This is a genomic window from Actinomycetospora sp. NBC_00405 (genome assembly GCF_036044095.1).
In the GTDB taxonomy this organism is placed as follows: Bacteria; Actinomycetota; Actinomycetes; order Mycobacteriales; family Pseudonocardiaceae; genus Actinomycetospora; species Actinomycetospora callitridis.
Genome location: NZ_CP107938.1, coordinates 3,798,065 through 4,026,373, shown reverse-complemented (window position 1 = coordinate 4,026,373; position 228,309 = coordinate 3,798,065). Strand labels below are relative to the sequence as shown.

Genomic DNA, 228,309 nt, shown 5'->3' with positions numbered 1-228,309 from the left:
CGGGCCGCGAGCTCTTCGCCCGCGGCCCGGGCCCGCGTGCCGGCGCGATCCTGGGCGCCGCGGCCGTGGTCCTGCTCGTCCTCGTCGTGCTGGTGGCGTCGATCGCGCTGGCCTGAGGGCCGATCACTAGGCTCGGCCGCGTGGCGACCATGGTGAGCTTCCACGCGCACCCCGACGACGAGTGCATCTCCTGCGGCGGCGTCATGCGGGCGGCCGCGGACGCGGGGCACCGGGTGGTGCTGGTGGTCGCCACCCGGGGCGAGCACGGCGAGATCGTGCCCGGCGTGCTGGCCGACGGCGAGACCCTCGCCGAGCGTCGGGTCAAGGAGACCCACGACGCCGCGGCGGTGCTGGGCATCGCCCGGGTGGAGTTCCTGGGCTACGTCGATTCCGGGATGGTCGACACGGACACCAACGGCGCCTCCGGGTCGTTCTGGTCGGCCGACGTCGAGGAGGCCGCCGAGCGGCTCGCGGCGATCCTGCGCGAGGAGGACGCCGAGGTCCTCACCTGCTACGACCGCATCGGCGGCTACGGCCACCCCGACCACATCCAGGTGCACCGGGTCGGGCGGCGCGCCGGGGAGCTCGCGGGCACGCCGCGCGTCTACGAGGCGACGTCCAACCGCGACGAGTTCCGCAAGATGGTGGCCCTGATGGCGCAGGAGACCGGCGAGGAGGGGCCCGATCTGGATCCCGACTCCTTCGGCTCGCCCGAGTCGGAGCTGACCACCCGCGTCGACGTCACCCCCTGGCTCGACGCCAAGCGCGCGGCGATGCGCGCGCACCGCAGCCAGATCGCCGACGACTCCTTCTTCCTCACGCTCGACGACGACCGGTTCGCCCTCGCGTTCGGCACCGAGTGGTTCATCCGTGCGGGCGGCGACCCCGCACACCGCGAGGACACGCTCTTCCCCGCATAGCGTCGCACCGGCCAGGGTGGGCGCCGTGGACCGAGGACGGCGACTGCTGGCGGACCCCCACCAGACCAAGGGCACCGCGTTCAGCCCGGAGGAACGGCGGGAGCGTGGCCTGCTCGGGCTGCTCCCGGCCGGCGTGCAGACCCTCGAGGAACAGATCGGTCGGTGCTGGTCGGAGGTCCAGCGGCTGGCGAGCGACCTCGACCGCTACGTGTACCTGCGCTCGCTGCAGGACCGCAACGAGCGCCTCTTCTACGCGCTGCTGGCCGCGCACGTCCCGGAGACGCTCCCGCTCGTCTACACGCCGACGGTGGCCGAGGGCTGCCGGCGCTTCTCCGAGATCTGGCGGCGTCCCCGCGGCCTCTACCTGTCGTGGCCGGACCGCGAGCACCTGCGGGAGGCGCTGCGCAACCGGCCGCAGGAGGAGGTCGACGTCATCGTCGTCACCGACGGCCAGCGCATCCTCGGCATCGGCGACCAGGGCGTCGGCGGCATGGGCATCCCGATCGGCAAGCTCTCGCTCTACACGCTGATCGGCGGCATCGACCCCGCCCGCACCCTGCCGATCCTGCTCGACGTGGGCACCGACAACGCCGCGCTCCTCGAGGACCCCTTCTACCTCGGCTGGCGCCACCACCGCATCGACGAGGACGCCTACACCGAGTTCGTCGACCGCTTCGTCGAGGCCGTCCGTGCGGAGCTGCCCGACGTGCTGCTGCAGTGGGAGGACTTCGCGACGCCCCACGCCCTGCCGATCCTGCAGCGCTACCGGGACCAGCTCCTGACCTTCAACGACGACATCCAGGGCACCGCGGCCGTCGCGCTCGGCGCGCTGCGCGGCGCCACGGACGTCGCCGGGACGCGGCTGCGCGACCAGCAGGTGGTCATGCTCGGCGCCGGCTCGGCCGGTGTCGGGGTCATGGAGATGGTGGCCCAGGAGATGGTCGACGAGGGGCTCCCGGAGCAGGAGGCCTACGCCCGCTGCTGGGTGGTCGACGTCCGCGGCCTGCTCACCGCCGACCGCGAGGACCTCTCCGAGGCCCAGCGCCGCTTCGCCGTCGCCCCCGACGTCGTCGCCGGGTGGGGGGTCGACGGCCTGCCGCAGCTCGCCGACGTCGTCGAGCACGTCACGGTGGGGGTGCTGCTCGGCCTGTCGACCGCGGCCGGCGCGTTCACCGAGCAGATCGTGCGGACGATGGCGGGCAAGGTCGAGCGGCCGATCGTCTTCCCGCTGTCCAACCCGACGGCCAACGCCGAGGCCCGGCCCGCCGACCTCGACGCGTGGACCGACGGCCGTGCCCTCGTCGCCGCCGGCTCGCCGTTCGCGCCCCTGCGCCGCGGCGACCGCGAGATCCCCGTCGCGCAGTGCAACAACGTCTACATCTTCCCGGCGATGGGTCTCGCGGTGACCGCAGCGCAGGCGACGCGGGTCACCGACGCGATGATGCGCGCCGCGGCCCGCGCGCTGGGCGCCGCCTCGCCCGCCCTGAGGGACGCGGACGCCCCGCTGCTCCCGCCGTGGGCCGACGTCCGCGCGGTCGCCGAGGACATCGCCGTGGCCGTCGCGGTGCAGGCGGTCGCCGACGGTGTCGCCCCGGCGCGCAGCGAGGACGAGCTGCGCGCGCTCGTCCGCTCGACCCGCTGGACGCCCACGTACCAGCACCTGTAGCCCCCCGTGGTGATATGGACGTCGACAGCTGGCGTACCGGACCCCGAGGAGTTCTGACGTGGCGACCGGCCTCGACGAGACGGGCACCCGTCCGGTCCGTGACGTCCCGACCCTCGTCGACGGCGACCGGTCGCGGGTGGACCGCCGCCGGGAGTGGTGGGGGACGGCGCTCATCGCCGCGGTCGGCGGGCTGCTCGGCGGGCTGCTGTTCCTCGTGGCCTACAAGGGCATGCCCGACGACTCCTACATCACCCTCGACTACGCCCGGAACGTCGTCGAGCACGGGCACTGGGGCCTCACGCCGTTCCGGGACGCGAACTCCGCCACCTCGCCCCTGAACGTCTGGCTGCTCGCCGGCGGCATCCTCGTCACGGGTCGCCCGGTCGTGGCCGCCGGCCTGGTGCTCGTGCTCACCACGGCGGCGATGGCGGTGTGGGCCGGTCAGCTCGCCGGGGATCTCGGCCTGCGGCGCGCCGTCGTCGGGGTCCTGACCGTCGGGCTCGTCGTCTCGTCGCCGATCTTCGCGTCGGTCGTCGGGATGGAGTCGTTCCTGGTCGCGGCGCTCCTCGTGGCGGTGGTGCGCTACGCGACCGCGCGGCGGGTGGTCGCCACGGGGGTCGTCACGGGCCTCGCGGTGCTCACGCGCCCGGACCTCGCCCTGCCTGCGGTCGTCCTGGTCGCGGTGCTCTTCGTGGCCGCCGCGCCCCGCCGACCGCGCGAGGCGGTGCTCGCGGTCGGCGTCGGAGCCCTGGTGACGCTGCCGTGGCACATCTGGTCGTGGTTCGTGCTCGGCAGCTTCGTGCCGGACAGCCTCATCATCAAGACCAGCGGTGCCTTCCCCGGCGGTGAGGTCTTCGGCAACGGGCCGCTCTTCATGGTCGAGCGCTGGCCGATCCCGATGCTCGTGGTCGGCCTCGTGGTCGGCGTGGGCATCGTCGCGGTCGTGGCGTCGGCGGTCCGTTGGATCGCGGGCCGCGGTCGGCTCACCGACCGCGTCATCGTGGCGGCGGGGCTCGCCGGCGCGGTGCACTACGCCGCCTACGCGGCCATGGGCGTCTCGTCCTACATCTGGTACTACTGCCCGTCCTTGGCGCTGCTGACCCTCGCGGCGTCCCTCGGCGCGGCCGATCTCAGCCTGCGGCGCACCGGGGCCGTCGTCGCCGGGCTCGCCGTCGTCGCGGGCGTCAGCGTCGGCCACCAGACCGGCCTGGGTACGCCGTGGCCGAACCCGGCGGTGTTCGGGAACTGGGCCACCGCGTCCGACTACATCGAGGCCGGCACACAGCTCGGCCGGGTGCTGCCCCCGGATCAGAGCGTCCTCGCGCCGGGCGAGATCGGGACCCTCGCGTTCGCCTGCCGCTGCGACATCGTCGACCAGTTCAGCGACCGCGCGCGGCTGATGTCGGTCGTCGACTCCCGGCTGGCCGCGAGCGGTCCCGTCGGGGGGTTCCTGCTGCGGCTGAACTTCCTGCACGCCGAGCGCACGCCGGTGGAGCCGCCGGACCGGATCCTGACCTACGAGCCCGGCCCGGGTCCGGGCTGGCCCACCTACGTCCTCGGACGCGGTGCGGGGCACCTCGTCCTGGAGCCCTGAGGGCCCGGGGGCTCAGCCCTCGAGGATGTAGCCGCGCCCGCGGACCGTGCGGATGCGCTCCGCGCCGAGCTTGCGGCGCAGGTAGCCGATGTAGACCTCGACGATGTTCGAGGTCGGCGGGCCGCCCCACACGCGGGTCACGAGCTGCTCCTGCGACATCGCCTGGCCGCGCGGGTGCCGGATGAGGGCGTCGACGACGGCGTACTCGGTGCGCGAGAGGCTCACCGGCTTGCTCTCGACGAACACCTGCTCGAGCGCGGTGTCCACCATGACCTCGCCGCGGCGCAGGAACAGCTGGGCGGTCGGGCGGTCGTCGCCGAGCCGCAGGCGCAGCCGCGCGAGCAGCTCCTCCATGGGGAAGGGCGTCACCAGGTAGTCGTCCTGCGTCGCGCGCAGGGTCGACACGGTGCGGTCCCGGGCCTCGGGGCTGGTCAGCGCGATGACGGGCGTGCGCGGGGCGTCGCGGTGGAGGTCGGCGAGCACCTCCACCGGCCGCAGCCCGGGCATCTCGATGTCGAGCACCACGGCGCGTGCCCCGCTGGCCCGCGCGGTCGCCCCGACGCTCCAGCTCTCACGAAGGAGTTGGGGTTCGAAGCCGTGCGACCGCAACGTCCCCACCAGGACGCTCGTTGTGCGATGGGAAGGGGCCACACACAGCACGCGGCCCCGCTCCGCGCCCGCATAACGATCAGGTCTCATCGCGGCCCAGCTTGACGCGGCGCGCGTCCGAGTTCAATCGGCGAGCGGCGAGCGGGAACGTGATGCTCACCAACGGCACTCTCCTGAGAGTCAGGTGCGGCGAGCGGCGCACGAACTCGTCCGTTCGGCGGCATAGACCGTCCCTTCGTCGCGCTGAGCGGGCCTGCGGGCGGCGCTGAGTCACAGGTTTTCTCAGGTCCGCCCCGGCCCAGCGGTCGTGTCCCTACCGTGACCTCCCGTCGGAGCCGGACGGCGACGCTCCCCCTCGCTGCCGCCGTCCGCGCTCCGCCGACACCAGGACACCCGTGTCCCCCGGCGTCGACCCCTGGACGAGCTCCCCCGTCCCGGCGCCCCGGGCACCGTCAGGAGGTTCCCCGTGCCCCGACGCGGACGACATCGCACAACACTCCCCATGCGCATCCTCGCGATCGTGGCTGCGCTGCTGGTCACCGGCGGTGTGGTCACCGTCGCCGGCTCGGCCTTCGCCGATTCCGAATCAGGTGACTCCGGCCTCCTGAGCGCCTTCTCGAGCGACGAGGACTCAGGCTCAGGCGACTCCGAGCAGAGCTCGGACGACGAGGGCCGGTCCTCTGCCGAGGCCACTGACGAGGACCAGGGGTCCGACGATCAGGGCGAGCAGAACGGCGACGAGAACGCCGGTGAGGACGGCCAGGGCGACGGCGGCAACGAACGCCGCGGCGACGAGAACAACGGGATGACCGAGGACGTCGGCGAGGTCAACGCCGACAACGAGGGCGCGGCCGTCGAGGCCGCCGAGGCCGAGGACCCGTTCCCGGGCCGTGCCGACGCCGCGAACGCCGACGAGGGCGACTACGTCGACATCAGCGACGTCGAGGCCAACGGCAACATCGGCGAGGGCGGCGTGTTCAACGACGCGCAGGGCACCTACACCGTCGACTGCGGTGTGAGCGACCACAACAACTCCGACAACTACATGGCCGCGCCGGGCAAGGAGAACGGCGCCCAGCACGTCCACGACTACGTCGGCAACCAGACGACCGACGCGAACTCCGACGACGACCCCCTCCAGGAAGCGGCCGACGCGGGCCAGACCTCCTGCGTCAACGGCGACGGTTCGGCCTTCTTCTGGCCGGTCCTGCGCGACATCAACGGCGCGAGCCCCGACGAGGATGAGAACGGCGGCAGCCTCGACGGCAACGTCGGCTCGATCATCAAGCCGGCCTCGGCCGACCTGACGTTCCACGGGCACGGCGACCGGGAGATCACCGCCATGCCCAGCCACCTCATGATGATCATGGGGAACGCCAAGCAGGGTGCTCAGGACGGCAAGAACGTCAACGCCAAGTACACGTGCTCCGGGCAGGGCAACGAGAACCGGATCACCGAGCAGTACCCGATCTGCGGTCCGGGCGAGCAGCTCACGCGCATCCTCGACTACCCGAGCTGCTGGGACGGCGAGAACCTGGAGTCCAAGGACTTCCGCTCGCACATCTTCTTCCCGGACGACCAGGGCAACTGCGAGGAGGACCAGGAGCCGATCCCGGCCCTGCGCATCACCCTGAAGTACGACCAGCCCGAGGGTCGCACGTTCCAGATCGACAGCTTCCCGAACGAGCAGCACGACCCGAGGACCGACCACTCCGACTTCCACAACATCGCCAGCCAGGCGTCGAACGACGCGGGTGCGGAGTGCATCAACGAGAACCAGGACTGCGCCAACCTGCAGCAGTAGGCCGGGCCTGAGCACGACCTCGAGGGGCCGTCCCCGTGATCTCCACGATCACGGCGGGCGGCCCCTCGCGTTCGTGCGCCCGGCGACCTACGGTCGGGGCAGGCGCCGACCGGCGCTCACGGGAGTCCGGGCCACCGGGCTGAGAGGGGACCAGGCCGCACTTCGCCCATTCCTGGGACGAGAGGCAGCGGTCCCGACCGTTCGAACCTGATCCGGATCATGCCGGCGCAGGGAGGCTGCAGATGAGCACGTCGTCGTCCGTCTCGAGGCCCGCACCCGATGGCACCGCCGCGGGCCGGGCCCCCGCCGAGGTCGCCCCCACCCTCGACGGCCCGGTGCCGAAGACCCTGGGGTTCCTCGACCAGGGCGCCTTCTGGGCCAACCTCGGGGTGAGCCTGCTCGGCTTCGCCGGGGTGCTCGCCGTCCTGGCGCCGGCGGGAGCGCCCCCGCTGACGGTCACCGCCGCGATCGTGGCCACGGTCGTCGGCACGGCGATCGGCAGCGCGATGGTCGGGCTCTCCGCGATGCCCGGCGCGGCCACCGGTGCGCCGGCGATGGTGCTGCTGCGCGGCCTGTTCGGCGGGGTGCTGTCCTGGATCCCGTCGGTGCTCAACGTCGTGCAGCTCATCGGCTGGGGCACGTTCGAGCTCGTCGTCATCGCCCAGGCCGGCACGCTCGCGCTCGGCGGGCCGACGTGGGCGTGGGTGCTGGGCGCGGGGGTCGTCACGACCGTGCTCACGCTGCGCCCGCTCGGGATGCTGCGCCTGCTCCGGCGTGTGGTGACCGTGCTCGTCGCGATCTCCGTCGCCTACCTCGCCTGGTGGCTGTTCACGCGGCCCGAGCTCGACCTCGCCACCACCGGCGGCTCCTGGGCCGGGTTCTGGGCGGGCACCGACGCGGCGATCGCCGTCGCGGTGTCGTGGATCCCGGTGGCCTCGGACTTCTCGCGCCACTCGCGGCGCGTCTCGACGGCATTCACGTCCGCGACGGTCGGCTACGGGGTCACCCAGATCGTGTGCTTCGTCGTGGGCCTGGCCGCGCTCGCGCTGGTCGGCGGCAACGGCGACGAGGTGTTCGCCCCGATGCTCGCCGCACCGCTCGGGCTGGTCGCGCTGCTCGTGCTCACCGCCCGCGAGACCGACCAGTCGTTCGCGAACGTCTACTCGACCGCGGTCTCGGTGCAGAACCTCGCCCCGCGCGCCGACCGCCGGCTCCTGTGCCTGGTGATCGGCACCATGATCACCGTGCTCGCCCTGGGCGTCACGATCGACGACTACGCGGTCTTCCTGGCCGTGATCGGCTCGGTGTTCGTGCCCCTGCTCGGGGTGGGTGTCGGCGATGCGCTCGTGCGCCGCGGCACCCCGCCCGACCTGTCGCGATGGGCGCCGTCCCGCCCGCTGATGGTCGTGGCCTGGGTGATCGGGCTGGTGGTCTACCAGCTGATCAACCCGGGGGGCGCGCCCGTCTGGTCGGACGCCTGGACCCTCCTGCGCGAGGCGATCGGGTTCGTGCCGCCGACGTGGCTGTCCGCGTCCCTGTCGTCGTTCCTCGTCGCCGTCCTCGCGGCCGCGGTCCTGGCGCGTCTGGAGCAACGGCGCCGGACGTGACCTCCTGACGTGACCTCCTGACGTGACATCCGCCCCGGTGACGGCGGCCGGGTCGGTCCTGTACGGCTGGAGTGCCGGACGACGACACCGACGCGTGGAGGGGGCCGAATGGCGGGTCACCTGCGCGGATGGGCGCGTGAGCTGCGCTCACCGCTGACGCTGCTGCTGGTCGTCGCGTGCGTCGTCGGCGGGATCTGGGCGGCCGTGACCCTGACGCCCGACCAGGACGTGGAGGTGCTCGGGCAGCAGCTCAGCGTCGGGGCCCAGGCGCCGACGGCCACGGTGTCGGGCCCGCCGCGCATCGTCCAGATCGGCAACACCAGCCTCGACGTCCCCGACGTCGCGATCTACGGGCCGCTGCGCCCGCAGCTGACGATCGGTCCGGTGCAGCGCAACGAGACCGCGGGCGACGCCGTCGCCGCCCTCGCGCAGGGCCGGAGCCCGGCGGATGCGCTCTCGGCGATCGTCACCGGCTTCGAGCACTGGTACGGCTGGGCCACGCTGATCCTGGTCGCGGTCGTGCTCGGCATCTGCGGGCTCGTCGGCTCGCTGCGGGTGCTCGCGATGCTGCGGTTCACCGTGCGCCGCTCGGGCGCCGGTGCGCGACCCGCGGTCGTCGCCCGGCGCCTCTCGCGGACGCTCACGCGCTCGACGGTGGTGGCGCTCGCCGCGGCCCTGCTCGTGTGGGGCGTCAGCGGCGTGCTGGCGGTGGTCGGGGCCCAGGGCCTGCGGGACGCCCGCTCGCTCACCGACCTCACCGGCGCCCACCACGTCACCCCGTCCCCGGTGGGGCCCACCGTGTCCGGGGTCCGGGGCGTCGTGATCGGGGACTCGCGGGTCGCCCGGCTCGGCGGGCCGGTCGCCCCGGGCGCCTCCGCCGAGGACGTCGCGTGCGCCCGCAGCACCGACTCGCTCGCCCACCAGATCTCGACGGCGATCGGCGACGAGGTGCTCAACCTCGCCTGCTCGGGGGCGCGCATCTCCGCGGGTCTGCGTGCTCCGCAGCAGGCGGGCGGCGTGCAGGTCCCGCCACAGATCGGACGGCTCAAGCAGGTCGAGGACCCGGCGTTCGTGGCCGTCGCCGTCGGCCCCAACGACCTGAACTGGACCGACCTCATCGGCTACTGCTACGCGGCGGCGGACTGTGCCGACAACTTCACCGCCGGCGAGTTCGGCTACCGGCTGGCGGCCTTCGACCGCGACTACGCCGACCTGCTCGCCGACCTCGCGACCCTGCCGTCGCACCCCCGCGTCGTCGTCATCACCTCCTACGACGTCCTGCGCCCCGACGCGCAGTGCGCCACCACGCGCGGGCCGCTGCAGTACCCCGGGCTCACCCCCGAGGAGATCCAGCTGCTGGCGGACCGGAACGCCGCGCTCAACCAGGTGCTCACCACCGGCGCCCGCCGTTACGGGTTCGACGTCGTGACCCCGCCGCTGTCCCCGCTATGCGTCCCGGACGGCGACGGCCTGGGCCCCGACCTGCAGTCGATCCAGGACCGGTACCCGTTCCACCCCACCGCCGTGGGCGAGCTGCGCCTGACGATCCCGGTGGTCGACCGCGTCGGCGTGCCCGCCCCGGTGCCGCCTCCCTGATCCCGCCGGATCTCCCTGCGACCACCCGGCGCTCGGCTGCTTGGACCGGGCCCCAGGGGGCACTCCCCTCGCTACGTGAGCGAAGTTCCCGGTTATAGCCGGGAACTTCGCTCACGTAGGACCGAAGGGAGCAACGCGCTCGTGAAGATGCGCACGCTGGGCCGGACCGGCATCAAGGTGAGCCCGTACTGCCTCGGCGCCATGATGTTCGGCGCCTGGGGCAACACCGACCACGACGACTCGATCAAGATCATCCACAGGGCGCTGGACGCCGGGATCAACTTCGTCGACACCGCCGACGTGTACGCGCAGGGCGAGTCCGAGGAGATCGTCGGCAAGGCGCTGCACGGTCGCCGCGACGACGTGGTCCTCGCGACCAAGGCGCACGCCCCGATGGGCGACGACCCGAACCACCGCGGCAACTCGCGCCGGTGGCTCGTGCACGAGGTCGAGAACTCGCTGCGCCGCCTGCAGACCGACCACATCGACCTGTACCAGATCCACCGCCCCGACCCCGAGACCGACGTCGAGGAGACGCTCTCGGCGCTCACCGACCTCGTGCGCAGCGGCAAGGCCCGGGCGATCGGGTCGTCGACCTTCCCCGCGTCGGACATCGTCGAGGCCCAGTGGGTCGCCGAGCGACGCGGCCTCCAGCGGTTCCGCACCGAGCAGCCCCCGTACTCGATCCTCAACCGCGGCATCGAGCGCGAGGTCCTCCCGGTCTGCCGTCGCTACGGCATGGGCACGCTCGTCTGGAGCCCGCTGGCCATGGGCATGCTCACCGGGAAGATCCGCAAGGGCCAGGAGGGCGGCACGCAGCGGTCGCAGCGCACCCCGGGCCGCTTCACCGACGAGCGCAAGCTCGACGCGGTCGAGCAGCTGATCCCGCTCGCGGAGAAGGCGGGCCTGTCGATGGTGCACATGGCGATGGCCTTCGCCGTGTCCCACCCGGCCGTCACCTCGGCGATCATCGGGCCGCGCACGATGGAGCAGCTCGACGACGTCCTCGCCGGCGCCGAGGTCACCCTCGACGACGAGGTGCTCGACCGCATCGACGAGATCGTCCCGCCCGGCGTGGACGCCAACCCCGGCGACGTCTCCTACGAGCCGCCGGCGATCGGCGACGTGGCCCAGCGTCGCCGGCCGCGCGAGGAGCGGGCGGCGGCGGCGGGGAACTAATTCCCTGCAACGGGCGACAGCGCTCGCCCGGCACCGGGAACACTCACAAGGATTCGGAACACTCGGAAGGGGTCTCCCGATGGGCACCGTCGCCGTCGTGATCATCATTGTGGTGGTGCTGCTGGCCGTCGCCGGTGCCGCCGCCCTCGTCCTGGCGCGTAGGCGCAAGCAGCAGCAGCTCGTCGAGCAGTTCGGCCCCGAGTACGAGCGCCGGGTCGCCGAGACCGGCGACCGCAAGCAGGCCGAGCAGGAGCTCCAGCAGCGCAAGGAACGCCACGACCAGCACCAGCTCCGGCCGCTTCAGCCCGACGAGCGCGAGCGCCTGCGGGGGGACTGGCAGCAGGTCCAGCGCGGGTTCGTCGACGACCCCGGCGGGGCCGTCGAGCACGCCGACGCCCTGCTGGTGACGATCATGCGCCAGCGTGGCTACCCGGTCGAGGACAGCCGGCGCCGCTCGGACGACCTCTCGGTCGCCCAGCCCCACCTCGTCGGCGACTACCGGCGGGCCCAGGACGTCGTCACCTCGCACCGGCAGGGGACGGCGAGCACCGAGGATCTCCGCTACGCCTTCACGTCGTTCCGCACCCTCGTGGAGGCGATGCTGGACGACGACGGCGGCGAGGGGCACGGCCCGCACGACCAGCGCGACCAGCGCGACCAGCGCGACCAGCAGGGCCGACACCAGCAGAACGGCACGACCGAACGAATCTCGGGCTCGCCCCGGGGTGCCGGGGACCAGCAGATCGGGCATCCCGACGCCGGCACGGAACGCATCCAGCAGCCGCCGCCCGCAGGAGCGCCCGGGCAGGGTGCGCCTCCCGGGGGAGCGCCCGCCCAGGGCGCGCCGCAGGGCGGCCCGGTCGGCCCGGGCCGGCCACCGTCGGCGCCTCCCGCGACCGGCGGACCCGACGGACACCAGGAGCGCAGGGCATGAGCCACCCCGAGCAGGGTCGAACCACCGAGCGTCCGGCAGGTCAGGAGCGCCCGGGCGGTTACGACGAGGACCCGCGGCAGAGCCGGCAGGCCGGTGACCCCTACGGCGACCCGGCGGGCGGCCAGCACGGCGCGGAGCACGGCGGTTTCGCCGAGCGTCACGGCGGCGCCCCCCAGGGGCAGCCCGGCGGACAGCAGGTCGGCGGCCAGTACGGCGGTGACCAGTACGGCGGTGACCAGTACGGCGGTGACCAGTACGGCGGCCAGCAGCCCGGCGGGCAGCAGGTCGGCGGCCACTACGGCGGTGACCAGTACGGCGGCCAGCAGCCCGGCGGCCAGTACGGCGGCCAGCCCGGCCAGGACCAGTACGGCGGTCAGCAGTACGGCGGTGACCAGTACGGCGGTGGCCAGTACGGCGGGCAGCAGGCAGGCGCGTACGGCGGCCAGCCCGGCGACCCGTACGGGCAGCAGACGGGCCAGCCGGGCCAGGTTCCCGGCCAGCAGTACGGCCCGGGGCAGGCCGCGCCGGGCGACCAGATCGGTCAGGTCGGGCACGCACCGGGTGGCGCCGGTCCGGGTGGTGTCGGCCCCGGCGGCGCCGGTCCCGGTCAGCCGACGCCGGGCCAGCCCGGCCAGGGCGACCCGTACGGGGCCGGCGGTCAGCAGCACGGTGACCAGCACGGTCAGTACCCCGGGCCGCCCGACCACACCCCCGGCGCCCCCGGCGAGCCGGCGGGCACGCAGGGCGGGCACGGCGCCGGGAACGGCGCCGCCCACGGTGCGGGAGACGGCACCGAGGGTGGCAACACGATCATCGACCCGCAGCGCGCGGGGCAGTGGCGCTCCCAGTGGGAGGAGGTCCGGATGATGTTCGTCGACCGGCCGCAGGACGCGGTGGCCCGGGCCGACGGGCTGGTCGGGGAGGTGCTCGAGGAGCTCTCGCGCACGTTCACCGAGCAGCGCAGCGCCCTGGACCCGAACTCCCTCGGCGGCGAGCCGTCGACCGAGGAGATGCGCCGCGCCGTGCAGCGCTACCGGGAGTTCTTCGACCGGCTGCTGACCCTGTAGATCGCCACTACGGTGCGCCGATGGTCTCCACCCCGGACTTCGGACGCACCCTCGACCGCCTCAAGCCCGTCGTCGGTGCGGTGACGAAGGCGCACATCGCGCTCTATCGCCGCACCGGCGGCCGGCTCGGGCACTCGATCCCGGGCATGCCGACGATGCTGCTGCTCGACCACGTCGGGGCGCGCAGCGCCCGTCTGCGGACGACGCCGCTGCTCTACTTCGTCGACCCCGAGGACCCCGACGACCTGGTGATCGTCGCGTCGTACGGCGGGCACCCGCGCCACCCCGCCTGGTTCCACAACCTCCGGGCGCACCCGGACACGACCGTCCAGGTGCGCGACGAGGTCCGGCCGGTGCACGCGCGGGTGGCCACCGACGCCGAGCGGGCGCGCCTCTGGCCCGCGGCGACCGCGACGTACTCGCCGTACACGGGCTACCAGCAGCGGGCCGACGAGGTCGGGCGGACCATCCCGTTCGTGATCCTCACCCGACGGGACTAGCGCAAGCGCACGTGGTCCGGGGTCAGGTCCTTCACCGACGACACCCCGAGCAGCGCCATCGTCCGGCGGATCTCGGCGGTGAGGATCGTCGCGAGGTGCTCGACGCCGAGCTCGCCGCCGGCCATGAGCGCGTAGAGGTACGCGCGGCCGACCAGGCAGCCCGAGGCGCCGAGCGCGACGGCGGCGACGATGTCGGCGCCCGACATGATCCCGGTGTCGAGCATGACCTCGGCCTCCCCGCCGACCTCGGCCACCACCGACGGCAGCGTCTCGAGGGGGACGGGCGCGCGGTCGAGCTGCCGCCCGCCGTGGTTCGACACGATCACCGCGTCGGCGCCGGCGTCGACCACCCGCCGCGCGTCCTCGGCGGTCTGCACGCCCTTCACCACGAGCGGTCCGTTCCACGTGGATCGGAGCCAGGTGAGGTCGTCGAGGGTCAGCGCCGGGTCGAACATCGAGTCGATGAGCTCGGCGACCGTGCCCTCCCACGAGGTCAGGGCCGCGAACTCCAGCGGGTCGGTGGTGAGGACGTTCGCCCACCAGTGCGGGTGGCGCGCCATGTCGAACAGGGTGCGTGCCGTGAGGGCCGGCGGGATGGTCAGCCCGTTGTAGGCGTCGCGCAGACGGGCCCCGCCGACCGGGGTGTCCACGGTCAGCATGATCGCCTCGTTGCCGGCCTCCGCCGCCCGGCGCACGACCTCCTCGCTCGCGGCCCGGTCGCGCCAGAGGTAGAGCTGGAACCAGCGGCGGGTGTGCGGAGCGGCCGCGGCGAGGTCCGCGGGCGACGTCGTGCCCATGGTCGAGAGGGTGTGCGGCACCCCGATGCGCCCCGCCACGCGCGCCACGGCCGGCTCGCCGGCGTGGTGCATCATCCGGGTGAACCCGGTGGGGGCGAAGGCGAAGGGCAGCGCCGACGGGCCGCCGAGCAGGGTCGTCGAGGTGTCGATGTGCGAGACGTCGCGCAGCACCGAGGGCCGGAACTCGAGCGCGGCGAACGCCTCCCGCGCCCGGTTCAGCGAGCGCTCGCCCTCGGCGGCGCCGTCGGTGTAGTCGAACACCGCCCGCGGCGTGCGGCGCCGGGCGATCTCCCGCAGGTCGCCGACGGTGTGCGCCCGCGCGAGACGGCGTCGCGTCGGGTCGGGATCGGGCCGGGCCAGGCGCAGGAGGGGGCGCAGCTCCGACGGGCGGGGCAGCCGTCGCGGGGTGCGGACGCGGGGCGGTCGCTCCTCGGAGGTCGTCATCCGTCCTCGTTCCTCGTCGCGGCGATCGGGTCGCCCCCCACCGAACGACGCCGGGGGCGGCACGTCAAGCGCGCGGGGATGGTCCCCCCGTGGCGAGGGCCGGTGCGGTACAACCGACCCGGACTCCGCCGGGACCGGTGGAGGGTGTCGGGAGAGGACGAAGGTCGTGAGCTACCCGCAGCGCTCGTGGGACGACGGTGACGTCGAGGTCATCGGCAGCCGGCTGTGGGCCGGCGGGGTCGCCACGGCCGTGGTCGCCGCGGGGATCGCCATCGTGGGCGTGCTCATCCTCACGAACGTCTTCGACCTCGGCATCCAGACCGCGCAGCGCAGCGGCGCGCTGGTCGACAACGCGATCACGATCATCCCGGTCTGCGCCGCGATCGCGGCGCTCGCCGGCACGGCCCTGCTGCACCTGCTGCTGCTGACCACGCCCCGCCCGGCCACCTTCTTCTCGGCGATCGTGCTGCTGGTGCTCGTGGTCCTGCTGCTGCAGGTCTTCCTCGCGCGCGGCGGCGTCGTCGACCACATCGCCACCGCGATCCTCTACGCGGCGATCGGGCTGGCGATCATCTCGATGCTCTCGGGCGTCTCGCGCACGGCGGTGCGGCCCGTGACCTCCGGCGGCTGGGGCGGACGGCAGTACGACGGCCGGTACGACCAGCGCTACGGCTCCTACGACCAGCAGCAGCAGCGTCCGGGCCCGTACGCCGGCGGGGACCAGCGCACGACCCGCTACGACCCGCGGGGCGGACAGGGTGGCGGCGCCGGCTGGTAGGCCGATCGGCCCCTCTCGTACCCCCGGTTGCGCCCGGTAGCGGCGCCCGGACCTTCCGTGACGTTGATTCTATTGACGCCACTTCGCTTGACCCTCTGTGCCGGCCCTGACGACCCTGGAGGGGCGTGATGCTCTACGCGGGTGATCCCTCCTGCCCGCGTCCAGCTCCGTCGCCCCAGGTGGGGCGACAACGGGACGAGAGGTCGGCGATGTCACCCACGGCGGTCAACGGTTCGAGCACGAGCCGCGAGCACGAGGTCACCGGACGCACCCCGGTCACGCCACACGGCACGGCGCCCGGCCCGGGCCACCCCGTCGACCTCCAGGCCGCGCGGGCCGCCCTGCGGCTGGCCCTCCCCGAGCCCGGCAGCAAGTTCAGCCAGGACGACGAGTGGTGCGTCGTGGCCGAGCCGGACGGGTCGTGGGCCGAGTACCGGTTCCACGACTACGACCGCATCTTCGGCGTCCGCGGGCTGTACGAGAAGATCTTCTATGACGTCCTGGGCTGCGACTCGCCGCGCTTCATGGTGGGCCTGCTCAACGACGCCCTGGCGTCCGCCGGCGTCCCGGCCGACTCGCTGCGGGTGCTGGACCTCGGCGCGGGCAACGGCATCATGGCCGAGGAGCTCGCCGCCGTCGGCGTCGAACACTCCGTCGGGGTCGACATCCTCCCCGAGGCCCGCGACGCGGCCGAGCGCGACCGTCCCGGCCTGTACGCCGGGTACCACGTCGCCGACCTCACGGCGCTGCCCGAGTCGGAGCGCCGGGCACTGGCCTCCCACGGGCTGAACACCCTCACGGTGGTGGCGGCCCTCGGCTTCGGCGACATCCCGCCGGCCGCGTTCCGCACCGCCTACGATCTCATCGCGCCGGACGGATGGGTCGTCATGACGATCAAGGACGCGTTCCTCGAGGAGACCGACACCTCCGGCTTCGGGGGCATGATCGGCGAGTCGATCCGGTCGGGCGCCCTGGAGGTCGTGCGCCGCGAGCGCTTCCAGCACCGCCTGGCCACCGACAGCAGCCCGCTGCTCTACGAGGGGATCGTCGCGCGCAAGCGGGGGCCGCTCGCGGGGTGAGCCTGGCCTCCGACCCGTCGGTAACCGTGTGATCCAGGTCCCAGACGGGCACACTTCTCCCTGGAGCGCGCCAGGCGCGGCGCGCTCCGGGAGTCGACGTGGAGGTCCCCCTCGCATGACCGTGGAGTCGCACCGCAACCGCCCGGCGACGGTGCCGGGTGCCACCATCGACGTGGCCACCACGCTGGAGTCGCTGCTGCCGGCCGATCTGCTGGCCGAGGCCGATCCGGCCCTGTGGGGCCGCACCGTCGTGCAGATGGCCCAGGGCCTCGCGACCCACCCGGCCGACGTCGGCCGGGTGGTGGCCGCGCACGCCGCCCTGACCGCCCGCATCGGCACGGCGGCCGTCGCCCGGGCGCTCGGCTCGACGGCCGACGGGCCCGTGCCGATCGAGAAGGACGGCCGCTTCCGCGACACGACCTGGGAGGAGAACCCCGTCTACTGGGGGCTCCGCCAGGAGTACCTCGCGCTGGTGGCGACGCTGCACGACCTCGTCGACGCCGCCGGCCTCGACGAGTCCTCCCGCGAGCGGGCCGGCCTGCTCGCCGACGTGCTGGGCAGCGTCCTCTCGCCCACCAACCTGCTCCCCGGCAACCCGGCCGCCCTCAAGCGGGCGTTCGAGACCGGTGGCTCGAGCGTGCTGTCGGGCTTCCGCCAGATGCTCGACGACCTGGCGACCAACCAGGGCCGCCCCCAGCAGGTCGACCGGACGAGCCTGCGGGTCGGGCAGGAGCTGGCGGCGACGCCGGGCAAGGTCGTCTACCGCAACCGGCTCATGGAGCTCATCCAGTTCGAGCCGCAGACCGACGAGGTCCACGAGATCCCGATCCTCGTGAGCCCGCCGTGGATCAACAAGTACTACGTCATGGACCTCGCGCCGGGTCGCAGCTTCCTCGAGTGGGCCATCCAGCACGGCCACACCGTCTTCGTCATCAGCTACCGCGACCCCGACGAGTCCATGGCCGACACGGGCCTCGACGACTACCTCGAGCTCGGCGACCTGGCCGCGCTGGACGTCGTCCAGGAGATCACCGGCGCCGACAAGGTCAACCTCGTCGGGCTCTGCCTCGGCGGGCTCATGGCGACCATCGCCACCGCGATGCTCCACTCCCGGGGCCAGGGCGACCGCGTCAACTCGCTGACGCTGCAGAACACCCTGCTCGACTACTCCGACCCCGGGCCCGTCGCGAGCTTCGTCGATCCGGAGATCGTCGAGCGGCTCGAGCGCAAGATGGCGAAGACCGGCTACCTGCCGGCCGACGCGATGGCCGGCACCTTCGACCTGCTCCGCGCCAACGACCTGATCTTCAACTACGTCGGGCCGAACTGGCTGGAGGGCAAGACGCCGCCGGCGTTCGACATCCTCGCCTGGAACAACGACTCCACGCGCATGCCGGCCAAGATGCACGCCTTCTACCTGCGGCACTTCTACCTGGAGAACGAGCTGGCGCGCGGCGAGCTCGAGCTGCTCGGCGAGCACCTGTCGCTGAAGTCGGTCACGAACGACACGTTCATCGTGGGGGCCGTGAACGACCACATCGCGCCCTGGCGCACGTCGTTCACGTCGACCGGCCTGCTGGGTGGCGACGTCACGTTCACCCTGTCCAACGGCGGCCACATCGCCGGCGTCGTCAACCCGCCCGGGAAGAAGGCCAAGCACTGGATCGGCACGGTCGGCGGCGAGTCCGCACCGGATGCCGACACCTGGCTGCAGCGGGCGAGCGAGGTCGCGGGCTCCTGGTGGGAGCCGTGGCGCGACTGGATCGGTGAGCGCGCCGGCGGCATGCGCACCCCGCCGCCCACCGGCTCGGACGCCCACCCGCCGCTGGGCGACGCGCCGGGCTCGTACGTCCTCGGCACCGCCTGATCCCGGTCGGCCGCGCGTTTCGCCCGGTCAAGGCTGGGTAACACGAGGCCCCCCGCACCCGATCGTCGGTTGACGGACCTCGCCGAGGCCGCCACGGTGTTGCGTAGAGCGCACATCTCTTCGCGCTCTGCGCAACTCGTCGCTCCGTCGCCGCCCTGAGGGTGTGGGGGACCATGAACCGTCACGCGTCCGTCGTCCTGCGTCGCAAGGTGGACGAGGCGGTGGGGCCGGGATACGACCCCGTGTTCCTGCGTCTCGACCTCCTGCTCGCCGGTCGGGAGGCGCGGTGCCCGTGCGCGTCCTGCTCCTCCCGGACGGCCGAGGCCCGCGAGCGGCTCCTCGCGGCGCTGCCGCCGCTCTGAATCGCGGGAATCGCCGTCCCACGTGTGGCCGGTGCCACCGCGCCGGGACCCGCGGCGGTGCGTGCTTGGTAAACTGAGCGCTGTCACCGACGACGCGGAGGAATCCACCATGGCCACCCCGACCGCCGACGAGGCCCGCGACCAGGCCCTCGACGTGATCGCCCAGGCCCAGGAGGCGGGGATCCGGTTCGCCGGCTCCGTCGCCGAGAGCTGGGCCTCGGTGCTGCGCGGCATCCCCGGCATCGGCAGCGTCCTCGGCGCCGACACGTCCGGTAGCTCGCTCGGCAACTCGTTCGGTCACTCGTTCGGGGGAGGCCCCGGCACCGCCGGCGTGCCGCACACCGCCGTCGAGGCCGTCGACCGCTTCTACGACACCGGCGTGCAGCTCCTCGAGGCGCAGCGCTCCGCCGCGCACCACATGCTCGGCGCCATGGGGCCCGCGCTGCGGCCGCTGATCTCGGTCACGCCGCCCGCCGCGCGCCGCTGACCGAGGTGTCGCACCCGGGCGGGCCCTGGGAGGACCACCGCCGCGCCCTCGGCGGGTTCATCCGTAGCCAGCGCAAGCTCGCCCGTCTCTCGCTGCGGCAGCTCTCGGCCCTCAGCAACATCTCGAACCCCTACCTCAGTCAGGTCGAGCGGGGGCTCCACGAACCGTCCGTGCGCGTGCTGCACTCGATCGCGGAGGCCCTGGACATCTCGGCCGAGACCCTGCTGCTGCAGGCGGGCCTGGTGCGTGAGCAGGCCGGTGGGCACCCCACGTCCGGCGACGACGGTGCGCCGTCGTCGACCGAGCGGGCGATCCGCGCCGATTCCCGGCTCTCGGACGCCCAGAAGGAGGCCCTGATCTCCGTGTACCGCAGCTACGTCACCGGCTCACCCGACGGGAGGTCGACATCGTGAGCGCCCTCCTGGCCTCGGACCCCGAGCCGTCCCCCCGTCCGGCGCCCGACGACCACCACGACCGCACCGTCCTCGGACACCGCGTGCACGTCGCGCACCGCCCCGGGGCGCCCGGACGCCTGCCGCTGGTGCTGGTCAACGGGATCGGCGCGAGCCTCGAGCTGTTCGACCCGCTCGTCGAGGCGCTGGACCCCGAGCGGCCCGTCGTGCGCTTCGACGTCCCGGGCATCGGCGGCTCGCCGCTGCCGTGGGTGCCCCTGCCGATGGCGGGGCTCGCGATGCTCGTCCGCGGTCTGCTCGACGACCTCGGCTACGGCAAGGCCGACATCCTCGGCCTCTCGTGGGGAGGTGGGATCGCCCAGCAGTTCGCGCTCCAGCACCCCGATCGCACCGCCCGGCTCGCCCTGGTGAGCACGGGGACGGGCGCGATGATGGTGCCCGCACGCTTCACCGTGCTGGCGAAGATGCTCACGCCCCGGCGCTACAACGACCGCTCCTACCGGCGCGAGGCCGGCGCGGAGATCTACCAGGGCGAGTCCCAGTCGGCCGTCGACGCGGTGTTCTCCCGCGTGCACCCGGTCATGTTCCGCGCCTACCTCTTCCAGCTCATGGCGCTCATGAGCTGGACGAGCCTGCCGGTGCTCCCGTTCATCGGGGCGCCGACGCTGGTGCTCGCGGGCCGTCGCGACCCGGTCATCCCGGTGGTCAACGCCCACCTCATGGGCGCGCTGATGCCGCGCGGCACCGTGCACCTGCACGAGGGCGGGCACCTCGGTCTGCTGACCCGGCCCGACGAGCTCGGGCGCGTGGTGGAGGAGTTCCTGGACGCCTAACCTCCGGGCCATGACGACGGTCGACTGGCGGACCTGGGTTCCCGAGCGGCTGGCGTACCCGGAGGTGCCGGTCGGCGCGCTGCTCGACGGCGCGGCCCGGCGCTACGGCGACCGCGTGGCGTTCCGCCACCACGACCGCACGCTGAGCTTCACCGAGCTGTGGCGCGCGGCGAGCGGGTTCGCCCACCACCTGCACGCCCGCGGGGTGGTGCCCGGCGACGTCGTCGGCGTGCACCTGCCCAACGTGCTGGCCTTCCCCGTCGCCTACTACGGGATCCTGCTGGCCGGGGCCACGTTCACCCCGGTCAGCCCGCAGCTGCCGGCCGACGGCGTGGCCGCCCAGCTCGCGGACGCGGGGGCGGTGGCGGTGGTCGGCCTGGCCGACGTGGGGGCCGGGGTGCCGCTGATCGCGACCGACGGCGTGGGGTTCGCGGGGGTCGACAGCGTGGACGGGGCCGAGGCGCCGCCGGTGGTCGACGTCGACCCCACCGTCGCCCGCGCCCACCTCGCCTACACCGGCGGCACGACCGGCAGCCCCAAGGGCGTCGTGCTCACGCACGCGAACGTCGTCACCAACGTCCTGCAGTACGCGTGCCACGGCAGCGGGTCGCGTCCCGTCCCCGGGGTCGGTGGCGAGGTGGGCCTCGAGCAGATCGGGCCGTCGGAGGAGTGGCCGATCCGCCTCGGCGAGGGCACCGGGATCGCCGTCGCCCCGTGGTTCCACGCGATGGGCACGATCGGCGGCATCGGCGTCGCCGTGGTGTCCGGGGCCACGAGCATCGTCCACGAGCGCTTCGACCCCGTCCGCTTCCTGGCCGACGTCGAGACCCACCGGGCGACGACGATCTCGGGTGCCCCGCCGCTCTTCCACGCCCTGCTCGCGCACCCGGAGGCGGCGCAGCGCGACCTCACCTCGGTGCGGACGGTGACGTCCGGGGCCGCGCCGATGCCGCTCGCGCTGGCCCGGCGGATCGCCGAGCGCATGCCGGAGGCGGTGATCGTCGAGGGCTACGGGATGACCGAGGCGACGATGGGTCTCACGATCGGTGCGACCGCACGGTCCGCGCACCGCCGGGTCGGCACGGTCGGCGTCCCGGTGCCGGACACCGAGATCCGCATCGGCTCGCCGGACGCGCCCGCCGGGGTGGGCGAGGCCGGCGAGGTGTGGGCGCGCGGTCCGCAGGTGATGACCGGCTACCTCGACCGGCCGGAGGCCACCGCGGAGACGCTGGTCGACGGGTGGCTGCGGACCGGCGACATCGGCGTGCTCGGCGAGGACGGGCAGCTCGAGATCGTCGACCGGGCCAAGGACATGCTGCTCTACAAGGGCTACAACGTGTACCCGCGCGAGCTCGAGGAGCTGCTGGCAGCGCGCCCCGAGGTCGCGGCGGCCGCCGTCGTGGGACGTGCGGATGCGGCGGTCGGCGAGGAGCCCGTCGCCGTGATCGTCGCGGCACCGGGCCACGAGCCCACCCCGGAGCTGGGCGCGGCCCTCGCCGCGGCCCTGGACGAGCAGGTCGCGCCCTACAAGCGCCTGCGCGCGGTGCACGCCGTCGACGCGCTGCCCGTCTCGGCCGCCGGGAAGGTGCTCAAGCGGGACCTGCGGGACGCCCTGACCGGGGGATCCACCCCGCTCGGCGGACCGATCTGGACGCGCACCACGGGCTAGAGTGGCGTCATGGCCCGCATCCGCATCGTGCGCGCCGCCGACGGGCGGCAGTGGATGGTGCGCCAGAAGCTGGAGTGGACCGACCCCGCGACGGGGGAGGACTTCGAGCACGACATGCAGGGCGGCCAGCTCGCGGCCATCGGCATCGTCTCGATCATGGGTCTGCTCTGGGTCGCGCTCCTGGCCTGGTGGTTCACCGGCAGCCAGGGTGTCGTCGTCCCGATCTGGGTGTGGCTGATCCTGCTGATCGTGGCCGGGTTCTTCCCGGGCCGCTGGGTGCTGCGCCGTCCCCGCACGCTCGTCGCCGAGACGCCGGGCGGTGCCGACGGCTCCGCACCCGAACGCTGGGTGGGGTGGGTGCGCGGCACGGCCGCCGCGCGCGAGGAGATGACCGCGACCATCCGGAGCCTCGAGACCCGGGCGACGCCCGCCTACGCGGACAGTCCCCTGCAACCCGTCAGTTGATGGGTCGCTGAGCTGACATGCCGGAGCTTCCCGAGGTCGAGGCCCTCGCCGAGCACCTGCGCACGCACGCGCTCGCTCGCCCCGTGGCGCGCACGGACCTCGCGAGCATGACCGTCCTCAAGACCTTCGACCCGCCGCTCTCGGCGCTGACCGGCCGGCTGGTCACCGGGGCGGCGCGGCACGGGAAGTTCCTGGACCTCGAGCTCGACGGGATCCACCTCGTCGTGCACCTCTCGCGCGCCGGGTGGCTGCGCTGGCACGACCAGGCGTCGGCCACCCCGCCGAAGCCGGGCAAGGGGCCGCTGGAGTTCCGGGTGCACCTGGAGAAGGTCGGCGGGCCCGGCTTCGACCTCACCGAGGCGGGCACCCAGAAGCGCCTCGCCGTGTACCTCGTCGAGGACCCGTCGCAGGTCCCGGGCGTGGCCAAGCTCGGCCCGGACGCGCTCTCGCTCGACCGCGCGTCGTTCGGGGAGCTGCTCGCCGGTCGCTCCGAGCGGCTCAAGACCCTGATCGTCGACCAGCAGGTGCTCGCCGGGATCGGCAACGCCTACTCCGACGAGATCCTGCACGTCGCGAAGCTGTCGCCGTTCGCGTCGGCGGGCAAGCTCGACGCCGACGCGGTCGACCGGCTGCACGCCGCGATGGTCGGCGTGCTGTCCGAGGCGGTGGAGCGCGCCGTCGGCCAGGACGCCGCGCGTCTCAAGGGCGAGAAGCGCTCGGGGATGCGGGTGCACGCGCGCACCGGGCTGCCGTGTCCCGTGTGCGGTGACACCGTCCGCGAGGTCTCGTACGCCGAACGGTCCTTCCAGTACTGCCCCACATGCCAGACGCAGGGTCGCGCGTTGGCGGACCGCCGGCTGTCCCGTCTGGTCAAATAGCCCCGTGCCCGCCTGGCTGACCGATCCGCGCGTGGTCGCCGCCGTCGTGGTGGCGATCGCGCTGGTGGTCGCGGTGCTGGTCTACCGCCGCGTGAAGCGGCGCAACCAGTTCGCGTCGCCGCTGGAGCGCGCGACGTTCTCCACGCTGCACACCGTCTCGCTGGCCGCACCAGCGCTGCGCGAGGGCCTGTCGGAGGGCTCGGCGCAGTTCGCCGTGCCCTACCTGCGCACGCTGCTCGACACCGAGGCGCTGTCGATGACGGGCTCGGACTGCGTGCCGCTGGCCTGGGACGGCGAGGCCGAGCACCACAGCCTGGACGTGCGCCAGTACGCCGAGAAGGTCATGCGCACGGGGCGCCAGCAGGTGGCCAGCCGCAAGGACATCGAGTGCGGCTCGCAGGACTGCCCGGTGCGCGGGATCGTCGTCGTGCCCCTCGAGGTCGACGGCAACGTCGCCGGCACGCTGGCCGCGGTCAGCGCGGACACCCCGGGGCCTGTCCTGCTGCGCGCCTCGGCGGAGGTCGCGCGCTACGTCTCCAGCCAGCTCGAGCTCGCCGACCTCGACGAGTCCCGCGCGCGCCTCAACCGTGCCGAGGTCCGGGCGCTGCGCGCCCAGATCTCGCCGCACTTCATCTACAACGCGCTCAACACGGTGGCCTCGTTCATCCGCACCGACCCCGAGCGCGCCCGCGAGCTGCTCATGGAGTTCGCCGACTTCACCCGCTACTCGTTCCGGCAGGCCGGCGAGTACACGACGCTGGCCGACGAGCTCAAGAACATCGACCGCTACCTGGCCCTCGAGCACGCACGGTTCGGCAACCGGCTCACGGTCAAGGTGCAGGTCGCGCCCGAGGTGCTCTCGGTGGTCCTGCCGTTCCTGGCGCTGCAGCCGCTGGTCGAGAACGCGGTGCGCCACGGGCTGTCGGGCAAGCCGGGCGGCGGCACCGTCACGCTCACCGCCGAGGACTCCGGCGCCGAGTGCACGATCATCGTCGAGGACGACGGCGTCGGGATGGACCCGCAGGCGCTCAAGGAGGAGAACCGCGACGCGCACCTCTCCGGCGCCCACGTCGGCCTCGGCAACGTGGACGACCGCATGCGCTCCGCCTTCGGCCCCGACTACGGCCTGATCGTCGAGACCGAGCGCGGCGCGGGAACGAAGATCATCCTGCGCGTCCCGAAGTTCCGGGCCGGCGTCCGCGTGTAGCCCGGCGCCGGTGATCACGGGCCACCCGTTCGGCGCAGATAGTCTCGGGTCATGGAATTGCGGTTCGGCTCGGCCCTGTCCTCGGTCCTGCCCGGTCCCCTCGCGGCCGCCACCGGCACGCGCACGGTCAGCGTCGTGCGCCTGCAGGGCGTGATCGCCGCGGCCGGCGGGCCGGTGCCGAGGTCGCTCATCAACATCAACGCGGTCGAGGACGCCCTCAAGCGGGCCTTCACCGCGGAGCGCGCCGAGGCCGTCGCCCTGGTGATCAACTCGCCGGGCGGGGCGCCCACGCAGTCCGCCCTGGTGGCCGACCGCATCCGCGGCCTCGCCGAGGAGCACCAGATGCCGGTGCTGGCGTTCTGCGAGGACGTCGCGGCGTCCGGCGGGTACTGGCTGGCCTGCGCGGCCGACGAGATCTACGCGCACCCGACCTCGCTCGTCGGCTCGATCGGCGTCGTGTCCGGCGGCTTCGGGCTGCAGGGGCTCATCGAGCGCTTCGGCATCGAGCGCCGCCTGCACACCGCGGGCCAGAACAAGGCGCGCCTCGACCCGTTCCAGCCCGAGAAGGCCGAGGACGTCGAGTGGCTGCTCGGCATGCAGGGCGAGCTGCACGAGATGTTCATCGACTGGGTGCGCGCGCGGCGCGGTGCGGCGCTGCAGGAGAACGGCGACCTGTTCACCGGCGAGGTGTGGACGGGGAAGCGGGCCCTGGAGCTGGGGCTGATCGACGACCTCGGCACCGCCCGCGACGTCCTCGCGCGCCGCTTCCCCGACGCCGAGCCCGTCACGGTCGAGCCCCGCAAGCCGCTCCTGGCGCGCCTCGGGCTCGGCGGCGTCCTCGGGCCCGCCGCGGCCCCGGCGGCCGCGCTGGACCCGGTCGGCACGGCCCTCGAGTGGTTCGAGCAGCGGGCCCTCTGGAGCCGGTTCGGGCTCTGATCCGGGCACCGTTCCGGTCATCGGGGCGATCGATTCACTCCCCTCCGTCGCCCGGTCCGACCTAGGCTCCCGGGTCCGGACGTCGTGAGCTCACCGCTGCGGGAGGTGGACCGTGCCGGTCCCCGGCGTCCCGTGGGGTGGGCGCGACACCTCGGCGCTGAGCCACGAGCTCATCCACCGCTGGATCCACGACGGCGCCGACCCCGCGGCCCTCGACTCCGCACGCCGGCGCCACGCCGCCCGCGGTGAGGAGCTGCGGGCCGCGGCGCAGCGGCTGCAGCGGGCGCACGGCGAGCTGGGGGCCTCCTGGCGTGGCCGGGACGCCGACGCCGCCACGCAGCACGTGCGCACGCTCGTGGCCCGTATGAGCCGGCTCGGGGACGCCGTCACCGGGCAGGCCGGCAGCCTCCGGGGCGTGCGCGACGCCCTCGCGCGCGTCCAGTCGCTCGTCGGGCCGCCCCGTCCGCCCGCGCTGCCGGTCCTCGGGGCCTCGCCGGCCACGCCGGGCCTGGCGGGCGCGCTGACGACCGGAGGGCCGCCGGACGGGTTCGGGGCCTTCCAGGCCGCGCAGGCCGAGGAGCGGGCCGCTCAGGGGGCGTACCGCGCCTACCTGGAGCAGACCGGACTCGCCGCCCGCGGCGCCCCGTCGGCCGTGGACGGGCTCGCGGGACGGGCGTCGACGGCGGCGCCCGGCGTCCCGGCGCCCGCGCGCGGGCTCCCGGCCGGTCCCGAGGGGGCGGGGTCGGGCCGGCCCGGCGTCCTCGCGCGGGCTGCGGGGCCCGCCGGCCCGGGTGGCGGGGCTGCGGGGGTCAGGGTCCCGACGGGCACGGTGCCGGGTGGCGGTCCCGCCGGTGGGGCGGGAGCACCCGTGGTTCGCGGCGGGGCGGTCGCGCCGGGGGTGGGGCCGGAGCCCCGGGTGGCGGGGCCCGGCCGGGGCCGGTCGGCCGGCTCGTGTCGCGGCTGCTCGGGGGCCCGGAGCACGGCGCACCGGGTGGTGCGGGTGGAGGCGGCGCGCCCCGTCCTGGCGGACCGCCCGCCGGGCCGGCAGGCGGCCCCGGAGTGCCACCCGGGACGACGCGGGACCCGACCCCGGGCAGGGTCCCGGGCACGACGCCGGGCACGACGCCGGGCACCGTCCCCGCGGCCGGCACACGCGGCCCGGCGAGGGCCGCCGGCCCGACCCCGGCCGACCGCCTCACCGGCGGTGCCGGTGGCGCCGTCGCGGGACGCGGCGGGGACACTTGGGAGCGGCGCGGCGGGCGCCGCAGCGCGGACCCCGCGGTGGCCGCGGACCCGCCGGAGCAGGCCCCGGCCGACCCCGGGCCCGCGCCCGCCACCGGCCCAGGCTACACCTCCACACCGGGCCCCGACGCCCCGCTGGTGCCCCCGGTCACCGGCGCGGGACCCGACGTCGGTCGGGCGCACGGGCCCGGCGTCCGCCACCCCGAGTACCTCGTCGACGCCGACCCCTGGCGCGACCCCGCCGAGGATCCCGACGACCGCCGCCTGGTCACGCCACCGGTGCTCGGGGAGCAGGACGACCGGTGAGCGGACTCGTCCTCGACCGCCACGAGCTGCTGTGGGTCCTCGAGCAGTGCGGGGCCGGGTGGCCCTACCCGCTGCGCCCGGCGCACTGGTCGGCGGAGACCGACGCCGAGGTCCGGCGCCACCGCGAGGCCACCGAGAACGCCCTGCGCGCCCGTGGCCTGCTCGAGCCGGGGCCCGCGCGCGTCCTGCTCGACGCGGGGACCGCCGTCGCCGGGTGGGTGCTCGCCGTCGACCTCGTCCGCCGCGACGCGACCGCACCCCGGGCGGCGGTGGCGCTCACCGACGGGCGCACGGCGACCCTGCTGGACTCGCCCGAGCACGCGCAGGCGCCCGTGCGCGTGACGCCGTGCCCGCCGGACGGGCTCGCCGAGGCCCTGTTCGGGCTGGTCCCGCCCCTGCCGCCCGGCAGCGGACCGCCCGTGCCCGTGCCCGTGGGCACCGTGCCTGCCGACCTGCCGTCGACCGCCCGGGCGATGCGCGCCCGGGACAGAGCCGAGGACCTGCTCGCGACCGTCACGGCCGTCACGCAGGTCGGGGTGGCCGACCGGCGCGACGGCACGCCCCGGCGCGTCACCGAGCCCCTGTGCTGGCTCGACGGCCCCCGCGGACGGCACGTCCTGCGCTCGCCCCCGCCCGGGGCCACCGCGCGTCCGCCGGTGCTCGTTCCGGCGACCGGCGGACAACTGCTCTCCGACGTCCGTACCGTGCTGGCCGACGCGGCCGTGCCGCGCCCGCCGGGAAGGAGCACCGCATGAGCGCACCCCAGCCGCCTCCCGGCGGCGACAGTGGCACCGGTGGCACCGGCGGCGGTGAAGCCGCGATGCGGCCCGACGAGGCGCGGGCGTTCGCGGGCAAGGTCGATGCGCTCGAGCAGGGCGTCACCGAGGCGCAGGCGGCGCTCGACGGCCTCGGGGCCGAGTCGCTGGCCGTCGGTACCGGGGAGGACAACGCGGCGATCGCCGCCTGGTACCGCGAGCTCGTGACTTCGGACACGGTGCCGGCCGCGCGCACCCTCGCCGCCGAGCTCGACGCGCTGCGACGCGCCGTGCGCGAGAGCGCCGCCGCGTGGGAGCACACGGACGCCGGGGCCGCGGCCACCTACCGCCCCGAATCCGGGTCGACCTGAGCCCGTGGGCGCCCACCGATGCCCGTGTGCGCCCTTCGGGTCGTTCGGGTGGCGCAGCGACGCACCCCCGAACGGGTGGTCCCGCTCGGCGACACACCGCATGACCCCCGGCTCGCCCTGCACGAGGGGTGGGGCACGGAAGGGTGGCGAGCCGATCGGGTCCTATCGTGGACGTGCGAACCTCGGCTGGGCAGGATGGCGACGCAGTGAACACGAGTGAGAACGACGGCCTCGTAGTACTCGCCGTCGACGACGAAGAGCCGGCTCTCATGGAGCTGGCGTACCTGCTCGAGCAGGACCAGCGTGTCGGCACCGTCCTACGGGCGTCCGACGCGATCGCGGCCCTGCGCATCCTCACGGGCGGCGACCGTGTCGACCTGGGCGGGTTCGGGGGTGGCACGCCCCCGACCGGACTCCCGGCGCCGGCCAAGCAGTCGGACGTCGACGTCCTGTTCCTCGACATCCGCATGCCGGGCCTCGACGGTCTCGAGCTCGCGAACGTCCTGTCGCGCTACGTCATCCCGCCGTCGGTGGTCTTCGTGACGGCGCACGACGACCGTGCGGTCGAGGCCTTCGACGTCGGCGCGGTCGACTACCTGCTCAAGCCGCTGCGTCCCGAGCGTCTCTACGCCTCGCTGTCGCGGATCCTGTCCTCGCGCGGCACCACCGTGCCGGTCGAGCCCGCCGCCGACGAGGAGGGCGACGACGAGGTGATCCCCGTCGAGCTCGCCGGCACCACGAAGCTGGTGCAGCGCTCGACGGTGCGCTGGGTGGAGGCGCAGGGCGACTACGCGCGTCTGCACACCACCGAGGGCAGCCACCTCGTCCGCATCCCGCTGTCGGTGCTCGAGGAGCGCTGGTCGGACGCCGGCTTCGTGCGCATCCACCGCTCGTACCTGGTCGCGCTGCCGCTGATCACCGAGCTGCGGCTGGCCGGCTCCGGGTACGTCGTGCGCCTGGGCAGCGGCGGGGACGTCGCCGAGCTGCCCGTGAGCCGGCGCCACACGCGCGAGCTCAAGGACCGTCTCGTCCGCTCGACGAAACAGGCCTGGGGCCGACGGTGAGCTCCCCCGGCGGCTCGGCGCGGGCCACGGGGCCCGCTCCGGGCACCGCCGGGGCAGACAGCTCTGCCGACGGCTCGGCCGACGGCTCCCCCGACGCGCCCGCGGACGTCGCGCCGGGCACGTCGGGGGAGGCGCTGCGCCCGGTCCCCGACCCGCCGGCACCGGGGACGTCGGCGGCGCCGGAGGAACCGGAGGCGTCCGACCCGCCGCCGGAGGCGTCCGACCCGCCGCCGGAGGCGTCCGACCCGCCGCCGGACGCCGACGGCGACTCCTGGACCGGCAGCGGGCCCGACACCGGCACCGTCCACCGGTCGCGGCCCTCCCGGTCGGGGCGGTCGTCCACGGGCGCCCCGACGCCTCCGAGCCCGATGACGGCCAGCCCAATGACGGCCACGCCAACGAGCGCCGGCCCGATGACCGCCGGCCCGATGACCGCCGGCCCGATGACCGCCGGCCCGACGACCGCCGGCCCGGCCCCGGTGACCGCAAGCCCGACGACCGCCGGCCCGGCCCCGGTGACCGCCGCCGTCGGCGCGACCCCGGGCCCGCCCACCGGCGCGACCCCGGCGCCGGGCGCGAGCTCGACCCCGGTCGCGATGACCGACCCGCCGCGGCGCCCGGTCCCGCCGACGTTCTCGTCCCCGGGCCAGCCGCCGCCGGGCGTCGCGCGTCGCCACGGCCGGCACGCGCGTCCCGAGGTCGGCGCGGTGCACACGCCGCCGTCGGGATACCGCCCGCGGCACGCGGCGCCGGACGCGGAGACCGAGCAGTTCGCGGCGGTGCCCTACACCGGCCCGGGCGGTGTCGGACCCGCGCCGCTGGCCCGTCCCTCGTCCGACGACGAGGCCGGCGACCCGCACGAGCCCGTCCCGATGGCCGCCCGCACGACCGCGGTGAACGCCTCGGCCACCACCGACAACACCCCGATCTCCGACGCCGACATGGCGCTGTGGACCGGCCCCGGCGTCGTCGTGCCCCCGCTGTCGTCCGAGACGGACGGCGCGGGCGACCGCGTCCGCGTCGTGCTGGCCGAGCGGCGCGTGCCCACCCGCGCCGTCCGCACGGTGGCCGAGATCGAGCAGCAGACCGAGACCGGTGAGCTCCTGCTGCGCAACCTCCTGCGCGCACAGCTCGCGCTCGGCCTGCGGCTGGGCCTCGTCGCGGTGTTCGTCCTCGGCGCCCTGCCGGTGCTCTTCCTCGTGGTCCCGCGCGTCGGGTCGGTCGAGATCGCGGGCGTGACGCTGCCCTGGCTCGTCCTGGGCTTCCTGCCCTACCCGTTCGTGCTCGCCCTGGCCTGGCTCTACATCCGCACCGCCGAGCGCAACGAGCTCGACTTCGCCGACAACGTGGAGGACTGACCGGCGTGGACACCGCCGGGTACGTCGCCGTGGCCGCCGTCGTCGTCGTCGGCATCGTCACGATCGTCATCGGTTCCCTGGGCGTGCGGGTCGCGCGCACGACGGACGACTTCCTGGCCGCCTCGCGCACCGTCGGCACCCGCGCCAACGCTGCGGCGATCTCCGGGCAGTACCTCTCGGCGGCCTCGTTCCTCGGCGTGGCCGGCATCGTGCTCAAGGACGGTGTCGACGGGCTCTGGTACCCGATCGGCTTCACGGCGGGCTACCTCGCGCTGCTGTTCTTCGTCGCCGCCCCGCTGCGCCGCTCCGGGGCCTACACGGTCCCCGACTTCGCCGAGGTCCGGCTCGACTCCACGTTCCTGCGCACGGTCACCACCTGGTTCGTCGTGATCATCGGCTGGCTCTACCTGCTGCCGCAGCTGCAGGCGGCCGGGCTGGCCCTGACGGTGCTGACGACCGCCCCGGAGTGGGTGGGCGTGGTGGCCGTCGGCCTGGTGGTCACCGCGAGCGTGACCTTCGGCGGCATGCGGTCGATGACCTTCGTGCAGGCGTTCCAGTACTGGCTCAAGCTCACGGCCCTCGCCGTGCCCGCGCTGGTGCTGCTCGCGGTCTTCGTGTTCGGGCCGGACCGCGACGGCACGCCCCCGCCGCCGGTGTTCACCGACGCCACGAGCGTCGACGTGAGCACCCCGGTCACCCTGCAGGTGGCGGCACCGATCGACATCGGTGTGCGCGGCGAGGTGGACGGCGCGACCGTCAACGGGCCGGTGTCGTGGGCGCCGGGGCTGCACACGGTGGACGCCGGCACCACGCTGAACTTCCCGGCCGGGGCGGCGGTGCCCGTGGTCACCGACGCCGACCCCGACGCGGGCGCGTGGTCCGCGCCGCTCACCGGGGACAGCGAGGACGGGCACCCGCTGCTCGCGACGTACTCGCTGGTCCTGGCCCTCCTGCTGGGCACCATGGGCCTGCCGCACGTGCTCGTGCGCTTCTACACCAACCCGGACGGCCGGGCGGCCCGCCGGACGACGCTCATGGTGCTGGCGATGCTGGGCGGCTTCTACCTGCTGCCCGTGGTGCTCGGGGCGCTGTCGCGGCTCTACGTCCCGCAGCTGCTGGTCACGGGCCAGACGGACGCGGCCGTGCTGCTCCTGCCGACGGCGGCGCTGCCGGGCTGGATCGGTATCGGGCTGGCCGCGCTCGTCGCCGCCGGCGCGTTCGCGGCGTTCCTGTCGACGTCGTCGGGGCTCCTGCTCTCGGTGGCCGGCGTCCTGTCGACCGACCTGCTGCCCCGCAAGCTCGGCGACTTCCGCATCGCCGCGCACATCGGGGGCGTGGTGCCGATCGTCGCCGCCCTCGGCGCCACCCGTCTCGACTTCTCGCTGACGGTCTCCCTGGCCTTCGCGCTCGCCGCCTCGACGTTCTGCCCGCTGCTCGTGCTGGGCATCTGGTGGAAGGGCCTCACCGACCGCGGCGCGACCATGGGCATGCTCATCGGCGGCGGCCTCGCCGTGCTCGCCGTCGGCTCGACGCTCGCGGGCCTCGCCCCGGGCGGCTGGGTCGGGGTGCTGCTCGCGCGTCCCGCGTTGGTCACGGTGCCGCTCACGTTCCTCGTCATGGTCCTCGTGAGCCGTTCGTCCCCCCAGCGCGTGCCCGCGAACGTGGGCCGCACCCTCCTGCGCCTGCACGCGCCCGAGCGCCTCGGGCTCGGCGACGTCCGGCGTGGCGCGCGTCCTTCGGCCTGATCACGCCGGCCCGTCCCGTAACCTCCCGGCGACGCTGCGTGAGCAGATGCGACGCGCCGTGACGTGCCGGGACGATTCGGACGAACGGGAGGGATCGGAATGGACCAGTGGGTCGGCTCGACGGGTGATATTGCCGTGAGTAGTCACACGAAAGGACTAATCGGGTTGATCGGTGGCGGATTAGGGTTCTGCCCGATCGTGACGACGGACGACCCCGGGGAGATCTCGTGAGTGCCACCGACGACACCCCAGGGGGCTCGAGCGCGCTCGACGCGACCCCGTCCGCGTACCAGGAGGTCCAGGCCTCGCCGGAGTTCGCGTCCCTGCGCCGCCGCTGGCGCGGATTCATCTTCACGATGAGCGCGATCTTCCTCGGCTGGTTCCTCGTGTACGTGCTGCTGTCCGACTTCGCCCACGGCATGGTCGACACCCGCATCGGCAGCACCAACTTCACGGTGGGCCTGGTGCTGGGCCTGCTGCAGTTCGTGTCCACCTTCCTGATCGCCACGCTCTACGTGCGCTACGCCAACAAGAACCTGGACGACGACGCCGAGGCGTTGCGCCTGCGCGTGGAGGAGAAGCTGTGAGCACCTCGATCGGCAGCCCGGCGCTCAACATCGGGATCTTCGCGCTGTTCGTGGTGGTGACGCTGCTGATCGTCTACCGGGTCAGCCGCGCCTCCAGCACCGCCTCGGACTACTACGCGGCCGGCAGCTCGTTCACCGGGCCGCAGAACGGCATCGCGATCTCGGGGGACTACCTCTCGGCCGCGTCGTTCCTCGGCATCGCCGGTGCGATCGCCCTCAACGGGTACGACGGCTTCCTGTACTCGATCGGCTTCCTCGTCGCCTGGCTGACCGCGCTGCTGCTCGTCGCGGAACTCCTGCGCAACGTCGGCCGCTTCACCATGGGCGACGTCCTGAGCTTCCGGATGCGCCAGACGCCGGTCCGCGCCGCCGCCGCGGTGTCGACGCTGCTGGTGTCGTTCTTCTACCTGCTGGCCCAGATGGCCGGCGCGGGCGGTCTCATCTCGCTGCTGCTGGGTGTCCCGAACGTGCCGGGGACGCCCTTCGACGGGCAGTCCCTGGTCATCGCCGTGGTCGGCATCCTCATGGTCGTCTACGTGCTCTACGGCGGCATGCGCGGCACGACGTGGGTGCAGATCATCAAGGCCACGCTGCTGGTGATCGGCGCCGCGGTCATCACCGTGTGGGTCCTGGGCCTCTACGGGTTCAACCTCTCGGGCCTGCTCGGCGCCGCGGTCGAGAACACCGGCAAGCCGCTGCTCGACGCCGGCAACCAGTACGGCACGACCGTCGTCAAGCAGATCGACTTCCTGTCGCTGGCCCTCGCCCTCGTGCTCGGTACCGCCGGCCTCCCACACATCCTCATGCGCTTCTACACGGTGCCCACGGCCAAGGAGGCCCGGCGCTCGGTGCAGTGGGCGATCTGGATCATCGGCATCTTCTACCTGTTCACCCTGGTGATCGGGTACGGGGCCGCGGCCCTGCTCCCGCGCGGCACGCTGACCTCGGCGAACGTCAACGACGCCGCGCCGCTGCTGGCCTTCCAGATCGGCGGCACGCTGCTGCTCGGGATCATCGCCGCGATCGCCTTCGCGACGATCCTCGCCGTGGTCGCCGGCCTGACGATCACCGCCGCCGCCTCGTTCGCGCACGACATCTACGCCAGCGTGATCAAGGACGGGAACCCCGAACCGGGGATGGAGGTCAAGGTCGCCCGCCGGACGGCCCTGGTCGTGGGGGCCGTCGCCATCATCGGCGGCATCCTCGCCAACGGCCAGAACGTCGCGTTCCTCGTGGCCCTGGCCTTCGCGGTGGCGGCCTCGGCGAACCTGCCGACGCTGCTCTACTCGCTGTTCTGGAAGAAGTTCAACACGACCGGTGCGCTGTGGAGCATCTACGGCGGACTGGCGAGCTGCATCCTGCTGATCGTCTTCTCCCCGGTCCTCTCGGGCAGCTCGACCTCGATCTTCGGCGAGGGCGTCGACTTCGCGTTCTTCCCGCTGCAGAACCCGGGCATCGTGTCGATCCCGCTGTCCTTCATCCTCGGCATCGTCGGCACCTACGCGGGCTCGCGCGAGCCGGTCAACGAGGCCAAGTTCTCCGAGATGGAGGTCCGGTCGATGACCGGCGCGGGCGCGTCCCGCACCGCCGCCGACCACTGAGTCGACCACTGAGTCGACCGCTGGGTCGCATGCTCCGGAGCCCGTCACCCCACGCGGGGTGGCGGGCTTCGCTGCGACCACAGGGGGGTCGTGATGGGATGGAGCGGTGAGCCACCCCGGACTCCCTTCGGTCGGCCCCGGTGAGATCCCGACCGGGGCGACGCTGCTCGACGTCCGCGAGGACGACGAGTGGGCCGCCGGGCACGCGCCGGGCGCGGTGCACCTGCCGATGTCGCAGATCACCGGGCGTCTCGACGAGATCCCCGAGGGCCCGCTCGCCGTCGTGTGCAAGGTCGGCGGACGCTCGGCCCAGGTCACGGCGTTCCTCGCCCAGCGCGGTCACGAGGCCGTCAACGTCACCGGCGGGATGCTGGCCTGGGAGGCCGAGGGCCGTCCGATGACCACCGAGGGGCCCGGACCGGCCCGGGTGGTCTGAGGCGTGGGGAGGCGTCGGTGACCTGCCCGCGGTGTGGGCGGCCCCAGCCGCCGCCGGACTCCCCGGGCGCGCCCCGCGCGGGCGCGACCCGCTACTGCGTGCACTGCGGCCGCGTCCTCGCCGGCGTCCGGTGGGTGGCGCTGCCCCCGGACGCGCTGCGGCCCCGCGAGCCCCGGGTGCCGCGCCGTCCGTACGCGGGCCCTCCGCGCTACCCCGCCGTCCCGCGCTGGAGCCTCCGGGCCTGGATGCCCGCGCCGGAGGCGGGCGGCGACGAGGGCCCGCTCGCGGCCACACCGCCCCGCGCGCCGGAAGCCGGCCTGCGGGGCACCGCCGGGCTCCTCGCCAACCTCGCCATGACGACCGCGGTGCTCGCCGGGATCGCCGCGCTCGCCGAGCTGTGGCGCTACGGCCTGCTGGTCGCCAGCCGTTCCGAGGCCCTCTCGTCGGCGCCGCTCGCGTTCTCCGACGCCCTGGTCACGCTCGTCGGGCTCCTGACGCCCGTGGCGGCCGTCGCGACCGGCGCGCTGTTCCTGCGCTGGCTGCTGCTCGGGCGCGGCATCGCCGCGACGATCTCCGGGACCCGCCCCGCCCGGCGGGACTGGGCGGTGGTGCTCGGGAGCCTGCTGCCCGGCCCGAACCTCACGATCCCCGGGGCCGCGCTCACCGAGGTCGAGCACGCCGCCTCGGGCCGTCCGACCGACGAGCGTCCACGGCCGTCGCGCCCCGTGCGGCAGTGGTGGTTCGCGTGGGCCGCGAGCGTCGTGCTCGGTGTCCTGGCCGTGCTGCGCGGGCTGGGGGACAGCACCCAGGCGCTGGCGGACTCGGTGCTGCTGCACGCCGTCGCCGACGTCGCGGCCGCGGTGGTCGCGCTCGTGACGATCCGGGTGGTCACCGACCTGACCGAGCTCCTGGCCCCCGACCTGCGCCCGGCGGGACGGGAGGCGGTGCTGGCGGTGGGGACGGCGGTGTCAGCCGGCGCTGACGATCGCGTTGCCGCCGGCGGCGGGCGGAGCGGTGGGGTCGGTACCGAGGTCGGGTGACATCTCGCGGGCGACGAAGTCCTCGACGTGGAAGAGGTTGTCGCCGGCGCGGCGCACGATGCGCAGGAGCGTGGTCATCGAGGCGACCTCCTCGACCTGCTCCTTGAGGTACCACTGCATGAACTGCTCGCCCAGGTAGTCGCCCTCGTCGCGGGCCGTGCGCGCGAGGGTGGCGATCTGGTCGGTGACCGTCTGCTCCTGGCGCAGCACGAGCTCCACGATCTCCTCGAGCGACGAGAAGTCGTTCCGCACGGCGTCGATGCCCGGGATGGTGATCGGCAGGTCGTTGTCCAGCAGGTACTGCACCATGCCCATCGCGTGGTTGCGCTCCTCGAGCGCCTGGGCGTAGAAGTGCGCGGCGAGCTGCGGGAGATCCTGGTCGTCACAGTGCACGGCCACCGCCGTGTACTGCTGCGATGCCGTGAACTCGTTGCGGATCTGCGTCCGCAGCAGCTCGTGGAACTTCGACTGCGCGGCGGTCATGTGTCCGAGTCTAGGTCAGGGCGCTCCGGGCCCGACCCCTCGTTCATGTCCGTACGCTGCGGCGACCGTGCTTGGAGCCGTGACGTCGCCCACCCGGGGCCTCGTTCCCGGCGATCCCGGCGGGCTCGCCGTTGGCCTGCAGCGGGATCGCGCCGGACCACCCGAACTGCTCGGTGTGGATGCGCGGTGCCGGGATCCCGATCTGGTCGAGCGCCGCCAGCGAGCCCGCGAGCACCGAGGGCGAGCCGCAGACGAAGTAGTCGAGCACCTGGCGCGCGGCGGGGTCGGCGGGCAGGACCTCGGCGAGCAGGTCGGCGTCGATGCGGCGTCCGTCGGTGCGCGTGACCCGCAGGTCGAGGCGACGGGCGAGGGCCGTGAGCTCGTCGGCGAACAGCGGCTCGGTGCCCCGCTCGGCGAGCACGAGGCGGTGCGTGCGGGTGTCGCCGCGGTCGGCGAGCGTGCGCAGCATGCTCATCATCGGGGTGATGCCGACCCCGCCGGCGAGCAGCACGAGCCCCGCCGAGCCGGGGGCCGCCTCGGTCGAGAACGAGCCGTGCGGCCCGTCGAGCCACACCTTGCTGCCGGTGCGCAGCGTCGACAGGAGACCGGAGAAGTCGCCCTGGTCGCGGACGGTGAGCTCGATACGTCCGGTCACCCGCGCGCTGGACGCGATCGTGAACGGGTGCTCCTCGGCACCGACCACCCCGCGCTTGAGGCGCAGCCAGACGAACTGCCCGGGCGCGAAGCGCAGGCCGCCGCGGCGCAGGTGCACCGGGGCGAGCACCAGCGTGCTCACCGTCTCGCTCTCGCGGCGCACGCCGTAGACGACGTAGGCGCCCTGGCGCGAGAACAGCGGGCGCCAGACCCAGCGGTGGGCGAGCACCCCGAGCAGCACCAGCACGAGCGCGGAGAGCACAACGCGCATCACGGGGTCGGCGACGAGGTTGCCCAGCCAGAAGACGTGCAGGCCGGCGAGGACGAGTGCGGCGCCGGCGAGCAGGACGTGCAGGCGCGCCCAGATCTCGTAGCGCGCGCCGGGGCGACGGCCGCGGACCGCGACGAACCCGACCAGGAGCAGCCCGCCGACCGAGCTCCAGCCGGCCCGGGCGGCCGCGGTGCCCTGGAAGGGGTTGAGCAGGCTCGGGTGGTTGAGGACGGCGACGGTCATGTGGATGCCGACGAGGACGATCGCCAGGGTGCCCAGCCAGCGGTGCAGCCCCAGGACCTTCTCGACCCCGAACGCCCGGGTCAGCGAGCGCACCCGCGAGGGGACCACCACGACGACCACGAGCAGGGTCAGGGCGAGCAGGCCCAGGCCGACTGAGAGCACACCGAGCACCGAGCTGCCCCCGCCGCGGACCGCGACGAGACCGACCGGGATCACCACGAGGGCGGCGAGGACCGCCGCCCACAGGGCGCGTGTTGACCGTTGCTGCACGGGGCGGACGGTAGGCACGGTGGATCAGTGGCCCCGGCGCGTCTGAGAGCCGGTCCGCCCGCGACGCGGCGACGGGCGCCCGTCACGCGCCCAGGCACCGTCTGTTCGTCCGATCGGGTGAAGACCTGCTCCGTCTGCTGAGACCCGCTCTCAGCTTCGCCGGACAGCGCACCTGCGGTGCAAGCCCTGCGTCCACGCTGGCACTCAACGCCAGGATCGCCACATCCTCGATCCCGCGACACGCCGCTGCGGAGAGCCGAGCGGATGCACCTCTTGCCACCACGAAGCGCCCGATCGGACGCCACCGGGCAGGATGCGCGCGTGATCTCGCGTTCGCGTCTCCGCTTCCCGGCCGTGCTCGCCCTCGCCGCGGCCGGTGTCGCGCTCGTCCCGCCGGCCTGGCGGTCGCTGCGCCCCCGCCCGCGCCCGGGCTTCGACCGCACGACCGCGGCCGCGGGGGTCTCCGCCCAGTTCGACCAGGACGCCACGTCCTACGACCGTCTCGTCGGCGCGAACCCCGGCTACCACGACCACCTGCGCCTGTCGGCCCGTCGCCTCGGCCTGCCCGACGGCGGGGCCGGCGCGGTCCTGCTCGACGTCGGGTGCGGCACGGGGCTCTCGACGGCGGCGCTCGTCGAGACCTACCCGCAGGCCCGCGTCGTCGCCGTCGACGCGTCGGCCGAGATGCTCGCCCGCGCCCGGGAGAAGTCGTGGCCGGACACCGTGCGGTTCGTGCACGCGCGGGCCGAGGACATGCACGCCGCGCTGGCGGCCGAGGGCCTCGAGGGCCCGTTCGACGGGCTGCTCGCCGCCTACCTCGTGCGCAACCTGCCCGACCGCGACGCGGGCGTCGCCGTGCTCGTCGACCACCTCGCGCCCGGCGCCCCGATCGCGGTGCACGAGTACTCGGTGGCCGACTCGGCCTACGCGCGCGGTGTCTGGAGCGCCGTGTGCTGGGCGGTGATCATCCCGCTGGGGTGGCGCGTCACCGGCGACGCCGCGCTCTACCGCTACCTCTGGCGCAGCGTCCTGGCCTTCGACGGCCTCGGGCGACTCGAGCAGCGGCTGCGCGACGCCGGGCTGCGCGAGGTCCACACCCGCCCCGTCGACGGCTGGCAGCGCGGCATCGTGCACACGGTGCTGGGACGCCGCTGAGGCGAGGTCCCGCTCGCGCCTCGGTGGCCCCGGGGAGCGGGCCGCGAGATGGTGGATTTCCTGACGTCGAACGTCAGCATGGCCCCCACGCTGGCACGGGCTCGGCGTGTCGGGGCGCGCGACGATGTGGCGATCCTGGCGTTCAGTGCCAGCGTGGACGCAGGGCTTGCACGCGGAGCGTGCACTCCGGAGCGTGCCACCCCCCGAGCGGGGAGCGTCAGCCGCGACGGCGGGCGGCGCGGACGGCGTAGGTGCGCTCGGCGTACTCGATGTCGTCGTTCCACAGGCGCTTCGCGGTCCACTCCATCAGCGGGCGCACGAGGGTCTGGACACGGCGGGCGTGGACGAAGCCCGGGCGGTCGGAGTGGGCGATCGTCGCCTCGACCACCGCCGTGCGGGGCCGGCCGTCGGGGTGCGGGGCCAGCGGGGTCGCGTGGGTCTCGACGACGCTGCCGGCGCCCTCGCCCTCGGTGATGTGCATGACGATCGTCCGCGGCTCCGGGCACGTGAACCGGGCGCGCACGGGCACGCCCCAGTTCTTCGAGATCCGGAACGCCACCTTGAGGTCGAAGTGGTCGTCCTCCTCGCCCGCGTCGCGCCCCGGCGCGCGCTCCACGCGCAGGTCGGCGAACGAGTGCGGGTGGAACCACGCGCCGTGCCAGGGGTCGAGCCGGTTCGCGAGGACGTCGGCGGGCTCGCAGGTGCCGACCATCGACGCCACGGCCACGAGGCTCTCGTCGACGTCCGGGCGCTCCGGCAGGATCGGGGCGTCGGTGGGCTCCTCGCCGCCGACCGCGTCGAGGCGCACCCAGGCCAGCGCGCCGTCGTCGAACGCGGGCAGCGTGCGCCAGCCCGCGCGTCCCGACGGCCCGAGGGCGAGGCCGTGCCAGCGGCAGATCAGCTCGCAGCCCGACTGCACGGCGGTGCTCATGTCCGCGCCGAGGTGGGGGCACGCGCCGGGGCCGGCGTGCAGCGAGCCCCGCCCACCGTTCTCCTGGCTGGGAGAACGCCAGAGCACCAGCTCCACCCCGGCCACCGTGGTCCCGAACGGGGTGCCGGTGCGGACGTCGCGGCTCGCGCCGACGACATACCAGTTGCCCGACGGACGGGCCGTGGCGCGCGCGAGCGCCGCGTCGATCACGCCGACCTTGGCGTCGCGCCAGGTGGGCTCCATCGCGGCCCACTCGCGTCCGGACAGCCGTCGCAGCGGGTGGGCCGGCGTCCGCCGTTCCGCCTTCTTCAGCACGAACCGGACGCTAGGCCGGGTGCCGCGACGGTGCAGTGAGGGGACGCGGCCTGTGGCCGGATGCACGTCGTGCTGCGCCGAACGTGCACCTCGTCACTCCACGGGGGCACGTTCCCAGGGGCACGACAGACACCGCGGGCCACCGCGCCCCGAGCCGAGCTCGAACCCGGCGATCGTCAGCACCTCGATCCCGGCGGCCTCGAGCCGGGCGTTCGTCGTGGTGTTGCGCTCGTAGGCGACGACGCGCCCGGGTGCCAGGGCGAGGGTGTTGTTGCCGTCGTCCCACTGCTCGCGCTCGGCGGCGACGGACTCGAGTCCGGTGTCGACGGCCCGCAGCTCGTCGATCCCCATGGCACGCGCGGCGGCGGGCCGGAACGGTTCGGGGCCCCGGATGTCGAGGTGGTCCGGGCCCTCGGGACGCACCGTCCACGCCTCGAGCCCGTCGAGCACACCCGGGTAGATGACCATCGTGTCGGTGTCCACCATCGTCGCGACCGTGTCGAGGTGCATCGTCGCCCGGCGCTGGGTGATCGGGACCGCGAGGACGGTGTGGGCGAGGCCGTCGGCGAACATGGCCCGCGCGAACGACTCGGCGCCCGCGGGGCTCGTGCGCTCGCCGACCCCGACCGCCATGACCCCGGGCGCGAGCAGCAGCACGTCGCCGCCCTCGACCGCGGACGGGTCGCGGGGCGCGGTCGGCGCGACGACGCCGAGCTCGGGGTGGTGGCGCTGGGCGAGCGCGACCAGCGAGGCCTCCCGACGGCGCGCCGGCATCCCCATCGACGAGGCCACGACGCGCGGTCCCACCCGGATCGACGAGTCGCGGGTGAACATGAGGTTGGGCAGCGGGTCGACGGCGAAGTCGTGCGGCGCGGCCATGGCGCGCACCAGTGAGCGTCCCGTCACACCCAGCTCGGCGAACGAGCGCCCGCCGATGAGGGCCGCGGCCAGCGCGGTGTCGTCGAGCCCGTGCAGCTCGGCGCGCACCGCCTCGCCGAGCTCGCGTCCCAGCGCCCGCTCGTCGACGGCGTCGGCGATCCCGGCCTCACGCGCGGCCGGGCTCGCGAGCGCCTCGACGAGCACGTCCCCGAGCAGGAGGACCCGCACGCCGTGGGCGCGCAGCAGGTCGGCGAAGGCGTCGTGCTCGACCTGGGCGCGCTCCACCCAGGGGATCCCGTCGAAGAGCAGACGGTCGGCGTTGCGCGGGGTCAGGCGCTCGAGCTCGGGGCCCGGGCGGTGCAGGACGACCGTGCGCAGCGCGCCGACCTCGGAGTCCACGTGCGGCGCATCCACGGTCGGCGACCCTAGGACGCCCGATCTACCCTGCGCGCCATGGGACTCCTCGAGGACAAGGTGGTCGTCGTCACCGGAGCCGGTCGCGGCATCGGGCGGGGCGAGGCGCTGGAGTGCGCGCGGCAGGGGGCGGCCGTCATCGTCGCCGAGTTCGACGCCGACGCCGGTGAGGAGGTCGTCGGCGAGATCACCGCCGCCGGGGGCCGTGCGGCCGCCGTGCCGGGCGACGTCTCCGACGCCGACGTCGCCGACGCGCTCGTCGCCACGGCCGTCGAGCGGTTCGGCGGGCTGGACGCGGTGGTCAACAACGCCGGCATCCTGCGCGACCGGACGCTGGTCAAGATGTCGGACGCCGAGTGGGACGACGTCGTCCGCGTCCACCTGCGCGGGCACTTCGCCCCGACGCGCGCGGCCTGCCGCTACTGGCGGGAGAACGAGCGGCCCGGGCACCTCGTGCACACCGCGTCGACCTCAGGGATCCTCGGCAACTTCGGGCAGGCGAACTACGGCGCGGCCAAGGCGGGCATCGCGGCGTTCTCGACGATCGTCGCGATGGAGATGGCCCGCTACAACGTCACCTCGAACGCGATCGCGCCCTCGGCGCTGACCCGGATGACCGAGGCGCTGCTGCCCCCGGACGTGCGCGAGGACCGCCGGGCGAGCCTCGAGCGCGGCGAGTTCGACTTCTTCGACCCCGACAACGTCGGGCCGTTCGTGGCCTACCTCGCCTCCGACGCGTCGTCGCACATCAGCGGCAAGGTGTTCGGCGTCCAGGGCGACTCGATCGAGCTCTACCAGCCGTTCACGTCGGTGGCCGAGGTCCGCGGCGACGGGCACCGCTGGGACGCCGAGAACATCCCGGGTCGCATGGACGAGCTGTTCGCCGAGGCCGGCATGGACCCGGCGCCGGAGAACATGATGGCGCGCTCCCGTCACAAGATCATTTCCTGAGCGAGTGCGTGGCCCTATCGGCGTGCTCCCCTGATTCGGACACTCAACGTCTGCGGCGCCACGCCGCTGACACTCACGCCGGCAGGAACGGCAGCACGCCGGCGAGCAGCGCCGAGCCGACGAAGGCGACGACGTCGAGCAGGGCGTGGGCGCCGACGAGGGGCCACAGCCGGCCGGTGCGCTGCCAGTACCGCACGAACACCAGGCCCATGAGCAGGTTGCCCAGCCCGCCGCCGAAGCCCTGGTAGAGGTGGTACGACCCGCGCAGGGCGGCCGAGATCGCCAGCGCGCGGTTCTCGCCGACGCCGAGGCGCCGCAGGCCGTGGAGCAGGTAGCCGACCACCAGGACCTCCTCGGCCCAGGCGTTGGCCACCGCCGAGATGATCAGCACCGGCACCCGCCACCAGTGGTCCTCCAGCAGCGAGGGGACGACCGTGGTGTTCAGGCCCAGCGAGCGCGCGGCGAGGTAGAGCGCGAGGCCGGGGATGCCGATCAGTGCGGCCAGGCCCACCGAGGACAGCGTGTCGCGCCCGGGACGCCGCCCGTCGAGCCCGATGTCGCGCGGCCCCGAGCCGCCGCGGACGAGCAGGTAGAGCCCGAGCGCCCCCCACGCGACGAGGGCCAGCGAGCCCGCGAGCTGGGCCGCGAGGTCGGCCCACGGGTTGCGGGCGAGGCTCTCGTCGATGGCGACCTGGCGCTGGTCCAGCGGCACCGGCGAGGACAGCGCGTCGAGCAGCGAGATCAGGCTCCGCACGCCGGACAGCCCGAGTGTCACCGCGAAGACCACGACGAGCTCGGTGCGCAGCAGGCGCCGCCCGGGCGGGTCGAGGACGACGACGCCGGCCGGGGGAGCGGGACGCAGCCACGCCCGCCACGTCTCCCGGCTGATCACGGGCCAAGGCTAGGCGCAGGCTCAGGGCTCAGGCGGGGCGACCGGACCGCTCGACGGCCGCGGTGAGCCGGCTGAGGAGATCGTGGGCGAAGGCCTTCTCCGCGTCGCCGAGCGTGCGGCACACCTCGTCGATCTCGCGGACCGCGGGCAGCCAGGCGGCGAAGGAGGCGGCCCGGGCGGCGTCGGTCACGGTGAGCACCACGCGACGGCGGTCGGCGGTGTCCCGGACGCGTTCGACGTGACCGGCCCGTTCGAGGCGGTCGACGAGCACCGTGGCCGAGGCGGAGCTGATGCCGAGGCGACGACCGAGGTCGGCCGTGCCCATCGACCCGTGCTGGGTCAGCTCGCCGATCGCCGACATGTCCGTGGCGTTCATGTCCATCACCCGCGCCATCCGCCCGACGAGCTCGCGGGACGCGGCGATGAGGTCGCGGACTGCGAGCGTCGTGGCGTCCAGCTCCTCGAGGTCGGCCACGTCACTCCCCAGAAGTAGTTAGACAATCTAGCGACCAGGATAACCGGGGCTCGTGACCCGCCACGCACTGATCTCCGGCGCCAGCATCGCCGGGCCCGCCCTCGCCCACGAGCTCAACGCGCAGGGGTGGCGCACCACCGTCGTCGAACGCGCTCCCCGGCTGCGCGACGAGGGGCAGAACATCGACGTCCGGGGGGCCGGGCGGGAGGTCCTGCGCCGGATGGACCTCGAGGACGCGGCCCGCGAGGCCGGGACCGGCGAGCGGGGACTGCGGTTCGTCGACGACGACGGGGCGGAGGTCGCCTCCTTCCCGGCGGGCGAGAACGACACCGCCGGCGGCACGGCCGAGATGGAGATCCTGCGCGGCGAGCTCTCGCGCCTCCTCTACGAACGCACCCGCGAGCGGACCGACTACCGCTTCGGCGAGCAGATCCGGGCGCTGACCGATCACGGCGACCGCGTCACGGCCCGTCTCGCGAGCGGCGAGGAGCTCGACGCCGACGTGGTCGTGGTGGCCGAGGGCACGCGGTCGCGCACCCGCGCCCTCGTGATGCCCGACGTCGAGCTCACCGAGCTCGGCCTCCAGATCGCCCACCTGACCATCCCGCGCACGGCGGACGACGACCGCTGGTGGCGCTGGCACAGCGCCTCGGGCTCGCGCAGCACGAGCCTGCGTCCCGACAACCTCGGCACCACCCGCGCGATGCTCGCGTTCCTCACCGACGTCCGCGGCCTCGAGGCGCTCGACCGGGACGACCAGGTGGCGATCCTGCGCCGCACCTACGCCGACGTCGGCTGGCAGGCCCCGCGGGTGCTGGACGCCCTCGACGGGGCACCGCTGTACTTCGACGCCGTCGCCCAGGTGCGGCTGCCGCGCTGGAGCGCCGGCCGCACGGTGCTGCTCGGTGACGCCGCCTGGGCCACCGGCCCCTTCGGCCTGGGGACGAGCCTCGCGCTGGTCGGCGCGTACCTCCTGGCCGGCGAGCTGTCCGGTGGGCAGGACACGGACGTGGCCCTGGCCCGGTACGAGGAGCTGATGCGCCCGTTCGTCGACAAGGCCCAGGACGTCAAGCCGATCGCCCTGCGCGCGATGAACCCGCGCTCCTCGGCGGGGCTCTCGGTGCAGCGGACCGTGCTGAGCGCCGCCGGGGCGCTCTCCTCGGTGTTCGGCGGGCTGGTGGAGAAGCTCTCGGGCCCGCCGGCGGAGGTGATCGAGCTCCCCGACTACCGCTCCGCGGCCTGACCGCGCCCCCGCCCCGTCGTCGGTAACCTCGGGACCGTGCTGCGCCTGCTCGTCACGCCCCGGTGGATCGGGTGGACGCTGTTCGCGCTCGCGGCGGTCGTGGTCTGCGGCCTCATGGCGTGGTGGCAGGTGGTGCGCGCGGAGTCGCCCGGCGGGTCGCTGCTCAACGCCGGCTACGCGTTCCAGTGGCCGCTGTTCGGCCTGTTCTTCGCCGCCCTGTGGTGGCGGATGCTGCGCGCCGAGGCGAAGGCGCTGGCTGAGGTGCGCGCCGCCGAGGCGCCCGCCGATCGCGCGCTCCGGCCCGTGCGGGCCGCCGCCGCGGACTCCCCGTTCGGGCCGCGCCCGGCCGGCGTGCGCGAGGGCGGCCTCGACGCCGGCACCGACCCGGGCCCGGGACGCGCGCAGTACAACGCGATGCTGGCCGAGCTCGCGGCCCGCGGGAGGACCCCCGAGAAGGAGACCGATCCGTCGTGACCACCAGTGCGCCGCCCGCCCGGCCCACCCCCGACGTCGTCGCCGCGCTCAAGCGCTACCGGGTCGGGGCCTGGGTGGTGGGTGTGGGCCTGCTCGTGCTCGTCCTGATCGGGATGCCGCTGAAGTACCTGGCCGGCGACGGCACCGTCGTCGCGATCGTCGGTCCGATCCACGGCTTCCTGTACATGGGCTACCTGCTGCTGACCGCGGACCTCGCCTACCGCGACCGCTGGCCGGTCGGCCGCGCGGTGCTCGTGGCGCTGGCGGGCACGATCCCGTTCGTCTCGTTCGTCGCCGAGCGGAAGATCACGCGCCCGCTGCGCGACGCGACGTAGGCCGCACACCCGGCACCTCGTCGGAGCACCCGATCAGGGCGCGGACGGCCTCCCCGAGCTGACCGGGGCACGACAGCGGCGCGGCGAACGGCAGGCGCACGTCGTGGTCGTCGTTCTCGGACTCGATGCGCAGCCGCAGGCCGTGGCGGTCGACGCCGAGCGGGGCGATGCGGTTCCCGGGGCGCCGCAGGTGGATCGGCAGCCGCGGCACGAGCGCCGACAGCGTGTTCGTGTGCGCGGCGGCGAGGTGGGCGAGCCACGCGTCGCCGGTGGCGGCGACGGGGTCCGGGGCGGCGGCGGCCACCGCGGTCGGGGCGAGCGCCTCGGTGCCCTCCGCGTCGGAGAGCACGACCATCGTCGGCTCGAGGCGCAGCAGCGTCTCGCCGTGCCCGACGTCGAGGAGCCGCTCGTCGGGCTGCTCGGCCGCGAGGCGCAGCGCGGCCCGGCGGGCCACGCGCAGCGGCAGCACCCGCAGACGGCCCGACACCCAGAGCAGGCCGCGGACGGGGCGGCGCACGGACACCGGGGCGACGTCGCTGAGCTCGAGCATCACCGGCAGCAGGGCGTCGCCCCGCTCGCGGGCGGCCAGCACGAGGGCGTGGTCGTCGGGGAACTGCAGGGTCGCGGCCCCGGTCGCGGGCACGTGGTGCAGCGTCGGGGCGGCCCGCAGGTCGCCGTCGGACTGCTCGGGCTCCCCGATGACGGCCGCGTGCCGGGCACGCCCCGCGAGGGTGCGCGCCCGCTCGGCGGGCGTCGGGACGGGCGGCGCGGGCGGTCGACTCCTGGCCATCGGGCTCCCTCGGTGTAGCGAACTGAGGGGAGCCTAACCAAACTTCGGCGTTCCTCGCGAGACCGATGTACCCGAGTGGATCCCCGGGCCGGTGCCGGGGCCGTCGCGGGCCGCCCGCTACCGTGCGGACGTGTCCACCGTCCCCCAGGCCGGCGGGGCACCGGTCGACGGTGTTCCTCCGCTGCTCCGCGCGATCGTCGACAATGCGGCGCTCGTGGTCGAGGGCACTCGCCCGTCCATGGCGACGATCGTCGACGAGCACCTCGCGGCGCGCGCCGCCGACGCCGGCGGGCTGCTCGGCTCGCTGGTGGTCCCGGTGTCCCGGCTCTCCGAGCTCGTCGCGGAGCTGGTGAAGCGCCGGCCCGCCGGGCCCGTCCCCGTCGCGCTCGCGGTCGACACCGGCCTCGGCGGTGTCCCCAAGGCGCTCTCGCTGACCTCGTCGCGGGCGGCCCTGCTCGACCCGCGCACGGTCGAGATGCCGGCGCCGCACGACGTCGACACCGTCTGGCTCGAGCGCGTCACCGAGTTCGTGCCCGAGGACGTCGTGGCCGTGGTCGAGCCGCGTCGCCCCGACGTCGACGGCTCCGCGGACTGGCTCGACGGCGTGCGCCGGGTCGTGGACCACGGCTGCCGCCCCAAGCTGCGCTGCGGCGGCGGGCGCGCGGGTGCCTTCCCGGGCATCCCCGACGTGTCCGGCTTCGTGGCCCTGGCCGTCGGCGCGGGGCGGTCGTTCACGGCGAGCATCGGCCTGCAGTCCGCGGTGCGGCACACCGACCTGGTCACCGGATTCACCCACCACGGCTGGCTGAACCTGCTCGTGGCCACGCTGCGCGCCCTCACCCCGGGTCTCGACACCCCCGTCGAGCAACGCATCGGCGACGCGCTCGCGATCACCGACGGCGACGCGCTGGCCGCCGAGCTCGCCGGCGTCGGCCCGGACACCGCGCTGCGCGTGCGCGCGCTGTTCTCGTCGTTCGGTTCGACGTCCGTCGCCGACCAGGGCCCCGAGCTCACCCGCCTCGGCCTGCTCTGACGCCTGCCGGGCGCCTGCGTACGCTCGGTGGGCGTGACCGGTCTGCGCGTGGCGTTCCTGGGCCCGCACGGCACGTTCTGCGAACAGGCGCTGCGCACCCTGACGCCCGCCGACCTCGACGCCGCCCTGGGCGACGCCGAGCCCTCGGAGCACCCCCTGTCGAGCACCACCGCGGTGCTCGACGCGGTGCGGCGCGGTGACGCGGACGCGGCGTGCGTGCCCGTCGAGAACTCCGTCGAGGGCGGGGTGCCCGCGACGATGGACGGGCTCGTCGAGCAGCCGCCGCTGGTGATCGTGCGGGAGATCCTGCTGCGGGTGGAGTTCGCGGTGCTGGTGCGCCCGGGCACCACGGCGGCCGACGTCACCAGCGTGGCGTCGCACCCGCACGGCGAGGCCCAGACCCGCCGCTGGATCGCCGAGCACCTGCCCGGTGCCGAGGTGCGCCTCACCGGCTCCACCGCGGCCGCCGCGGCGCAGGTGGCCGCCGGCGAGGTCGACGCCGCGGTGTGCGCGCCCGTCGCCGCGGCCCACCACGGACTCGAGGCCCTCGCGACCGGGGTGCACGACAGCGGCGACGCCGTGACGCGGTTCGTGCTGGTCCGTCCGCCCGGGCCGCCCGGCCTGCCCACGCCCACCGGCGATGACCGCACCTCGATCGCGGCGACCACCGTGAACCGTCCCGGCGCGCTGCTCGCCGTGCTCACCGAGATCGCCATGCGCGGGGTCGACCTCACCCGTATCGAGTCGCGCCCGCTGCAGGACCGCCGCGGCGACTACTGGTTCTTCCTCGACGGCAGCGGGCACGTCGCCGACCCCGCGATGGGCGAGGCGCTGGCCGCGCTGCGGCGCCGGTGCACCGACGTGCGGTTCCTCGGCTCCTACCCGCGCGCCCGGCTCGACGGGCCCCGCGGGGACGCGGTGTCCGGGCGCGGCGAACAGGAGCCCGGGCAGACCCTCAAGGACCACGCCGAGGCGGCGTCCTGGGTGGCGGCGCTGCGGGACGGGACGGGCGCGTGAGCGATCTGCGACTCGTGCTGGCCCGCCACGGCCAGACCCAGGCCAACATCGACCGGATCCTCGACACCGTCCTGCCCGGGCCGCCGCTGACCGAGCTCGGGCGTGCGCAGGCCCACGCCCTGGGCGGGGAGCTCGGGGACGGCGCCGAGGGCACCGTGACCGCGCTGTACCACTCGCCGGCGCAGCGGGCCCGCGAGACGGCCGAGATCGTCTCCGGCTACGTCGGCGTCACGCCGACGGAGGTCACCGGGGTGCACGAGGTGTTCGTCGGGGAGCTCGAGGGCCGCAACGACGAGCCCGCCATCGCCGAGTTCCGGCGGGTCTACGACTGCTGGCAGGCCGGCGACCTCGACGTCGCCCACCCCGGCGGGGAGAGCGGGCGCGACCTGCTCGACCGCTACCTCCCCGCCGTCGCGGGCCTGCGCGACCGCCACCCCGACGGCGGCACGCTCGTGCTGGTCAGCCACGGAGCCGCGCTGCGCCTGGTGGCCCAGGAGCTGGTCGAGCACGTCGGCACGCCGCGCGCGGAGGAGGAGCACGTCGCCAACTGCGGCCGCGTCGTCCTGCGGCCCCGCGGCAGCGGCTGGGAGCTCGTCGCCTGGCGCGCCGCCGTCCCCGGCGGCCTGCCCTCGAGCGACGACGTCACCGGCTGACGTGAGCGATGTTCACGGCTATGGCCGCGAACATCGCTCACGGCCCTAACCCCAGCCCAGGCGGTGCAGGGTCGCCTCGTCGATGCCGAAGTGGTGCGCGATCTCGTGCACGACGGTCACGGCGACCTCCTCGCGCAGCTCGTCCTCGTCGTCGCACACGTCCCCGAGGGCGAGGCGGTAGAGCGTGATCCGGTCGGGCAGGACGCCGCCGTAGTCGCTGTAGCGCTCGGTGAGCGCGACGCCCTCGTAGACCCCGAGCAGGTCGGGCTCCTCGGGATGACGGTCGTCGACGAGCACCACCACGTTGTCCATCGCCCGCGTCAACGGTGCCGGGAGCTCGTCGAGGGCGTCGGCGACGAGCTCCTCGAACCGGTCGGGCGGGACCTCCACGGGCGCAGGCGTCAGCCGCCGCCGAGGCCCGGGACGGGCAGGGCGGGCACCGACAGGCCGGGCTGCTGCTGCTGCTGCCCGCCGGTCTCCTGTCCCGCCCCGCCGGCCGCGCCGCCGGTCGCGGTGCCGCCGCCCTCGGGGGCCGGCGTCGCGGAGCCCGGCACCGACGCCGGCGCGCCGGGACGCAGGCTCGGCGTCGTCGCGGGGGCCTGATCCCCGGGGCCGCCGATCGTGACGCCGTCCGCGGCCTTGCCCGTCAGCGGGGCGAACCCCGAGTTGTCGGTCAGCAACGAGCCGAGGTTGCAGGTGACGCGCCGGGTGCCCGCGGTCCAGGACTCCTGCGCGAGGTTGGTCCAGTACACCGTGAGCTTCGAGTCGGTGAGCTTCTGCGCGGAGCCGACGTACTGCTCGGCGATCCGCTGGCAGGTCGGCTGCAGGTAGTTGTCCTGGTCGTCCACCGACGGGAACGCGTCGCGGAACTGGGTGCCGAGGTCGACGATCCCGGCCACCTCGGCGGCGTGGGTCTCGCCGCAGGCGACGGGGTCCGAGACCTCCTTGCCGGCGAGCCCGAGGCACGTGCCCGCGTCGAACACCACGGCCTGGTCGGCGTCGGCCACCCGCCCGCTCGACGGGAACAGCGCGCCGGTGCGGCCGGGGGCCTGCAGCCCGCAGCGCACCGTGCGGTCGCCGCCGTCCCACGCGGCCTGGGTCGGCTTGAGGGCGCCCGTCTTGTAGCGGCCCGCGGGGTCGAGGCGACCCTGCAGGTACCGGGTGGCCTGCGGGGTGCACTGGTCGGTGACGAGCTGCTGCCAGGCCGGGTCGGCGGGGAACGGCGCCCCCGGCGGCTGGGTGGCGGTGACGGCGCCGACGCTCTCGAACAGGTGCGGCTGCGCGCACTCGACCTCGCGGACGTCGCCGGCGTCGTCGCGGCCCCACGTCAGGCAGCGGCCGGGCTCGGTGGTCAGCGCGGGGCGCTCGTCGGCGTCCTCGCCGCTCGAGCCACCGGACGCGCTCGGCTGCTGGTCGGCGACCCCGAGCACCCCGGGCGCCTGCCCGGTGGCGGCGAGCGCGGCAGCGGCGATCAGCATGATCAGGGCCCCGACCAGGACACCGATGACACCGCGGCGCGCGGCGCGACGACGGGGATCGGTGCCGTCGTCGGGCCCGAGGACGCGATCGATCAGGCGGCGGTGGGCGGCGTCGTCGCCGGAATCGGGGCGGTCCTCACCGGACGGCCCGGACTGGCGTTCCCGGAGCTGCATCGCCCTGACATCATGCCGCTCACGGGCCGAGGAGGGCGGGCGACCCCCGGATCCGGCAGGATCGACGGTGACCGGCGCGCGCCGGGCGGCCCCGGACGGAGGCGCCTCGCGCGACGGGAGCCGGCCGGGGAGTCCGACCGGGAGTGCGGAAGGGCGGGACATGACGGAGCGAGAGGGCGACGACACTCGCCCGTCGGACGGACGGACCGAGAAGTTCGACACCTCGGCGGCGCGGCCGACGGACAAGGTCGACACGTCGGCGGTCGCGGCGGGGCGCCACCGCGGGGCCGACGGCACGGACGAGACGAACGACGCGAACGACACGACCGACGTGGACTCGGCCGACGACACCGCGACCCCGCCCTCGGGCGTGCCCACGGCCACGACGACGTCGGCCACAACGGGATCTGGCAGCGGGGCGATGGCGGCGGTGGGCGCGGACTCCGGCCAGGAGGTCCAGGGCCGGTCCCGCGGCCGGGTGCGCTACCAGGACCCCGAGACCACCAAGCCCCGCGAGCCCACGGTCGCCGAGCAGCGCGCGCGCCGCGAGGCGCAGCGGCGCGAGCGGGCCCAGCGCGACGCCGCGGAGGCCGCGGAGCAGCGCAAGAAGAAGGTCCGCAAGCGGGTGCTGGTCGGCGGCGGTGTCGCGGTGGGCGTGGTCGCGCTCGTCGCGATCGTCTACGCGGCCAGCCAGCCCGACGAGGTCGAGGCCCAGTGCGTCGACCCGCAGGGCGTCGTCGTGCCCGACGAGAACTGCGGCGGGAGCCAGCAGGGCGGCTACTACAACAGCAGCGGCGTCTTCGTCCCGATCTTCATCGGCGGCTTCGGCAACCAGTACCACTACAACTACGGCAGCCGGTCCCCGGTGGGGACGGTCGCCCAGGGCGGCACGACGGCGCCGCCGGCGGCCGGCACCAGCGTGCGCAGCGGCACCTCGGGCAGCTCGCTGGGGTCGACCTCGAGCAGCGGCACGGTCAGCCGTGGCGGTCTGGGCGTCGGCGGCAGCTCCAGCGGCACCAGCGGCTCGTCGGGCAGCTCGAGCAGCAGCGGCGGGAGCAGCTCCAGCGGCAGCTAGTGGCGGCGATACGGCAGGATCGGCGTCGTGCAGCGCGCCACCGGTAGGCCCCGTCCCGATTGGCAGTCGAAGATCGAGGAGCAGGGGCTGGTGTTCGGGACCCCTGCCGCGGGGCTGAACGGCGCCCGGCCCTACTGGGACGAGTCGGTGCACTACGTCTTCGACATGGCCGAGATCCTCTCGCTCGAGGCCGACGTCGAGCTCCTGCACTCGATGTGTCTCGAGGCCGTCGACCACGTCGTCACCACCGAGCGGTTCCGCGACTTCGCGCTGCCCGAGTGGTGCTGGGAGCAGGTCGCGGCGTCCTGGCGACGCGGCGACCCGCACCTCTACGGGCGCTTCGACCTGCGCTACGACGGGTCGGGGCCGGCGAAGCTGATGGAGTACAACGCCGACACCCCGACCACGCTGCTCGAGGCGTCGATCTGCCAGTGGTACTGGCTCAAGGACGTCCACCCCGACGACGACCAGTGGAACTCGCTGCACGAGAGGCTGGTCGAGCGCTGGGGCGAGATCGCCGCGAAGCTGCCCCGCAACGAGGCGCACTTCTGCTGGTCGCAGGCCGACCCCACGGGCGAGGACCACGTGACGGTCGCCTACCTGCAGGAGTGCGCGGCCGAGGCCGGCCTGGACACCATCGGCCTCGCGATCGAGCAGCTCGGGTGGGACTCCGCGCTCGACCGCTTCGTCGACCTCGAGGAGGCGCCGATCGCGACGGTCGACAAGCTCTACCCGTGGGAGTGGATCCTCGGCGACGACTTCGGCAAGCACGTCGTCCGCAGCCTGCCCGAGACGACGTGGATCGAGCCGCTGTGGAAGACGCTGCTGTCGAACAAGGCGCTGCTCGCGGTGCTGTGGGAGATGTACCCCGGGCACCCGAACCTGCTCCCGGCCTCGCTGGGTGACCCGGGCCTGCTCACCGAGTACGTCCGCAAGCCGCTGCTCGGGCGCGAGGGCGCGAACATCGCGATCGTCGCCCCGGGATACGAGACCGAGACCGGCGGCGTCTACGGCGAGGAGGGCTACGTCTACCAGCTCTTCGACCCGCTGCCCGAGTTCGACGGCTACCGCCCTGCCCTCGGCGCCTGGATCGTCGGCGACACCTCCGCGGGGCTCGGCATCCGGGAGACGACGGGGCTCGTGACGGACAACGGCGCGGCGTTCGTGCCGCACCGCATCCCCGACTGACGCCGTGCCCTAATCTGGCGCCCCGTTCGTCCGGATGGAGGCCACGACAGGTGCTCGCTCCCGAATTCTGGCCCACCGTGGGCGTCAACATCGGCCTGATCGCGGTCTACGCCGTGATCGGCGCCGTGCTGATGTACGTGGGCTACTTCGCCATCGACCTCACGACGCCCGGCGACCTGCGCGGATTGGTCCGCGAGGGCCGGCCCAACGCCGTCGTCGTCTCGGCGGCGGGGATGGTCTCGATGGCGCTGATCGTCGTCGTGGCCATCTACATCTCCGGCGGCGGGTTCGTCGAGGGGATGCTCAACACCGCGATCTACGGCCTGGTCGGGATCGTCGCCCAGGTGCTCGCGGTGCGCGGGCTCGAGGCCGTGGCGCGTCTCGACGTCGACGGCTGCCTGCACGACGACCGCTTCACCCCGGACTCCGCCGTGATCGCGGCGATGCACCTGGCGCTGGGGCTCGTCGTCGCGGTCGCCATCATCTAGCTGTACTGACCGGACACGTTGGTTGAGTGCGTGTGACGACACGGTCTGAATGATCTTGAGGGGAGGACCTCTCGGGAGTGCTGTGGAGCTGTCTGACGGCATCCGCTCACCACCGGGAGGTCCTCCGTGACCCACGCTAACGCTGCGCTGACTCCGCGAGCTCGATTGAAGCTGGCGCGTCTGATCGTCGAGGACGGCTGGCCGATCGCGAGGGCCGCCGAGCGGTTCCAGGTGTCCTGGCCGACCGCGAAGCGCTGGCGGGATCGCTACCTCGAGCTCGGTGCGCCCGGCATGGCCGACCGGTCTTCGCGCCCGCATCGGATGCCGCGGCTGACCCCGCAGCCGGTGGTGCGCAAGATCGTGCACCTGCGCTGGAAGCAGCGCCTCGGGCAGCTCGAGATCGCCGCCCGGCTCGGGCTGGCGGCCTCCACGGTGCACCTGGTGCTGCGCCGCTGCGGGATCAGCCGGCTCAACCAGGTCGACCGGGCCACCGGAGAACCGGTACGCCGCTACGAGCACCCCCACCCCGGCTCACTGATCCACGTCGATGTGAAGAAGCTCGGCAACATCCCCGACCAGGGTGGATGGCGCTTCCACGGTCGCCAGGCCGGCAACAAGAACCGGGCGGCGACCCCGGGCAAGCCCCGCAACCGTCACCACAACCCGATGATGGGCACCGGGTTCGTGCACACCGTGCTCGATGACCACTCCCGGGTGGCCTACGCCGAGATCCACGACGACGAGAAGGCCCTGACCGCCATCGGGGTGCTGGATCGGGCGGTGGCCTGGTTCGCCGCCCGCGGCGTGGTCGTCGAGCGGGTCCTGTCCGACAACGGCTCGGCCTACAAGTCGTACGCCTGGCGCGACGCCTGCCGCGAACTCGGGATCACTCCGAAGCGGACCCGGCCCTACCGGCCACAGACCAACGGGAAGATCGAACGCTTCCACCGCACCATGACCGCCGGCTGGGCCTTCCGACGCCTCTATCTCAGCGAAACCCAGCGACGGAAGGCCCTACCCGGCTGGCTACACGAGTACAACCACCACCGGCCCCACAGCGCCATCGACAGGCAAGCCCCGATCACCCGCTTGACCAACCTGTCCGGTCAGTACATCTAGCGCAGCCGCAGGACACGCGCCCCACCCCGGACCCTTCACCGGGGCCGAACGACCTACCCTTTCCCCTGGTGCCTACTCCCCGGTTCGTCCCGCTGTCGACCGTGCGCCCCGAGGGCGGACGGTGACGACGCTCGTGCGCGCCGGGAGCGCGACCTCGCCGCAGGGCGACGGACCCGACCCGGTGCGGCGTCCGAGCGGGACCACCGTGCTCGTGTGGGCGCTGCTGACCCTGGTCCTGGGCATCGCGGTGCCGCTGGCCCCGGTGACCGTGCAGGACACGACGGTGACGTGGCCGGACCCGGCGGCCGCGGCGGGCGGCCCGGTCTCGACGCAGCTGGCACTCAACCCGCCCCGGCCGCTGGGCTTCTCCGCGACCGTGCCGTGCGCCGCGCTGCGGGCGGGCGGCACCGTGCTGAGCACGCTGCCCGGCGACGCGGGCGGCGGCGGTCTCGTGCTCGCCTCGACCGGGACGCAGGCCGCCCTCACGGTCTCCGGCACGATGGTCGCGGCCGGGCCGGTGCCCGCGGGCGACTGCCGGCTCGTCGTCACCGCGGACGAGGCGGGCCTGCGGGTGACGCAGGACGGCGTGCCGCTGCCGCTGGCGTGCGGGGACTGCGCGGGCGTCCTGCCGCCCCTGATGTCCCAGCTCACGACGAGCACCGACGGGACGCCGGCCGCCGCGGGCCTGGCCGCGACGGTGCGCACCGACGACCGCTACGCCTCGACGCCCGGGCCGCTGAAGATCGTGCTGCTGATCGCGCACCTCGCGGCCCTCGCGGTGCTGCTGGTCCTCGTGCACCGCCAGGGGCACTGGCGGCGGGCGCGCGGCTGGCTCGGTCCGCGGTCCTGGCCGGGACGCCTGCGACGGCACTTCTCGTGGGCCGACGGCTTCCTCCTCGCCATCTCGGCGGGCTGGGTGTTCGTGGCGCCGATGAACTTCGACGACAGCTGGTACCCGCTGATGGCGCGGGACGCCGGCGAGGCGGGCTACATCGGCAACGCCGTCTACATGTTCAACGTCACCGAGAACCCCTTCGTGGCCTCGCAGTACGCGATGCAGGTCTGGGGCGCGATCGGTGGCTGGGGCCTGGTCTGGCAGCGCTGCCTGCCGCTGCTGTTCGGCCTGGCGACCTGGGCGCTGCTGCGGACGTTCTTCGTCCTGCTCGGGCGGCGCACCGAGGTCCGCTACGCCTACGTGCCCTGGGCGCTGCTCCTCGCGCACCTGCTGTGGTGGCTGCCGTTCGGGCTGACTCTTCGGCCCGAGGCGCTGATCGTGCTGCTCTCGGTCATCGTGCTGCTGCTCGTGGAGCTCGCGCGCGACCGCGGGGCCCCGATCCTCTACGCCGGCGCGATGATGGCCGCGGCGATGGCCATCGCGTGCTCCCCGACCGGCGTGGTCGCGGTCGCGCCGCTGCTGGTGGAGCTCCCGCGGGCCTGGCCGAAGATCGTCGCGACGCCCCGCCGCGAGCAGCTCACGATGCTCGCCGTGCTGGCCGCGGCGTCGTCGGTCGCCATCCCCGTGGCCTTCGCCGACGCCTCGCTCGGCGACGTGATCGAGGCGTCGGCGGTGCACGCGTACTACTACGACACCGTCCCCTGGTACGACGAGCTCGTCCATTACCAGACCCTGCTGGGCCCCGGGCGCACGCCGTGGGCGGCCCGCATGCCGATCCTGATCACGCTCGGTCTGACGCTCCTGGTCGCGGCGGGCAGCGGACGGCGCGGGCCCGACGACGACGCCCTGCGCCGCGTGCTGCTGCACGCCGCGGCGACCACCGCCGTCGCCTTCGCCCTCGTCGCGGCCAGCCCGACCAAGTGGGTCCTGCACTTCCCGGCCATCGCCGCCTCGGGCACCGTGCTGATCGCGCTGGCGCTGCTGCGCGGTCCGATGCCGCGCCACGACCGCGCGCTGGCCACCACCGGGGGCGTCGCCGTCCTGGTCATCGCGACGTCGGTGAGCTACGCGGGGTGGAACCTGTGGCGGCCCTACACCGACCGCGGGCAGTTCTTCGGCGCGCACGCCGACCCGTATCCGACGCCGCTGAGCCAGAACCTGCTCGCCCCGCACTTCGGGCCGGTGTTCCTGCGCAACCCGCTCGTCTGGGTCGCGGTCGCCTTGCTGGCCGCCGCGTGGGCGCACTGGTCGCTGCGGCGCTGGCCCGAGCGCCGGCTGCCGCGCCCGGAGCCGGACCGGGCCCTGCTCGCCGTCGCGTGCGCCAGCGTGGTCGTCGGGCTGATCGGGATCATGGTGCTCGCGCCGCTGCGCCAGTACCCGGGCTGGACGGTGGCCCTGGGCAACGTCAAGGACGTCGTGCGCCAGGGCTGCGGGCTCGAGGACAACGTGACGGTCCTGCGGCCCACGCCGGTGCCGCTCGGCGCTCCCGTCAGCCCGGCGACGACCACCGACGACTTCGTCGACGACACCGTCGCCCCGGTCCCGGAACCGGTGCCCGGCCTCGGACGGGTCTGGCACGACGTCACCGACGACTCGAGCGGCCGCGGCACCGTCGTCACCGGCTGGTACCCGGTGCCGGCCGGCTCGGACGCCACCGACGTCGTGGTCCCGATGCTCGAGGACGGTCCGCCCGACGAGCGCGTGTCGGTCGAGTTCGGCGACGGCCCGGCGGCGAACCCCCGCGTCCTCGGGCGGACGGGGATCGACTACCTCCCCAACGCCGACGAGCGGACCTGGCAGCAGCGCCCGGCGTCGCTCGTCGACGCGCCCGGCGACCCGGCGTTCGTGCGGGTCGTCGTCGACTCGACGGGGCAGCGCGGGGCGGACCGCCTCGCCGTCGGCGAGCCCTTCCTCGCGCGCCCGTCACCGATCGCGCCGGTGCTGGGCGACCGTCCCGTGCTCGTCGACCAGATGTCCGCGGTGATGTGGCCGTGCGTGAACCAGGTGGCGGTGCACGACGGCATCGCCCCGGCCTCGGAGGTGCGGATCCACGCCGACGAGGACCTGACCTCGGCGTACTACGGGCTGCAGGACAGCCGGTTCCGCGGCGGCGTGTGGCGGTTCGACACCGTCGGCGCCACCTACGTCCGCCTCGCGACGGCCGTCCCGCCGGGCGCGGAGGCCGCGAAGCCGTGGGGCCGCGTCGACCTCGTCGTCCGCGACCTGCCCACCGGCCGGTACGGCGTGACCACCACGGAGCGCACGAAGTCCGGCTGGGAGCGCGGACCGACCCTCGCCCGCGAGGAGTACGTCGGCGTCGAGCCGCAGGGTGCCGTCGGGTAACTAGGACTGCTCCTGGACGTCCTCCCGGACGTCGGAGTCGCGGTCGGCGCGCACGAGGGCGGCGGCGAGGCGGGCGAGGTCGTCGCCGGAGACCTGCTCGGCGAGCTTCGCGGGATCCTGCGGTAGCCCCAGCTTCTCCGCGCCCGCCAAGGCCTTGGGGTCGAGGTGGGGCCGGAACTCGGGCCAGACCGCCTGGACCTCGCGGGTGAAGATGTCGGCGCCCACCGGCCCGAGGCGGGGCACGGCGGTGAGGAAGCCCGCGAGCTTCCCCGCGTCGCCGTCGGCGGCTTCCCGCATGCGGCGCAGGTCGCCGCCCCACTCGTCGAGCACGAGCTGCGCGCCCTCGCCCAGCGCCGTCGCGGTCTGCTCGTCCGTACGGCGGAAGTTGGCGCGTCCGAGGGCGTCGACCCGGTCCTGCCACGACGCGTCGCGCATCCCCTGCGGCGTGCCCATGCCCGCGTCGATCAGCTCGCGGCAGGCGGCCGTGCCGAGCTTCGACTGGACCCGGCTCGAGAGCAGCACGCTCAGGACCAGCAGGCGGTACAGGGGTGCCGGCTCGTCCTCGAGGCGGATGCCGGCCTCGTCGGCGAAGGTCCTCCCGGCGTCGTCCAGCAGGGTGTCGATGGTGCTCATGCGGGCGGTTACCCGTCCCTGGCTACGAGTGTTCCTCGACGTCCTCGCGCACGTCGTCATCGCGGTCGGCGCGCACGAGCGCAGCGGCGAGGCGGGCGAGGTCGTCGCCCGGGACCCGCTCGGCGAGCTTCGCTGCGTCCTGGGGCAGCCCCAGCTTCTCCGCGCCCGCCAGGGCCTTGGGGTCGAGGTGGGGCCGGAACTCGGGCCAGACCGCCTGGACCTCGCGGGTGAAGATGTCGGCGCCCACCGGCCCGAGGCGCGGGAAGGCGGTGAGGAAGCCCGCGAGCGCCTCCGCGTCGCCGTCGGCGGCCTCCCGCATGCGGCGCAGGTCGCCGCCCCACTCGTCGAGCACGAGCACGGCGCCGTCGCCCAGCGCGGTCGCCGTCTGCTCGGTGCCCGTGTAGTTCGCGCGGCCCAGCGTCTGCACGCGGGTCTCCCAGTCCGCGTCGCGCATCCGCTCGGGTGTGCCCATCCCGGCGTCGAGGAGCTCGCGGCAGGCCCTCGTGCCGAGCTTCGACTGCACCCGGCGGGAGAGCAGCGTGCTCAGCACGAGCAGGCGGTAGAGCGGGGCGGGCTCGTTCGTCAGCTCGATGCCGGCCTCGTCGGCGAACGTCCGCCCGGCGTCGTCCAGCAGCGCGTCGATGGTGCTCATAGGCGCGGGTACCCCGCACGTGAGCGATGTGGGTCGTCATGGCGACCCGAATCGCTCACGTGGCCGCAGGCCATAGTCTCGGGAGCGTGCAGAGCCCGCGCCTGGTCGCCAGCGACGTCGACGGGACGTTGCTCGGCGAGGGCGGGGAGCTCTCGGACCGCACGCGCGCCGTCGTCGCACGGATGGTCGCGGGCGGGGTGCCGCTGGTGCTGGCCACGGGCCGCCCGCCGCGCTGGGTGCCGCGGGTGTGCGACGCGCTGGGCGTGCACCCCCTGACCGTGGCCGCCAACGGCGCGGTGCTCTACGACGCGGCGACCGACCGGGTGCTCGCGACGGAGACCCTCGACGTGGACGCGCTCGCCGAGGTCATCGACGGTCTGCGCGCCGCGATCCCGGGGTGCGGCATCGCGGTGGAGCGGGTCGGCGACGGCGCCTTCGACCGCCGTGACCATCAGTTCGTCTCGGATCCCGCGTACGTGCACGCCTACCCCCTGCCCGACCACCGGCAGGTGGCGCCGGGCGAGCTGCTGGCCGAGCCCGTGATCAAGGTGCTCGCCCGCCACCCCACCCTGCGCAGCGACGAGATGGCGCAGGCGGCCCGCGCGGCGGTCGGTCACCTCGTCGACGTCACCTACTCGGCGAGCGGCGGGCTGCTCGAGTGCGCCGTGCGCGGGGTCACCAAGGCGACCGGGCTCGTGCGCGCCGCGGCGCACCACGGGGTGGGTGCCGAGGACGTCGTCGCGTTCGGCGACATGCCCAACGACCTGGCCATGCTGGCGTGGGCGGGACACGGCGTCGCGGTGGCCAACGCGCACCCGGATGTGCTCTGCGTCGCGGACGAGGTCGCGGCGAGCAACCTCGAGGACGGCGTCGCGTCTGTTCTCGAGAGGTGGTTCTGACCGGACCCCGCATCGGACCCCGTATCGAACCGTTGCCCGGCGTGGCGCGATGGACCACTGCAAGGGGCGATGTCAAGACCCGCGTAACATCCGCTCGGGTGTCAGGCGAACGCCGCCTCGCGAGCAGGAGGGATCACCACGTGCTCGATCGTGCCGAGGGGCCCGATGTGATCATCGGGCCGGCCCGGGGCGAGGTCGCGGTCCTCGAGACCGTGCAGCACCGCCTCGGCACCCCGCCGGTCGTGGGCGCCGCCCGGGCGCTCTCGTTCTTCGGGGAGCACGCGGCCGGGTGGATCGCCCTCGGTGCGCTCGGCGCCGCGCTCGACGCGCCGCGTCGCCGCCAGTGGGGCACCGCGGTCGCCGGTGTCGTCGCCGCGCACGGTGTCTCGATCGCCGTCAAGCGCGTCGTGCGCCGGCGCCGTCCCCACGATCCCCGGCTGGCCGTCCACGTCGGCACCCCGAGCCGGCTGAGCTTCCCGTCGTCGCACGCCTCGTCCACCACCGCGGCCGCCCTGCTCTACGCGGGGCTCGTCGGCGGCGGGGGAGCGGGTGCCGCGGCGCTCGTCGTGCCCGGCATGGCGCTCTCGCGCCTCGTCCTGGGCGTCCACTACCCGACCGACGTGCTGGCGGGCTCGGTGCTGGGGGCGGTGTGCGCGGCCGGCGCGCGCCGCGCCGTGCGCCGGGGCTCGATCGGCCGCTGGAGGACCGCATGACCCCCGTGACGCCGTCGAGCGCCGCCCGCGAGCAGGAGGAGACCACCGCGGTGGTCGCCGACCCCGCCGGGGCGAGCACCGAGACGAGTGCCGAGTCGAGCACCGGGACCACCCCGGCCCCGACCCGCCGCCCCCGCCCCGTGGCCGTGCCGCTGGGCCTGCTCAAGGCGATGCGCCCGCGGCAGTGGGTCAAGAACATCCTGGTGCTGGCCGCGCCGTTCGCCGCCGGACGCCTGTTCGACCTCACCGTCCTGCCGGACGTCGCGCTGGCGTTCGTCGCGTTCTCGCTCGCGGCCTCCGGTGTCTACCTGATCAACGACACCAAGGACGTCGAGGCCGACCGCGCGCACCCCAAGAAGAAGTACCGCCCGATCGCGGCGGGCATCGTCCCGCCGGCGCTCGCGGTGGTCACGGGGATCGTGCTGTTCGCGGGCGCGCTGGGCGTCAGCCTGCTGGCCGACCCCGACCTGCTGCTGGTCACGGCGATCTACATCGTCGTGCAGCTGGCCTACTGCCTGTGGCTCAAGCACGAGCCGGTCATCGACATCTGCATCGTCTCGTCCGGCTTCCTCATGCGCGCCATCGCGGGTGGCGCGGCCGCGGGCCTGCCCCTGTCGCCCTGGTTCCTGCTCACCATGGCGTTCGGGTCGCTGTTCATGGCGTCGGGCAAGCGCTACGCCGAGATGCGCCTCGCCGAGCGCACCGGCGCGAAGATCCGGAAGTCGCTGGAGCGCTACTCCGCGTCCTACCTGCGCTTCGTGTGGTCGCTCTCGGCCACCGTCGTGATCATGGCCTACGGCCTGTGGGCGTTCGGCATCGGCGTCACCGCGACGCCCGGCCGGATGCCGACCTCGCCCTCGACCTGGGCGATCGTCTCGATCGTGCCGTTCGTCGTCGCGATCCTGCGCTACGCCGTCGACGTGGACGGCGGCAACGGCGGCGAGCCCGAGGAGATCGTCCTGGGCGACCGCGTGCTGCAGGTGCTCGGCCTCGTCTGGATCGCGCTGATCGGCCTCGCGGTCTACTTCGCGCCGGGCATGGCGTGAGGTCCGCCGGACCCTCCGCGGGATGAGCACCACGGCCCGCTCGACGCGCGAGCTCCTCGAAGGGCTCGTGCGCTACGGGCTGGTCGGGCTGGCCAACGCGGCCACGTACTACGGCACCTATCTCCTCGCCCACCCGCGCGCGGGCTACCTCGTCGCGCACACCGTCGGGCTGGGCACGGCCATGGTGGTGTCGTTCTTCCTCAACTGCCGCTTCACGTTCCGCGTGCGCCCGACGTGGACGCGGTTCCTGCTCTACCCGGCGTCCCAGGTGGTCAACATCCTCGCCACCACGGTCGGCGTGGTCGGGCTCGTGCACCTCGGCGTCGACGAACGTCTCGCCCCGCTGGCCGCGGCGGCGCTGGCGCTGCCGGTGAGCTTCCTCGCCGCGCGCTTCGTCATCACCCGGGCGGTCCTGGACCCGCGCCCGTTCGCGGCGGCGCGGGCGGCCACGCCACGGTCCGCGCCCTCGGTCGGCGACGCCGTCACGCGCCCGATCCCCCTGGTGGACCGGCGCTGACTCAGCGCCGCTCGACGGTCAGCGTCGTCCAGGCCCCGACGTGGATGCGGTCGCCGGACTGCAGCGGCACCGGGGTGTCCGGCGTCAGCGCCTCCTCCGCGTAGTTCAACGTCGTCCCGTTGGTCGACCCGGCGTCGATCACCACCCACCGGTCGCGGGGCAGGGCGAGCAGCACCGCGTGCAGGTGCGAGACGCCCGGGTCGCGCGGCGGGCCGCTGAGGTCGATCTCGGGGAGGTCCGCGGGGTGGCCGCCGGGGTGGCCGCCGTGGTGACCGCCGGCGGGGTCGCCCGCGCGCCCGACGCGGACCTCGTCCGCTCTCAGCACGACCTCGCGCGGTGCGAGCCCGGACGGGAAGTCGTCGGCGAGGGGCGTGGTCGTCCCCGCGGTCTCCCGAGCGCGCACGAGGTCGTGGTAATCGCGATCCGCCCAGATCGTCACCACCCAGGAGCCGCTCCCCGGCGCCTCGTCGCTCACCGGTCGACCACGCCCTCCCCGTCGAGCGGGATGGGCCCGGTGCGCTCGTCGGGGCCTCGTCCGTCGACGGCCACCGAGGGGCGTCCCGAGTCGGCGGGAGGAACGATCGGCACGATCGCGAGCGTGGTGTTGTCGTGGCCGCCGTCGTCGAGGGCGGCCGACAGCAGGGCGATCGCGGCCGCGAGGGCGGGGTGCTGCTCGCCGTCGTCGCCGGCACCGGGTGTCGCGCCGCCCAGCGCGGGCACCGCGAGGCGGGCCAGCACGTCCGGGTCGGGCAGGTGGTTCCACAGCCCGTCGCTGCAGAGCATCAGGACGCCGGGGACGCCGAGCCGCACCCGGCGGGCGTGCGCCGGCCCGCTCGGAGCATCGCGCCCGAGCCAGCGGGTGAGGACGTGGGCGCGCCGGTCCCGCGCGGCGTCCTCGCGGGACATCAGCCCCGCGTTGGCGATCTCCTCGGCCCACGAGTCGTCGGTGCTCAGCAGGCGCGACGACCCGTCGCCGGCGAGCCAGTAGGCGCGGCTGTCCCCGATCCACGACACCACGGCGTCGCCGCCCCGCACGACCGCCGCGACGTACGTGCAGGCCGGGCTGTCGCCGCCCCCGCGTCCGAGGTCGGCCGCCGCGGTGGCCGCGGCCGCCGACGCCGCGGTCGCCAGCGCGTCGAGCTCCCCGCTCAGGCCGGTGCCCGCGCGGCCGGCGGCGTCCTCGGCGGCCTCCGCGGCCTCGCCCGGGTCCTCCGACACGGTCGCGATCGGCCCGGTGTCCCCGGAGGAGACGGCGTCTCCGGAGGAGACGGCCGGGAACCCGGACGGTGGCGTCGCGGGCGCCGCGGCGGTCTCCAGCGCCGCACCGACGGCGGCACCGACGGCCGCGAGGCTCGCCTCGTCGCCGCGACGGGCGGAGGCGACGCCGTCGCAGACCACCGCGACCCACGTCTCGACGCCGTTCTCGACGCGCCGGCCGAGCTCGACCGCGTCCTCGTTGCGACGACGCCGCAGGCCGCGGTCCGTGACGGCGGCGGCGTCACCCAGGACCAGCTCGACGTGGTCGCGCACCACCGGACGCGGCGACCCGCACGTCGGGCAGGCACCGTCCGGCGCGGGCGGCGCCTCGTCCCCGCAGCGCGGGCAGCGTGGCGGCGCGACCGCGGCGAGCTCGGAGCGCAGGTCGGTGCGCTCCACGAGCGGGCCCCCGGACTCCGCGTCTTCGGACCGGGCGTCGCGCCCCCCGGGCATCGGGGCGCGCCCGGCCATCTCCATCACGGGATCGCTGCTCCTCGGACGTCACGGGGGTCACGGGTGTCGCGCTGGACGCCGTGGGGGGTCGGGCCATCTTCCCGGCCGGTCCCGGCGCCCACGCCGGCCCCCACCCTGTCCTCGCCCGGTCGGGTGGCCGGATCGTCCCGGCCGGCGGTGCCGTAGCGCGCCCGGACCCGCCCCGCCTCGGCGGCGAACGCCTCGACGCTGCGATGACGGTGGGCCGGATCGGGGTGGGTGGCGCGGGTCAGCAGGGCCACCAGGTCGGGGTCGTCGCGCAGCACCGGCACGACGGCCGGGTCGGGCAGGCGCTGGGCGTGCCGTCGCTGGTGGTCGAAGTCGGCGAGCAGCACGGCGAGCGTGCGGCCCAGCGCGAAGACCTCGGAGGCCACCGACGGACCGGGCCCGCCGGGGTGGATCTCGGGGGCGACGAATCCGGTGGTCGTCCAGACGTCGCTCCGGCGGTCCTCGACGCGCCGCACGCTGCCGAGGTCGAGCACCGTGATCCCGTCGGGCCCCGTGAGCAGGTTCGACGGGTTGAGGTCGGCGTGCAGCAGTCCGTGCGCGTGCAGGGCCGCGAGCGCGGGCACCGCGCCCAGGACGGCGTCGAGCGCGTCGGCGGGCGGGCACGGGCGGTGCTCGGAGAGGGACTCGCCGTCCACGTGGTCGAGCACGAGCAGGCGCACCGGGCCGTCGCGTCCCTCGGCCCGCACCTCGTCCCGTGCGCGCACCAGGCCGGGGATGTCGAGCCCGAGCAGCACCGCGGTCTCGCTCACCGCCAGCGCGCCGGCGGCCGGACCGTCGGGGCCCTCGAGGCGCCCGAGCACGACGAGGGCGCCGTCCCGGATCCGCGTGCCGGTGAACGACCAGCCGCGCGCCCCGCGGACCAGCGGCGCCCGCACCCGGTAGCGGTCCGTTGCGCCGGCGAGGTCGGTGCCGACCGCGAGGTCGGGGCGGACGTCGAACCGCGCGCCGCACCACGGGCACACGCCGCGCTCCGGCCCCGGGCGCCCGGCACGTCCCCGGCCCACCGGTCCGTCGCAGCGCGCGCAGAACCGCGCCTGCTCCGGCACCGGGGGACCGGCGGTCCCCGGGTCGGATCGGTCCATCTCGTCTCCTGCGTCCGGATGGCGTGCGGGCGGCGGGCGGGTGGCCCGTGGGAGCTGCGTGCGTGGAGACGGAGGTGACTCCGCCCCCACGCCATGGTGTCACCGCCACGCCACACGCTGCGCTCCGCCGTCCGGCGTGGATCATCACGCTCCGGACGATTCGCCCCCCGCTGGGCGACTCCGCTCCGCGTCGCCTCCGCGGCCCCGATACGGCTCACCCATCCGGGTGTTGCCCGGCGTCCGCTCGGCTCTGATGCTTGTCAGCCGCGGTGTCGCGGGGCCGCGCCGGAGGAGGGTGCCCGGGCCGGACGGGTCGCCGCCTGCCATGCTGTCGCCGCACCGAAGCCGATCGGGGGGTTGGGTGCCGCGCCTCCGCGGAGGCCGGCGCGCGATCGTCCGTGCCACATCCCGGAGGTCGTGCCGTGAGCGCAACCGACGACACCGACCGTCCCGTCGGGTCCGACGAGCGGGCCGGGGACCGGTCCGCCCAGCACCGGCGTCCCGACGTCGACCACGTCCCGGAGGCCGGCGCCAGTGTGCCCGGTGGAGGCCTCGGATCCCCCGCCGCCACGCCGGGTGTCCCGTCGTTCGGTACGGACGACGCCATGACGAGCCCCACGCCGTCGTCCCCGTCGGCACCGTCCTCCGCCCCGTCGTCGACCGGCTCCTCGACCGGCTCCCCGACCGGCTCCTCGACCGGCTCCGCCGGGAACGAGTCCGCGTCATCCGTCGCCGACGCGGCGGCGGAGGCCGAGCGCGCGCTCGCCCAGGCCGCCCGTGACGCCGAGCAGGCCGTGCGCGACGCGCACACCGACGGCACCCAGGCCGTGCAGAAGGGCTACGCCGACGCGCAGCGCGCCAACGACCGCGCCTACGAGGAAGCCGCGGCCAAGCACGACCGGATGAGCTGAGCCGGTCCTCGAGGTGCTCCGTACCCGGACGTGTCGCCGTCCGGGCGCGTGGGCCCCACGATGATCACCCGGTCCGGTTCCCCGACGCTGCGCCGCACCCGCGGCACCCGGCACGCCCGCGCACGAGGCAGGTGAGACATGGCGGTCCAGCTCCGCATCACCGCGGACGGCGTCGTCGTGCGCTTCACCGGCTCCGACCGCGTCTGGGCGTGCTGCCGCGGGGTCTACCTGCCGTTGAGCCGCGTGCTCCTCGCGCGCCCGATGAAGCGCCGTGACGCGGTGTCGGCGAGCCCGCGCGTGCACCTGCCCGGTGTGAGCGTGCCGCGCGTGCTGCGGGCGGGGTCCTACGGCGTCGGCGAGCGCCGGCAGCTGTGGATGGTGCGCCGGGCCGACGAGCTCCTCGCGATCTACCTGCGCGGCGACCCGTACCACCGGATCGTCGTCGAGGTCCCCGACCCCGAGACCACCAGCAAGACGATCAACGAGGCGCTGCCCCCGCGTCGGCTGCCGGCCTGACGCGCCTCACAGCGTGTCGGCCACCAGCGGTGCGAGCAGCAGGTCCGGGTTGTTCTGCGCCACGGCCTGCAGGCGCCACTTGTGCGGGAAGAGGGCGAGGAGCTCCCCGTCGATCCGGCGCGTCAGCACCTCGATGCCGACGGCGCCCTTGAGGGTCTCGACGCCGGCGGCGTCCGTGCGCCGGGCGATCTGGTAGTCGAGGCGGTCGAGCTTCACCGGCGCGCCGAACTCGTCGGCCAGCCGCGCCGAGACGACCTCGAACTGCAGCGGGCCGACCGCGGCCAGCACCGGGGCCTGGTCGCCGCGCAGGTCCGAGGACAGCACCTGGATGACGCCCTCGGAGTCCAGCTGCTCGATGCCCTTGCGGAACTGCTTGGTCTTCGACATGTCCGCCACCCGGCAGACGCTGAAGTGCTCGGGGGCGAAGCTCGGGATCGTCGGGAACGTGACCGGGTCCTCGGCCCAGAGCGTGTCGCCCGGGCGCAGCGCGGTGGCGTTGACCAGCCCGACGATGTCGCCGGGGAACGCCTCCTCGATGGTCGAGCGGTCGCGGCCGAACATCGCCTGCGCGTACTTGGTGGCGAACGGGCGCCCGGTGGCGTCGTGGGTGAGCACCATGCCGCGCTCGAAGCGACCCGAGCAGATGCGCACGAACGCCACGCGGTCGCGGTGCGACTTGTCCATCGACGCCTGGACCTTGAACACCAGGCCCGAGAACGGCGCGTCCACCGGGCGGAGCTCGCCCTTCTGGTCGGGGCGCGGGCCGGGCGGCGGGGCCAGCTCCACGAGCGCGTCGAGCAGGCGGGCGACGCCGATGTTCGACAGCGCGGAGCCGAACATCACCGGGGTCGCACTGCCGGAGTGGAACGCCTCGGCGTCGAACTCGGCGCCGATCTCGTCGAGCAGCTCGAGCTCCTCGGTGGCGCGCTCCCAGTCCGCGCCCTCCTCGGCCGCGGCGGTGTCGGCGTCGAGGACCTCGACGGTCGCCTTCGACGCGCCGTGCGCGGCGCGGGTGAAGCGGTGCATCGTGCCGTCGGCGCGCTCGACGAGTCCGTGCAGGTCACCGGCGATCCCGACCGGCCACGTGATCGGCATGGGGCGCAGACCGATCGTCTGCTCCACCTCGTCGAGCAGCTCGAGCGGCTCGCGCCCCGGGCGGTCCCACTTGTTGACGAACGTCAGCACGGGCACGCCGCGGTCGCGGCAGACGTCGAAGAGCTTGAGGGTCTGCGGCTCGAGGCCCTTGGCGGCGTCGAGGAGCATCACCGCGGCGTCGACGGCGGCGAGCACGCGGTAGGTGTCCTCGGAGAAGTCGCCGTGGCCCGGGGTGTCCAGGAGGTTGATCACCTGGTCGCGGTAGGCGAACTGCAGGACCGCCGAGGTCACCGAGATGCCCCGCTCGCGCTCCATGTCCATCCAGTCGGACGTGACGCCCCGCCGGCCGCCCTTGCCGTGCACGGCCCCGGCCGCCGAGATCACCTCGGCGTGCAGGGCCAGCGCCTCGGTCAGCGTGGACTTGCCGGCGTCCGGGTGGCTGATGACCGCGAACGTGCGCCGGCGGCGCGCCTGGGTCCCGGGGTCGTCGGGGACACCCTCGACGCTGGGCGCGGCGGACACCGCGGTCATCGCACTCCTCCTCGCAACGGACCCGCACGCGCGGGCCCGTACCGAGGGTACGACCCGGGTCCTACGACGACGGGCGCAGCGCCCGCAGCGGCTCGGCGAGCTCGGTCGCGAAGTGGTCGAAGAACCCGTCGACGTCGGTGCCGGCGTTGATGAGCGCGAGGTGGTCGTACCCGGCGTCCACGAACGGCTGGGCGGCCGCGAGGTGGGTGGCGACCTCGGGCCCGCACCCGAACGCCTGGCGCATGTCCTCGGTGGTGATGTAGGCGGTCGCGGCGTCGAAGTTGACGGGGTTCGGCAGCTCGGACTGCACCTTCCAGCCCGTGACCCCGAAGCGGAACAGCCGCCGCGCCGACTCCGCGCCCTCCTGCTCGGTGGGTGCGTACGCGATCGGCACCTCGGTGTAGCGGGGGCCCTTCCCGCCGGCGGCGGTGAACGCCTCGACGAGATCGGTGCGCGGCTCGGTGGTGAAGATCCCGTCACCGAGCTCGGCGGCCAGCGTCGAGGCCCGGGCGCCGCCGGTGGCGACGACGATCGGCGGGAGCGTGTCGGGCAGGTCGAACACCCGCGCGTCCTCGAGCGTCAGGTGCGTGCCCTCGTAGGTCTGGTACCCGCCCTTCCAGAGCAGGCGGATGATCTCCAGCGACTCCCGGAACATCTGGTGCCGCACGTGCACGGCGGGCCAGCCCTGCCCGACGACGTGCTCGTTGAGCCGCTCCCCCGACCCGACGCCGAGGGTGAAGCGGCCGTCGGCGAGCAGCTGGGTGGTCGCGGCGGCCTGGGCGATGATCGCGGGGTGGTAGCGGATGAACGGGCAGGTCACGCCCGTCGCCAGCTCGATGCGCTCGGTCTTCGCCGCCATCGCGGCGAGCATCGACCACGCGAAGCCCGAGTGCTGCTGCTCGGGGACCCACGGGTGGTAGTGGTCGGAGATCTCGACGAAGTCGAAGCCGGCCTCCTCGGCGCGCACGCACTGGCGCACCATCTCGGTCGGTGAGTAGGCCTCGGCGATGAGCTTGTAACCGATCCTCACGGGCGGACACCTCCGGTGCGGCGACGATCCCGTGGTGGTGCCCGATCACGGTCCGCCCTACCCGGACGGGTCTCCTGGACCCATCGCACGGAGACCGCCGGGAGACGTAACGCCCGACCGGGCACGGACGAACTACCCGCTGGCCCCGCGGGGTCGTCGGACCCCCGACCCGACGATCCCGCGGGCCTTCACCGCTTCGCCACCGCTTCTCCAGGGCGCGCGCTAGTTCGCGCCGGCGCCGTCGAGCGGCTTGTCCGGCTGGACCCGCGGCATGTTGCCGCCGCCCCCTCCGCCGCCGCCCGAGTCGGGCTCCACCCAGATCGTCACGGCCTCGCCCGCCGGCACCCGCGTCCCGGCCTCGGGCTGCTGGGCCGTCACCGTGCCCTCCACGGTGGGCGGGGTGTCCGGGTCCGGATCGATCGCGACGACCCGGGCGGCCATGGCCACCTCGTGCGCCTGCGCCGCCGGGAGCCCCACGAGCGCGGGAACCAGCACGAGCTCGGGTGTCCTCATGCTGGGACGGTAGCCAGCGCAGAGTGCGCGGGCCAGCACGGTCGGTCGTGGGCGGAGGATGCCGCTCCGGACCGGAGCCCCGCGTGGGTGCGACGAGCGGACGGGCATGATGGGCCGCTCGGCCCAGCCGGACCGACCCCGAAAGGGCAGGAGAACACATGGCGCAGCGGCACGAAGCGGAGCGGACGTGCCGCGCGGTCGTGCGGGGTCTCCTCGTCGTCGGTGCCGCGGCGCTGGCCCTGTCGGGCTGCGCCCGCGCCCCGGAGCCGGCGGTGCCCCCGATCCCGCTGAGCTCCTCGGCGCCGGTCGCCGCCCCCACTCCCCGCCCGGACGGGGGGCCCGGTCCGGCCTTCACCCCGTGTCGCGGCGACCTGGAGTGCGCGACCGTGCCGGTGCCGGTCGACTACGCGAACCCCACCGGGCCCACGACACCGATCGCCATCGCGCGCCGGCCCACGGCGAACCCCGCCGCCAAGCTGGGCGTGCTCCTGGTCAACCCCGGGGGCCCGGGCGGCTCGGGCATCGAGCTCGTCCAGGCCGGGGTGCTCCCGCGTGAGGTGACCGACCGCTTCGACGTGATCGGCTTCGACCCGCGCGGCGTCGGCGACAGCACGGGGCTGCAGTGCCCGCTGGGTCCCGAGACGCCGTACCTGGCCGATCCCGACCCGGGCGACCCCGCCGACGAGGCGGCCACGAACGATGCGGTCGACCGCTACGACGCCGCCTGCGGTCAGCGCTACCGCGACCTCCTGCCCCACCTCGGGACGCGCAACGTCGCCCGCGACATGGACCGCATCCGCGAGGCCCTGGGCGAGGAGCGGATCAACTACCTGGGCTTCTCCTACGGGACGTCGATCGGGCAGACGTACGCGCAGCTCTTCCCGACCCGCCTGCGGGCGATCGTGCTCGACGGGGTCGTCGACGTGACGAAGCCGGGGCTGGACTCCGCGCAGGCCGAGAGCTTCGAGAACTCCCTGCGCCAGTTCGACGCCGCGTGCCGTGCCGATCCGACGTGCCCGGTGCGGGCCGACCCGATCGGCACCCTCGACCGGGTGCGCGCCCGCGTCACCGCCGCCCCGCTGCCCGTCGCCGGCACGAGCCCGCTCTCGGCGGGGCTGCTCGAGATCGGCGTCGTCTACCCGCTCTACAGCCAGGACAGCTGGCCCCAGCTCGCCCAGGCCCTCGCCGCGGCCGACCGGGGCGACGGCGCCCCCATGCGCTCGCTGGCGACCGCCTACTTCCGGGGCAGCAACTCCGACACCTACAACGCCGTGACGTGCCTCGACAACGCCTGGCCGACCGAGGACGAGCAGGTGCTCGCGGCGGCCCGCGTCACCGAGTCCCGCGCGCCGCACTTCTCCGGCAACGTGCTCGTCAGCGGCCTGACCTGCTCCGACTGGCCCGCGCCCCAGCAGCCCCTGACCCCGCTGGAGAACTACGCGGGGCCGCCGATGCTGATCCTCGGGACGACGAACGACCCGGCCACGCCGTACCAGAACAGCGTCGCGCTCTCCCAGCGCGTGCCCGGGTCGGCGTTGCTGACCTACCGCGGCGAGGGCCACACCGTCTACACCAACGGCGTCCCGTGCGTGGACGACACCGTCAACCGCTACCTCCTCGACGGCGTCCTGCCCCCGCCGAACACGACTTGTCAGTAGCGGTCTGGGAGTACGGCTTTGTCAGCGGCGGACCGTCGCTGACATCCAGTGTCCGTAACGCCACGCACTCGATCGGGGGCGGGGCGGTCGCTGTGACGTAGGGTCGCTGCCGGTGCGCCGGGAAGTCTGGTCGGCAGTCGCTGACGTCTGCCCGCCGGAGGAACCGTGGCCCGGTCGTACCCCCGCCTCTTCGCCCGCCGCTCCTGGCCGGAGACGGCGCGCATCGCGGACATCCTGCGCCGCGAGACCGTCGGCGGCGTCCTGCTCGTCTCGGCTGCGGCGCTCGCGCTGCTGTGGGCCAACTCGCCGTGGCGCGAGGCCTACACGGCTCTCTCGGGCACGCGGGTCGGTCCGGCGTCGCTGCACCTCGACCTGACCCTCGCCACGTGGGCCGCCGACGGCCTGCTGGCGATCTTCTTCTTCGTCGCGGGGCTCGAGCTCAAGCGCGAGTTCGTCGCCGGCGACCTCCGCGAGCCGTCGCGGGCGCTGCTGCCGGTGGCGGCCGCGGTCGGCGGCATGATCGCGCCCGCCCTGATCTACACCGCGATCAACCTCGGCGGGCCGGGGGCCGCGGGCTGGGCGATCCCGACAGCCACCGACATCGCCTTCGCACTCTCGGTGCTCGCCCTCATCGGCTCCTGCCTGCCCGACGCGCTGCGCACCTTCCTGCTCACGCTCGCCGTGGTGGACGACCTGCTCGCCATCACGATCATCGCGCTCTTCTACACCGAGCAGCTCGCGTTCGTGCCGCTGCTGCTGGCGCTGCTGCCGCTCGGGGCGTTCACGGTCCTCGTCCAGCGACGGGTGCGGTCGTGGTGGCTGCTGCTCCCGCTCGCCGCGCTAACGTGGGTGCTCGTGCACGAGTCCGGCGTGCACGCGACCGTCGCCGGGGTGCTGCTGGGCTTCGCCGTGCCGGTGGTCCGGCGACGGGAGGGCCCCGGACCCGGGCTCGCCGAGCACTTCGAGCACCGCTGGCGACCGCTCTCCGCCGGGGTCGCGGTGCCGATCTTCGCGTTCTTCGCGTCCGGGGTGACCGTCGTCGGCGGCGGGCTGGGCGCGGCGTTCAGCGACGCGATCACGATCGGCATCATCGCCGGGCTGGTCGCCGGCAAGGTCGTCGGCATCATGGGCGCGACGTGGCTCGTCCAGCGGCTGACCCGGGCCCGGCTCGCCGACGAGCTGGACTGGAGCGACGTCCTCGGGCTCTCGCTGCTCGCGGGGATCGGGTTCACCGTCTCCCTGCTCATCGGCGAGCTGGCGTTCGGCACCGGCAGCGGCGCGGACGACCACGTGAAGATCGGGGTCCTGACGGCCTCGCTGCTCGCCGCCGTGCTCGCCACGGTCGTGCTGCGGTACCGCAACGGCGTGCACCGGCGGATCCACGAGCGCGAGCGGGTCGACGCCGACCACGACGACGTGCCCGACGTCTACGAGGACGACACGCGCGAGCGCGACGCGTGACGGCGCTCTCGCCTGCCGTAGCCGACTGGGCCGACAGCGTGAGTTCCTGCCGCCGTGCGGCCGCAAGAAGCCCCGGACGCCCGTGTCGGCCTTGCCGCGGCACGGGTCGGGACGCACCCTCGCCGCATGACCGGACCGGCGGGCCGCGCCGCCCGCAACGCCACCCGCCGCCGCAGGGGCGCGGGGAGGGACCGCGCGGGCGGTGACCGCGCGGGAGGGCCGACGCCCGTCGTCGTCGGCGTCGAGGATGCGGGCGCCACGACGGGCCCGGACACGGACGCGCTGACGCGGACGATCGCCATGGTCAACGACAAGGGCGGGGTCGGGAAGACCTCCCTCGTCGCCAACCTCGCCGGGCAGTTCGCCGCGGCGGGCTACCGGTGCCTGCTCGTCGACCTCAACCGCCAGGCGAACCTCGCGGACGACCTCGGGTTCCGCGACGGGCCGATCGACGACCACGGCGCGGGCCTGCTGATGAGCATCGTGGCCGGCTCGCCCCTGCGCCCGGCCGAGGGTGTCCGCCCCGGCCTCGACGTGGTGCCCGGCGGCGCCCGCCTCGTGGACCTCGTGCCGCTGATGGTCTCCCGGGTCCAGGAGCAGGGGCGGGAGGCGTTCCGGGCCCTCGCGACCGTGCTCGCACCGGTGGCCGGCGACTACGACCTCGTCTTCGTCGACTGCCCGCCCGAGACGACGATCCTCACCGACCTCGCGCTCACCGCCGCCCGGTGGGTGCTCATGCCGACGAAGTCGGACGGCGGCGGCCTGGTCGGCATGCGCCTGGTCGGGGAGCGCTTCGCGCTCGCCCGCGAGCAGAACCCCGACCTCGGCCTGCTCGGCGCCGTGCTCTTCGCCACCGGGTCGCGCTCGCGCGTCGTGCACGCCGAGCTCCGCGAGGCGATGGAACGCGCCTTCGGCGGCCAGTCGCCGCTGTTCACCACCTCGATCCGCCACGCGGAGCGCACCGCGCAGGACGCCCGACGCCTCGGCCGGCTCGCCCACGAGCTCGAGCAGGAGGTGGCCGCGCAGCCCGCGTGGTGGGCGGCCCTGCGGGAGGGGACCTCGAAGACCTCGTCCGGGCGTCGCCTGTCCCCGACCGCCGCGAGCGTGGCGGGTGACTACCGCGACCTCGGGGTCGAGCTCCTGACCCTCCTGCGCGCCGCCGAGGAGACCACGACCGCGGACCACCGCCCCGAGCAGGAGGCCACCTCGTGACCGCCGACTTCCGGACGACCAGCGACGACGAGCAGCCGCCCGACCTCAGCGACGCGTTCGGGCGGTCGGCGACGGCGAGCCTGCGCGGACTCCTGCCCCCGCGGCCCCGCCGGGGCTCCGAGCAGGCCGAGGACGACGGCACCGAGGGCGCCGACTCCGGGTCCCCGGAGATCCCGGCGCAGGCAGCGCGCCACGGCGCCGTGGTGCCCCTCACCGTGCGGACCTCCGCGCCGGACGAGGTCACGCAGTCGGAGACCGAGACCGAGACGCCGACCCGGGTCGACCCGGCGCCTCCGCCCGCCGATGTCCCACCGGCGCCGGCCGCCCCCCGCGGCCCACGCCGCTCGGCGCCCACGTCGGGGAGCGCCGCCGGTACCGCCAACCGGCGGTGGGGCTCGGTCCGGATGGCGTCGCAGGAGCACGTCGAGCTGTTGGTGCTGGTCACGTTGCGTCGCGGCCCGGCCAGTGGGCGGGAGCTCGCGGAGCGGCTCCGGGCGGACAGCGGAGGCGGCCTCGCGCCACCTCCTACCACGATTCAGAAGACCCTCCATCACCTCGCCCGGCACGGTCTCGTCGAGCTCGGGGCGGACACCGAACGGCGGCGCTACCGTCTGACCGAGCTGGGCATGCGGATCGCCCGTGCGCGCGTGCGGGCGTGGCGATCGCTGCGGCGCGCGGTGGACCGTGTGCTGGACGTCGCCGACGAGGGCTGACCTCGTCCCCTTCGAAGCGGGAGCAACACGTCGGCGCATCGAGACGCACGACGTTGGGCCGTGCTGTCCAGGCGTCCAGCGCTGGCGGCTGAGACTGAACGGCCGTATGGTGTAGATCACTGCCCAGAGCCACCGAAGTGGCGGTCGACATGACCCCTGCGTGATCGAACAGCGACACATACACCCTGCGCGTCCGGTCGATCACGTACTGACGTCTTGTCCATTAAGAATGAGCGAACGGACGCAGATGTTTGAGGCACGAGAACGACACCCGAATGCGCGGCCACCCTTCGTGCTCTGGTGATCACCAATTGGGGCGAACGGACCATCGCAAATTTGATCTTACCGGTCTAGCGCATTCCGGAAGCACGCGATGTAATGTCCGGCTCCGTAGGCGGCGGGCTGTGGTCCACCGCACAGGCGGACCAATCCATTCGGAGGTGCACGGTGCCCGGAACCGGCCTGAAATTGGCCCTCGCGGTCATCGGCGGCTATCTACTCGGTCGTACGAAGAAGATGAAGCTCGCCATCATGTTCGGCGCAGCGCTGGCCGGGAAGAAGATCTCCACCGATCCCGCCCAGCTGCTGGGGCAGGCCTCGAAGCTGATCCAGGCGTCACCCGAGCTCCAGAAGCTCGACAGTGCGGTGCGGGGTCGGCTGCTCGAGGCCGGCAAGGACGCCGCGCTGGCCGTCGCGAGCTCGCGCATGGAGGCCCTCACCGACAACCTGGTCAACCGGGTCGAGAACCTCGGCAAGCCGGCCGCGGACGCGGCGGGTGCGGCGACGCAGGCCGCGGGCCAGACCGCGGGTGCCGCCGGCGACGCCGTCGGCCAGGCCGGCGGCGCGGTCGGCGATGCCGCCGGGACGGCCGGGTCGGCCGTCGGTGGCGCGGTCAGCGGTGCCGGCGGCGCGGTCGGCAAGGCCGCGCGCGGAGGACGTCGTCGCAAGGCGGCTGCCGCCGAGGAGCCGGTCGACGACGGCGTGGACGCCGCCGACGAGATCGAGGACGTCGAGGACGTCGATGACGAGGTCGACGACACGGAGCAGTCCGGGTCGGACGAGGCCGTGGCCGAGACCGAGGAGGCCGACGAGCCCGAGGAGGCCCCCTCGCGGGCCCCGTCGCGTCGCCGGGCCTCGCGGCCGCCGTCGGCGTCGTCGAAGAGCTCCGGCAGCGGCTCGTCGGGCAGCGGCTCGACCAGCAGCGACACCGGCCAGGAGCGTCGTCGTCGTTCGTCGTCGGGCGCGTCGTCCGACGACAGCGCGAACCGCACCAGCAACGGCTCGACGCGTCGGACGTCGTCGGGGTCGCGCAGCAAGGCAGCGGCCGGCTCCGGCTCGCGCCGTGGATCGGGGAAGCGCGATGACTGAGTCCACGACAGACCCGCGGGCGGCCTCGAACGGTCAGGTCCCGCACGACGACGAGGGCGGGTCCGGCTCGTCGATCACCGATGTGCTGCCCGTCGACCGTCTCAAGCAGGCGGCGCAGACGCTGCTGAAGACGGCCACCGACAAGGCCGTCAACGCCGCCCTCGACCAGGTCGAGGGCCTCACCGGCCGGCTCACCGACGTCGCCGAGAACGGCGGGGTCGGCCTCTCGGCCGCCCTCGGCGGCGGCCAGTCAATGATGCAGGGCGGGAGCGCCGTGGGCGGCGCACTGAAGGGTGGGCTGTCCGCGGTGAAGGACAAGGTCACGGGAGCGCTCGGCATCGGCGGCGGGGACGACGACGACGAGGGTGACGAGGACGGCAGCGGAAGCGGTGGCGGCAGCGGCAGCACCGGCCGCGGCAAGTTCAAGTTCATGAACATCTACGAGGTCCAGGACGTCGGGGTCCCGCTGCGCGTGGCCTACGACCAGTGGACCCAGATGGCGGACTTCCCGAGCTTCATGAAGAAGGTCGAGACGGTCAATCAGGAGTCCGACGAGAAGGTCGTCTGGACCGCGAAGGTGTTCTGGTCGCGTCGTTCCTGGGAGACGACTATCCGCGAACAGGTCCCGGATAGCCACATTCTGTGGGTGTCGTCGGGAGCAAAGGGTTCCGCGGACGGGATCGTGACGTTCAGTGAACTCGCGCCGAACCTGACGCGCATCGTCCTGATCATGGAGTACTACCCGCAGGGCTTCTTCGAGAAGACGGGGAACCTCTGGCGTGCGGTCGGGCGTCGTGCCCGGCTCGAGTTCAAGCACTTCTGCCGTCACGTCATGATGGACACGCTGATCAACCGCGAGGAGCTCGAGGGCTGGCGCGGCGAGATCCGCGACAGCGAGGTCGTCAAGACCCACGAGGAAGCCCTCGAGGAGGAGCAGCGGGCGGCCGAGGAGGACGAGGAGCTCGAGGAGCTCGAGGACTCCGAGGAGGGCGAGGACGGCGAGCTCGCCGACGAGGACCTCGACGAGGACGAGGACGTCGACGACGACCTCGTGGCCGAGGACGAGGACGCCGACGAGGACGCCGACGAGGACGCCGACGAGGACCTCGATGAGCTCGAGGACGAGGCGGACGAGGACGAGCTCGACGACGAGCTCGAGGACGAGGCCGAGGAGGACGTCGACGACGACCTCCCGGAGGACGCCGAGGACGAGGCCGCGGAGGACGCCCCCGCCGAGGAGGACGACCGCCCGCGTCGTCGCTCGCGGCGCCAGCGCACTCCGGCCTGATCGACGGCCGATCGACGCCCACGACGGGTCCCGGTCCCCGGGGCCCGTCGTGGGCGATCCGCACAGGGAGGAAGTGAGACAGCGTGACGATCAGCCAGCAATCGGGCGGCGGCGTCCAGAAGGCACCCCAGGGCGGGCTCGCCGAGGTCCTCGACCTCATCCTCGACAAGGGCCTCGTGATCGATGCGTTCGTCAAGGTGTCGCTGGTCGGCATCGAGCTGATCACCATCGACGCCCGGATCGTCGTGGCGAGTGTCGACACCTATCTGAAGTTCGCCGAGGCCACCAACCGCCTCGACCTGCACCAGAAGGGTGGCAAGGACCTCGGGGAGTTCATGGGCGGCCTCACCGAGGGCGCCACCGAGGGCGGCGCGAAGGGCAAGACCAAGGGGGTGCTCGACGCCGGCAAGGAGAAGTGGGACGAGGTCCGCGGCGAGCGCCAGCAGAGCAAGCGCGAGAAGGCGTGAGGGGGCCGAGGTGACCACGACGGAGGACTCCACCAAGTCCCGGAGCACGACCCGCGGGTCCTACATCTACGGCATCGTCCCGGCGGGGATGCGTATCCCCGACGGGCTCGAGCCGATCCCGCACGGCGACGAGGACGGCGAGCTGGGTCTCGTCACCGAGGGCGAGCTCGCGGCGGTCGTCAGCGACGTGTCGGCCGACCGCCCCCTGGGCACCCGGCGCGACCTGATGGCGCACGAGGCCGTCCTCAACGCGATCGCGCAGGAGGTGCCGGTGCTCCCGATGCGTTTCGGGGCGGTCGTCACCGACGACGACGCGGTCGCCGACGAGCTGCTGAAGCCGCACCAGGACTACTTCCTGCGCGCGCTCGACCAGCTCCGCGGCCACCTCGAGTTCCGGCTGCGCGGCGACTACAACCAGGACGTCATCCTCACCCGCATCGTCCAGTCGGATCCCCGTATCCAGCAGCTGCGGGAGAAGATCGCCGGGGTCAGCGAGGACGCGAGCTACTACGACCGCATCCAGCTCGGCGAGTCGATCTCGAAGGCGATGGACCAGCTGCGGCAGGAGGACGCGCAGGCCACGGTCGACGCGCTCTCGAAGTTCGCGGTGGCGACCGAGGTCAAGGAGGCGGGCGGCGAGAACGGGGCCGTGCACCTGGCGTTCCTCGTGAAGACCGACGGGCGTGACGATTTCGAGCAGGCCGTCGATGACCTGGGCAACGCCTGGGCCGGGCGGGTCGAGCTGCGGCTCATCGGGCCCACGGCGGCCTTCGACTTCCTGCCCGAGTTCGAAGCGCCTCCCGAGGCCCAGGCCTGAGGGCCGGCGCATCGTGGGTTTCTTCACCGAGCTGCTGCTCCTGCCCCTCGCCCCGGTCCGCGGGGTGGCCTGGGTCGGCGAGAAGATCGCCGACCAGGTCGACCACCAGATGAACGACCCCGCCGTCATCCGCGCGCAGATCGACGAGCTGGACGCCGCGTTCGACCGCGGTGAGATCAGCGAGAACGAACGGGACGAGCAGCAGAGTGTCCTGCTGCAGCGCCTCGTGGGCGGGGGTGGGGCGTGACGCGGTCCGCCGACGTCACCGAGGACGACGACGCCCCGCGCGTCACCGATCAGGAACGGCCCCGCCGCCGACGTTCGGCGGCGTCCGGGGATTCCGGGGAGGACGCGCCGAAGCGACGTCGGTCGAACGGGGACGCGACCCCCTCGGAGTCCTCGGCCTCGGAGTCGGCCGAGGACAAACCGCGTCGCCGGCGCCGGACGTCCGAGACGACGTCCGGGTCCGACGAGGAGCGCCCTCGTAGGCGTCGGCGCCCGGAGGGCGAGGCGGAGGGCGAGCGGCCGCGACGTCGTCGGTCGTCCGAGGCGTCGAGTGGCTCCGACGAGGAGCGTCCGAAGCGGCGCCGGACGTCGGAGGCCTCGAGTGGCTCCGACGAGGAGCGTCCGAAGCGGCGCCGGACATCGGAGGCCTCGACCGGCTCCGACGAGGAGCGCCCGAAGCGGCGCCGGACGTCCGACGGCGGGAACGGCACCGCGGGATCGGACGACGAGCGCCCGCGCCGTCGGCGCCGGACCGAGGAGGACGGCGACTCGGCCCCGGACCAGGAACGACCCCGTCGTCGGCGTCGGCCCGCCGCCGAGGAGGCCCCGGCGGACTCCGGTGGGGACGAGGAGCGTCCGCGCCGTCGGCGCCGTCCGGAGGGCGAGCAGGAACGCCCCCGCCGCCGTCGCGCGGAGGACACCACGGACGACGCCGCCGACGACGCCGACGACACCGCTGAGGACGCCGTGGAGGACGCGGCCGAACCGGAGGAGATCGAGGAGCCGGAGGACCTGGACGACGTCGACGACGACGTCGAGGACGAGCCCGAGGACCTGGACGACGCCGAGGATCTCGACGACGCCGAGGACGTCGACGAGCCCGAGGACGTCGACGAGCCCGAACCCGAGCCCGAACCGGCGCCCAAGAAGCCCATCCCCGCTCGCAAGATCGCCCGCTACGCGGCGGAGCAGGTGATGGAGATGAGCGGCAAGGAAAGCGAGTCGATCACCTCGGTGCGCCGCACCGACGAGGGCTACGTCGTGGGCCTGGAGGTGGTGGAGAGCCACCGGATCCCCGAGTCCACCGACATTCTGGCGATCTACGAGGCCGAGATGGACGAGGACGGCGAGCTGATCAGCTACAAACGGCTGAAGCGCTACACACGGGGCCGCGGCGACGACGAGTGACGGCGCGACGCGAGCCGGGGGGACACGAGAGGGAGTGACCATGAGCGACCCGGTGCGCTGGACCGGGCAGATGCCGTCCGCCCCGAACCAGGCCGGCGGCCGCCAGCCGGCGGCCCAGGGCGGCGGCGACGGCACGAACCTCGCCGACATCCTCGAGCGGGTCCTCGACAAGGGCATCGTCATCGCCGGCGACGTCCAGATCAACCTGCTCGACATCGAGCTGCTGACGATCAAGCTCCGGCTCATCGTGGCGTCGGTCGACCGGGCCAAGGAGATGGGCATCGACTGGTGGGAGCGCGACCCCACCCTCTCCTCGGGCCACAGCGAGCTCGAACAGGAGAACCGCCGGCTGCGGGAGCGCCTCGAGGCGCTGGAGGGCCGCAACGGACAGGCGGCCCTCGAGGGCGACGACGAGTCCGACGACGCCGAGGGCCTGGACGACGAGGCCGACGACGAGGGCGAGCTGGTCGACGCCGAGATCGTCGACGACACCGAGGAGCCCGAACCCCAGCCCGCGCGCCGGCCGAAGCAGACGGCGCGACAGGGCGGCGGGGGGAAGGCCGCGCCGCGCCGACGTCGGAAGGCGGAGGAATGAGCGACACGCTGACCTACGTCTACGCCGTCGCCCGCGACGTCGACCCCGCCGCCGTGGCGGGGATCGAGGGCCTCGGCGGCCGTCCCGTCCGGACGGTCGAGCACCGCGGCGTGACGGCCGTGGTGAGCGACGCCGACCGCGCCGAGTTCCAGGAACGGGCGCTCGAGGAGCGCCTGGAGGACCTCGAGTGGCTGGCCGCGACCGCCCGGGCGCACCACCACGTCGTCGACACCCTCGGGCGCGACCACCTCGTGGCGCCGCTCGGGCTGGCCACCGTCTACTTCGACGACGAGCGGGTGCGGGCGGTGCTCGAGGAGAGCGCCGAGACCTTCTCCGCGGTGCTCGACCGTCTCGACGGACGCGCCGAGTGGGGTCTCAAGGTCTACGCCCGCAAGGGCCGCCCGGACGCGGCCGAGGCGGAGGCCGAGAAGCCGCGGTCGGGTGCGGACTACCTCCGTCAGCGCCGCAAGGCCCTGCGCGAGGGCGACACGACGCTCGAGGACGCCCGCCGGGCCGCCGGCGAGGTGGACGCGGCCGCGTCGGCCCTCGCCGCCGCCACCCGGAGCCACCGTCTGCAGGACGCGCAGCTGTCGGGGCAGTCCGACCCGATGGTCCTCAACCAGGCCTACCTGCTGCCGGTCGAGCGGGCCGACGAGCTCCGCGCCGTCGTCGCCTCCTACCAGGACCACCCGAAGATGCGGGTCGAGCTCACCGGGCCCTGGGTCCCCTACTCCTTCGCCGCCGCCGCGGAGGGGTCGGCGCCGTGACGGGCCCGTCCTCGGGAGAGCTCGAGCCACGGGCGACGTCGCTGTTCGGGGACGAGGAGGTCGCGCTGGTCGACCTGCTCGACCGGCTGCTCGCCGGCGGTGTCGTGCTCGTCGGCGACCTGACGATCTCGCTCGCCGGGGTCGACCTCGTACGCATCTCGCTCCGGGCGCTGGTCATGTCGATCGCGCCGGTGGAGCGGCAGGGCACGCTGGCGGAGCGGGCCGAACGGGGCGACACGCCGCGGAACGGAGCCGCCGCGCCGAGGGCCCTGACGGCTCGGGAGCTGGAGCCGGGCGATGAGTGAGCGGGCGAACCGCATCGAGATCGACAAGGACGAGGTCCGCCGGGACCTCATGAAGCTGGTGCTCACGATCGTTGAGCTCCTGCGCCAGCTCATGGAGCGGCAGGCGATCCGGCGCGTCGACCAGGGCGACCTCACCGAGCAGGAGGAGGAGGACCTCGGCACCTCGCTGATGCTGCTGGCGGAGGCGATGGACGAGCTCACCGAGCAGTTCGGGCTCACGGCGGACGACCTCAACCTGGATCTCGGACCGCTGGGCCCGCTCCTGCCGCGCGACCGCTGACCGCGGTGCCCGATCGTGCGGACGGGATCGGACTCCGCCGGGACGAGGCGGGGTACTCGGGGCACATGACCAGCGCCGAGCGTCCGAGCAGCACCCCCTCCAGCCCCACGCCGACGGCCACGTCGGTCGGCGGCGCCGGCGCCGTCGGCGACCCGACCGCCGTCGACGGCACCACCGAGGTGCTGCCCTCGGTGGTCCAGAAGGTGACGGCGTTCTCGGCGCGCGAGATCCCGGGTGTCGTCGCGCTCGGAGCGAGCTCCTCCCGCGCCGTCGGGGCGGTGCGCCAGACGCTCACGGGGAGCACCGAGAACACCGCGGGCGTCCGCGTCGAGCTCGAGAACCAGACGGCCCGCATCGGGCTGGACGTCGAGATCGAGTACGGCGTCGGGGCCCGCGAGCTCGTCCGCGCGCTGCGTCGCCACGTGCCGAAGGCCGTCGAGGAGATCGCCGGCGTCACCGTCGTCGAGCTCAACGTCGTCATCACCGACGTGCACCTGCCCGGCGGCGACGACGTCGACGCCGGTGCGACGCCGCCCCCGCCGCCGGCCGCGACGCTGTAGCGGCCCCCGCGCCGGGAGGGCGGGCCCGGCTCCGCCGGTGGTCGTGGCAGCATCGGGCGTCGACCAGCCCGGCACGCCGGGCGCGCGCGACGACCAGGGGAGGCCACCGGTGGCGACCGTGCTCGTGACCGGCGCGGCCGGGTTCATCGGCTCGAACGTGGTGCGGTACTGGCGGCGCGAGCACCCGGGGGACCGGGTGGTGGCGCTGGACGCGCTGACCTACGCCGGGGTGCGCGAGAACGTCGAAGGTCTCGACGGTGTGGAGTTCGTGCACGGTTCGATCGCGAACACCGAGCTCGTGGAGCACCTGCTGCGGGCGTACGGGGTGGACGTGGTGGTCAACCTCGCCGCGGAGTCGCACAACAGCCTGGCGATCCTGCGGCCCGGGGACTTCTTCGCCACCAACGTGATGGGCACCCAGGGTCTGCTCGAGGCGGTCCACCGGGTCGGGGTGGGCCGGTTCCACCACATCTCCACCTGCGAGGTCTACGGCGACCTGCCCCTCGACGTCGACGAGTCGTTCACCGAGGAGTCGCCGTACCGGCCGCGGACGCCCTACAACGCGGCGAAGGCGGGCGGCGACCACGTGGTGCGGGCCTACGGGCTCACCTACGACGTGCCGATCAGCATCACCAACTGCGCCAACAACTACGGCCCCTTCCAGTTCCCGGAGAAGGTGATCCCGTTGTTCACCACGCGGGCGCTGGCCGGTGAGCCGCTGCCGCTGTACGCGTCGACGAAGAACCGCCGGGAGTGGCTGCACGTCGACGACCACGCCGCGGCGATCGACGCGGTGGTCCACCACGGCCGGGTGGGCGAGACCTACAACGTCGGCTCCGGGCACGAGGTCGACGTCGAGGGCATCGCCGACGCCGTCCTGGGCGCCCTGGGTCTCGGGCCGGACCTCAAGACGATCGTCCCGGACCGCCCGTCGCACGACCGCCGCTACCTGCTCGACTCCACCAAGCTGCGCTCGGAGCTGGGGTGGGCCCCGCGGATCGGGTGGGACGAGGGCATCGCGGCGACCGTCGACTGGTACCGGACCCACGAGGACTGGTGGCGCCCGCTGCTCGGCCGGGCGCCGGTCATCGAGGGTGCCGGCGCGGACTGGGGCCGCTCGTGAAGGGGATCGTGCTCGCCGGCGGCTCCGGCTCGCGGCTGCACCCGGTGACCCGGGCGGTGTCCAAGCAGCTGCTGCCCGTCTACGACAAGCCGATGATCTACTACCCGATCTCGGTGCTGCTCCTGGCCGGGGTCCGCGACATCCTCGTGATCTCGACCCCGGTGGACCTGCCGGCGTTCCGGCGGCTGCTCGGTGACGGCAGCGAGCTCGGGGTGCGCTTCGACTACGCCGAGCAGGCCGCGCCGAACGGGCTCGCCGAGGCGTTCCTCATCGGCGCCGACCACGTCGGCGACGACACCGCCGCCCTGGTGCTGGGCGACAACATCTTCCACGGCCAGGGCTTCGCGACGGTCCTGGCCGACCAGGTCGCCCGCCTGGAGGCGGAGAAGGGCTGCGTGCTGTTCGGCTACCCGGTGCGCGACCCCGGCCGCTACGGCGTCGGGGAGGCCGACGAGACCGGCCGGCTGCTCTCGATCGAGGAGAAGCCCGCGGCGCCGCGGAGCAACCGCGCCATCACCGGGTTGTACTTCTACGACAACGACGTTCTCGACATCGCGCGCACCCTGACCCCGTCGGCGCGGGGCGAGCTGGAGATCACCGACGTCAACCAGGCGTACGTGGCCCGCGGCGACGCCCGCCTGATCGACCTCGGCCGCGGCTTCGCCTGGCTCGACACCGGCACCCACGAGTCGCTCATCGAGGCCAGCCTCTACGTCCAGGTCCTCGAGCACCGCCAGGGCGTGCGCTTCGCGTGCCTCGAGGAGATCGCGCTGGCCAAGGGTTGGATCACCCCCGACCAGGCGCATCTCCTCGGCGAGCGACAGGCCAGCTCCGGCTACGGCGCCTACGTCATGGACGTCGCGCGCCGCGCCGGAGCGACCGTCTAGTGCTTCTCGACCGGCTCGGTGCCGAGGAAGTCCTGGTAGTCCTTCGGGAGCTGGCTGGTGAAGTTCTGCCACTCGCCGTCGGTGAGCGCGGTCTCGAGGCCCTTGGCGATCGAGCGCGCGTGCTGACGGGCCTGGGCCACGGTGACGCCCTCGCCCTCCTGCTCGGCGATCCGCTGGTAGAAGGTGTCGACGTCGAAACGCTCGCCGCCGCCTTCGTTGGGCAGCGCGTCGGCCAGGGAACCGGGGAGCTGGGAGGCCAGGTCCTTGGCCTCACCGCCCTCGAGCCGCTGCCCGAGGACGGTCAGCGTGGCCTTCACGGCGCGCTCGGCGCTGCGGTTGTCCGGGAGACCGAGGCTCTCCTTGACCGCGGACACGAACTCGTGCTCCTGCATCGTTCTCCTCTCGTGACGGTGTCGTCACGAGGTGGGTGCCCAGCACCCGGAGCCGCGCACACGTCGCGGCGGCACGGCCTAGAAGAGGGCCCGGAAGAAGTCCACGATGGACTCGGCGAAGCCGGCGAGGATCGTCAGGATGCTGGTGACCGTCGCCGCCGCGGTCGCGGGCGAGTCGATGATCCAGAACAGCACGAGGGCCAATGCGAGCAGCCCCAACACCCGTTGCATGCTGCACACGGTAGTCACGAGAGCAACATCCGTCACTACCAGTGCGGCGGGCGGCAGTCACGTTCATTCGGACGGGACACGCCGATGCGCTGATCAGCGCAGGTCACGGACCTGGTCGGCTCACGCGTCGTCGAGTCGGGCGGCGAGGCCGCGGTTCAGCTCGGACACCTCGAGGGTGCGGGGACCCTCGGAGAACGTCACCGACGCGATGACGCCGTAGTTGACCAGGACGACCTGGTTGTCGGCGAACGCGTAGCGGTGCACCTCGCCCTCGTTGATGATCTCCGTGAACCGCGCGACGACCGCGCCGAGGTCCTCCTCGAATTTCAGCGTCAGGGGAATCTGCGGCACCGACACGTAAACGGTCACGTTCGTCCTCCACCTCGATCCGTCCGGCGGCGGTGAATTGCGCCGGACGCCACATCGAAAATGCTCCGAGTGCCACGCGTGAGAACCACGGCGGCCACCGATCCTAGATCGGGAGACCCCACCGCGGGTCCCGACGGGGAGGACGTGTCATGGAGATCGATGGCGTCGAGGTCTTCGAGGAGCAGGAGGACTACGGCTATTCCTGGCACTGGGACGACCCGCGCGGATTCCAGTCCGAGATTCTGTGGCAGCGGGAGGTCGGGCACCTGAGCCTGGGGACGCGACAGATTCCCGGCGGCTGGGTCCACAACAGGCTCGACCCGAATGCCTGGGGCAGCGCCCGGACGATCTACGAGGCCCGCCAGGTCGTCGAGGCCTACGTGACGAAGGCGGCGGCCAAGCCGGCCTGACACCGAGCCCGCACACGTCGTCCACCCGATGCAGCGTCTCCGCGCTGATCGGGTACCCGAGGGGCCACCGCCGCCGCCCCCTCGGGAGTTCCGCATGCCCCACGGAGTCGCCCACCAGCTCATCGCGTCCCACCTTGTCGACGGGGAGATGACGCCCGGCGAGGAGATCGCCCTGCGCATCGACCAGACCCTGACGCAGGACGCGACGGGGACGCTCGTGATGCAGGAACTGGAGTCGCTGGGGCTCGAACGCGCCCGGACCGAGGTGTCCGTGCAGTACGTCGACCACAACCTGCTCCAGGCCGACGAGAAGAACGCCGAGGACCACGCCTACCTGCGCTCGGCCGCCCGGCGCTTCGGGCTCTGGTACTCCCAGCCCGGCAACGGCGTCTCGCACCCGACGCACATGCAGCGTTTCGGGGCGCCGGGCAAGACGATGATCGGCTCCGACTCGCACACCCCGGCCTGCGGCTCGCTCGGCATGCTCGCCATCGGCGTCGGCGGGCTCGAGGTGGCGCTGGCGATCACCGGGAAGCCGCTGACCATCCGGATGCCCGAGATCTGGGGCGTCGAGCTCACCGGCGAGCTGCCCCCGTGGTGCTCGGCCAAGGACGTCGTCCTCGAGATGCTCCGCCGCCACGGCACCAAGGGCGGCACCAACCGCATCATCGAGTACCACGGGCCTGCGCTGGCGACGCTCACGGCGATGGACCGCCACGTCATCGCCAACATGGGCGCCGAGCTCGGGGCGACGACCACCGTGTTCCCGGCCGACGACGAGGTGCGCCGCTTCCTCGCGGGCGAGGACCGCGAGGACGACTTCACCGAGCTGCTCGCCGAGGAGGGCACCGAGTACGACGTCACCGAGTCGATCGACCTCTCGGAGCTCGAGCCGCTCATCGCCCAGCCGTCGTCGCCGGCCAACGTCGTCCCCGTGCGCGAGGTGGCCGGGACGCCGGTCGGGCAGGTGGTCATCGGGTCGTCGGCGAACCCGGGGCTGCGGGACTTCGCCATCGCCGCCCGCATGGTCGACGGCCGCCAGACCCACCACGGCGTCAGCTTCGACGTGAACCCGACGTCGCGGCCGATCCTCGTCGACCTCACCCGCTGGGGCGGGACGACCTCGTTGATCGCGGCGGGCGCCCGCATCCACCAGTCGGGCTGCATGGGCTGCATCGGGATGGGCCAGGCGCCCGCCCCCGGCACGAACTCCCTGCGGACCTTCCCCCGCAACTTCCCCGGACGCTCCGGCGCCGGCAAGGACGACCGGGTCTGGCTGTGCTCGCCCGAGACCGCGGCGGCCAGCGCGCTGCGCGGTGAGATCACCGATCCCCGCGAGCTCGCCGAGGAGCTCGGCCTCACCTGGGGCGACCTGGACCTCCCCGAGCCCACCGTCATCCCCGACATGCTCGAGGAGCCGCCGCCGGAGGAGGAGGCGAAGAACGAGGAGCTGGTCAAGGGCCCGAACATCTCCGGGCTGCCGGAGTTCGACCGGTTCCCCGACTCCTTCGAGGTGCCGGTGCTCCTCGCGGTCGGCGACGACATCTCCACCGACGACATCTCCCCGGCCGGCGCGGAGGCCCTGCCCTACCGCTCGAACATCCCGAAGCTCGCGCAGTTCGCCTTCATCCGGATCGACCCCGACTACCCGGCGAACGCCGAGGAGATCAAGGACTCGACCGGCCACGCGATCGTCGGCGGCGCGAACTACGGCCAGGGGTCGTCCCGCGAGCACGCCGCGATCTGTCCGCGCTACCTCGGCCTGCGCGTGGTGATCGCGGAGTCCTTCGCCCGCATCCACTGGCAGAACCTGGCCAACTTCGGGATCCTCGCGCTCGAGTTCGGGGACGAGGGCGAGCGCCCGAAGATCGACCAGGGCGCGACCCTGTCGTTCGAGAACGTGCACGAGCAGCTGCAGCAGGGGCACGAGGTGACCGGCCGGGTGGACGGGACCGAGTACACCTTCCGTCACCAGCTCTCGGACCGGCAGGTGGCCATGGTGCTCGCCGGCGGGCTGATCCGGCAGCTCGCGGAGGGTCAGGAGAGCTGATCAGGGCAGGCCGGAGACGGTCTCCCGCCGCCGGATGAGCTCGAAGCCGTCCGACGGGTAGGGCTGGCGGTACTCGAGGACCCACAGGTCGTCGACCTCGTCGCCGGCGTCGCGGAAGCGCGTGGTGAGCCGGGTGACGTCGGCCTCGCGATGGGTGTGGCCCAGGAGGCCGCCCCGCTCGGGCTCGAACGTCCAGTCCGCCAGCGCGTTCCGGGGCGTCTCGCCGTAGGCGATCGCGGCGGCCGCCGGCTCGGTGATGCCCGCCTGCTGGCGCGGCTGGCGCACGCCGGGGAACAGCGACTTCATCTGCCACGCGACCCCGACGGCGCGGTCGGCCGGGAGGAACTCGGGCAGCGGCACCCAGCGCCGCACCGTCGGTCCGGTGAACGCGAGCCAGCCGCCGGTGGTGGTGCTGTCGTCGACCGCCACCAGCCGGACGACCTCCGCGCCCGGCGGCGGGGCGGCCTCGTCGACGAGGGGCACGGTGCGCCACTCGACGGAGCTGTCCGGGTCGCCGATCAGCCGCTCGCCCACCGGGACGAACCCCGAGGGGTCCGCCCGCCCGTACTCGGCGCGCAGAGACACGCCGTCGCCGAGACGGCCGGACACGGAGACGGCCAGGCCGGCGTCCGGCGACGATGGCGGGAGCCGGTACCAGTCCGTAATGAACGTGCCGCGGCGTGAGTCCGCGTTCGCGCCCGGCGCGGGCACCAGGAAGCTGCCGAACACCGGCACGTCCGGCTCCAGGCCCGGAGGGGGCGGGCTGGTGGGGAGGTAGGCGCCGGCGACGAAGGCCTCGGTGCCGGCCGCCGTGGCGGGGGGTGTGGCGGGCGGGAGGGCCTGAGCGCTCCCGGGGTCCAGGACGTCGATCTGGTGGGCCATCCCCGAGCGGGTCGCGCCCGGGTCGTTCCAGGCGTCGACCTGGGGTGACCACGTCGACGACGTCAGCACCGCCGCGCGGGCGAAGTCGCCGACCATCCAGACGGTGAACGTGAGCAGGAAGACCACGGCCAGCACGGGCGTCGCCACGCCGAGCGCGAGCCGTCGCCACCCCGGCGCCCAGCGCGCGGCGGCGGCGGCCACGGCGACGGCGACCCCGGCGAGCGCGAGGGCCCACCAGAGCGGCTGGTCGAACTCGATGCCCCGCACCGAGGGGAAGTCGCCGTAAGCCGGCATCCCGAGGCCCCGGTCGTAGGGCCACATGTCCCGGCCGTGCCAGGCGAGGGCGAAGACGAGGACCGCCGAGAGCGCCGCGGCCGCCAGGGTCGCCTGCGGGACCGGCCGCTCCCGGTCGAGCCGCGCGAGGAGTGGTGGACCGTCCACGAGGACCAGGGCCAGGAACACCGCCCCGAGCCCGGCCAGGGCGCCGAAGTGGTGGGTCGGGGCGCTGGGGGTGGGCAGGAGCAGGACGAAGGCGAGGATCGCGGTCCACCCGGCGAACGGGAGTCGGAAGGGCACCACGAGGTCCCGGGCCCGGGCCGCCACGACCAGGACGAGGAACCACACGAGCATGAGCAGGCACACCAGGACGGCGGCCCGGCGGGCGTACGACCCGAAGTGCGACTCGGTGGTGAGGAGCGCCTCGTAGCGGGTGATCTCCTGGTACCAGGTGCCGGCCCGCTGGATGGGCGCGAAAATCTCCTGGGAGCGGACGAAGTCGCGGTAGGCGCCGTCGCCGAAGCCGAGCAGGCTCCCCACCGCGGCGGGGGCGAGCACCACCACCCATCGGCCCGCCACCGCCCACCAGCCACCGGGCCCCCGGCGGAACCAGCGCCACACGACCGGGGCTGCGGCCACCAGCGGCGCGAGCGCGACGAAGCCGGTCGGCGCGGCCATGAGGCCGGCGGAGCCGATCCCCACCGCGAGCCCCACCAGCGCCGGCCGGCGCCGCTCGATCCCTTCGACGACGGCGACCAGTGTCGCCAGGGCGAAGAAGGCGACGACGGGCTCCGGCCGGACGCCCATGTCGTAGGGCAGCCACCAGGCCAGGAACGCCGCGGCCGCCGCGAGCCGCGCCGCCGCGTGGGCCCACCGCCCCTGGCGCGTGCCCTCCCCGAGCAGGCGGGTGCGGGCGACGAACGACCGGACCAGGAACCACGTCCCGAGCCCGAGGACGAGGGCCGGGATGCGCAGCACCGTCGGCGCCATCCCGAAGGTCTCCTGCCACCACGAGAGGGCGTAGTACGGCCAGGAGAAGGGCGTGAAGCCCTGGTTGTCGAGCTGGTAGTAGTTCGGCACGTAGCCCGAGAAGGGCACGTTGGCCGCCATCGCGCTGTAGTAGCCGTCGTCGTCGGTCAGCGGCGCGAGGAACAGCCAGGCGAGCAGCGTCGCCGGCACCAGGGCGTCCACCACCCGTGGGCGCAGGCGCCGCATGCGTCCCCCCACGAGGGCGATCCACCGGGCGAGGGCCCCCGTCTCCGCCGGGCGCCGGTCGGTCCGGGGGCGCCGGACGGCCGTGACGGTCATCGCGACCGCACCGACCGCCAGCGCCGCGAGGATCGTCCCGATGAGCGCCCACTTGAGGGGCGCGGGGGAGTGGTCGAAGACGTTGTCGACCGTCATCCGGACGGAGAGGTCGTCGGGGGTGGCGTCCGGGAGGGCCGGCAGCGAGGTCCGGAGTGCGTCCACCTCGGGCAGCGCGGCGATCGGGGCGAGGTCCGGTTCCGACTCCGGCAGCACGTCCGGATCGGGCTCGGGCATGCGGCTCGGGGTGGTCGACACGGTCACGCCGTCGACGACGACGTGCATGGCCGCGGCGTCGCCACCGACGACGACGCGGCAGTCGCCCGCGGGCAGCGGGCCGGCGTAGAGGTCCTCGCCGCCGCTGCGGACGGTCACCCCGCCGTCGCGCGCTCTGACGGTCAGCGCCTCCGCGTCGGCGTCCGGCGACGTCGGACCCATCGTCGACAGGACGACCCCGTCGGGCGTCGCCGCCGCGGCCCGCGCGGCCCGGCAGCTGAAGCGGGCCTCGATGTCGATGGGCTCGTAGGCGGTGAGCATGAGCATCGTCGGCGCCGGGTCCCGGGGGTCGGCCGGCCAACGGACCTCGGGGACGCTCATCGAGACGGGGGCGATCGGCAGCAGGACGGCGCCGACGAGGGCCACGAGCCCCGCGACGACGGCCACCACCGAGGACCACGGGCGCGCGGGGCGGGGTCCCGGCCGGGCGGCGACGTCATCGGCCTCGGCGTACACCTCGGGCGGGGCCTCCGTGCTCACCAGCCGCCGCTCCTCTGTCGTGCCCGAGACCGGCACGGTAACCCGGCGCCCGGCCGGGCGAATCGCGGGGTGGGCCCGGCGGGTGGCGCACGGGGAGGGCGGGGTCGCGGGATACGCTGCCGGGCATCACAGCACCGAGTGAGGAGTCGCTCGCCGTGGGCGACCAGACGCCCGGCCGGGTCGGCGCCCGGAGGCTGGTCGGTGCGGCCGGTCTCGGCGTCCTGGTCTCCGGCCTGATCGTCAACGTCTATCTCGCGGTCGTGGCCCGTGCGCTCCCGCCCGCCGAGTACGCGACGTTCGGGTCGTTCTGGGCGCTCGCCCTCGTCGTGGGCTTCGGGGCCTTCCTGCCCCTCGAGCAGGAGCTCGCGCGGCGCCTGCCGTTGCCCGGCGACCGCCAGGCGCTCCTGCGCGCCGCGAGCGGCGCCGCCGCGGTGCTCGCCGGGATCGCGCTCGTGGTGCTCGTCGGGGCGCTGCCGATCATCTGGCGGTCGCTGGACGGCGACGTGTCCGTCCTGCTCGCCCTCGGGGCGCTGTGCGTCGTCTCCGCGGGCCAGTTCCTCGTGCGCGGCACCCTGATCGGCACCGACCGCCTCGTGCGCCACGCGGCGGTCATGGTGCTCGACGCGGTCCTGCGGCTCGGGTTCGCCGTCGGCGTCTTCATCGTGGGCGGCGCCGATGCGGCGGCGTTCTGCTGGGCGCTCGTGGCCGCGATCGTGCTGGCGCACCTGCCGCAGCTGCCCGCGGCGTGGCGGCGGGCCGTGGCCTGGGAGCGGCCGTTGTCCCCCGGGGCGCGCGCCGACCGGCCCTCGGTGCGCGGGCTGACCCGCGCCGCCATGCCGCTGCTGGTCGGCTCGGTGTGCGCGCAGCTGCTGCTCAACGGGCTGCCGGTCCTGGTGGTGGCCGAGGCCGGCGAGGCCAACGAGGCCGCGGCCGGCGTGTTCGTCGCCGCGTTCACCCTGGCCAAGGCGCCGTTGTCGATGGTCGTGCCCCTGCAGTCGGCCGTCGTCCCCACGCTGACCCGGCTGATCGCCGCGGACCGCAGGCGCGAGGTGGTCGTCCTGCTCGTGAAGGGCGTCGCCCTGCTCGGCGCCGTGGCGGCGATCGGCGTCCCGCTGGCCTTCTTCGTGGGCCCCTGGGTGGTGTCGCTCGTCTTCGGAGCCGACTACACGATCGGCGGCCTGGACCTCGCGATCATCCTCTGCGGGGTGCTCGCCCACATCGGGCTCGTCGTCGTCACCCAGGTCCACGTCGCCCGGGGTCGCCACCGCGACGTCGCGCTGAGCTGGACCGCGGGCCTCCTGACCGCCGGCGTCACGTTCTGGCTGGTCCCGGGTGTGATCCTCTCCGGTGAGGTCGCGTTCGGGGTCGGCAGCGCGGTGGGCGCGGTGGTCAGTGCCCTGATCCTGGCGGCCTCGCGCCGCCGTCCTGCCGAGGAGAGGAACGAGGCGTGAGCGCCGAGAGCACCGAGTACGACGAGCAGTACTACCAGGCCAACGGCCAGGCCGACGATCGTCCCGCGCTGCGCTGGTACACCCGTCTCGTGCGCCGCTACACCGCCGGCGGCCCGTACCTCGACTTCGGCTGCGGCACCGGGCACCTGGTGCGGCGTCTCTCCGCGCTCGGCCCGGCGGCGGGCTTCGAGATCTCCGAGTACTCGGCGCGCACCGCCCGCGCGAACGCGCCCGGTTCCACGGTCACCACCGATGTCGCCGAGCTCGCCGACGGCGCCTTCGGTGTGCTGACCGCGATCCACGTCCTCGAGCACCTCGACGACGAGGTGGCGTCGGAGACGCTCCGGACGTGGCGGCGCATCCTGCGGCCCGGCGGGTACGCCCTCGTCGTCATGCCCGACCCCGCCGGTCGCGGCCGGCGCCTGGCCGGCCAGGCGTGGATGGGGTTCGCCGATCCCACCCACATCAACCTCAAACCGCACGTCCAGTGGCGGGAGTTCCTCACCGACCACGGGTTCGTGGTGGAGCGCGAGGGCACCGACGGGCTCTGGGACGTGCCCTACGGCCGGCTGCCGAAGCTGCTCGACGCGGCGCGCTACGCCGTGCCCGCGTTCGCGCAGTTCCTGTCCGGGCGTCTCGTGCTCCCGGCGGGGTCCGGGGAGTCGTCGGTGTTCGTGATCCGCCGGCCCGCGGACGACTGATCGGCCCGATCGCTGCGGCGGCTCAGCCGCCCGCGGCGTCCGCGGCCTCCTGCTCGTCGATCGGCACCGACATCGTGGTGTTCGGTGCGGGGCTCCATCCGGACACGACCTCGCGGCGCGGGTCGACGCGGTAGGACGGCGCGAGCGGCACCAGGGGGTCGAGCCGGTAGACCTGGCCCGACGCCCCGTCGGGCGCGGGACGCAGCCGGGTGGTCAGCTCGGTGACCTCGGAGTCGCGCAGGCTCTGGGCGAACAGGCCGCCGCGGCCCGTCTGCCAGATGCCGTCGAAGCGGTAGGCCAGCGGGCGGTCGCCCCACACGACGCCCAATGTGGCCGGCTCGTTGATCCCGAGCGCCTGCACCGGCTTGCGCTGGCAGGGGAACAGGAACGAGTACTGCCAGCTCACGGCCGAGGCCTCGCCGGGCCTGCTGTAGTCCGCGAGCGTGGTCCAGCGCTGGACGGTCGGCGCGCTCACCGCGAGCCAGCCGCCGGGGGCGACCGAGGTGTCCTCCGCGACGAGCCGGAGCACGGTGGCGCCCGTCGGCGGGCCGTTCGCGTCCTCGAGGAGCTGCGAGCGCCAGATCGTCGAGTCCACGGAGTAGCCCTCGGTGTCGACGTCCAGGGCCTGGCCCCCGACCGGGACCACGACGCCGCCGAGCTCCCGGCCGTACTCGACCCGCAGCGTGTTGCCGTCGCCCGTGCGCCCGGACACCGACGTGGTCATCGCCGCGCCGGGCCGGTCGGCCGGGATCGCGTACCAGGGGGTGGAGAAGCCGCCCACGGTGCCGTCCGAGCCCGCGGAGACCCCGGGCCCGGACGCGGGGGGCACGAAGCTGCCCCAGGCCTCGGCGCCGGTGGCCGGCGGCGGGCTCGACGGGAACCAGCCGCCCGGCACGAACACCGACGTGCCGCCGGGCGGCGGCGCGAACAGGGAGGGCATCGGGGCGAGCGGGCGGGCCGTGGCCGGGTCGAGGACCTCGATCTGGCGGGCCGCGGCGCAGTCGCTCGCGAACGGGTCGCGCACCGCGTCGGCCCACGGCGAGTACCCGTCGGCGGTGCGGGCGGTGGCGAGCACGAAGCTGCCGACGAGGTACGTCGTCGACACCAGCAGCACCGCGGCCGCCGTGAGCGACACCGCGATCACCGGGGCCACGGGCCGCCACGAGGGCGCCCGCCGCCGGACCACGGCCACGGTCGCCGCCGTCAGGACCACCCCGCCGAGCAGCCACCACACCGGCTGGTCGAAGGAGAAGAACGCGACACGGGGCACCTGGAACGCGTCGGGCAGGCCGAGCATCCAGGAGTACGGCCAGTTGTGGTCGCCGTGGCCGGCGAGGGCGGCCAGGACCACCACGAGCAGTCCGACGCCGACCATCACCGGCAGCGGGGGCCGCCACGGGGACCGGTCGGGGGCATCCGGGTCCTCCGGTCCCTCCGGTGGCCGGGCGTCCCGCAGCAGCACCGGCGCGCCGACGACGACGAGCGCGATCACCGCCGGGCCGACGGTGGCGAGCGTGCCGAAGTGGTGGGTCCACTTGCTGGGGGTCAGCCACAGGAGGCCGAAGCCCAGCAGCAGGGTCCACCCGGCCGCCGCGAACCGCGGGGGCAGGCGCAGGCCGCGGCCGCGCGCGAGCGCCACGAGGGCGAGCAGGCAGCCCAGGGCGAGCACGCCGAGCAGGACGGGATACCGCTTGGCGTAGTTCCCCATCGGGCCGCCGTCGTCGAGCAGGAAGCTCCACCGGACGATCTCGGAGTACCAGGTCTCCTGCGCCTGCATCCCGAGGAAGATCTGCTGGGCGCGGACGAAGTCGCGCAGCGACCCGTCGGCGAACGCGAGCACGCTGACGAGCGCCCCGGGCGAGGCGAGGGCGACCACCGTCGCGACCCGGCGGGGCAGCGAGCCCACCTCGGCGAGCCGCCGCCACACCGCGGGCAGCAGCGCGAGCAGGGGCGCGAGGGCGACGAAGCCGGTCGGCGCCGCCGTGGCGCCGAAGGAGGCGACGCCGACGGCGAGCCCGGCGAGGAACCAGCGGTCGCGTTCGAGGGCGACCCGGAGGCACAGCAGGCTCGCGATCACGCTCGTGGCCACGACGGCCTCGGCGCGCACCCCGACGTCGTAGGGCAGCCACCAGGCGACGAACGCGACCGCCACGACCGCGTGCAGCGCGATCGCCCGCCCGCGTCCCGTCCCGGCGGGCAGCGCGCGGGCCACGTAGGCGCGCAGCAGGACCCAGCTCAGGAGCCCGAGCAGCAGGGCGGGGACACGCTGGACGACCGGGCTCAGGCCGGCGACGCCCTGCCACCACGAGAGCACGTAGTAGATCCACGTGAACGGGGTGAAGCCCTGGTTGTAGAGCTGGTAGTAGTTCGCGACGTAGCCGGTGTACGGCACGTTCCCGGCCATGGCGGCGTAGTAGCCGTCGTCGTCGCTCATCGGGCCGATGAAGGTCCACAGCACCAGCAGCGCCGGCACCGCCGCGTCGACCACCCGCGGGCGCGGCGCCCGCCACCCGCGGGGTCCCTCGAGGAGCCGCCCGACGGGCCGCGTCAGGCGTTCGCGCCACGAGCCCGTCCACGTCGTCCAGCCGGCGGGCTCCCAGCGCGCGGCGCGCACGGCCCGGTCGCGCTCGCGCAGCGCGGCGAGGACCACGCCGACAGCCACCAGCAGGAGGGCGGTCACGAGGGTCTTGAGGAACGTCGGGGACGTCGAGAACTGGTCGTCGACGGTGAGCCGGACGCCGAGCCCGGTGCCGCCCGGCCGGGGCGGCACCGAGGTGACCAGCGCGTCGACGTCGGGAACGGCCTCGGGTCCCGCCCGGCCGACGGGCCGGCCGTCGAGCGTGACCGTCATGCCGGTGAGGTCGCCGGTGATCGCGACCGCGCAGGGCCCCGGTGGGAGCGGCCCCTCCACGAGCGGGATCCCGCGGGACACGACGCTGAGCCGGTCGTCGCGCACGGTGGCGAGCAGCCCGACCTCGGCCGCGGGGGCGACCGGGGGGAGCGTCGCGAGCAGGAGGCCGTCGCCGGGCTCGCCGAGCGCGCGGCCCGTCCCGGCGGACGCGGCCGCCCGGATCGTGTCGCAGCCGGCCCGGACGTCGAGCGCGAGGGGACGCTGGGTCGTCAGCTGCAGGGCGGTCGGCCGGGGGTCCGCAGGTTCGAGCGGCCAGCTGACCTCGGGCTGGGAGACACTCACCGGGAGCAGCGGCAGCAGCGCCGCGCACACGAGCGCGAGGATCCCGGCGACGGTGGCGACCGCGGGCCACGAGGGCCGGCGCGCACGCCACCCGCCCTGGATGTCCGTCCCGTCGGGAGCGGATCCCTCGTCGGTGCGGCTCTCGTCGGCGGGGGACGAGGGCCGCGAGGTGGCGGTCACCGGGCGGGCTCCCGAGTCGGTCGGTGGATGACGCACGGTAGCAACGGCGGCGCATCGGGCGACCACCTGCCCGCGCGTGTACCGATCGGGCCACGGGTCCGGCCCGGCGCGCCCGACGGCCGTGGCGCCGATCGCGGCCTCTACAGTGGCGGGGCGGGACGGGCCCCCAGGACGGCCCCCGGAGACGTCGGCGAGGAGGGTGATGGACGAGCATCCGCACCACGACCTCTGCATCGTCCTGACCTATTACAGCCCCTACGTCTCCGGGCTCACCAACGTCGCGCGCGACCTCGCCGAGGGTCTCGCGGCGCGCGGTTGGCGGGTGTGCGTCGTCGCCTCCAAACACGACCCGGAGCTCGCGACGCACGAGATCGTCAACGGGGTCGAGGTCATCCGGGCGCCCGTGCTGGCCAAGGTCGGCAAGGGGACGATCGGGCTCAACCTGACCCGGCTCGCGCTGCGGGAGATGGCCCGCTCGACGGTGGTCAACCTGCACCTCCCCCTGGTCGAGGCGGGGCTGCTGGCGCGGCTGTCGCCGGTGCCGGTGGTGTCGACCTATCACTGCGACGTCTCCCTCCCGACCGGTGACGGCCCGCTCATGCGCCGGCTCGTCAACGCCGCCCAGCACCGGGCGATCGACTTCTCCAGCCGGGTGGCGCTGCGGCGCTCCGCGGCCGCGGTGGTGTCCAGCGAGGACTACGCGCGGCACAGCCGGATGTGGTCCGCGATCGACGGCCGGATGGTCGCGGTGCCCCCGCCGTGCCCGCCGCGGGGCGCCGGGCGCCCGACCTTCCGGCGCGGCGACGGACTCCACGTCGGGTTCCTCGGGCGGATCGTCGAGGAGAAGGGCGTCGAGCACCTCGTCGACGCGTTCCTCGCCCTCGACGACCCCGACGCCCGGTTGCTCGTGGGCGGGGACTACCTCGACGTCGCCGGCGGCAGCGTCGCCGAGCGGGTCCGGCGCCACATCGGCGACGACCCGCGGATCGCGATGCTCGGGTTCATTCCCGAGGAGGACCTCGACGACTTCTACGCCTCGCTCGACGTCTTCGCGCTCCCGTCGGTCAACGCCTTCGAGGCGTTCGGCATCGTCCAGGTGGTCGCGATGATGGCGGGTGTGCCCGCGCTGGTCAGCGACCTGCCCGGCGTCCGCACGGTCGTCGAGGAGACCGGGTTCGGGGAGGTCGTGGCCCCCCGCGACGTCCCGGGGCTCACCGCCGCGCTCGCCCGCCTGCGCGACGACCCGCCGGACGCCGCGCACGGCGCCGCCACCGCGTCCGCGCGCTACAGCGTCGAGGCCGTCCTCGACGCGTACGACGCCGTCTTCGCCAAGGCCGGCGGGCGCTGAGCCCGTCGGTCACGCCGACTCCGCCGGAGGAACCGTTGGGTATCGACCCGAGCACCGGGATCGAGGAGGTCTCGCGGACCTGGACGCGCCTCGGGCGCGAGGATCCGATGTGGGCCGTCCTCACCGACCGGGAGAAGGCCGGGGGTGGGTGGACGCCGGCCGAGTTCCTGGCCACCGGCGCCACCGAGATCGCGACGCTCCTGGGCCGCCTCGCCGAGCTCGGCGCCGACCCGGTCCGCGGACGCGCCGTCGACTTCGGCTGCGGCGCGGGACGGCTGTCCCACGGCCTCGCGACGGCCGGGTTCACCGAGGTGGTCGGGCTCGACATCTCGCCGACGATGCTCGAGAAGGCCCGCGAGATCGTCGACGCGCCTGCGTGCGACTTCCGCCTCGCGACCGGTCCGGAGCTCGACGTCGTCGAGCCCGCGTCGGCCGACCTCGTCTACACCTGCCGCGTCCTGCAGCACATGCCGACCGAGCTCGCGCACCGCTACGTCCGGGCGTTCTACCGGATCGTGCGGCCCGGCGGGTACGTCGTGTTCCAGATGCCCACCGCCCCGGCCCGCAACGCCGCGGGGCTCGCCCTGCGCGCGCTGCCGGCCCCGCTCGCCCGGCGGCTGCGGCGCGGCATGGAGATGCACGGCACGCCGGAGGCCGGGGTCCGCGCCCTGGTGGCCGAGTGCGGGGCGGAGATGCTGGCCGCCGACGAGGACACCAGCGCCGGTCCGCGCTGGGGCTCGCGCCTCTACGTCACCCGCGCCGCCCCGGCCTGAGCAGGACGTGACGGGGCCACCGATCGTGTCATGATCGGTCGGTGAGCAGCGGGGGGAACCGCACAGTCGCTCCCGTCGCGGTCGTCGACGTCCTGCTGGCCCTCGCCCTCACCGTGGGCGCCGCGGCCTGGTTCCTCTGGATCGCGGCCGGTCCCACCGCCCAGGGCGTGCTCACCGGCGAGGAGGCGTCCGTCGCCCACCGCGACGCGCTGGCGCTCGCCCTGCACTGGCAACCCTCGGTCTGGAGCACCAACGCGGGCGCCCAGCTCTTCTACGCGCTCACGGGGCACGTCACCGGTGTCCTCGGGGACTACACGCTCTTCTCCCCGCGCACGGCCAAGGCGCTCGCCTCGGCCCTGCTCGCCCCGCTGGCGTACGTCGTCGCGCGCCGGCGGCTGGGATGCGGGCCGACCGCGGCCACCCTCGGCGCCGTCCTCGTGGTCCTGGTGCCCGGGGTGACCTCGCTGGCCTGGGTGGCCATCGAGACCCCGCTCGACGCGGCGGCCGGGATGGCGGCCCTGTACGTCGCCACCTCGCGGCGGTGGTGGTGGCCGCTGGGCGGCGTGCTCGCCGGGGCGTCGGTGTCGCTGTACACGGCCGGCCTGGCGTGGGCGTTCGCGGTCGCGGTGGTCCTGCTCGCCCGCGTCCGGCGACCCACCGACGCGCTGCTCGCCCTCCTGGGGATCGCGGCGGGCGTCGGCGTCGTGGCCGCCCCGCTCGCCTGGTGGCGCAACGGCGGGGTCGTCGTCACCGGGGGCGGGCGCGACGGGATCGAGCTCGACGCCGTCGGCGCGCGGTTGGCGGAGATCGGGTCCTACGCGGTGCGCTCCGGCTCGTCCTACTACTACGCCACGGGCATCCCGGTCCTCGGCGGCGTCGTGCCCGCCGCGGTGCTCGCCGCGGGCGCCCTGGTGGCCGCGATCGGGCGCTTCCGCGCGGTGTGGTCGTGGCTGCTCGTCGCCGCGGGCGCCGTCGGGCTCTACGCGATCTCGAGCGGTGTGCCCGGCGCGCGGCGGATCGTCGCGCTCGCGATCGTCGCCGGGCTGCTCGGCGGTGTCGCGGTCGACGTGCTCGCCCGCCGGCGGCCGGTGTGGACGACGCTGCTCGCCGCCGCGACGGTGGCCGCGGTGGCGGCACCGATGGCGGTCGGCCTGGCCGCCTGGCGCGAGGACCTCGCCCGGGGCGAGCGGGTCATGACCTCCGACTGGCCGCTGCCCGTGGCCCCGGGTGCGACCGCGACGTCGACGCTCGCGGACCTCGACGCCGCCCTGCGCGGCGGGCACCTCACCGTCGCGCAGGTCGGCGACGGCTGGGGCGGGACGCGGACGCTCGCCCTGCTCTACCTCCTCGACGCCCGCCACGGCCGCCCGCCGCCGTTCGGCGCCGACCAGCTGATCGCCTACTACGCGACGACGCCGGACTGCCGGGCCCTCGACGGGCCGGCGTGCGCGCCGCCGGGATGAGTCTCAGTCGCCCGCGAAGAGTCGTCGCCAGTTGTCGGCATCGGTCAGCCGGGGTGCGGCGGCGCGCCAGGCCTCCACGGCGCCGCGCCCCTCGCGGGCCAGCCGCCACAGAACGCGGGCACCGTCGCGGCCCAGCGACCGCAGCGCCTCCGGGTCGCGGCGGCGCACGCGCACGCCGCCTTGACCGGCGTCGGTCACGGCGACCTGGTCGAACAGGCCGATGTGCCACCAGTACGCCTCGCCGGCGCCGACGAGCCCGCCGTGCCGCGGGGTGCGGCCGAGCCACTGCTGGGTGAGACGCTTCGCCATCACCAGGTGGTCCCGGGTGGGCTCCGGTCCGGAACGGACGATCTCCATCTCGGTGGGTCCGAGGCCCGGGGCGTCGGCCACCGGGTGGGCGACGGTCTCACCGTGTCCCGCCCGCCGCGCCCGGATCGCGCCGACGGCGGCGACACCGCCGTCGTCGAGCACCCGCGGGCCGGCCAGGAAGTCCTCCACCGCCGCGATGAGCGTGGCGGCCAGGCCGTAGTTCATCGAGACGAGGTAGCGGCCGAGCAGATCGGCCAGCACCCCGGTGACGTGCCGGACCGGGAACGGCGAGTGCAGCGCCGCCGTGATCATGGCGTTGCGCAGGTTGAAGTACCGGTGCCAGTCGTCCCAGTCCTTCCACGGGAAGTCCGCGTGCCACACCCCGGCGCCCGGCAGCGTCACGGTCGGCACACCGTGGGCGCGGGCGCGGTAGCAGTACTCCACGTCGTCCCACTGGAAGAACAGCGGCAGCGGGTAGCCCGCGCGACGCACCAGCTCGGACGGGATGAGGCAGGACCACCAGCCGGTGTACCCCGCGTCGACGCGACGGTCCTGCACGTTCTTGGTGCCGTCGGGGAAGTGGTCCGTCACGTCCGACTCGCCCACCGCGCCCGGGCTGACGTGGCCGTTGGTGAGGTCGGTGAGCACGGCGTACTCGGCGCCGGCGAGCACCTGGGTCGGGTGCAGCAGGTTGAGCATCTGGGCGCCGACGATCGTGGGGTCGGCGACGCACCGCCCGAACGCCGCGAGTCGCACGACCACCTCGGGCTCGCAGCGGATGTCGTCGTCCATGAACAACACGTCGACGTCCGGCCGCGACCCGTGCTCGACGACCTCGTAGAGCCCACGGGTGAAGCCGCCCGACCCGCCGAGGTTCGGCTGGGGCAGGTAGCGGAAATGGTCGCCGAGGCGCGTAGCCACGTCGGCGAACCCCTCGCGGGTGTCGATGCGGTCGGTGCCCTGGTCCACGACGACGACCTCGTCGAGGAGGTCCAGTACGTCGTGCTCGGCGGTGAGCGCCCGGAGGGTGGCGATGCAGTCGTCGGCGCGGTTGTGCGTGCACACCACGACCGAGGCGCCGCGGTCGGTCGCGGGAGCCGCCACGGTCCAACGGGCGTCGTGGAGCACCAGCTCGTCGTCGTCGGTGACGATCTCGATCCAGAGCCCGCCGCCGTCGAGGAAGCGGTCGAGCGGCGCCGCGAGGCGCACGTTCTCGGCCTGGGCATCGTGCACCGCGAGCGTGCGCGGCACCCCGTTGGTGTCCGACGCCCGCAGCATCACGCGGCCCGCGCCGCGGGTGCGGCCCTCGAACCGCACCTCGGTGGCCGCCGTCCACCGCTGCCAGTAGCTCGCGGGGAAGCGGCCGAAGTAGGTGTTGGTGCCGATGTGGCTGTAGGCGCCGACGCGGACGTGCCGCCGCCGCCGCTCCGCCCGGCCGCGCAGGACCTCGACGTAGAGCTCGTCGGGGACCTCCGGGAGCGGACCCGCGAACAGCCCGCGGCCCACCAGCAGGCGGCTCCCCTCGCCCGCCGGCTCGGCGTCGCGGGGTGTCGAGAGCGTGGCGACATCGGTCATGCGGGCGGGCTCCCTGAGGGGTCGGGGCGGCGAGCCGGGGACGGGCGGACCACCTCCAGGGTAAGAGGTGCGGGTCACGACCCGATCAGGGACGCGACGCGCCGTCCCACCGTCGGCGCCAGCGACGCCGTGAAGGTGGCGGTCAGGTGGTTGTCGTCGAGGTAGACGGTGACCCGGCCGATCTCCGGCGGGCACACGGTGGGCAGGCAGAGGCTGTCGGCCAGGTCGAGCACCGAGACCGTCGACGGGATCCCGGCCGGGACGGGCGGCGCCGAGGGGTAGACCTCGTTGCGGGGGACGTCGCACTCGGGCGCGCCGCGGCCGTAGTTGTCGACGCAGCTCGGCGGCGCGTAGTCGAAGCGCGGGTTGTCCCGCACGGCCATCACGGGGACGCCGGCGTCGGCGAGCCGGTCCCACGCCTCGATCATGCCGGGCGGTGTGGCCTCGGTCCGTCCCGGCCGGACGTCGTGCGTGGCCTGCGCGACCACCAGCGCGGGGCGCGCCTCGGCGAGCGCCGCCAGGGCCTGCTGGTTCCACGTGACGCAGTCGGCCTCGCCGGTGTTCGACTCCGACATCGTCGACAGCGGGCAGCCGGGCCGGATCAGCGTGTCGACCCGCCAGCCCCGCTCCCGGGCGATCGGGGCGACCGCGGGCAGGAACTGCTGCATGTGGGAGTCGCCGACGACGACGATCGTGCGGGCGTTCGGGTCCGGGGCGGGCACGTACGTGCAGCGCTCGAGCGCGGGCGCGGCGGGCACGCCGGTGCAGTCGTTCTCGTACTCCACCCAGTCCTCGTAGGCCGACACCGCCGGCGGGATCACGTCCGCGTCGGGCGAGCCCCGGTCGACGAAGCCGGGCTGGAGCGCCGTCGCGCCCGGGTGATCGGCGTCGCCGACCGCGCCCGACGGGGTCGTGCGGGCGGCGGTGACGGCATGCCAGGCGAGGACGAGGACCAGCACCGGCACCAGGGCGACCACGGCGAGCCGGTGGTCGACGAGACGGCCGCCGGCCCGGCGGGCCCGGCGCAGCAGCGGGTCCTCGACGATGTGCCGGGTCGCGGCGGCCAGGGCCAGCGAGGTCAGCACGACGACGAGCCCGAGGACCGGGCCGGGCTCCTCGCGGTGGTCGGCGGCCTGGGCCAGCAGGAGCACCGGCCAGTGCCAGAGGTAGAGCGGGAAGCTGATGCTGCCCAGGTACTGCATCGGGCGCGACGACAGCCACCGCGCGCTGCCGAAGCGGTGCGCCGTGTCGCCGGCGACGATCACGGCGACCGCACACAGCACCGGCCACAGCGCGAGGTAGCCGGGGAAACCGCCCTCGACGTCGAGCACCGTGCCGCACAGGGCGAGCCCGAGGAGGCCGGCCCAGCCCAGGGCGACGCCGGCCCAGTCCGGCAGACGCAGCCGGTGCAGGTTGAGCGCGAGCAGCCCGCCGAGCGTGAACTCCCAGATGCGGGCGAGGGCGTCGAAGTACGCGTAGGTCTGGTCGTGGGCGGTGCTCAGGATCGACCAGGCGAGGGAGAGCGCCGTGATCGTGAGGAGCAGGCCGGCGACGGCGGGGCGGGCGGCGACGCCGGCCCGGCGGGCGACCAGGGTCGCCACGAGGATCACGACGGGGAAGACGATCGCGAACTGGCCCTGGATCGACAGCGACCAGAAGTGCTGCACCACGCTCGCGGTGTTGTGCGAGGCGTAGTAGTCGACCGCATCGGCGGCCAGGCGCCAGTTCTCGACGAAGAACGCCGAGGCCACGACCTCGCGGATCGCCTGGGGCCATCGCGACTCGGGCAGGAAGACCAGGCTCGCGACCATCGTGCCGACCAGGACCACGGCGGCCGGGGGCACCAGGCGGCGCAGCGTGCGGCCCCACTGGGTCACCAGGTCGATGCCACCGCGCTCGGCGGCCCGGACGAGCTGTCCCGCGGCGAGGAAGCCGGTCAGGGCGAAGAAGACGTCCACGCCGCCGGAGACCCGGCCGATCCACACGTGGTAGATCACGACGAGCAGGGACGCGATCGCCCGCAGGCCCTCGATCTCGGGCCGGAACCGCGAGCCGTCACTGGGCTGGCGCACCCGGCCCTGCGCCGAAGGGATCACCGCGGTGGGGCGGTCGGCGGGGTGGGTCCCGGCCGAGAGATCGACCTGGCTCCCGCCCCGGACCCGCTCGTCGGCCGTGGAGGTCATCGCCTGGGACTGTGCCCTTCCCGCTCGTCGCCGCACACTCCGGGGTCTACGAGGAGCAACGAATCGGCGACAGACGGTGCACGTCGAACGCCGAGCGGCGTCCTCGGTGCCTCCCTACGGATCAGCGTTGGCGGCCTCTGGAGAGCCCAGTACCCCGCGGGAGCTGAGTCGCCACCTGCGGCGGCACTCCTGTGACCACGACGACCACCGTTCACTGGCGTGGGTGAACGCCTCGTCCGTGGAGGTCGGCCCGGCGCGCTCGGAGTGCTCCTTCCGGGCGCTGTGCGCGAGCGGGCGGCCGGTCGTCACGGGGTCGTCAGTGGCCGTTCGGCGGGCCGCTCGGGGCTCGCGCGGTGGCGCCGGACGGCGGGGTGCCGGGTCGCGGCCAGCAGGAGCAGCGTGTGGCCGAGGGCCAGCATCACCATCGTCGCGACGCCGTAGGGGTAGTAGATGTGGCTGGTGAGGAACGACCAGGCCCCGACGACGGCGAACAGCGCGCCGACGGCCGCGAGCAGGCGCCAGGCTCCCGGCGCCCGCACGAGCGCGAGCACGGCGGCGAGCACCGTCGCCGCGAGATAGGCGTAGACGCCGGGCACCGTGACCACGTCGGCGATCTCGAACAGCGACGCGACCCAGGGGCCGGGGCCGAGGCGCATCGTCTCGTGGCCCCCGCCGACGCCGGCCAGGACGTCGAGCGCCGTGTAGAAGCCCGCGTAGACGAAGCCGAGGACGACCGTGAGGCCCTCGAGCACCCACCCGACGGGCCCGGCGGGGCGGGACGCCCGCACCACCGCCCACGGACCGAGCGCCAGCAGCGGGAAGAGCACGATCCCGATGAGGTGCAGGTCGCGCCACCACGACGCCGACTCGGGGGTCAGCATCGGGGGATGCGAGGACCCGAGGAACGCCAGCGCCAGGGCCGGCAGGGCGGTGGCCGCGATCGCCAGGGGGACACGCATCCGCGACATCCTCGCAAACGCGGCATCGTGGGCCGGTGAGCCGAGCGTCCGGGCACCACCTGTCACATGGCCGACAGCATGATCCAGAACTTCTGGACCGATCGGGTGACGACGCGAAGATCCTGTCGCTTTGCGTGCCCGCCCGGTGATGCACTGACGCAGTGACGTGGGCTGATCGGACGCGGAGTTGACCCTCCTGGCGGGCGCGCTCGCGGTGCTGGCCGCGCTGCTCTTCGCGATCGCCTCCGTGGCCCAGCGCGGCGCGGCGGCCGACGTGCCCGACGAGGAGGCGCGCGGCGGCCGGCTGATCGCCCGCCTGATCCGCTCGCCCCGCTGGTGGGCGGGCACCGTGGGTGACACCGGGGGCTTCGTCGTCCAGGCCGCGGCGCTCGGCGTCGGCTCGTTGTTGCTGGTCCAGCCCCTGCTGGTCACCACCGTGCTCTTCGCGCTGCCCCTCGAGGCGCGCCTGACCGGCCGGCGGATCGGGCGCCCCGAGATCCGCTGGGCCGTCGTGCTCGTCGCCGCGCTGGCGCTGTTCGTCGTGATCGGCGAGCCCACCGCGGGCGTCGACCAGGCCCCGCTCGACGTCTGGCTCCCGTCGCTGGCGGTGCTGCTCGTGCTCCTGGTCCTGTGCGTGCTCCTGGCGGGACGCCAGCGCGGTCCCCGGCGGGCCGCCCTGCTCGCGGTGGCCACGGGCCTCGCCTACGGGCTGGTGGCCGCGCTGACGAAGTCGGTGGTCGACCTGCTGGGCGAGGGACCGCTCGCCCTGATCACCTCGTGGGAGACCTGGGTGCTCGTCGCCGCGGTGCTCGGCGGGACGCTGCTGCAGCAGACGGCCTTCGGGGCCGGCCCGCTGGCGGCGTCGCTGCCGGCGGTGACCGTCGGCGAGCCGATCGTCGCCGCGGTGCTCGGGGTGGTCGTGCTCGGCGAGCAGGTGCGCGCCGACGGCCTCGAGTGGGGCCTCATCGGTCTGCTCGTCGTCCTGATGATCGTGGCCACGGCGGCGCTGTCGCGCTCGTCGGCGGCGGCCCTGCCCGAACCGGAAACCCTGGGAGCCCCGACGTGAGTCCCGACGTGAACCTCGACCTGGGCCTCGACCTCGAGTCCCGGGCCGCCGCCGCATGGATGCTCGGCTCGTTCGTCGTCGTGTTCCTCGGGACGCGGCTGGTCGTGCGGCTGATCCGCGCGGGGAAGGGCCCGTTCCGCAACCAGTCGGTCGGCGGCGTCCACCTCCACCACCTGGTGTGGGGCATCTTCCTCATGCTGATCGCAGGGGTCGGCGAGTTCACCTACCAGCCCGACGGTCCGTGGCTCTACGTGCTCGCGGCCGCGTTCGGGGCGGGCGCGGCGCTGACGCTCGACGAGTTCGCGCTCTGGCTGCACCTCTCCGACGTCTACTGGGAGCGGGAGGGCCGCGTCTCGGTCGACGCCGTGCTGGTCGTCGGCGCGCTGATGGCGCTGCTCGTGGTCGGGGTCAATCCGTTCGACTCCGAGACCGGCGACGGGGTCCTGGCCGTGGTGAGCACGATCGTCGTCGGCGGTCTCCTCGCCATCGTGGCCCTGTTCAAGGGACGCCCGCTGCTGGGCCTGCTCGGCCTGCTCGTGCCCGTGCTCGCCCTGTTCGCGGCGGTGCGCCTGGCCCGGCCCACCTCGCCGTGGGCGCGCTGGCGCTACCCCGAGGGCTCGAGCAAGGCCCTGCGCAGCCGCCGGCGGTTCCCCGAGCGGGACAGCCGGCGCTGGGACGCGGTCGTGGAGGCGATCGCGGGGCGCCCGAACGAGCCCGAGCACGAACCCGAGCACGACCCGGACGACGAGGCCCCGAAGGCGGACCCGCCACGGGAGCAGGAGGGGGCGCGCTGACATGGACGCCCACACGGACGCCCACGACGAGGCCCCCGCCGACGCGCCGGACCCCGCGGCCGGCCCCGAGGCCGACGGCCACGACGCGCACCTCAACCAGCAGGACATCCGCACGGCGAAGCTCGCCGCCCGCCGCGCGGCGGGGGAGACCGAGCCCTACCGCTGGCCGGTCGACCACTCTCTGGCCGACCTCCGCGCCGCCCACGGCGACCTCGCGCCCGACACGCTCACCGGCGAGGAGGTCCACGTCGCCGGCCGGCTCACGGGTCTGCGCCGCCAGGGCGGGCTGAGCTTCGGGACGCTGCGCGACCGCAGCGGCACCATCCAGCTCTTCGTCGACACCGCCGTCGTCGGGCACGACGCCCACGTCGCCATCGACGACCTCGACCGCGGTGACTGGGTCGGCGTACGCGGGACGGTGATGACCACCAAGCGCGGCGAGCTCTCGATCCGCGTCGACGAGTGCGCCCTGCTGGCCAAGGCGCTGCGGCCCCCGGCCGGAGGGCACCACGGCCTCGCCGACGTCGAGACGCGCTACCGCCAGCGCTACGCCGACCTCGAGGTCAACGAGCGCACCCGCGAGATCTTCCGCATTCGCCACGCCGCCGTGCACGCGATCCGCCACCACCTCGCGGAGAAGGGCTTCACCGAGGTCGAGGGCCCGGTGCTGCAGAGCATCCAGGGCGGCGCGTCGGCCCGGCCGTTCGTCACCCACCACAACGCGCTCGACCTCGACATGTATCTGCGGATCGCCCTCGAGCTGCACCTCAAGCGCCTGATCGTGGGCGGCATGGAGCGGGTGTTCGAGCTCGGGCGGGTGTTCCGCAACGAGGGCGTCGACACCCGGCACAACCCCGAGTTCACGATGCTCGAGGCCTACCAGGCCTTCGCGGACTACCACGACATGATGGACCTGACCGAGGGCATGGTCGTGGCCGCCGCGCACGCCGCGCTGGGCGACGAGCTCACGGTGCGCTACCAGGGCCAGGAGATCGACCTCCGGCCGCCGTGGCCCCGGCGGCGCTTCGCGGACATGATCGCCGAGAAGACCGGCGAGGTGATGCACCCGGACATGCCGATCGCCGACGCCCGGGCCGCCCTCGACCGCCTCGGGATCGCGTGGGAGCAGGGCTGGGGCCCGGGCCGGCTGATGAAGGAGGTCTACGACGAGCGCGTCCAGCACGACGTCGTCGGCCCCGTGTTCTGCATCGACTACCCGCGCGAGGTCTCCCCGCTGGCCCGCGCGCACCGCGACGACCCGGCCTACAGCGAGCGCTTCGAGCTGATCGTCGCCGGCTTCGAGCTGTGCAACGCCTACTCCGAGCAGAACGACCCGGTCGTGCAGATGGCGGCCTTCGAGGAGGAGGCGCAGGCCAAGCGCGACGGCGACCCCGAGGCAGGCGACATCGACCTCGACTACGTCCGCGCCCTCGAGTACGGCATGCCGCCCACCGGCGGGCTGGGGATCGGCATCGACCGGCTCGTGATGCTGCTGGCGAGCGTCGACTCGATCCGCGAGGTCATCCTCTTCCCGACGCTGCGCCCCGAGTTCGCCCCGCCGCCCGGCGGTGGCCCGGGCGGCGCCCACCGGCCGGTCCTGCCGCCCACCCCGATGCCCGCCGCCGCCCTCGCGGCGGCGACGCCGGCGGCCCCGGTGGCGGTCGCGACGGCCGGCGCCGCAGTGGCCACCGACGAGGGCCCCCCGAGGCGGCCGTGGGTGGTCACGGTGATCGCCGGCCTGACGGCGCTCGCGGGCCTGCTGCACCTGCTGGTGCACGTCCCGATCGTCCACGAGCGGCTGGGCGACCGCGTCAACGTCGACCTCGTCCCGCCGTGGTTCGCGGTCACCGGGCACGTGCTCTCGGCGGCGATCGGCCTGCTCCTGCTGCTGCTCGCCGACCAGCTGGCCAAGCGCAAGCAGGCGGCGTGGCGGGTGGCGGTCGGGCTCTCCGCGATCGCGCTGGTCGCGCACATCCTCAAGGGCCCGCACCAGGTGGGGCTCGGCATCAGCGTCGCCCTGCTCGTCCTGCTGCTCGTCGCCCGGAAGAACTTCCGCGCGCCGGCCGACCCGCCGTCCCTGCTGCGCCTGCTGCGCTTCGTGCCGGTCTACCTGGCCGCGGTGCTGGCGTTCGGCTTCGTCTCGCTGGGGCTGCAGAGCGGGCGGATGACGCCCGAGCTCACGGTGCTCGGCGGCCTCGAGACGATCTTCGGGGGGCTCGTCGGGATCGACGGGCCCTACACCTTCGACCGGCGGCTGTTCGCCGAGACGTTCCCGGCCGCGCTGCTCGCGCTCGGGGTGGTCGGGCTCGTCGTCTTCCTGATCCTGCTGTTCCGGCCGCTCGCGGCCCGCGATCCGCACACGCGGGACGACTGGAGCCGTGCGCGGCTCCTGGTGCAGACCTACGGGTGGGACACGCTCGCCGCCTTCGCCCTGCGCGACGACAAGAGCTTCTTCTTCGGCTCCGACGGGCGCGCGATGATCGCGTACACGTACCTGGGCGGCTACGCGCTCGCCGCCGGCGACCCGATCGGCGACGAGGCGTCGCTGCCGGCCGTCGTCGACGAGTTCCTGGCGATGTGCGCCCAGCGCGCGTGGACCCCGGCGTTCCTCGCCGCCCGCGAGGAGGACACGCAGGAGGGCGGCCTGCTCGCCTCGCGGGGCTTCCGGTCGTTCTACCTGGGCGACGAGGCGATCATCGACTGCCCGTCGTTCACCCTCGAGGGCCGCGAGCGCAAGAGCGTGCGCGCGGCCGTGCGGCGGGTGGAGCGCACGTACCGGTTCCAGATGATCGCCGAGTCGGCGGCGTCGCCGAAGCTCGTCGCGGCGCTCAACGCGATCTCGGAGAAGTGGCGCGGCAAGGACCCCGAGCGCGGCTTCACGATGTCGCTCTCGCAGGACATCACCGGATCCGACGCCAACCGCGACTTCCTGCTCTGCGTCGCCCTCGACGCCGACGGCGTGCCCGGCGGCTTCCTGCGGCTCGTGCCGGCCTACGGCGGACCGGCCACCGGCACGACGTTCGGCTACACGCTGGACCTCATGCGCCACGACCCCGGCGCCCCGAACGGGATGACGGAGTTCCTCATCGCGAAGAGCGCCGCGGCGCTCGACGAGCGCGGGGTGACCCGCCTGTCGATGAACTTCGCGATGTGGGGCCGGCTGTTCGCCGACGACGTGCCCTTCACCGCGACGCAGAAGCTGGCCCGGCGCGCGGTGGGCGTGCTCAACCCCTTCTTCCAGGTCCGCTCGCTGCACGACTTCAACGAGAAGTTCGGGCCGCAGTGGCTGCCGCGGGTGCTCGCGTACCGCAGCCCCGCCGACCTGCCCCGGGTCGGCCTGCTCTACGCGGGCGCCGAGGGCTTCCTCGCCGTCCCGGGGCTCGGCCCGCTGTTCGTCCCCGCCGCCGTGGGCGGGGCGCCGTCGCCGTCGAGCACCCCCGCGGACCCCTCGGCGCCACCGGGTGCGGCGGCGGCATGAAGCGCAGCGGAACTGCCGCGGGAAGAACAGCCGCGTGAGCGTCATCGAGGCGCACCCGCGCCGGACGAAGGGCGGCGGGTTCGGGGACGTCGTGCTGATCGTCCTGCTCGTCGGCATGGCGCTGGCCGTCGTGGTCACCGTCGTCGTCATCGCTTCGGGCGGGAACCGGTCCCCCCAGGGCCCGCGCGGGGCCGGGGCGCTGGACGCGCTCCAGGGCGACATCGCCGCGGCGGGGCTGGTCGTCTGCTCGCGCACCGATCTGGCCGACCCGCGGGCCACCGACGCCGTCGCCGCCCGCACGCTCGTCGTGGCCGCGCAGTGCCGTGGGGGTCGGACGGCGACGGTCCAGGCCGACGCCTTCGCCGACGACGCCGACCGCGACGCCGCGGCCCGGAGCTACGAGGGGCCCGAGCGCACGCGGACGTCGACGACCGTGCGCACCTACGGCGACCTCGTCGTGGTCGTCGGCGGTGGTGCGGAGGACGTGGTGGCCGACCGCATCGACGCGATGCTGCTCGCGAAGGGCGCCCGGTGAACGCCAAGCTCGGGATCCTGGCCCTCGCGATGATCAACATCGCGGCGATCGTCAGCATCCGCAACCTGCCGGTGATGGCCGAGTACGGCTGGTCGATGCTGGCGCTGTTCGCGCTGTCGATCGTGGTCTTCCTCGTGCCGATCGCGATGGTCGCCGCCGAACTCGGCACGGGCTGGCCGCGCGACGGCGGCGTCTACGCCTGGGTCAAGGAGGCGTTCGGCGAGCGCGCCGGCTTCCTGGCCGTCTGGTGCGACTACGCCGAGAACGTCGCCTGGTTCCCCACCGTGCTTTCGTTCATGGCCGCGAGCCTCGCCTACGCGATCGACCCGTCACTGGCGAACGACAAGCTCTTCCTCGTCGTGGTCATGCTCGCGTTCTTCTGGGCGACGACGATCGTGAGCCTGCGCGGGGTCGGCACCTCGTCGTGGATCGGCTCGGTGGGCACGCTCGCCGGCTCGATCATCCCGGCGGTGGGTCTCGTCCTGCTCGCCGTCGCGTACCTCGCCCAGGGCAACCCGAGCGAGATCCCGTTCTCGGCCGGCGCGCTGGTGCCCGACGTCCAGCTCAACGACCTCGCGTTCCTCGGCGGGATCATCCTGCTGTTCACCGGCATGGAGATGGCGGGCTTCCACGCCCGCGAGACCCGCGACCCCGGGCGCACCGTCCCGCGCGCGATCGCCCTGTGCGTCGGCGTCGTCGTCGTGTTCTCGGTGGTCGGCTCGCTCTTCCTCGCGATGGTCGTGCCCGCGAGCGAGATCAGCCTGGTGTCCGGGACGATGGAGCTCTTCTCCCGGGTGCTCGACCGCCTCGGCGTCGGGTGGGCCGTCGCCCCGCTCGCGCTGGTGGTGGCGTTCGGCGGCATCGCCCACCTCGCGCCCTGGATCCTCGGGCCCGCGAACGGGGTGGCCGCGGTGGCGCGGCAGGGCTCGGTGCCCGTGCGGCTCGGGCGGCTCAACGCGAACGGCGTGCCGGTGACGCTCCTGCTGCTGCAGGGGGCGGCCGGCACCGTCTTCACCCTGCTGTTCCTGCTGGTCCCGAGCGTCAGCACGTCGTACTGGATGCTCTCCGCGGTGACGGCGCAGATCGTGATCATCATGTACGGGCTGATGTTCGCGGCGGTGGTGCGCCTACGGCACCTCCAGCCCGACACACTCCGCCCCTACCGCATCCCCGGTGGCCTGCCCGGCGTGTACGCGGTCGGCGGGATCGGGCTGGTGGGGTGCGTGGTCGCCTTCGTGCTCGGGTTCGTGCCGCCCGGCCAGCTCGCCACCGGCAGCACCGTCACCTACGTGCTCCTGCTCGCGGCCGCGGTGGTCGTGCTCTCGGCGCCGCCGTTCGTCTTCGCGGCGCTGGCACGGCGGCGGGCGCGCCGCGACGGCAGCGACAGCGAGGCCGGTGACGAGGCGGCGGTGGCGGCCGGGTGAGCGTCAACGGCATCGCCGAGATCGACATCACGACGGGCTCGTTCCTCGGCGTCGGGGCGATCGTCGCCCTCGTCGTCGTGCTCGGGCTGGTGTTCGCGCTGCGCACGCGCGTCGGGCGCTTCAGCAGGCTCGGCCGGACCGTCGTCGTGCTGGTGACCACGGTGCTCGTGCTGCTCGGCACCGGCGCCGCGATCAACGCGCACTTCGACTACTTCCGCACCTTCGGCGACGTGATGGGGCTGCCCCCGTCCGACGAGGTGGAGCTCGCGGCCCTGCTGTCGCGCACCGAACGGCCCGACCGGGGTGTCGTGACCACCACGGTGCTGCCGGGCAAGCGCTCGGGATTCGTCGGCCGCCCCGGGACGATCTACGTGCCGCCGGCCTGGTTCGCCCGCCCGCGTCCGGAGCTCCCGGTGGTCGTGCTGCTGCACGGGACCCCCGGCACCCCGCAGGACTGGCTGGACGGGGGCCAGGCCGCGGCCACCGCCGACGCCTACGCGCTCGCGCACGACGGGGTGGCGCCGATCCTCGTCATGCCCGACGTCAACGGCACGATCGACGGCGACAGCGAGTGCGTCGACGGCCCCGACGGGAAGGTCGAGACCTACCTGACCGTCGACGTCCCGGGGTTCGTGGAGCAGGTGTTCCACACGGCGCCCCCGGGCCGCGGGTGGGCCGTCGCCGGCCTGTCCGAGGGCGGGTCCTGCTCGCTGATGCTCGCGCTGCGCCACCCCGACCTGTTCGCGACCTTCGGCGACTACGCCGGCCTCGCCGGACCCCGGGCGGGCGACACCAACGCCGACACCGACTCCGCGGTGGCCGAGCTGTTCGGCGGCTCGCAGCAGGCCTTCGCCGCCCACGAGCCCGCCGACCTGCTCGCCGCGCGCCGCTTCCCGCAGCTCGGCGGCTGGTTCGAGGTGGGCGACGCCGACTCCGAGCCCGCCGCCGCCGCGGCCACGCTCGTCCCGGCCGCCCGCCGGGCGGGGATCAGCACGTGCGAGGTCGTGGTGCCCGGCGGCGGCCACACCTTCGCGGTGTTCTCGCAGGCGTTCTCCGACTCCCTGCCCTGGATGGCCGGGCGGATCGGGGCCGGGCCCCCGGTGGCCTGCCCGCCGGCGCAGGACGACGGCGGGTGACCGGTGCCCGGGTCAGCGGCGGACCGTCGCAGACACTGGGTGTCCGTAACGCCACGCACTCGCTCGCGCTCCATGCGCGCTACGTGACGAGCAGACCCCACCGCGCCGCGCACCGGGCCGCGGCCGCCCGGTTGCGCGCGCCGGTCTTGGCCAGCACGTGCTCGACGTGGGTGGCGACGGTGCGGGCCCCGATCCCCAGCCGCGCGCCGATCTCGGGGTTGGAGAGGCCGTGGCCGACCCCGTCGAGCACCTGCAGCTCCCGCACGGTGAGCCCGGCGGGCGGTCCGACCTCGCGGTGGAGCACGAGCACGCCCATCCCGGTGGCGTGCAGCTCGACGTCGACGACCTCCCCGGTCGCCGCGACGAGCAGCACCCGGCCCGGCACCGGGGCGCCCGCGAGCACCGAGGCCGCGAGGTCGGCGAGCGGGGAGGGCGGGCGCACCAGGTCGGGCCGCGCCCCCGCGGAGAGGACGACGACCCGCCCCTCCCGCTCGACGACCACCCCGTCCCCACCGCCGTCGCCGAGCCCGCCGGTGCGCGCGGACGGCACCGGGACGGGGTCGAGGGCGGCGGCGAGCTCCGCGCCGAGGAGCTCGAGGAGGGCCACGGTGTCGTCGTCGGGATGCCGGCCGTCGAGCGAGCTCGCGTTGAGCATGCCGACGTAGCGGCCGTCGGCGGCGAACAGGCACTGGGTGACCCCGTCCCGGAACCCGTGCGGGTCGATGATCCGCTCGAAGATCTCGCCGCGGCGCCGCGCCGGCTCGAGGTCGCGCACGCGCACCGGGCGCCCACCCGCGCGCACCACCGCGAACAGGCGGTCGGTGTGCATCCGTCCGTCGATCAGCGCGGTGGCCGTGGCGGGGTAGGACGACGCGAGGGTCCGGTGCGCGCCCACTGTCGGGTCCCACACCGAGATCGCCACGCAGTCGGCGGGCACGACGTCGTGGAGCCCGTCGAGCACCGTGCGGGCGGCGCCGGGCGTACGGCTGCCGTGGTGCCGGAGGAACGACCGCAGCTCGCGGGCAGCCGCCACGGCGGTCATGCGCAGAACGCTACTGCCGCCGGGGCGCCACCGACCAGCGTCCGTTCGCCACTCACGAGTCCGTCAACCGACCGATGTGCCGGCCGTTCGCCGGCCCTAACGTCCGGGACGCCGACCCCGGGAGGATCCATGGAAGCCCACGAGTACGCCGACCTCGACGCCACCGCCCTGGCCGCGCTCGTGCGCGACGGACAGGTCTCCGCCGAGGAGGTCCAGAAGGCCGCGACGGCCGCCCTCGACGCGGTCGACCCGCAGCTGAACGCGCTGGTCGGCGAGCGCTTCGCCGCGCCGCTCGACCACGCCGCGGACGGGCCCTTCGCCGGCGTCCCGTTCGCGATCAAGGACCTGATCCTGCACGCGACCGGGGTGGCGCAGACCGCCGGCAGCCGCATGCTCGGGGCGGGCGTGCCCATGCCGGCCGACACCCACCTCATGGCGCGCTTCCGCCGGGCCGGGCTCGCGACCCTCGGGGTGACCGCGACCCCGGAGCTCGGGTTCAACGCCACGACCGAGCCGGTCGCCACCGGCCCGGTGCGCAATCCCTGGGACACCAGCCGGAGCCCCGGCGGGTCGTCCGGTGGCTCGGCGGCGCTCGTCGCCGCGCGGGCCGTGCCGGTCGCCCACGCCAGCGACGGGGGCGGCTCGATCCGCATCCCGTCGGCCGCGTGCGGGCTGGTCGGGCTCAAGCCCAGCCAGGGACGCACGTCGCCCGGGCCGGACTACGCGGACCCGCTGCTGGGGATGGGCATCGAGTTCGTCGTGACCCGCACGGTGCGCGACTGCGCCGGGCTGCTCGACGCGGTGCACGGCGCCGAGCCCGGCGACCGCTACCTGCTGCCCGACCCGGCTCGGCCCTACCTCGACGAGGTCGGGGCGGGGAGTCGCCGGCTGCGGGTGGCCGTGCAGACCACGCCGTTCTCGGGGTCCGGCGCGGTCGATCCCCGCTGCGTCGAGGCCACGGAGGCGGCGGCGCGGGCGCTGGAGGGCCTGGGCCACGCCGTCGACGTCGCCGGTCCGTCGCTGGACGCCGATGCGTTCGACGCCGCCAACCTCGTCGCCTGGACGAGCTTCCTCGCCGACGGCGTCGACGGCCTGGCCGAGGCCCTCGGCGTCACCCCGGGCCCGGACGTCCTCGAGGCGGCGACGCTGGCGTGCGCCGAGTTCGGCCGCGGGCTGAAGGCGTCGGACCTGTACGCCGCGGACCGCGTCTTCAACGCGACCCGGCGGGCCGTCGCGGAGTTCCACCAGGGCTACGACGTCGTCCTCACGCCGACGATGAACGTCCCGAACACGCCCCTCGGGTACCTCGACCAGAACGACGCCTCACGGGACGCCCGCGGGTGGTACGACCACATCTTCTCGACGGCGGGCTTCACCGCGCTGTCCAACGTCACCGGCAACCCCGCGATCTCGCTCCCGCTCGGCCGTACCGAGGAGGAGGGCTGGCCGGTCGGCGTGCAGGTGATGGCGCCCTACGGCGACGAGTCGACGCTGCTCGCGCTGGCCGCCGACCTGGAGCAGGCGATGCCCTGGGCCTCGCACCGCCCGCCGACGTCCTAGCCGACCGGGAGGCCCTCGATCGCCTTCTGCAGCGTCTCCTGCGCGTCGTCGCCCAGCTTGCCGAGGGCGGGGACGAGCAGCGGGGTCGCGAGCTTCGCCGCGCCGTGGAAGGTGAACGTCGCGCGGTAGGTCACCGTGGTGCCGGGGCCGTCGTCGGCGAGGTACATGTCGTCCTCGCTGGTGACGGTCTTGTTCCGGCCCACGATGCGCAGGTGGCCGGGCTCGTCGACCTCGAGCGTGTAGGTCAGCGTGGTCTCTCGCCCGCGGAACTCCGAGACGTTGCGCCACTGCTTGCCGACGCCGACCGGGGTGTCGTCGACGGGGGTGCAGGAGATCGTGCCGGCGTCCCACTCCTCGGCGTTGGCGAAGTCGCGCAGGTAGGCCTGGACGGTCCCGGCCGGGGCGGGGGAGTGCGCGGTGCGTTCCACGGTGGGCATGTCGACGGATACCCCGACCAGGAGTGGCACACCCGCCCGGCTACCGTCGATGCCGTGAGCAGCACGGATCCGGACCTCGTCGACAGCCCCGATCTCGTCGTGGTGGGCTCGGGCTTCTTCGGGCTGACCGTGGCCGAGCGGGCCGCCACCGAACTGGGCAAGCGGGTCCTGGTGGTCGAGCGCCGCTCCCACCTCGGTGGCAACGCCTACTCGGAGCCGGACCCGGAGACCGGGATCGAGGTGCACCGCTACGGCGCCCACCTCTTCCACACGTCGAACAGGCGCGTGTGGGAGTACGTCAACCGGTTCACCGACTTCACCGGCTACCAGCACCGGGTCTTCACGATCTACCAGGGCCGCGTCTACCCGATGCCGGTCAACCTGGCGACGATCTGCGAGTACGCGGGCCGCACGATGAGCCCCGACGAGGCCCGCGCCTGGGTCGCCGAGCACGCGGCGGAGATCGACGTCGACGACGCCCAGAACTTCGAGGAGAAGGGCGTCGCGCTGGTCGGCCGCCCGCTCTACGAGGCGTTCTTCGCCGGCTACACCGCGAAGCAGTGGCAGACCGACCCGAAGGAGCTGCCGGCGTCGATCGTGAGCCGCCTGCCGGTGCGCTACACCTTTGACAACCGGTACTTCTCGGACACCTACGAGGGCCTGCCGGTCGACGGCTACACGGCCTGGCTCGAGCGGATGGCCGACCACCCGCTCATCGAAGTGCGCCTCGACACCGACTGGTTCGACATGCGCGACTCGTTGCCGCCCGACGTGCCGACCGTCTACACGGGCCCCCTCGACCGCTACTTCGACTTCAGCGAGGGCGAGCTCGGCTGGCGGACGCTGGACTTCGAGCCCGAGGTCCTCACGACCACCGGCGACTTCCAGGGCACGCCGGTCATGAACTACGCCGACCGCGACGTCGCCTACACGCGCATCCACGAGTTCCGGCACTTCCACCCGGAGCGCAAGCACTACCCGACGGACAAGACGATCATCATGAAGGAGTACAGCCGCTTCGCCGAGTCCGGCGACGAGCCGTACTACCCGATCAACACCGCCGAGGACCGCGCCAAGCTCGAGCGCTACCGCGAGCTCGCCCGCAAGGAGGCGACAAACCGCCGCGTGCTGTTCGGCGGCCGTCTCGGGACGTACAAGTACCTCGACATGCACATGGCGATCGGCTCCGCGTTGACGCTGTTCGAGAACCGCATCGCCCCGTGGTTCACCGAGGGCGAGTCCTTCGACGGCGCCGACCTCGCCGAGGGCTGATCCCCACACCCGTTCGGCCGCTTCGGTCGGCCGTCCGTATGCGTACGGTCACCGAGTCCGTAGATCCTTGCGCCCACGGAGGCTCCTGGTGCCCGCTCCCCTGATCGGCCCGACGCGTCGGAGGTCCGCCGCCGGCGTCCTCGCGGCGCTGTCCTGCGCCGCCGTGCTGACCCTGGCCGCCTGCGACACCAGCAGCGGGTCGGGCAGTGGCTCGGGCGGGGGCTCCGGCGGCTCCGGGCACGAGGGCGGGCACCCCACGCAGCACAGCGGCACCCACCCCACGTCCGAGCACCACACGACGACGGCCCCGACCCAGCCGTCGGAGTACAACCCGAGGAACTGCCCCTCCGGCCTGGTCTGCTGACCGCCACGGGCCCCGGTCGACCCGATCGTGGGGGGCGACGACCCGTCCGACCCGCCGGGGTGCTCCCGGGTCCGGCGCCCCCTCGCAGCTACCGTCGTCGGTGTGACGAGCACGGTGGACAAGGGACGGCGCGGCGGCGCCGGCGGGACGGTGGAGATGTCGGTGCGTCCCGCGGGCACGGCACTGCTGCAGCGCGTCATCCTGCCGCGCCCGGCCGAGCCCACCTCGGTCCGCGCGCTGTACCTGGACGAGGGCACCGCGACGTCGGTGAAGACCACCGCCCCCACCGCCCACCGCCCCGGGACCTACGACGAGACCGCCGACGAGTACGTGATGCACGTGCGCCGCAGCGGTCAGCGCGTCGCCGAGGTCGTGTCCCGTACCGGCGTGCGCCTGCCCGAGCGCAGCGAGGTCTCGTTCGCGGCGTACTTCAACGCCTTCCCCGCCGCGTACTGGCGGCGCTGGTCGATCCTCGAGGAGATCACCCTGCGGCTGCGCCTGCGCGGCCGCGGACGGGTCGACGTCCACCGCTCGACGGCGCGCGGCGTGGCCGTGCACGTGGCGGGGGAGGTCGTCGGCGCCGAGGACCCCGACGCCGGAGAGACCGAGCACGAGGTCGTCGTCCCCGTCTCGCTCGCGCCGTTCGGCGACGGCGGCTGGGTGTGGTTCGACCTCACCAGCGAGGGCTCGTCCCTCGAGCTCGTCGCGGGCGGCTGGTACGCCGAGCGCGAGGCGCCCGGACGGGCCGCGATCGCCGTCGGCATGCCGACCTTCAACCGGCCGACGGACTGCGTGGCCACGCTGCAGACCCTCGGCGACGACCCGCTGGTCCGCGACTCGCTCACCGCGGTGATCATCCCCGACCAGGGCTCGTCCAAGGTGCGCGACCAGCCCGGGTTCGACGAGGCGGCCGCGGCGCTGGGCGACAAGCTGCGGATCATCGACCAGCCCAACCTCGGCGGCTCCGGCGGCTACGCGCGGATCATGTACGAGGCGCTGGAGAACACCGACGCCGAGCAGATCCTGTTCATGGACGACGACATCGTCCTCGAGCCGGACTCGGTGCTGCGCGCGCTGGCGTTCTCGCGGTTCGCCCGCGAGGACATGCTCGTCGGCGGCCAGATGCTCTCCCTGCAGGCGCGCTCGCACCTGCACGCCATGGGCGAGGTCGTCGACCGCGGGACGTTCTTCTGGCAGCTCGCCCCGCACACCACCGACGACCACGACTTCGCCGTCGACTCGCTGCGCGAGACGCTGTGGATGCACCGGCGCACCGACGTCGACTACAACGCCTGGTGGATGTGCCTGATCCCGCGCTCGGTGGCCGAGCGGATCGGGCTGCCGCTGCCGCTGTTCATCAAGTGGGACGACTGCGAGTACGGCCTGCGCGCCGGCAGCCACGGCATCCCGACCGCGACCGTGCCCGGCATCGGGATCTGGCACCTCTCCTTCGTGGAGAAGGACGACAGCTCCGACTGGCAGGCGTACTTCCACGTCCGCAACCGCCTCGTCGTCGGCGCGCTGCACGGCCCGGACAACCCGCGCGCGATGCTCGCGGACTCCCTCAAGCGCACGCTGCGCCACCTGTTCCTGCTCGAGTACTCGACGATCGCGCTGCACCACATGGCGATGCGCGACTTCCTGTCCGGGCCGAAGTCCCTGTTCGGCGCGCTGCCGACCGCCCTCGGCGCCGTGCGGGCCACCCGCGCGGAGTTCCCGGACGGCATGGTGCACCGTGGCGCGGACGAGGTGCCCCGCTCTCCGATGGGTGCCCGCGAGTCGCAGCTGTGGCCGAAGCCGCCGGTGGGCAAGGTCGCGCAGGTCGCCGCGCTCGCCCGCGGGCTCGCCCACCAGATGCGCCCCGTCGACCGTGACGCCCTCGAGCGCCCGCAGCGCGAGGTCCCGGCCGAGCACAGCCAGTGGTTCATGCTCTCCCGCCTCGACGGGGCCGCCGTGACGACCTCCGACGGCTCGGGGGTCACCTTCCGCAAGCGCGACCGCGAGATGTTCTGGTCGATGCTGCGCGAGTCGGTGGCGCTGCACGCCGAGATCGCCAAGGCCTGGCCGTCCGCCCGTGCGCGCTACCAGGAGGCGATGGGCGAGCTGGTGAGCCGCAAGGCCTGGCGCGAGCAGGTCTTCGACCGCTTCCGCTGAGCCGACCCTTGGGTGCAAGCCCTGCGTCCACGCTTGCACCCAGTGCCAGGAAAGCCGCATCCTCGCACGCACTCGTCGGGAGAGGCGGACCGAAGCTGTCCGCCTGGCTGCTTAACGTCGTCCTCATCAGGGACGACGATGAAAGCAGGCCCCGGATGACCCTCACCGCGCAGGAGACCGCCATGACCAGCACCGACGCCGACGAGCGGACCGACCTCCTCGCCGAGCTGGCCCAGGCCCGCCACTGGCTCGTCTTCCCCACCCGCGACCTCACCGACGAGCAGGCCGCGTCCCGGCCGACGCAGTCGCAGCTCACCCTCGGCGGGCTGATCAAGCACGTCGCGAAGGTTGAGGAGGGCTGGATGCGCTTCGCGGTCGAGGGTGCCTCGGCCGAGGAGGGCTTCGAGCTGCCCGAGGGGATGACGATCGACGACTTCGAGGGCTGGATCGCGAGCCTCGACGAGAAGCCCGCCTGGCTGGTCGAGCGCGAGAACGAGTTCAAGCTCCTGCCCGACGAGACCCTCGCCGGCGTGGTCGCGCACTACGAGGACGTCGCTCGGCGTACCGAGGAGACGCTGGCGTCGCTCCCGGACCTCAACGCCCGCCACGAGCTGCCGAAGGCCCCGTGGCACGAGCCGGGGACCTCCTGGTCCGTGCGCCGGGTGATGCTCCACATCATCGCCGAGACGACCCAGCACGCGGGCCACGCCGACATGCTCCGCGAGCACATCGACGGCGCGACATCCATGTGAGCTACCCCTCGGTAGTGCTCGGTCACGGACCCGGTGCCATCATGCCGGGCGTGACCGAGCAGGCCGGTGCGCAGCGCACCCAGGGCGGGACCGACACCGACGACCAGGAGAGCGCGGCCGGGGGCGAGAGCACCGGGACGGCGAGCAGCACGGCCGACCAGGGCGCGAGCCCCACGGCGTCGTCCGACTCCGGGGCGTCCTCCGGCGAGGGCTCGAGCTCGAGCGGGGCTTCGGAATCGAAGGGCTCCGACGACACCCGGCAGTCCCAGGACTCCGAGCAGCAGGACCAGCAGCAGTCTCAGGAGTCCGGGCAGGACCAGCAGCAGCAGGACCAGCAGCAGCAGGACCAGCAGCAGCAGGACCAGAAGCAGACCCAGGACTCCGAGCAGACCGGCGCCGAGGCTCCGCACGGCCGCGAGGAGCGCGCCCCGCGGAACGTCGGCGAGACGATCTGGAAGGCGGCGAACGTCCTCGCGACCGTCGTCCGGGTGATCGGCTACGTCCTCGCCGCCGTGCTCGTCGCGTCGATCGTGCTGACGATCGTCGGGGTCAACGTCGCCAACGGCGTCGCGCGCTTCATCGGCGGCGTCGCCGACACCGCGGTGCTCGGCTTCCGCGACCTCTTCGTGCTCGCGGACCCGATCTTCGCCTACGTCGTGAACTACGGCCTGGCGGCGATCTTCTGGATCCTCGTCGCGGAGTTCGGGGCCCGCCTGGTGCGCTGGATCGGGGCGCGCCTGAGCTGACGGCGCGTCACGTGCGGACGGCCTCCTCGCCGGCCGCCGCGCTGCCGGCCACCGCCCGGACGGGGATCAGGGTCGCGAGCCCGAGCAGGAGCACGATCCCGATCCCGAGGATGCCCCAGCGCTGGGCCCCGAACAGCGTGATGAACAGGGCGAACAGCGCCGGCGCCAGGAAGCTCACGGCGCGTCCCGTCGTGGCGTACAGCCCGAACAGCTCGCCCTCGCGCCCCGGCGGGACGAGGCGCACGAGGTAGCTCCGCGAGCACGCCTGGGCCGGCCCGACGAACAGCGACAGGAACGTCCCGCCGATCCAGAACGCGGTGGGCCCGGACGCGAACAGCATGCCGCCGGCCGTCACGACCAGCGCCGCCAGGCAGACCATGATCACGATCTTCGGTCCGACGCGGTCGTCCAGCCAGCCCCCGACGACCGCGCCGACCGCCGATACCACGTTGGCCACGATCGCGAAGATGATGACGTCGCCGGGGGTCAGTCCGAAGGTCCCCGACGCGAGCACGCCGCCGAAGGTGAAGACCGCAGTGAGCCCGTCCCGGTAGATCGCGCTGGAGACGAGGAAGCCGAGCAGGTGGCGGTCGTCGCGGTAGAGGCGCGCCAGTCGCCGGACCAGCAGCCGGTAGGAGCCGAGCACGCTCACCCGCGCGGCGTCCTCGTCGCCGGGAGGCGGCGGGTAGGGGAACCGCATGAACAGGACCGGGAGCCCGAAGACCGCGAGCCACACCGCGCAGATCACCGCGATCACCCGCACGGACATCCCGGGCTCGGCGAACGAGAAGACCGGAGCGTCCGAGAGGAAGAACACGAAACAGACGACCAGCAGGACGATCCCGCCCACGTAGCCCGCGGCCCAGCCGAAGCCGGAGACCCATCCGGTGCGCCCGGGCGGCGCCAGGCGGTAGATGAGCGCGTTGTACTCGACCTGGGCCAGCTCGTAGGTGAACGTGCCGGCGGCCAGCAGCACGAGACCCAGCAGGAGGGACGACGGCACGGGCGTCACGAACGCCATGAGGACTGTCGCCACCACCGTCAAGGCGGTGAGGACGCCGAGCCGCCGCTGCCGCCCGTACTCCTTCCCGGCGGCGTCGCTGCGCTGCCCCCACACGGGCGCGACCAGCGCGACGAGGAGGCCCGAGATCGCGATGGTGGTGGCGAGCGCCGAGGAGCCGCTGGCCTCGTCCGCCGCGACGGTCCCCGTCAGGTAGACGGTGAACACGAACGTCGTGATCACGGCCTGGAAGGACGCGACGCCCCAGTCCCAGGAGGCCCAGGCGAGGAGGGGGCGCCGCAGGGAGGTCGCCGGCGGGGTGGACGGGGCGGTCGGTGACGACACGGGCGAACGGTAGCGAGTCACGACCGGTGCCGCCCTGCTCCCGCACCTGTGCGCGCGACGCGGCGAACGGGTGAGCCGGCGCCGCGTCCGATGAGGGCGGCGTGGGCCGTGGCACTCCGCACCCCGTGCGCGCAGACGGCCCCCGCCGCTTGCGGGTTCGTGCAGGTCAGGCCGTCGGTACCTCGGTCGTTACGGCTTGATGGTCACTCGATGGCGTGACCGTCCGTGCCCGGACGCATCGGACGCCCGTCCTCGCCGTTAGATCATTGTGACCATCGGGCTGCATCAAGTGGCCTAATCGGACCCCGAATGGAGCAGTAACATGGCGCGATTCGCCAAGACCGTCCTGGCCACCGCGATGCTGGGTGCGGGCATGAGTGCCCTCGTCCCGGGTGCCGCCATCGCTCAGGAGCGCGGCGGCGACGAGCAGGCCGGGCTCGCCAACGTCAACGACACCCAGACCATCGTCCCGGTCAACGCCTGCAACAACAACGTGCCGGTCAACGTGCTCGGGGTCCAGGTCCCGATCCAGGACGTCGCGGGCCAGATCCCGGTCCTCAGCCCGGTCGATCACGGCAGCGAGCAGGCCGCGGGCGTCGCCAAGAACTGCGACAACGACGTCGCCGCCGAGAACGACTGACGACGCGAGCGCGCCCGGACCGCGGCGGCACCCCACGAGGCCGTCGCGTTCTGCGGTGTCGGGGCTCCCGAGTGCCGGTCACGGAGATGAGCAGGGGAAGACCCGCTCTCCGGACACCGGTCGTCCCCTTTCCCGTTTCTCTCCACGGTCCCGTCGAAACGGGGTCGAAGACCCACCAGCGAGGAGTACCTGCTGTGAACCTTGTGCGTCGCTCCCTGACCGCCACCGCCCTGATCGGTGCCGGCCTGGCCGCCACCACCGGTGCCGCTTTCGCCGGTGACGGTGGTGGCCACCGTGACGGCTCCGTCGAGCAGCACGGCCTGGTCAACCTGAGCGATACCCAGACCATCGTCCCGATCAACGCCTGCGGCAACAACGTGCCGGTCAACGTGCTCGGGGTCCAGGTCCCGGTGCAGGACATCGCCGGCAACGTGCCGATCCTCAGCTCGGTCGGCGGCGGCAGCGAGCAGGGCGCCGGCGTCAGCAAGAGCTGCGAGAACGAGGTCGCGGCCGACAACTAGGCCTCGACGACGAGCGGAGCCGCCGACCCCGCTTCGGCGGCGACGCCCAGGTCTGCTCGTGCACCCCGCCTCACCGGTCGAGGCCGGCCCGAGGCGGGGTGCTCGTGCAACCACCTGCCCCGGGAATCCGGGGCCGCCACGGACCCCCGGTGCGAGGTCAGCCGTCGGGGGAGGGCCTTGCACCGGGCCCCGGGCCCCGGCCTCCCCTCGGGGGCCGGGGCCCGCGCGTGTTCAGGTCGGGTGCGCGGGACGATGCCCTATCCTCGGCCCGCAATTCCGCTCTCGACCCGGAGGCCGTCGTCGTGCTCAAGGGATTCAAGGATTTCCTGCTCCGCGGGAACGTCGTCGACCTCGCGGTCGCCGTCGTCGTCGGAGCCGCGTTCACGGCCGTCGTCACCGCGTTCACGAGTGCATTCCTGAAGCCGCTGATCCAGGTGTTCTCCGGCGGTGGCGAATTCGCCGGGTCGTTCGTGGTGCGCGGTGTCGTCTTCGACTACGCGGGTTTCATCAACGCGGTCATCACGTTCCTGCTGACCGCCCTGGTCATTTACTTCCTCGTCATCACGCCGCTGCGGATCGTGGAGGTGCGGCGCCGGCGCGGTGAGGAGGCCGGCCCCGCCGACCCCACCGACGTCGAGCTCCTCGCCGAGATCCGCGACCTGCTGCGCGAGCAGGCCGCCCGCTCTACGCCGAACGCCGGCCGGGGCACCGCGGGCGGCGCCGGCGGGCGCATCCCGCAGCAGGACCGCTGAGCCCGGACCGGCTCAGGCCGCGAGGTCCGCGGTGGCCGTGAACGCCGCCGGGTCGATCTCGAAGTGCACCGTCGACCAGGGGTCCGGGCGCGCGTCGTGCACCAGCACCGCGCCGGGGAAGCTCGACCAGAACGCCAGCGCCCCCGGGATCGACGCGTTCGTGTGCAGGCAGACCGGGTCGTAGCCCGCGTCGAGCGCCCACCGCGCGGCCCGGGTCGCGAGCAGCTGGCCCACCCCCAGGCGGCGGTGCCCCGGGTCGACCCAGACCCGGCAGATCTGGCCGACGCGCCGGCCCTCGTAGCGGCGCGTGAGCCACGCCGGCGTGAACTGCGGCTTCGGGCCCCCGGCGCGCACGGACGCGGTACCGGCGACGACGGGCCCGTCGGGTCCCTCGGCGAAGCCGACCAGCAGGTGCGTGCCCCGCGCACCGAGATACGTGCCGGCGAGATCGTCGATGTCGGCGTGCAGGCGCGGGTCGTAGCCGCCGATCTCGCGCTCGAGCATGCCGCGCATGTGCCGCCCCACCGCGGGGAGATCCTCGGAGCGCACGGCGCGGACGACGGGCGGCGCGATCGCGAGGGTCATGGTCCGCACTGTTGCATACTGCTGGCAACGGAGAAACACCTGGAAGCGCCAGCCTCTCCGATCGGGCAGGAGCTGGCGGTACGGACGGCCCGGACGGCGGACAGCGGCTCCGCAGCGCCGTCCGGACGCCGACCCTCGACCCGGTGTCACCGCCACTCGCCGGTGGTTGCTCCGTTCGTGGGAAGGTGACGGAGAGCAACAGTGCTGACCCCGCGTGATCCCTGATCGAACGGCGGCACCCACCGATCCACCGATCGGAGTATCAGGTACCGGCCACTCGGAGCCGTTAACCAGGTCGAGGGTCGGCGGACGCCGATCCCGCCGGTGGACGTCGGGGAGGCGCGATGCGGACGGTGGTGGGGCAGGACCACGACATCCCGGCGCCGCGGGGCGGAACGTCGCCCCGCCCGACGGCCCCGGCGGGTCGGTCGGCCACCGTCGAGATCCCGGCGCTGACCGGGCTGCGCGCGGTCGCCGCGGTCTGGGTCCTCGTCCACCACCTGAGCTTCCTGCCCGTCACGGGCTACGCCGCGTGGTTCGGGCCGGTCGCCCCGCTGCTCACGGCGGGCCCGCTCGGGGTGGACCTGTTCTTCGCCCTCTCGGGCTTTCTCCTCGCCCGCTCCTACCTCGACCGGTGGCGTGGTGCGCCGGGGCCGCGGCAGGCGCTGGGCTTCGTCTGGGCGCGACTCGCCCGGGTGTGGCCGCTCTACGCGGTCGTGGTGGTCCTGGTCGGGCTGTGGTGCGCGGCGCGCGCCGTCCTGGGGAGCGACGGCGTCGTCACGTGGCAGGGCGCCCAGCCCGGCCTGGACCCCCTGAGCTGGCTCCGTCAGCTCACGATGACGCAGATGTGGGACTCGCCGGGCATCGACGGCGTGTCCTTCGTCCTGCCGGCGTGGTCGATCAGCGCGGAGTGGGCCGCCTACCTGGCCTTCCCGCTCCTGGCCGCCGCCGCCTGGTTCGTCCGGGGCTGGCCGCGCCCGGTGCTCGCGGTGCTGGCCGTGCTCGCCGCGATGCCGACGGCCGTCTTCGCCGTGCAGGGCGCGCTGAACGGGGCGTTCGAGGGCTTCTGGGCCGTGCGCCTCGTCGCCGGCTTCACCGCGGGCGTGCTCACCTGGCTGGTCGTGCGCCGGGTGCCGCGCAACCGGACGGTCTCGCGCTGGGCGCACCGCGTGCTGGTGCTCGCGCTCGCCGAGATCGCCCTGGTCGTCTACTGGGCCGCCACCGCGCCGGCGACCGCCGCCGTCAGCGCCGACGCCCGCATCTTCCTCGCCGTGCCGATGCTGCCGGTGCTGCTCGGCGCGCTGGCGCTCACCGACGGCCCGGTCGCCCGCGTCCTGGGCACCCCGCGCCTGCGGCACGGCGGGCGCATCTCGTACGCCCTGTACCTCGTGCACTTCCCGCTGATCGAGATGGCGCTCGTCGCCATGACGCGCATCCCCGCGCTCGCCCCGGACACGGCCGCGGCCGCCCTGCTCGTGCCCCACCTCGCGGTGGCGTCGGTGCTGCTCGCGCACCTCGCCTACCGCTGGGTGGAGGAGCCCGCGCAGGCCTGGATGCGGGACAAGGACCCGTCGCGGCGCCGGGGTAGCGCGCGCCGCGACGTCGCGGAGGTCCGTCGACCGGAGGCCACCCCGCACTCCGGTGGACGGACGGTCGGGCGGCGTGGGGGCAGCCACGCCGTCCGACCGGCAGCGGCCACGGCCGTCGCGGCACCGACGACCCCCTCCTTGCGCGCGGCCTGAGCTCACGAGGGCAGGAGGCGCACCTCGGTCCGCCGACGGGCCAGGTACCGCTGCTCGGTGGCGTTCGTGGTCAGGGCCAGCGCGTCGCCGTAGGCCCCGGCCGCCTCGCCGGTCCGTCCGAGCCGGGCGAGCACGTCCGCCCGGGCCGCCGGGAGGTAGGGGTAGCCCGCCAGGTCGGGCGCGAGGGCGTCGATCTCGCGCAGCACCTCGTCGAGGTCGGCGTGCTCGAGCCGGCTGCGCGCCGCCGCGCGGTTGAGCGCGACCACGGGTGACGGCCAGCGCCGCATGAGCGCGTCGTAGGTCGTCACGATCTGCGCCCACGCGGTGTCCGACCAGCTCGGGGCCGTCGCGTGCAGCCCGGCGACGGCGGCCTGCAGGGCGAACCGGCCGTGCCGCGGGTGCCGCAGCGCCGCCGTCGCGAGGACGAGGCCCTCCCGGATCAGCGCGCGATCCCACCGCGACCGATCCTGGTCGGCGAGCAGGACGAGGTCGCCGTCGGAGGTCGTCCGGCTCGGCCCGCGGGCCTCGGTGAGCAGGACGAGCGCGAGGAGCGCCCGCGGCTCGGGCTCGTCGGGCAGGAGCCGGACGAGCATCCGGGCCAGCTCCGTGGCGCGCTCGGTGAGCCCGTCGTCGCGCAAGGCCCCGTGGGCTGCGACATGCCCGGCGGTGTAGGCGAGGTGCACGACGGTCAGCACGGTGTCCAGCCGGTCCGGCAGGTCCTCCTCGGGCGGGACGCGGAACGGGATGCGCGCCGTCGCGATCTTCTGTTTCGCGCGGGTGATCCGGCGGGCGACCGCCGCCTCGCTCGTGAGGAGGACGGCGGCGATCGCCGGGACGTCCACCCCACAGACGAGGCGGAGCGTCAGCGCCACCTGCGACTCGCGGGCCAGCGCCGGGTGGCAGCAGGTGAAGACGAGCCGCAGCGGGTCGGTCGGCGGCGGATCGTCCTCGTCCGCACCGCCCGGCACCACCAGCAGCGGGAGCTTGCGGGCCAGGACCGCGTCGCGACGCAGACGGTCGAGCGCGATCCGGCGGGCCGTCGTGGTCAGCCACCCCGCCGCGTTGTCCGGCGGGGTGGCCGGCCAGCTCGCCAGGGCGCGCTCGAACGCCTCCTGCGTGCAGTCCTCGGCCAGGTCGAGGTCACGGGTCAGCCGGGCCGTGGACGCGACCACCACGGGCCAGGCCCGGCGGAAGACCTCGTCGAGCGCCGCCATCACACGCCGTCGGGCATCTCCATCACCGGGCGCACCTCGATGGTCCCGGCCGGGCACACCGCCGCGAGGTGCAGCGCGACATCGAGGTCGGGGGCCTCGATGACGTAGAAGCCGCCGAGGGCCTCCTTGGTGTCGGCGAAGGGGCCGTCGGTGACCAGGGGGTCACCCTGGCCACGGCGCACGGTGCTCGCGGTCGACGACCGCTCGAGCGCCTCCCCGCCGACCACGCTCGCCCCGGCCTCGACCACGGCGGTCATGAACTCCTCGTGCAGCCGGAACTCGTCGACCACGCCCTGCTCGTCGACGGTGTCGTGCCAGTCCTCGGCGTCGTACATCAGGAACACGTAGCGCGCCACGGCGTCGCTCCTCCCACATCCGTCCGGTGCTGTCGTCATCCTGACGAACGACGGGCCCCGGATCGGACACCGCGACCGAACCAGACGGCCGAACTAGACGGGCAGGCGACGGAAGATCGGGCGCGGAATGTGGCGCAGGACGGTCATGACCGCGCGCAGCGGGGCGGGCGCCCAGACCTGCTCCTTGCCCGACGACACCGCCGAGACGATGACGTCGGCGACCTTCTCCGGGGTGGTCGAGAGCGGCGCGGGCGACAGGCCCTCGGTCATCTTCGTGTGCACGAAGCCGGGACGGACGACCGTGACGCCGATGCCCTCGCCGCGCAGCGCCTCGGTGAGCCCGGTGTAGAACGCGTCCAGCCCGGCCTTCGTCGAGCCGTAGACGAAGTTGGAGCGCCGGGCGCGCTCGGCGGCCACCGACGACAGCGCCACGAGGTGCCCGTGGCCCTGGCGGCGGAACTCCGCGGAGAGCGCGACGCCCACCGACACGGCGGCGACGTAGTTGACCTCGGCGAGCTCGACGGCGACGTCGATGTCCTGCCAGGCCTTCTCCTGGTCGCCGAGCAGGCCGAACGCCACGATGGCGACGTCGATGTCGCCGCCGGCGAAGGCCTTGCGGACGGCCTCGGTGTGCACGGCCGCGTCGCGGGCGTCGAACTCGACGGTCTCGACCGTCGCGCCGGCACGCGTGAGACGCGCCGCGGCGTCGGCGAGCCGCGGCGACTGGCGCCCGGCCAGCACCACGCGCACCGGGCCGCCCTCGAGGTACTTCTCAGCGGTGGCGAGGCCGATCTCCGACGTGCCGCCCAGCAGCAGCAGCGACGAGGGATGGCCGACAGCGTCGATCATGGTTCTCCTCAGGAGGTGAGCCGGAGGCGGCGCGACATGTCCGAGGCGAACACCCCGTCGGGGTCGGCGGCGTCGCGGACCTTGCGCCACTCGTCCAGCCGCGGGTACATGGCGGCGAAGGTGTGGGGATCGGTGCGCGAGTCCTTGGCGGTGTACAGGCGACCGCCCATGGCCAGCACGCGCTCGTCGAGGGAGCGGCAGAAGGCGCCGAGCCCGTCGACGATCGGGAAGTCGACGCAGATGTTCCACCCCGGCATGGGGAAGGACAGCGGCGCGCGGTTGCCCTCGCCGAACTTCTTGAAGACGTTGAGGAACGAGACGTGCCCGGACTCGGCGATGTCGCGCACGATCGCCCGGAACTCGGCCTCGGCGTCCAGCGGGACGATGAACTGGTACTGCAGGAAGCCCTTCGACCCGTACGCCCGGTTCCAGTCCCCGAACAGGTCGAGGGGGTGGTAGAAGGCCGTCAGGTTCTGGATCTGGCCCCGCTTGTTCTTCGTCTTGCGGTAGTACAGCTCGCCGATCGCCGAGAACGTCAGCTTGTTGGCCAGGCCGTTCGGGAAGACGTCGGGCAGGTTCGCGAGCGTCGGGGCGTCGAACTTCAGGGGGTCGCTGCGGAGCTTCGCGGGCAGCTCGTCGAGCCGGGCCAGCGAGCCCCGTCCGAGCGCCGCGCGCCCCAGCCCCGCCCCCGTGGAGATCGAGTCGAACCACGCCGACGAGTAGTCGTAGGCCTCGTCCGAGCCGTCGGAGAAGCGCTCGATGGTCTCGTCGAGGTTCGCGGTACGTTCGGTGTCGGCGACGAAGTAGGCGGTCTCGGTCTTCGTCATCCGGATCGTCGCCCGGAGGATCACCCCGGTCAGGCCGATGCCGCCGACCGTGGCCCAGAACAGCTCGGACTCCACGCCGTCCGGCTCGAGGCGGCGGACCTCCCCGGTGCCCGTGAGCAGGTCCATCGACACGACGTGCTGGCCGAAGCTGCCCGCCGAGTGGTGGTTCTTGCCGTGGATGTCGTTGGCGATCGCGCCGCCGATGGTGACCTGGCGGGTGCCCGGCAGCACCGGCACCCAGAGCCCGAAGGGCAGGGCGACGCGCATGAGGCGATCGAGGGAGACGCCGGCGTCGAGATCGACCAGCCCGGTCTCCGCGTCGACGGAGTGGATGCGGTCGCGGGCGGTCATGTCGAGGACGAGACCGCCCGCGTTCTGCGCGGTGTCGCCGTAGGAACGCCCGAGGCCGCGGGCGATGACCCCTCGCTGCCCGGCTCCGGCGATCGCCTCCGCCAGTGCCTCGGTGGAGGCGACCTCGTCGCCCGAGAGCACGGTGGCCCGACTCGGGGCGGTGCGCGCCCACCCGGCGAGCGTCTTCACGGAGCGAGGCATCCCGCGCGAGTCTAGGGGGTGTCCAGGACGGGGATTCCCGCGCGTCCCGTCCGGGTCCAGCCGGCGACGGTCTCCTCGCCGACCTGCGGCGACAGGGCCCCGAGGGGCAGGCGCGGCACCCAGCGCGCGAGGCCGACGGCGTCGCGGGTCGGGTCGCCGTCGAGGTACACCGGCAGGCGGATCTCCTCGACCAGCAGGCGCGGGGTGAGGAACGGGCCGCCGGTGGTCGGGGCGACCTCGATCTCGCCGGTGTCGGCGAGGCCGGGCGGGGTCACGCGCCAGGGCGGGATGCCCGCCGTCCCCCCGGTGAGCGGCGGCGGGGTGAGGCACCCGAAGGCGAAGGCCACGGGCCAGTCGACGAGCGCGGTGCTGCCCGGGGGGACGACGTCGTCGAACGGCACCGTGCGCGGCACCCGGGGCAGGCTGACGGCGACCGGGAGGTCGGGCGTGCGCCCGACGGGCGTCGCGGTCCGGGCGTCCTCGGCGTCGCGGGCCGCGCTGGTCGCCCGCACCCGGACCAGCGTCGTGCCCTCGGGGGCGAGCGCCCGGAGGTCCCGCGGGGCGACGCCGCTCATCGGCCCGCTCGGGGTCTCGGCGATCGGTGCCTCGCCCGGCGAGGCCGCGAACTCGAGGACCACCGAGCCCGCCGACACCGACCCGCTCGCGGTGACGACCACGGGCGCACGCCGCTCGCGCGCCTCGGGCGGCAGCACGAACCAGTCCGACCGCAGCTGCGCCGGGCCCTCGTCCGGCGACGTCACCGGCGCCGCCCACCCCGGCAGCTCCGCACCCCCGATCGCCAGCGGCACCGCGGCAGGCGTCTGCGGGGAGGTGGGCACGAACCGCGCACCCAGTGCAAGCCCTGCGTCCTCGCTTGCACTGGGTGCCAGGAAATCCGCTTCGTCGATCGAGCGCGGACCGGGGACCAGCACACCCGCCCGGGGGTCGGTCTCGACCGCGAGGTCCGAGGCCAGCCCGCAGGGGTCGCCGCGCAGGGCCGCGAGGGAGTCCGAGCCGTAGCTGAACGTCCCGCGCCGGTCGGCGGTGACCTTGAGGAACGAGCCGCCCTCCAGCGCGATCACCGCGATCACGAGGATCAGCGCCACCGTCCCCGGCGCCAGCACCCGGGCCAGCCGGCGGGGCGCCCGCCCACGCACGGCCACGAGCACGCCGAGCACCAGCGTGCCGACGATCGTCACGGGCAGCGCGACGTCGCCCAGCGCCACGCGGGCGATCTGCGGCGGGATGTCGTTCCAGAACACGCCCCACGCCGAGGCCCACGCCCACTGGTTGTAGCCGATGAGCACGAGCGTCGTGACGAGCCCGAGCCCGCCCAGCACGACGACGAGGGCGGGCCCGCGCAGCCGCGCGACCGACGCCACGACCCGCGGCGACCAGAGCACCACGAACAGCGTCAGCACCGCGGTGCCGACGCCCGCGAGCTCGCCGAAGTGCAGCGTCCACTTCGTCGGGCTGACGATCAGGGTCACCGGCCCGAGCGCCGTGACGGCGAGCAGCCGGCGCGCCGGACCGACCGCGACCCCGGCGCGCACCCGGGCCGCGAGCAACGCCCACGCGACGGCGGCGAGCGCGAGCAGGGTCAGCAGCACCGCGAGCCGCGCCCCGATCCCGCCCTGCACGTTGCCCGGCTCCAGGAGCGATGAGTAGCGCGACAGCTCCTGCCACCACGGCTGCCCGCCCCCGACGAGCTGGCGCACCCGCGTGGCCTCGAGCAGCCCGGCGAGCGACTGGTCGGCGGCCATCGGCAGCACGGCGACGGTCAGCCCGGCCACGACGACGAGCGTGCGGGTCCACCCCTCCCGCGCGCCGAGCCCCGCCCGCGACAGCGCGGGCAGCGCCACGAGCAGCGGTGCGAGGCCCAGCAGCGCGCCCGGCGTCAGCGCCACCGTGAACCCGGCGACCACCCCGGCCCCGAGCAGCGGCAGGAGCGCCCGCGTGGCCACGGCCCGCTCCACGCAGACCCACACGGCCAGCACGCCCAGCGCGAGCCACGGCTCGGGGCGCAACGAGAGCCCGAACGGCAGCCACCACGCCGCGAACGCCGCCGCGGCGACCCACGTTGTCGCCGGCCGGCGCAGGGCCGGACTGACGCGGGGCAGGGCGTGGCGGCGCAGCAGGAGCCAGATCAGCAGCCCGAGCACGGTCGCGGGGACGCGCAGCCACAGCACCGACGGCGCGCCGGGCGCCAGCTCCGCCCAGGCCCGCGTGATCTCGTAGAACCAGCTGAACGGCGCCTCGGGCGCGTTGAGCCAGCGGTAGACGTTGCCGGTGAAGCCGCTGGAGTCGCGTGCCCGCAGGATGCCCGCGATGTAGCCGTCGTCGACCGTCGCGGGCCCCACCACCGCCCACCCGGCGAGCCCGAGTGTCACCACCGCGTCGACCGGCCGCGGCCGCGGCCGACGAGGACGGGCGAACGACCGCCCGTCGCGTCGCCACGCGCCGGCGACCATCCCGGCGAGCCCGACCAGCACCCCCAGCCCGAGCAGGTACTTCAGCACGCCCGGGGTGGTCTGGAAGCGCGTGTCGGTGCGGAGCGACAGGGACAGACCGTCGGTGCCCGGCGCCCCGGTGACCACCGCGGCCACCACGGGACGGACGTCGCCCTCGCGGGACGCGACGACCCGGCCGTCGAGGAGGACGGCCGTGGCCGACGGCGTCGACGCCACGCCCAGCGTGCACGGCCCACGCGGCAGGGCCACGGCGGCGAGGGCCTCGCCGTTGCTCGTCACCAGCGCGCCGCCCGGCACCGGCCGGACGGTCAGCCCGCCGACGGGCGCGGACGGGGTGCCCGGCGGCGTGGTGGCCAGCGTCGTCGCCCCGGGCGGTGTGGCGGCGAGCGCGTCACAGCTCACCGAGGCGTCCAGCGCCACCGGCTGGTAGGGCATGAGCGGCAGTGCGACCGCGGTCTGCGTCGGCGCCTGCGGCCACGTGAACGTCACGACGGGCTGCGTCACGGGCGCGAGCGGGAACGCGATCGCGCACAGCAGCGTGAGCACGGCCGAGGCCAGGAGGAGCCCGGGACCCTGCCTGACGAGCCGGGGCGGGGTCGTCTCAGCCGAGGTACTCACGCCCCGAGTACTCCTCGGACGCCAGCGTCGCGAACCGCTCGAGGCCGCCGCGGGAGAGCTGGTCGACGCGGAGGTCGTAGCCGTCGGTCGGGTGGTCGTAGACGATCCGCTCGACGGTGCCCCACGGCAGCGCGGGCACCCCGCCGTCGGGGACCGCGGAGAACGGGCGCACCGTGGCCCAGGTCCGCTCCGACTGCACCATCGTGCCGCCCCACGACTCGTAGGTCGGGTTGGTGAGGATGAACTCGGGCGTGTTCTCGGCGGCGTTGAGACGCAGGGTCGGGGTCGGGGCGATGCCGTCCTGGACCGACACCTGGTCGACGCAGGGCCAGAGCACGACCGAGAGCTGGTCGGCGAACGCCCCGCCGGCGACCACGTCGGGGTCCGGGCGGGCGGCGGCGGCCACGAGGTTCCCCACCGGCTGCATGCGGGCCAGGTGCGGCGACGCGACCGCGAGGGCGCTCTCGGGTCCCGCGACGCGGTCCTCGACCACGACCCGCGCCGCGGTCGGCCTGCTGCCCGGGAGCTGCACCGGGACCTCCTGCCACTGGCGGGCGGTGAACCCGCCGACGGGCGTCGCCACCACGGACTCGGCCTCGACCGGCGCGCTCGGGTCACCCGAGCCGAACTGGACGACGACGCGCTGGCGGTCGGGGTCGTTGCCCGCGACGGGGACGACGAGGTGGGTCGGCGCCTCGGGGTCGATCGGGTCGGTGACGGGCAGCGGGAACCAGCCGGTGGTCAGGGTGCCGAGCCCGGTGACGCCGGGCGGCGGGGTGGTGGGGTCGGCGCCGGGCACGAGCTCGACCTGGTCGTGCCAGACCTGTCCGGGGTTGGGCGCCGGAACGGGCGAGGGGTCGTCCGCCGCGAGGGCGAAGTCGCCGGTCCGGGCGTCCGGGGTCGTGGGTGTCCCGACGTCCTGACGGGTCCGGGCCATCACCGTGGCCGCCTCGCCCAGACCGCACGCGCGTCCGGTCAGCGCCTGCATCTGGCTGCCCGCGACGCTCCAGCCCGCGCCCTGCCACACGGGCGCGAGCACCATCACCGCGATCAGCAGCCCGACCAGGACCGTCGTGGCGGTGACGAGCACCGCGCGCTCGGGGGTCACGCCGTACGTGCGCTTCTTCGCGCGGCGCCGCCACCACAGCCAGCCGGAGGCGACCGCCGCGACGAGCAGCCACCACCAGACGTCGCGCAGGTAGAACTGGTCCCAGTGCGGGGCGAACTGCTCGAGGTCGAGCATCGAGATCTCGGTGTCGAGGTGGTCGCCGAAGGGCTGGCCGCGGTCGCTGTAGGGCTTCCAGGTGTTGGGTCCGGCGAACCCGAGCACGGCCGCGCCGCTGATGAGCAGGACCGACGCCCCGGTCACGAGCGCGCCGGCGCGGCGGGGCAGGGGCGAGCGCAGCAGCGTCAGCGCGAGCAGCACGGTGGCCGGTGCCGCGACCGCCCCGAAGTGGTTGACCCACTTCGTCGGCCCGAGCGCCAGCAGGCCCAGCGCGACGGCGGTGGTGACGGCGGCGGCGAGGGTGGCGTCGCGCAGTCGGCCGCCGGCCGGACCGCGTCCGCTGCCGATCGACACGACGACCAGGAGCACCACCGTGAGCAGCACCGGCAGCCGGCGTCCCCACGTGCCGGTCTCGATCATCGTCCGGTAGTGGGCCCACTCCTCGTACCAGGGGAAGGTCAGGTAGTACCAGCTGTGGACGGCGGTGGCCTCGATGACGTCACCGAGGGTGGCGTCGCCGAAGCCGATCGGGATCGCGATGGTCCCGGCGGCGATCACGGCTCCCGCGGCGCCGAGCCGCGAGCGCCAGCCGCGGGCCACGAGCCAGCGCCACAACCACGGCAGCGCGACGACCACGGGCGCGGCGGCCACCAGCCCCGACGGTGAGACGCTCACCGCGAGCGCGGCGAGGGCCGTCGCCGGGATCAGGGGGCCGACGGCCTGGCGCCGGCGCGCGAGCTCGGCGAGCACGAGCACACCCGCGGACAGCGGGACGATCACGACCTCGGGCCGCAGCGCCATCCCGTACGGCAGCCACCAGGCGAGGTGCGCGAGCAGCAGCGCCCAGGCGACACCGGGCAGACGTCCGGAGCGGCCGAGCAGGGTGACCAGCAGGATCCGCAGCAGCCACCACGTCAGCAGCCCGAGCAGCAGCGGCAGCAGGCGCATCCACAGCAGACCCCAGCCCGGCAGCCCGATCGCCACGCCGAGGTGGCCCCAGAGCGCCATGAGGTACTGCGACAGCACGAACGGGTTCTCCGTCGTGTTGAACATGTAGATCTGGTTGCCGATGTAGCCCGTCGGCGTCGCGGCCCTGGCCATCGCCGTGTACCAGGAGTCGTCGTTCTGCAGCGGCCCGAGCACCACCCACGCCACGGAGACGAGCACCACGACGGCGTCCGTCGGGTGGAACCGTGGTCGTTCGAGGCCGGGTCCGCGGCCGCGCCACCGTCGCACCGCCATCCACAGCGTCGCCGCCAGCGCGAGCGCGTGGAGCACGAGCAGGACGAGCTTGAGGGTGCTCGGGAAGGACGAGTAGCGGTCGTCGGTGTGCACGGTCGCGGCGAGGCCCGGCGTCCCCGGCGCCTCCGTGGCGAGCTCGGCGACCTGCGGCACGAGCGCGCCGGGCCGGTCGACGAGCAGCTGCCCGTCGCGCTCCACCCGCGTCCCCGCCTGGTCGGCGACGATCCGGTAGGTGCAGTCACCCAGCGGGAGCAGCTCGTCGAGCACCGTGGCGCCCGAGCTCGTGATGACGACGCGCCCGCCGCTCGTGCCGGCCGTCAGTCCCCGCCCGGGCGTGCCGGCGGACTCCGGCTGGGTGCGCAGTGCGTCGCCGCCGGGTCGCAGCGCCGCGCACGGCACGTCGGCGGTCATGCTCAGCGGGCGGTAGGGCGTCAGCGGCAGGCTCGTCGACGCGGCCGGGGTGCCGGCCTTCGGCCAGGTGACGACGGGGTCGTCCGCGACGACCGGCGCCAGCGGGATCGCGAGCCCGAGCACGACGGTGAGCGCCGCGAGGGCCGCGAGCCACCAGCCGGCCGCGCGCGAGCCACCACGCCGCCCCGGACCGGACTCGTCGCCGGGGGCGTCGGGAGCCGGGCCCGGCCGGCTCTCCTGCGCTGCCACCACGGCCATGGGTTGCGACGATATCGACGCGCTCCCGGTGCACCCCGACGAGGTCGCGCTCCCGGGCCCGTCGGCGGGTACCCGCCGCCATGACCAAGGGCGCTGCGGACTACGCGAAGGACTACACCCGCCCCGAACTGCGCGAACGCCTCAAGGAGGAGATCAAGCAGTCGGACAAGGGTGGGGCACCCGGGAAGTGGTCGGCCCGCAAGAGCCAGCTGCTCACCCAGGAGTACGAGAAGCAGGGGGGTGGCTACGAGCACCCCGACCGGCCCACCGACGCCCAGCGCAGCCTCGAGCAGTGGACCGACGAGCAGTGGCAGACCGCCGACGGCTCCACCGACGCGCGCGGCGAGGGCGAGACCGACCGCTACCTACCGAAGAAGGCCTGGGAGGAGATGTCCGACGACGAGAAGGAGGAGACCCGCGAGCGCAAGCGGGAGGCCTCGAGGAAGGGCGAGGGCGACGTCCCCAACACGGAGAAGGCGAAGACCGCCCGCAAGGAGGCCCACCTCGACGAGATGACGGCGGACGACGCGGTGAAGGAGGCGCGCTCCCTCGACCCGTCCACCGCGCAGCAGGCCCTCGAGCACGAGCGCGAGCACCGCGACCGCACGACCGTCGAGAAGCAGCTGCAGAAGCAGGCCGACAAGGGCTGACCCGGCGGGGCCGCTCCGTGGTGTCCGGCGCTGCCTCGTACCCTCGAACCATGACCGCGGCCGAGACCGGCGAGCGCCCCGCCCCTCTGGGGCTCAAGGCGCAGCTCGTGCGCTTCGTGGCGATCGGCGCCGTCGCCGCCGGCGTCGACCTCGGCGTCTACGCGGGGCTCCTCGCCCTCGGCGTCTGGGCGCCGCTGGCCAAGGCGGTGTCGTTCATCCTCGGCACCACGACGGCCTACCTGCTCAACCGCCGCTTCACCTTCGCCTCGTCCTCCGGCGGCGCGGGCAAGTTCCTCGGCTTCGTGCTGCTCTACGGCTCGACCTTCGCGGTCAACGTCGGCGTCGCCACCCTCGTGCTGTACGTCATGGGCGCGCCCTCGGTCGACCCGGGCGTCCTCGCCGGCTTCCTGTCCTGGTTCATCGCCCAGGCCTGCGCGACGACGATCAACTTCGTCGTCATGCGCACCGTGATCTTCCGCGACTGAGAAGCAGCGAACGCGCTGTTCGCTGCTTCTAGGCGTACGAACTCCCCGTTCGCGCGAGGGGCACCTCCCGCATGATCGGGAGGGCTCGGTGCCTGCCGAACGTGCCCCTCGCCGATGAACCGGCGGCGCGAACGGGGACTTCGCGCGCATAGAAGCAGCGAACAGCGCGTTCGCTGCAACCCAGAGCAGCCCCGGCTCAGCGCTCCGGCGACGGCGTCCCCGGCGGCGGGTCGCCGATGGGGCCGGGGGTGAAGGTCCCCGAGATCGTCCGCTCGCCGCGGGTGACCACCGGCGCGGAGGCGTTCGGGGTGTACGGGTCGAGGCGCTCGACGATGCCCCAGTCGCGCTGGGGCTGGCCCTCGAGATAGGTCGGCAGCTCGGTGCGGCGTTCGAGGATCTCGATCCACCCCAGCGGCCCGCCGGCGTTGGACGACGACCAGTTCACGCCACCCGGGCGCAGCTGGCTCGCGTCGCCGATGAGGCGGTAGCGGGCGACCTCGGCGATGCCATCGCGCACCTCGAACGGCCGCAGGCAGGGGCTCGCGAACTGCACGGGCCACTCCAGGTAGCCCGGGTTCTCCGGCCCGAGGATCTGGGTCAGCGGCACGAGCTGGGGGCCGCGCATCGGCGCGATCGCGAGCCACCCGTCGGGGCCCAGCGCGCGGTCCTGCGCGATCAGCCGCACCTCGTCGGCCTGGGCGCCGGGGCCACCGGCGAGGTTGAGCCGGATCTCGCGCCACCCCGGCTCGCCGAAGCGGCCGTCGTCGACCGGCTGCTGGCCGAGCACCCGCACGCGCCCGTCGGGCAGGCGGTCGGCGAACTGGATCGTCAGGAAGTTGCCGCCGTTGAGCCGTCCGGCGACGGACAGGACGAGCGGCGTGGTGCCCGCACGGATCTCGTCGTCGAGCGAGTACCAGTCGGTGCGCAGGACGCCGGTGCCCGTGCCGGCCGCGTCGTAGGAACCGATCGCCTGGTCGGCGAGGCCGTTGCGCAGCGAGTACTCGTAGCCCGAGACCCCGGTGCCGCCGCCGACCGGCGGGGTCGCGCCGGCGGCGGTGAACCCGCTGTTGCCGGGCTGGGGGTCGACGAGCTGCGCCTCCGGAGCGGACGCGGGCACGGTGTTCGCGGGCAGCGGTGCCGGGGTCGGCCGGCCCGGGGTGGCCGCCCCGGGGGTGGTGGACGTCGTCGGCGGCGTCGTGGTCGTCGTCCCACCGCCGTCGGTGCCGCCCGCGCCCTCACCGGCCGACGACCCCGAGCCGGCCCCGTCGGCGGGCGCGGGCGTCGGGGTCGGCGTGGCCGGGGCGACGGTCGGCAGCACGCCGGAGGCGGCGGTGATCCCGGTCGGCGCCGGCGCGGTCGGCAGGACACCGGCGACCGTCGAGCCCTCGACGCGGACCCGGTCGGCGAGGCCACAGCTGTCGCCGAAGGGGTGGTCGAGCACGTCGCCGCCGAGCGAGAAGCTGCCGGCCTGCGCCTCGATCCCGTCGGTCATCGAGACCACCTCGAACACGAGGAGCCCGGCACACACCAGCGCGATCGGCGCCGAGCCGATGCGCAGGGCACGGGCGCGCCGCTCGACGCTCGACCCGCCGCGGGTCGCCCGCAGCTTGTCGAAGGCGTCCTTCGGCGGGGCGAGCACCGCGCCGACGGCGGCCGAGGCGGCCGAGGGCTTGGCGTCCTCGTCCTCCGGCGGCCGCGGCACGCCGCGCACGTGCTCGATCCCGGCGGCCGCCAACAGGATCACCGACACCGCGAGGCACAGCGAGTAGACCGGCCAGGGCTCGACGAGGCCGTAGCCGAAGGGCCAGCCGTCCCAGAAGGGCGGGCCGCCGTTGAACGGCACGCCCCAGTTGTTCGTGTACCACCAGGTGTTCGGGCCCGTGAACGCCAGCGCCAGGATCGCGAACAGGGCGGCCAGGAAGAGCAGGCGGTTGCGGCGCGAGCGCAGCACGTCCGACGACGTCGCCAGCGCCGTCAGCGCGGCGATGCCGGCGCCGAGGGCGGCGAACGCGCCGAAGTGGTGGGTCCACTTCGTCGGGGTCAGCGCGAGCACGGCGAACGCGATCACCGAGGAGCCGATGAGTCGCTGCGACGGGCCGAGCGCGGCGCCGGCGATCTTGTCGCGACGCAGCAGCACCACCATGCAGACGACGATCCCGAGGATCAGCAGCAGCACCGGGAACCGGCGCGCGAGCGAGCCGTCGGCCGCCGTCCCGAACAGCGACTGGTAGCGCACGACCTCCTGGAACCACGTCCAGTTCGGCCCGAGCAGCGTGCGCAGGCGCGTCGCCTCCCAGACGGCGGCCCAGGTCTGGTCGGAGTAGATCGGGACGAGCACGAGCAGCCCGGCCGCCGAGACCGGTGCGAGCACCGGGAGCCAGCCGCCGAAGCGCACGCGCTCGATCACCAGGCGCCACAGCGGGCGGGCCGCGGCGAGGAACGGCGCGACGGCGATGAGCCCCGTCGGCGTCGCCGCCACCGCGAACGCCGCGGCGAGCAGCCCCAGCGCCACCGGCGCCAGGCGGCGGGTCGCGACGCCGCGCTCGACGGCGCAGAAGGCGAGCAGGGCGGCGATCACCACGACCGGCTCGGGGCGCAGCCCGTTGTTGTAGGGCAGCCAGAAGGCGAGGAACACGCCTGCGGCCGCCCAGGCCGCTGCCTTCGACCGCCGGACCTGCTGGCCCAGCCGCGGCAGCATCTCGCGGCTGATGAGGATCCAGGAGGCGATCCCCATGACCAGCGACGGCAGCCGCATCCACAGGATCGAGTCGCCGAGGCGGATCCACAGCGCGTAGAGCTCGTAGAACCAGCCGAACGGCGCCTCGGGGACGTTGAACCAGCGGTAGTAGTTGCCGATGTAGCCCGCCGACTCCCGCGCCCGGGCGATGCCCAGGATGTAGCCGTCGTCGGAGGTCTGGCTGCCGATCACCGCCCACACCGCGAGCACGACGGTGACGACGGCGTCGCGGCTGGTGGGCCACCACCAGCGCTTGGGCGCAAGGCGCGGCGCGCGACGGCCCGCGCGCACGTCGAGGGCGTGCAGGGCCCAGACGCCGCCGCCCGCGGCCAGCACCGCCAGGAGCCCGGCGAGGATCTTCAGCGTCGTCGGGCTGGTCTCGAAGCGGGTGTCCGGGATGATCGACACCGCGACGCCCGCGACGTCGTCACGGTCCTGGTCGAGGTCGGAGTAGATGCCGACGACCTGGGGGCGGGCGTCGAACGGCAGCCGGATCTCCTGCCCGATGCCGAGGTCGACGAGCGTGGAGCCGGCGTCCGAGACGATCCGCACCGTGCAGTCGCCGGGCGGGACCGCGGCGGTGGCCATCTGCTGCCCACGGTCGTTGAGGACGAGCTGCCCGTTCTCGACGGTGAGGCGCATGCCGACCGAGGGGCCGTCCGGCGAGAGGGGCGGGTAGGTCGAGAGCACGTTCGCCGCCGGGCCGGTGCGGCCGTCGAGGTCCTGGATCGCCCGGCAGGGGACGGTGACGCTCATCGTCTCGGGCCGATAGGCCACCAACGGGGCGTCGACCGGACGGGTGCCGGTGGTCGCGCTCGGCCACGAGATCGTGGCGGTCTCCTGCACGACGGGCAGGAACGGGAAGAGCAGCGCCAGCACCGTGCCGAACAGGCCGAGACCGACCGCCGTGAACCGCAGCCATCGCGGACCCCGGGTCGGACGATCCCCGTCCGGGGTCTCGGAGTCGCCGCTGCCCGGGCGCGCCGGGCTGACGGCCTGTTCCGAGGTCAGCACGCGGCGAGGTTAGTCCGGGCGCCGGTGGGCACCGTGAGGTGGACCATGCTGAGGCTCATCGATCGGGTGACCCCTGGGTCGGGAGGGACGTCAGCGACGCAGGAAGCGCTCGCGACGTCCGAGACGGACCAGTGACAGCCACTCGCGCAGCCCGGCGGGGTCCCGGCGGGAGACGAGGAAGTACCAGGCGAAGCGCAGGTGCTCGATCGCCCCGAACCGCCGTAGACCCGGCTGGGCGAGCAGATAGCCACGGTTGCGGTACGTGTAGTAGCGCTTCGTGGCATCGCCCGGATCCTGGGCGTGCAGGCGTCCGCCGAGCATCGGCTTGAACTCGGCGGAGCCGTCGGGGTGCACGTAGGCGGTGGTGAGGCAGATGCCGTAGGGCAGCCCGGAGCGGGCCAGCCGGCGGTGGACCTCGACCTCGTCCCCGCGGACGAACAGGCGAAGATCCGGCACCCCGATGACGTCGAGGGTGCTCGCGCGGAACAGTGCGCCGTTGAACAGGTGCGCGATGCCGGGCAGCAGCTCGTCGTCCCCGTACGCGGCGAGCTCGCTGCGGCGCCGCATCCAGTGCAGGCCCTGGCGCAGCGGGAACGCCAGACGGTCGGGGTCGTCGATGTCCGCGATCACCGGGGAGACCTCGGCCAGCCCGCGCCTGCGGGCGACGTCGAGGAGGGTCGCCAGCACGTGCTCGTCGACGGGCCTCCCGTCGTCGTCGGCCAGCCAGAGCCAGTCGGTGCCCCGCGCCAGCGCGGTGAGCATCCCGAGCGCGTAGCCGCCGGCGCCGCCGAGGTTGTGGTGCGACGGCAGGTAGGTGACGGGGAGCCCGCAGTTCTCGACGACCTCGCGGGTCGCCTCGTCGGGGCCGTTGTCGACGACGATGAGGTGGTCGGGCGGGCGGGTCTGCTTCGCGACCACCGCGAGCCCGTCGACGAGCAGGTCGGCCCGGTGCCGGGTGACGACGACGGCCGTCACGGTCTCCCCGTCGATGTGACCGTCGACCTGACCCTCGGGGCTCATCCGCCGGTCACGCTCGCCCGCTCGAGGCGCTCGATCGTCTCCTGGCTGAGGTTCTCGAACACGTCGCGGCCCTTGTAGTGGCTGACGACGTCGCGGAGCGAGCCCTGCTCGCGGATGACCCCGCCGTCCATCCAGATCGCGGTGTCGCAGAGCTCGACGAGGAACTCGTCGGAGTGCGAGGCGAACACGAGCATCCCGGAGCGCCCGACGAGGTCGCGCAGCCGGTCGCGCGCCTTCTCGAGGAACGCCGCGTCGACCGCGCCGATGCCCTCGTCGAGGATCAGGATCTCCGGGTCGATCGAGGTGACGACGCCGAGCGCGAGCCGCACCCGCATGCCGGTCGAGTAGGTGCGCAGCGGCATGTTCAGGTAGTCGCCGAGCTCGGTGAACTCGGCGATCTCGTCGACCCGGCGCTCCATCTCGCGGCGGCTCATGCCGAGGAAGAGCCCGCGGATGAGGATGTTCTCGTAGCCGGAGATCTCCGGGTCCATGCCGACCGCGAGGTCGAAGACCGGCGCCACCCGGCCGTGGATGCTCGCCCGTCCGCGCGTCGGCTCGTAGATGCCGGCGAGCAGGCGCAGCAGGGTCGACTTGCCGGCGCCGTTGTGCCCGACGAGCCCGACGCGGGCGCCCTCGCCGAGCGTCAGGTCGATGTCGCGCAGGGCCTCCACCACGGGGACCTTCTGATCGCTGATCCGCCCGCCTGCGCGGCCGAGGACGGACTTCTTGAGCGACCTGTTCTTGGCGTCGAAGATCGGGAACTCGACGCTGGCCCCTCGGACCTCGATGCTGACCATGGCGCTCACACCCAGTACGCGACGCGGGAGCGGTAGTTGCGCAGCGCGATCAGCGCGAGCGACCACCCGATGACGGTGATCCCGCCGGCCACCGCCCAGTGCGTCCAGCTCTGCACCTGGCCCACGAGCGGGGCCCGGAAGATCTCGATGAAGTGGTAGAAGGGGTTCAGCTTCGCCAGGAACTCGATGATCGCCTTCGGGCTGCCGGGCGCACCGCCGGTCAGCAGGTCCGTCGTCCAGATGATCGGCGTCATGGTGAAGAACAGCTGCATGAAGCTGCCCACCACCGGCGGGATGTCCCGGAAGCGCGCGGAGATGATCCCGAACAGCAGGGTCACCCACAGGCCGTTGATGACGATCAGCACGAAGGCCGGGATCGCCATCAGCGCCCACCAGCTCAGGCCGGGGTGGACGATGGCGGACGGGTTGTTGTTGACCATGGTGTACGGCTGGTCGAGCTGACGGAAGAAGATCGCCAGCACGATGACGTAGACGACGACGTTGTGGGCGAAGAAGAGGATCTGCCGCCAGACCGTCCGGAAGACGTAGATCATCAGCGGCGCCGGGAGGAAGCGAATGAGTCCTTCGTTGGCGATGAAGGTCTCGGTGCCCTCCAGCACACAGGCGCTGATGAAGTACCAGATCATGAAGCCGACGGTCACGTACGGCATGAACGTGCCGATCGGCTGGCCGAACAGCTGCGAGTAGAGCCCGCCCAGCGCCGCGGCGGTGACCGCCATGCTGATGGTGATCCACAGCGGCCCGATCACCGAGCGGCGGTAGCGCTGCTTGATGTCCTGCCAGCCGAGGTGACCCCAGAGCTCGCGCTGGTCCACGGCCTTGCGGATGTCCCCGAACGCACGCCCCCAGCTGCGCGGGGACGGAGCGTGCTCGAGGGGCGCCGGGTCGTCGGCGTCCTGGCGCGCGAGTGCGGGGACGGCCACGACCGGTGAGCGTACCTGCGTCGGGGGTGCGGCTCCGCGTCCCGGCAGGGGCGTGCCGACCTCCCGGCTCAGAGGTACTGGCCCGTGGTGCCCATGCCCGCCGCCGCGCCCGACGACCCGGCCGGCAGTCCCTTGCGCATCTGCTCGAGCTGCACCCGGGCGGCCATCTGCTGGGCGACCAGCGCGGTCTGGATCCCGTGGAACAGCCCCTCGAGCCAGCCGACGAGCTGGGCCTGGGCGACGCGCAGCTCACCGGCCGAGGGCGGCTCGTCGGCGGCGAACGGCTCGACGAGGCGGGCGAGCTCCTCGCGCAGCTCGGGCGAGAGCGCCGTCTCGAGCTCGCGCAGCGACGAGGCGTGGATCTCGCGCAGGCGCCCGCGGCTGGCGTCGTCGAGGTCGGTCCCGCGGACCTCCTCGAGCAGCTGCTTGATCATCATGCCGATGCGCATGACCTTCGCGGGCTCCTCGACGGCCCCGGAGAGATCCTCGCTCTCGCCGTCCTGGGCAGAGCCCTCCACGACCTCGCCGTCGCCGTCCTCACCGCCCGGCATCCGCACGGTGCCGACCGGCTGGCCGTCGGGTCCGACGACCATGACCTGGTCGCCCGCACTGGGTCCGGAGGGTGCGTCGCTCATGCTCCCCATCCTCCACCCGTCGGCGCGCAGCGCCCGTCCGGCGCCCCTGAGCGTCTCCTGAGCAGACCACCGTCGCCGCCCGCAACACTGCTCCGTACCCTCCGAAAGCATGACGTTCGACGTCGCCAGGGTCCGCGGGCTGGTGCCCGCGCTGGGTGACGGATGGGCGCACCTCGACGGCCCGACGGGCATGCAGGTCCCCGAACAGGTGGCGACGGCGGTGTCGTCGGCCCTGCGCGCGCCCGTCTCGCGTCCCGGCGGGGTGTTCCCGGCGTCCCTGCGCGGTGGCGCCATCGTCGAGGCCGCCCGGCGCGCGGTGGGCGACCTCGTGGGCGCCGACCCCAAGGGCGTCGTCCTCGGCCCCGGGCCCGCGCCGCTGATCGAACGCCTCGCCGACGCCCTCGGGTCCGAGTGGAGCCTGGGCGACGAGGTCGTGGTCTCGCGGCTCGACGACCTCGCGAACGTCGCCCCGTGGGAGCGCGCGGCGCAGCGCGCCGGCGGGCGCGTGCTCACCGCCGAGATCGACGTCGAGACCTGCGAGCTGCCGAGCTGGCAGTACGACGAGCTGCTGGGCGAGCGCACGCGGGTCGTCGCCGTCACGGCCGCGTGCCCGGCGATCGGCACCCGCACCGAGGTCGCGGCCATCGCGCGCAAGGTGCACGCCCTGCCCGCGCGGAGCACGGGCGTCGAGCCGCTGCTGGTCGTCGACGCCACCGCTGCGGCGCCCTACCTGCCGCTCGACCTGGACACGATGGGTGCCGACGTCATGGTGCTCTCGGCCGCCGCGTGGGGCGGGCCGCCGGTGGGCGCGCTGGTGTTCCGTACGCCCGACCTGCTCGACCGCCTGCCCGCCGCATCCCTCGACGCCGCGGCCCGCGGCCCCGAGCGCCTCGAGGTCGGCGACGCCCCCTGGGCCCTGCTCGCCGGGCTCGTCGCGTCGATCGACTACCTCGCCGAGCTCGACGACAACGCCGACGGCCCGCGCCGCGACAAGGTGCTCACCTCGATGAGCTCGGTCCGCACCCACCAGGACGACCTCACCGCGTACCTCGTCTCCGAGCTGCGCTTCCTGCCCGGCGTGATGGTCATCGGCGAGCCCCCGCGCCGGATCCCCGTCGTCGCGTTCACCGTCGCCGGGCGCACCGCGCGCGAGGTCGCCGAGCGGGTCGCCGAGCACGGCGTCTGCGTCGTCACCGACACCGGCGACTCGGGGGCCCTCGAGGTGCTCGGGGGCGCGGAGGTCGGCGGCGTCGTGCGGGTCGGGCTCGCGCACTACAGCACCCGCGCCGAGATCGACACGCTGGTGAGTGCGCTCGCGCGGCTCTGACGCTCGGCCCGCGCGCTCGGCTGCGGTGTTGGAGCGAGGGTCACCCTCGCTGCGTGGGACGCAGGTGAGGCGTCCCTCGCTGCTCGGGGGCCAGCCGCCCGTGGTGGAGCGAGGGTCACCCTCACTGCGTGGGACGCAGCTGAGGCGTCCCTCGCTCCCACCCGTCAGCCGCCCAGCACCCCGTCCTCGTCGCGCACGACCAGGATCAGCTTGCCGACGACCCCGCCCTCGTCGAGCGCGGCGTGGGCCCGCGACGCCTCGGCGACCGGCAGGTACTCGTGCACCACGGGGCGCACCGCCCCCTGCTCCACGAGCGGCCACAGGCTCTCGCGCACCGCCGACACGATCGCGCCCTTGCCGTCGGGGCCCTCGACGGCGCGGCCGCGGAGGTTGGTGGCGCCGACGCTGAGGCGCTTGGTGAGCAGCGTCGCGAGGTTGATCTCGGTCTTCGGCCCGCCCATCAGCCCGATGATCACGAGGCGGCCGCCGGTGGCGAGCGAGGCCAGGTTCGCCTTGAGCCCCGAGGCACCCATGTTGTCGAGGATGACGTCGACGCCGCGATCGTCGGTGGCGCTCGCGACCTCGGTGGGCAGGTCGTCGTGGTAGTCGATCGCGAGGTCCGCGCCCAGGTCGAGGCAGGTCTGGAGCCGCTCGGGCGACCCCGCCGTGGCGAGCACGTGCGCGCCGAGTGCCTTGCCGACCTGGATGGCGTGGGTGCCGATGCCCCCGGTCCCGCCGTGCACGAGCAGCGTCTCGCCCTCGCTCAGGTGTCCGGTCATCGCGAGGTTCGACCACACCGTGCAGGCCACCTCGGGCAGCCCGCCCGCCTGGGTCAGCGAGACCCCGCGCGGGACGGGCAGCAGCTGGGGCACGGGGACGACGACCTTCTCGGCGTAACCGCCGCCCGCGAGCAGCGCGCACACCTCGTCGCCCACGGCCCAGCCGTCGACGTCGGGACCGAGCGCGGCGATGCGTCCCGAGCACTCGAGGCCCGGGACCTCCGACGCCCCGGGCGGCGGCGGGTACATCCCCTGGCGCTGCATCACGTCGGCGCGGTTGACCGCGGTCGCGACGACGTCGACGACGACCTCGTTCGGCCCGGGCTCGGGATCGGGGTGCTCGGTCCATTCGAGGACCTCGGGGCCGCCGGGCTCACGGATGCTGATCGCGTACACGACACGCGACGCTAGCGGGCCTCGCCCGCAGTATCCTGGGCGGATGGCGGAGCAGGAACCGCGCTGGCTCGACCCCGTCGAGTGGCACGCGTGGCGCAACTACATCGCGGGGCAGGCGCTGCTCGCGGGCCGCCTCAACCGCGAGCTGTCGGACGCCCACGGCATCTCGCTGGCCGACTACGAGATCCTCGTGCGGCTCTCCGAGCAGCAGGACCACCGGATGCGGATGAGCCTGCTCGCCGACGAGGTGGTGGCGTCGAAGTCCCGCCTCTCCCACCAGGTGTCCCGCCTCGAGGCCGACGACCTCGTGCGCCGCGAGCTCTGCCCCTCCGACGGCCGGGGCGTGTTCGCCGTCCTGACCGCCCACGGCTACGACGTCCTCCAGCGCGCCGCACCCGATCACCTCGAGGGCGTGCGGGCCCACTTCGTCGACCTGCTCGACGACCACGAGCGCCGCGTCATCGGCGACGTGTTCGAGCGTGTGGTGACCAAGCTGCGCGCCGACAGCTGATCGTCCTACCCTGGCCCGCGGAAGCGTGGCAGAGCGGCCGATTGCATCCGCCTTGAAAGCGGACGTCACGCAAGTGACCGGGGGTTCGAATCCCCCCGCTTCCGCAATTGAGAGCGGCCACCGGAGTGCGCAGAATCAGCTCGTGATCGCGCGCACCCCGTCATCAGGCGCCCGTCGCCCGGCTCCTTCGGTGCGGAGCTCGCGGCCACGCCTCTCTCAGCCGCCCTTCACGGCGTCCGCGAGTCCTCGTCCTACCGTGTCCATCGTCGCCTCGAAGGCCGCGGGCAGGTCGACGCCGAGGCGGTCGGCGAGGACGAAGGCCCACCACACGCACTCGGCGAGCTTGTGGCGCAGCTCGGCGTCGACGTCGCCGTCGATGTCCCAGGTCCCCTCGGCGGCGAGGACGAGGCGACCGACATGGGCCGCGTCGTTGGTGAACCCGACGGCCAGTTCCGGAGTGGTCCACGTCCGGCCGAGCAGGCGGTGTTCGAGGGTCTCGTAGAGATCGCGCACCTCTCGGGCGCGGTCACGCGCGGACGCGAGGTCGGTGTTGGTCGCAGCTGCGTCGTTCGTCTCGGTCGACATGGATTCAGCCGACGCTGACGGGGTCGCGCAGGATGGTGCGCAGGTTCTCCTGCGGTGTGTCCGGACCGAAGTCGTCGAGATGGATCTCGTGGTGCGGCCCACTGCGTCGCAGGCCCCGCTCGTGCGCGAACGCTCCGAGGTCGGCGAGGCTGCGGTCCTCGGAGGCGAAGGGACCGTGGTGCATGAGCTGGACGACGGTGCGCTCGGGCAGGGAGAACACCTCGAACTCGTCGCCGGCGTCCACGGTGCTGGTCGCGGCCCGACAGGCCGCTGCGATGTCCTCGGTCGGGGTGCCGTCGGGGACACGCCCGAGCACTCGGTACTGCAGGTCGTCGGTCGGGTTGACCCAGTAGAAGTCGGCGATCTCCACGGGCTGGGCGGTCTCGGGGAACCAGTAGAGGAGCTCGACGACGGTCGGGTCGTGGTCGCCGGGCAGAGCGCGCGCGACGTCGCTGACGAGCCTCTTCTTGCGGTAGAAGGCTTCGGTGCCGGGACGTCCGCTTCCGGTGACGGAGACGAAGGTGGCGGCGGGAGCGCGCACGAGCTCGGGAGCGCCGGCGGCATCGAGATGCGCCCCGGCGCGGACCGTCGTGTCAGACGTGGCCATCGGCCCTCCTTGATGTAACTGGATTGGTTCGCTATTTATATCGTAAGTGATCCGGTTACAGTCAAGGGGTGAGTGCGAACGCCCGGATGACCACGGCGGTGCACGTGCTGACCTGGATCGCGTTCGACCGGCGCGGCACCGACAAGGAGGTCGCGACCTCGCAACGCATCGCGACCAGCGTGAACACCAACCCGGTCGTGATCCGCCGCATCCTGGGAGAACTGCGCGAATCCGGGCTGGTCCGGGCGGTCCGGGGTCGCGGCGGCGGGTGGGTGCTGACCCGGGACCCTGCCGAGATCACCCTGCTCGACGTGTACGAGGCGCTGGGCTCCGAGCCCATCTTCGGGAAGCACGCCGCGCCGCCGGACGCCGAGTGCTACGTGGGCCACGGCATCGTGACGACACTCGGCGAGGTGTACGACGAGGCCACGCGGAAGATGGAGCAGGTCCTCGCCGGCACCAGCATTCGAGAGGTGCTCCGGCGCAGCCTCGCCGACTTCCCGGAGCTGTGGGAGTCCCAGGGCTTCGCCCCGTCAACGCCGGCGACACCGACGACCTGATCACGAAGCCCTGGCCGCCGCACTCCGATCGGGCGCGTCGACGAGCTCCCGCGCCGCGGCGAGCAGGCCGTCCTGGTACTCCGGGTCCGCGGCGCGCGCCGACCGGTCGCCGAAGCCCCGGTGGTGCGCCACGACGCCACCGGAGGGGCCGGCCGGGTTGAGGACGAGGCTCGCGAGCGTCGCGCCCGACCGCTCGGACGTCACGGCGAACGGCACGAAGGCCGTGACACCCCGCCCCACGGTCCGGAAGATCTGCTGCTGCCACGCGGGACGGTCGCGGGCGAGGCCCGTGTCGGTCATCAGGCCCGGGTCGTAGCAGGTCCAGAAGGTGTCGGGGTACGCGCGGGCGTACGCCCCGATGAGCGCGGTGGTGTGCAGCTTCGAGGTGCTGTAGCGCTGCGGGCCGCTCTCGGCCGCCGCCTCGCCCCGGGCCAGCGCGCCGAGGTCGAGGTCCTCCACCGGATCGGGGACGAACGGGATCTCGCCCGGCAGATGGGTGCCCGAGCCGAGGAGGACGACCTCCCTCGGCGGGTTCGGACCGGCCATCAGGGCGTCGAGCAGCACCACATGGCCGAGGACGTTGATCGCCAGCGTCTCCTCGACGCCGTCCGCGGTGAACGTCGGCGCCCCGGCGAACTGCACGCCGGCGTTGGCGACCACCGCGTCGAGCGCGGGTAGCTCCGCGGCCACGTCGCGGACGTGGGACGGGCGGGCGAGATCGAGGACGACCGGCGTGCCGCCGATCTCCCCGGCGACCCGGGTGACGGCCGCGGGGTCGCGCCCGCTGACGACGACGTCGGCGCCGCGGCGGGCGAGGGTGCGAGCGGTGGCCAGGCCCAGACCGCGGGTGGCTCCGGTGATGAGAACGCGCATGTCGTCAACGTAGTGGCACGACGTGCCATATGGCAACGTATGCCAGATGGCGTCGCGTGCCATACTCGCTCCCGTGAGCAGGCCCGACGTCCCGACGCTGCGCGAGGTCAAGCGGCGGCGCACGCGGGAGGCCATCGTGGCCGCGGCGACGAACCTGTTCGACGAGTACGGGTACGACGCGGTGACGGTCGCGGCGGTGGCCGAGGCGGCCGAGGTCGGTCAGCGCACGCTCTACCGCCACTTCGCCGACAAGGAGGACTTCCTCTTCGCCGAGGACGACGCCCTCCACGACGCGATGACGCGGGCGGCGGCGTCCGCGCCCCCCGGGTGCACCCCGCTCGCCGTCATCTCCTGCGCGGCCCGAGCGGCCGCCGAACTCCTCGAGCCCGACCGCGAGATGCTGGTCCGGCGTGCGCGGGTGATCGCGCGGACGCCCGCGCTCCGGGCGCGCGAGGGTCTGAAGCACGACGCGCTCCAGCGGCTCGTCGTCGCCGAGCTGGAGAGCCGCGGCTACTCGCGGGAGCCCGCACGGCTCATCGCCGGCATCGGGATCGCCTGCGTCGGCGAGGCCCTCACCCGCTGGCTCGAGCACCCGGGCGGCGGCACCCTCACCGAGGCCCTCGACGCGGTGGAGGCCGAGGTCTGCTCGCTCAACCCGGCTTGACTTATATAAGCGACGACTCAAGGATGACGGCCGTGGACATCCGCCGCGAGATCGACGCGACCCACCGTCGGCTCGGCACGCGCGAGCGGGAGACCGGCACCGCGCGCCTCGTCGCCCTCTCCCGCACGTACCCGACCGACGTCGAGGACCTCTGGGCGGCCTGCACCGACCCAGCCCGGCTCGCGCGGTGGTTCCTGCCCGTCCACGGCGACCTGCACATCGGCGGTCGCTACCAGCTCGAGGGCCAGGCCGGCGGGACGATCACCGCCTGCGACGCCCCGCACGCGCTCGACGCGACGTGGGAGCACGGCGGCGAGGTCAGCTGGATCGAGCTCCGGCTGAGCCCCGACGGGGACGGCACCCGGCTCGACCTCACGCACGTCTTCCACACCGACGACGAGCACTGGCCCCGCTACGGCCCCGCCGCCAACGGGATCGGGTGGGACCTGGGGCTGGTCGGCCTCGCCTGGCACCTCGACGACGGCGGGACCCCGCACGGCGAGTCCGAGGAGTGGGCCACCTCGCCCGAGGGCGTCGCGTTCCTGACGGCCGTCGGCGAGGCCTGGGTGCCGGTGACCATCGACGCCGGCCTCGACCCCGACGACGCGAAGGCCCGCGCCGACCGCACCATCGCCTTCTTCACCGGGGCCGAGTAGCTCCGCCGATCTCCTCGGCCAGGGCGACGATGATGCCGCTCGGTCCGCGCAGATAGCAGAGCAGGAACACGTCCTCGTACGGCGCGATCTCGCCGACGAGCTCGCCCCCGTGGGCCTTCATCCGCGTCACGGTGTCGTGGATGTCGTCGACGGCGAACATCAGGCGACGCAGGCCCTGGGTGTTCGCCGGCGCGCTCGGCTCGGCGGTCGTCGCCACGGGCCGGTGGAACTGCGTGAGCTCCAGTCGGCCGTGCCCGTCGGGGGTCGCCACGAAGGCGATCTCCACGTGGACGTCGTCGAGCCCGACCACTCGGTCCACCCACGCGCCCTCGACCGACTCCGCGCCGCCCACCCGCTCCATGCCCAGCTCGACGAAGAAGGCGACGGCGGCCTCGAGGTCGTCGACGACGACACCGACGTGGTCCATCCGCTTGATCGACATGTGGCTCCCCGCAGGTCCCGCGGCCCGTCGTGGCCGCTCGTACCCCGGGGACGGAGCCGGCCGCCGGTTCTCGACAGCCCCGGACTCAGCCGGCCAGCGAGATCGCCAGGCGGGCGAACCCCTCGTCGAGGTCGACCTGCGGCGCGTAGCCCAGGTCGCGACGGGCGGCGGAGATGTCGAACCAGTGCTCGGTGGCGAGCTGGCGGGCGAGGAAGCGGGTCATCGGTGGCTCGCCGGGGTCGGCGATCCAGCCCCGCGCGGACGCGATGCCGAGGCCCCGCCAGACGGTCTCCACCGCCGCGCCTGCGGCCACCGCCACGGGGCGGGGCACCGTGACCCGGACCGGCCCCAGCCCGCCGGCGGCGAGGATGCCGTCGACGAGCTCGCGGACCGGTCGCGGGTCGCCGGAGGTCACGAAGTAGGGCCGACCCGCGCAGGCCGCGCCAGGGGCCGCGAGCGCGTCGGCCGCGTCGAGGTGGGCGCGCGCCGCGTCGTCGATGTAGGTCGTGTCGATGACCGCGGACCCGTCCCCGACCAGCGCGAGGCGCCCGGCCCGCGCCCGGGCGAGGATGCGCGGGACGAGCTGGGTGTCGCCCGGGCCCCAGACGAGGTGCGGCCGCAGGGCCGTCGTGGCCAGGGCGGGGCCGTTCGCGGCGAGCACCAGACGCTCGGCCTCGGCCTTCGTGCGCGGGTACGCCGAGTCGAAGTGCGTGGCGTACGGGAGGGACTCGTGGCCGCCGGCGATGTCGCCGCCGGTGTGCACGACGCTCGGCGTGCTGGTGAAGACGAACCGCCCGACGCCCGCCTCGCGGCAGGCGGCGAGCAGCGCGCGGGTGCCCTCGACGTTGCTGCGGTGGAAGTCGGCGTCGGTGCCCCAGATGCCGGCCTTCGCGGCGACGTGGAACACGACGTCCTGACCGGTGATCGCCTCGCGGGCGGCCCCGAGGTCCGCAAGGTCGCCGCGCAGTACCCGGACGCCCCGGTCGGCGAGCGCCGGGTAGCAACCGCGAGCGAGGCTCGTGACCTCGTCGCCGCGGGCCAGCAGCGCGTCGACGACCGCACCGCCGAGGAAGCCGCCCCCGCCGGTGACCAGCGCCTTCACGACAGCTCCCCGGCAGCCCAGCGCCCGAGAGCCTCGCGGTCGATCTTGGAGTTGTGCCGCGGATCGACGGGCAGCGCGCGGTGGGGCAGGACGGTGCGCACGGAGCGGGTCCGCGCGTCGGACGCGGCGACGGCGAGCAGGCGCTCCCGCACGTCGTCGGTCAGGCGGGCGCCGTCGGTCAGCTCGACCACGAACACGGGCTCGCGGACGGGCCCCGAGCCGACACCGACCAGCGCGCTGCGGCGCACGGCGGGGTCGTGGTTGAGGACCTCCTCGCACGGCACGCTGTAGAGCGGGCCGTCGGCGGTCGGCACCACGTGCGTGACCCGCCCGGCGAACCACAGCCGCCCCGCGTCGTCGAGCGACGCGAGGTCGCCCATCCGGTGCGCGAGCCGTCCATCCCAGTCGAGCTTCGCGGCCGCCGTCGCCTCCGGGCGCTCGGCGTAGGCGCGGCTCACGACGGGTCCGCGGACGACGACCTCGCCGACCTCGCCGTCGGGCACCCGCATCTCCGGCGTCAGCGCGGCGACCGGACCGTCGGTGACGCGCATCAGCGCGACGTCGACGCCGGGCACCGGGCGGCCGACGCAGATCCCGTCGTCGGGCAGGCCGAGCAGCTCGTCGCTGCCGATCGTCGCGACGGGCAGGGCCTCGGTCGCGCCGTACGGCGTGTGCACCTGCGCGCCCGGGGCGAGCAGGGCGAGCACGCGGCGCTGGACGCCGCGCGGCACCGGTGCGCCCGCCGAGATCACGGTGCGCAGCGTCGGCAGCAGCGTGCCGTCCGGGGCGCCGCGCCCGAGGCGGTCGAGGACGGCCGGCGACCCGAACATGACCGTTGCGCCGGTGCGTTCCACCGCACGGACGAGACGGCCGGGGACGACGCGTGCCGGGCGGGTCGGGTCCATGCGCGGGACGACCGTCGTCATCCCGAGCGCGGGCCCGAACAGCGCGAACGGCGGGAACGTCGCGAGGCTGACGTCGCCGGGCCCGAGGCCGTAGAGCCCGCCCACGAGCCCGGCCTGGGCGAGCAGGCCCTCGTCGCGGTGCTCGACGCCCTTGGGCGCTCCGGTGCTGCCGCTGGTGAACAGGATCGCCGCCGGGTCGCCCGCGGGGCGCTCGGCGACGAGCGGCATCCGCGGGGCGCGGGCCCCGGTCCGCTCGAGGCGTCGCAGCGCGATCGTCCCCGGGATCGGCGCCGGGCCGGTGCAGATCGCGATCCGTGCGTCCGGGCACCACCCGAGCGCCCGCCGCGCGAGGTGGCCGCGCGGGACGGCGATGAACGCCTCGGGCGCCGCCTCGTTGAGGCAGCTGCGCACGCGGCGCAGCCCGATGCCCGGATCGACGACGACGGGCACCGCGCGCACCCGCATCAGCGCGTAGGCGATCACGAAGAAGTCGGCGGTCGGGGGTACGAGCAGCGCGGTCCGCGTGCCCGGACCGATCCCGGCCGCGCGCAGACCGGCGGCGACGTCGTCGACCCGGCGGGCGAGCTCGGCGAACGTCACCCGCCGGGTGGCGCGCCCGCCGAGCCGGGACTCGAACACCCCGAGGCCCGGCCGGGGCAGGACGAGCGCCGCGGCGTCCGGACGGGACCGCGCGTGCTCGTCGAGCAGCGCGTCGAGGGTGGCGGCGTCGACGACCGTCATGCGGGCTCCGCCGACGGCACCGCCAGGAAGGCGCCGACCCGTTCGACGATCGGGCCGGGGACGTCCTCCAGGACGTAGTGGCCGGCGTCGGGGTAGCGGTGCACCTCGGCGTGGGGGAGGCGCTGCTCGAGGCGGACGAGGATGTCGCCGTCGAACACCGGGTCCTTCATCCCCCAGTGCACCTGCACGGGCAGGGTGTCGAGCACGGCGAGGCGCTCGTCGAGCCGCTCGAGCACCGGGTGCGCCGGGTCGTCGGGGCCGAGCGGGATGTCCTGCACGAAGGCGTGGACGGCGACGCGGTCCTCCGGGCGGGCGTAGGGCGCGAGCAGCCCGCGGCGTGCCTCGCGCGGCAGCCACTTCTGACCCGTGCCCATCACGAGGGCACCGAGGGAGAACGCGTTGAGGCGCCGCACGAGCACGTCGCTGACCACCGGCAGGCGGGCCGCGCGCAGCATCCACGGCAGCCCGTGGTCGTCGGGCAGCGGGAACGCGCCGGTGTTGAGGACGACGATCCGGTCCACGGAGCCGGGGTGGTCGGCGGCCCAGGACAGCCCGATCGGCCCGCCCCAGTCGTGCACCACCAGCGAGATCGGGCGGCTCAGCCCGAGGGCGTCGACGAACGCCGTGAGGTCCTCGACGCGGCGGGCGAGGGTGTGCGGGTAGTCGTCGAGCGCCGGCTTGTCCGAGCGGCCCATCCCGATGTGGTCGGGCGCGATCACCCGGCGCCCGAGGCCCGGGAGGCTGCGCAGCAGCGAGCGGTAGTAGAACGACCAGGTCGGGTTGCCGTGCACGAGCAGCACCGGCGGCGCGTCCGGGTCGCCCTCGTCGACGTAGGACATCACGTGCCCGTTGACCTCGACGGTCTTCGGGGCGAAGGGGTAGCCGTCGAGCTCGACGGTCGCGGCGGCGGTCACCAGGCCACCTCCGCGGCGGCGGCGTTGATGCCGCTGCCGACGCCCATGAGCATGACCCGGGAGCCCTCGGTGACGGTGCCGTCCTCGACGGCCTTGCTCAGCACCGTCGGGACCCCGGCGGGGCCGATGTTGCCGAAGCGCGGGAAGAGCGACGGGAAGCGCTCGATCGGCAGGCCCATCTGGTCGGCCACCGCGCGGGTGTGGACCTTGCTGACCTGGTGCAGGCAGTACGTGTCGTAGCCCTCGGCGTCCCAGTCGAACGCCGCGACGGCCTCCTTCCACGTGCGCCCGCCGAGCTCCATGCCGGCCATCAGCAGGCCCTTCGTGTCGGTGCGCATCTCGTCGGCCTGCCCGATGCACAGCCCGGAGTTGCCGGCCGTGGACGCGCGGCCGAGCCCGCCGAGGTAACGGTGCCCGCCCGGTCCGTCGGCGCGCGAGAGCACCATCCCGACAGACCCCGAGCCGACGGTCAGCGTGGCGAACTGCTCGTGGAACATCGCCCGTGACGCGTCCGGGCCGGAGAGCCGCGCGACCGTCGACTCCATCGCGAACCGGCTGGTCTCGCCGGCGACGACGAGACCGTGGTCGATCTCGCCGGCCTCGATCATCGTCGACACCACGTTCATGCCGTCGAGGAATCCGAGGCACGCGTTCCCGAGATCGAAGTTCACGGCCTCGGGCGACAGTTCCATGCGGCCGTGGACGATGCTCGCCGTCGACGGCTCGAGGTGGTCGCGGCTCACCGAGGTGTTGATCAGCGCGCCGATGTCCTCGCGGGCGACCCCGCTGCGGGCGAGGGCCTCCTCGCCGGCCTGCGCGGCGACCTCGCTGGGCATCGTCCCCTCGTCCCAGACGCGGCGCTCGCGGATGCCCGCGAGCTTCTCCAGCAGGCCGTTGCTGATCTTGAGGCGCCCGAACGCCTCCGCGAGCCGCTCCTCGAGGTCGGCGGAGGTGACGACGTGGGGGGCATCCACGTGCGCCAGGCCCCGGATGGCGACATCGGTGTACCTCTTGGTCGCTCGCATGTCATCAGAATGCGTGAGATCGGGATTCCCCGTCGGATTGCGCGCGGATTCCTGAATGCGCTACTTTCGGTCACACGAACCCGGGTAACAGGAACGCGCTGTCCGGTGCTGAGCCGAACGGATCAGTTCGGCGTCGCGACTGTCCGAGGAATGCGGCGATATCCGGAATCGGCGCAAAATACACGCTTCCTGCGATTCTCGGTGGGGCGCGACGTGCGACGTTCGCCGCAGTCGCCGAGCGGTCGGTTGTGCCCTACCGGTGCGTTCACCCGTCGTCCCGGTGCTCGCGGAGGTCCTCGAGGATCGCGTCCTCGCGCTCCTTCGGGGGCCGGGCACGGCCCTGGTCGGGCCGCTCGGGGAGGGGCGCGAGGCTCCGCCGGAGCTCGGGCTCCATGGCGTCCTCGACCGCGTCCGCCAGCCGGTCGGGTGGATCGTCGTCGCGCTCCTGTGCGGACATGCGTGGCCCTCCCGGCGCCGGCAGCGGCTGGGGATGCCCGGTCGTCCCCACGACGAAGCAGGGCCCACGATCTAGCCTTCGGTGCCCCAGCCGCCGCCCAGCCGCCGCCCCGGGAGCGCCCCGTGCCCACCGTCGTCCACGTCTCGCCGCACCCCGACGACGAGAGCCTCGGCGCGCCCTGCACCCTGCTGTCCCTCCGGGATCTCGGCTGGCGCGTCGTCAACGTGGCGGCGGGCCTCGGCCGTCCCGCGGACCAGGAGCGGCGGCGCGCCGAGCTCGCGGCCGCGCTGCGCGTCGCCGGGTTCACCCATGAGGAGTCGCCGTCGCTGCCGGGGCTCTCCCGCGGCGACGACCACGCCCGTGCCCGCCGGGTCCTGACCCGCGAGCTGGCCGGGATCGTCGAGCGCCACGACGCCGAGCTCGTGATCGGCCCGCACCCCCGCGACGGCCACCACGGCCACGAGACCGTCGCGCGGGCGATCCGACAGCTGGTGTGGACCTCGAGGCGCCCGCTGACCTGGTGGATGTGGCCGCTCTGGACCGATCTCCCGCGTCCCACGCTGATGGTCCCGTGCGGCGAGGACCACCTGCGCACCAGCGCACGGATGCTCGATCAGCACGCGGGCGAGAACGACCGCAACGACTACCGGGCGCTGCAGACGTCGATCCGCGCCGCCGACGCCGTCCGCGGCGTCGAGACCGTGTTCGGTTTCGGTAGCGCGCGGGGCGACGCGGCGTCGGTGACCTCCGCCGAGCTGCTCACGGAGGTCACCGCGCACCGGCACCACTGGTTCGTCGGCCGGCCGCGGATGTTCGGCCAGCCCGGGGAGTGGGCGCCGCTCGACGACCTGTCGATCCTGAGCTCCGCCCGGCTGCGGCCGCTCTACCGGCCGTGGTTGCTCGACGTGTCCGCGCGCCTGCGTCCCCCCGGCCGGTGACGGCGCGTCAGCTCGACGGCGCCACCACCACGTCGCCGGGTCCGATCCGGTCGGGCACCGGGCGCTCGGCCCCCGCGTACACCTCCGCGACCAGCCGGGCGAGGCGTCGGCCCGCCTTCGAGTAGAACCGCGTCTGCGTCCAGCGGCCGAAGACACCGAAGCCGAGGGCGATCACGGGGTTCCGGATGCGGGCGCGGCTTGAGACGCCGGTGATGACGAACTCCACGCGCCCGGTGTCGAGGTTCTTGACCACCTCGTAGATCAGCCGCCCGCGCTCGAGGTGGTGCTCGAGCGTCCGGTAGCTCCAGCCCCACGAGCGTTCGCGGGTGCCGTCGGCGCGGTCGCGGACCTCGTCGACCTCGACGTCGACGCGCACGCCCATCGGGAAGCGCAGGACGACGAACCGGCCCTCCAGCAGCATGTCCCGGCCGACCAGCGGCGCGTCGGCGTGGAAGTACGCGCGCATGATCTTCGGGTCGGCGAACTCGTAGTCGTGCACGAGCCGGCGCGCGATGTCGAACGGCCCGCCCGGCACGGGCTCGCCGGGCTCCTCGTCGCCGAGGAGATGGCGTTCGCGATCGTGGTGCCAGCCGCGGCCGTCGGTGTCCGCGGGGTCGTAGTTGATGTCGTAGGCCGCGATGTCGCGCAGGCCTCGGGCGGGGTCGGGGTGGGGACTGAGCCTCACGGGCCGGTCCTCACGCGGCCGGTCCTCGAGCGGTGGTCCTCACGGGTGGTCCTCACAGGGCGGGTCCTCACGACGGCGCATGCTGTCAGCGCCCGACGGCTACCCGCTCGGGGTGCCCCGACGCCTCCTGAGCCACCGCCCGCCGATCGGACGCCTCCGGCGTGCCTGGGGGGCGGCGGTCATGGCCGTCCGCCACCTGCGGACGCTGCCGATCACCGAGCGGCACCGGGCCGAGGGCGACGCCACCGACCTGCCCGCGCCCTGGCCGCTCGGCCTGGTCGATCGCCGGACGAAGACCGTCGCCGACGGCCACGGCCCGCTGTACCACCGCACGTTCACGGTGCGCGCCGTCGACGCGACGCACGGCGCCGCGGAGCTGATCGAGACGCTGTCGCAGGACCTCGACCGCGCGGTCCCGCCGCACGTCGTCACGTTCGCCCGCGAGCGCGGGGAGCCCGGCACGATGCGCGTCGGCGACGAGTACCGGGTGTACATGCCGGCGCCGTGGGACGGCCCCGTGCGGGTGCTGTCGCGCAACGCCTCCGGGTTCCGCCTCGGGACGCTCGACGGGCACCTCGAGGCCGGCGTCATCGAGTTCCGCGCCGCCGACGACGGAGCGGGCGTCGTCGAGTTCACGATCGAGGCCTGGGCGCGGGCGGGGGACCGCGGGGCCGAGATCGTCTACCGTCGGCTCGCGATCGGTCGCGAGATCCAGGCCGGGCTCTGGCTGCAGTTCTGCCTCGGTGCCGTGCGTCTCACCGGAGGGCGCCGCGACGGGCCGGTGTGCGACGTCACGCGCCGTGTCCCCGCCTCCGAGCTGCGGGCCTGACGAACCTCAGGTCCGCCGTGGTGTCGTCTCAGCCCCTCCTCAGGAGGCGTTCCTAGCGTCCGGTCGCGATGAGCCGATCTCGCCAGCTGAGCTGGGACGTGCTGCGCGTCGCCGCCGTGGCGAGTGTGGTCGTCCAGCACGCCACGTACACCGTCAGCGACGTGCTGCCGTGGGTGACGCCCACGCCCTTCACCTGGAGCATCCAGGCGGGCGCCAACACGCTGATGGTCGTCTCGGCGTACTTCGTCTGCGTCACGCTCGCGACGCGTCCGCCCGCACGCTGGTGGGCCGACCGGCTCGCCCGGCTCCTGCCCGCGTACGCCGTCGCCGTCGTCGTCACCTACCTCGCGACCCTCTACGCGGCGCAGTACGGCTACTGGCGCCCCAGTGGTCGCGACCTCATCGGCAACCTCCTGCTGCTGCAGGGCTGGGACTCGCGCGTCACCTACATCGACCACTCCTACTGGACGCTGCCCGCCCAGCTGACGATGTTCACCCTCGCCGCGGTGGCGGCCGCGTGGCTGGGCCGCGACGTCTGGCGGCGCCGGTGGACGCTGCCGGCCGTGGCCTGGACCGTGATCGTCCTGCCCGTCGTCGTGATGCGGACGGCCCCGCCGGACGGCGTCGTCGCCTCGGCGTTCGAGGGCTTCGTGATGTACCGCTGGCAGGTCTTCGGGATCGGGCTCGCCGTGTGGCTCTGGTCGCGCGGCCGCGTGAGCGCCCCGCACCTCGCCGCCCTCGTCGTCACCGGGCTCGCCGCCGAGTACGTCCACACGCCCGACCTGCCGTCGGTGCTGGTGCTCGCGGTCGCCGTCGGGGGGATCACCGCGGCGGCCGCCGGCCGTGACTGGAGCGTCCTGCGGGTCGGCGCGCTCCCGCGCGTCGTCACCTGGCTCGCCGGGCTGTCCTACGGCATCTACCTGGTGAACCAGCAGATCGGCTACTTCGTCGCCTGGGGTCTCGAGGCGCGCTTCGGCGTCCAGGGCTGGCCGCGGCTGGCTCTCGTGGTGGCGGTCGCCGTGGTGCTCGGCTGGGCGCTCACCGTGCTCGTCGAGCGCCCGGTGCACCGCTGGCTGGTGCGGCGGCCCCCTCAGCGCGGGAACGAGCCGGCGGCCGAGAGGAAGAGGTCGACCTCCTCGGAGGTCCCGGCGCTGACCCGCACACCGTCGCCCGCGAACGCGCGGACGACCACCTTGTTCTCCAGCGCGTGCTCGGAGAACTCGGTCGCCCGGTCGCCCAGCGGGAGCCAGACGAAGTTGGCCTGCGACGGCGGCACCTCGTACCCGAGGGTGCGCAGTTCCGAGGTCATCCGCCCGACCTCCGCGACCGCGCCAGCGCAGTCGGCGAGCAGCTCGTCGAGGCTGTCCAGCGCCGCCAGTGCGGCGGCCTGCGCGGGCGCGGAGACCGCGAACGGCACCGAGACCCCGCGCAGGGCCGCGGCCAGCTCGGGCGGCGCGACGGCGTAGCCCACCCGCAGGCCGGCGAGACGGTGGGCCTTCGAGAACGTCCGCAGCACGCAGATGTTGTCGAACTCCTCGGCGAGCGCCAGGCCGTCCGGGACCCGCGCGTCGCTGACGAACTCGCGGTAGGCCTCGTCGAGCACCACCAGGACGTCGGACGGCACGCGCGCGAGGAAGGCCCGCAGCGCGTCCTCGTCGACGGCGGTGCCCGTGGGGTTGTTCGGGTTGCAGACGAAGACCAGGCGCGTTCGGTCGGTGATCGCGTCGGCCATGGCGTCGAGGTCGTGGACGTGGCCCGCGGTGAGCGGCACCCGGACGGCCCGCGCGTGGCCCGTCAGGGCGACGATCGGATAGGCCTCGAACGACCGCCAGGCGAACACGACCTCGTCGCCGGGCGCGCACACCGACTGCACGAGCTGCCCGCACAGGGCGACCGACCCGCAGCCGACCGCGATGCGGGCCGGGTCGATGCCGTGGTGCTCGGCGAGCCGGGCGGTGAGGGTGGTCACGGCGATGTCGGGATAGCGGTTGCCGGCCTCCGCGGCCCGCGCGATCGCGTCGAGCACGGCGGGCAGCGGCGGCAGCGGCATCTCGTTGCTCGCGAGCTTCACCGCGCCGGGCACGGTGCGTCCCGCCACGTAGGTGGGGAGGGCGGCGAGGTCGTCACGGAGTCGCACGGGCACGACGACCACGGTAGACGGCGTCGCCGGGGCACCTCGTGATCGACGAGGTCCGCGGGACGGGACTCGCGGGACGTGGAAGGCTGAGGGGATGACGGGGACGCGCACGGAGACCATCCCCCTGGTCGACGAGACGCAGCTGAGGTTGACGATCGGCGAGCCCGAGGGCGCCGTCCGGGGCGGGGTCGTCGTGCTGCACGAATCGCGTGGCGTCACCTCGCGGACGCAGGCGATCGTCGAGGCCCTCGCCGGGGAGGGGTGGCTGGCCGTCGCCCCGCACCTCTACCACCGCGACGACCCCGGGATCGACGAGCAGACCGGCGAGGACGAGGCCGTCGACCGCGCCGTCGCGGCGATCACCGGGGAGTCGGTGCTCGCGGACTCCGACGCCGCCTTCGGCGTGCTCGCCGACCGCGGCGTCTCCTCCGACCGGATGGCGGTCCTCGGCTTCGACCTCGGCGCCACCGCCGCCCTCGTCGTCGCCGCGCAGCGCTCGCTCGGTGCGGTGATCACGGTCTCGGCGGCCGGCGTCGCGTCCCCGCTGGCCGAGGGCCTGCCCCGGCTGCTCGACGTGGTCGGCGAGCTGACCTGCCCGTGGCTCGGTCTCTACGGCGAGCGGGGCGATCCCGTCGACCCCGCCGACGTCGACCGGCTCCGCGAGGCCGCCCACGCCTCCGGCCGCGTCGTCGACGTCGTCGTCTACCCCTCGCGCGAGCACCGTTTCGACGCCGACGAGCACGCCGCCGTCCAGCCGGATCCCCTCGACGAGGGGAACTCGGAGGAGGCGACCAAGATGGAGGCGCGCAGCCGGGTCCTGAACTGGTTGGACGCGCACTTGCGCTGAAGTCCGCGTGAGCGATCATCCGTGTCACGGGCACGGAGAGGTGCTCACACGACCGGAGGTCTCATTGGCGTCGGGGGTGCAGGTGGATCGCCCCACCGCGGCGGCCGCCGAGGGGCGCTTCGCCCGCTGGCGGGGGCGGCGCACCGCGCGGGTCGTCACGTGGGCGGCGCGCGTCGCCGGGCTCCTGACGATCCTGTCGCTGCTCACGCCCCTGCTGCGCCGGCGCCTGCAGCCCGCGACCTGGTTCGGGCTGCCGCCCGAGGTCCCGCTGGTCGGCTCCGTCGTCGTCGCGACCCTCGGCGTCGGGCTGATGATGCTGGCCACCGGCCTGCGACGCCGCAAGCGCCGGGCGTGGCAGCTGGCCGTCGTGGCGTGCGTCCTGCTGGTCGTCTCGCACGTCGTCGGCCGCCACGCGCTCGTCCCGACCGTCGTCGTCCTCGTGCTGCTCGTCGGGCTGCTGCTCACCCGCCGCGAGTTCACGGCCCTGCCCGATCCCGTCGGGCCGCTGGCCGCGGTGCGGGTCGTCGTCCAGATGCTCCTCGGTGGGTTCGTCGTCGTCGCGCTGTTGCTGATGGTGCGGCCGTCGCTGCTCGAGGGCCGGCCGTCGACGGGGGAGATCCTGGCGCAGTCGGCGCTCTCGCTGGTCGGGGTCAGCGGGCCCGTGCAGTTCCGGGTCACCTGGTTCGACGACCTGACCGCGGTCCTCGGCCTGACGTTCGGCATCGCCGCGCTCGTGCTCGGCGGCTACTTCCTGCTGCGCTCCGCGGAGCCCCGCCGCACGCTGACCGACGACGACGCCCAGCGCATCCGGGCCCTGCTCGCGCGCCACGGCCGCGCCGACTCGCTGGGCTACTTCGCGCTGCGGCCCGACAAGGCCGTGGTGTTCTCGCCGTCGGGCAAGGCCGCGGTGCCCCACCGGGTCGTGGCCGGGGTGGCGCTGGCGTCGGGCGACCCGCTCGGTGACGTCGAGGCCTGGCCGGGCGCGATCACCGAGTTCCTCGCCAGCTGCCGGCGCTACGGTTGGGTGCCCGCAGTGCTCGGCTGCTCCGAGGCCGGCGCGCGGGTGTGGGCGCGCGAGGGCGGGCTCGACGCCCTGGAGCTCGGCGACGAGGCCGTCGTCGACGTCGCGACGTTCTCGCTGCAGGGCCGCTCGATGCGCACGGTGCGCCAGGCCGTCTCGCGCGTCCGGCGCGCCGGCTACGACACCACCGTGCGGCGCCTGTCCGACATCCCCGCCGACGAGCTCGAGCAGCTGCGCGAGCTCGTCGCCCGCTGGCGTGGCAGCCCGGCCGAGCGGGGCTTCTCGATGGCGCTCTCGCGCACCGCCGACGCCGCGGCCGACCCCGACGCCGTGCTGGTCGTCGCCACCGCCGAGGGGGAGACGCGCGGGCTGCTCCAGTTCGTGCCGTGGGGCTCGGACGGCCTGTCGCTCGACGTCATGGTCCGCGACCCCGCGGTGCCCGACAACGGCCTCAACGAGCTGCTCATCGCCGACCTCCTGGGCGCCTGCCGGGGCCTCGAGGTCGACCGGGTCTCGCTGAACTTCGCGGTCTTCCGCTCGGCGCTCGAGCGCGGCGAGAAGATCGGTGCCGGGCCCGTCGCGCGCCTCTGGGCCCGCCTGCTGCGCACCGCGTCGCGCTGGTGGCAGATCGAGACGCTCTACCGCTTCAACGCCCGCTTCGGGCCCGTCTGGGTCCCGCGCTACCTCGTCTTCGACGCCGTGCGCGACCTGCCCCGCATCGCCGTCGCCGCCTTCGAGGCCGAGGGCTACGGCGGCCGCCCGCCGGCGATGCTGCGACTGCTACGGCGCTGACCCCTGTCGCAGCGAACGCGCTGTTCGCTGCTTCTATGCGCGCGAACTCCCCGTTCGCTCGCCGGAGCGGACCCGCAGCGGGTCGAGGATCTGGTCGAGGACGGCCTCGAGCGGGCGGGGTGAGCGCTGGGGCTGGCAGAGCACGATACCGCCCTGGATCGACGCGACGATGCCGACGGCCAGCAGGTCGGCGTCTGCGGCCCCGTCCACGTGCCCAGCGGCCTGCATGCGCGCGACCCCCGCGGCGAGCATGTCCTTCCAGGCCGACATGGAGGTCGTGATCAACGCCGCGGTCTCGGGGTCGGCGGACGCCGCCTCGGTCGCCAGCGACCCGATGGGGCAGGCCCAGCGGCCCTGCCCGACGTAGTACGCGACGAGCCCGTCCCGCCAGCGGCGCCACGACTCCCAGCTGCCCAGGTCGTGGATCTCGGGCTCCTGCGCGGCGAGCAGCTGCTCGCCCTCCCACACCGCGACCTCGCGGACGCCCCGACGACGTCCGCGCCTTCGCGGCCGAAGCCACCGCGCTGCTCGGCGGCCGCGTCGACGTGCTGGTGAACAACGCCGGCGTCTACCCCGTCGGGCCGACCGACAGCCTGACCGACGCCGACCTCGACGCCGTGCTCGCCACCAACGTCCGCGCGCCGCACGTGCTCGTCGGCGCGCTCGCCCCGGCGATGGCGGCCCGCGGCGAGGGCGCGGTGGTCAACATCGGGTCCTGGATGTCGCGCGTCGGCGTCCCGATGGGCGCGGCGTACACCGCGAGCAAGGCCGCCATCGAGCAGATGACCCGCACCTGGGCCGCCGAGTACGGGCCCCGCGGCGTCCGCGTCAACACGGTCGCCCCGGGCGCCACCGCGACCCCGGGCAACGCCGACTCCTACGACGTGCTCGAGGCGATGACGAAGGCGACCGTCGCCGGCCGACCGGTCCGGCCCGTCGACGTCGCCTACGCGGTGCGGTTCGTCGTCTCCGACGAGGCGGCCTTCCTGCACGGCGGCACGATCGACGTCGACGGCGGGATCACCTACGCCCGCGTGGCGTGAGACACGGCCCTGGAACGAGCGAGGGGCGCCTCCGCTGCGTCGTGCGCAGCGAGGGCGCCCCTCGGTCGTGCGTCCGGGCGTCAGGGACGCACGAGCACCTTGAGGGCCTCGCGGGCGTTCATCGCGCGGTAGCCCTCGGGCGTCTCGTCGAGCGAGATCGTCCGGTTGAAGACCTTGCCCGGCTCGACCGTGCCGTCGAGGACGTCGGGCAGCAGCTCGTGCATGTTGGCCTGTGTCGGGGCGATGCCGCCGGCGACGGTGATGTTGGCCATGAACTTGCGGGCGGCGTTCGGGATGGTGCCGCTCTGCGGGACCCCGACGATCCCGACGTGGCCGCCAGGCTTCGTGACGTTCAGCGCGGTCGAGAGCGACTGGTCGTAGCCGACGGCCTCGATCGTCGAGTGCGCGCCGTCGGTGCCGAGCAGGTCACGCACGTTCTGCTCGCCCTCCTCGCCGCGCTCGGCCACGACGTCGGTGGCGCCGAACTCGCGGCCGAGGTCGGTGCGGTCCTTGTGGTGGCCCATGAGGACGATCCGCTCGGCGCCCAGGCGCTTCGCGGCCAGCACGCCCAGCAGGCCGACCGCGCCGTCGCCGACCACGACGACGTCCTTGCCCGGCCCCACCTGCGCCGACACGGCAGCGTGGTGGCCGGTGCCGAACACGTCGGACAGCGTGAGCAGGCTCGGCATGAGCTCCGAGTCCTGCGGGACGTCGAGCTTCATGAGCACGTTGTCCGCGAACGGCACGCGCGCCGCCTCGCCCTGGCCGCCGTCGGTGTCGGCGCCCCAGGCGTTGCCGTTCGGGCAGGCGCTGGTGAGGCCCGCCCGGCAGTACTCACAGGTGCCGTCGGCGTAGAAGAACGGGGCGACGACCAGGTCGCCCTTCTGGATGCGGCCCACGTCGGAGCCGGTCTCCTCGACCACGCCGATGAACTCGTGACCGATGCGGTCGCCCTGCTCGGTCTGCTCGCGGCTCTTGTACGGCCAGAGGTCGCTGCCGCAGATGCACGAGTGCGTGATGCGCACGATCGCGTCGCTCGCGTTCTGGAGCGTCGGGTCGGGGACGTCCTCCACCCGGATGTCGCCCGCTCCGTAGATCAACGTCGCCTTCACTGCGGTCCTTCCTCAGGGTGCGTTCGGTTGTGGGCTACCCATCTCCCGAGCGCTCGCATGCGAGACCGCGCACACGTCGACGCGGCGGGGGGTGGCGGCCGACCGGGTGGACGGCGGTGTGTACTGTTTCCCGACGGAGGCCCCAGGGGGACCTCGGGAGGCTTCGCCTAGTCTGGTCTATGGCGCCGCACTGCTAATGCGGTTGGGAGTTCGGCTCCCTCCCGGGTTCAAATCCCGGAGCCTCCGCGGCCGCGGTCCAGCAAGGGTCGAGGCTTCACAAGTACACACTGCGCCCGTAGCTCAACGGATAGAGCATCTGACTACGGATCAGAAGGTTAGGGGTTCGAATCCCTTCGGGCGCGCGCCGGTCGAGGCAGTTCAGAGGGGTCGCAGCAGCGCTGCGGCCCCTTTGTTTTGTGCAGGGGACGGCCGTAGGCGCCCGGAACGACGCGTCCGACCGCTTCCTCGCGAGATGTCCCGACGGCACGATGGGCACCCTGTTCACACTCAGGGGTGTTCATGGACTCCGCGCTGACCACCGTCGGTCTGCCTGCCGCTCTCGCGGTCGTGATGCTGGGGCTCGGGCTGTCGCTGAGCATCGGCGACTTCGCCCGCGTGGCGCGACGTCCGGTGGCGGTCGTGGCGGCCCTGGTGACCCAGCTCGTCGTGCTGCCGGTGATCTGCTTCGGGCTGGTGATCGCGGCGGGGCTCGACCCACTGCTCGCCGTCGGGACCATGCTGCTCGCCGCGTCGCCCGGGGGCACGACCGCGAACCTGTTCAGCCACCTCTTCCGCGGGGACGTCGCCCTCAACATCACGCTCACGGCGGTCAACTCGGTGATCGCCGTGATCACCCTGCCGGTCGTCGTGAACCTGTCGCTCGCGTACTTCCGGCCCGTGGTCGAGGGCGGCCTCGGGCTCGACCTGAGCAAGACCGCCCAGGTCTTCGCCGTGGTCCTGGTCCCCGTGGTGATCGGCATGCTGATCCGGCGCGCGTCGCCCACCTTCGCCGACCGCGCCGACAGGCCGGTACGAATCCTCTCGGCCGTGGTGCTGGTCGTGGTGATCGTCGGCGCGCTCCTGGGCGAGCGGGAGAACCTCGGCGAGTACCTGGCCGCGATCGGCCTCGTCGCCGTGGCGTTCTGCCTGATCAGCCTGACGTTGGGTTACCTGGTGCCCCGGCTGCTGGGCGTCGGGCACCCGCAGGCCGTGGCCTCCGCGTTCGAGGTCGGGATCCACAACAGCACGCTCGCGATCGCCGTCGCGGTGAGCGTCCTGCAGACCGAGCGGCTCGCGGTGCCGGCCGCGGTCTACGGCGTCCTCATGTTCCCGCTGGCCGTCGGCGCGGGCGCCCTCCTGCGCCGGCTCGCTCCTCGGGCGGCGAGCGTCCCCGACGACGAGGTCGGCTCGTCCCGGACCCGGTCGTGAGCCCCCGTCGTCGCGGGCCCACCCGTCGCTCCGAGACCCCGGTGGGTGTCTCGTGAGTTCCGGCCGCCTCCTCTTCGCCGGGATCCTCGTGAGCGACTACGAGGCGTCGCGGCCGTGGTTCGAGCGCCTCCTCGGTCGGGAGCCGTCGTTCCTCGCCTCGGACACCGAGGCGGTGTGGGAGCTCTCGGAGCAGGGATGGCTCTACGTCAAGCAGGACCCCGAGCGAGCCGGGCACGCCGAACTCATGATCGTCCCGGAGGACCTGGACGACGCCGTGCGCGGCGCCGCCGAGCGGGGGATCGCACCGGTACGGCACGAGGACTACCCGGGTGGCGCCCGCAAGATCGTCTTCCGCGACCCGGACGGCAACGAGGTCGGGTTCGGCGGCGGGATCGGCTGAGGGTCAGCCCGCGCGGGGGACGGGCGTCGCGCGCACGACGTGGAGGCGTGCGGCCGCGCTCTCGGCGAGCAGGGAGTTGCGGCGCCGGACGATGGCCGTCGCGAGGTCGCGGGCCTTCTGGGTGAGGCCGTCGGGGTCCTCCTCCACGGGTGAGTTCGCGGTGCAGTGGTCGACGACCTCGACGATCGTCATGAGGGCCCGGGCGAGCTCGTCGAGGGTCTCGCTGCACCGGTCGAAGCGGTCGCCGTCCGGCGGCTGGGTGCGCTCGTGCTCGAGCAGGCCTGCGAGCGCCTCTGACGCCTGTCGGGCGAGCTGACTCGCCGCCTCGTCCTTCTCCACGTCCGCTCTCATCATCCGTCGGGGACGACATGAGGATGTCCGCTGGGGGACCGACCCAACCTCCGTCGGTCGACCGACGGATGGTGACGTCGGGCTCGTCCGATCAGTGTGGGAGGACCCGGCCGGCGGGGGGACACCGACCGGGTCCGTTGCCGATCACGGGGGGCATGACCGGCGGCGATCATCCTTGCATGTGCAAGTACATCCGCAAAGAGCGGGTCCGGACGGTCCACCGGGTCCCGGAGGGCGTGCCACCATGGTCGCCGTCTGCGACGAGACGAGGGGGTGACGGGTGCGTATCCGACTCGCCGACGGTCCCTGTCAGGGCGACCACGACCTGACGATCGCCGAGGGCGCGAGCCCTCCCGAGGAGTTCCTGGTGCTGGTCGAACAGGGTCCGCGCCAGAAGGTCAGCGAGATCCACGGCGGCTCGATCCCCGGGATCAACACCTTCGCGGTGCACCGCCTGGCCCGGCGCGAGGGCGACGGCACACCGGTCTACTCCTTCGCCGGGCGACGCGAGTCGCGGGGCTACTAGGGACACGCAGCCCCGGACACACGAGAACCCCGAGGACGAGGTCCCCGGGGCTCGTGTGGACGTGCGGCGGGATCAGGACTTGAAGGCGTCCTTGATCTTCTCGCCGGCCTGCTTGACGTCGCCCTTGGTCTGGTCCTTCTTGCCCTCGGCGCGGAGGTCCTCGTCGCCCTGGGCGGTGCCGGCAGCCTCCTTGACCTTGCCCTTGAGCTTGTCGGTCTTGTTGTCGATCTTGTCGTCAGCAGCCATGCCGTCGGACTACCCCGAGGCGGGGGTCGGTCAATCGTCCCGGGGCACGAGCAGGACCCACAGTGGTCCGGACGCGAACGGCACGGGGGCGCCGCCGGCGTCGAGGACGCGGGTCGGATCGGTCGGGGTCGGCCGCGACCATCGCGCGGGGAAGGCGCGGCCGTCGCGCAGCACCTCCGCCTCGCCCTCGCCGGTGGTCACGGCGTAGGGCGAGACCGCCCCGGCGGCGTCCCGGATGGCCGACGGCCGCGTCGTCACCTCCTGGACGAGCACGGTGGCGGCGCCGACCGGGTCGCCGCCGCCGGCCGGGACCACCTGGTCGCCGCCGGGCTCGACCACCCAGCGTCCGCGCACGGCGTCCCACGTCAGGCCCACGATCGCGGACCCGAACGCCACCTCGCGGTGCCGCACGACCTCGCCACCCGCGGGGGTCGCGCCGAAGCGGAAGCCGACGTCACGGGGTGGGGACACCTCGCCGGCCGCGGCGAGCAGGGCGCCGGGATCGGCGTACAGGTTCACCGGTGCGCGGCGGTCGGCGTCGCGACGGAACGCCGAGGCGGCGGTCGCGGGCGTCACCGCGACGAGCGGGGCGCCGGCGAGCGTCCCGGCCAGCTCGGGGGCGGAGCCTGAGAACGCCAGCGCCGGCCGGCCGTAGGCGCCGAGCACCGTGACGTCCGACTCACGGGCGCTGCGCACCGGGCCGACCGAGGCCGGCAGGCGCGACGAGAACACGGCGAGCAGCCGGGTCGTGCCGCCCTCGACGGGCTCGACGTAGACGACGTCGGCGTCCTCGACGCCGGTCCACGGGCGGCCGGCGGGGGAGTTGTCCACCTTCACCGCGAGCACGGGCGCACCCGACGACGCGGGCATCCCCGTCAACGGGGACACCTGGCGGTTCGCGCCCGCGCAGCCGGCGGCCAGGGCGAGCACCGCCAGGACGAGCACCGCCAGGACGAGCATCGGGCCCCGCGGCACCGCCCACCTCCGTCCCCGACTGCCGTCTCGTCTGGGCCGAGCACTGCCGGGCGGGTGCTCGCGGCGACCTATCATTCCGGTGTGACGTCCGCGAGCCCGGAGCCGGTGGATCCCGCGGGCCTGCGCGTCTCGGACACCGAGCGCGAGCAGGTCCAGCAGTTCCTGTCGCGGGCCATGGTGGCCGGGCAGATCACCCCGGCCGAGTACAGCGACCGCTCCGCCGCCGCGCTCGCCGCGCGGGTGCGGGGCGACCTCGTCGGCCTGCTCGACGACCTGCCGGGGGCCTCACTGCACGTCGAGCGCTCGGTCGACGTGCTCGACCTGCGCGCGGGCGTCGGCGGCGCGATCTCCCGGCGCGGGTACTGGCGGGTGCCGCCCGTGGTCCGCGTCCACAGCTGGGTCGGCGGGGTGACGCTGGACTTCACGGGGGCCGAGTGCACCGCGCCGGTGATCGCGGTCGAGCTGGCGACGGGGCTGTGCTCCCCGGTGCTCGTGCTGCCCGAAGGCGCCACGGCCGACGTCGACGACCTGCTGATCTCCGCGGGCAAGGTCCGCGACGACACGACCCACCGGCGCGAGCGCGGCACGCCGCACCTCGCGATCCGGGGACGGCACAGTCTCGGCGACGTCGTCCTGCGCCACCCCCGCAAGCCTCGGTGGCGCCCGGGACGGAAGAAGACCACCGTGACGCGTGAGGGTGACGGCGCGCCGGGTCGCCGCACCCGGAGCTGATCCGGTACCCCGGTAACCTCAAGGGACGGCGTCGGGAGGACGGACCGACCGCGGGAACGCGGACGGCGGGAGGGGAGGTCGGCGTGGGGCTGGCCGAGCTGGGCCCGGCGGTGCCCGTCCTCGTGGTGGTCGTCGCGGGCGTGCTGACCGCCCTCGCGATGGCTCCGCTGCACCGGCGCGCGGCCGTGCAGCGGCGCACCGCGATGCTCGTCGACCGGGTCGTCACCGACCGCGTCGCGCGCCTGTCGGGGGCCGAGCGCCGACGCGCGCGCCGCCACCTGCACCGTGCCGCCGACCTGCCCGTGCCGCGCGCGATCGGCCTGACGGCGCTGACGGCCCTGGTCACGGTCGTGCTCGGTGTGCTGACGTTGTCCCTCGTCGCCGACGAGCTCGCGACCGGGCGCCGCCTCGCGATCCGCGGCCTCATCGCGCGCCTCGACGACGCGGGCCTGCCGGCCCCCACCACGAGCGGCCCGACCATCACGGTCGCCGGGCTCGTCGTCCTCGGCCTGCTCTCCCTCACGGTGGCCGGCCTCTACGTCGGCGGCCTGGACCTCGAGCGCCGGCGCGCGATGCCCGTGACGCGACCGTGGCCCGCCAGCCGCGGGAAGGCGACGCTGGCGCTCGGCCTGCTGCTCGGGCTCGTCCTCGTCCTGGCCGTCGGTGCCGCGGCCGTCCCGGGCGTCGGGCTGGGCGCGGCGCTCTTCCTGCTCGCCCACCAGGTCACCGCCCGCGCGGGGCGTCCCCGCGCCTGCCGCGAGGCGCCCGTCGTCCCCGAGGCGCTGCGGGCCGCCCGGCTGCCCCCGGTGCGCGAGCGGCGGCTGCTGCGCGCCCGCCGCAACGCGCGGGAGCCCGACGTGGCGCGCGCGCAGCTCGCCCCGCCGGCGCCGTCCGGCCCGGCCCGGTCGGTCCCGCCGCCCCCGTCGCGCCCCCTCCCGCCCCCGCCGGTCGTCGGCCCGTCGACCCGCCTGGTCGACCTCGCCGCGCCCGAGCAGCCGCTGTCGCCGCACGACCCGCGCTCGGTCGGCGAGTACACGCTCACGGGGCGTCTCGGCTCCGGCGGGATGGGCACCGTCTACCTCGGCCACCGGGCCGGCACGCACGGCGTGGTGGCCATCAAGGTGCTGGCGCCGCACCTGCTCGACGACGTCGACGCCCGCACCCGCTTCCTGCGCGAGGGCCAGACCCTGCAGAAGGTCACCGGCGACTACACCGCGCGCGTGCACGGCGTCGGATTCGACGGGTCGATGCCCTACATCGTCATGGAGCGCCTCGACGGGCCGTCGCTGCACGCGTTCGTCGCCGCGTCCGGGGCGGTCACCGACGGCGAGATGCTCACGCGCACCGCGATCGCGCTCGCCCGCGCGCTCGCGGCCCTGCACGCGGACGGCATCACCCACCGCGACCTCAAGCCCGGCAACGTCCTGCTCACCTCGGCCGGGCCGAAGGTCGTCGACTTCGGCATCGCCCGGGTCGTGGGCCAGACCCACCACACGCCGGCCGGGAACATGGTCGGCACGCCGGGCTACATGGCGCCCGAGCAGGTCACCGGCAACGGCGCCGTCCCGGCCACCGACGTGTGGGCCTGGGCGTGCTGCGTGGTGTTCGCCGCGCGAGGCGACCACCTCTTCGACGGCGACAACATCCTCGACATCGCGCGGCGCATCCTCGACGGCCCCGGGTCCGAGGCGTTCGGCGCCGTGCACCGGCTCTCCCCGCGGCTCGTCCCGGTCCTGCGCCGCGCGACCGCCCAGGACGCGTCCGACCGGCCCCGCGACGGCGCCGCGCTGCTGCGCCTGCTCGACCGCAGCGGCGCCACCTCCGCGGTGGGCCACGCCGGCTGGGACCGTCTCGTCGGCGGAGGCGTCCGGTGAGCGAGTACAGCGAACGATCACCACGCAAGCGCGCTGCTACGGTGCGATCGCTCCGCCCGGCGCGCCGTCCGGGCCGCCAGGACAAGGGGACGGGCTCCCCGCGTGAGGACGGTGAGTGGTCGGTGGCCTCGTGGGACGACTTGGTGACCTGGGTGCGCCTGCGGTACGAGGTGATGGCGCAGAACAAGAGGAGCCTGACGTTCCGGCTCCCCACCACCGAGGACCGCACGCAGCTGGTCTACGTGCACCACCGGGGCGAGGTCGACGGGCACGACTGGCTGCAGATCGAGTCGCCGATCGCCCGCCTCGACGAGATCGACACGCGCCGCCTGCTGGAGCTCGCCGAGGAGGCTGTCGTCGGCGGTGCCGTGGCGGTCGGCGGTGTCGCCGTGTTCCGGCACGCCACCCCGCTCGAGGATCTCTCGTTCGCCGAGTTCGACGCGCCGTTCCGCCTGGTCACGCACATCGCCGACCAGCTCGAGCACGCCCTCACCGGCACCGACAAGTACTAGGCCGCGGGAGGCCGTCGTGGACGTCGTCGAGTTCCGGCCCGAGCGGTCCCAGTACGCCTGGACCTTCGGCGGCGCCGCCCCGATCCGCGAGATCGAGCCCGGCACGGTGCTGCGGCTGTGGTGCGACGACGCGTTCGGCGGCGCCATCCGCACCGTCTCCGACGTCGCGAGCGCGACGCTCGACCCGCGGTTCCTCAACCCGCAGACCGGCCCGTTCGCGGTGCGCGGCGCCGAGCCCGGCGACACGCTCGTGCTGCACCTCGTCGACATCACCCCGGCGCGCGACTGGGGCGCCTCCACGCTCGTCCCCTTCTTCGGCGGGCTGACCGGCACCGACCGCACCGCCCTGCTCGCCGACCCGCTGCCCGAGCGCACCTGGATCTACGAGCTCGACCGCGCCCGCGGCACCGTCACGTTCGTCGCGCACCAGGGCGAGTTCTCCCTCGACCTGCCGATCGACCCGATGCTCGGCACCGTTGGCGTGGCGCCCGCCAACCGCGAGGTCCGGTCGTCGCTGACCCCGGACGCCTTCGGCGGCAACATGGACACGCCTGAGATGCGGGCCGGCGCCACCTGCTACCTGCCGGTGAACGAGCCCGGTGCGATCTTCTCGGTCGGCGACGGCCACTACCGCCAGGGCGAGGGCGAGTCCTGCGGCACCGCGGTCGAGGGCGCCATGGACGTCACGCTCATCGTCGACCTGGTCAAGGCCTCGGCGGCGCGCGCGCCGCTGTGGCCGCGGATCGAGAACGACGGCGAGATCATCGTCGTCGGCTCATCGCGGCCGCTCGAGGACGCCTGGCGGATCAGCCAGGTCGAGATGATCGGCTGGCTCGGCGAGCTGCTCGGTCTCGAGCGCCTCGACGCCTACCAGCTGCTCACCCAGGTGTCGCTGACGCCGCTGGCCAACGTGGTCGACACCAACTACAGCGCCGTGACGAAGGTGTCCAAGACGCTCGTGCCCGGCCTGCGCCCGCTCGACGGGCTGCACGCGGACCTGCGTGCCCGCGCCACCTCCCTGACGTAGAGGAGACCCATGGACCTCCAGCTCAACGGCCGGACCGCGCTCGTCACCGGCGGCAGCCGGGGCATCGGGCGGGCGGTGGTCGAGGCGCTCGCCGCCGAGGGCGCCACGGTCGCGTTCTGCGCCCGGTCGGCGGACGGCGTGCGCACCGCGGAGAAGGAGCTGCGCGGCGCGGGGTACGACGTGCACGGCGCGGAGGTCGACGTCGCCGACGGCGACGCGCTCGCCTCCTGGGTGCGGGAGTCCGCGGCGCAGCGCGGCGGCATCGACGCCGTCGTCGCCAACGTCTCGGCGCTGGCGATCCCGTCCACCGAGGAGAACTGGGCGGCGAGCTTCACCACCGACATGCTCGGCACCGTGCGTCTCGTGGAGGCGGCCCTGCCCTCGCTCGAGGCGAGCGACGCCGGCGCGATCGTCACGATCTCCAGCGTCTCGGGCCGCGAGATCGACTTCGCCGCCGGGCCGTACGGGACGTTCAAGGGCGCACTCGTCCACTACACCCAGGGCCTCGCGTACCAGCTCGCCGGCCGCGTCCGGGCCAACACGGTCTCTCCGGGCAACGTCTACTTCGCGGGCGGGGTGTGGGAGTCGATCGAGCAGAACGACCCCGACCTCTACGGGCACGCCCTCGGGCTCAACCCGACCGGGCGGATGGCGACGCCGCAGGAGGTCGCGCGGGCGGTGACCTTCCTGGCGAGCCCCGCGGCCACGTTCATCAGCGGCACCAACCTCGTCGTCGACGGGGCGCTGACGCGCGGGGTGCAGCTGTAGGTACCGCGAGCCCGGTCTCAGCGCGGCGCCGGGGCGGGGACCAGCGCGTCGAACAGCGACCGGACGCCGTCGACCGCGGCGTGCACCGCGCGGCTGACGGCGCGTCCCCAGGCGCGGAGCAGTGCGGGCAGGCCGGCGCCGGGGGCGACCGGCGCGGGCACGAGGGCGGTGGACACGGGGGCCGTGACCGGGGTCGGGAGCGGAGCCGTCACGGGCATCCGCTCGATCCACGGGGCGACGCGCGGGGCCGGGACGAAGGGCAGGAAGGGGTAGCCGCCGTCCTCCGCCGTCTCGCGGCCCCCGTCGCGGGGCGCCGGGACGCGGGGGTCCTGGTCGGGTTCCATGCCGTGAGTCCTCTCGCCGATCACCGTCGTCCCGCTCATCGGTCCGGGGCGTGCCGCTGTTAGCACTCGGTGACCGGGGTCGCCACTCAGCGCGCTGGGTCGGGACCAGCGGACCGGGTGCACGACGGAGTGACACCGGACCACCACTCACCGCATCGTGCGGTCCGGTCACGGACGGCCCCCCGGACAGAGCGCGACGTCGTCGTCGCCGACGCGTTGCCTTCGTGCGGGCCCGTACGTCTGCGTGCGGGCCGGAGGGTCCGGTCGACATCCCGGCCGAGCCCTCTGACCAGGGCTTATCGGATGCGAGTGGTACGGGGAGGTGGTGGCTCGGTGGCGGGGACGCACTCTCGTCCGTCGGGACGGCGCCATGCCGTCGACCCCGACGAGGCCGCCGACGAGGGCGAGCGCAGCACGCCCGGCGCCACCGGAGGTCGGCGCGCACGCCGCGAGGACCGCGAACGGCTCGACCGCGAGCGCGACAGCGACTACGGCGACTACGTGCGCGAACGCCTCCGCTCGGAGCCCGCGCCGTCCTCGCCGCCCGTCGGCTTCCCGTCGGCGCTGTCGACGGGGTCGTTCCGGCCCGGCCGTGCGACAACCGGCACCACGCCGGCCCCGGCGGCGCCGTCCCGCCCGGCCGCGCCCGCCGGCGGCGCTCCCCGCTCCGCGACGGCTACGGAGGCCCGTCCGGCCGCCGCGCCGACGGCCGCCCGGCCCGCCGCCCCGGCCGGTCCCGCGCCGACGGGACGCCCGGTGCCGCCCACACCGGTCTCGCCCGCGCCGGTCCCGCCCGCGCCGATCCCGACCGTGCCGCCGCCCCCGGCCGCCCCGGCGCCGGCGGCACCCCCGAAGCCCGCCGGCCCGCCGCCGACGCCCGCCGGACCGCCGCCCGGTCCGCCCGCCCGCCCCGGCCCCGTCCGACCCGGTCCTGGCCGCTCCACCCCGCCGCCCGGTCCGGCGCAGCCCGCCGGTACCCGCGGCCGTCCCGCCGCCCCGGCGTCCCGTCCGCCCCGCGCCCCCGACGGTCGGCCCGGCGCCGCGCCCGGTGGGCGTGCCCCCGCCGGCCCCCCGCCGGTCGGCCCGTCCCGCGGTCCCGTGCGCGGCGGCCCCGCCCCGGCGGGCCGCCCGAGCGCCCCGCCGCCCGGCCGCCCGCCCGGCGGCGCCCCGCCGCCGACCAACGGCACCGCCCCGCCGTCGACGCCCGCGACACCCCCGGCGACCGGCACCACCGCGGCCACGCCGTCGGCACCCGCGACGAGCAGCACCACCGCCGCCCCCACCCGCAACCGTCCCGGCGGCACCGCGGCGATGCCCGCGATCGACGCCCCGTCGCCCCGCGGACCCGGGTCCGGTCCCCTCCCGCGCGGGCGGGGCGGTCGTCGTGACGACGAGCCCGCCCCGGTCGACGACGACCTCGAGGACCTCCCCGAGACCCCGGACGACGACCAGCCCGACGAGGCCGCCGACGCGGGCACCACCCGCGCGGCGCGCCCGACCCGGACCGGCGCCGGGCACACGACCCGTCGCGCCACCAGCCGCTCGCGCACCTCGGGTCGCACGGCGAACCGGAGCACCGGGCGCAGCACGCGGGCCGGGGAGAGCGACGCCCCCCGCGTCCCCCGCGGCCGCATCGCGCTGGCGATCGCCGCGGTGCTGTCCGTCGTCGCCGCCCGGGTGGTGCGTCTGCCCCATGGCGACAAGGTCGTGGCGTTCGGCCGCCGCGTGCGGTCCCGGGTCGTCCTCTACCTGGACGGACCGCACCCCGAGACGATCGCGCCCGCCGCCCTGCGGTGGCGCCGCATCCGTCGCAGCCTCTACGCGGGCGTGGCCGCGATGATCGCGGCCCCGGTGTTCTCGCTGCTCGTCGGCTGGCTGTTCATCCCGGTGCCCAACGCCGACGACGCGGTGGAGAGCCAGCTCAACACCGTCTCGTTCTCCGACGGCACCGTCCTCGCGCGGATCGCTCCGGGCGAGCAGGGCAACCGCCAGAAGGTCGGCCTCGAGCAGGTGCCGCCTCCGGTGCGCTTCGCGGTGCTCTCGGCCGAGGACCGCACCTTCTACTCGAACAGCGGCTTCGACGTCACCGGCTTCGGTCGCGCCGTCTGGAAGAACCTCACCGGCGGCTCCGGCGGCGGGTCGACGATCACCCAGCAGTACGTCAAGAACGCGATGGTGGGCGACGAGTACTCGCTGATGCGCAAGTACAAGGAGCTCATCATCTCCTTGAAGATCTCCCAGGAGCGCTCGAAGGACGAGATCCTGGGCGACTACCTGAACAGCATCTACTTCGGTCGCGGCGCGTACGGCATCCAGGCGGCGTCGCAGGCGTACTTCGGCCGGCCGGTCGAGACGCTCACCCCGGCCGAAGGTGCCCTGCTCGCCGGCGTCATCCAGGCGCCGTCGAAGTGGGACCCCGCGCAGAATCCCGACGACGCGCTGCGCCGCTGGAACTACGTCATGGACGGCATGGTCGCCCAGAGCTGGCTGCCGGCCCCGGAGCGCGCCGCGGCGCAGTTCCCCGTCACGGTGCCGCCCCGTCGCGTCACCGGCGGCGTCCCCGACGACGACCGCGGCCACATCTACAGCGCGGTGCGCGACGAGCTCCGGACCCTCGGCATCGACCAGGACGCGCTGGTCACCGAGGGGCTGCAGATCCAGACGACGATCACGCCCGAGGCGCAGCGCGAGGCCGTCGAGGCGGTGCGGTCGAAGATGGGGGGCCAGCCGGACAACCTCCGCACGTCGACCGTGTCGATCGACCCGGAGACGGGTGGCATCCTCGCCTACTACGGCGGGGACAACGGCTCGGGTCTGGACTACGCCCGGGTCGAGAAGCAGGCCGGCTCCACGTTCAAGCCGTTCGTGCTGCTCGCCGCGCTGCAGCAGGACCCGCCGATCGGCATCTCGACGGAGTTCGACGGGCGGTCGATCCCCGGGCAGACGGTGCGCAACGTCGACGGCGCCGACTGCGCGAACTGCAGCCTCAAGCGCGCCATGACGCTGTCGAACAACGTCGTGTTCACCGCGCTCGGCAACCGCGTCGGCCCGCAGGCCGTGGCCGCGGCCGCACGCCAGGCCGGGATCAGCCAGCCGATGAACGACCCGGACTCGGGCATCTCGCTGGGCAACCAGGAGACGACCGCGGTCGACCTGGCCTCGGCCTACGCGACCTTCTCCAACGAGGGCATGTACCACCGGCCGCACCTCGTCCAGCGCGTCACGACGGCCAGCGGCGAGGTCCTCTACGACCAGTCGACCACGCCCGGCGAGCAGCGCATCGACCCGCGCGTGGCGCGCAACGTCACCGAGGCGATGCGCGACGTACCGGACTACGACGGGGTGGGGCTCGAGGGCGGCCGGCAGGCCGCGGCCAAGACCGGCACCGTCCAGTCGCACGTCGAGAGCCAGAACAACGACGCGTGGTTCGCGGGCTACACCCCGAACGCGTCCACGGTCGTGTGGGTGGGCACGGACGACAACACCCCGATCCGCACCGCCGACGGACGCCCCGTCTACGGCCACGGGCTGCCCAGCGAGATCTGGAAGACGTTCATGGACGACGCGCTGGAGGACGCCCCGCGCCAGACGTTCGGGACGTTCACCCCGGTCGCGGGCACCGACCCGGGCGACACCGCGGACAGCGCGGAGGGCCCGGCGGAGTCCACGCCGTCGAGCACGTCGTCGCCGAGCTCCACGTCGGCACCCACGTCGACCACCGCGCCACCCGACACCGACGTCGCCCAGCCGGCCGAGGAGGTCCCGCCCGCCGTCGGCGATCCCGCGGCGGCGGAGGACCCGGCGGCCGCGGGCGATGCCCCGGTCGAGGGTGCCGAGGGCGAGGGCGGCGCCGACCCGCCGGCGAACTAGCGGGGCTCAGGCGAGCGTGAAGTCGTCCTCGTCGAAGCCCGGACTGACGACGCAGGTCACCAGCACCTCGGCGTCGGCCCCGGGCTCCGGCGCGGCCCGCTGCCACACGCCGCCGGGCACGAGGGCGTGCGGCGCCTGGCCGTCCTCGACCCGGGCGCCCAGGAGGATCGCGTCTCCTCCGACGGGGCTCTCGCCGTCGCCGCCGAGCCACAGCGACAGCGCCGGACCGCGGTGCCAGCACCACAGCTCGTCGGAGCGCACGCGGTGCCAGCGGGACTCCTCGCCGGGCGCGAGCACGTAGTGGATCGCCGTGGCGCTCACGCGCGGGCCGGGGTAGCCCGCGGGCTGCAGCGTGGGGCCGGTGGCCCAGGTCCGGCGGAACCAGCCGCCCTCGGGGTGCGGCGCGAGGTCCAGCGCGCGGGCCAGGGGTGGCGGTGCCGTCACGCCGTCATGTCCAGCGCGGCGATCACCTTCGACGGGTGCAGGCGCACCACCAGCTCGCCCGGGACGCCGTTGCGCCGGCCGAACTCCTCGGCGCGGTCGGCGCCCATGTAGCGCGCGCCCAGGTCGGTGGCCGTGCGGCGCAGCTCGTCGGGGTCCTCCGAGAGCGTCACCGAGCCCTGGACCTGCACGAACGCGTACGGCGGCTCCTGGAGGTCGACGCAGAGGACCGCGCGGGGGTCGCGGGCGAGCGCGCGGCCCTTGGCGGTGTCCTGACCGGTGGTGAAGACGATCGTGCCGTCCTCGACGAGGAACCAGATCGGCGTGACGAGGGGCCGGCCGTCCTTCGCGGTCCAGCCGATCTTGCCGGTGCGGGTGCCCTCGGCGAGGAAGGCGTGGACCGTGGGGTCGGTGAGGTCGGCCATGGGCGCCAGCCTAGGTGCGGTCCGGGGTCCCGTCCGGTGGCTTGTCGGGGGTCGTGGCGAGCCCGGCGACCAGGGTGTCGAGGCCTGCGCAGGGCCCGACGAGCAGGTGCACGCCGTCCGGGCCCTCGAGGCGCCGGAACCCCGATGGGGGCGTCCAGCCCTCCGGCGGGTCCTCGACGAGCTCGACCACGCAGCGGGCGTCGGGCTCGTGGGCCCGGTCCACACGGTCGTCCGCGGGCCTGCCGACGAGGTCCGCGGCGCCGACGAGGCCGAGCAGGCGGGAGCCGTCCGCGGCGAGCACCGGGAGCGTCGCCGACCCGGCGCGCTCGAGGACGTCGAGGGCACCGCCGAGGTCGTGGTCGGCGTCCAGGACCTCCGACCAGCGCACCGGCCCGAGCGACTCCCCGGTGCCGCCGAGGGCCGGCGGCCCGGCGGGATCGGCCTCCGGTGGGCCGAGGGCGTCGCCGACGGTCCGGCGGGCCCACAGCGGCGTGCCCGGTGCCCTCAGCCGGATGCCGCGGCGGGCGAGCTTCTCGGTGTAGACGGTCTCGGGGGAGAGCAGCCGGCTGACGACCGTCGCGACCGCGACCGCGATCATCAACGGCAGCACCAGCGCCCACTCGGCGGTGATCTCGGCGACGATCACGACGGCCGTCACCGGTGCCCGTGTCGACCCGGCGAGCACGGCCGCCGTCCCGACGAGCGCGACGGCGTCCGCGGACCCGACACCGAGGGCGTCGGTCCCGGCCCCGAGCACGGAGCCGGTCATTGCGCCGAGGAACAGTGCCGGCGCGAACACGCCGCCGGAGCCCCCGATCGCGAGGGTCAGGCTCGTCGCGACCAGCTTGCCGACGAGCAGGACGAGGAGGAACGCGACGGCGTAGCCACCGGTCACCGCCTGCTCGAGCACCGGGTAGCCCACCCCGTACATCTGCGGCAGGGCCACCAGCAGCAGGCCGAGGACGACCCCGCCAACCGCCGGCCGCAGCCACTCGGGACCACGCCAGATCCGGTCGACGACGTCCTCGGCGCCGTAGAGCACGCGGGTGAACGCCACCCCGACCAGGCCGCCGACGAGGCCGACCACCACGAACGCGGGCAGCTCCCCCACGGAGCCGACCGTGTAGCGGGGCAGCGCGAGGAACGTGTCGGCGCCCTCGGCGACGCGGGCGACGGTGTTGGCCACCACCGAGGACGTGGCGACGACGACGAAGGACACGAGGGACACGTCGAGCAGCAGGATCTCGAGGGCGAAGAAGACGCCCGCGACCGGCGCGTTGAACGTCGCGCTGATCCCGCCCGCGGCACCGCACGCGACGAGCAGACGCAGGCGCCGGGTCGGCATCCGGAGCCACTGCCCGACGCCGGACCCGAGCGCCGACCCGATCTGCACGATCGGGCCCTCCCGGCCCACCGAGCCGCCCGACCCGATGCACACCGCCGAGGCCAGGGCCTTGACGACGGCGACCCGCGGGCGGATGCGCCCGCCGTGCTCGGCGACGGCGAGCATCACCTCGGGGACGCCGTGCCCGCGGGCCTCGCGGGCGTAGCGGTACACCAGCGGGCCGTAGACCAGGCCGCCGAGCACCGGGACGACGACCAGGAACCACGGTCCCGCTCCGGGCAGCCAGGGCAGCGGCGCGCCGGGGGTCGCGGCGTAGTCGTCGGTGCCGGTCAGCAGGCGGGTGACCGCCACGATCAGCTCCCGGAAGAGCACCGCGCCCAGGCCGGCCCCGAGACCGACCGCGACGGTGGCGGCGGCGAGCACGGTGGGTTCGCGCCAGCGGGTCGTCGCCGTGGTCACCGCTGGGTCCTCCGGGTGTCGCGGGCAGGGACGCGCCCACGCTGGCACGGCGCCCGCGTCACCGCCGGGGAGATCCGGTGCCCGCTGCCCGGTATGTCAGCTCGTGTCGGTTCCGTCCCGCTGTGAACGCGCCCACTCCTCGGGGGTGTTCACGCCGCGCGCCGCCCGGAGCTCGGGGTCCCTGGCGGCGAGCGCCGGGTCGGTGAGCAGGGTCGCGGCGTCGAGCTCGCGGACCTCGCTCACCGCGAACAGGGCGCCGGGGCGGAGCTCGCCCTGCGCGAGGAGGTCGGTCGCGCGGGCGCCGAGAGCCGTGGCGTAGGCGGCGAGCAGCGGCTGGCGGTGCCCGTCGAGCACGGGCAGGGCGACCTCCACCGGCGGCACCCGGTACGCCAGCACCGCCCGGACGAACGCCGCGTGCAGGTGGGGGAGGTCGACGGCCGCGACGAAGGCGGTCTCCGCGCCGTCCGCCGCGGCGGCGGACAGGCCGGTCGCGAGGCCCTGCAGGGGGCCGCGCCCCGGCACCGGGTCGTGCACCACACGGCACCGCCCGCGCCACGTCCCGACGGGGAGCGCCCGGTCGGCGTCGGCCGCGCCGACCACCAGCAGCGGGCCGTCGACGGCGGCGGCGAGGGCATCCAGGACATGGCCGAGCAAGGTCGTGGCGCCGTGGGGCAGGGACGCCTTGTCGGTGCCCATCCGGCGGGAGCGACCACCCGCGAGCACGACGCCGGCGCTCATCGTTCCCCGCCCCGCGGTGATGTATGCAACCGGTTGGCCGCCACGGACCGGGGGAAGCCCTGAATGAGCACATCAACGTGCCGATGGAGGTGTGCACCATGATCAGGAGCACCGAGAAGCGGCGTCCGACCGAGCCCGAGGACGCCCATCGCGGGTGGGTCGCCCCCACGCCGACGGATGCCCTCGAGGCCGCCGCCGACCGTGCCATGGCCGCCGCCGAGCGTGCGGTCGCCGCAGGCACGGCCACCGACGACCAGCGGGCGGGCGTGCGCCGCATGGACGATGCCCGCACCCACGAGCAGCGCCGCGTGGCCTTCCGCGCCGACGACTGACCTCACGGCAGGACCAGCAGGGTCAACGGCAGCGTCACCAGCGAGAGCACCGTCGTCAGCACCACGGCGGCGGTGCTCTCGCGGTACCAGGTCCGGTACTGCGCGGTGAGCACGAACACCGTGGCGGCGTCCGGTAGCGCGCACATGACGACGAGCACGGCGGCCCACGGCGCCGGCACACCGAGCAGGGCCACCGCGCCGAGGGCCAGCGCCGGCATCACCACGAGCTTGACGAGCACCGCGGCGCCGATCGGGATCCACTGATCGGTCGCGCCCCGCAGCGACCGCACGGCGCCGCGCAGCAGGATGCCCAGCGCGAACAGGCCGCCCGGCGCGGCCAGGTCGCCGAGCAGCCCGATCGTGCTCGCCACGGGTGTCGGCAGCGGGACGCCGAGGGCGGCCACCGCGACGCCGGCGGCGATGCCGATGACGACGGGGTTGCCCAGCACCCGACGGGCGAGCAGGACCGGCAGGGGTGTGGCGGCCTCCTCGCCCCGGCCGCGGCCGTCCAGCGTGGCCGCCACGAGGAAGATCGAGATGGCGAGGGCCGTGTGCAGCGTCGAGGTCAGCGACGCGGCGAAGGCCGTGGCCGGGCCGAGCACCGAGACGGTCAGCGGGATGCCGAGGTAGCCGACGTTGCCCCAGCCGGCGACCAGCCCGACCGCGTTGGCCTCGCCCGACGGCCGTCCCGCCACCCGCGCCACCACCGCACCCAGCGCGTACGCGACGACCACCACCGCGATCGAGGCGATGATCGCGGACCACGGGACGCCGGCGGACAGGTCGGCGTCCGCGACCGAGATGAAGATCAGGGCGGGAAGCGCGACCCAGTAGACGAGGTCGTTGAGCACCGCCGCGGTGCGCTCGTCGAAACGCTCGAAGCGTCCGGCCACGGCGCCGACGGCGATCACCGCAAACACGGGCAGGACGCGGCCGAGCAGCTCAAGCACGTCGCATCACCGCGCGAGCGTACGGGCGCGCTCAGCTCACCGGGCCCGTCGTGGCGCGCACCACGACGGCGTCCATCGCCCGTTCGAGCACGGTGAACAGGGGCACGCCGGCAATCTCGACCGTCGGGTACGAGCGGTGCGCGCCGGAGGCCCAGCCGTCGCGGAAGACGGTGAGGTCGAGGTTCTCGGTGGCGCAGATCGGGTCGCCCGGCGCGCACACCTCGTAGACCCGCCCGTCGTAGACGTCGAGCTCACGGGTGGGGCGCGGCCCGAGGACGCCGCGTCCCGGGGTGTCGAGGAGGTTCGGCGCGTGCGGGTCGCGTCGCGGGCTGCCGAGCATGATCGCGCCGGCGATGCGGTCGGTGGGCAGCGCGATCGTGCCGTTGGCCGCCCGGTGGACGACGTCGGAGACCACGTCCGCGCCCTGGCTGAAGCCGACGAGGGTGATCGTGGTGTCGGGGCAGCGGGCGGCGAGATCGCCGGCGTCGCGGGCGAGGCGCTCGGCCCCGCGGCCCTCGCTGAACGGGTAGAACACCGGCCGGTCCAGCGAGGCGGGATACGGGACATAGCGCACCGAGAGGTCGTCGCCCCAGCGGCGCGCGAGCGCGTCGGTGAGGCCGGCGAGCAGCCCGACCGAGCGCGCCGGGTCGGCGGCCTCGGACGTCTCGTTGGTGCCGGCGACGGCGAAGAGGGCCACCGGGGGGCACGCCGGCGCCGCCGTGGCCAGGGGTGCGGTGAGGAACCCGGCGCCGAGCAGGAGAACGAGTCCGAGCAGCAGTCGTCGTCCCGCCGCCCCCGCCACACCGGACATCTTCGCCGATGGGGGACGCCGCCGGGGAGCACTCGAGGATGTGGATTCCCTGGCGTTGAGTATCAGCGTGGACGCAGGGCTTGCACGCACCGTGCACGCACCGAGCGTGACCGGCCGTACTGACAAGTCGTCCCGGTTCTGCCAGCGTTCCCCTCCAAGAGTCCCCCGGCGGCGGTGCCGGAGCCGGGGAGGCGTGGACTGCAGGAGGACTCGAGTGAGCATTCCGTCGGACCTCGACATCGCGCAGGCGGCGACGCTGAAGCCCTTGGACGACGTGGCCCGGCAGATGGACCTGCCTCTCGAGCTGCTGGAGATGCACGGCCACGACGTCGCGAAGATCGAGCTGGACGCCATCGAGGCGATGGCCGACCGCCCGCGCGCGAAGTACGTCGTCGTGACCGCGATCACCCCGACGCCGCTGGGTGAGGGCAAGACGACCACCACGGTCGGGCTCGGCCAGGCGTTCTCCCACATCGGCAAGCGCGGCGTGGTCGCGATCCGCCAGCCGTCGATGGGGCCGACGTTCGGCATCAAGGGCGGCGCCGCGGGGGGCGGCTACTCGCAGGTCGTGCCGATGGAGAAGTTCAACCTCCACCTCACCGGCGACTTCCACGCGGTCACGAGCGCCCACAACATGCTCTCCGCGGTGCTCGACAACCACCTCTACCAGGGCAACGCGGCGGGCCTGGACCCGTACCGCGTCACCTGGCGCCGCGTGCTCGACGTCAACGAGCGCGCGCTGCGCAACGTCGTCACGGGCCTCGGCGGGCGGATGGACGGCGTGCCGCGTGAGTCCGGCTTCGACATCACGTCGGCGTCCGAGGTCATGGCGGTGCTCGCACTGTCGAACGACCTCGCCGACATGCGCGCCCGCCTCGGGCGCATCGTCGTCGGCTACACCGGCGACGGCGACGCGGTGACCGCCGAGGACATCCACGGCGCCGGGTCGATGGCCGCGCTCATGCGCGACGCGCTCAAGCCCAACCTCATGCAGACGCTGGAGAACACGCCGGTCCTCGTGCACGCCGGCCCGTTCGGCAACATCGCGACCGGCAACTCGTCGATCGTCGCCGACCGCGTCGGCATCCACTGCGGCGACTACCTCGTCACCGAGGCCGGCTTCGGCGCCGACATGGGCGCCGAGCGCTTCTTCAACATCAAGTGCCGCACCTCGGGCATGACCCCGGACGCCGCGGTCGTCGTGGCCACGGTGCGGGCGCTCAAGGTGCACTCGGGCAACCACAAGGTGGTCGCCGGCAAGGACCTGCCGCCCGCCCTGCTCGAGGAGAACCCCGACGAGGTGCACGCCGGCGCGGCCAACCTGCGCAAGCAGATCGAGAACATGCGCCTGCACGGCGTCTCGCCGGTGGTGTGCATCAACGCGTTCCCCACCGACCACGACTCCGAGCACGCCGCCATCCGCGAGATCGCCGAGTCGATGGGCGCGCGGGCCGCGGTCTCGACCCACTTCAGCGACGGCGGGCGCGGCGCCGCCGAGCTCGCCGAGGCCGTCGCCGAGGCCGCGAACGAGGAGAGCCACTTCCAGCTGCTCTACCCCGACGACGCGTCGCTGCGCGAGAAGATCGAGACCATCGCGACGAAGGTCTACGGCGCCGACGGCGTCGACTACGCCCCGGCCGCGAACACCTCGATCGACCTCTACGAGCGCAACGGCTTCGGCGGCCTGCCGATCTGCGTCGCCAAGACCCACCTGTCGATCTCGTCGGACCCGAAGCTCCTCGGTGCGCCGACGGGCTGGCGGATGCCGGTGCGCGAGGTCCGCGCGTCGGTCGGCGCCGGGTTCATCTACCCGATCTGCGGCGACATGCGGACCATGCCGGGCCTGGGCAAGAACCCGGCCGCGCACCACATCGACGTCAAGCCCGACGGGACGATCGTGGGGCTGTTCTGAGCCCCTCCGTGAGCGATGTTCACGGCTATGGCCGGGAACATCGCTCACAGGGGGTGGACCGGTGAGCCGGCCGATCGGCGACCTCGGGGTCGCGCGGTTCGGTGAGGTCCTCGCGGCCGCCGGGCCGGGCCCGGCGGCGGGATCGACGGCGGCCGTGACCGCCTCGTTCGCGGCGGGGCTCGCCACCAAGGTCGCCAAGGCCGCCGCCGACCGGGAGGCCGTGACGGAGCTCGACGCCGTGCGCGCGAAGGCGCTGCGCCTCGCCGACGACGACGTCGAGGCCTTCACGGGCTTCCTCGAGGCCCGTCGCAAGCCCGGAGGCGAGCCCGGCGCGACCGAGGCGATCGTCCAGGTGCCCTCGGACGTCGTCGCCCTCGCCGTGCGCGTCGCCGAGCTGGCGGCGCTCCTGGCCGAGAGCGGGCCCGACCACCTCACCGGCGACGCGGTGACCGCCGCGTTCCTCGCCGCCGCGGCCGCCGAGAGCGCCGCGGCGCTGGTCGGGGCGAACATCGCGGACAGCGACATGACGGTGGGGGAAGAGCTCGCCGATCCCCGCCTCGAGCACGTCGAGGAACGTGCCGGGCACGCCCGCGCGCTGGCCGAGCGTCTGGTGTGAGCGAGGGCTGGACCGTCGAGGTCACCCGCGGTCCCCTCGTCGAGTCCGAGCACCGGGTCGCGCTGGTGGTGCTCGAGCCCGACGGGACGACGGCGCTGCGGGCCGGGGTCGTGGACGTGCCGATGCTGCCGCGCTCGGCGCTCAAGCCGGCCCAGGCGGTGGCGGTGCTGGAGGCCCTCGCCGGGACCACCGCCGATCTCGACGACCGCGAGCTGGCGCTGGCCGCCGGCTCGCACTCCGGCGAGCCCGAGCACCTCGCCCTCGCCGCCGGCCTGCTCGCGCGCCACGGCCTCGACTCCGACGCGCTCGCTTGCCCGCCGGCGCGCCCGCTCGGGATCGCCGCCGACCACGCGTGGGGTGAGCGGGCGCCCGAACGGCTCGCGATGAACTGCTCGGGCAAGCACGCCGCGATGCTCGCCGCCTGCGGGGCGCAGGGGTGGCCGATCGAGGGTCACCTCGACCCCGAGCACCCGCTGCAGCGTGGGGTCCGGGCGACCCTCGAGCGCCTCGCCGGACCCGTCCGCGCCGTCACCGTCGACGGCTGCGGGGCGCCCGCGTTCGCCACCGACCTGCTCGCCGTGGCGCGCCTCGGGCTGGCGCTGGACGCCGCGTCGGCCGACACGCCCGAGGGTCGTGTCGCCGCCGCGATGCGCGCCCACCCCGGGCTCGTCGCGGGCCCCGACCGCCTCGACACCGTCCTCATGACCGTCCTGCCCGGCGCGCTGTCGAAGGTCGGGGCCGAGGGTGTCCTGCTCGCCGTCCTGCCCGACGGCGCGTCGCTCGCTCTCGCCGTCGTCGACGGCGCGGGCCGCGCGGTGGGCCCCGTGCTCCTCGAGGTGCTGCGCCGTCGCGGCCTCGAGCACCTCGACCGCACCGCCGAATTGACCAGCCTCGCCGCGCCACTCGTCCGAGGAGGGGGTCACCCGATCGGCGTTCACCGTGTGCGATCGTGAGAGCACTCATCGGGGTGAGGAGAGTGTGAAATGGGATCGTGCCTGGTCTTCGCCGGAGCGACGCCCGCGCGGGAACGCCTGGTCGGCCATCTCTCCTCGGTGTTCGACGCCCTCCCGTGCGTCGACAACGTCTCCGACCTCGTCGTCGGCCTCGGCCACCTCGTCGACGGTCGCGGGCCCGACGTCGTGCTCGTCGGCGCCGACGACGGCAGCGCCTGGATGGAGGCCGTCCGCCAGGTGCGTCGCCATGCCCCGGAGACGCCGGTCCTCGTCGTCGGCGAGGCGCCGTCGGCCGAGCTCGACCCCCTGCCCGAGCGCCCGACGCCCGAGCGGGGTGCCGCCACGGCCGAGGACGAGCGCGCCGCCTGGGCCCTGCGTCTCGGCGCACGCGGGTTCCTGCGCGCCGGCGACCTCGTCGACCCCTCCGCCCTGCCCGGCGCCCGCCCCGCCACCACCGAGCTCTCCGACCGCGAGATGGACGTGCTGCTCGGGATGACCGAGGGCCTGTCGAACGCCGAGATCGCCGCCGAGCTCGTGCTCGCCGAGGACACGGTGAAGACCCACGCCCGGCGCTTGTTCCGCAAGCTCGGCGCCGGCGACCGCGCCGACGCCGTCGCCCGCGGCTTCCGCCAGGGCCTGCTGCGCTGAGCCGTTCGGCGGAGCACTCGGGTCAGCGGCGGCACTCCGCAGACGTTCAGTGTCCGTAACGCCACGCACTCGAACCCCGCCACGGCGTTGACGCGCTCGTGACCTGCGTGGTCGTCTGAGCCGTCGACGGACGCGGAGGAAGCCGGTGTGATTCCGGCGCGGTCCCGCCACTGTCACCGGGGAGCGGACCCCACGAGAGGCCACGGCCGGCACCTGCCGGCGGGAAGGCCGGGGCGAGCAGCGATCCGGGAGCCAGGAGACTCCGGCCGTCGCGAGGCAAGGCTTCAGGCAGACATCGGGCGAGGACCCCGAGGAAGGCCGGCGACGATGCACGCACCCGTGACCCCGCACGCTCGATCCCACCCACCGGTGACACGCACCCGAGGGCGTGAGGAACGGCTGCTGCTCGACCTGCGCCGCGTGCTCGCCGGCGCGGGCCACCTCCCGCTCGACCTGCTCGGCGACGGCCCGGTCCGCGACCGCGCCGAGGCCGCCGCCCGCGTCGACACCCTCGCGCGCGAGCTGGTCGCCCGGATGCGCGAGGCCGACTGGGACGAGGGCGCCGCGCCGTCGGCCGTGACGTCGGTGCTCGCCGCGTCGGTGCCCGAGGCCGAGACGGTGCTCCTGCGGGCCGCGCGCGCCCGCCGGTGACGCGGACCCGGGAGGCGGACCCGACCCTGTACGACCTCCACCACCACGGCGACGCCGAGGTCGGGCCGGGTCTCGTCGACCTCGCGGTCAACGTGCGCGCCGGGACCCCGCCGACGTGGCTGCGCGAGCGCCTCACCGCGAGCCTGGGGGACCTCGCGTCTTACCCGGACCCGACGGCGGCGACCGCGGCGGTCGCTGCGCGCCACGGGAGGCCGGAGAGCGAGGTCGTGCCGACCGCCGGCGGCGCGGAGGGGTTCGTGCTCCTCGCGCGGGCCCTGCGCCCGCGCCACGCCGTCGTCGTGCACCCCCAGTTCACCGAGCCGGAGGCGGCGCTGCGGGCGGCGGGGCACGAGGTCGACCGGGTGGTGCTGAGCCGAGGAGATCCCTACGGCGACCTCACCCTCGACCCCGACGCGGTCCCGGCGAGCGCGGACCTCGTGGTCGTCGGCAACCCCACCAACCCCAGCTCGGTGCGCCATCCCGCCGCGGTCCTCGCGACGCTGGCGCGGCCCGGCCGGACGCTGGTGGTCGACGAGGCCTTCATCGACACCGCGCCCGGCGAACCGGACAGCCTCGCCGGGCGCCGCGACCTCCCCGGCCTGGTGGTGCTGCGCAGCCTGACCAAGACCTGGGGCCTCGCCGGCCTGCGCGTCGGCTATGCCCTCGCCCCCGCGGAGCTCGCCCGGGACCTGCGCGCCGCCGCCCCGCGGTGGTCGGTGTCGACGCCGGCGCTGGTGGCGCTCGAGGCCTGCAGCACCGAGGGGGCGCGCGCGGAGGCCGACCACGCGGCCCGCATCGTCACCGCCGACCGCGACCACCTCGTCGCCACCCTGGAGGAGCTCCCCGGCCTCGAGGTCCGCGGCACCCCGGCGGCGAGCTTCGTGCTCGTCCGCACGCCGGGGCGCACCGACGTCCGCGAACGACTCCGGGAGCGCGGCCTCGCCGTCCGCCGCGGCGACACGTTCCCCGGTCTCGATCCCGAGCACGTGCGCATCGCGGTGCGGTCGCGGGACGTCACCGACCACCTCGTCGCCACACTCTCGGAGATCCTGTGAGCAGCGCCCTGCAGCCCGGCGACCGCGACGCCCTGCACCGCGTCCTGCGCGCCCGCCGCGACGTCCGCACCGGCTTCGTCGACACCCCGGTGGACGACGAGCGCCTGCACCGCGTGCTCGGGGCCGCCCACGCCGCCCCCAGCGTCGGGTTCTCCCAGCCCTGGGACTTCCTCGTCCTGCGCTCGCCCGCGCTGCGCGACGAGCTCGCGACGCTCGCCCAGCAGCAGCGCCGGGAGTTCGCGGCGTCCCTGCCCGCCGCCCGCGCCCGGCAGTTCGCCGGCCTGCGCGTCGAGGCGATCCGCGAGGCCCCGCTGGGCGTCGTCGTCACCTGCGACCCGACCCGCGGCGGGCGCCATGTCCTCGGGCGCCACACCCAGCCCCGCATGGCCGCGCACTCCGTGGCCGGCGCGGTCCAGAACCTGTGGCTCGCCGCCCGCGCCGAGGATCTCGGCGTCGGCTGGGTGAGCTTCTTCGACGAGCGGGTGCTGGCCCGGACGCTGCACGAGCGCGTCGGGATGCCCCTCCACCTCGAGGTCGTCGCCTACCTGTGCGTCGGCCACGTCGAGGGCTTCGCCGACGAGCCCGAGCTCGCCACCGCCGGATGGGCCCGACGCCGACCGCTGGCGTGGGCCGTGCACACCGACATCTGGGGGAACCACGCGATGGATCCGCTGGACGAGACGCTCGCGGCGCTCGCCGACCTCGACACCACCGAGGGCGAGGCCGCGGCGCGCGAGCACCTGACGCGCATGACCGTGCCGCCCGGCGCGCTCGGCGAGGTCGGCGAGCTCGGCGTGCGCCTGTCCGGGCTCGCGGGGAGCTGTCCGCCGCCGCTCCCCGAGCCGGCCGTCGTCGCGGTCTTCGCGGGCGACCACGGCGTGCACGCCCGCGGGGTGACGCCGTGGCCGCAGGAGGTCACGGCGCAGATGGTCGCGAACTTCCTCGCCGGGGGCGCCGCGGTGAACGCGTTCGCCGCGACGGTGGGTGCCGAGGTGCAGGTGGTCGACGTCGGGGTCGCCGCCGACCTCGACCCCGCGCCCGGCCTGCTGCCGCGCAAGGTCCGCCACGGCACCCGGGACATGACCGCGGGCCCCGCGATGACCCGCGACGAGGCCCGCGCCGCGATGCGGGCCGGCGTCGAGACCGCCCGCGATCTCGTGACGGCCGGCAGCAGGCTACTGGTCACCGGCGACATGGGCATCGCCAACACCACGGCCTCGGCGGCGCTCGTGGCCGCGTTCACGGGCGCCTCCGCCGAGCAGGTCACCGGGCGCGGCACCGGCATCGACGACGCCACGCACGCGCGCAAGGCCGCCGTGGTGGCGGAGACGCTCGACAAGCACCACCCCGACCCCGCCGACCCCCTGGGCGTGCTCGCCGCCGTCGGGGGCCTGGAGCACGCGGGGATCGCAGGCTTCCTGCTGGGCGCCGCGGCGCTGCGCACGCCCGTCGTCCTCGACGGCGTGGTGTCCGGCGCGGCGGCGCTCGTGGCGGCCGCGCTGGCCCCGACTGCGTCACACGCCTGGATCGCGGGGCACCGCTCGGTCGAACCGGCCCATACCCTGGCCCTCGAGCACCTGGGCCTGGCGCCCGCGCTGGACCTGGCACTGCGGGTCGGCGAGGGCACCGGGGCGCTGCTCGCGGTGCCGGTGGTGACCGCCGCGGCCCGCGCGCTCGCCGACGTCGCGACGTTCGACGCGGCCGGGGTGACCGAGAAGGACCGTGCCGAGCAGGATCTGGCCACGGAGGATCCGACGGAGAGCAGGGGAGACGCACCGTGAGCCCGACCGAGCCGCCCGCCCGCGTGTACCCGGTCGGCCTGCACCTGCAGGACCGGCGGGTCGTCGTGGTCGGCGGCGGGTCCGTCGCCCAGCGCCGGGTGGCCGGGCTGCACGAGGTCGGCGCGGACACGCTCGTCGTGAGCCCGACCCTCACCACCGCCCTCGAGGCCCTCGCGGACTCCGGCGAGATCACCTGGCACGCCCGGCCCTACGCCCACGGCGACCTCGCCGACGCCTGGTACGCGGTCGCGGCCACCGACGACGCGGAGGTCAACGCCGAGGTCGCCGCCGAGGCCGAGCTCCTGCGCGTCTTCTGCGTGCGCGCCGACATCGCGGACGCCGGCACGGCCGTCACGCCCGCGGTGGGCCGTTACGACGACATCACCGTGGCCGTGCACGGCGGCGGCGACCCGCGGCGCGCCACGGGGGTGCGCGACGGGGCGGTCGAGGCCCTGCGCAGCGGCACGCTCGCCGACCGCCGCCACCGCGTCGTGCGACCCGGCGTCACCCTCGTCGGGGGCGGGCCGGGCGATCCGGGCCTCATCACCGTCCGCGGGCGCCAGGCGCTGGCGTCGGCCGACGTCGTCGTCACCGACCGGCTCGCGCCGCAGCCGCTGCTCGACGAGCTGCCGCCCGACGTCACCGTCATCGACGCCTCGAAGCTGCCCCGCGGGCGCTACATGAGCCAGGACACGATCAACCAGGTGCTCGTCGAGGAGGCCCTGGCCGGCCGGCGGGTCGTACGGCTCAAGGGCGGCGACCCGTTCGTCTTCGGGCGCGGCGTCGAGGAGATCCAGGCCTGCGTCGCCGCGGGCGTCGGGGTCGAGGTCGTCCCGGGCATCACCAGCGCGATCGCGGTGCCGGCGCTCGCCGGCGTGCCGGTGACCCACCGCGGCGTCACGCACGAGTTCACCGTCGTCTCGGGCCACCTGCCACCGGGGCACGCGCAGTCGCTGGTGAACTGGGACGCGCTCGGACGCCTGCGCGGCACGATCGTGCTGCTCATGGCCGTCGAGAACATCGGCGCCATCACCGAGGCGCTCGTCGCCGCGGGGCGCGACCCGGAGACCCCGGCGCTGGCCGTCCAGGAGGGCGGCCTGCCCGGCGAGGTGACGACCCGGGCGACGCTCGCGAAGCTGCCCGGCGCCATCGCCGACGCCGGCCTGCGCCCGCCCGCCGTCATCGTGATCGGCGCGGTCGCGGATCTGGGCTAGCGACCCAGGTCCACCACCAGCGCCCGGTGGTCCGACACCGGCGTCGCCACGGCCCGCGCGTCGGAGACCGGTATGGGGGTCGACGCCAGGACGTGGTCGAACTGGATGCGGGGCTCCTCGGTGGGGAACGTGTGCGCGCGCGCCAGCGGGTGCCACGCCCCCAGGACGGCGCCCGGCAACGGGCCCGGCACGTTGAGGTCGCCGAGGATCACGATCGGCCCGGGGAGGCCCTGCAGCGCACGCGCCAGCCGCCGGAGCTGCACGACGTTGTAGCCCGGCGTGAACGCCAGGTGGGTCGCGACGACGGTGCCCACGGGCGCCGGCGGCGCGAGGACGGCGGCGAGCCCCAGCCGCGGCTCGTCGCGCACCAGGGCGGGGCGCCGGGCGTCGACCAGCAGCGGCAGCGTCAACCACGAGGTCCCCAGCGGGATCCGGTGCCACGCGGCCACGGGGTGCCGACTCACGAGCCCGATGCCGTAGGTCGGCTCGGCACCCGGGACCTCGTCCGGGCCCGCCTCCCGCCACGACCCGCCCGGCGTGCCCACCAGGGCGGGCAGGAAGCGGCTGTCCCTTGCGCCGACGGCCTCGGCGACCAGGGCGGTCTGGTCGACCAGCGCCGAGCGCGGCTGGGTGTGGTCGACCTCCTGGATCGACAGCACGTCGGCATCCAGGGCCTTCACCGCGTCCCGCAGGCGGGCCGGGCAGACCACGCCGTCGTGCGGTGACCGGCCGTGCAGCAGGTTGAACGTCGCCAGCCTCATCGCGGCGTTCTCAGGCCTCCGGCGTGAGCAGGACGACGGGGATCTCGCGGTCGGTCCTGCGCGCGTAGTCCTCGTACTTCGGGAAGATGCGCGCCATCTGTTCCCAGAGCGGACCACGCTCCTCGGGGCCTGCGGTGCGGGCGCGGACGGTCAGCTTCCGGGTGCCGACGAGGACGCCGGCCTGCGGCTCGGCCAGCAGGTTCCGGTACCACTGCGGGTCCTCCGGAGCGCCGCCCACCGAGGCGACGACGACGAGGTCGTCGCCGCTCGTGCCGTAGATGAGCCCCGTGCGCCGCGGCTCGCCGGTGCGGGCGCCGGTGGTGGCGAGCACCAGCGTCGGCACGCCGCGCCAGTCGTGGCCCTCGGTGCCGCCGGAGGCCACGTACTGCCGGACGTGCTCGGCGACCCAGTCGGTCGTCGAGTCGGTGGCGCGCTCGATGTCGGCCGCGACGGCCATGGTGGTTCCCCTCAGCTGGCGATCTCTAGGGCCCGTGTGCCCCGGCCGGGGCACGTTGACACGACGGACACCACCACACCTCGCGGGTGAACGGCGCGCCGGACCCGGCGGCCGGACGAAAGCGCACGAGCGTGCCGCAGCGCCGGCACGGCCGGTTCGACCGCCCGGTGACCCAGTGGTTCTCGCCGCGGCGCTTCACGCCGGTGGTGGTCATGCCCGTCCGGTGCTCCAGGCTGTGGCGGATCATGCGCCGGGCCAGCGCGAGCAGGGGCTCGAGGTCGACCTCGCCCACCGGGGTCCACGGCCAGAGGCCGCGCAGGAAGCAGAGCTCGACGGCCCAGAGGTTGCCGAGCCCCGCGACCCCGCGCTGGTCGAGCAGCGCCTCGACGACCGGCCGCGCGGGGTCGCGGGCCAGCCGGGCGAGCGCCTCGCCGAGGTCGAACTCCTCCTGTGCCGCGGTCGGCCGGCCGGCCAGCACGTCGGGTCCGAGGTGCCCGACGACCCGGTGCTCGTCGCGGGTGCGCAGCAGCTCGAGCACCGGGACGTCGACGCCGACGAGCGACACCCCGGAGTCGAGGGTCAGCACGGCGCGCACGGCGAGGTGACGCAGGAGCAGGGGACGGCCGTGGGCCCCGTGCTTGCGCACCACGGTCCACGAGCCGCTCATCCGCAGGTGGCTGTGCAGGGTCAGGTCATCGGCCTCGCCACGACGGAACCGGGTCAGCAGGTGCTTGCCGTGCGCGCGGGTGGCGACGAGGGTCCGTCCGGCGAGGTCGGCGGTGGCGAGCGACGGCGTCCGGAAGTCGCTGCGGACGACGGTCGCGCCGGAGAGCGCGTCGAGGCGGGCGGCGCAGCGGTGGACGGCGTCACCCTCCACGCGTCCCTCCTAGCGCCGCCCCAGGTTCAGTCTCTCGGCGGCCCACGCGGCCGCGCCCGACGCGGGGCCGGTCGCCGAGACCGCGCCCGGGTCCCCGCCGTGCGCCAGGCCGAACCCGGTCCGCTCGGCGAGCCACTCCCGCACGCGCGGCATGTCGGTCAGGCCTCCGCGCACGAGCATCGCCGGCCGTGGCCCGGAGAGGGGCCCGACGAGCGCGGAGATGCCCTGGGCGATCTCCTCGAGACCCGGCGCGAGCATGGCGCCGAGGTCGGCGTGCGTCAGCGACACGACACCCGGCACCGGGTTCTCCGGCGGCAGTACGGGCAGTGCGACCGCCACGGTGCCCTGCGCGGCCAGCGCCTCCTTGGCGTCCCGGACGCTGGTGCGCAGCCGGTACCAGGCGCGGTGGGCCTCGAGGTCGCCGCCGAAGCGCACGCGTGCGGCGAGGTGGGGCGGCGAGCGGTCGAGGATCAGCTGGGCGAGGGCGTCGTCGAGCACCTCGGCGCCCACGTTGACCGACCGCATCGCGGTGACCGAGCCGGTGCCGTCGCCGCCGCGGTCGACGACGGCCAGCTCGGTGGCCGCACCGCCGACGTCGACGACGAGCAGCCGGCCCTGACCGCCGAGCCGGTGCGCCGCCGCGCGCGGTCCGTCGAGCAGGTCGAGCTGGTCGGGCGAGGTGTAGGGGATCGCCGAGAGCGCCGCGAGGCCGGCCTGCCGCAGCGCCTCCCGGGCGGGCGCCGACCACGACGCCGGGTGCAGCAGGATCACCGACGACGGCAGCGTGCCGCGGCGCCCGGCCTCCGCCCGGAGCACCTTCGCGATGAGCGCCGTGGCGACGTCGACCGCGGTCGTGGGCCGGGGCCACTGCGTCAGGAGCTCCGGCGGGCCGCCGGTGCTCGCCGCGAGGTGCGGACGGGTGCGCAGCAGCGCGGCGGCCGGGTCGAGCGTGCCGGCCTCGAGCGCGGGCCGGCCGGCGAGGACCGCGCCGTCGGGGCGGGAGAGCACCGCCGACGGCATGCCGGGCGCCCCGTCGACGGTCACGGCGCCCACTCGCACCCAGCCGTCCCGCGGGTCGACGTCGGCCCAGGCCCCGACGGTCGTGGAGGTCCCGTGGTCGATCGCGAGGGTCCAGCGCGCGTCCGGTGCCGTCATGACGCCGTCGCCCCTCCGCTCACCCGCCGCAGGGTGTCACAGGGCAGGTCCCGCCGTGCGGTCAGGCGGACTCGTCGACCGCGTCGGGGTCGAGCACCACCGGCAGGCGCTGCCAGGCGTTGACGAGCACGCTGCGGCGACGCTCGAGCGGCACGTCGGACCCGGCGACGAACCCCGGGAAGCGGTCGAGCAGCGTCCGCAGCGCGACCTCGGCCTCCAGCCGGGCCAGGGACGCGCCGAGGCAGAAGTGCAGGCCGTGCCCGAAGGCGAGGTGCCCGGTGGTGTCGCGCAGCTCCTCGTAGTCGTCGGGCCGCTCGAAGCGCGCGGGGTCGTGGTTGGCCGCGGCCAGCGACACCATCACCATCGCGCCGCGGGGCACGACGACGCCGTCGAACTCGACGTCCTCGGCGGCGAAGCGCAGCGGGGCCTGGGCGATCGGCGAGCCCCAGCGCAGGAACTCCTCGATCGCGGCCCGCAGCTCGTCGGACTCCGCGGCGGCGAGCCGGTCGCGCAGGGCGTGGTCGCCGAGCATGGCCTCGACCGCCGTCGTGATCAGCGTCGCCGTGGTCTCGTGGCCGGCGATGAGCAGCAGCATCCCCATCGCGACGATCTCGGAGGTGGAGAGCTGCTCGCCCTCCTCGGAGACCTCGATCAGCGCGGAGATCAGCGCCTCGTCGGGCTCGGCGCGCTTGCGCTCGACGAGTTCGGAGAGGTACGCCGCGAGGCTCGCGTTGGCCTGGTGCGTGGCGGCCTCGCCGGAGTCGTCGATCATCGTCCGCGACCACGCCCCGAAGGCGTCCTGGTCCTCCACCGGCACGCCGAGCAGCTCGCAGATGACGGCCGTCGGCAGCCGTACCGCGTAGGCGTCGACGAGATCGACGGGCTCACCGGCGGGCAGCCCCGCGAGCAGCGCGCCCGCGATCGTCTCGATGCGCGGCCGCAGGGCCGCGACCCGGCGTACGGTGAACGCCTTGACCACGAGCTTGCGCAGGCGGGTGTGCACCGGCGGGTCGTTGAGCAGCATCATGTCGCCGCCCGGCGAGGGGATGCCCGGGACGTTCGCCCGCTGGTCCTCGGGCAGGGAGTTGCGGAAGTCCTTGACGAAGCGCGGGTCGGCCATGACCGCCCGGGCGTCCGCGTAGCGCGTGACCAGCCACGTCGTGCCGCCCTCGGGCAGCTCGACCTCGCGGACCGGGGCCTGGTCGCGGACCTCCCCGAGGACGGCGAAGGGCTGGCGCCAGTAGTCGTCGGTGAAGACCGGGCCGGTGGCGAGGTCGGTCACGGGCAGGACCCCTTTCGGGCACGCTAAGATTCACTGAGTGGTGGTTCAGTGATGACGCTACCCGCGCCGCAGGGGTCTCGCCGTGCCTGGCGGGGTGGCTCAGGTGCCCCGCTTGCCCATGCCCGCGCTCGACGTCCCGAAGGTGCGTCCGGTCTTCCGGAACTGCTCCTCCAGACGGGGCACCATCTGCTTCGCCTGCGCGAGCACGGGCAGGTCGCCGAGCCAGGAGAACGTGATCGGGCGGGCGGCGGCGACCAGCGCGACCGCCTTCGGGACGAAGATCCGGCGCTTGCGCTTGAGGATGCCCTCGAGGAAGGCGTCCGCGCAGTCCTCGACCGACGTCAGCGCGCCCAGCGGGTAGGGCAGCTTCTTGAGCGTGTCCTCGAAGGTCGACGAGTCGGCCTTCACGTCGCGCACGAGGTCGGTGTCGATCCAGCCCATGTGCGCGGTGCCGACGCCGATCCCACGGTGCGCGAGCTCGAAGCGCAGCGCGTTGCCGTAGTTCTCCACGCCCGCCTTCGCGCCGCAGTAGGCGGCCATGCCGGGCAGCGCGGTGAAGGCGGCGAGCGACGAGACGAGCAGCATGTAGCCCTGCCGCTTCTCGACCTCGGGGATCGTGGCCGAGACCGTCCGCGAGACGCCGATGAGGTTGACCTCCATGACGCGGGCGATCACGTCGGCGGGGCTCTCGGCGACGGTGCCGTGGTTGGCGATCCCGGCGTTGGCGATCACGACGTCGATCCCGCCGAGCGCGGCGACCGTCGTCGCGACGGCCGACTCCAGCGAGGACTGGTCGGTGACGTCGCACTCGGCCCAGCAGTGGCCGGGACCGAGCTCGGCCACGAGCTTCTCGAGCCGCTCGGGCTCCATGCCCACCGCGGCGACGTGCGCGCCGCGAGCGGCGGCGCGCCGCGCGGTCTCCTCGCCGATGCCGCGGGCGGCGCCGGTGATGAACAGGACCTTGCCGGCCAGGTCACGGGCCATGGGGGAACTCCTCGGATCGGGGGGTCAGGAACGGCGGGACGCGGCGACCGGGGTGAGCGCGTACTCCTCGGGCCGGAAGTGCTTGAGCCGACGGCGGAACGGCATCGTGAACGTGGGCCAGAGCGCGGAGTTCTGGCCGTGCTTGTCGAGGTACCAGCTCGAGCAGCCGCCATCGACCCACACGGTGCCCGCCGTCCGCCGCTGCATCTCCTCGACGAAGGCGGTCTGCGCGGCGACGGTCGGCTCGACCGCGCCCACGCCGTGCTCACGCATGTGGCGGATCGTGTCGAGCACGAGGTTGATCTGCGATTCGATCATGAACACGACCGAGTTGTGGCCGAGGCCGGTGTTGGGCCCGAGCAGGGTGAAGGCGTTCGGGAAGCCCGCGATCATGGTGCCGTTGTGGGCGAACGGTGAGCCCGCCCAGTCCTCGGCGAGGCTGCGTCCGCCGCGCCCGTGGACGCGGTGGCTGATCGGCAGGTCGCCGATGGCGAAGCCGGTGCCGGCGATGATCGTATCGACCTCGTGGGAGACCCCGTCGGCGGTGACGACGGCGTTCGGACGCACCTCGACGATCTTCTCGGTGACGACCTCGACGTTGTCGCGGTCGAGCGCGGGCAGGTAGTCGTTGGACAGCAGAATGCGCTTGCAGCCCATCGAGTACGTCGGCGTGATCTTCTCGCGCAGCTCGGGGTCGGTGACCTGCCGCCGCATGTGGCGCTCGGCGATCTTCGCGGCCTTCCCCATGCGCTTCGGGTCCTTGAACCCGAACACGAACGTCTCGCGCGCCCAGTAGATGGCCTCGCGCACGACCCGCTGGGCCGGCGGGAACCACCGGAACAGCAGCTTCTCGACACCGGTGATGGCGCGGTCGCCGCGCGGCATGATCCAGGGCGGGGTGCGCTGGAAGACCTTCAGCGTGTCGACGACGGGGGCGATCTCCGGCACGAACTGGATCGCGGACGCGCCGGTGCCGATGACGGCGACGCGACGGCCGCTCAGGTCGAGGTCGTGGCGCCAGGTCGCGGAGTGGAACACCGGGCCCTCGAAGTCCTCGAGGCCCGGGACGTCGGGGAACGACGGGTCGGACAGCGCGCCCGAGCCCAGGACCAGCACGTCCGCGGTCCAGACGCCCTGGCTCGTCGTCACCACCCAGTGCTGCGCCTCGTCGTCCCACGACGCGTCGAGCACCTCGTGGCGGTTGCGGGTGAAGCGGTCGATGTCGTACTCGGCCGACACGCGCTGCAGATAGGCGTGGATCTCCGGCTGGGCCGAGAAGGAGCGGCTCCAGTCCGGGTTCGGGGCGAACGAGAACGAGTAGAGGTGGCTCGGGACGTCGCAGGCGCAGCCGGGGTAGGAGTTGTCCCGCCAGGTGCCGCCGACGTCGTCGTGGCGCTCGAAGATCAGGAAGTTGTCCTCGCCCGCCTGGCGCAGACGGATCGCCGTGCCGAGCCCGGAGAAGCCGTTGCCGACGATGGCCACCGCGAGGTGGGCGACGGGCTCCTGGCTCGTGGTCTCCGGAGACGCCTCTGTCGGCGTGGTCATGGGTCCTCCTCGTGGCTCGGCGGACGTGTCCCCGATGCGTTGGTACACGACCGTACCGCAGCGCCGATCAGTGTGGTACGCGGTGGTACCGTTGTCCAGTGTCCGTTCGCGCACCCTCGAGCGCCCCGGCGTCGTCGGGGGGCTCCGGGAGTCCCGCCCACCGCGACCGCCTGGTCCAGGCGATGATCGCGCTGGTCGCCGACCGCGGGTACGCCGCGGTGACGGTGGCGGACGTCGTCGCCACCGCCCGCGTGTCGAAGCGGACCTTCTACCAGCACTTCGCCGACCGCGAGGACTGCTTCCTCGCCGCCTACGTCGCGGCCGCCGAGGGCCCGCTGACGCGCATCGCCGAGGCCGTCGCGCCCGCCGTCGAGGCCGGCGACGGCGCGCCCGCGCCGGACCTCGCCGCCGAGGTCGACACCGCGACCCGCGCCTACCTGGACGCCCTCGCCGAGCAGCCGGCCCTGACGCGCACGCTGCTCACCGAGATCAGCGGGCTCGGGCAGCGCGGCTGGCGGGTGCGGCGCGAGGTGCTCAACCGGTTCGCCGACCAGCTCTCCGTGCTGGTCGGCCTCGGCGCCGCCCGGTGGGCCGCGGGCGGGTCCGGGACCGTGCCGGAGCTCGAGGGCCTGCAGGGGATCCCGCGCCCCACGGCGGTCGCCCTCGTCGGCGGTATCAACGAGCTGGTCCTCGACGCCGTCGAGGACGGGCGCGGCGACCGTCTCGGCGAGCTCGCCCCGACCGTCACCGGGCTCGTCCTCGCGGTGCTCGACCGCGCCGCTCGTCCGGACGTGTGACGCCGCGGGCGGCTCCGGGATGACGCCCGGCGGAGTGCCGTCAGCACGCCGTGCCGGTCCTCGGCCGTCCGGGGGCGGTCGGCCACCGTCGTGGCCTGCGTATCGTCTCCGAGCACGACGGCCCGCGGCCGGCACCCGAGAGCCGGTCGGCGCCCCCGGCGCTCCGTCACCGCGAGGCACGAGGTGAGGCGGCGATGAACCGACCCGGCGGACCCCCCGGTCGGGGGCGACCCCCCTCGGGCCCCGGCGGCCCACCCGGCGGACCTCCCCCCGGTGGCGGCCCGCCCCCCGGCGGTCGTCCGCCCGGCCGGCCCGCGGGCCCGCCCCCCGGCCAGGCGCCGGGGCAGGCGCCACGGCCGGCCCCGGGCGGCCCGCCCCCCGTGCGACCCGGCGGGTTCTCGATGCCCGGTCGCGGCCGGAAGGCCCCGCGCGGGACTCCGGCCGCAGGGGCCGGTGCTGCCGGCGGCGCCGCCTCGCCGCCCCGTGCGCAGCCGACCCGCGTCGGCGCACCGGACTGGAACCGCGACCCGCAGGTCGGCTTCGACCCGGACGTCGCCCGCGAGGCGCGGGAGCAGCGCCCGTCGTGGCGCGAACGGCTCCCCGAGCGTCCGGGGTGGTCGCGCAGCGGGGCCGGTTCGGGCGGCCGCGGTCGCGGTCGCGGGAGCGGCCCCTTCTCCCACTGGAGCTGGCCCAAGCGGATCGGCGCCGTGCTCGCGGTCGTCCTGCTGCTCGTCGTCGGCTTCGGGATCTACCTCGACACGCAGATGACACGCTTCGGGGCCCTGCCCGAGTACGAGGGCTCCTCGAGCTCGGGGACCAACTGGCTCATCGTGGGCTCCGACAGCCGGGCCGGACTCACCGAGGCCACCGAGCAGCAACTCTCCACCGGCGAGGTCGACGGCAGCCGCACCGACACGATGATGCTCGTGCACGTCGGCGGGTTCGGCGGCCAGACCTCGCTCACCAGCCTGCCGCGCGACTCGATCCTGCCGATCCCGGGCCACGGCCGCGGCCGCCTGAACTCGGCCTACTCGATCGGCGGGCCGGAGCTGCTGACGCAGACCATCGAGACCGCCGCCGACATCGAGATCGACCACTACGCGGAGATCGGGTTCGAGGGCTTCGCCGGGATGGTGGACGCAGTGGGCGGCGTCGAGATGTGCCTCGACGACGCGATCGACGACCCGAAGGCCGGCATCGACCTGCCCGCCGGGTGCCAGGAGCTCGACGGCCCCCAGGCGCTGGGCTTCGTGCGCACCCGCGCCTTCCCGAACGCCGACCTGCAGCGGATCCAGAACCAGCGCAAGTTCCTCTCGGCGCTCATGTCCGAGGCCGCGAGCCCGCTGACGCTGCTCAACCCGTTCCAGGTGGTGCCGCTGGCCGACTCGGCGGTCGCCACGCTGACCGTGGACGACAGCACGCACATCTGGAACCTGGGGAGCCTCGGGCTCGCCATGCGCTCGCTCTCCGGGGAGGGGGCGGTCACCACCACGGTCCCGGTCGACCTGTCGTCCAGCGTCTCCGGCGGCGTCGTGTGGAACCGCTCCAAGTCCGAGCGGTTCTTCGACGCCATCCGCGAGGACGACGACATTCCGTCCGATCTGCTGAGTCCGAGCAGCTGAGGCCCGGGACGTCGGCTCGCGGTCGACGTCCCGGGCCCCGACGTCAGGCGGGCGGGTCGACGATCTGGATCGCGCCGGTGGAGACGCCGGCGACGTAGAGCCGGCCCGTCTGCGGGTCGACGCCGAGGGTGTACGGGTTCTGCACCGTGGCGACCCGTCCGACCTCGCGCGGCTGCGGCGCGGTCATGTCGTAGGCGATGACCTCGTTGGTGCCCGAGGACGCCACGTAGAGGCGGTCGCGGGCGGGGTCGTAGGTGATGCCGTAGGGCCCGCCGGGCTGGGCGACGCGGGCGACCTCGCGCGGCCCGCCGTTCGGCCCGGACGTCGGCTCGAAGACGATCACCGCGTCGCCGCGCGTGTCGGTGGCGATCATGCGCCCGTGCCGGTCGGCCACCATGTGCGTCGGGCCGGCGCCGGACGGCACCTCCCCGACGATGCGCAGGGTGTCGACGTCGTAGGTCGTCAGCGTGTTCTTGCGGACGTCGACCATGCCGACGATGTTGCCGACCGGCACGATCCCGGCGGGCTGGACGGCGTCGGTGAAGACCTTGACCACCTGGTCGCCGCGCACCGCCGAGACGGTGCCGCCGAGCTCGTCGGCGGCCATGACCGTCCCGTTGGGGGCCTGGGTGACGTCGTGGGGCACGGTGCCGACGACGATCGGCGCCTGCGCGGTGCCCCCGGGCAGGTCGACGCGGACCACGGCGTTGGCGCTCTCGACGGGCACGAGCACCGGCCCGCCGGGGCCGGCGAGCTGGAGGTGCCGCACGAACCCGGGCAGCGGCGTGCGTCCGCGGACCTCGCCGGTGTCGGCGTCGAGCAGGACGAGCTCGTTCGGGTTGCGCTTGGCGACGGCCACGGTGCGGGTCACCGGGTCGACGACGACGCCCTCGGGGGCGTCACCGACGCGGACCTGCCGTCCGGGCGGCGTCGACGTCGGCACGGGGGCCGAGCGGGGCTCCGCGGCCAGCGCCAGGTTCTCCGTCGGCGGGCGCGTGCCCTCGGTGGGCACGCCGGGCGGCAGGAACCCGGTGGTCGTCGGCACGGGCGGGGCGGGGCTCGCGGGCGCTCCGGCTGATGGGGCCGGTGGGGTCGGCGACTCGTTGCTGCAGCCGGCGGCCGCGAGGCCCGCGACCAGACCGACGGCGACCACGGCACGGGCGGTGCGTCTGCGCATGGGGCGGGAGTATGTCCCGCCGGGCGTGTGCTCCGCGCGACGACGCCGACCGGCGCCGTTCGGGTGCCGGTCGGCGTCCGGGTGGTGCAGTCGTCGCGTCGGCTCAGGCCTGATCGGCGCTCAACGCGTGCGCGGGCGTCGGGGCCTGGGCGAACTCCTGGACGAGCGTGCGGCAGAACGCCGGCAGGTCGTCGGGGGTCCGGCTGGTGATCAGCCCCTCGTCGACGACGACCTCCTCGTCGACCCACTCCGCGCCGGCGTTGCGCAGGTCGGTCGCGATGCTCGGGAACGACGTCAGGCGGCGCCCGCGCAGGACGTCGGCCTCGACGAGCGTCCACGGCGCGTGGCAGATCGCGGCGACCGGCTTGCGGTTCGCGAAGAACTGCCCGACCACCTGGACGACGTCCGGGATCGTGCGCAGGAGGTCGGGGTTGGCCACGCCGCCCGGCAGCACCAGGGCGTCGTAGTTCTCGATCTTGACCTGGGTGATGACCGCGTCGACGTCGAAGCGGTCGCCCTTGTCGAGGTGGTTGAAGGCCTGGATGGATCCGGGCGTCTCGGAGACCAGCACCGGGGTACCGCCTGCCTCCTCGACCGCCTTCCAGGGCTCGGTGAGCTCGACCTGCTCGGTGCCCTCCTTGGCGCAGAGGAACATGACGGTCTTGCCCTGCAGCGTCGCGTTCTCGGCCATCGTCGTCCAGCGCTCCCTCGCGTCGTGGTTACCCTCGGGGGGTATGCACTCGTGCCCTGTACGGGACGGTGCCGTGGACGCGGAGGGCTCCCCCGGCCCCGACGCGACGAAACGGAGGCACGTCGATGACCAGCACCACCCTGTCGGTCCCGGAGATCCACTGCGGGCACTGCAAGTCGGCCATCGAGGGTGCCGTGGGTCCGCTCGAGGGTGTGCGGACCGTCGAGGTCGACGTCGACGGGCGCTTCGTACGCGTGGAGCACGACGAGGCCGTCACCGTCCGGGCCCTCGTCGACGTGATCGAGGACCAGGGCTACGACGTCCCCGAGCAGGAGGCGCTCGCGAACTGAGCGGCGCTCAGGCGGTCTTGCTGCGCCCGCCCTTGGCCGTCGCGGTCTCCTCGTCCTCGTCCTCGTCGGACTTCTTCTTCGACTTGCGGGTCGAGGACTTCTTCGGCGCCTCCTCGGCGGGCGCCTCGTCCTTCTTCTCCGCCGTCTTCTTCGAGCGCGAGCGCTTCGGCTTCTCCTCGGCCGGTGCGTCCTCGGCCTCGTCCTTCGTGTCCGACGACGCCGCCGCGGGCTCCTCGGCCGGCGCCTTGCCCCCGGCCGCCTCGACGCTGCGCCGCAGCGCGGTGAGGAGGTCGGTCATGTCGTCGCCCTCCTCGGCGGGCGCGGCCTCCGGCGTGGGACGCCCGCCGCCGTGCTCGATCTTGTAGTCGATGAGGTCGACCATCGCCTGGCGGTAGTCGTCCTCGAACTGGTCGGACTGGAAGTCGCCCGAGAGGCTCTCGACCAGCGAGGACGCCATCTGCATCTCCTGCGGGCGCAGCTCGACCTCGGTGCGCAGGGTCTCGAACTCGGGCTCGCGCACCTCGTCGGGCCAGAGCATCGTCTGCAGCACGATCGCGTTGTCGCGCACCCGCAGCAGCGCCAGCGTCTCCCGCTGCCGCAGCGCCACCTTGACCACGGCCATGCGGTCGGTCTCCCGCAGCGCCTCGCGCAGCAGCGCGTAGGGCTTGACCGCCTTGCTCTCGGGCTCGAGGTAGTAGCTTTTGTCGAGCAGCAGGGCGTCGATCTGGTCCGAGGGGACGAACTGCACGACGTCGATCTCGTGCCCGCTCGCCACCGGCAGCGTCGAGAGGTCGTCGTCGTCCAGCATGATCAGCTGGCCGTCGTCGGTCTCGTAGCCCTTGGCGATCTCGGAGTACTGGACCTCCTCGCCGCAGACCGAGCACGTGCGCTTCTGGCGGATGCGTCCGCCGTCGCGCTCGTGCACCTGGTGGAAACGGATGTCGTGGTTGCTCGTGGCGGCGTAGAGCCGCACCGGCACGTTCACGAGCCCGAACGACACGGCGCCGTTCCAGATCGCGCGCATCATCGGCCCCTCTCGGCGGGCACGGTGCGTGGTCTCCTCACCGTGCGTCGGCACCAGCATGCCCCACCGGCACCACTCGTCCCAGTCAATGACGCGCCGACCCCGGTCCCCGCCGTTGTCGGTGGGCGGGGGCACGATGGCTCCGTGCTCCCGATGCTCCCCGTTCCCGGCGACCTGCCGGTCGAGGGCGCGTGGAGCTACGAGGTCGACTGGGCGGGGGTCCGCCTGCTCGCCGACGTCGACCAGGGCGAGCTGACGCTGTGCACCGCCGACGGCGAGGACGTCACCGCCCGGTTCCCCGAGTTCGCCGGCCTCGTCGACGCCGTCGCCGACGGCCTGCTCGACGGCGAGGCCGTGATGCTCGACGGCGGGAGCCCGTCGGCCGACGCCCTCGGCGAGCGTCTCGGGGTCGAGGACGCCACCCGCGCCCGGGCGCTGGCCCGCGAGCGGCCGGCCGTGTTCATGGTCTACGACGTCATGCGGCTCTACGGCGTACCGCTCGACCCCCGGCCCCTCGAGGAGCGGCGGGCGGTGCTCTCGCGCCTCGACCTGTCGCGGGCCACCCGCATCCAGATCTCGCCGGCCTACGACGACGGGTCCGCCCTGCTCGCCGGTGTCGTCGCCCAGCGGCTCTCCGGGGTGATCGCCAAGCGCCGGGGTACGCCGTACCGCTCGGGCGACTCGGGGGGCGACTGGGTCCGCGTCGCCCCGCACGCGCCGCGGGTGGGGGCGCACGCCGGCCCGCCGGCCACCGTGCCGTCCGGCGCGTCCGCGGTCCCGTCGACGACCTCCTCCCGGCGACCCCGCCACGCCCGTCGCGAGCGCACGCCGCAGCACGACACGCTGTTCTGACGCCAGGCACCCCCACCCGCGAGTAGTCGATCGCGCCACCGGATACCCCGTCGGTCGCGGACCGACGGACGGAGGACCGCCGTGCCACCCCACCCCGAGAACGTCCCCCCGGCGGGGAGCGGCCGTGGCCGGCGCCACGACACGTTCGCGGTGCTCGGGCGTGCCCAGGCCGCGGTCGATCGCGCCCACGTGGCGCTGGACCGGGCCTACGAGAGATCGATCCACTCGTCGTCGGCCCCCGCGCGGCGACAGGCACCCCCCGTGCCGGACGCGGCCGCCCTCTGGCTGCTGCACCGGCGGTTCGACCGCGGCCCGGGACCGACCGACCCGTAGCCCGCTAGTCCTCGCTGTCGAGCGCCGCGTCCAGGGCCTCGGGCGTCCAGCCGATGACCCGGCCGCCGGTGCGGCCCACCTCGCGCATGGCCTCGAGGAACTCGGCGGGCGTGCCGTCGAGGGCGATGCGCACCTCGCGGCGGGCCCGTCGGGCCGCGTCGAGCGCCTCCCGGCCGTCGTGGCCGGCGGTGAGCGTGGCCAGCAGCCCTCCGGTGGAGGCCAGCGAGCCGCGGGCGGCGCCGAGGCGCCCCAGGGCGTCGTCGAGCGACGACAGCAGTGCGGCGCGGTTGCCCTCGCACATCGCCGCGGTGAGCTCGGGGCGGGTGGCGGCCACGCGGGTGCCGTCGGTGAACGACCCGGCGGCCAGCGCCAGGGCGAGCTCGCCGCCGTCGGCGCCCACGGACGCGAGGACGGCCGCGAGAAGGTGCGGCAGGTGCGAGATCCGGGCGACGGCGAGGTCGTGCTCGTCGGCGGCGGCGGGCACGACGACCGCCCCGCAGGCCAGCGCGAGGGCGGCGACGTCGACCCACACCTCGAGGTCGGCGTCGTCCTCGGTCGCGACCACCCAGACCTTCTCGTGGAAGAGCTGCAGCGACCCGGCGTCCCACCCGGAGAACTCGGTGCCGGTCATCGGGTGACCGCCGACGAAGCGGGTCGCGGGCGCCCGGCGGGCGACGGCCTCGGCGACCGGGCCCTTGACGCTGGTGACGTCGGTGAGCCGGCACCCGGGGGCCTCGCGGGCCACGCTGGCGAGCACGTCGTCCAGCGCGGTCAGCGGAACGGCCAGCACGACCAGGGCGTCCTCGACGGCGGCCCGCGCGAGCGCCGCGTCGACCGAGGCGGCGACGTCGTAGCCGTCGGCGGCGGCCTTCTCGGCGGTCGTCGTCGAGGCGGACGCGCCCCAGGCGGACCGGCCGGCGTCGGTGGCGGCGCGCAGCAACGAGCCGCCGATGAGACCGAGGCCGATCACGCACACGGGGCGGTGCTGGGCGGCGGCGAGGGTGGCACCTGCGGATTCGACGACAGCTTCCACGGGCCCGACCCTAGGACGACCCGGGAGAGTGAGGGAGGTGCGCCCGAACGGGGGCCGCGCGGAGGCTCAGGCTCGCCGGAGGGCGTCCAGGACGTACCCCGAGTACAGGGCCACCCCGGCGACCATGGCGTCCTCGTCGAACACGACGCGGTTGGAGTGGTTCGGCGGCGCCTCGGCCGGGTCGACGTCCACCGGGCACGCCCCGAGGAACGCCAGCGCGCCGGGCACGCGCCCGAGCACGTAGGAGAAGTCCTCCGAGCCCATGATCGGGTCGGGCATCGGCTCGACGAAGCGTGAACCGAGCACGGAGCGCCCGGCGTCGGCCACCCGGTCGGCGACGTCCGGGTCGTTGACCGTGACGGGGTAGCCCGCCTCGATCTCGACCTCGCAGGTGCAGCCGTAGGCGTCGGCGACGCCGGTGCACACCCGCGTCACCTCGTCGAGCACGCGGGCCCGGGTCTCCTCCGACAGGGTGCGGACGGTGCCCTCGAGCGTCGCGGTCTCGGGGATGACGTTGGTGGTGGTGCCGGCGCTGATGTGGGCCACGGTGAGCACGGCCGGGTCGAACGCGCTGACCCGCCGCGTCACCATCGTCTGCAGCGCGCCGACCATCGCCGCCGCGGCCGGCACCGGATCGAGTGCGTCGTGCGGGGCGGAGGCGTGCCCGCCACGCCCGGTGACCGTCACGTGGAGGTCGTCGGACGACGCCATGATCGAGTCGGGGCGCGTCTGGAGCGTGCCCGCCGCGAGGCGCGACGTGACGTGCAGGGCCATCGCCGACTCGGGCGTCCCGCCCGGCCCGTCGGCCGACAGCAGCCCCTCGTCGATCATCATGCGGGCGCCGTGCGAGCTCTCCTCGCCCGGCTGGAACATGAGGACGACGGTGCCGGCGAGGCGGTCGCGTCGTCCGGCGAGCAGCCGGGCGGTGGACGCCAGCATCGCGGTGTGCAGGTCGTGCCCGCAGGAGTGCATGGCGCCGTCGACCTCGGAGGAGAACGGCAGCCCGGTGTCCTCGTGCATCGGCAGCGCGTCCATGTCCGCGCGCACGAGCACCGCCGGCCCCGGACGTGCGCCGCGCAGGACGGCGACCACCGAGCTGCACTCCCGGCCGGTGTCGACCTCGAGCGGCAGGTCCTCGAGCGCGGAGAGCACGGCGGCCTGGGTGACGGGCAGCGTCAGGCCGATCTCGGGGTGGCGGTGCAGGGCGCGCCGCAGCTCCAGCGTCCGTGGCTGCAGGGCGCGGGCCTCGGCCAGCAGCGCGCGCTCCGGGGCACGGTGCGCCGCGCGGCGCCCGCCCGCTCGCCGCTCCGGAGCGCTCACCCGTCCGATCCTGGCACCCCCACCGTGAAGTCGCCGCATCCCGGTTCACCCACCGCGTACCCCCGGACGGCCGGAGGCCCTGCGCCGACGACCGTCCGGCGCTTCCGTGACCTCGCCGGACTTCCACTGGACACTTGCCCGGACCTACCGTAGGGCCATGGCAGGTCAGGGGTCCGCAGGCACCGCCGCGACACGCGGGGGCGCCGGCACCGTCGCGCCCCTCGACGGGTGGGCGGTGGCCGTCACGCGCGAGGAGGGTCGCTGGCGCGCGGTCGCCATGGAACGCGACAGCCTCGCCGACCTCGACTCCGCCATCAGCGCGCTCCGCGGCCTGCGGTCCACCGGCGCGGTGCTCGGTCTTCTCGACGTCGACGACGAGTTCTTCGTGCTCGTGCGCCCCACGCCCGGCGGGGTGGCGCTGCTGCTCTCCGACGCGGTCGCCGCGCTCGACTACGACGTCGCCGCCGACGTGCTCGACCTGCTGCGCCTCGAGGTGCCCGACGAGGACGAGGCCGACGACGACCCGTGGCCCGAGGGCGACCTCGGGATGCTGGCCGACCTCGGCGTCCCCGCCGACGAGCTCGCCGTGCTGGTCGAGGAGATCGACCTCTACCCGGACGAGCAGCTCACCGCGATCGCCCGTCGCTGCGGATTCGCCGACGAGCTGGCGAAGGTCGTGGAGACCGCTGACGCCTGAGCAGTGGATGGCCCGTGCGATCGAGGTCGCACGGACGTCCGGCGACGACGTCCCCGTCGGCGCGCTGGTGATCGACGCCGACGGCCGGGAGCTCGCCGCGGCGGCCAACGCCCGCGAGGCCACGGGCGACCCCACCGCCCACGCCGAGATCCTCGCCCTGCGCGAGGCCGCCCGGCACCACGGCGATCGCTGGCGCCTCGGCGGCTGCACGCTCGTCGTCACCCTCGAGCCCTGCACCATGTGCGCCGGCGCGGCGGTGCTCGCCCGGGTCGACCGGATCGTGTTCGGCGCCTGGGAGCCGCGCACCGGCGCCGCCGGTTCCCTGTGGGACGTGGTGCGCGACCGGCGGCTCAACCACCGCCCCGAGGTGCTCGGCGGGGTGCTCGAGGCCCGGTGCGCCGCGCTCATGGTCGACTTCTGGCCCGGTCGTCGGCGCGAGGACAGCGTCCCGTAATCTCGACGGCGGTAGCGTGTCCGAGCGGCCAAAGGAGCGCGCCTCGAAAGCGCGTGTGGGTTCTGCCCACCGTGGGTTCGAATCCCACCGCTACCGCACACTGGGAGGCTCCGCCCCCCAGACCCCCCGAAAGACCTGGGGTCAGCTCAGCGAAGGGCCCCTCCCGGATTCCGGGAGGGGCCCTTCGCGTCGTTCCGTGCTCAGCTCACGGCCTGCCGGGTGAAGTTCGGCGGGATGATCAGGTCCTCGGGGGCGAGCTCGTGCACCGAGCTCTTGCCGAGGCCCATGAGCCCCGAGCCGATGCCGCTGCGCAGGATCTCGAAGACGTTCTCGACACCGGGCTGGCCGTTGGCGGCGAGGCCCCACAGGTAGGCGCGCCCGATGGCCACGGCGCGGGCACCGAGCGCCAGGGCCTTGACGACGTCGCTGCCGCGCCGGACGCCGCCGTCGAGGATGACCTCGACCTCGCGGCCGACGGCCTCGACGATCCCGGGCAGCACGCGGATCGGCGCCGGGGTGGAGTCGAGGTTGTTGCCGCCGTGGTTCGACACCTGGATCGCGGTGGCGCCGGCGTCCACGGCGCGCTTGGCGTCGTCGATGCGGGTGATGCCCTTGACGCAGAACGGCCCGTCCCACTGCTCGCACAGCCAGGCGACGTCGGCCCAGGTGGGCGGCGGGGTGAACATCCACTGCCCGTAGGCGCCGAAGAAGGTCGGGGGCTCCTCGCCGCCGACGGGGATGTTCGGCACGGTGAGGTCGGGGATCCTGCCCGCGCGGAGCATCCGCAGGCCCCAGCGCGGGCGGGTGATGCCCTCCGGGATGTACTTGATCATCGTCTTGAGGTCCATCTTCTCCGGGATGGCCGGGCTGCCCCAGTCCCGTCCGTGGGAGAACGACCAGTCCAGGGTGACGATGAGGCCCTTGGCGCCCGCCTTCTTGGCGCGCTCGGCGCGGGCCGCGAGGGTCTCGCGGTCGCCCACCCAGTACATCTGGAAGAACGTCTTCTCGTTGGCCTCGATGACGTCCTCGACCGAGCGGCTGGCGAACGAGCTCAGCCCCATCGCGGTGCCGGCGTTCTTCGCCGCGCGGGCCACCGCGACCTCGCCCTCGGGGTCCACGGCCTGTACCCCGGTGGGCGAGATGATCACCGGCATCGAGATGTCCTGGCCCATGACCGTGGTGGACAGGTCCTTCTCGAACGGCAGGTCGCACACGTGCGGCAGGAACTCGAGCTCCCGGAACGCCGCCATGTTGTCCTCGAGGGTCGCCCCCGCCTCGCTCCCGGCCACCAGGGCGCCGTAGACCGACTTCGGGAGCTCCTTCTTCGCCCGCCGGTGGGCCTCGGCGACCGACTCGAACCACTGACCAGCCATGTGCAACCTTCCGGGTCCCGTGACCTGCTTCACCGCGCCCGGTCACCGTAACCGGACGCGGCGACCCGCACGGTGTCTGCGCGGACGGTCCGGGACCCTCCGAACGGAGGGGTCGGGTCACCGCCCGGGCGGGGGGCCGGTGGAGGCGCGCACGACCAGCTCGACCGGCAGGCGGTGCTCGTCGCCGGCGACGCCCGGGCGCAGCAGCAGCTCCGCGGCGCGCCGGCCCTTCTCTCGGTGCGGCTGGCGCACGGTGGTCAGCGCGGGGTGGGCGTCGGCGGCCGCGGGGACGTCGTCGAACCCGACGATCGCCACGTCGCCGGGCACCGACAGGCCCGCGTCCGCGGCGGCGGCCATCGCGCCGAGGGCGAGCTCGTCGCTCATCGCGAGCAGGGCGGTGGGGCGCGGGCGACGGGCCAGCAGGGCGGCGGCGGCCCGGCGCCCCGCGTCGCGGCCGTAGGGCACGCGCTCCTCCACCGGCACCGCCGACCACGGGTGCCCGGCGCCCTCGACGACCTCCCGGTAGCCCCGCAGGCGCTCGCAGGACGCGCGGTAGTGGGCCCGGTCCTGACGGTCCTGGTCGGCCGTGCCCTCCCACTCGTCCTCGATCAGCGGCATGGCGACGACTCCGAGGCGGGTGTGGCCGAGGTCCAGCAGGTGGCGGGCCGCGGAGGCGGCGCCGCCGCGGTCGTCGATCCCCACGTGCCCGGCGCCCGGCAACCGCGGGCCGTCGACGACGACGAAGGGCAGCCCGCGGTCGACGATGGCCGCGAGTCCGCCCTCGGCGGGGACGTCGCAGTAACAGATCATGGCGTCGACGAGCGCGACACGGGCGACGGCGCTGTCCGGCCCGCCGGCGATGAGGACCAGGGCGAGGTCCTCGCGCTCGCACACCTCGCTGACACCCTGGAGGAACAGGACCGCCGCGGGGTCGCTGAACCCGAACGACATCGGTGCCCCGTGGACCAGGCCCAGCGCGTTCACCCGGCCCCGCGAGAGCGTGGCCGCGAGCGGGTCGGGGCCGGCGTAGCCCAGCTCGCCGGCCGTGCGCAGCACGCGGCTGCGCAGGCGCGGGCTCAGGCGCTCGGGATGGTTGTAGGCGTTGGACACGGTGGCCCGGGAGACGCCGAGGGCGCTCGCCACGGTCGCGAGCGTGACCCGCCCGCCCGCGCGTCCGCCCGTCTCCACGCCCCGATCCTCTCGCGTCGCGGCCGGTACCCGGGAGTCCACATCCCGGTGAACCGGTTCAAATTTGCCCTGAACGGCTGTGGCGCACCTCTTGCGGTCCTCGGCTTTGAACCGGTTTAGTAGCGGCAACCGACAAGGAGGAGGGGGCCCGATGGAGCTCCGAGCGACGTGGCGGCGGGCGACGCGGTGGATCGGCGGCGCCACGGATCGGCGCGCGGCCCGGGAGGTCGCCGACGCGGCCGAGCGGGTCGTCGGGCGGGCGGCGGCGCAGGCGCGGCTCGCCGCGGTCGAGGCCGAGATCGTGGCGCTGATGGCGGACGACCGGGTGCCGGCGCGTGGCCGGCGTCTGCGGGCGCTGGAGCAGGCCAGGGACGACCTCCGGGCGGAGCTGGAGGAGGACGGTGCCGCGGCGCCGGGCGAGCCCGTCGCCGTCAGCACGTAGGCGACACCTCCGGATTCTCGGCACCGCACCGGCCGAACGGCCGAACCGTCGACGACCCGCGGGCGAACGGTGCGCAGTGATCCCCGATGGAGGAGGTGGCCGCGTGTCCCTGCCCGTGATGCCGGCTCGTGCGGACGCCCCACCCGAGGTGGGGGGCACGTCCGCCGCAGCCGGCACGGCACGGGACGGGCGGCGTGGCCGATCCCCGATGTCCGCGGTGCCGCCCGTCGAGGCGGCGGAGCCCGCGGTACCCGCTGTGCCGTCGGGCGGCGAGGCCGCGGCCGCCGACGCCGCGCTGCTCGTTCGTCTCTCCGACCGCGAGACCGCGGCGCTCGACGCCCTCTACCAGCGCTACGGGCGCCCGGCCTACTCGCTCGCGCGGCGCATCTGCGCCGACGACGGGCTGGCCGAGGACGTCGTGCAGGAGGTCTTCCTCGCGCTCTGGCGCGACCCCGGGAAGTTCGACCCGGGGCGCGGCACCGTCGCGAGCTGGCTGATGACGCTGGTGCACCACAAGGCCGTCGACGCCGTGCGCCGCGAGGCCACCCGCCGTCGCCACCACCCGACGACGGGCGAGCCGGACGAGGGCGTGCCCGCCGCGGGCCCGTCCGCCGCGCGCCAGGCGCTCGGCGCGGTGCTCGGCGAGCAGGTCCGCGCGGCGATGGGGCGGCTGCCCACCGAGCAGCGCACCGCGCTCGGGCTCGCCTACTACGGCGGCTACTCCCAGCGCGAGGTCGCGAGCCTCACCGGCGTACCGATCGGCACCGTGAAGTCGCGGATGTTCGCGGGCGTGGCACGGCTGCGCGTCCTGCTCGGCCCGGTCCTCGGCTCCTCGGCGGATGCGCTCGGGGACCTCGCGTGAGCACGTGTCCCCAGCGCGCCGACGCCGTCGGCGCCGCCTTCTCCGCGCTCGAGCCCGACGAGGAACGCGCCGTGCAGGCCCACCTGCCGCACTGCGCCGACTGCCGTCGCGCCTTCGACGAGGCCCTCGAGGTGGTCGCCGCCCTCGGCGCCGCGGTCCCGTCCCTCGAGCCGCCCGCCGAGCTGAAGGGCCGGGTCCTCACCGCGGCCCGGGCCGAGCCCGGGATGCCGGTGCGTCCGGTGCGCCGCCCGGCCACAGCCCGCCCGATCGACGACGGACCCCGGCCCCCCGGCACGACCCCGCGGCGCCGGTCGCGGCAGCTCGTCACCGCCGCCGGCGGCCTGGTCGCCGCGGTGGTGCTCGGTGTGGGCCTCATCGTGGCGCGCGGCGTGCTGCCCACGCAGGAGGCGCCGCCGGACACACCGGCGGTCGCGCTGGACCAGCAGGCCGACCGGGTGGTCGACGACGCCCGGTCGCGCGACCCCGGCCTGCGCTCCGCGGTGCTGCGCGGCCCGGACGGCAACCCCGCGGCGGTGGTGCTCGACCCGGGTGACGCCGCGGCCCCGGTCCGCATGGTGTCGCTGGACCTCCCCGCGACCGGGAACCAGCGCGACTACGTCCTGTGGGCCACCGGCCTGCCCGGCAACGCTCCGGTCGCCGTGGCCGTCATGGACCCCGCTGACGGCGTGACACGCCCCCTGGACGCGACGGCCCAGCCGCCCGGACCCGGGGACCCGGCGCCGCGTGGGTGGGCGGTCTCGGTCGAGCCCGCGGGCCCCGTGCCCGCGCGGCCGTCGACGGTCGTCGCGGTCGGGCTGGCGGCGGCCTGAGGCTGCTCGCCCACCCGCGACACGCCGTTCCACCGTTCGTCGCTGCTCACCGTTCCCCGGTCGCAGTCCGCGCGCGCCGCGTCCGCGACGACGGTGCCACCGTCGGGGTCCGCGGATACCGTGGACCCTGCCGGCGATCACCCCGCCGGCGGTGGCGAGCGGGTCGGGGAGGTGGCGCCGATGGCAGGGGTGTCTGCTCTCACGACCGGGGAGCTCGGCGTCACGTCGGCCACCGACCACACCGAGGCCTCGCCCGGGCGCCCCATGCTCGCGAGCGCGGGCGACGTCCCGCGCGGCGCGGGCTGGGCGTTCGAGTTCCTCTGGGACGGGCTGCGCTGCCTCGCGCGCACCGGTGACGAGGGCCTGCGGCTGGTCACCGACGCCGGGCGCGACGTCACGTCGCACTTCCCGGAGCTCGGGGTCGCGGCGCCCTGGACGAGCACCGGCGGGCTCGTCCTCGACGGGGTCGTCGTCGCCCTCGACGGGGTGGGCCGCCCCAGCGCCGGCAAGCTGCGCCGCCGGGCCCGCGTCGCCCACCCGTCGGAGATCCTGCAGGCGCGCGTGCCGGTCTCCTACTACGTGTTCGACGTGCTGGAGGTGGCCGGCGTGTCGACGCGCCGCCTGCCCTACCGCCAGCGCCGCGAGCTGCTCACCGAGCTCGACCTCTCCGGCAGCCGCGTCGTCATCCCCCCGTACTTCACCGGCGTGGGCGCCGAGGCCGTGGTCACCACGGCGCGGCGCTACGGCCTCGACGGCGTGGTCGCCAAGCGCCTCGAGTCCACCTACCAGGTCGGCCGGCGCTCGCGGAGCTGGATCGAGACGCCCGTACGTCGTGTCCAGGACGTGGTGGTCGGCGGCTGGATCCCGGCGCGCGGGCAGCCGGACACCGTCGGGGCGCTGCTGGTCGGGGTGCCGGGCGAGTCGGGGCTGCGCTACTCCGGCCGCGTGCTCACCGGGGTCACCGCGGCGGCGCGCCGCGAGCTCGACGGCGTGCTCGGCGCGCTCGAGCGGCCCGAGAACCCCTTCGTCGACGTCGTGCCGGAGGACGCGCAGGGCGCCGCGCGCTGGCTGGTCCCGCGCCTGGTCGGGCAGGTGGAGCACCGGCGCTGGACGGCCACCGGGCTGCTCGAGCGCCCGGCGTGGCAGGGGCTGCGCGCGGCGCACCCGGCCACGGTCGCGGCGCCGGTGCTCGCGGCGCCGGTGGTCGACACCGATCTCGAGCTCGACGACCTCGAGACCGCCGAGTCCCCGAGCGGCGGGCGGCGCACCCGCCCGTCGGCCGCCGTCGCCGACGTCGTCACGACGCCCTCGCCCGAGGACGTCGAGTCGGCCCTGCGCTCGCGCTTCTCGGCGCACTTCGTGCACAACACGCTCACCGCGATCGCGTCCTACGTGCGCACCGACCCGTCCCGGGCCCGCGAGCTGCTCACCGAGTTCGCCGACTTCACGCGGTACTCCTTCCGCTCCGGGGGCGAGCTGACGACGGTCGGCGACGAGCTGCGCAACGCCGAGCGGTACCTGACCCTCGAGCAGGCCCGGTTCGGCGCGCGGCTGCGGGCGGAGGTCGCCGTCGCGCCCGAGGTGCGCGGCGTCCTGGTGCCGCCCTTCGTCGTGGCGCCGCTGGTGGAGAACGCCGTGCGCCACGGCATCGAGCCGGTCCCCGGGGGCGGCGCGGTCAGCGTCTTCGCCTCGGGCTCCGGGTCCGACTGCGTGATCACCGTGTCGGACGACGGCGCCGGCATGGGGCCCGAGGCCACGCGCACGGCCTCGCAGGTCGATCGCCGTCACGGCGGCATCGCCGAGGTCTCCCGCCGGCTCCACGCGGCCTTCGGGTCGCAGTGCGACGTCCACGTCGACACCCGGCCCGGTGTCGGCACGGCGGTCCGGATGCGCATCCCGGCGATCTCGACGGCCGAACCGAGCCGGACCCTCGTCGGCTGATTCCCTATCGGGGATCGGGGTGTCAAGGAGCCTTGCGCGTGGTGGTGGGCCGGCGTGAGGATCCGTGGTGGGGAAGGTCGCCTCGTTTGTCGACGCCGCGTGCGTTTGACCGTTCATGTCCTGCGAGGACTTGCTGAGGGGCCTTCCCCGCCTTCGTCTTGGGGGGCTGGTGCTTGCGGCTGCGGCGGCGGGCGCGGACCTCGGTGGAGACGGTCCACCGCTCGGCGATGATGGTCTTGGCCCGCTCGGGGTTCACCGGGGTGCCGTCGGTGTCGCAGACGACGTAGGGCATCCGGCGGCGCATGACCGTCCAAGCCCGTTCGGCCAGGGCAGCGGCGACCACACAGAGCGCTTTGGTGTGTTCGGCGCCGCGCTCGACGACCTGGGTGTAGTAGATCCTTGCCAGCTGGGGGTCCTGCTTGCGGGCGTGGTCGGCGGCGCGGACCAGGGTGGTGCGCAGCAGCGCCGGGCCGGCCTTGCTCATGGGCTGGCCCTTGCGGTCGGTCTCGCCGGTCTCCGAGGCCCGCGGGGCGAGCCCGGTGAAGGACTTGAAGTGACGGGCCGACGGGAAGCGATCGGCCCGTCCCATGATCGCGGCCAGGGCCGGGCCACCGACGGCGGCCAGGCCGGGCAGGCTGCGGGCCAGCTGGCCGGGATCGGCCCACCGATAGGCCTCCTCGCGCGCCTGGGCGTGACCGGCGAGCTCGGCCTGGGTCGCGCGTAGCAGTCGCACCTCGCTGGCGACCTCGGCGGCCAGATCGGTGAACGGCATGGCCGGGTAGGCCCGGTAGAGCTCGACCGCCTCGGTCGCCGCCGCCCGCCAGGCCGCAGCCCGCTCGGCGCCCTGATGGCCGTGCGAGGCCTTCACGATCACGGCGGTGAGCCGGGCCGGCCCGGCCCGCAGCAACACGCGGGGGTCGGCGAAGCGCTCGAGCACGGCCAGATCGGCGACGCCGAGATCGCCGGTCAGCGCAGTGGCCGGCATCAGCTGGCGGGCCAGGTCCTTGATCCGCACCTTGTGCTCGGTGGCGGCCCGGGTCAACCGATCTGTGGCCCGCACCCGCCGGTCCAGCGCTGCGGCCTCGACCCCGGGCAACTCCACCGGCGCCAGCCCCTGTAAGGCGACCAGCGGCAGCCGGGCCAGGGTGTCGGCATCGATGCCGTTGCTCTTGGCGTGCCGGGACAGGAACCGCCGCAGGTCCGCGGCCTTGGCGCTCGAGACTCGGTAGACGGTGTGGCCGCGGCCGGTGAAGAACACCGCCACCGGTAACCACGCCGGTCCGGTCGGCTCGATCACCACCTCCAACCGCGTTCCCGCCTCGGCCCCGGCCAGCGCCGCGGACTCGACCCGAGCGAATTCCTCGACCGTCGGCGCACAACGACGCCGACACACCTGCTGACCCTCGCCGTCGAGCACCCGCACCGTGTGCGCGCTCGCGATCCCCAGATCGATCCCGACCAGCCGTCGACCCACGCTGCCCCACTCCTTCGTCGTCGCTGACATCAGCTCCGACCAGGCCCGGATCGGGCGGCGTGTCTGCTCGGCCACGGTCCCCAAAGGCGGCGTGCGCGTCCTGACGACGGCTCCCACTCATGTGCTGCAACCAGGCCCGACCTCGACCGGCATCGGCCTACTTCCCTCATCCGGGACACCGTGGCCAGGCCAGCGGTGGCAATCAGCCGAACAAGGCCCGAACGACCCTCAGATCGCCCGCCCTCAGAGGCACCTCATCGCCACCCACCGGACCAGCCGGGATGCGCATGCAACCCTGCAAGCCCGAGCTGATCAACGCCCGGAGCGCTTTACATGAGGTCCGGCCCGGCTCCGGCGCAGGAGGGGGCCGGCCTAGTCGTGGTCCTCGTCCACCACCGCGCAGGTGATGTCCGACGGCGCCGCGTCACTGCCCCCGAGGACGTCGGACAGGATCGGGATGCCGGCGTCCACCCCGCAGGCCTGGACGGGCAGCACGGTCAGGTCGTTGAGCAGCGCGATCCCGGTGTCGCCGTCGTCGGTGGGAACGGGGTCGGCCGAGGCGAGCGGGGCCGCGGCGAGCAGCCCGGCGGCGGACAGGGCGACCGATGCCGACAGGGTGGCGGCAACGCGTCGGAACATGGCGGGACTCCTCGCAGAGGGCGGTACGGGAGCGACCGTTCGTCGTAACGCTCGTTGCGATGAACGGTCGCTCCGGACTCAACTCCGCGCCCCGGAGCCGGGCAATCGCTGCGACGAAGGCCCACCGGAAAGCGTGGTGACCGGTTGAACGGGACAAGCGCCGGCAACGCGCGACGAACGGTGATCCGGGGACGACGAACGGCAGCTCGGTGAGCCGCGCACGGCGGCGGCACGATGGAGCCGTGGAGGTGCTCGCGGTGGACTGGTCGGGGGACGCCCGCGCGTCCCACCGGCGCATCCGCGTCGCGAGCGCGCGGCCCGGGCGCCTCGTGGACGTCCGCGCCGGCCTCGACCGCGAGGGCGTCACCGCGCACCTGATCGCCCGCGCCGCAGGGACGCCCCTCGTCGTCGGTCTCGACTTCTCCTTCGGCCTGCCCGCCTGGTTCGCCCGCGAGCACGGGTGCGGGGACGTCGCGGCCCTGTGGGACCTCGTGGCCCGCGACGGCGAGGAGTGGCTGCGGGCCTGCCGGCCGCCGTTCTGGGGTCGCGGCCCGGTGCCCCGCCCGCCGCACGACCCGGCGCGCCCGGGGTACCGGGCGACCGAGGAGGCCGCCCGCGCCGCCGGCCTCGATCCCCGCTCCACGTTCCAGATCGGGGGCGCGGGCGCCGTCGGCACCGGCTCGCTGCGGGGCATGCCCCAGCTCGCGCGGCTGCGGGCCGCGGGGTTCGCGGTGTGGCCGTTCGACGACGCCGGGCCGGCCACGGTGGTCGAGATCTACCCGCGGATCCACACCGGACCCGTCGTGAAGCGCTCGGCGACGGCCCGCCGCGCGGTCGTCGACGCCGACCCCCGCATCCCGGCGGATCTGTGTGACGCCGTCGTCGACACCGAGGACGCGTTCGACGCGGCGCTCTCGGCGCTGGACATGGCCGAGCACCGGGGCGAGCTGGCGGCGTTGGGGGCCGCCGCGCCGGGCAGCCCGGAGTCGATCGAGGGCGCGCTGTGGCGTCCGGCCCGTCGGGATGCTCCGGATGCGGGCCATACCCGGCGACGGTGTGCACCCGTCGGGGGCAGGATGTCCCCCGGGCGGGGGTAGCAGCAGGGAGGAACGCGCGTGAGCTTCGGATCACGTCCGGTCCGGGTCGGGATCGTCGGTGCCGGCGGTCGGGGTCGTCTGCACGCTCGGAACGTCCTCCTGGCGGGCGGGATGGTGACGGCCGTCGCCGAGCCGCGACAGGAGCGCCGCGCACGTCTGGCGGACGCCTGCGACGTCCCGGAGCAGGCCCGGTTCGCGCGGTGGACGGACCTGGCCGAGCACGCGGACCTCGTCGACGTCGTCGTGATCGCGACCCAGGACAACGACCACGTCGACCCCGCCATCGCGTTCGCCGAGCGCGGCGTGCACCTGCTCGTCGAGAAGCCGATCGCCCCGGACGAGGCGGCCGCGCTGCGCGTCGCCGAGGTCGTGCGCCGGAGCGGCGTCCTCTTCTCGATCTGCCACCCCCTGCGCTACGCGCCCTACACCGCGGCGCTCGTCGCGGCCCTGCGGGCGGGCCGGATCGGCGACCTCGTGTCGGTGCAGCACCTGGAACCGGTCGGCGCCTGGCACTTCGCCCACTCCTACGTGCGAGGGGAGTGGCGCCGGGAGGACCTCGCGTCGTCCCTGCTGCTCGCCAAGTGCTCGCACGACGTCGACCTGCTGACCCACCTCGTCGGCGCCCGCCCGACCCGCCTGTCCTCGTTCGGCCGGCTGAGTCACTTCCGGTCCGACAAGCAGCCCGAGGGCGCGTCGTCCCGCTGCCTGGACTGCGCGGTCGAGCCGACGTGCCCGTACTCGGCGCCGCGGCTCTACCGCTCGTGTCTGGGCGACTCCGAGTGGGAGCACCAGCTGCTCGGGGCCGTCACCGAGGTGCCGACGGCGGAGGCCCTCGACGAGGCGCTGCGCACCGGGCCCTACGGCCGGTGCGTCTACTGCTGCGACAACGACGTCGTCGACCACCAGGTCGTCGCGTTCGAGTTCGACAGCGGCATCACGGCCACGCACACCGTCACCGCGTTCTCGGATCTCGCGCCGCGACAGACCCGGGTGTTCGGCACCCACGGCGCGGTGGAGGGCGACGGCCACGCGCTGCGCTTCCACGACTTCCGGGCCCACCCCGGCCAGGCAATCGAGACGATCACGCCCGGCGACGGCCGCCCGCCCCACCAGGAGGGCGACGAGGAGCTCGTGCGCGCCTTCCTGCGCGCCGTCGCCGACGACGACCCGTCGGCGGTGCTCACGGGTCTCGACGAGACGCTGACGAGCCACCGCATCGTCTGGGCGGCCGAGCGGTCGCGGCGCTCCGGGGAGACGGTGACGCTCGACTGGGACCCCCTCGGCGACTCCGTCGGAGTCGGCGGATGAGGATCGGCGTGACCGTCCCCAACTTCGGCCCCGCCGCGACGGTCGACTCGCTGCGCGCGTGGGCCGCCCTGGTGGAGGACGCCGGGTTCGCTTTCCTCATGGTCGGTGACCACGTCGCCGCGACCCCGGACGTCACCGCCGCCTACCCGGGCCCGTTCTGGGAGCCCCTGACGCTGCTGGGCTACCTCGCGGGCGTCACCCGGCGCGTCGAGCTGGGCACCACCGTCCTGGTCGTGCCGTACCGGGATCCGCTGCAGACGGCCCGCAGCCTCGCGGGACTCGACCAGCTCAGCGACGGGCGCCTGATCGTCGGCGTCGGCGTCGGGTGGGCACGCTCGGAGTTCGCGGCGCTCGGCATCGACCCGGGGCGTCGCGGGGAGATCACCGACGAGTACCTCGACGCGCTGCTCGCGCTGTGGAGCGACGACGTCGTGAGCTTCGCGGGCCGCCACGTCGCCTTCACCGACGTCGACACCCGACCGCGCCCGCGGCGCCGGCCGCACCCGCCGCTGTGGATCGGGGGCAACGGCGACGCCGCCCGCCGGCGCGCCGTCCGGTGGGGCCAGGCCTGGCACCCCCTGCGCGTGCCCGCGGGCTGGCTGCGGGCCGAGGGACTGCCCGCGCTGCGGCGCGCCGCGGACGAGGCCGGCCTGCCCGTGCCCGCGCTCGCCCCGCGGATCGTGCTGCACCCCTCCGACGAGCGCCGGCCGGACGCCGACCGCCTCGCCGGCGAGGGCCGTCCGGACCAGATCCGCGCCGACCTCGACGAGCTGCGGGACCTCGGGGCGACACACGTCCTGCTCGACACCCACCGGGACGCGACGACGATCGGGCACGACCACGCGGCGGAACGCGCGGTGCTCGAGGAGGCGGCGGGCTGGCTGCTGGGCTGACCCCGGCCTCAGCCCCGCGCGGAGACCAGGTTCTCCCACGCGAGACGGCGGGCCTCGGCCAGCGCGCCCCACAGCGGCGCGGTCTCGCCGAGCGCGCCTGCGGTCACCGGCACCTCCCGCGGAGCGAGCTCGGCGACCGTGGCCTCGACGTGCGCGAGCAGGCCCGGCAGGAGGCCGACCGGCCCGCCGAGCACGACCAGCGCGGGGTCGACGGTCGCGCACACGGCGACGGCGGCCTCTCCGAGCGTGCGCCCGGCCTGCGCGAGCACCTCGGCGTCGAGCGCGTCCGCAGTCGCCCGCAGGCCCTGCGCCGCGATCTGCTCCCCGAAGCGGAAGCGGCCCGTGCCCTCGCCGAGCGGCAGGTAGCCGATCTCCCCCGCGAGCCCCCGCGCACCGCGGACGAGCACCCCGTCGAGGACGAGCCCCATGCCGACGCTGTGTCGCTCGCCGACGTAGAGGTAGGCGAACGTGGACGTCCCGGACGCGGCGCCGTGATCGCGCTCGGCGAGCGCCGCGAAGTTGACGTCGTTGTCGAGCACGATCATCGAGGGGTCCACGCCGCGGACGTCCTCGGTGCTCACCACGCCCGCGGGGAAGGCGGACTCCCGCAGCTCGACGACCCGCCCGGTGGCGGGGTCGACGGGGTTGGCGATCGACACCGCGGCCGCCCGCACCGGGCGCCCGTGCCCGAGCCAGCGCTGGGCGAGCGTGTCGAGGACCTCGTGCAGGCGCGCCGCGACGACGTGCCCGTCCTCCGGCGGGTCGTGGTCCGACCGTTCCAGCGTGCGGCCTGTGAGGTCGCCGACCGCGCTGCGCACGACCGAGCGGTTGATCTCCACGGCGACGACGACGCCCGTGCCCGGGGCCAGGTCGTAGAGGGTGGCGACGGCGCCGGAAACCCCGGAGCGCGGACCGACGGCCACGAGCACCGCGTCGGACTCCATCCGCCGCACGGCCTCGCTGATGGCCGGCGGGGAGATCGCGGTGCGGCGGGCCAGCTCGGCACGGGTCAGCGGGCCGTTCTCGGCGGCGAGGCAGTCGAGGATCGCGCGCTCGGTGGTGGCCCGGCGCAGCCCGCTGTGCGGCGACGTCGCCCGCGCCGCCGGACCCGGCTCGTCCATGCCACCTCCTGGGCGTTGGCGTGCAGGGTAGGCGCTGGTCACACCGCCGTGTCGTCCTCCCGGAAGACGAGGCCGAGCTGGTCTCCCGCCTCGGCGAGGACGCCCTGCACGGCGAGCGTGTCGTCCAGCGGCATCACCGTGCTCTCGGTCGCGCCGGAGCGCAGGCACTCGGTGACCTCGACGAGCTCGTGGTAGAGCCCGGAGCCGGTGGCGGGCAGCTCGATCCGCTCGCCCGGGTCGTTGGTGTCGTGGTGCAGCACGATCGTGCTGGGGTGGTGGAAGCGGGGAAGGACGTCGATCCAGCCCGTGGTGCCGAAGACCCGCGCCTGCCCGGGCGACGGGCTGTGGAACGACGTCTGCAGCGTCGCGTAGCGCCCGTCCTCCCACGACAGCAGCATCGCGCCGTCGGCGTCGACACCGGTGGTCTCCCGGGACGCGACGGCGTGGACTCGGTCCGGGGTGCCCAGCACCATCTGCGCGAACGACACGGGGTAGACGCCCAGGTCGAGCAGCGCGCCCCCGCCCAGCTCGAGGGAGAAGAGGCGGTCGGTCGGGTCGACGTCGCGGACCGTGCCGAGGTCGGCCTGCACCGACCGGGGCTCGCCGATCTCGCCCTGCGCGATCAGTTCACGCATCCGCACGACGGCGGGCTGGAAGCGGGTCCACATCGCCTCCATCGCGAACACGCCCTGGGTGCGCGCGGTGTCGACCACCCGCCAGGCCCCGGCCAGCGTGGCCGTGAAGGTCTTCTCGACCAGGACGGCCTTGCCGGCCTCGAGGCACGCCACCGCGAGCGCGGCGTGCTGGGGGTGCGGCGTGGCGAGGTAGACGACGTCGACGTCCGGGTCGTCGACGAGGGCGCGGTAGCTGCCGTGCGCGCGCACGTCGGCACCACCGTGGTCGTCGGCGAAGGCCCGGGCGCGTTCCTCCGAGCGGGAGCCGACGGCGACGAGGGACGCGCCCTCGACCAGGGCCAGGTCCTCGGCGACCTTCGCGGCGATGCGGCCTGGTCCCGCGATGCCCCAGCGGATGTCCTGCATGGGGCTCACTGTGTCAGGACCCCGGACGGGCCAGGAGGTCGACGTCCCGCGCGGTCCCCGAGACCACCAGGACGCCGTCCTCGGCGCGCAGCTCCGTCGCGGAGATGGAGAACGGCAGCTCGCCGGGGTCGACGCTGGTGGAGAAGCCCGACAGCCGCGACCGCAGCGCGCTCGCCGCGACCTGCCCGGCCGCGCCCTCGCCGCCCTCGACGCGGATGTCGCGGGCCGAGAGGGTGATGCGCCCGCCGGAGAGCCGGAACGACGCGATGACCGCGACCTGCACCTGCTGGCCCTGCACGGTCGTCGACGACGTGAGGCGGACCGACGACGCCGGGTCCACGTCGGCCAGCGCCTCGCTGCTGCCCGAGGCGCCGGAGTCGTCGGCCTCGGCCTCGGAGCGCAGGCGCTCGAGGTCGGCCTCGGTGAGCGGCTCGATGGTCAGGTCGCCGACGTCGAGCAGCCGGGCGAGGTCGGTGGGGTTGACCCGCGCCGCCGCCGTGACCTGGCGGGCGGGGATCTCGCGGACCTGCCCGTTCACCAGGTTCTCCAGCGGCAGGGACACCCCGGAGAGGTCCGCGGTCAGTGTGAGGTCGCGCAGCTCGCCGTAACGGATGCCCGGCGCCGAGAGCCCGACGTCGTCGTAGCTCCCGGCGAGGGC

The 228,309-nt window shown here is 74.4% G+C and carries 220 protein-coding genes, 4 tRNA genes, 2 pseudogenes and 2 riboswitches (2 of these 228 only partly in view); of the genes and pseudogenes, 141 read left to right on the top strand and 85 right to left on the bottom strand.

Annotation, left to right across the window (positions count from 1 at the left end; genetic code table 11):
• The 4 genes in view from OG774_RS19875 to OG774_RS19860 are tightly spaced (at most 58 nt apart) and all read left to right on the top strand, a layout consistent with a single transcriptional unit that may run on beyond the window.
• A protein-coding gene (locus OG774_RS19875; RefSeq protein ID WP_328303580.1) for a hypothetical protein crosses the window boundary here: on the top strand, positions 1-116 show its 3' end. 1,534 nt of this gene lie to the left of the window's left edge; the window shows 116 of its 1,650 coding nt (coding positions 1,535-1,650); its start codon lies off the left edge, out of view; the stop codon is at positions 114-116.
• Positions 117-140: 24 nt separating this feature from the next.
• Positions 141-920: a PIG-L family deacetylase gene (locus tag OG774_RS19870; protein ID WP_328303579.1), complete on the top strand. Its 780-nt coding sequence runs from the start codon at positions 141-143 to the stop codon at positions 918-920.
• Positions 921-945: 25 nt separating this feature from the next.
• Positions 946-2,586, top strand: coding sequence for an NAD-dependent malic enzyme (locus OG774_RS19865; RefSeq protein WP_328303577.1), 1,641 nt, complete (start codon positions 946-948; stop codon positions 2,584-2,586).
• Between the two features lie 58 nt (positions 2,587-2,644).
• Positions 2,645-4,180 (top strand): hypothetical protein, encoded by a 1,536-nt coding sequence (locus tag OG774_RS19860; protein ID WP_328303576.1) that lies wholly within the window; start codon positions 2,645-2,647, stop codon positions 4,178-4,180.
• 12 nt (positions 4,181-4,192) lie between these two features.
• Here the strand turns inward: OG774_RS19860 and OG774_RS19855 are convergent, their stop codons facing one another.
• Positions 4,193-4,798, bottom strand: coding sequence for a response regulator transcription factor (locus OG774_RS19855; protein WP_274196866.1), 606 nt, complete (start codon positions 4,796-4,798; stop codon positions 4,193-4,195).
• A gap of 493 nt (positions 4,799-5,291) precedes the next feature.
• Here OG774_RS19855 and OG774_RS19850 point away from each other — a divergent pair, with 493 nt between their 5' ends.
• The 7 genes from OG774_RS19850 (at position 5,292) to OG774_RS19820 (ending at position 13,476) form a co-directional block, all read left to right on the top strand.
• Positions 5,292-6,593 carry a DUF1996 domain-containing protein gene (locus OG774_RS19850; protein ID WP_328303573.1) on the top strand — a complete coding sequence of 434 codons (1,302 nt, stop codon included), beginning with the start codon at positions 5,292-5,294 and terminating at the stop codon, positions 6,591-6,593.
• A 108-nt stretch (positions 6,594-6,701) separates the two neighbouring features.
• Positions 6,702-6,844, top strand: a riboswitch (TPP riboswitch).
• The gene (locus OG774_RS19845; protein WP_328303571.1) at positions 6,836-8,200 is read left to right on the top strand and encodes a purine-cytosine permease family protein; all 1,365 of its coding nucleotides are present in this window, start codon (positions 6,836-6,838) and stop codon (positions 8,198-8,200) included. It overlaps the preceding riboswitch by 9 nt.
• A 108-nt stretch (positions 8,201-8,308) precedes the next feature.
• Positions 8,309-9,796 carry a GDSL-type esterase/lipase family protein gene (locus OG774_RS19840; protein WP_328303569.1) on the top strand — a complete coding sequence of 496 codons (1,488 nt, stop codon included), beginning with the start codon at positions 8,309-8,311 and terminating at the stop codon, positions 9,794-9,796.
• Between the two features lie 141 nt (positions 9,797-9,937).
• Complete coding sequence (locus OG774_RS19835; protein ID WP_328303568.1) at positions 9,938-10,975, top strand: aldo/keto reductase; 1,038 nt, start codon at positions 9,938-9,940, stop codon at positions 10,973-10,975.
• Between the two features lie 79 nt (positions 10,976-11,054).
• Positions 11,055-11,909: a hypothetical protein gene (locus tag OG774_RS19830; protein WP_328303566.1), complete on the top strand. Its 855-nt coding sequence runs from the start codon at positions 11,055-11,057 to the stop codon at positions 11,907-11,909.
• Positions 11,906-12,976, top strand: coding sequence for a hypothetical protein (locus OG774_RS19825; protein WP_328303564.1), 1,071 nt, complete (start codon positions 11,906-11,908; stop codon positions 12,974-12,976). Before OG774_RS19830 ends, OG774_RS19825 begins: the two co-directional genes overlap by 4 nt.
• A gap of 20 nt (positions 12,977-12,996) precedes the next feature.
• Positions 12,997-13,476 carry a nitroreductase family deazaflavin-dependent oxidoreductase gene (locus OG774_RS19820; protein ID WP_328303562.1) on the top strand — a complete coding sequence of 160 codons (480 nt, stop codon included), beginning with the start codon at positions 12,997-12,999 and terminating at the stop codon, positions 13,474-13,476.
• Here OG774_RS19820 and OG774_RS19815 read toward each other — a convergent pair.
• Entirely contained in the window at positions 13,473-14,717 is a 1,245-nt protein-coding gene (locus tag OG774_RS19815) for an alpha-hydroxy acid oxidase (RefSeq protein WP_328303560.1), read from the bottom strand. The genes OG774_RS19820 and OG774_RS19815 overlap by 4 nt on opposite strands.
• 166 nt (positions 14,718-14,883) lie before the next feature.
• Here OG774_RS19815 and OG774_RS19810 point away from each other — a divergent pair, with 166 nt between their 5' ends.
• From OG774_RS19810 to OG774_RS19705, 22 genes are all read left to right on the top strand, one after another.
• On the top strand, positions 14,884-15,495 hold the full coding sequence (locus tag OG774_RS19810) for a hypothetical protein (protein WP_328303558.1): 612 nt from the start codon (positions 14,884-14,886) through the stop codon (positions 15,493-15,495).
• Positions 15,496-15,704: 209 nt separating this feature from the next.
• Positions 15,705-16,574: a class I SAM-dependent DNA methyltransferase gene (locus OG774_RS19805; protein ID WP_328303556.1), complete on the top strand. Its 870-nt coding sequence runs from the start codon at positions 15,705-15,707 to the stop codon at positions 16,572-16,574.
• Positions 16,575-16,689: 115 nt separating this feature from the next.
• Positions 16,690-18,441: a PHA/PHB synthase family protein gene (locus OG774_RS19800; RefSeq protein WP_328303554.1), complete on the top strand. Its 1,752-nt coding sequence runs from the start codon at positions 16,690-16,692 to the stop codon at positions 18,439-18,441.
• Between the two features lie 173 nt (positions 18,442-18,614).
• Positions 18,615-18,803 (top strand): hypothetical protein, encoded by a 189-nt coding sequence (locus OG774_RS19795; protein ID WP_274196878.1) that lies wholly within the window; start codon positions 18,615-18,617, stop codon positions 18,801-18,803.
• Between the two features lie 109 nt (positions 18,804-18,912).
• Positions 18,913-19,290, top strand: coding sequence for a hypothetical protein (locus OG774_RS19790; protein ID WP_328303552.1), 378 nt, complete (start codon positions 18,913-18,915; stop codon positions 19,288-19,290).
• A gap of 5 nt (positions 19,291-19,295) precedes the next feature.
• On the top strand, positions 19,296-19,703 hold the full coding sequence (locus OG774_RS19785; protein WP_274187324.1) for a helix-turn-helix domain-containing protein: 408 nt from the start codon (positions 19,296-19,298) through the stop codon (positions 19,701-19,703).
• A complete protein-coding gene (locus tag OG774_RS19780) occupies positions 19,700-20,536 on the top strand; it encodes an alpha/beta fold hydrolase (RefSeq protein WP_328303549.1) in 837 nt (278 codons plus the stop codon). The genes OG774_RS19785 and OG774_RS19780 overlap by 4 nt, the downstream gene beginning before the upstream one ends.
• Before the next feature lie 10 nt (positions 20,537-20,546).
• Positions 20,547-22,205 carry a class I adenylate-forming enzyme family protein gene (locus OG774_RS19775; RefSeq protein ID WP_328303547.1) on the top strand — a complete coding sequence of 553 codons (1,659 nt, stop codon included), beginning with the start codon at positions 20,547-20,549 and terminating at the stop codon, positions 22,203-22,205.
• 9 nt (positions 22,206-22,214) lie between these two features.
• Positions 22,215-22,670, top strand: coding sequence for a hypothetical protein (locus OG774_RS19770; RefSeq protein WP_274196882.1), 456 nt, complete (start codon positions 22,215-22,217; stop codon positions 22,668-22,670).
• Positions 22,671-22,687: 17 nt separating this feature from the next.
• Complete coding sequence (locus OG774_RS19765) at positions 22,688-23,548, top strand: Fpg/Nei family DNA glycosylase (protein ID WP_328303544.1); 861 nt, start codon at positions 22,688-22,690, stop codon at positions 23,546-23,548.
• Positions 23,549-23,552: 4 nt separating this feature from the next.
• Entirely contained in the window at positions 23,553-24,755 is a 1,203-nt protein-coding gene (locus OG774_RS19760) for a histidine kinase (RefSeq protein WP_274196884.1), read from the top strand.
• Positions 24,756-24,806: 51 nt separating this feature from the next.
• Entirely contained in the window at positions 24,807-25,691 is an 885-nt protein-coding gene (locus OG774_RS19755; protein WP_328303541.1) for a S49 family peptidase, read from the top strand.
• A 1,281-nt stretch (positions 25,692-26,972) separates the two neighbouring features.
• On the top strand, positions 26,973-27,239 hold the full coding sequence (locus tag OG774_RS19750; protein WP_328303539.1) for a hypothetical protein: 267 nt from the start codon (positions 26,973-26,975) through the stop codon (positions 27,237-27,239).
• Positions 27,236-27,994, top strand: coding sequence for an ESX secretion-associated protein EspG (locus OG774_RS19745; protein ID WP_328303537.1), 759 nt, complete (start codon positions 27,236-27,238; stop codon positions 27,992-27,994). Before OG774_RS19750 ends, OG774_RS19745 begins: the two co-directional genes overlap by 4 nt.
• Entirely contained in the window at positions 27,991-28,365 is a 375-nt protein-coding gene (locus OG774_RS19740) for a hypothetical protein (protein ID WP_328303535.1), read from the top strand. The genes OG774_RS19745 and OG774_RS19740 overlap by 4 nt, the downstream gene beginning before the upstream one ends.
• A 206-nt stretch (positions 28,366-28,571) precedes the next feature.
• Positions 28,572-29,429, top strand: a complete 858-nt coding sequence (locus OG774_RS19735) for a LytR/AlgR family response regulator transcription factor (RefSeq protein WP_274187314.1) — start codon at positions 28,572-28,574, stop codon at positions 29,427-29,429.
• Positions 29,426-30,787, top strand: a complete 1,362-nt coding sequence (locus OG774_RS19730; protein ID WP_328303532.1) for a hypothetical protein — start codon at positions 29,426-29,428, stop codon at positions 30,785-30,787. Before OG774_RS19735 ends, OG774_RS19730 begins: the two co-directional genes overlap by 4 nt.
• A gap of 5 nt (positions 30,788-30,792) precedes the next feature.
• Entirely contained in the window at positions 30,793-32,532 is a 1,740-nt protein-coding gene (locus OG774_RS19725; protein ID WP_328303530.1) for a sodium/solute symporter, read from the top strand.
• Positions 32,533-32,759: 227 nt separating this feature from the next.
• Positions 32,760-33,119, top strand: a complete 360-nt coding sequence (locus OG774_RS19720; protein ID WP_328303528.1) for a DUF485 domain-containing protein — start codon at positions 32,760-32,762, stop codon at positions 33,117-33,119.
• The gene (locus tag OG774_RS19715) at positions 33,116-34,720 is read left to right on the top strand and encodes a solute symporter family protein (RefSeq protein ID WP_328303526.1); all 1,605 of its coding nucleotides are present in this window, start codon (positions 33,116-33,118) and stop codon (positions 34,718-34,720) included. The genes OG774_RS19720 and OG774_RS19715 overlap by 4 nt, the downstream gene beginning before the upstream one ends.
• 106 nt (positions 34,721-34,826) lie before the next feature.
• Positions 34,827-35,156, top strand: coding sequence for a rhodanese-like domain-containing protein (locus OG774_RS19710; protein WP_328303524.1), 330 nt, complete (start codon positions 34,827-34,829; stop codon positions 35,154-35,156).
• A 17-nt stretch (positions 35,157-35,173) separates the two neighbouring features.
• Positions 35,174-36,196, top strand: a complete 1,023-nt coding sequence (locus OG774_RS19705) for a DUF4328 domain-containing protein (protein ID WP_328303523.1) — start codon at positions 35,174-35,176, stop codon at positions 36,194-36,196.
• Here the strand turns inward: OG774_RS19705 and OG774_RS19700 are convergent.
• The gene (locus OG774_RS19700) at positions 36,125-36,679 is read right to left on the bottom strand and encodes a ferritin (protein ID WP_274196895.1); all 555 of its coding nucleotides are present in this window, start codon (positions 36,677-36,679) and stop codon (positions 36,125-36,127) included. The genes OG774_RS19705 and OG774_RS19700 overlap by 72 nt on opposite strands.
• A gap of 43 nt (positions 36,680-36,722) precedes the next feature.
• Complete coding sequence (locus OG774_RS19695; RefSeq protein ID WP_328303522.1) at positions 36,723-38,117, bottom strand: ferredoxin reductase family protein; 1,395 nt, start codon at positions 38,115-38,117, stop codon at positions 36,723-36,725.
• A 408-nt stretch (positions 38,118-38,525) separates the two neighbouring features.
• On the opposite strand from OG774_RS19695, the gene OG774_RS19690 reads away from it, so the two are divergent.
• Entirely contained in the window at positions 38,526-39,272 is a 747-nt protein-coding gene (locus OG774_RS19690; protein ID WP_442874004.1) for a class I SAM-dependent methyltransferase, read from the top strand.
• Between the two features lie 217 nt (positions 39,273-39,489).
• Here OG774_RS19690 and OG774_RS19685 read toward each other — a convergent pair whose 3' ends face one another.
• Positions 39,490-40,446, bottom strand: a complete 957-nt coding sequence (locus OG774_RS19685; protein WP_328311046.1) for a DUF5914 domain-containing protein — start codon at positions 40,444-40,446, stop codon at positions 39,490-39,492.
• A gap of 165 nt (positions 40,447-40,611) precedes the next feature.
• On the bottom strand, positions 40,612-41,796 hold the full coding sequence (locus OG774_RS19680; protein ID WP_328311044.1) for an arginine deiminase: 1,185 nt from the start codon (positions 41,794-41,796) through the stop codon (positions 40,612-40,614).
• A gap of 54 nt (positions 41,797-41,850) precedes the next feature.
• On the opposite strand from OG774_RS19680, the gene OG774_RS19675 reads away from it, so the two are divergent.
• Positions 41,851-42,762 (top strand): SDR family NAD(P)-dependent oxidoreductase, encoded by a 912-nt coding sequence (locus OG774_RS19675; RefSeq protein ID WP_328303520.1) that lies wholly within the window; start codon positions 41,851-41,853, stop codon positions 42,760-42,762.
• A gap of 73 nt (positions 42,763-42,835) precedes the next feature.
• On the opposite strand, the gene OG774_RS19670 is transcribed toward OG774_RS19675, so the two are convergent.
• Both OG774_RS19670 and OG774_RS19665 read right to left on the bottom strand, forming a co-directional pair.
• The gene (locus OG774_RS19670; protein ID WP_328303518.1) at positions 42,836-43,654 is read right to left on the bottom strand and encodes a CPBP family intramembrane glutamic endopeptidase; all 819 of its coding nucleotides are present in this window, start codon (positions 43,652-43,654) and stop codon (positions 42,836-42,838) included.
• 28 nt (positions 43,655-43,682) lie between these two features.
• Complete coding sequence (locus OG774_RS19665; protein WP_328303516.1) at positions 43,683-44,129, bottom strand: MarR family winged helix-turn-helix transcriptional regulator; 447 nt, start codon at positions 44,127-44,129, stop codon at positions 43,683-43,685.
• Between the two features lie 52 nt (positions 44,130-44,181).
• On the opposite strand from OG774_RS19665, the gene OG774_RS19660 reads away from it, so the two are divergent.
• From OG774_RS19660 to OG774_RS19650, 3 genes are read left to right on the top strand one after another with little or no spacing between them, the layout of a single operon-like run.
• On the top strand, positions 44,182-45,372 hold the full coding sequence (locus OG774_RS19660) for an FAD-dependent monooxygenase (RefSeq protein WP_328303514.1): 1,191 nt from the start codon (positions 44,182-44,184) through the stop codon (positions 45,370-45,372).
• A gap of 36 nt (positions 45,373-45,408) precedes the next feature.
• Entirely contained in the window at positions 45,409-45,846 is a 438-nt protein-coding gene (locus tag OG774_RS19655; RefSeq protein ID WP_328303512.1) for a hypothetical protein, read from the top strand.
• Positions 45,843-46,181, top strand: a complete 339-nt coding sequence (locus tag OG774_RS19650; RefSeq protein ID WP_328303510.1) for a DUF3817 domain-containing protein — start codon at positions 45,843-45,845, stop codon at positions 46,179-46,181. The genes OG774_RS19655 and OG774_RS19650 overlap by 4 nt, the downstream gene beginning before the upstream one ends.
• Here the strand turns inward: OG774_RS19650 and OG774_RS19645 are convergent.
• Positions 46,153-46,971: a DUF2470 domain-containing protein gene (locus OG774_RS19645; protein WP_328303508.1), complete on the bottom strand. Its 819-nt coding sequence runs from the start codon at positions 46,969-46,971 to the stop codon at positions 46,153-46,155. The genes OG774_RS19650 and OG774_RS19645 overlap by 29 nt on opposite strands.
• A 130-nt stretch (positions 46,972-47,101) precedes the next feature.
• Between OG774_RS19645 and OG774_RS19640 the strand changes: the two genes are divergently transcribed.
• Genes OG774_RS19640 through OG774_RS19630 form a run of 3 tightly spaced genes read left to right on the top strand, consistent with a single transcriptional unit; the run spans position 47,102 to position 49,674 of the window.
• Positions 47,102-48,004: a hypothetical protein gene (locus OG774_RS19640; protein ID WP_328303506.1), complete on the top strand. Its 903-nt coding sequence runs from the start codon at positions 47,102-47,104 to the stop codon at positions 48,002-48,004.
• Between the two features lie 42 nt (positions 48,005-48,046).
• Positions 48,047-49,021, top strand: a complete 975-nt coding sequence (gene pheA / locus OG774_RS19635) for a prephenate dehydratase (RefSeq protein WP_328311042.1) — start codon at positions 48,047-48,049, stop codon at positions 49,019-49,021.
• Complete coding sequence (locus OG774_RS19630; protein ID WP_328303504.1) at positions 49,018-49,674, top strand: histidine phosphatase family protein; 657 nt, start codon at positions 49,018-49,020, stop codon at positions 49,672-49,674. Before pheA ends, OG774_RS19630 begins: the two co-directional genes overlap by 4 nt.
• Before the next feature lie 45 nt (positions 49,675-49,719).
• Here OG774_RS19630 and OG774_RS19625 read toward each other — a convergent pair whose 3' ends face one another.
• Positions 49,720-50,064, bottom strand: a complete 345-nt coding sequence (locus OG774_RS19625; RefSeq protein WP_328303502.1) for a metallopeptidase family protein — start codon at positions 50,062-50,064, stop codon at positions 49,720-49,722.
• An 11-nt stretch (positions 50,065-50,075) separates the two neighbouring features.
• Positions 50,076-51,326, bottom strand: coding sequence for a septum formation family protein (locus OG774_RS19620; protein WP_328303500.1), 1,251 nt, complete (start codon positions 51,324-51,326; stop codon positions 50,076-50,078).
• 160 nt (positions 51,327-51,486) lie between these two features.
• On the opposite strand from OG774_RS19620, the gene OG774_RS19615 reads away from it, so the two are divergent.
• The 5 genes from OG774_RS19615 to OG774_RS19595 all read left to right on the top strand — a co-directional run bounded on the left by OG774_RS19615 (position 51,487) and on the right by OG774_RS19595 (position 58,434).
• Positions 51,487-52,401: a hypothetical protein gene (locus OG774_RS19615; RefSeq protein ID WP_328303498.1), complete on the top strand. Its 915-nt coding sequence runs from the start codon at positions 51,487-51,489 to the stop codon at positions 52,399-52,401.
• 27 nt (positions 52,402-52,428) lie between these two features.
• Entirely contained in the window at positions 52,429-53,589 is a 1,161-nt protein-coding gene (locus OG774_RS19610) for a glutathionylspermidine synthase family protein (RefSeq protein WP_328303496.1), read from the top strand.
• Between the two features lie 50 nt (positions 53,590-53,639).
• On the top strand, positions 53,640-54,077 hold the full coding sequence (locus tag OG774_RS19605; protein WP_274196912.1) for a DUF350 domain-containing protein: 438 nt from the start codon (positions 53,640-53,642) through the stop codon (positions 54,075-54,077).
• A 126-nt stretch (positions 54,078-54,203) separates the two neighbouring features.
• Complete coding sequence (locus OG774_RS19600) at positions 54,204-55,196, top strand: IS481 family transposase (RefSeq protein WP_328303493.1); 993 nt, start codon at positions 54,204-54,206, stop codon at positions 55,194-55,196.
• A gap of 121 nt (positions 55,197-55,317) precedes the next feature.
• The gene (locus OG774_RS19595) at positions 55,318-58,434 is read left to right on the top strand and encodes an arabinosyltransferase domain-containing protein (RefSeq protein ID WP_328303490.1); all 3,117 of its coding nucleotides are present in this window, start codon (positions 55,318-55,320) and stop codon (positions 58,432-58,434) included.
• On the opposite strand, the gene OG774_RS19590 is transcribed toward OG774_RS19595, so the two are convergent.
• Positions 58,435-59,067, bottom strand: coding sequence for an endonuclease (locus OG774_RS19590; RefSeq protein WP_328303488.1), 633 nt, complete (start codon positions 59,065-59,067; stop codon positions 58,435-58,437).
• Positions 59,068-59,089: 22 nt separating this feature from the next.
• Positions 59,090-59,719: an endonuclease gene (locus tag OG774_RS19585; RefSeq protein ID WP_328303486.1), complete on the bottom strand. Its 630-nt coding sequence runs from the start codon at positions 59,717-59,719 to the stop codon at positions 59,090-59,092.
• A gap of 86 nt (positions 59,720-59,805) precedes the next feature.
• On the opposite strand from OG774_RS19585, the gene OG774_RS19580 reads away from it, so the two are divergent.
• From OG774_RS19580 to OG774_RS19565, 4 genes are all read left to right on the top strand, one after another.
• Positions 59,806-60,618, top strand: coding sequence for an HAD family hydrolase (locus OG774_RS19580; RefSeq protein WP_328303484.1), 813 nt, complete (start codon positions 59,806-59,808; stop codon positions 60,616-60,618).
• A 140-nt stretch (positions 60,619-60,758) separates the two neighbouring features.
• Positions 60,759-61,331, top strand: coding sequence for a phosphatase PAP2 family protein (locus OG774_RS19575; protein WP_328303482.1), 573 nt, complete (start codon positions 60,759-60,761; stop codon positions 61,329-61,331).
• A complete protein-coding gene (locus OG774_RS19570) occupies positions 61,328-62,377 on the top strand; it encodes a decaprenyl-phosphate phosphoribosyltransferase (protein ID WP_328303480.1) in 1,050 nt (349 codons plus the stop codon). The genes OG774_RS19575 and OG774_RS19570 overlap by 4 nt, the downstream gene beginning before the upstream one ends.
• 22 nt (positions 62,378-62,399) lie before the next feature.
• On the top strand, positions 62,400-62,894 hold the full coding sequence (locus OG774_RS19565; RefSeq protein ID WP_328303478.1) for a GtrA family protein: 495 nt from the start codon (positions 62,400-62,402) through the stop codon (positions 62,892-62,894).
• A gap of 1 nt (position 62,895) precedes the next feature.
• On the opposite strand, the gene OG774_RS19560 is transcribed toward OG774_RS19565, so the two are convergent.
• From OG774_RS19560 to OG774_RS19550, 3 genes are read right to left on the bottom strand one after another with little or no spacing between them, the layout of a single operon-like run.
• Positions 62,896-63,369, bottom strand: coding sequence for an FHA domain-containing protein (locus OG774_RS19560; RefSeq protein ID WP_328303476.1), 474 nt, complete (start codon positions 63,367-63,369; stop codon positions 62,896-62,898).
• A complete protein-coding gene (locus tag OG774_RS19555; protein ID WP_328311040.1) occupies positions 63,366-64,628 on the bottom strand; it encodes a PP2C family protein-serine/threonine phosphatase in 1,263 nt (420 codons plus the stop codon). The genes OG774_RS19560 and OG774_RS19555 overlap by 4 nt, the downstream gene beginning before the upstream one ends.
• Positions 64,628-65,734 carry a protein kinase domain-containing protein gene (locus OG774_RS19550; protein ID WP_328303474.1) on the bottom strand — a complete coding sequence of 369 codons (1,107 nt, stop codon included), beginning with the start codon at positions 65,732-65,734 and terminating at the stop codon, positions 64,628-64,630. Before OG774_RS19550 ends, OG774_RS19555 begins: the two co-directional genes overlap by 1 nt.
• Positions 65,735-66,156: 422 nt before the next feature.
• On the opposite strand from OG774_RS19550, the gene OG774_RS19545 reads away from it, so the two are divergent.
• Positions 66,157-66,645 (top strand): hypothetical protein, encoded by a 489-nt coding sequence (locus OG774_RS19545; protein ID WP_328303472.1) that lies wholly within the window; start codon positions 66,157-66,159, stop codon positions 66,643-66,645.
• 138 nt (positions 66,646-66,783) lie between these two features.
• Positions 66,784-67,161: a hypothetical protein gene (locus OG774_RS19540; protein ID WP_274196922.1), complete on the top strand. Its 378-nt coding sequence runs from the start codon at positions 66,784-66,786 to the stop codon at positions 67,159-67,161.
• Positions 67,162-67,167: 6 nt separating this feature from the next.
• Here the strand turns inward: OG774_RS19540 and OG774_RS19535 are convergent, their stop codons facing one another.
• From OG774_RS19535 to OG774_RS19525, 3 genes are all read right to left on the bottom strand, one after another.
• A complete protein-coding gene (locus OG774_RS19535) occupies positions 67,168-68,787 on the bottom strand; it encodes a peptide chain release factor 3 (protein ID WP_328303469.1) in 1,620 nt (539 codons plus the stop codon).
• Positions 68,788-68,848: 61 nt separating this feature from the next.
• Positions 68,849-69,817, bottom strand: coding sequence for a TIGR03557 family F420-dependent LLM class oxidoreductase (locus tag OG774_RS19530; protein WP_328303467.1), 969 nt, complete (start codon positions 69,815-69,817; stop codon positions 68,849-68,851).
• Positions 69,818-70,039: 222 nt separating this feature from the next.
• Positions 70,040-70,330, bottom strand: coding sequence for a PASTA domain-containing protein (locus OG774_RS19525; RefSeq protein WP_274196925.1), 291 nt, complete (start codon positions 70,328-70,330; stop codon positions 70,040-70,042).
• A 158-nt stretch (positions 70,331-70,488) separates the two neighbouring features.
• Here OG774_RS19525 and OG774_RS19520 point away from each other — a divergent pair, with 158 nt between their 5' ends.
• The 17 genes from OG774_RS19520 (at position 70,489) to rfbA (ending at position 85,244) form a co-directional block, all read left to right on the top strand.
• On the top strand, positions 70,489-71,988 hold the full coding sequence (locus tag OG774_RS19520) for an alpha/beta fold hydrolase (protein WP_328303465.1): 1,500 nt from the start codon (positions 70,489-70,491) through the stop codon (positions 71,986-71,988).
• A gap of 165 nt (positions 71,989-72,153) precedes the next feature.
• Positions 72,154-73,449, top strand: a complete 1,296-nt coding sequence (nhaA, locus tag OG774_RS19515; RefSeq protein ID WP_328303463.1) for a Na+/H+ antiporter NhaA — start codon at positions 72,154-72,156, stop codon at positions 73,447-73,449.
• A 126-nt stretch (positions 73,450-73,575) separates the two neighbouring features.
• Positions 73,576-74,661, top strand: coding sequence for a ParA family protein (locus OG774_RS19510; protein ID WP_328303461.1), 1,086 nt, complete (start codon positions 73,576-73,578; stop codon positions 74,659-74,661).
• Positions 74,658-75,374, top strand: a complete 717-nt coding sequence (locus OG774_RS19505; RefSeq protein WP_328303459.1) for a PadR family transcriptional regulator — start codon at positions 74,658-74,660, stop codon at positions 75,372-75,374. The genes OG774_RS19510 and OG774_RS19505 overlap by 4 nt, the downstream gene beginning before the upstream one ends.
• Positions 75,375-75,821: 447 nt before the next feature.
• Positions 75,822-76,742 (top strand): hypothetical protein, encoded by a 921-nt coding sequence (locus OG774_RS19500; protein ID WP_328303457.1) that lies wholly within the window; start codon positions 75,822-75,824, stop codon positions 76,740-76,742.
• Positions 76,735-78,030 (top strand): SRPBCC family protein, encoded by a 1,296-nt coding sequence (locus tag OG774_RS19495; RefSeq protein WP_328303455.1) that lies wholly within the window; start codon positions 76,735-76,737, stop codon positions 78,028-78,030. The genes OG774_RS19500 and OG774_RS19495 overlap by 8 nt, the downstream gene beginning before the upstream one ends.
• Positions 78,031-78,113: 83 nt before the next feature.
• Positions 78,114-78,497 (top strand): gas vesicle protein GvpJ, encoded by a 384-nt coding sequence (gvpJ, locus tag OG774_RS19490; RefSeq protein WP_274187273.1) that lies wholly within the window; start codon positions 78,114-78,116, stop codon positions 78,495-78,497.
• 10 nt (positions 78,498-78,507) lie between these two features.
• Positions 78,508-79,314, top strand: coding sequence for a GvpL/GvpF family gas vesicle protein (locus OG774_RS19485; RefSeq protein WP_328303450.1), 807 nt, complete (start codon positions 78,508-78,510; stop codon positions 79,312-79,314).
• 13 nt (positions 79,315-79,327) lie between these two features.
• A complete protein-coding gene (locus OG774_RS19480; protein ID WP_328303448.1) occupies positions 79,328-79,561 on the top strand; it encodes a gas vesicle protein GvpG in 234 nt (77 codons plus the stop codon).
• A complete protein-coding gene (gvpO, locus tag OG774_RS19475; RefSeq protein WP_328303446.1) occupies positions 79,558-80,727 on the top strand; it encodes a gas vesicle protein GvpO in 1,170 nt (389 codons plus the stop codon). Before OG774_RS19480 ends, gvpO begins: the two co-directional genes overlap by 4 nt.
• Before the next feature lie 40 nt (positions 80,728-80,767).
• Positions 80,768-81,322 carry a gas vesicle protein gene (locus OG774_RS19470; protein WP_328303444.1) on the top strand — a complete coding sequence of 185 codons (555 nt, stop codon included), beginning with the start codon at positions 80,768-80,770 and terminating at the stop codon, positions 81,320-81,322.
• Positions 81,319-82,089, top strand: coding sequence for a GvpL/GvpF family gas vesicle protein (locus OG774_RS19465; protein WP_328303442.1), 771 nt, complete (start codon positions 81,319-81,321; stop codon positions 82,087-82,089). Before OG774_RS19470 ends, OG774_RS19465 begins: the two co-directional genes overlap by 4 nt.
• Positions 82,086-82,394: a gas vesicle protein gene (locus tag OG774_RS19460; RefSeq protein WP_442873891.1), complete on the top strand. Its 309-nt coding sequence runs from the start codon at positions 82,086-82,088 to the stop codon at positions 82,392-82,394. The genes OG774_RS19465 and OG774_RS19460 overlap by 4 nt, the downstream gene beginning before the upstream one ends.
• A complete protein-coding gene (locus tag OG774_RS19455) occupies positions 82,387-82,674 on the top strand; it encodes a gas vesicle protein K (RefSeq protein WP_274196936.1) in 288 nt (95 codons plus the stop codon). The genes OG774_RS19460 and OG774_RS19455 overlap by 8 nt, the downstream gene beginning before the upstream one ends.
• A 65-nt stretch (positions 82,675-82,739) precedes the next feature.
• Positions 82,740-83,234: an Asp23/Gls24 family envelope stress response protein gene (locus OG774_RS19450; RefSeq protein ID WP_328303438.1), complete on the top strand. Its 495-nt coding sequence runs from the start codon at positions 82,740-82,742 to the stop codon at positions 83,232-83,234.
• Between the two features lie 109 nt (positions 83,235-83,343).
• Positions 83,344-84,357: a dTDP-glucose 4,6-dehydratase gene (rfbB, locus tag OG774_RS19445; protein ID WP_328303436.1), complete on the top strand. Its 1,014-nt coding sequence runs from the start codon at positions 83,344-83,346 to the stop codon at positions 84,355-84,357.
• Positions 84,354-85,244 (top strand): glucose-1-phosphate thymidylyltransferase RfbA, encoded by an 891-nt coding sequence (gene rfbA, locus OG774_RS19440; protein ID WP_328303434.1) that lies wholly within the window; start codon positions 84,354-84,356, stop codon positions 85,242-85,244. The genes rfbB and rfbA overlap by 4 nt, the downstream gene beginning before the upstream one ends.
• Here rfbA and OG774_RS19435 read toward each other — a convergent pair.
• The 3 genes from OG774_RS19435 to OG774_RS19425 all read right to left on the bottom strand — a co-directional run bounded on the left by OG774_RS19435 (position 85,241) and on the right by OG774_RS19425 (position 86,236).
• Entirely contained in the window at positions 85,241-85,636 is a 396-nt protein-coding gene (locus OG774_RS19435; RefSeq protein WP_328303432.1) for a DUF2267 domain-containing protein, read from the bottom strand. The genes rfbA and OG774_RS19435 overlap by 4 nt on opposite strands.
• 78 nt (positions 85,637-85,714) lie before the next feature.
• Positions 85,715-85,867 carry a hypothetical protein gene (locus OG774_RS19430; RefSeq protein WP_274187262.1) on the bottom strand — a complete coding sequence of 51 codons (153 nt, stop codon included), beginning with the start codon at positions 85,865-85,867 and terminating at the stop codon, positions 85,715-85,717.
• Between the two features lie 120 nt (positions 85,868-85,987).
• Positions 85,988-86,236: a hypothetical protein gene (locus OG774_RS19425; RefSeq protein ID WP_274187261.1), complete on the bottom strand. Its 249-nt coding sequence runs from the start codon at positions 86,234-86,236 to the stop codon at positions 85,988-85,990.
• A gap of 149 nt (positions 86,237-86,385) precedes the next feature.
• Between OG774_RS19425 and OG774_RS19420 the strand changes: the two genes are divergently transcribed.
• On the top strand, positions 86,386-86,646 hold the full coding sequence (locus OG774_RS19420) for a hypothetical protein (RefSeq protein ID WP_328303429.1): 261 nt from the start codon (positions 86,386-86,388) through the stop codon (positions 86,644-86,646).
• A 94-nt stretch (positions 86,647-86,740) separates the two neighbouring features.
• A complete protein-coding gene (locus OG774_RS19415; RefSeq protein ID WP_328303427.1) occupies positions 86,741-88,696 on the top strand; it encodes an aconitate hydratase in 1,956 nt (651 codons plus the stop codon).
• Here the strand turns inward: OG774_RS19415 and OG774_RS19410 are convergent, their stop codons facing one another.
• Positions 88,697-91,915: an arabinosyltransferase domain-containing protein gene (locus tag OG774_RS19410; protein WP_328303424.1), complete on the bottom strand. Its 3,219-nt coding sequence runs from the start codon at positions 91,913-91,915 to the stop codon at positions 88,697-88,699.
• 155 nt (positions 91,916-92,070) lie between these two features.
• On the opposite strand from OG774_RS19410, the gene OG774_RS19405 reads away from it, so the two are divergent.
• Together OG774_RS19405 and OG774_RS19400 are read left to right on the top strand one after the other, a co-directional pair.
• Complete coding sequence (locus tag OG774_RS19405) at positions 92,071-93,366, top strand: lipopolysaccharide biosynthesis protein (RefSeq protein ID WP_328303422.1); 1,296 nt, start codon at positions 92,071-92,073, stop codon at positions 93,364-93,366.
• Entirely contained in the window at positions 93,363-94,067 is a 705-nt protein-coding gene (locus OG774_RS19400; protein WP_328303420.1) for a class I SAM-dependent methyltransferase, read from the top strand. Before OG774_RS19405 ends, OG774_RS19400 begins: the two co-directional genes overlap by 4 nt.
• Positions 94,068-94,089: 22 nt before the next feature.
• Here OG774_RS19400 and OG774_RS19395 read toward each other — a convergent pair whose 3' ends face one another.
• A complete protein-coding gene (locus OG774_RS19395) occupies positions 94,090-97,440 on the bottom strand; it encodes an arabinosyltransferase domain-containing protein (RefSeq protein ID WP_328303418.1) in 3,351 nt (1,116 codons plus the stop codon).
• Between the two features lie 202 nt (positions 97,441-97,642).
• On the opposite strand from OG774_RS19395, the gene OG774_RS19390 reads away from it, so the two are divergent.
• From OG774_RS19390 to OG774_RS19380, 3 genes are read left to right on the top strand one after another with little or no spacing between them, the layout of a single operon-like run.
• Entirely contained in the window at positions 97,643-98,788 is a 1,146-nt protein-coding gene (locus OG774_RS19390) for a glycosyltransferase family 4 protein (RefSeq protein WP_328303416.1), read from the top strand.
• A 35-nt stretch (positions 98,789-98,823) separates the two neighbouring features.
• Entirely contained in the window at positions 98,824-99,561 is a 738-nt protein-coding gene (locus OG774_RS19385; RefSeq protein WP_328303414.1) for a class I SAM-dependent methyltransferase, read from the top strand.
• A gap of 41 nt (positions 99,562-99,602) precedes the next feature.
• Positions 99,603-101,024: a hypothetical protein gene (locus OG774_RS19380; RefSeq protein ID WP_328303412.1), complete on the top strand. Its 1,422-nt coding sequence runs from the start codon at positions 99,603-99,605 to the stop codon at positions 101,022-101,024.
• A gap of 3 nt (positions 101,025-101,027) precedes the next feature.
• On the opposite strand, the gene OG774_RS19375 is transcribed toward OG774_RS19380, so the two are convergent.
• The 3 genes from OG774_RS19375 to OG774_RS19365 form a co-directional block, all read right to left on the bottom strand.
• Entirely contained in the window at positions 101,028-102,908 is a 1,881-nt protein-coding gene (locus OG774_RS19375; RefSeq protein WP_328303410.1) for a glycosyltransferase, read from the bottom strand.
• A 74-nt stretch (positions 102,909-102,982) separates the two neighbouring features.
• A complete protein-coding gene (locus OG774_RS19370; protein WP_328303409.1) occupies positions 102,983-105,091 on the bottom strand; it encodes an acyltransferase family protein in 2,109 nt (702 codons plus the stop codon).
• Positions 105,092-105,396: 305 nt separating this feature from the next.
• Complete coding sequence (locus OG774_RS19365) at positions 105,397-106,050, bottom strand: hypothetical protein (RefSeq protein WP_328303407.1); 654 nt, start codon at positions 106,048-106,050, stop codon at positions 105,397-105,399.
• A 187-nt stretch (positions 106,051-106,237) separates the two neighbouring features.
• On the opposite strand from OG774_RS19365, the gene OG774_RS19360 reads away from it, so the two are divergent.
• The 6 genes from OG774_RS19360 to OG774_RS19335 are packed head-to-tail and all read left to right on the top strand — an operon-like array spanning position 106,238 to position 114,483.
• Positions 106,238-107,116 (top strand): DMT family transporter, encoded by an 879-nt coding sequence (locus OG774_RS19360; RefSeq protein ID WP_328303405.1) that lies wholly within the window; start codon positions 106,238-106,240, stop codon positions 107,114-107,116.
• Positions 107,113-107,910 carry a hypothetical protein gene (locus tag OG774_RS19355; RefSeq protein ID WP_328303403.1) on the top strand — a complete coding sequence of 266 codons (798 nt, stop codon included), beginning with the start codon at positions 107,113-107,115 and terminating at the stop codon, positions 107,908-107,910. The genes OG774_RS19360 and OG774_RS19355 overlap by 4 nt, the downstream gene beginning before the upstream one ends.
• Before the next feature lies 1 nt (position 107,911).
• Positions 107,912-111,388, top strand: a complete 3,477-nt coding sequence (lysS, locus tag OG774_RS19350; RefSeq protein ID WP_328303401.1) for a lysine--tRNA ligase — start codon at positions 107,912-107,914, stop codon at positions 111,386-111,388.
• A gap of 34 nt (positions 111,389-111,422) precedes the next feature.
• Positions 111,423-111,923, top strand: a complete 501-nt coding sequence (locus OG774_RS19345) for a hypothetical protein (RefSeq protein ID WP_328303399.1) — start codon at positions 111,423-111,425, stop codon at positions 111,921-111,923.
• Positions 111,920-113,347: an APC family permease gene (locus tag OG774_RS19340; protein ID WP_328303397.1), complete on the top strand. Its 1,428-nt coding sequence runs from the start codon at positions 111,920-111,922 to the stop codon at positions 113,345-113,347. Before OG774_RS19345 ends, OG774_RS19340 begins: the two co-directional genes overlap by 4 nt.
• Entirely contained in the window at positions 113,344-114,483 is a 1,140-nt protein-coding gene (locus OG774_RS19335) for an alpha/beta hydrolase (protein WP_328303395.1), read from the top strand. Before OG774_RS19340 ends, OG774_RS19335 begins: the two co-directional genes overlap by 4 nt.
• Before the next feature lie 79 nt (positions 114,484-114,562).
• Here OG774_RS19335 and OG774_RS19330 read toward each other — a convergent pair whose 3' ends face one another.
• Entirely contained in the window at positions 114,563-115,525 is a 963-nt protein-coding gene (locus OG774_RS19330; protein WP_328303393.1) for a helix-turn-helix transcriptional regulator, read from the bottom strand.
• 129 nt (positions 115,526-115,654) lie between these two features.
• Between OG774_RS19330 and OG774_RS19325 the strand changes: the two genes are divergently transcribed.
• Positions 115,655-117,085: an amidase gene (locus OG774_RS19325; RefSeq protein WP_328303391.1), complete on the top strand. Its 1,431-nt coding sequence runs from the start codon at positions 115,655-115,657 to the stop codon at positions 117,083-117,085.
• Here OG774_RS19325 and OG774_RS19320 read toward each other — a convergent pair.
• Positions 117,082-117,522 (bottom strand): SRPBCC family protein, encoded by a 441-nt coding sequence (locus OG774_RS19320; protein ID WP_328303389.1) that lies wholly within the window; start codon positions 117,520-117,522, stop codon positions 117,082-117,084. The genes OG774_RS19325 and OG774_RS19320 overlap by 4 nt on opposite strands.
• Positions 117,523-117,576: 54 nt before the next feature.
• Here OG774_RS19320 and glf point away from each other — a divergent pair, with 54 nt between their 5' ends.
• From glf to OG774_RS19295, 5 genes are all read left to right on the top strand, one after another.
• A complete protein-coding gene (glf, locus tag OG774_RS19315; RefSeq protein WP_328303386.1) occupies positions 117,577-118,794 on the top strand; it encodes a UDP-galactopyranose mutase in 1,218 nt (405 codons plus the stop codon).
• A gap of 88 nt (positions 118,795-118,882) precedes the next feature.
• Complete coding sequence (locus OG774_RS19310) at positions 118,883-119,158, top strand: hypothetical protein (RefSeq protein WP_328303384.1); 276 nt, start codon at positions 118,883-118,885, stop codon at positions 119,156-119,158.
• Positions 119,159-119,260: 102 nt separating this feature from the next.
• Positions 119,261-121,312: a glycosyltransferase gene (locus OG774_RS19305; protein WP_328303382.1), complete on the top strand. Its 2,052-nt coding sequence runs from the start codon at positions 119,261-119,263 to the stop codon at positions 121,310-121,312.
• Between the two features lie 182 nt (positions 121,313-121,494).
• Positions 121,495-122,064, top strand: coding sequence for a DinB family protein (locus OG774_RS19300; protein ID WP_328311036.1), 570 nt, complete (start codon positions 121,495-121,497; stop codon positions 122,062-122,064).
• Between the two features lie 50 nt (positions 122,065-122,114).
• The gene (locus OG774_RS19295) at positions 122,115-122,810 is read left to right on the top strand and encodes a hypothetical protein (protein WP_328303380.1); all 696 of its coding nucleotides are present in this window, start codon (positions 122,115-122,117) and stop codon (positions 122,808-122,810) included.
• A 7-nt stretch (positions 122,811-122,817) separates the two neighbouring features.
• Here the strand turns inward: OG774_RS19295 and OG774_RS19290 are convergent, their stop codons facing one another.
• A complete protein-coding gene (locus OG774_RS19290; RefSeq protein ID WP_328303378.1) occupies positions 122,818-124,155 on the bottom strand; it encodes an MFS transporter in 1,338 nt (445 codons plus the stop codon).
• A 322-nt stretch (positions 124,156-124,477) separates the two neighbouring features.
• Between OG774_RS19290 and OG774_RS19285 the strand changes: the two genes are divergently transcribed.
• The 3 genes from OG774_RS19285 to mscL all read left to right on the top strand — a co-directional run bounded on the left by OG774_RS19285 (position 124,478) and on the right by mscL (position 126,068).
• A complete protein-coding gene (locus tag OG774_RS19285; RefSeq protein ID WP_328303376.1) occupies positions 124,478-124,795 on the top strand; it encodes a hypothetical protein in 318 nt (105 codons plus the stop codon).
• Between the two features lie 194 nt (positions 124,796-124,989).
• Positions 124,990-125,316 carry a hypothetical protein gene (locus OG774_RS19280; protein ID WP_328303374.1) on the top strand — a complete coding sequence of 109 codons (327 nt, stop codon included), beginning with the start codon at positions 124,990-124,992 and terminating at the stop codon, positions 125,314-125,316.
• A 302-nt stretch (positions 125,317-125,618) separates the two neighbouring features.
• The gene (mscL, locus tag OG774_RS19275; RefSeq protein ID WP_328303372.1) at positions 125,619-126,068 is read left to right on the top strand and encodes a large conductance mechanosensitive channel protein MscL; all 450 of its coding nucleotides are present in this window, start codon (positions 125,619-125,621) and stop codon (positions 126,066-126,068) included.
• Between the two features lie 12 nt (positions 126,069-126,080).
• On the opposite strand, the gene OG774_RS19270 is transcribed toward mscL, so the two are convergent.
• On the bottom strand, positions 126,081-126,653 hold the full coding sequence (locus OG774_RS19270; protein ID WP_328303370.1) for a GNAT family N-acetyltransferase: 573 nt from the start codon (positions 126,651-126,653) through the stop codon (positions 126,081-126,083).
• Positions 126,654-126,997: 344 nt separating this feature from the next.
• On the opposite strand from OG774_RS19270, the gene OG774_RS19265 reads away from it, so the two are divergent.
• The gene (locus OG774_RS19265) at positions 126,998-128,395 is read left to right on the top strand and encodes an acyltransferase family protein (RefSeq protein WP_328303368.1); all 1,398 of its coding nucleotides are present in this window, start codon (positions 126,998-127,000) and stop codon (positions 128,393-128,395) included.
• Positions 128,396-128,397: 2 nt separating this feature from the next.
• On the opposite strand, the gene OG774_RS19260 is transcribed toward OG774_RS19265, so the two are convergent.
• The 6 genes from OG774_RS19260 to OG774_RS19235 all read right to left on the bottom strand — a co-directional run bounded on the left by OG774_RS19260 (position 128,398) and on the right by OG774_RS19235 (position 138,418).
• Entirely contained in the window at positions 128,398-129,609 is a 1,212-nt protein-coding gene (locus tag OG774_RS19260) for an RNA polymerase sigma factor (protein ID WP_328311034.1), read from the bottom strand.
• Entirely contained in the window at positions 129,609-129,965 is a 357-nt protein-coding gene (locus tag OG774_RS19255; RefSeq protein ID WP_328303366.1) for a YciI family protein, read from the bottom strand. Before OG774_RS19255 ends, OG774_RS19260 begins: the two co-directional genes overlap by 1 nt.
• Before the next feature lie 93 nt (positions 129,966-130,058).
• Positions 130,059-130,814 (bottom strand): decaprenylphospho-beta-D-erythro-pentofuranosid-2-ulose 2-reductase, encoded by a 756-nt coding sequence (locus OG774_RS19250; RefSeq protein ID WP_328303364.1) that lies wholly within the window; start codon positions 130,812-130,814, stop codon positions 130,059-130,061.
• 8 nt (positions 130,815-130,822) lie between these two features.
• Positions 130,823-132,193 (bottom strand): FAD-binding oxidoreductase, encoded by a 1,371-nt coding sequence (locus OG774_RS19245; protein ID WP_328303362.1) that lies wholly within the window; start codon positions 132,191-132,193, stop codon positions 130,823-130,825.
• Positions 132,194-132,204: 11 nt separating this feature from the next.
• Complete coding sequence (locus OG774_RS19240) at positions 132,205-135,282, bottom strand: arabinosyltransferase domain-containing protein (RefSeq protein ID WP_328303359.1); 3,078 nt, start codon at positions 135,280-135,282, stop codon at positions 132,205-132,207.
• Positions 135,266-138,418: an arabinosyltransferase domain-containing protein gene (locus OG774_RS19235; protein ID WP_328303357.1), complete on the bottom strand. Its 3,153-nt coding sequence runs from the start codon at positions 138,416-138,418 to the stop codon at positions 135,266-135,268. The genes OG774_RS19240 and OG774_RS19235 overlap by 17 nt, the downstream gene beginning before the upstream one ends.
• 80 nt (positions 138,419-138,498) lie before the next feature.
• Between OG774_RS19235 and OG774_RS19230 the strand changes: the two genes are divergently transcribed.
• Positions 138,499-139,068 (top strand): hypothetical protein, encoded by a 570-nt coding sequence (locus OG774_RS19230; protein WP_328303355.1) that lies wholly within the window; start codon positions 138,499-138,501, stop codon positions 139,066-139,068.
• A 50-nt stretch (positions 139,069-139,118) separates the two neighbouring features.
• The gene (locus tag OG774_RS19225) at positions 139,119-139,553 is read left to right on the top strand and encodes a GtrA family protein (RefSeq protein WP_328303353.1); all 435 of its coding nucleotides are present in this window, start codon (positions 139,119-139,121) and stop codon (positions 139,551-139,553) included.
• A gap of 196 nt (positions 139,554-139,749) precedes the next feature.
• Here the strand turns inward: OG774_RS19225 and OG774_RS19220 are convergent, their stop codons facing one another.
• The 5 genes from OG774_RS19220 to OG774_RS19200 all read right to left on the bottom strand — a co-directional run bounded on the left by OG774_RS19220 (position 139,750) and on the right by OG774_RS19200 (position 146,700).
• Positions 139,750-143,304: an arabinosyltransferase domain-containing protein gene (locus OG774_RS19220; RefSeq protein WP_328303351.1), complete on the bottom strand. Its 3,555-nt coding sequence runs from the start codon at positions 143,302-143,304 to the stop codon at positions 139,750-139,752.
• A gap of 90 nt (positions 143,305-143,394) precedes the next feature.
• Positions 143,395-144,324, bottom strand: a complete 930-nt coding sequence (glfT1, locus tag OG774_RS19215) for a galactofuranosyltransferase GlfT1 (protein ID WP_328303349.1) — start codon at positions 144,322-144,324, stop codon at positions 143,395-143,397.
• Entirely contained in the window at positions 144,321-145,121 is an 801-nt protein-coding gene (gene wzt / locus OG774_RS19210) for a galactan export ABC transporter ATP-binding subunit Wzt/RfbE (RefSeq protein WP_328311033.1), read from the bottom strand. Before wzt ends, glfT1 begins: the two co-directional genes overlap by 4 nt.
• 5 nt (positions 145,122-145,126) lie before the next feature.
• Positions 145,127-146,065, bottom strand: coding sequence for a galactan export ABC transporter permease subunit Wzm/RfbD (gene wzm / locus OG774_RS19205; protein WP_328303347.1), 939 nt, complete (start codon positions 146,063-146,065; stop codon positions 145,127-145,129).
• A gap of 68 nt (positions 146,066-146,133) precedes the next feature.
• The gene (locus OG774_RS19200) at positions 146,134-146,700 is read right to left on the bottom strand and encodes a bacterial proteasome activator family protein (protein WP_442873890.1); all 567 of its coding nucleotides are present in this window, start codon (positions 146,698-146,700) and stop codon (positions 146,134-146,136) included.
• A gap of 109 nt (positions 146,701-146,809) precedes the next feature.
• Between OG774_RS19200 and OG774_RS19195 the strand changes: the two genes are divergently transcribed.
• Complete coding sequence (locus tag OG774_RS19195) at positions 146,810-148,027, top strand: cysteine desulfurase-like protein (protein WP_328303343.1); 1,218 nt, start codon at positions 146,810-146,812, stop codon at positions 148,025-148,027.
• A gap of 164 nt (positions 148,028-148,191) precedes the next feature.
• Here the strand turns inward: OG774_RS19195 and OG774_RS19190 are convergent, their stop codons facing one another.
• Complete coding sequence (locus OG774_RS19190; RefSeq protein WP_328303341.1) at positions 148,192-149,202, bottom strand: NAD(P)H-quinone oxidoreductase; 1,011 nt, start codon at positions 149,200-149,202, stop codon at positions 148,192-148,194.
• A 43-nt stretch (positions 149,203-149,245) separates the two neighbouring features.
• On the opposite strand from OG774_RS19190, the gene OG774_RS19185 reads away from it, so the two are divergent.
• Positions 149,246-149,713 (top strand): MarR family winged helix-turn-helix transcriptional regulator, encoded by a 468-nt coding sequence (locus OG774_RS19185; protein WP_328303339.1) that lies wholly within the window; start codon positions 149,246-149,248, stop codon positions 149,711-149,713.
• 19 nt (positions 149,714-149,732) lie between these two features.
• Positions 149,733-149,817 (top strand) — tRNA-Ser (locus OG774_RS19180).
• A gap of 112 nt (positions 149,818-149,929) precedes the next feature.
• Here OG774_RS19180 and OG774_RS19175 read toward each other — a convergent pair.
• Both OG774_RS19175 and OG774_RS19170 read right to left on the bottom strand, forming a co-directional pair.
• Positions 149,930-150,298 carry a hypothetical protein gene (locus OG774_RS19175; protein WP_328303337.1) on the bottom strand — a complete coding sequence of 123 codons (369 nt, stop codon included), beginning with the start codon at positions 150,296-150,298 and terminating at the stop codon, positions 149,930-149,932.
• A gap of 4 nt (positions 150,299-150,302) precedes the next feature.
• Positions 150,303-150,905 carry a GyrI-like domain-containing protein gene (locus OG774_RS19170; RefSeq protein WP_328303335.1) on the bottom strand — a complete coding sequence of 201 codons (603 nt, stop codon included), beginning with the start codon at positions 150,903-150,905 and terminating at the stop codon, positions 150,303-150,305.
• 68 nt (positions 150,906-150,973) lie between these two features.
• On the opposite strand from OG774_RS19170, the gene OG774_RS19165 reads away from it, so the two are divergent.
• A complete protein-coding gene (locus OG774_RS19165) occupies positions 150,974-151,465 on the top strand; it encodes an Rrf2 family transcriptional regulator (RefSeq protein ID WP_328303333.1) in 492 nt (163 codons plus the stop codon).
• Here OG774_RS19165 and OG774_RS19160 read toward each other — a convergent pair whose 3' ends face one another.
• A complete protein-coding gene (locus OG774_RS19160; RefSeq protein WP_328303331.1) occupies positions 151,466-152,338 on the bottom strand; it encodes an SDR family NAD(P)-dependent oxidoreductase in 873 nt (290 codons plus the stop codon). It lies immediately after the preceding gene.
• 73 nt (positions 152,339-152,411) lie between these two features.
• On the opposite strand from OG774_RS19160, the gene OG774_RS19155 reads away from it, so the two are divergent.
• Together OG774_RS19155 and OG774_RS19150 are read left to right on the top strand one after the other, a co-directional pair.
• Positions 152,412-153,002: a TetR/AcrR family transcriptional regulator gene (locus OG774_RS19155; protein WP_328303329.1), complete on the top strand. Its 591-nt coding sequence runs from the start codon at positions 152,412-152,414 to the stop codon at positions 153,000-153,002.
• A 23-nt stretch (positions 153,003-153,025) separates the two neighbouring features.
• The gene (locus OG774_RS19150; RefSeq protein ID WP_328303327.1) at positions 153,026-153,658 is read left to right on the top strand and encodes an SRPBCC family protein; all 633 of its coding nucleotides are present in this window, start codon (positions 153,026-153,028) and stop codon (positions 153,656-153,658) included.
• Here the strand turns inward: OG774_RS19150 and OG774_RS19145 are convergent.
• The 6 genes from OG774_RS19145 to OG774_RS19120 form a co-directional block, all read right to left on the bottom strand.
• Positions 153,642-154,100 (bottom strand): VOC family protein, encoded by a 459-nt coding sequence (locus OG774_RS19145; RefSeq protein ID WP_328303325.1) that lies wholly within the window; start codon positions 154,098-154,100, stop codon positions 153,642-153,644. The two genes, OG774_RS19150 and OG774_RS19145, sit on opposite strands and share 17 nt — an antisense overlap.
• 85 nt (positions 154,101-154,185) lie before the next feature.
• Positions 154,186-155,202: an NAD-dependent epimerase/dehydratase family protein gene (locus tag OG774_RS19140; protein ID WP_328303323.1), complete on the bottom strand. Its 1,017-nt coding sequence runs from the start codon at positions 155,200-155,202 to the stop codon at positions 154,186-154,188.
• Positions 155,199-156,848, bottom strand: coding sequence for a fatty acid CoA ligase family protein (locus OG774_RS19135; protein WP_328303321.1), 1,650 nt, complete (start codon positions 156,846-156,848; stop codon positions 155,199-155,201). Before OG774_RS19135 ends, OG774_RS19140 begins: the two co-directional genes overlap by 4 nt.
• Complete coding sequence (locus OG774_RS19130) at positions 156,845-157,762, bottom strand: alpha/beta fold hydrolase (protein WP_328303319.1); 918 nt, start codon at positions 157,760-157,762, stop codon at positions 156,845-156,847. The genes OG774_RS19135 and OG774_RS19130 overlap by 4 nt, the downstream gene beginning before the upstream one ends.
• Complete coding sequence (locus tag OG774_RS19125; protein WP_328303317.1) at positions 157,759-158,736, bottom strand: 3-oxoacyl-ACP synthase III; 978 nt, start codon at positions 158,734-158,736, stop codon at positions 157,759-157,761. Before OG774_RS19125 ends, OG774_RS19130 begins: the two co-directional genes overlap by 4 nt.
• Before the next feature lie 316 nt (positions 158,737-159,052).
• Positions 159,053-159,244, bottom strand: coding sequence for a hypothetical protein (locus OG774_RS19120; protein ID WP_328303315.1), 192 nt, complete (start codon positions 159,242-159,244; stop codon positions 159,053-159,055).
• Positions 159,245-159,366: 122 nt separating this feature from the next.
• Between OG774_RS19120 and OG774_RS19115 the strand changes: the two genes are divergently transcribed.
• Positions 159,367-160,182, top strand: a complete 816-nt coding sequence (locus tag OG774_RS19115; RefSeq protein WP_328303314.1) for a PIG-L deacetylase family protein — start codon at positions 159,367-159,369, stop codon at positions 160,180-160,182.
• 7 nt (positions 160,183-160,189) lie between these two features.
• Here the strand turns inward: OG774_RS19115 and OG774_RS19110 are convergent, their stop codons facing one another.
• Positions 160,190-160,867, bottom strand: a complete 678-nt coding sequence (locus OG774_RS19110; protein WP_328303312.1) for a DUF1990 family protein — start codon at positions 160,865-160,867, stop codon at positions 160,190-160,192.
• Between the two features lie 79 nt (positions 160,868-160,946).
• On the opposite strand from OG774_RS19110, the gene OG774_RS19105 reads away from it, so the two are divergent.
• Both OG774_RS19105 and OG774_RS19100 read left to right on the top strand, forming a co-directional pair.
• On the top strand, positions 160,947-161,696 hold the full coding sequence (locus OG774_RS19105; protein WP_328303310.1) for a DUF1990 family protein: 750 nt from the start codon (positions 160,947-160,949) through the stop codon (positions 161,694-161,696).
• Between the two features lie 68 nt (positions 161,697-161,764).
• Positions 161,765-162,727, top strand: a pseudogene (locus tag OG774_RS19100) (acyltransferase family protein); the annotation flags it as partial.
• Between the two features lie 59 nt (positions 162,728-162,786).
• On the opposite strand, the gene hisC reads toward OG774_RS19100, so the two are convergent.
• Positions 162,787-163,839, bottom strand: a complete 1,053-nt coding sequence (hisC, locus tag OG774_RS19095; protein WP_328303308.1) for a histidinol-phosphate transaminase — start codon at positions 163,837-163,839, stop codon at positions 162,787-162,789.
• Between the two features lie 88 nt (positions 163,840-163,927).
• Here hisC and OG774_RS19090 point away from each other — a divergent pair, with 88 nt between their 5' ends.
• Entirely contained in the window at positions 163,928-164,680 is a 753-nt protein-coding gene (locus OG774_RS19090) for a dienelactone hydrolase family protein (protein WP_328303306.1), read from the top strand.
• An 82-nt stretch (positions 164,681-164,762) separates the two neighbouring features.
• Entirely contained in the window at positions 164,763-166,493 is a 1,731-nt protein-coding gene (locus tag OG774_RS19085) for a phosphatidylglycerol lysyltransferase domain-containing protein (RefSeq protein ID WP_442873889.1), read from the top strand.
• A gap of 33 nt (positions 166,494-166,526) precedes the next feature.
• On the opposite strand, the gene OG774_RS19080 is transcribed toward OG774_RS19085, so the two are convergent.
• Positions 166,527-166,961, bottom strand: coding sequence for an LmrA/YxaF family transcription factor (locus tag OG774_RS19080; protein WP_328303304.1), 435 nt, complete (start codon positions 166,959-166,961; stop codon positions 166,527-166,529).
• 29 nt (positions 166,962-166,990) lie between these two features.
• Between OG774_RS19080 and OG774_RS19075 the strand changes: the two are divergent.
• Positions 166,991-167,536: pseudogene (locus OG774_RS19075) on the top strand (SDR family NAD(P)-dependent oxidoreductase); the annotation flags it as partial.
• Between the two features lie 80 nt (positions 167,537-167,616).
• Here OG774_RS19075 and OG774_RS19070 read toward each other — a convergent pair.
• Positions 167,617-168,648, bottom strand: a complete 1,032-nt coding sequence (locus tag OG774_RS19070) for a zinc-binding dehydrogenase (RefSeq protein ID WP_328303302.1) — start codon at positions 168,646-168,648, stop codon at positions 167,617-167,619.
• A 156-nt stretch (positions 168,649-168,804) separates the two neighbouring features.
• Here OG774_RS19070 and OG774_RS19065 point away from each other — a divergent pair.
• The 4 genes from OG774_RS19065 (at position 168,805) to OG774_RS19050 (ending at position 170,476) form a co-directional block, all read left to right on the top strand.
• Positions 168,805-168,894 (top strand) — tRNA-Ser (locus OG774_RS19065).
• A 43-nt stretch (positions 168,895-168,937) separates the two neighbouring features.
• Positions 168,938-169,010 (top strand) — tRNA-Arg (locus OG774_RS19060).
• 157 nt (positions 169,011-169,167) lie between these two features.
• On the top strand, positions 169,168-170,076 hold the full coding sequence (locus OG774_RS19055; RefSeq protein ID WP_328303300.1) for a bile acid:sodium symporter family protein: 909 nt from the start codon (positions 169,168-169,170) through the stop codon (positions 170,074-170,076).
• Positions 170,077-170,128: 52 nt separating this feature from the next.
• Positions 170,129-170,476, top strand: a complete 348-nt coding sequence (locus OG774_RS19050; protein ID WP_328303298.1) for a VOC family protein — start codon at positions 170,129-170,131, stop codon at positions 170,474-170,476.
• A 3-nt stretch (positions 170,477-170,479) separates the two neighbouring features.
• On the opposite strand, the gene OG774_RS19045 is transcribed toward OG774_RS19050, so the two are convergent.
• The gene (locus OG774_RS19045; protein WP_328303296.1) at positions 170,480-170,815 is read right to left on the bottom strand and encodes a hypothetical protein; all 336 of its coding nucleotides are present in this window, start codon (positions 170,813-170,815) and stop codon (positions 170,480-170,482) included.
• A 292-nt stretch (positions 170,816-171,107) separates the two neighbouring features.
• Here OG774_RS19045 and OG774_RS19040 point away from each other — a divergent pair, with 292 nt between their 5' ends.
• Entirely contained in the window at positions 171,108-171,353 is a 246-nt protein-coding gene (locus tag OG774_RS19040; protein ID WP_328303294.1) for a hypothetical protein, read from the top strand.
• A gap of 72 nt (positions 171,354-171,425) precedes the next feature.
• Here OG774_RS19040 and OG774_RS19035 read toward each other — a convergent pair whose 3' ends face one another.
• Positions 171,426-171,599 carry a CsbD family protein gene (locus OG774_RS19035; RefSeq protein ID WP_328303292.1) on the bottom strand — a complete coding sequence of 58 codons (174 nt, stop codon included), beginning with the start codon at positions 171,597-171,599 and terminating at the stop codon, positions 171,426-171,428.
• 30 nt (positions 171,600-171,629) lie between these two features.
• On the bottom strand, positions 171,630-172,574 hold the full coding sequence (locus tag OG774_RS19030) for a DUF3048 domain-containing protein (RefSeq protein WP_328303290.1): 945 nt from the start codon (positions 172,572-172,574) through the stop codon (positions 171,630-171,632).
• A gap of 81 nt (positions 172,575-172,655) precedes the next feature.
• Here OG774_RS19030 and OG774_RS19025 point away from each other — a divergent pair, with 81 nt between their 5' ends.
• The 5 genes from OG774_RS19025 (at position 172,656) to OG774_RS19005 (ending at position 177,487) form a co-directional block, all read left to right on the top strand.
• Entirely contained in the window at positions 172,656-173,306 is a 651-nt protein-coding gene (locus tag OG774_RS19025) for a DUF1707 SHOCT-like domain-containing protein (protein ID WP_328303288.1), read from the top strand.
• An 83-nt stretch (positions 173,307-173,389) separates the two neighbouring features.
• Positions 173,390-175,180 carry a serine/threonine-protein kinase gene (locus OG774_RS19020; protein ID WP_328303286.1) on the top strand — a complete coding sequence of 597 codons (1,791 nt, stop codon included), beginning with the start codon at positions 173,390-173,392 and terminating at the stop codon, positions 175,178-175,180.
• Positions 175,181-175,323: 143 nt separating this feature from the next.
• A complete protein-coding gene (locus OG774_RS19015) occupies positions 175,324-175,692 on the top strand; it encodes a hypothetical protein (protein ID WP_328303284.1) in 369 nt (122 codons plus the stop codon).
• Between the two features lie 16 nt (positions 175,693-175,708).
• Positions 175,709-176,719: an acetamidase/formamidase family protein gene (locus OG774_RS19010; RefSeq protein ID WP_328303282.1), complete on the top strand. Its 1,011-nt coding sequence runs from the start codon at positions 175,709-175,711 to the stop codon at positions 176,717-176,719.
• Between the two features lie 9 nt (positions 176,720-176,728).
• Positions 176,729-177,487, top strand: coding sequence for an SDR family NAD(P)-dependent oxidoreductase (locus OG774_RS19005; protein ID WP_328303280.1), 759 nt, complete (start codon positions 176,729-176,731; stop codon positions 177,485-177,487).
• A gap of 17 nt (positions 177,488-177,504) precedes the next feature.
• Here the strand turns inward: OG774_RS19005 and OG774_RS19000 are convergent, their stop codons facing one another.
• On the bottom strand, positions 177,505-177,831 hold the full coding sequence (locus OG774_RS19000) for a hypothetical protein (protein WP_328303278.1): 327 nt from the start codon (positions 177,829-177,831) through the stop codon (positions 177,505-177,507).
• A 333-nt stretch (positions 177,832-178,164) separates the two neighbouring features.
• On the opposite strand from OG774_RS19000, the gene OG774_RS18995 reads away from it, so the two are divergent.
• Entirely contained in the window at positions 178,165-181,701 is a 3,537-nt protein-coding gene (locus tag OG774_RS18995; protein ID WP_328303276.1) for a transglycosylase domain-containing protein, read from the top strand.
• A gap of 6 nt (positions 181,702-181,707) precedes the next feature.
• Here OG774_RS18995 and OG774_RS18990 read toward each other — a convergent pair whose 3' ends face one another.
• The 4 genes from OG774_RS18990 to OG774_RS18975 all read right to left on the bottom strand — a co-directional run bounded on the left by OG774_RS18990 (position 181,708) and on the right by OG774_RS18975 (position 185,109).
• Positions 181,708-182,145, bottom strand: coding sequence for a cupin domain-containing protein (locus OG774_RS18990; protein WP_328303273.1), 438 nt, complete (start codon positions 182,143-182,145; stop codon positions 181,708-181,710).
• Positions 182,142-182,567 (bottom strand): PPOX class F420-dependent oxidoreductase, encoded by a 426-nt coding sequence (locus tag OG774_RS18985; RefSeq protein ID WP_328303271.1) that lies wholly within the window; start codon positions 182,565-182,567, stop codon positions 182,142-182,144. Before OG774_RS18985 ends, OG774_RS18990 begins: the two co-directional genes overlap by 4 nt.
• Positions 182,568-182,577: 10 nt before the next feature.
• Entirely contained in the window at positions 182,578-184,371 is a 1,794-nt protein-coding gene (locus tag OG774_RS18980; RefSeq protein WP_328303269.1) for a chloride channel protein, read from the bottom strand.
• Positions 184,372-184,467: 96 nt separating this feature from the next.
• Positions 184,468-185,109, bottom strand: a complete 642-nt coding sequence (locus OG774_RS18975; protein WP_328303267.1) for a molybdenum cofactor guanylyltransferase — start codon at positions 185,107-185,109, stop codon at positions 184,468-184,470.
• 98 nt (positions 185,110-185,207) lie between these two features.
• On the opposite strand from OG774_RS18975, the gene OG774_RS18970 reads away from it, so the two are divergent.
• The gene (locus OG774_RS18970) at positions 185,208-185,441 is read left to right on the top strand and encodes a hypothetical protein (protein WP_328303265.1); all 234 of its coding nucleotides are present in this window, start codon (positions 185,208-185,210) and stop codon (positions 185,439-185,441) included.
• Between the two features lie 2 nt (positions 185,442-185,443).
• Here the strand turns inward: OG774_RS18970 and OG774_RS18965 are convergent, their stop codons facing one another.
• Positions 185,444-186,391 carry an AEC family transporter gene (locus OG774_RS18965; protein ID WP_328303263.1) on the bottom strand — a complete coding sequence of 316 codons (948 nt, stop codon included), beginning with the start codon at positions 186,389-186,391 and terminating at the stop codon, positions 185,444-185,446.
• Positions 186,392-186,422: 31 nt separating this feature from the next.
• Positions 186,423-187,202 (bottom strand): cutinase family protein, encoded by a 780-nt coding sequence (locus OG774_RS18960; protein WP_328303259.1) that lies wholly within the window; start codon positions 187,200-187,202, stop codon positions 186,423-186,425.
• Between the two features lie 214 nt (positions 187,203-187,416).
• Between OG774_RS18960 and OG774_RS18955 the strand changes: the two genes are divergently transcribed.
• The 8 genes from OG774_RS18955 (at position 187,417) to cobA (ending at position 196,032) form a co-directional block, all read left to right on the top strand.
• Positions 187,417-189,114: a formate--tetrahydrofolate ligase gene (locus tag OG774_RS18955; protein WP_328303257.1), complete on the top strand. Its 1,698-nt coding sequence runs from the start codon at positions 187,417-187,419 to the stop codon at positions 189,112-189,114.
• A gap of 61 nt (positions 189,115-189,175) precedes the next feature.
• On the top strand, positions 189,176-189,730 hold the full coding sequence (locus OG774_RS18950) for a cyclodeaminase/cyclohydrolase family protein (protein WP_328303255.1): 555 nt from the start codon (positions 189,176-189,178) through the stop codon (positions 189,728-189,730).
• Positions 189,727-190,683: an asparaginase gene (locus OG774_RS18945; RefSeq protein WP_328303253.1), complete on the top strand. Its 957-nt coding sequence runs from the start codon at positions 189,727-189,729 to the stop codon at positions 190,681-190,683. Before OG774_RS18950 ends, OG774_RS18945 begins: the two co-directional genes overlap by 4 nt.
• A 30-nt stretch (positions 190,684-190,713) precedes the next feature.
• Positions 190,714-191,331: a helix-turn-helix transcriptional regulator gene (locus tag OG774_RS18940; protein ID WP_328303251.1), complete on the top strand. Its 618-nt coding sequence runs from the start codon at positions 190,714-190,716 to the stop codon at positions 191,329-191,331.
• Between the two features lie 136 nt (positions 191,332-191,467).
• Positions 191,468-191,593: riboswitch (cobalamin riboswitch) on the top strand.
• A 107-nt stretch (positions 191,594-191,700) separates the two neighbouring features.
• Positions 191,701-191,982 carry a hypothetical protein gene (locus OG774_RS18935; protein WP_328303249.1) on the top strand — a complete coding sequence of 94 codons (282 nt, stop codon included), beginning with the start codon at positions 191,701-191,703 and terminating at the stop codon, positions 191,980-191,982.
• Positions 191,979-193,037 carry an Rv2231c family pyridoxal phosphate-dependent protein CobC gene (gene cobC, locus OG774_RS18930; RefSeq protein WP_328303247.1) on the top strand — a complete coding sequence of 353 codons (1,059 nt, stop codon included), beginning with the start codon at positions 191,979-191,981 and terminating at the stop codon, positions 193,035-193,037. The genes OG774_RS18935 and cobC overlap by 4 nt, the downstream gene beginning before the upstream one ends.
• Positions 193,034-194,818 carry a nicotinate-nucleotide--dimethylbenzimidazole phosphoribosyltransferase gene (cobT, locus tag OG774_RS18925; protein ID WP_328303245.1) on the top strand — a complete coding sequence of 595 codons (1,785 nt, stop codon included), beginning with the start codon at positions 193,034-193,036 and terminating at the stop codon, positions 194,816-194,818. The genes cobC and cobT overlap by 4 nt, the downstream gene beginning before the upstream one ends.
• Positions 194,815-196,032, top strand: a complete 1,218-nt coding sequence (gene cobA / locus OG774_RS18920; RefSeq protein ID WP_328303243.1) for a uroporphyrinogen-III C-methyltransferase — start codon at positions 194,815-194,817, stop codon at positions 196,030-196,032. Before cobT ends, cobA begins: the two co-directional genes overlap by 4 nt.
• Here the strand turns inward: cobA and OG774_RS18915 are convergent.
• The 7 genes from OG774_RS18915 to OG774_RS18885 all read right to left on the bottom strand — a co-directional run bounded on the left by OG774_RS18915 (position 196,029) and on the right by OG774_RS18885 (position 203,093).
• The gene (locus tag OG774_RS18915; RefSeq protein WP_328303241.1) at positions 196,029-196,793 is read right to left on the bottom strand and encodes an endonuclease/exonuclease/phosphatase family protein; all 765 of its coding nucleotides are present in this window, start codon (positions 196,791-196,793) and stop codon (positions 196,029-196,031) included. The two genes, cobA and OG774_RS18915, sit on opposite strands and share 4 nt — an antisense overlap.
• A gap of 10 nt (positions 196,794-196,803) precedes the next feature.
• Positions 196,804-197,250, bottom strand: a complete 447-nt coding sequence (locus OG774_RS18910; protein ID WP_328303239.1) for a nitroreductase family deazaflavin-dependent oxidoreductase — start codon at positions 197,248-197,250, stop codon at positions 196,804-196,806.
• 25 nt (positions 197,251-197,275) lie between these two features.
• The gene (locus OG774_RS18905) at positions 197,276-198,127 is read right to left on the bottom strand and encodes a DNA-formamidopyrimidine glycosylase family protein (RefSeq protein WP_328303237.1); all 852 of its coding nucleotides are present in this window, start codon (positions 198,125-198,127) and stop codon (positions 197,276-197,278) included.
• Between the two features lie 9 nt (positions 198,128-198,136).
• Positions 198,137-199,282, bottom strand: coding sequence for a hypothetical protein (locus tag OG774_RS18900; protein ID WP_328303235.1), 1,146 nt, complete (start codon positions 199,280-199,282; stop codon positions 198,137-198,139).
• A gap of 61 nt (positions 199,283-199,343) precedes the next feature.
• Positions 199,344-200,564, bottom strand: a complete 1,221-nt coding sequence (locus OG774_RS18895) for a cytochrome P450 family protein (protein WP_328303232.1) — start codon at positions 200,562-200,564, stop codon at positions 199,344-199,346.
• 99 nt (positions 200,565-200,663) lie between these two features.
• A complete protein-coding gene (locus tag OG774_RS18890) occupies positions 200,664-201,548 on the bottom strand; it encodes an SDR family oxidoreductase (protein ID WP_328303230.1) in 885 nt (294 codons plus the stop codon).
• 24 nt (positions 201,549-201,572) lie between these two features.
• Complete coding sequence (locus OG774_RS18885) at positions 201,573-203,093, bottom strand: flavin-containing monooxygenase (RefSeq protein WP_328303228.1); 1,521 nt, start codon at positions 203,091-203,093, stop codon at positions 201,573-201,575.
• A gap of 98 nt (positions 203,094-203,191) precedes the next feature.
• Here OG774_RS18885 and OG774_RS18880 point away from each other — a divergent pair, with 98 nt between their 5' ends.
• Positions 203,192-203,890, top strand: coding sequence for a TetR/AcrR family transcriptional regulator (locus OG774_RS18880; RefSeq protein WP_328303226.1), 699 nt, complete (start codon positions 203,192-203,194; stop codon positions 203,888-203,890).
• Positions 203,891-204,291: 401 nt separating this feature from the next.
• Positions 204,292-205,512: an LCP family protein gene (locus OG774_RS18875; protein WP_328303224.1), complete on the top strand. Its 1,221-nt coding sequence runs from the start codon at positions 204,292-204,294 to the stop codon at positions 205,510-205,512.
• Between the two features lie 43 nt (positions 205,513-205,555).
• Here OG774_RS18875 and OG774_RS18870 read toward each other — a convergent pair whose 3' ends face one another.
• Positions 205,556-206,689: a YncE family protein gene (locus tag OG774_RS18870; protein WP_328303222.1), complete on the bottom strand. Its 1,134-nt coding sequence runs from the start codon at positions 206,687-206,689 to the stop codon at positions 205,556-205,558.
• A 103-nt stretch (positions 206,690-206,792) separates the two neighbouring features.
• On the bottom strand, positions 206,793-207,380 hold the full coding sequence (locus OG774_RS18865) for a type 1 glutamine amidotransferase domain-containing protein (protein ID WP_328303220.1): 588 nt from the start codon (positions 207,378-207,380) through the stop codon (positions 206,793-206,795).
• A 125-nt stretch (positions 207,381-207,505) separates the two neighbouring features.
• Here OG774_RS18865 and OG774_RS18860 point away from each other — a divergent pair, with 125 nt between their 5' ends.
• Positions 207,506-207,730, top strand: coding sequence for a copper ion binding protein (locus tag OG774_RS18860; RefSeq protein ID WP_328303218.1), 225 nt, complete (start codon positions 207,506-207,508; stop codon positions 207,728-207,730).
• A gap of 7 nt (positions 207,731-207,737) precedes the next feature.
• Here the strand turns inward: OG774_RS18860 and ku are convergent, their stop codons facing one another.
• On the bottom strand, positions 207,738-208,889 hold the full coding sequence (gene ku / locus OG774_RS18855; protein WP_328303216.1) for a non-homologous end joining protein Ku: 1,152 nt from the start codon (positions 208,887-208,889) through the stop codon (positions 207,738-207,740).
• Positions 208,890-208,907: 18 nt separating this feature from the next.
• On the opposite strand from ku, the gene OG774_RS18850 reads away from it, so the two are divergent.
• Positions 208,908-209,606 (top strand): ATP-dependent DNA ligase, encoded by a 699-nt coding sequence (locus tag OG774_RS18850; protein ID WP_328311030.1) that lies wholly within the window; start codon positions 208,908-208,910, stop codon positions 209,604-209,606.
• An 81-nt stretch (positions 209,607-209,687) separates the two neighbouring features.
• Positions 209,688-209,939: a hypothetical protein gene (locus OG774_RS18845; RefSeq protein WP_328303214.1), complete on the top strand. Its 252-nt coding sequence runs from the start codon at positions 209,688-209,690 to the stop codon at positions 209,937-209,939.
• A 4-nt stretch (positions 209,940-209,943) separates the two neighbouring features.
• On the opposite strand, the gene OG774_RS18840 is transcribed toward OG774_RS18845, so the two are convergent.
• Both OG774_RS18840 and OG774_RS18835 read right to left on the bottom strand, forming a co-directional pair.
• Complete coding sequence (locus OG774_RS18840) at positions 209,944-210,972, bottom strand: prephenate dehydrogenase (RefSeq protein ID WP_328303212.1); 1,029 nt, start codon at positions 210,970-210,972, stop codon at positions 209,944-209,946.
• Positions 210,973-211,038: 66 nt separating this feature from the next.
• Complete coding sequence (locus OG774_RS18835; protein WP_328311028.1) at positions 211,039-212,229, bottom strand: M20 metallopeptidase family protein; 1,191 nt, start codon at positions 212,227-212,229, stop codon at positions 211,039-211,041.
• Positions 212,230-212,449: 220 nt separating this feature from the next.
• Here OG774_RS18835 and OG774_RS18830 point away from each other — a divergent pair, with 220 nt between their 5' ends.
• The 3 genes from OG774_RS18830 to OG774_RS18820 all read left to right on the top strand — a co-directional run bounded on the left by OG774_RS18830 (position 212,450) and on the right by OG774_RS18820 (position 213,539).
• Positions 212,450-212,989, top strand: a complete 540-nt coding sequence (locus tag OG774_RS18830) for a tRNA adenosine deaminase-associated protein (RefSeq protein WP_274197301.1) — start codon at positions 212,450-212,452, stop codon at positions 212,987-212,989.
• 7 nt (positions 212,990-212,996) lie between these two features.
• Positions 212,997-213,443 carry a nucleoside deaminase gene (locus tag OG774_RS18825; protein WP_328303209.1) on the top strand — a complete coding sequence of 149 codons (447 nt, stop codon included), beginning with the start codon at positions 212,997-212,999 and terminating at the stop codon, positions 213,441-213,443.
• Positions 213,444-213,453: 10 nt separating this feature from the next.
• A tRNA-Ser gene (locus OG774_RS18820) sits at positions 213,454-213,539 on the top strand.
• Between the two features lie 104 nt (positions 213,540-213,643).
• Here OG774_RS18820 and mftD read toward each other — a convergent pair.
• Together mftD and OG774_RS18810 are read right to left on the bottom strand one after the other, a co-directional pair.
• Positions 213,644-214,816 carry a pre-mycofactocin synthase MftD gene (gene mftD / locus OG774_RS18815; protein ID WP_328303207.1) on the bottom strand — a complete coding sequence of 391 codons (1,173 nt, stop codon included), beginning with the start codon at positions 214,814-214,816 and terminating at the stop codon, positions 213,644-213,646.
• A 117-nt stretch (positions 214,817-214,933) separates the two neighbouring features.
• Complete coding sequence (locus tag OG774_RS18810) at positions 214,934-216,004, bottom strand: LacI family DNA-binding transcriptional regulator (RefSeq protein WP_328303205.1); 1,071 nt, start codon at positions 216,002-216,004, stop codon at positions 214,934-214,936.
• Positions 216,005-216,155: 151 nt separating this feature from the next.
• On the opposite strand from OG774_RS18810, the gene OG774_RS18805 reads away from it, so the two are divergent.
• The 4 genes from OG774_RS18805 to OG774_RS18790 all read left to right on the top strand — a co-directional run bounded on the left by OG774_RS18805 (position 216,156) and on the right by OG774_RS18790 (position 220,079).
• Positions 216,156-216,446 carry a hypothetical protein gene (locus OG774_RS18805; protein ID WP_328303203.1) on the top strand — a complete coding sequence of 97 codons (291 nt, stop codon included), beginning with the start codon at positions 216,156-216,158 and terminating at the stop codon, positions 216,444-216,446.
• Between the two features lie 208 nt (positions 216,447-216,654).
• Positions 216,655-217,308 (top strand): RNA polymerase sigma factor, encoded by a 654-nt coding sequence (locus OG774_RS18800; protein ID WP_328303201.1) that lies wholly within the window; start codon positions 216,655-216,657, stop codon positions 217,306-217,308.
• Complete coding sequence (locus OG774_RS18795; protein ID WP_328303199.1) at positions 217,305-218,138, top strand: anti-sigma factor domain-containing protein; 834 nt, start codon at positions 217,305-217,307, stop codon at positions 218,136-218,138. The genes OG774_RS18800 and OG774_RS18795 overlap by 4 nt, the downstream gene beginning before the upstream one ends.
• Before the next feature lie 180 nt (positions 218,139-218,318).
• The gene (locus OG774_RS18790; RefSeq protein WP_328303198.1) at positions 218,319-220,079 is read left to right on the top strand and encodes an ATP-dependent DNA ligase; all 1,761 of its coding nucleotides are present in this window, start codon (positions 218,319-218,321) and stop codon (positions 220,077-220,079) included.
• Between the two features lie 22 nt (positions 220,080-220,101).
• On the opposite strand, the gene OG774_RS18785 is transcribed toward OG774_RS18790, so the two are convergent.
• Complete coding sequence (locus OG774_RS18785; RefSeq protein ID WP_328303196.1) at positions 220,102-221,628, bottom strand: transposase; 1,527 nt, start codon at positions 221,626-221,628, stop codon at positions 220,102-220,104.
• A gap of 297 nt (positions 221,629-221,925) precedes the next feature.
• A complete protein-coding gene (locus OG774_RS18780; protein ID WP_328303191.1) occupies positions 221,926-222,192 on the bottom strand; it encodes a hypothetical protein in 267 nt (88 codons plus the stop codon).
• Positions 222,193-222,434: 242 nt separating this feature from the next.
• On the opposite strand from OG774_RS18780, the gene OG774_RS18775 reads away from it, so the two are divergent.
• From OG774_RS18775 to OG774_RS18765, 3 genes are read left to right on the top strand one after another with little or no spacing between them, the layout of a single operon-like run.
• Positions 222,435-223,289, top strand: coding sequence for a hypothetical protein (locus OG774_RS18775; protein WP_328303189.1), 855 nt, complete (start codon positions 222,435-222,437; stop codon positions 223,287-223,289).
• Positions 223,290-223,307: 18 nt separating this feature from the next.
• Positions 223,308-224,597, top strand: coding sequence for a Gfo/Idh/MocA family protein (locus tag OG774_RS18770; protein WP_328303187.1), 1,290 nt, complete (start codon positions 223,308-223,310; stop codon positions 224,595-224,597).
• 8 nt (positions 224,598-224,605) lie between these two features.
• Positions 224,606-225,490: a TIGR03619 family F420-dependent LLM class oxidoreductase gene (locus tag OG774_RS18765; protein WP_328303185.1), complete on the top strand. Its 885-nt coding sequence runs from the start codon at positions 224,606-224,608 to the stop codon at positions 225,488-225,490.
• An 8-nt stretch (positions 225,491-225,498) separates the two neighbouring features.
• Here the strand turns inward: OG774_RS18765 and OG774_RS18760 are convergent, their stop codons facing one another.
• The 3 genes in view from OG774_RS18760 to OG774_RS18750 are tightly spaced (at most 38 nt apart) and all read right to left on the bottom strand, a layout consistent with a single transcriptional unit that may run on beyond the window.
• Positions 225,499-226,611: an ROK family transcriptional regulator gene (locus OG774_RS18760; RefSeq protein ID WP_328303183.1), complete on the bottom strand. Its 1,113-nt coding sequence runs from the start codon at positions 226,609-226,611 to the stop codon at positions 225,499-225,501.
• Positions 226,612-226,649: 38 nt separating this feature from the next.
• Positions 226,650-227,651, bottom strand: a complete 1,002-nt coding sequence (locus OG774_RS18755) for a Gfo/Idh/MocA family protein (protein ID WP_328303181.1) — start codon at positions 227,649-227,651, stop codon at positions 226,650-226,652.
• A 13-nt stretch (positions 227,652-227,664) separates the two neighbouring features.
• Positions 227,665-228,309: the 3' portion of an LmeA family phospholipid-binding protein gene (locus OG774_RS18750; RefSeq protein WP_328303179.1), read on the bottom strand. Its footprint extends 168 nt past the window's final position; 645 of the gene's 813 nt are visible here — the last part of the coding sequence; its start codon lies off the right edge, out of view — the gene reads right to left on this strand; its stop codon occupies positions 227,665-227,667.

Bases quoted from the DNA above. Each gene is read 5' to 3' on its own strand.
- OG774_RS19850 (WP_328303573.1), top strand. From the start codon at position 5,292: ATGCGCATCCTCGCGATCGTGGCTGCGCTGCTGGTCACCGGCGGTGTG.
- OG774_RS19845 (WP_328303571.1), top strand. From the start codon at position 6,836: ATGAGCACGTCGTCGTCCGTCTCGAGGCCCGCACCCGATGGCACCGCC.
- OG774_RS19840 (WP_328303569.1), top strand. From the start codon at position 8,309: ATGGCGGGTCACCTGCGCGGATGGGCGCGTGAGCTGCGCTCACCGCTG.
- OG774_RS19830 (WP_328303566.1), top strand. From the start codon at position 11,055: ATGGGCACCGTCGCCGTCGTGATCATCATTGTGGTGGTGCTGCTGGCC.
- OG774_RS19825 (WP_328303564.1), top strand. From the start codon at position 11,906: ATGAGCCACCCCGAGCAGGGTCGAACCACCGAGCGTCCGGCAGGTCAG.
- OG774_RS19820 (WP_328303562.1), top strand. From the start codon at position 12,997: ATGGTCTCCACCCCGGACTTCGGACGCACCCTCGACCGCCTCAAGCCC.
- OG774_RS19815 (WP_328303560.1), bottom strand. From the start codon at position 14,717: ATGACGACCTCCGAGGAGCGACCGCCCCGCGTCCGCACCCCGCGACGG.
- OG774_RS19805 (WP_328303556.1), top strand. From the start codon at position 15,705: ATGTCACCCACGGCGGTCAACGGTTCGAGCACGAGCCGCGAGCACGAG.
- OG774_RS19800 (WP_328303554.1), top strand. From the start codon at position 16,690: ATGACCGTGGAGTCGCACCGCAACCGCCCGGCGACGGTGCCGGGTGCC.
- OG774_RS19795 (WP_274196878.1), top strand. From the start codon at position 18,615: ATGAACCGTCACGCGTCCGTCGTCCTGCGTCGCAAGGTGGACGAGGCG.
- OG774_RS19790 (WP_328303552.1), top strand. From the start codon at position 18,913: ATGGCCACCCCGACCGCCGACGAGGCCCGCGACCAGGCCCTCGACGTG.
- OG774_RS19775 (WP_328303547.1), top strand. From the start codon at position 20,547: ATGACGACGGTCGACTGGCGGACCTGGGTTCCCGAGCGGCTGGCGTAC.
- OG774_RS19770 (WP_274196882.1), top strand. From the start codon at position 22,215: ATGGCCCGCATCCGCATCGTGCGCGCCGCCGACGGGCGGCAGTGGATG.
- OG774_RS19765 (WP_328303544.1), top strand. From the start codon at position 22,688: ATGCCGGAGCTTCCCGAGGTCGAGGCCCTCGCCGAGCACCTGCGCACG.
- OG774_RS19755 (WP_328303541.1), top strand. From the start codon at position 24,807: ATGGAATTGCGGTTCGGCTCGGCCCTGTCCTCGGTCCTGCCCGGTCCC.
- OG774_RS19740 (WP_328303535.1), top strand. From the start codon at position 27,991: ATGAGCGCACCCCAGCCGCCTCCCGGCGGCGACAGTGGCACCGGTGGC.
- OG774_RS19700 (WP_274196895.1), bottom strand. From the start codon at position 36,679: ATGACCGCCGCGCAGTCGAAGTTCCACGAGCTGCTGCGGACGCAGATC.
- OG774_RS19685 (WP_328311046.1), bottom strand. From the start codon at position 40,446: ATGGAGCCCACCTGGCGCGACGCCAAGGTCGGCGTGATCGACGCGGCG.
- OG774_RS19675 (WP_328303520.1), top strand. From the start codon at position 41,851: ATGGGACTCCTCGAGGACAAGGTGGTCGTCGTCACCGGAGCCGGTCGC.
- OG774_RS19645 (WP_328303508.1), bottom strand. From the start codon at position 46,971: ATGGCCAGGAGTCGACCGCCCGCGCCGCCCGTCCCGACGCCCGCCGAG.
- OG774_RS19620 (WP_328303500.1), bottom strand. From the start codon at position 51,326: ATGCAGCTCCGGGAACGCCAGTCCGGGCCGTCCGGTGAGGACCGCCCC.
- OG774_RS19615 (WP_328303498.1), top strand. From the start codon at position 51,487: ATGACGGAGCGAGAGGGCGACGACACTCGCCCGTCGGACGGACGGACC.
- OG774_RS19590 (WP_328303488.1), bottom strand. From the start codon at position 59,067: ATGAGCACCATCGACACCCTGCTGGACGACGCCGGGAGGACCTTCGCC.
- OG774_RS19585 (WP_328303486.1), bottom strand. From the start codon at position 59,719: ATGAGCACCATCGACGCGCTGCTGGACGACGCCGGGCGGACGTTCGCC.
- OG774_RS19570 (WP_328303480.1), top strand. From the start codon at position 61,328: ATGACCCCCGTGACGCCGTCGAGCGCCGCCCGCGAGCAGGAGGAGACC.
- OG774_RS19565 (WP_328303478.1), top strand. From the start codon at position 62,400: ATGAGCACCACGGCCCGCTCGACGCGCGAGCTCCTCGAAGGGCTCGTG.
- OG774_RS19555 (WP_328311040.1), bottom strand. From the start codon at position 64,628: ATGGAGATGGCCGGGCGCGCCCCGATGCCCGGGGGGCGCGACGCCCGG.
- OG774_RS19550 (WP_328303474.1), bottom strand. From the start codon at position 65,734: ATGGACCGATCCGACCCGGGGACCGCCGGTCCCCCGGTGCCGGAGCAG.
- OG774_RS19540 (WP_274196922.1), top strand. From the start codon at position 66,784: ATGGCGGTCCAGCTCCGCATCACCGCGGACGGCGTCGTCGTGCGCTTC.
- OG774_RS19535 (WP_328303469.1), bottom strand. From the start codon at position 68,787: ATGACCGCGGTGTCCGCCGCGCCCAGCGTCGAGGGTGTCCCCGACGAC.
- OG774_RS19525 (WP_274196925.1), bottom strand. From the start codon at position 70,330: ATGAGGACACCCGAGCTCGTGCTGGTTCCCGCGCTCGTGGGGCTCCCG.
- OG774_RS19520 (WP_328303465.1), top strand. From the start codon at position 70,489: ATGGCGCAGCGGCACGAAGCGGAGCGGACGTGCCGCGCGGTCGTGCGG.
- OG774_RS19510 (WP_328303461.1), top strand. From the start codon at position 73,576: ATGACCGGACCGGCGGGCCGCGCCGCCCGCAACGCCACCCGCCGCCGC.
- OG774_RS19495 (WP_328303455.1), top strand. From the start codon at position 76,735: ATGACTGAGTCCACGACAGACCCGCGGGCGGCCTCGAACGGTCAGGTC.
- OG774_RS19470 (WP_328303444.1), top strand. From the start codon at position 80,768: ATGAGCGACCCGGTGCGCTGGACCGGGCAGATGCCGTCCGCCCCGAAC.
- OG774_RS19465 (WP_328303442.1), top strand. From the start codon at position 81,319: ATGAGCGACACGCTGACCTACGTCTACGCCGTCGCCCGCGACGTCGAC.
- OG774_RS19455 (WP_274196936.1), top strand. From the start codon at position 82,387: ATGAGTGAGCGGGCGAACCGCATCGAGATCGACAAGGACGAGGTCCGC.
- OG774_RS19450 (WP_328303438.1), top strand. From the start codon at position 82,740: ATGACCAGCGCCGAGCGTCCGAGCAGCACCCCCTCCAGCCCCACGCCG.
- OG774_RS19435 (WP_328303432.1), bottom strand. From the start codon at position 85,636: ATGCAGGAGCACGAGTTCGTGTCCGCGGTCAAGGAGAGCCTCGGTCTC.
- OG774_RS19430 (WP_274187262.1), bottom strand. From the start codon at position 85,867: ATGCAACGGGTGTTGGGGCTGCTCGCATTGGCCCTCGTGCTGTTCTGG.
- OG774_RS19420 (WP_328303429.1), top strand. From the start codon at position 86,386: ATGGAGATCGATGGCGTCGAGGTCTTCGAGGAGCAGGAGGACTACGGC.
- OG774_RS19415 (WP_328303427.1), top strand. From the start codon at position 86,741: ATGCCCCACGGAGTCGCCCACCAGCTCATCGCGTCCCACCTTGTCGAC.
- OG774_RS19390 (WP_328303416.1), top strand. From the start codon at position 97,643: ATGGACGAGCATCCGCACCACGACCTCTGCATCGTCCTGACCTATTAC.
- OG774_RS19375 (WP_328303410.1), bottom strand. From the start codon at position 102,908: ATGACCGATGTCGCCACGCTCTCGACACCCCGCGACGCCGAGCCGGCG.
- OG774_RS19370 (WP_328303409.1), bottom strand. From the start codon at position 105,091: ATGACCTCCACGGCCGACGAGCGGGTCCGGGGCGGGAGCCAGGTCGAT.
- OG774_RS19365 (WP_328303407.1), bottom strand. From the start codon at position 106,050: ATGCGTGTCCCCCTGGCGATCGCGGCCACCGCCCTGCCGGCCCTGGCG.
- lysS (WP_328303401.1), top strand. From the start codon at position 107,912: ATGGACGCCCACACGGACGCCCACGACGAGGCCCCCGCCGACGCGCCG.
- OG774_RS19330 (WP_328303393.1), bottom strand. From the start codon at position 115,525: ATGACCGCCGTGGCGGCTGCCCGCGAGCTGCGGTCGTTCCTCCGGCAC.
- OG774_RS19325 (WP_328303391.1), top strand. From the start codon at position 115,655: ATGGAAGCCCACGAGTACGCCGACCTCGACGCCACCGCCCTGGCCGCG.
- OG774_RS19320 (WP_328303389.1), bottom strand. From the start codon at position 117,522: ATGCCCACCGTGGAACGCACCGCGCACTCCCCCGCCCCGGCCGGGACC.
- OG774_RS19300 (WP_328311036.1), top strand. From the start codon at position 121,495: ATGACCAGCACCGACGCCGACGAGCGGACCGACCTCCTCGCCGAGCTG.
- OG774_RS19285 (WP_328303376.1), top strand. From the start codon at position 124,478: ATGGCGCGATTCGCCAAGACCGTCCTGGCCACCGCGATGCTGGGTGCG.
- OG774_RS19270 (WP_328303370.1), bottom strand. From the start codon at position 126,653: ATGACCCTCGCGATCGCGCCGCCCGTCGTCCGCGCCGTGCGCTCCGAG.
- OG774_RS19265 (WP_328303368.1), top strand. From the start codon at position 126,998: ATGCGGACGGTGGTGGGGCAGGACCACGACATCCCGGCGCCGCGGGGC.
- OG774_RS19260 (WP_328311034.1), bottom strand. From the start codon at position 129,609: ATGGCGGCGCTCGACGAGGTCTTCCGCCGGGCCTGGCCCGTGGTGGTC.
- OG774_RS19250 (WP_328303364.1), bottom strand. From the start codon at position 130,814: ATGATCGACGCTGTCGGCCATCCCTCGTCGCTGCTGCTGCTGGGCGGC.
- OG774_RS19245 (WP_328303362.1), bottom strand. From the start codon at position 132,193: ATGCCTCGCTCCGTGAAGACGCTCGCCGGGTGGGCGCGCACCGCCCCG.
- OG774_RS19235 (WP_328303357.1), bottom strand. From the start codon at position 138,418: ATGGCCGTGGTGGCAGCGCAGGAGAGCCGGCCGGGCCCGGCTCCCGAC.
- OG774_RS19230 (WP_328303355.1), top strand. From the start codon at position 138,499: ATGACCAAGGGCGCTGCGGACTACGCGAAGGACTACACCCGCCCCGAA.
- OG774_RS19225 (WP_328303353.1), top strand. From the start codon at position 139,119: ATGACCGCGGCCGAGACCGGCGAGCGCCCCGCCCCTCTGGGGCTCAAG.
- glfT1 (WP_328303349.1), bottom strand. From the start codon at position 144,324: ATGAGCCCCGAGGGTCAGGTCGACGGTCACATCGACGGGGAGACCGTG.
- wzt (WP_328311033.1), bottom strand. From the start codon at position 145,121: ATGGTCAGCATCGAGGTCCGAGGGGCCAGCGTCGAGTTCCCGATCTTC.
- OG774_RS19200 (WP_442873890.1), bottom strand. From the start codon at position 146,700: ATGAGCGACGCACCCTCCGGACCCAGTGCGGGCGACCAGGTCATGGTC.
- OG774_RS19195 (WP_328303343.1), top strand. From the start codon at position 146,810: ATGACGTTCGACGTCGCCAGGGTCCGCGGGCTGGTGCCCGCGCTGGGT.
- OG774_RS19185 (WP_328303339.1), top strand. From the start codon at position 149,246: ATGGCGGAGCAGGAACCGCGCTGGCTCGACCCCGTCGAGTGGCACGCG.
- OG774_RS19175 (WP_328303337.1), bottom strand. From the start codon at position 150,298: ATGTCGACCGAGACGAACGACGCAGCTGCGACCAACACCGACCTCGCG.
- OG774_RS19170 (WP_328303335.1), bottom strand. From the start codon at position 150,905: ATGGCCACGTCTGACACGACGGTCCGCGCCGGGGCGCATCTCGATGCC.
- OG774_RS19160 (WP_328303331.1), bottom strand. From the start codon at position 152,338: ATGCGCGTTCTCATCACCGGAGCCACCCGCGGTCTGGGCCTGGCCACC.
- OG774_RS19150 (WP_328303327.1), top strand. From the start codon at position 153,026: ATGACGGCCGTGGACATCCGCCGCGAGATCGACGCGACCCACCGTCGG.
- OG774_RS19145 (WP_328303325.1), bottom strand. From the start codon at position 154,100: ATGTCGATCAAGCGGATGGACCACGTCGGTGTCGTCGTCGACGACCTC.
- OG774_RS19135 (WP_328303321.1), bottom strand. From the start codon at position 156,848: ATGACGGTCGTCGACGCCGCCACCCTCGACGCGCTGCTCGACGAGCAC.
- OG774_RS19120 (WP_328303315.1), bottom strand. From the start codon at position 159,244: ATGTCCGCACAGGAGCGCGACGACGATCCACCCGACCGGCTGGCGGAC.
- OG774_RS19105 (WP_328303310.1), top strand. From the start codon at position 160,947: ATGCTGTCAGCGCCCGACGGCTACCCGCTCGGGGTGCCCCGACGCCTC.
- OG774_RS19090 (WP_328303306.1), top strand. From the start codon at position 163,928: ATGACGGGGACGCGCACGGAGACCATCCCCCTGGTCGACGAGACGCAG.
- OG774_RS19055 (WP_328303300.1), top strand. From the start codon at position 169,168: ATGGACTCCGCGCTGACCACCGTCGGTCTGCCTGCCGCTCTCGCGGTC.
- OG774_RS19035 (WP_328303292.1), bottom strand. From the start codon at position 171,599: ATGGCTGCTGACGACAAGATCGACAACAAGACCGACAAGCTCAAGGGC.
- OG774_RS19005 (WP_328303280.1), top strand. From the start codon at position 176,729: ATGGACCTCCAGCTCAACGGCCGGACCGCGCTCGTCACCGGCGGCAGC.
- OG774_RS19000 (WP_328303278.1), bottom strand. From the start codon at position 177,831: ATGGAACCCGACCAGGACCCCCGCGTCCCGGCGCCCCGCGACGGGGGC.
- OG774_RS18985 (WP_328303271.1), bottom strand. From the start codon at position 182,567: ATGGCCGACCTCACCGACCCCACGGTCCACGCCTTCCTCGCCGAGGGC.
- OG774_RS18975 (WP_328303267.1), bottom strand. From the start codon at position 185,109: ATGAGCGCCGGCGTCGTGCTCGCGGGTGGTCGCTCCCGCCGGATGGGC.
- OG774_RS18970 (WP_328303265.1), top strand. From the start codon at position 185,208: ATGATCAGGAGCACCGAGAAGCGGCGTCCGACCGAGCCCGAGGACGCC.
- OG774_RS18960 (WP_328303259.1), bottom strand. From the start codon at position 187,202: ATGTCCGGTGTGGCGGGGGCGGCGGGACGACGACTGCTGCTCGGACTC.
- OG774_RS18940 (WP_328303251.1), top strand. From the start codon at position 190,714: ATGGGATCGTGCCTGGTCTTCGCCGGAGCGACGCCCGCGCGGGAACGC.
- OG774_RS18915 (WP_328303241.1), bottom strand. From the start codon at position 196,793: ATGAGGCTGGCGACGTTCAACCTGCTGCACGGCCGGTCACCGCACGAC.
- OG774_RS18910 (WP_328303239.1), bottom strand. From the start codon at position 197,250: ATGGCCGTCGCGGCCGACATCGAGCGCGCCACCGACTCGACGACCGAC.
- OG774_RS18900 (WP_328303235.1), bottom strand. From the start codon at position 199,282: ATGACGGCACCGGACGCGCGCTGGACCCTCGCGATCGACCACGGGACC.
- OG774_RS18890 (WP_328303230.1), bottom strand. From the start codon at position 201,548: ATGGCCCGTGACCTGGCCGGCAAGGTCCTGTTCATCACCGGCGCCGCC.
- OG774_RS18885 (WP_328303228.1), bottom strand. From the start codon at position 203,093: ATGACCACGCCGACAGAGGCGTCTCCGGAGACCACGAGCCAGGAGCCC.
- OG774_RS18875 (WP_328303224.1), top strand. From the start codon at position 204,292: ATGCCCGGTCGCGGCCGGAAGGCCCCGCGCGGGACTCCGGCCGCAGGG.
- OG774_RS18870 (WP_328303222.1), bottom strand. From the start codon at position 206,689: ATGCGCAGACGCACCGCCCGTGCCGTGGTCGCCGTCGGTCTGGTCGCG.
- OG774_RS18865 (WP_328303220.1), bottom strand. From the start codon at position 207,380: ATGGCCGAGAACGCGACGCTGCAGGGCAAGACCGTCATGTTCCTCTGC.
- OG774_RS18860 (WP_328303218.1), top strand. From the start codon at position 207,506: ATGACCAGCACCACCCTGTCGGTCCCGGAGATCCACTGCGGGCACTGC.
- OG774_RS18850 (WP_328311030.1), top strand. From the start codon at position 208,908: ATGCTCCCCGTTCCCGGCGACCTGCCGGTCGAGGGCGCGTGGAGCTAC.
- OG774_RS18830 (WP_274197301.1), top strand. From the start codon at position 212,450: ATGGCAGGTCAGGGGTCCGCAGGCACCGCCGCGACACGCGGGGGCGCC.
- OG774_RS18825 (WP_328303209.1), top strand. From the start codon at position 212,997: ATGGCCCGTGCGATCGAGGTCGCACGGACGTCCGGCGACGACGTCCCC.
- mftD (WP_328303207.1), bottom strand. From the start codon at position 214,816: ATGGCTGGTCAGTGGTTCGAGTCGGTCGCCGAGGCCCACCGGCGGGCG.
- OG774_RS18805 (WP_328303203.1), top strand. From the start codon at position 216,156: ATGGAGCTCCGAGCGACGTGGCGGCGGGCGACGCGGTGGATCGGCGGC.
- OG774_RS18800 (WP_328303201.1), top strand. From the start codon at position 216,655: ATGTCCGCGGTGCCGCCCGTCGAGGCGGCGGAGCCCGCGGTACCCGCT.
- OG774_RS18790 (WP_328303198.1), top strand. From the start codon at position 218,319: ATGGCAGGGGTGTCTGCTCTCACGACCGGGGAGCTCGGCGTCACGTCG.
- OG774_RS18780 (WP_328303191.1), bottom strand. From the start codon at position 222,192: ATGTTCCGACGCGTTGCCGCCACCCTGTCGGCATCGGTCGCCCTGTCC.
- OG774_RS18760 (WP_328303183.1), bottom strand. From the start codon at position 226,611: ATGGACGAGCCGGGTCCGGCGGCGCGGGCGACGTCGCCGCACAGCGGG.
- OG774_RS18755 (WP_328303181.1), bottom strand. From the start codon at position 227,651: ATGCAGGACATCCGCTGGGGCATCGCGGGACCAGGCCGCATCGCCGCG.